Here is a 200,485-nt window from a genome sequence, read left to right on the forward strand (position 1 = left end):
AGACATGGTTCAGCTTACCGGATTTGAAAAAAGAATGCCGGCGCAGATGTCCGGTGGACAAAGACAGCGGGTCTCCATCGCACGCGCAATTGTAAACGAGCCACCAGTACTGCTTTTGGATGAGCCGCTTACCGCATTGGATATGAAGCTTCGAAAAGAGATGCGCTATGAGTTGCGCAACATCCAGCAAAAGCTTGGAATTACGTTTATCTATGTCACACATGATCAGGAGGAAGCAATGGTCATGAGCGACCGGATTGCTGTTTTAAATGGTGGAAACATCGAACAGATTGGAAAACCGGAAGAAATTTACAAACATCCAAAATCCGCTTTTGTCTCTGACTTCATCGGTGAGACGAACGCATTTGACGGAATGGTAAAAGATATAAAAAAAGATTCAATGACAGTTGTATGTGAATCAGGTCATTTTCTTGCAAAAACAGACTATTTTGCGGAGGGAGAATTTGTAAATGTTTCCATACGGCCACATAAAGTACAGTGGTCATTTGAGGAAGTGGAAGGATTCCAGCTAAAGGGAATGGTTAAGGATTATATTTTTACCGGATCTTTTGTCAGTGCGGTTGTAGAACTTGTCAATGGCCGGGAGATACGGATTGCAAGACTGGCAGGAGAGGGCTTGCCGGATATGGATAAGCCGGTGTATTTGTTCTGGAATCCAGAGGATGCTGTTGTGATGAAGAATCCGGCAGGAAATGTGCATGACATAATTGAAGAAATTGATCTAGGGGAATGGATTAAGAAATAGGAGGCTGCCTATGGAAATTTTAAAGAATTACATCAACGGGGAATGGAAAGAGTCTGTGACAGGAAGAACAAGAAGTATTATTTGTCCATCAGACGGAACGGAACTTGCGAAGACAACAGAGAGCAACGAAGTGGATGCAAAAGAGGCAATCGCCGCTGCAAAAGCAGCTTTTTACGGTGTGGGAACCTGGAGAAGAATGGCTGCGGTAGAGCGTGCGTCCTATCTTTTGAAAGTTGCCTCGCTTATGGAAGAGTGTGCAGATGAGCTGGCAAAAACGGATACACTCGATAACGGCAAACCATTGCGGGAGGCAGAGGGTGATGTCTCGGATGCAATTGAGTGTTTTCGTTATTATGCAGGGCTGATTGATAAGCCGTCCGGCGGCGTCTATGATGTCAACCAGGGATTTGGAGAGATGCATTCGTTTACGATGCATGAACCGGTCGGTGTCTGCGCACAGATTACACCGTGGAACTATCCGCTGCTGATGGCAGTGTGGAAGTTAGCACCGGCACTTGCAGCAGGAAACTGCGTGGTGTTCAAACCGAGCGAGAATGCGCCACTGTCAACGATTAAGTTATTTGAAATTTTTGAAAAAGCCGGGATTCCGGCGGGAACCGCAAACCTTGTGCTGGGAAATGGACCGGAGGTAGGTGCCATTTTAGCAGAGAGCGAAGATGTAGATATGATTACTTTCACAGGAAGTACCAAAACAGGACAATCGATTGCGCACGCAGCAGCCGGAAACCTGAAAAAAGTTGGATTAGAATTAGGTGGAAAATCACCGCTTGTCGTGTTTGCCGACTGCGATTTAGAGGCGGCTGTTGAGTGGGCGATGATTGGTATCTTCTTTAACGCAGGTCAGGTTTGTGCGGCGACATCGAGACTGATTATTGAGGAGAGCATCAAGGATGCATTTGTAAAACGGTTAGCAGAGCGTGCCAATGCACTTACAATTGGGCCAGGTATGGAAAACCCAGATATGGGAGCCATCATTACAGAGGGACAGATGGAAAAAATACTTGCCTATATTGAATCTGGAAAAAGAGAGGGTGCAACACTTGTCTGCGGTGGAGAGCGTTATACCGAAGGAAATTGCGCAAACGGTTATTTTGTCAGACCAACCATTTTTGACAACTGTACCAAAGATATGACGATCGTAAAAGAGGAAATCTTTGGACCGGTTTTAAGTGTTCTTACATTCCGTACAGAGGAGGAAGCGGTTGCGCTTGCAAACGATACGGAATATGGCCTGGCGGGCGGTGTTATCACCAATGACGGCGCAAGAGCACTCCGCGTGATGAAAGAACTTCGGGCAGGAATCACCTGGATTAACTGCAGCCAGCCAACATTTTGCCAGGCTCCATGGGGCGGTTACAAAAAGAGCGGCGTTGGAAGAGAACTTGGCGTCCATGGCTTAGAGGAATATCAGGAAACGAAACAGGTAAATATCAATTTAAATCCAGCAGCACAGGTTGGCTGGTATGAAGAACGTTAGATTTTTAACAATTAGTGGAACGTAGTAGGGCAAGCAATAGCCCGATATCAATAGAAAGAAAAGAAGGTGCATGTTATGTTAAGAGATGAATTACCAGAGATTAAAACAGAAACAGTACCTGGACCAAAGGCTCAGGCAATCATTGCAAGAAGAGAGAATGCAGTACCAGATGCAATCAAATGTGTATATCCCGTTGTCATAGAACGTGGGGAGGGCGCTATGATAGAGGATGTCGATGGAAACCGTTTTGTGGATTTCATCGGTGGTGTTGGTGTGCTAAACATTGGATTTTCACATCCGGAAGTTGTGGAGGCAGTAAAGACGCAGGCAGAAAAATATTTTCATGGAATGTTTAATGTGGTGACGCATGAAGGCTATGTTGCGCTTGCAGAGAAAATGTGTGAGATTGCGCCGGTAAAAGGAGATAAGAAAAAGGCATTTTTTGCAAACAGTGGCGCAGAGGCAGACGAAAATGCAGTCAAGGTTGCAAAAGGATATACCAAACGTCCGAATATCATTGTTTTCTCGGGAGCATTTCACGGAAGAACAATGCTCACCATGGCAATGACATCCAAGAAAGCTTATGCAAAGGATATGGGACCACTTCCAAACGGCGTGTTCCGCGCAGAATTCCCATACCTTTACCGGAAACCAGAGGGAATGCCGGAAGAAAAGGCAATGGATTATTATATTGAATCCATCCATAAAGTGTTTGAGGAGTGTGCGGCAGCGGACACGATTGCAGCAATTGTGGTAGAACCACTTCAGGGCGAGGGCGGATTTATTCCGGCTCCAATCGAATGGGTCAAAGCGGTACGGAAAATCTGTGATGATAATGGAATTCTTCTGATTGCAGACGAGGTTCAGGCAGGATTTTGTAGAACTGGCCGTATGTTTGCTTCCCAGTACTGGGCAGAGGCAGGCGTAAAACCAGATATCTTGGCAACTGCAAAATCAATTGCCGGAGGTATGCCACTCTCCGCAATCGTTGCAAGCAAGGAGATTATGGATGCTGTACCGGGAGGAACCATCGGAGGAACTTACTGTGGTAATGCGGTTTCCTGCGCAGCAGCATTAAAAGTCATTGAAATCATGGAGCGTGACCATCTTGCAGACCGTTCCCTTGAGATTGGAGAAAAGGTGGTAGCCCGTTATCAGGAAATGGCAGACAAATATGGCATTGTCGGTGATATCCGAGGTCTTGGCGGCATGGTCGGAATTGAGTTTGTCAAGGACACCAAGACGAAAGAGCCATATCCAGAGTTCACAAGTCAGCTTATCATAGAATGTGCTGCACACGGACTTTTAGTTGAGGGCGCAGGAACTTATAGTAATGTCATTCGTTTTCTTGCTCCGCTTGTCATCACAGATGCGCAGCTTGAGGCCGGTCTTGATATTTTCGATGAGTGTATCGGTATCGTTATGAAAAAACTTGGAAAATAGAATGACCTCTCATTGCAAAAGTGGAGGGAGACAGGATTGTCTGACATTGCAAAAAAGTAGTAAAAGATAGTCATTTTTTACATGGAAAAGAGGAATGATATGTGGAAACAGTTTTGTGTGAAGCCGGCAATACACCAGTTTGATACTGCAAAAGATTTTTGTGAAAAATTTCACATTGGAGAGGGAGATTTGCTTTTCGTCAGCGAACATACTTATCAAAAATTTTTTGCAGAAAGAACGACTGGTGCGACGGTGGTACATTACCGGAAATATGGAAAGGGCGAGCCAACGGACTTGATGGTAGAAGGTATCTGCCAGGATTTGAAAGATGTCTCGTATCAGCGTGTGATAGCTGTCGGCGGTGGCACGATTTTGGATGTGGCAAAACTTTTTGCGCTGAAACAGGTCAGCCCGGTCGGGGAACTTTTCGAGAAAAAGCTTCCTATTGAAAAAGAGAAAAAGCTGGTACTTGTTCCAACAACTTGTGGTACAGGAAGCGAAGTAACGAATATTTCCATCCTGGAGCTTACACAAAAGGGCACCAAGCTGGGACTTGCGGCGGAGGAACTGTATGCGGATGACGCAGTATTGATACCGGAACTTTTGTCAGAGCTTCCGGCATCCGTTTTTGCGACAAGTTCGATAGATGCGCTGATTCATTCGATTGAGTCTTTTACATCCCCGAAGGCAAGTGCCTTCAGCAGACTGTACTCTAAAAAGGCGATGAGCATCATTTTAGAAACCTATCAAAAACTTGAGACAGAGGGAATGGATCAGCGAAAAAAATATATGGAGCAGATGCTCTTGGCGAGTACTTATGCCGGAATTGCATTTGGCAATGCCGGTTGCGCAGCAGTTCATGCGATGAGTTATCCGCTTGGCGCAAAATATCATGTGCCACATGGGGAGGCAAATTATGCGATGTTCACCGGTGTTTATTATGCTTATCTGGAACTGGACCCGGATGGCGGAATCCAGGAGCTAAACCAGATTTTAGCATCCCTTCTTGGTTGTGAAACAAAGGATGTCTACCAGGAGCTGGATCATCTTCTTGGACTTTTGATTCCGAAAAAAGCGCTGCGTGAGTATGGTGTTACGAAAGAAGATATTGATGCATTTACAGATGTAGTTATGACAAAACAAGGACGCCTTATGGCAAATAATTACACGGAACTTACACGGGAAAAGGTAGCAGAAATTTACCGCAGCCTATATGTATAAGAAGAAAAGTGACAGAAATTTATTATAGCTTTTATGAAATAGGTGTGATAGAACAAAAATCTTATTTTTTAATTAAAAATTTTTTATGAATCATGGAAAAACCTCTTGTACGAAAATTCGTATGTTATACTGCTTCAAGAAAAGGTTACTTACAGTTTTCTTCAAAGTCACAAAAAGAGTCTTGCCTTTGTGTGATTTGCCAGCAACTAGTTTGTGAGCAACCTTTTGACACCTGAATCCTTAATTAAGAAATTAGAAATTTTAGAATTCGTACAGGGGGTATGATATGTTTTTAAGTTATCTTATTTTTATCTTTCCGGCGGTTGCAGTATTATCCGCCATCCTTTATCTTCCATTTTATTTTGTACAACGAAAAAAATACGGAAAGCGTCCGTTTTCTATTCATTTTGCAAATTACGGATTGATTGGCGTGACGCTAAGTATCTTATATCTCACAGTCTTTTTGGGTGGGATTACGTTTACACCTGGGTATCATTTATATAATCTGATTCCATTTGTCTGGGTAAAACAGACCTATGCGATGGGATATGGAAAAATGATGAAACAGCTTTTGCTCAACATCGGAATGTTTGTGCCGTTTGGATTTTTCCTGCCGTTTGCCGTGAAACGAATGCGGAAATGGAACCGTATTTTTTTGACGGCGATGATGTTTTCTTTTGCAATCGAATTCGTGCAGTATTTTATAGGAAGATCTGCGGATGTAGATGATTTGATTACCAATACCATCGGTGGACTCATCGGGTATGTGTTGTTTTATTTACTTTTCATGAGAAAGAAAAAGCAAGAAGAATATGGAAATGTATGATGTAAGTAACGTCCATTCATGATATACTTCAGTTATAGAAAAATCAGAGGGTAATGGTGTAAATATACACGATTACAGAAAGGCGTGGAGTTATGGCAAAAGAATTAGCAGCAAGAAAAGACGTCCCGGTAGAGGAAACATGGGACTTATCCTTGATTTATGAGACAGAAGAGCTTATGTATCAGGATGCAGATAAAATGAAAAAACTGGTAGAGGAGACGATTTCCAACTACAAAGGTAATTTGAATACAGCAGAAAAAATCAATGCTTGTCTGGATAATTACCGTGAAATCGTGCGCATTGCGACATTGGTGACGCACTACACAGATTTGGCGGTATCCGTAGATTATTATGATGCACACAATATGCAGAGAAATAATAAGATTGGAAATCTGGTTGCAGAACTTTTCAGTAAGTTAAGCTTTATTGAAAGTGAACTGTTAGAGCAGAGCGACGAGACATTGCAGAAGGCAATTGCGATTGCAACGGATAACAAACATTACATCGAAGATGTTCTTCGTGGAAAACCACACCATCTCCATCCGGAGGCAGAGCGTGTATTAGCAGCACTTTCCCAGACGATGAATGCGCCATACAACATTTACGAGCAGACCAAATTGGCAGATATGCAGTTTGAGAATTTCGAGGTAGATGGAAAAGAATACCCATTGGGTTATTCTTTGTTTGAAGATAACTATGAATACGATTGCAGCGCAAAGGTTCGTAGAGCGGCATTTAATGCATTTTCCAGGAAAATCCGTCAATATGAAAATACAACAGCAGCAGCTTATCAGACCCAGGTGCAGAAGGAAAAGACCATTGCGACACTGCGCGGATATGATTCTGTTTTCGATTACCTGCTGTTTGAGCAGAAAGTCAGCCGTGAACTTTACGACAGACAGATTGATTTAATCACAGAAAAGCTTGCACCACACATGAGAAAATATGCGAAACTTCTTCAGAAAATCCATGGATTGGAAAAGATGACGTTTGCAGACTTAAAGATTGCCGTTGACCCGGAATACGACCCACGTGTTACAATCGAGGAATCCAAAGAATACATTGAAAAAGGGTTATCCATTTTAGGGGACGACTATGTGAAGATGATTCAGACAGCTTACAAGGAAAGATGGGTCGATTTTGCACAGAACAAAGGAAAATCTACCGGTGGTTTCTGCGCAAGCCCTTATGGAAAAGGCTCTTTTATTCTGCTTTCCTGGCACAACCGCATGGCAGATGTTTTCACACTTGCGCATGAACTTGGACATGCAGGTCATTTCAAAGCCTGCAACAGCAGCCAGTCTATTTTTGACACAGAGGTTTCTACTTATTTTGTAGAATCACCTTCCACCATGAATGAGCTTTTGATGGCAAATTATCTGGTAAAGACCAATCCGGACAAACGTTTCCGCCGCTGGGTACTTTCCTGCATGATTAGCAATACTTATTATCACAACTTTGTGACACATTTAATGGAAGCAGCTTACCAGAGAGAAGTTTACAAAATCATCGATGCGGGCGGAAGTGTTCAGGCAGAGACTTTAAGCAGCATCATGAAAGAGACGTTGAGCAAATTCTGGGGCGATGCCGTAGAATTAAACGAAGGTGCAGAGCTTACCTGGATGCGCCAGCCACATTATTATATGGGCTTATATTCTTACACTTACAGCGCAGGTCTTACGATTGCAACCGAGGTCAGCAAACGAATCGAAAAAGAAGGTCAGCCAGCCGTAGATGACTGGAAAAAAGTATTGGCAGCCGGAAGCACCCTCACTCCGGTAGAACTTGCAAAATTAGCAAAGGTTGACATAACAACAGAAGCACCGCTTCTCGATACGATTGAAACCATCGGTGGCATTATCGATGAAATCTGTCAGCTGACGGAGGAAATTGAGGCAGAGCAGTAAATCTGTCTTGTTCCAGAACAAAGTAGAAGAAAGGGTATATTGTGAACGGAAGATACCAAAGAACGTCCGAGGAGATTCGCAGGCGAAAAATTGCACGCAAGAAAAAAAGAACACGTAGACGAATTCTCACAGTGTTGTCAATCATAGCAGCTTTTTTGCTTGGAATTGCGGTTGGGAAAAAGCTTCCCGAAGAAAAAGGTACATTGCAGCAGGCGCTTCAAGGGGAAATTCATAGTCTGACTTCTGATATAGAAGATAAGGAGGAGCAGCCTTGTGATAAAAGGGAGGCTGGAATGCAGACAGGGTTAACGCTGGACGAATTGTCAAGCCTTGCGGTAGATAAACCAAAGAAGCTGACAAGAGGGGAAGCGGTAACAATCCTGACGCAAAAAGCCACAGAGGACGAACGTTATAGCCAGGTGCTAGAAAAAGAAAGCCTGTATCCGGACGAGATTCTCATAAATCTTGCAAATAATCCAGAGCAGATTTCGTTTGCAGTAGATTACCCTGGTGAGAATTTTTCTATATCAGAAGGACTTACCGAGGATGAACTGGCACAAAAATGTCCACTTTTCCTACAATGGGACAAGCGCTGGGGCTACCATGAATATGGAGATGAAAGTACGATTGCGGTCAGCGGATGCGGACCGACATCTCTAGCTATGGTTGTAGTTGGATTGACCCACGATGCCTCGGTCACACCAGAAAAAGTTGCAGATTTTGCGATGAACAATGACTTTTACATGTATGGAACCGGCACCATGTGGAGTCTTATGACAGATGGTGCTGCCTATTTTGGACTTGATTCCACACAGATTGATATTGACAAAGACCAGATGGAAGCATGCCTAAACCAGAATGGCATGTTGATTTGCTCCCTAAAGTCAGGAGATTTCACGACAGCAGGGCATTTCATCGTAATTTATGGCATTGAGGATGGTAATTTTCTCGTCAATGATCCATTCTGTGTCTACCGGAGTTCGCAAAGCTGGTCCTATGACACATTGCAGCCACAGCTAAAATCCGTCTGGGCAGTATATGCCAATGGCTCTGCAGAGAAAGCGGAGGTGTAGGCAGGCTGATATAAGTATTTTAAGGAAGCTTTAAGTGTTTTCTGGCATTTTTGCAGAATCCCCTCCAAGGAAATCTGAGCATTAGGTGTTTCCTAGAGATTTTTACAAATTCTACTCCAATCATGGTCTATCGATGGAGTAGAAATTTCTCAAAACTCCCCAAAACACCTAAATCCGTTAAGTCAATGGAGTAGAAATTTCAAAAAGCCGCTCAAAACATCTAAAGTTGCTAGGACAATGGAGTAGAAAATCAACAAAATCGCCAAAAACACCTAAATCCATTAAGTCAATGGAGTAGATATAAAAAAAAACTCCAAAAACCACCTAAAGCCACCAGACCAATAATAATCATCCATCCAAACACCTAAGACGTCACACGATGAATATCTCCGGACGTGGCAGACGAGGATGCATTCTATTTCTCCAAACACCTAAGGCGTCACACGGTGAATATCTCTAGGGAAGAGCGTTGCTTCGCGGACATTCTCAAATCCAAGGAGCCGGCTTGTGAAACGTTCAAGTCCAAGACCAAGACCGCCATGCGGTGGCATGCCGTATTTGTGCATCATAAGATAGCTCTCGAAAAGTTCCACATTCATGCCGCGTTTTTCTAGTTTGGCAACCTGTTCCTTATAGTTATGAATACGCTGTCCGCCGGTGGTGACTTCAAGACCGCGGAATAAAAGGTCAAAACTGCAGGTTTCCTCCGGGTTTGTTGGGTCATCCATTGCATAAAAAGGTCTTTTCTTGCTTGGATAATGCGTCACAAAGACAAAGTCAGAACCCGTTTTTTCAAAAATGAGCTTGGAAAGCAACTTTTCTTCCTCTGGTTCAAAGTCGTCGAAGTCCTTGATTTCGCGGTGATAGGTGGCAGCAATCAATTCTTTTGCCTCCTTGAATTTTAAGGAAGGAATCGGCTCGCATGCCGGCATCTGTACGCGCAGCAAAGACAGTTCTTTTTCATAGTGCGTAGAAAGATATCGTAGTGCGGCATGAATCATGGATGTCTCCATCTGCATAATTTCTTCAAAATTCTGAATATATCCCATCTCAAAATCAACACTTGTATACTCGTTCAAATGCCTGGAAGTGTCATGTTTTTCAGCGCGGAACACAGGTGCAATCTCAAAGACACGTTCGTAAACGCCAACCATCATTTGCTTGTAAAATTGTGGACTTTGGGCAAGGTAGGCATCTTTTCCAAAATATTGGATTGGAAAAATATTTGCACCGCCTTCCGCACCGGTTGCAACGATTTTTGGTGTATGAATCTCTGTAAAATTCTGTTCATAAAGAAATTCCCGAAAACCGCGGCAGATTCCCTCCTGAATTTTGAAAATTGCACGCTCTTTTTCGTTCCGAAGTGTAATCGGGCGAAAATCTAACTTGTTTTCCAAGGAAGTGTCCACAAGTTTATTGTGGATGACAATTGGAAGTTCGGCGGCTGGTGTGGATAAAATCTCAACGGAGCGAAGCCGCAATTCGAATCCGGTTTTGGAGCGTTCTTCTTTTACAACATCAGCGGTAAAAATGACGCATGATTCTTCGGAGAGTTCCGACAAGGCAAAATCGGAAAATTCTCCATATACACACTGGATAATCTCGCGTTTGGTGCGAAGTAAAACAAAGGCAAAACCGCTCATTTTGCGGATTTTATAAATGCTGCCGTGAATGCGGATTTGTTTTTCTAAAAATTCCCCCTGCATAAGTTGTTCGGCAGAGACTTCAGGGATAAGAGTTTGTGTTGTTTTCATAATTGTAGATTCCTTTCTATTTTAAAATTTTAAAACTGGAATCTGCAATCCATAAGGGCATCGTCTTTATGCCACATGATATCACCTTCTTTCAAAAATTCGTGCGTCAAAAGTTACGCACAAATCCGATTTTGTAATAAAAAAAGCGGGCCACACCGGTTTCCTAAAATACCAATGTGGTCCGCAAAAAGAGCGGTAACAGCTTCGATGAAAAAACTGTATCCTGATATGGTTCCACATAGGCACGACACGAAGAGCGCTCGCACCTATGAATGTTTCATAAGCACAAGCGCTACTGATCGTCGTCCCTATTTTCTGTGAAAACAAAAAGGTTAAACATCATCGCTACCTGCTTTCTTAAAAATTAAATATTTTTGTCAATAATAGCACTCATGTATTTACAAGTCAAGAAAAAGATGTCATAATAGTAGAACCCAGAAAGCAAGGTATAAAGTACTATTTTTTAAAAAGCCAGATGTTGTTTTGCAGCGATGATGGAGAAAAAGATGCCATGATTTCACGGGAAAATACCGCAGAAAGGTTGGGATGCAGATGGATTTAGCAGGATTAGATGTTGCATTAGGTACAGTCAGCCAATATGACTCGACATCAGCTGTCAGTTCCACAAGCCTCGCCTACACGGTAGGGGTGGAAATGCTTGATAAAAGTATGGAATTGAACCAGACATTGTCGGATGGAATGGTGAAAATGATGGAGAATTCCGTTACACCATATCTTGGCGGCAATATTGACACCTATGTATAAACAGAAATTAAGAAAAGCAGGTGGACGTTCGTTCGCCTGCTTTTTTGTGGAATTACCGGGTTTTAACTTGTGAATCCACTGAGATTTTAACAACAAAGGAAAGAGGAATTTACGATGATAAAGACAATCTTATGGGATGTGGATGCAACCCTTTTGAATTTTGAACTTGCAGAAAAAGCCGCAATGGAGAGGTGCTTTTCCATGTTTGAAATGGGGGAGTGTACGCAGGAAATGCTTTCACGTTATTCAAAAATTAACCGTTCCTACTGGCAGCGGTTAGAGAGAGGCGAATTGACCAAGCCGGAAGTTTTGGTGGGAAGATTCGAAGAATTTTTTGGAAAAGAAGGTATTCCGGTGGAGAAGGCAGCGGCGTTTAATGAGGAGTATCAGGTGCGTTTGGGCGACACCGTATTTTTCCATGACAATGCCTATGAGCTGATAAAAGAGCTTCAGGGAAAAGTGAAACAGGCGATTGTGACAAATGGAACGGTTGTGGCGCAGGAGCGGAAGCTGGAAAAGTCAGGGCTGAATAAACTCATTACAGATATTTTTATTTCAGACCAGATTGGGGCAGAAAAACCAAGCCCAAAGTTTTTCGAAAAAGTCTGGGAAGAACTTGGACCATATAAAAAAGAGGAGGTTATGATTGTGGGAGATTCCCTGACCAGCGATATGCAGGGAGGAAACAATGCAGGAATCCGATGCTGCTGGTATAATCCGAAAGGCTTGAAAAATGAGTCATCTGTACATGTCGATTATGAGATTACAAACCTCTGGCAGGTGAAAGATATCCTGAGTAATGAGAATTTGTAAAAAATGAGTATGTAGAAAATGCACTATAATCTACGAAAATTTAAGAGAAAACACGCAAAATAGACCGAAAATTTACGAAAATAGAAAGCAGAAAGTGTGTTTGCTATGTTATAATGTGTATAAATATAATGCATAAGGGGCCTGTTTTTATGATTTTATACAAAAAACATAATTTTGTGCTATGGAATTGAAAGTTGGAAAAATGAGACAGAGGAAATGAAAAATTCACTGTATAAAAGTTCTATAAAAATAATGCGCAAACGAGGAAAGAGAGGAGAGCGATCACATATGACAATGAAAAAACTAGGGGCGATTTTGATGAGTGTGGCAATGGCAGTGACCTGCTTTTCAGGCTGTGGAACTGCAAAAAAGGAACAGGCAACCATATATTATTTGAATTTTAAACCGGAGGCGGCAGATACGTGGGAAAAAATAGCAGAGGAATACGAAGCGGAAACAGGTGTTAAAGTCAAAATTCTGACGTCTGCAAGTGGAAATTATGAGCAGACCTTAAAGTCAGAGATTGCGAAGCGCGATATGCCGACATTATTCCAGATTAATGGACCGGTAGGCTACTCTACGTGGAAAAATTATTGCATGGATTTAAGCGATACGGATTTGTATTCCTGGCTGTTAGATAAGGACATGGCAGTAACAGATGGGGACGGTGTATATGGGATTCCGTATGTAGTAGAAGGTTACGGAATTATTTATAATAATGCGATTATGAGTAAATATTTTTCCAGTGCATCCAAGACAACACCGTATCAGTCTATGGATGAAGTGAACAATTTTGAAAAATTCAAAGAAGTTGTTGACGATATGACCGCAATGAAAGACCAGCTTGGAATTGATGGTGTATTTGCATCTACATCTTTTTCAGCAGGTGAGGACTGGAGATGGCAGACTCATCTTGCAAACATACCGGTTTATTACGAATTCAAGGATAAAGGAATTTCAGATTCTGACACCTTAGATTTTACATATGCACAAAATTTCCAGAACATTTTTGATTTGTATATCAACAATTCTGTGACGGACCGCACACAGCTGGCGGACAAGACGGTGGATGATTCCATGCAGGAATTTGCACATGGAAAATGCGCCATGGTTCAGAATGGTAACTGGGCTTGGAGCCAGATTTCATCGGTAGAAGGAAACGTTGTGGGTGAGGATGATGTGAAATTTTTCCCAATCTACACAGGTGTGACAGGGGAAGAAAATCAGGGACTTTGTATCGGTACTGAGAATTATATCTGTGTGAACAAATTAGCGTCCAAGGAACAACAGCAGGCATCCATTGATTTTATGGAATGGGTATATAGTTCAGACAAAGGAAAAAGTTATGTAACAAATGAGCTTGGATTTATTTCTCCATTCAATACATTTTCGGATGACGAAAGTCCAAGTGACCCGCTGGCAAAAGAGGTATTGGAATACATGAATGACAGCAGTAAATACTCTGTAAGCTGGAATTTTACAGCGTTCCCAAACCAGAAGTTTAAAGATGATTTTGGTTCAGAACTGTTGGAATATTGTAAAGGTGAGGTTGATTTTGCAACTGTTACAAGTACGGTAAAACAATTATGGGCAGAACAGAAGGAAGCACAAAAGGAAGGACAGTAGGAGGGTAATTATGGCAAAAGAAAAACAGAAAGCAACAAAACGTGGTGCAAGCATTCGCCAGAAAATTACTGCTATGCTGGCGGCGACCGTAGTTGCAGTTATTGCAATTATTCTTGTAGTTTCATCCGTTGTAAACAAAAAGAATATTACAGAGTTATGCGAGAGTTATTTATATGACACCTGTATTTCTGCATCCGATACTTTATATGAAAGTTTTTATGGAGATTCCGAGCGAAACGATTTAGGCGTACGTCTCCAGTATATTTTGAACAATGTCGGAATCGACACGATGGATTCGAGCATCTGTTACCTGGTTGATACAGATGGAAATTACCTGTATCACCAGAATGAAGACCTGATTGGAACACAGATTCAGGACAACCCGGTTGTACAGTCCGTAATAGACCGCTACCAGAGCGAAGGAATGATTACAACAGCAGACGTAAGAAAAAGTGTTGTCGATGGAAAACCGGTGTACATCGCATTCATGTGTACCGTAAATGACTGGATTGTTGTGGTTCAGGCAGATGAATCCGACGTGATGGCACCAATTACAACCATTAACACGGTATCCATTATTTTAGGTGTTGTACTGTTGATTTTAAGTCTGGCAATTGGATATGCGCTTACTTACCATATTACAAAACCAATTTCTGTTTTGACAAAAGTTATCAATGACATTTCAGAACTCAAGATTAACAATACGCATAAGATTCCAAAGACGAAGGATGAAATTGGTGTAATGGCCAATGCAGTAGAACATATGCGGGAACAGCTTTCCAATATTGTAGCCGAATTAAATGGTATTTCCGATGTCCTTGTAGATGACTCGAATAATCTTTACAATATTTCCAATAAAGTAAATGATGCATCATCGGATAACTCAGCAACAAGTGAGGAGCTGGCTGCAAGTATGGAAGAGACTTCATCTTCCGCAGAAAGTGTAAATCAAAACATCCAGAACATGAATGACCGTGTTTCCATTGTGGCAGAAGAAGTGCAAAAAGGTGCATCTCTTACCACAGATGTTATGGAAAAGACGAATGAAATTCAGGAAAACACGAAACGTGCCAGCGATGCAACTACGGATGTGTTTGCGTCTATTCAGGCAGCGTCAGAGGAGGCAATTATCCGTGCGAGAGAAGTAGATAAGATTAATTCACTTGCAGGTGCAATTCAGGATATCGCCGAACAGACCAATCTTCTTTCCTTAAATGCATCCATCGAGGCGGCAAGAGCAGGAGAGGCGGGACGTGGATTTGCGGTTGTTGCAGATGAAATCTCAAAACTTGCCAACCAGTCCACCAACACAAGCGCCGACATTTTAGTCATTGCCGGACAGGTAAATGAATCCGTAGAAGTCTTAACACAGAATCTTGAGAAGGCGCTTGAATTCATGAAAGTTAATGTCATGGGAGATTACGAAGAATTCATGAAGTCCTCCGAAGAATATACCGAGGCAACAAGAAGCATTGAAGCGTTTATGGATCGTGCAAACGAACAGATTATGGAGATTCGTTCCGGAATCAATGCGATGGCAGAGTCCATTGGCAGCATCAGCAATAACATCAACGAATGTTCCGTTGGAGTCAATGATATTGCAGAGAAGACCACAGATGTCGTAACACTCACCGTAGACACCTTCGAGAGAACCACAAACTGTAAGAACTCTGCTGAAAAATTACAGGAAATCACATCTAGATTCCAGTAAGTGTAAGTCGTTCTGGGTTCCGGACGCAGAATTGGGATTCAGGAAAGTGCGGGATGTGCGGGTTTGGAATCTAGGAATTTGTATTTACAAGATGGGAATGAACTAAGAATTTAGGAACTTGTATTTACGAGATGGGAAGGAACTAAGATAAGAATCTAGGAACTTGTATTCAAAAAGCAGGAATGGAATAAGAATCCAGAAAATTACTACGACAAGATAGAAACGGAGTAGGATGCTTGGAATGCATTGTTAGAAAGCAGGGAATAGCTGATAGTGCAGAACCTTGTAATTACAAAGGTCGGAATGGAATAAGAATCCAGAAAATTACTGCTACAAGATAGGAACAAAGTAGGATGCTTGGAAAGCATTGCTAGAAAGCAGGGATTAGCTAATAGTGCAGAACCTTGTAATTACAAAGGTCGGAATGAAATAAAAATTCAGGAGCCTGTATTCACGAGGTAGGAATAGAGTAGAATCCAGAAAAATACTATCAGAAAGTAGGAATGGACTTAGAATCAAAGAAAAATGCTTTAAAAATTTTTTAGAATAAGTTATATACACAAGGGCTTGAGAAGTTTTTCTCAAGCCCTTGTTGTATGTTAGGGAAGTGGATGTTTTCCAATAGTGTATACATGTCAATAGAGTAAACAAATCAATAGGATATGCATGTCAACAGAGCATGTGCGTCAATAGAACCTGTATTCCAATAAAATATGTACGTCAATAGAATATGCATGTCAATAGAACATAGATTTCTTAGCACAGAACTCAAATTTATAAGTCCTATGGGAAAGTAATTTCGTACAAAATTATTACATTGCTTATAGTATCCAGGCAGAATGAATCTGTTTGGGCGTAGTCAATGGAAAAATCTTTCCTACGCCCAAAACAGTTAGAAAACACAAACGTTATGTAAACTAAATGGGCGCCAGAAGCAATAGAACGCTTCCTACGCCCCGTGTTGCTGGTGTAATGGGGGCGTAGGAGCATGAAGGATAGGGAAAACAGCCAATTGGCATCATTTTTAAGAGAAAATTAGTGAAAAATGGGCGTCAGAAAGAAATGGTAGTGGGATTTGCCCAACGAGCCTGAAAACCCAGCAAGCAAGGAAACTTAGAAGCACCAGTGAGCCAAAAATTCCAACAGGCCAGAGAACTTAGCCCCCAGTGAGCCAAAATCATCAGCGAGCCTGAGAACTTAGAAATATCAGCAAGCAAAAACAGTATGCCAGTCCCTAGCACACCAACAGACCAGCAATCCAAAATCTTTAAGTAAGCCAGAAAGATCAGCAAACTAAAACCACCAAAATCCCAATCCCCTCGGCAAATCCCAAGTCCCGGTCAAGCCAGGAATCCCAGTAAGCCCGAAAAATAAAACGATGCTGATAGACTAAACTTATAAATCCTAAAAAGTTTCATTTCAAAACAAAAACAGACTTAAGGATTTCCCTCAAGCCTGTTTCCAAAAACATATTTATTCCAAGTCTGTTCACATTAAGATTTCTCTAAAGTATTGCGAAGTGCTTTTTAACCAAAGTATCTGTCAAGTAATCCCTTCAAAGCTTTTCCATGTCTAGCTTCATCACGAGCCATCTCATGAACGGTATCATGGATTGCATCAAGGTTGTTTTTCTTAGCACATTTTGCAAGTTCTACCTTACCAGAAGTAGCACCGAACTCGCAGTCAACTCTCCATTTCAAGTTGTCTTTGGTTGTAGCTTTCATATTAGGCTCTAAGTCCTCGCCTAACATTTCTGCAAATTTAGCAGCGTGCTCTGCTTCTTCGTAAGCAGCTTTTTCCCAGTAAAGACCTACTTCTGGGTATCCTTCACGGTGAGCGATACGAGCCATGCAAAGGTACATACCAACCTCAGAACATTCACCTTCAAAGTTTGCTTTTAACTGATCGAAGATGTATTTCTTGTCCTCTTCGCTGATTTCAGGATTGTTTTTTACTGTTTTTGCATAAACGCCATATTCATGTTCTGCAGCAAGTGCAAGTTCACCTTCTACTTTTTTGAACTGGTCAGCTCCAACGTGACATACTGGACATTCTTCTGGAGGATTGTCTCCCTCATAAACATAACCACATACACTACATACATACTTTGCCATAATTTTAATCTCCTTTTCTTTTATGATGATTGTAGGCGCTTGCGAAACGCCAAAAGCCGCATAAATACGGCTTTTTTTGTTGTTAAAATAAAATATCTCCTCAAGGTTTATGGTAAAATAGAGTTGTGAGAAACTATCAACCAATCCACCTAAAGGAGATATACCTACATGATAACACATAAACAGCTCTCTTTGGCAGAAGTTTTTGAAGATTGCCAAAATAAATTCGACAACGACAAATACCAGTTCCTTTCTCTTCTTGATGAAGCCATTAACCTTGATGAAATTGTTCCTGTTTCTTTTGTTACTCATTTTCATGCTTCAACCGGAAGACCTCGTAAGCACCAGCTTTATCCAATGCTTAAAGCTTTTCTGATTCAGCGTATATTCTCAATCCCGACTGATATGCTCCTAATCGTTTTCTTGAAATACTCTCAGGAATTACGTGATTTCTGTGGCTTTGATGTTGTTCCTGATGCCTCAAAATTTACCCGTTTTAAACAGGATTTCCTGATGGACTTACAATCTATGTTCGTTCACATGGTTGATATGACCGAACCGATATGCCAAAAACTTGATCCTCATCTGGCGGCTATGACCATCTTCGATACCTCTGGCATTGAAGCCTGGGTGACTGAAAATAATCCAAAATACGCAAACCGTATTATCAAGCAGTTAAAGGCTTTCAAGAAATCCCATAACCTTGATGATTCCTATGATCCTTATAAGGCTGCTTATGGTTCCATGCCTACGCATGCTGCTTCCAATCAGGCAATCCAGCAGATGTACATTAATGGACATTTCTGTTACGCCTATAAGTTTGGCATTGTAACCAACGGACTTGGTATTGTCCGTGATATCACTTTCTATAACAAAGAGTTCCTAAAGGCTCATCCGGATATCGTTGTGGAAAAGAAATCTGACTCTCCTGATGAGGATAAATCTCTTGCCGATTCAAAAGCCCTGCTTCCTGTCCTGGTTGATTTCTTTCAGAAGCATCCGCTTATCGCCCCTAAGACTTTTCTTGGTGATGCTGCTTTTGACACGATTGAAATCTACAAATCTCTTTTCGGTGAAATTGGATTTGAAAAAGCATTTATTCCTCTCCGCGTTAAACTTTCTATGGAAGATAACGGTTATACCATCAACGAAAATGGTGTTCCCTGTTGTCCTCATGATCCTTCGCTTCCTATGAAAAGAGAAGGTAGTAAATCACACTTAAAAAGCAAAATTCCCACGATGAAATTTGTCTGCCCGAAAATGAAATGGGAATACAATAAAGCAGATAAAACAAAACGCCGTGTATGCCATTGTGATAATCCCTGCACAACATCTTCCTGTGGAAGAATGATTTACGTTTATCCCGAAAAGAATCTTCGTGCCTATCCCGGAGTGGAACGGGGGTCAGACGAATGGGAAGAAACATATAAAATCCGTGTAAACGTTGAAAAATCTATTAACCACTTTAAAGACAGCTTTTGCGTAGCTAATCGTAAAACCCAGAACGAAAAAACGCTTCATGCCGATTTACTTTTGGCTGGCATAGCTCAACTTGTTACAGTAATCGTTGCTGATAAAATTCATCAACATCAATACATCCGAAGTCTTAAGCCTTTGATTGCTTAAAATTGAGATTTTATAAATTTTTCTGCTTCATACTAACTATGAAGCCTTTTTGTCATGCCCTAAATGAATGACTGCCACCTTCCATTCCAAGAATCCTGCATTGCAGGATTCTATCCTTGTTTTCAATCAAGATTGCGAACTTGTTTCGCAATTACCTATATGATGATTGATTGAGTTTTAATATTAATAACTATTACTAATTTTAGACAAAAAAATAATTTTGTCAATTATTTTTCTTTTCCTTTTTTGGAATTATGATTCCCGTTTTCGCATACATTCTGGACACTTTCCATAGAAGTAGGTAATATGTCCATCGATTTCACCATCAAAATCCTGTCCTGCCAAAACATTGATATGTTCTAAGCCCTCTAATTTAAGGTCAAGCACCGCGCCACATTCCTTGCAAAAGAAGTGATAGTGCGGTTTCGGGTTCCCGTCGAAACGGTCCGGACCGACACCACTTGCAATCTTTTGAATCTCACCGATTTTGGAGAGAAGGTTCAAATTGCGGTAGACAGTACCAAGGCTGATGTTCGGAAAATCCTCCTTAATATTAAGGTAAACTGTCTCTACGGTAGGATGATCATAACGAGTTGTCAGGAAATTTAAGATAGCATCCCTTTGTTTACTTCGTTTTAACATCGTTCCTCTCTTTCAATCAATAATGATAATTGTTACTGAAATTATAATATCATCTTGAAAAAGATATGTCAATACTTTTTGAGAAGAAAATAGGAATAATTACTAAAATATTTTCAAACAAGAAAAAGTATTAGTCGAAAAGCCTGGTGAGCATATTAATAACTGGAGAAAAAAGCATGATATAATTCAGGTTATTTTATTAAAAAAATACTACTGATGACTTTCGGACTGCATTACGTGAAAAATGAGTCCGGCATATTTCGTATTGTGTCATCCTACCAAAAAAGCCCGGCATATTTCGTATTGCGTCATCCTCCAAAAAGCCTGATATATTCCGTATTGCGCCATCTCAAATCCCCCAGATGTCTTTCAAGTTGTATCTTAAAAAAAGAATGTTCCTAGTAAACAGGAATACGAAAAAATTTTCCTCATATAGATAGTAATAAGGAAAATTAGAATGAGAGTCTTAAATGTCAGGGTTCAAACGGTTTGTTTCGTACATTTATTTATATGAAAATGAGGAGAAGGCAGGAAACGTCGGGTTTGCTAAGATAGAACTTCGAGGGGAGGAGTGTCGGATTGAAGTCCATCTTCGGGGTACATACACCAATAACGTTTCCTGCAAGATATATTTATTTACCGAAAAAGGGGATTTTATACAGGGAGTTTTCATTGGAGCGTGCCGGATTCAGAATGGAAAAGGCGATTTTATAGGAAAAATCAAGGCACGCGGTGTAAATGGAACATCATTAGATTTTGGTCAGACGGATGGACTTTATCTTGCCTGCGAGGATGAACGGATTTTTGCGACGAGATGGACGGATGGCGTCAATCAGCCGATTTCTGCGAGAAGATTCCGAGAGTGGAAAGCGACGGATGAAAAAGAGAGAGCAGGGGAATCTGCGCGGCCACAGGACATGAAAAAAGTGGCAGAAACCACCGCAGCGAATGAAGAACAGGAAATTGTAGAAACCACTCCAGCAATGAAAGAACAGAAAATTGTGGAACCACCCCAGACAACTGCAGAAAGCAGAAATGCAAAAATGTTCCAATCAATAAAAGAAAAGAAAATTGCGGAACCACCCCAGACAACTGCAGAAAACAGAAATGCACAAATCATCCAAACAAATGAAGAAAAGACAGCAATGGAACCCGCACCATCATTGGCAAAAAAGGCAGCAATGAAATCAGCGCAGGTACAACCAGCTGAATTCCCACAACAACCTGCACAATCGCAGCCAGCCGAATCCCCACAACAACCTGCACAATCGCAGCCAGCCGAATCCCCACAACAACCTGCACAATCGCAGCCAGCTGAATTCCCACAACAACCTGCACAATCGCAGCCAACTGAATCTCAACAACAATCTGCACAATCACAACCAGCCGAACATTCACGCACATCTACTCAGCCACAGGACTTATCAGAGGAATCCATCCACGCGACCGAGGTCCCGATGCACAATATTTTTCCGCAATTTATCTGGGAGGAGCAGTGGGAGAAATTAACGAAAAATCATCCGATAGTGAAACTTTTTTCCGATGATACGATTTCCTGTGTGCGAATTGAATTAAAGGATTTAAGGGAGCTGCCAAAACGATACTGGTACCTTGGCAACAACAGCTTTTTGCTGCATGGATTTTTCAATTACCGCTATCTGTTGCTGGGATGTTTTGAGAGGGAAAAAAGATGGTTCCTCGGGGTCCCGGGGATTTACCAAAATCAGGAGCGCGTGATGGCGGCGATTTTTGGTTTCCCGGAATTCCTGACGGAAGGAGAGGCGATGGAGCCGGTCAATCATTTTGGGTATTGGTATCGTCTGCTGGACGAATAAGCCCATAACGCATGTGGTCGACCCACTCCCCATGTAAAAAAATGGAATCACACTCAATGCCCTCATATCGGAAGGACAACGATTCCAAAAGATGAATGGAAGGTGTGTTATCGAGTGCAACTCTCGCATTAATCCGGTGCAGACCAAGATCGGTAAACATAATGGAGATGCCTTTTTCTAACGCTTCGCGGGCATAACCATGATGCTGGTAGGCACTGGAAAATTTATATCCGACCTCAGTGCAGGCGTAGACGTTTCGCAGAATATTGTGGAAACAAACAGTACCTATAATTGTAGTTGGATCTTCTTTTAAAAAGACATAAAATCTTACGGTAGATTGGCTTAACGCAAGTTTATATTCACATTTTAACAAGGCTTCCTGATGGCGGATGGTATAAAAAGAATCCGGCCGGTCAGGCTCATATTTTTCAAAAAGTTCTCGGTCACGCAGTTGGAAATCGAGGACTTTTTTTGCTTCGTTCGTATTTAAAATTCTTAAAACCAGGCGTTCGGTTTCGTAGCAAAAATCCATTGCTTGTTCCCCTTTGACATTATATGTTATAACTATAGTATAGCATTTTTAAGGAGAGTGTAAATGACACAGGATGAAAAATATATGAAAGCCGCCATCAAAGAGGCAAAAAAGGCGTATGCCCTTGCGGAGGTGCCAATTGGATGTGTGATTGTGCAAAATGATAAGATTATCGCGCGTGGATATAATAAAAGAAATACGCAGGGGAACACCCTGGCGCATGCGGAGCTGAATGCAATCAAAAAGGCCAGCAAAAAGACCGGAGACTGGCGCCTGGAGGACTGCACTATGTACGTTACGTTAGAGCCGTGTCAGATGTGCGCCGGAGCCATTGTACAGTCGCGCATGAAAAAAGTGGTGATTGCCTGTATGAACCCGAAGGCGGGATGCGCGGGTTCTGTTTTAAACCTTCTCCAGATGGAGCAGTTCAATCACCAGGTAGAAATCGAACGGGGAGTTTTAGAAGAAGAATGCTCGACGATGCTTTCTTCTTTTTTTCGGGATTTAAGAGAGAAAAAGAAAAAAGAGAAGAAAAAACGGGAAGAATAGCTATCGTGTATGCTGTATACAAAACAGATTTTGGTACAGGATATTTTTGCATCAGAGATAAGATAGGAGAACAGATAGAAAAATGAAACAAGAACAACAAAATATATTAGGGACAGTGCCGGTAAAAGATTTGCTGGTAAAATTTGCGGTGCCAAGTATTATCGCAATGCTAGTCAGTGCATTGTACAACATTGTCGACCAGCTTTTTATTGGACAAAGTGTCGGTACGCTAGGAAATGCCGCAACCAACGTGGCGTTCCCGCTCAGCACGTCCTGCGTGGCAATTTCACTTTTGCTTGGAATTGGTGGAGCTTCCGCTTTTAACCTTGCAATGGGGGAAGGAGACAAGGAGAAAGCGCCGCACTATATTGGAAATGCGATTACCTGCCTGCTGGTTTTGAGTATGCTTTTGATGCTGGTCAGCGAGATATTCCTTACCCCGATGTTAAAACTCTTCGGAGCAACTACAAATGTACTTAAATATGCAAAAACCTATGTATCCATCACGGCGATTGGATTTCCGTTTCTGATTCTTGCGACAGGGGGCGGACATTTGGTTCGTGCAGACGGCAGTCCAAGATTTATGATGGTTTCAAACCTGGTGGGTGCCATCATCAATACCGTTTTAGACGCGGTGTTTATTTTTGGCTTTAACATGGGGATGAGAGGAGCCGCACTTGCAACCATCATCGGACAGATTTGTTCCGGGATTTTGGTGATTGCGTATCTGACGCACTATAAAACCGTGAAACTGACGATGATTCACCTGATTCCAAAATGGGAATACATTGGAAAAGTAATTGCACTCGGAGCATCACCTTTTTTCAATCAGATTGCAATGATGATTGTGCAGGTATTAATGAACCAGTCATTGACATACTACGGCGCACAGTCCGTTTACGGGGAAGATATTCCGCTCGCATGTGCTGGAATCATCAATAAAGTTTCCATGGTCTTTTTCTCGATTATCATCGGAATTTCCCAGGGAATGCAGCCGATTGCAAGCTTCAACTACGGGGCAAAAAACTGGGAGCGTGTCCGCAATGTATACAAGCTTGCGATGCGCAGTGGATTTGTGATTTCCATTTTTGCATTCGTGCTGTTTCAGACGATGCCAAGACAGATTATTTCGCTGTTTGGAAAAGGCGATTCCGAAATGTATTATCAGTTTGCCATTTTGTATTTCCGGATTTTTCTGTTTTTTACGTTTGTCAACTGCGTGCAGCCGATTGTGGCAAACTTTTTTACCGCAATTGGAAAACCTAAGAAAGGTATTTTCTTATCTCTGACGAGACAGATTATCTTTTTCCTGCCCTGCTTATTGATTTTACCACAGTTTCTGGGAATTGATGGCATCATGTACACAGGTCCGGTTGCAGACTGCGTCGCAGCTGTCATCGGCATTGTGATGGGGGTTCAGGAGATGCGCAGACTAAAAGGCTATATGGCAAAAGAAGAATCATAAAACAAAGTTTTTAGAAAAAAAGATTGACAATATATGGAAGTTGCGTATAATTGTAAAAAAAGTAAGAGGTAGAAACGATGAAAACATTACAGTCAGTGAAAAACTTTATGTTCGTGAAAAAACCGGTGAGACAGATCATGGTCCCACAGGTCTTTTTTGCTAGCATAAAACATCCGCTGACGTGATATAGTATAACTACAAATGTAATTATATGTGAGAGGCCGATGTTTTGAAGATTCAGAGCATCGGTCTTTTTGTATATTCACGGCTCTACCAAGAAGGAGGAAAGTGATGATAAGAAAATTACTACAAGGCATACCGAAAAAACTATTAATCTGCAACGCAATCTTCACCATTATCTGGGGTTTGATGAACTCCTATATGACGGTGGCGCTCGCGAAGGTGACTGCTGTCAGCGTCGAGCGAAAAACGTTTGTGGGCGCAGCACTTTTCTTTGTCGGATATATTTTAGTGTGGGAAGCGGCGGAGTTTGTCTGCGATATGTGCGATGGCACGCAGGACGCTTACGTGCGCAACGAGAGTTACCGCTATTATTACAAAAAGATTTACGAGACGAAGCCGTCTGTTTTGCAAAAAGAAAATACCGGTTATGTTGCCGGCATTTTGACACAGCTGATTGAGCGGAAGGCAAAAATGATGCAGAGTACTTTGTTAGCGTCCATCAGCATCATTTATATCGGCTATCTGATTGTCTATATTGGAAAATATTCTCCATGGTTTTCCTTGATTGTACTTGGACTTACCATCGTGGGCGTTCTGATTCGTCTTGCGTGTTCGAAAACGATTGCGCCAAGTCTAAAGGCGATGACAACGGCGAGAGGAGAGCTGAATAAGATTTTTATGGACGGGATTCACAATATTTCGACCGTGCAAAGGTACCGCGGCATTGATTTTCTAATGAAAAAGACAGACGGCTATTGCAAAGAAAACCTTCGGGCGACAAAGAAATTTTTCTTTGGAAATGAGGTTGGTTTTACCGCATATAAGAGCGTCAATTATCTGCTTTGCCCAATCTGCATGTTTGTGGCGCTTGCACTTTATACGAAAAATCCAAATTTCCCAATTGTGGAATTTATGGCATACCTTGCAATTGTAACGGTACAGCTGGTACACAATGTAAAAAATATCGCAAGCTTTATCAATGATTTTAACATTTATGCGACCTCACAGCGCGAGATGGATAAGATGGTTGCGGAGTGGTCAGACAGCTATACCAGCACTTCCATCGGAAGTGCGTTTGAGACTATCAGCTTAAAAGATGTTTCCTATCAGTACACCACCGCCGAGGGTGCGACGACCATCCAGATTCCTCATTTTTCCATGAAAAAAGGGGAGCGTGTCTGCATCACTGGGGAGAGCGGTCAGGGCAAGACCACGATGTTGAAACTGCTTTCCGGTATGATTGAGACAGAAAACAAACTGTTTGTAGATGGAAAAGAGACGAAGAAAAATATCGACGCAGTATTTATTGCGCAGGATACGGAGATGTTAGACATGACGCTTCGCGAGAATCTGACTTTTGGAAAAGAAGGCATTTCAGACGAGGAACTTATCTCCATGATAGAAGAAGTCGGCATGGGCGACTGGCTGGAAAAACAAAAGGACGGGCTGGACACCATGTTAGGAGAGCGCGGCGTATTTGTTTCCACCGGACAGCGGCAGCGTCTCAACTTACTGCGGGGGCTTCTGATGGAAAAAGAGATTTACTTACTCGATGAGCCTACCAGTAATGTAGACGATGAGACCGAAGAAAAGATGATTTCTCTCATCAACCGGAAGTTGAAAGGAAAAACAATTGTAGTTGTAACACACAAACAAAAAATCTGTGAGATTTGTGACACACAGTACTTTTTCACAGACAATCAGATTGTTTGTGCCGGTTAACAATAAGGAAGTTAAAATGTCTGTTTTTGCCAATACAATCCAAGAGTTTGTGCGGTCTAACTATTGACAATTGGCGGTGTTATAGGCTATACTTAAATCTCCGAGCAGCCGGGGTGGTAGCGGTACCTTGAACCAACAATCCGCTATAGTTGGGGTGATGTCGAACAGAGGGTCTTCAATTTTGGAGCTGCCCTTCATAAGTGGCGCTGACGTTTGGGTCTTGCGCAACAGGAATTTACGAACCAGGTCAGGTCAGGAATGAAGCAGCCTTAAGTAAAACCTCCTGTGTGCCGCGAGGGTGCCTGGGCCGAGTTAACTGTGGAGGTAACGTCTGGGATTTCGATTCGAAGTAAGACGCTCGGTTTTAAATTTTACAATGACAATTGCAAAAGGACTGCCGCATCTGGAAACGACGGGTGCCACAGCCCTTTTTTGCTGGATAAGATTTGTGTGGAAGAAGGAGGTAACGATATGACAGAAAATGAAATGAACAAAGTAGAACAAGTCATTCCGGAGAAACCGGATTACGAGAAAGAGCTGATTTCCATCGTCCGAAGTCAGGACTCTGACGATGTCATACGAGACCGCCTTGCGGACTACCACGAAAACGATATCGCAGATATTTTGGATGATTTGACTGTTACAGAAAGAAAAAAGCTGTATCGTATTTTAGGTGTTGACGCAGTTTCAGAGGTATTTACCTATCTGGATGATGTTGGAACCTATATCGAAGAGTTAGATGCGGAAAAGGCTGCAGATATCATTGAGTCGATGGATGCGGATGATGCGGTCGATATTTTGGACGAACTGGAAGAGGATAAAAGTGAGGAAATCTTCCATCTGATGAACGATGAAGCACAGCATGATATCGATTTGATTCATTCTTACAGTGAAGATGAAATCGGTAGCAAAATGACGACAAACTTCATTGTGATTGACCGTGGTGCCACAGTGCGCCAGGCAATGAAAGAGCTTGTCAGCCAGGCAGCCGAAAACGACAATATCATGACACTTTATGTGGTAAATGATGACCGTACTTTTTACGGTGCAATTGATTTAAAAGATTTGATTTCGGCAAGAGAATATGCGAATCTGGAGGATTTGATTGCAACATTTTACCCTTATGTTTATGCAGAAGAATCCATCAGCGAATGTATCGAAGAATTAAAAGATTACTCCGAGGACTCCATCCCGGTTCTGGATAATGGAAAAAGAATCATCGGTGTCATCACAGCCCAGGATATCGTTGAGGTTGTCGATGAGGAAATGGGAGAGGATTACGCAAAATTAGCAGGTTTGACGGCAGAGGAAGATTTAAAGGAACCTTTGCTAGAGAGTATGAAAAAAAGAATTCCCTGGCTTATCATTTTATTAGGTCTAGGACTCGTGGTATCAACAGTTGTTGGAATGTTTGAAAAAGTAGTGGCAGAACTGACCATTGTCATCTGTTTCCAGTCCCTGATTTTAGATATGGCAGGAAATGTCGGAACACAGTCACTTGCGGTTACCATCCGTGTTTTGATGGATGAAAACCTTTCCGGAAAACAGAAGTTGTATCTGGTTGGAAAAGAAATGCGTATCGGTCTTGCAAATGGTTTGCTATTAGGACTGCTATCTTTTGTCTTTATCGGGTTATATGTGATGATTGCAAAACACGGAACACCGGGATTTTCTTTTGCGGTGTCCGGCTGTATCGGAATTGCGCTTGTGACAGCGATGGTGATTTCCAGTTTTACCGGAACAATTATTCCAATGTTTTTCCATAAGATAAAAGTTGACCCGGCAGTGGCATCCGGTCCGTTGATTACGACCATCAATGACCTGGTTGCAGTTGTGACTTACTACGGACTGACTTGGATTCTGTTGATTCAAATGCTCGGTTTTTAGGAAAAATGCCGAACGCAGACGAAAACCGGCGAAGATGAAACTGCTATTTGGGGAAACAATATATTATAATAGAAGAGACAGGATAAGTGAATGACCATTTTGGCTCGAAAAGCTGGAAGATAGAACGACAGAATTGGCTAGAAACGGGAGGATAAAAAATGTGGGATAAAATTCGAAAATTTTTATATGAAGTGTGTGACATCATGGAACTTTTGATGGCAGTTGCAGTTGTGGCAGGTCTTGTCATTGCAGTGGTATCGCTGGTGCCGGATTTACAGCATTATTGGGCAAACCGCACGCATGAAGGGGAGTTCCTGATTTATCTGGACGCCGTATTCAATATCGTAATCGGAATTGAGTTTATGAAGATGTTATGTAAACCAAACTCCGCAAACATCATCGAAGCGCTGATTTTTTTGATTGCACGACACATGATTATTGGAACCACAACAGCGGGAGAAGATTTGCTGTCTATTATCAGTATCGCAATCCTGTTCTTATTCCGCAGATTCATGTTAATGACAAAGCCAAACAAAAATCAGAAGCTGCCAAATCTTTTTCATGTAATCAAGGCAATGCAGAGTCCGGAAGTGCGGGATATGATAATCGAGGCAGAGGAAAAAGATTTAAGACACACGGAACACAAGAAAGAAGACTAAGGCATGCAGAACACAGGGAAGAAGATGCTGAGAAAACATTAGAAAATCTTAGACTTTTCTTATGTTTGCTCATCGGAACAAAATTGCCTTGTCATTGTGCAATTTGCCAGTAAGAAAACTGTAAGCAACCTTTTGACACCAAAGTCTGAGAAATAAATCACACAGAATACAATGAAAAATACAAGAAAAGCAGGCTGATTGTAAGGGGAGAATGATACACAGAATGCGAAGGAAAGTAAAGAATGGGGAAAAACAAAAGAGAGATTTTTTCTGAAATAGAACACAGATTGAGAGAAAATCTCAAATAGAATTGAAAAATTCCTGTTAATTTTTTCACAAAGTTTTATTTTAGCAGAAATGTGCCTAAATGTCAAATAAAAGTGCATTTTATCAGATACAAGCATTGAAATATTTAGTTTCTGCTATATAATGAAGGTAAATCGTGCGTTTTGCACAGTAATCTTAAACACATTATAAAATAGAAAAGTGAGGAAAATAAAATGTTCGGATTTGGTCAGTTAATCGAGATCCTAAAAAAAGATCCTAAGAAAATCGTCTTTACAGAAGGAAACGATCCTCGTATCTTAGAGGCAGCTTCCAGACTTTTAGCAAGCAGCTTCCTTCACCCAATCCTTGTTGGTAATCCAGACGAAATCAACAAAGTTGCAGAGGAAAGTGGATTTAATATTCGTGGAGCAGAGATCATCGACCCAAACAATTATGATAGATTTGACGAGATGGTAGATTTATTCTGCGAACTTCGTAAAAGCAAAGGTGTTACACCAGAGCAGGCAAGAGGAATTCTTTCCCAGGCAAACTACTTTGGAACAATGTTAGTAAAAATGGGTGTAGCTGATTCCCTTCTTGGTGGAGCTACATATTCCACAGCAGATACAGTTCGTCCTGCATTACAGTTAATCAAGACAAAACCAGGCAACAGCATCGTATCTTCTTGCTTTATCTTAGTTCGTCCATCTGCTACAGGTGAGAACGAAGTATTGGCAATGGGTGACTGTGCAATCAACATTCATCCAACAGAAGATGAATTAGTTGAAATCGCTGGAGAATCTGCAGAGTGTGCAAGAATTTTCGGTGTAGATCCTAAGGTTGCATTCTTAAGCTACTCAACACTTGGTTCCGGAAAAGGTGAAGATGTTGACAAAATGCGTAATGCAGCTCACAAAGCAAAAGAAAAATATCCAAACCTTCCAATCGAAGGCGAGATTCAGTTCGATGCAGCAGTATCTCCACGTGTTGCTCGTACAAAATGCCCTGAATCAGAAGTTGCAGGACATGCAAATACATTTATCTTCCCAGATATCAACGCTGGTAACATTGGCTACAAGATTGCACAGCGTCTTGGTAACTTCGAAGCTTACGGACCAATCTTACTTGGTTTAAATGCTCCAATCAATGACTTATCCCGTGGATGTAACGCGTCAGAAGTATACTCCATGGCAATCATTACTGCAGCATTAGCATAATAATCGCTAGAAATCATATAAAAATATACCCAATGAAAAGCGGTATCCGAAGGAAACTTTGGATGCCGCTTTTCTTGTCGGAGAAGATGTTAGGGATGTAGAGGTTCTTGTTATATAGGACGGCAGGAAGATAGCTTTTGTTGTTATATAGGACAGAAAAAGTATAGCTTTCGTTGTTATACAGTGCAGCAGGAAGATAACTTTTCTTGGCATATAAGGTACTGGGAAAAAACTTTTCCTATACTACAAGATTCGTAGAGATTGCTTTTTGGCATAGAATTTTGTTGTTCTACTGTTCCACGGATATTTGCATTCGTGGTGCGTTTACAATGTCTGGAGAACTTGAATTGGAGTGAGAATCTAGAAAAGTGCATGAAAACACCCAAAGACGTTAAGGCAATGGAGTAGAGATTTTCAAAAATCGTAGAAAACACCTAAAGACGTCAAGTCAATGGAGTGGAAAACTTCAGAAATCAGGAAAAACACCTAAAGCTAGGAAAGCAATGGAGTGGAGATTTCCCAAAATCGCAGAAAACACCTAAAGACGTCAAGTCAATGGAGTGGAAAATTTCAGAAATCAGGAAAAACACCTAAAGCCATTTAAGCAATGGAGTAGAAATTTCCCAAAATCGCAGAAAACACCTAAAGTCATAAATATAAACTACTATCTATATAGTGGACACGTAGTTAAAAAAATCCCCTCTTTTTAAAGGTGATACCTAGATAAAGGACGTACATTCTACGCTATAATATTAAATTCACATGAATTTTAAGCCGACGAAAATCCTGAGAATACCAAGTCAACTGAATTCCCCAGAATTCTAAGCCAGCTCAACTCAAAAAATACCAGATCAACTGAATTCATAAGGATTCTAAGCCAACTCGTCTCCCAAGAATTCTAGCCAATTCAATTCATGAGAATTCCAAGCTAACTTACCTTCCAAGAATACAAAGCCAACTCACCTCCCAAGAATTCCAGTCCGCCCGAATCCCATCCGGGGATTCCAAACCCCTGCCCTTTTGCGTTGGAATATCACTATGCAGAAGCAGACCGCGAAAGAGAACCGCCAAGCCTCCTTTTCATCTGGGAATATTGCTAAATGAAATAAGTGACGTAAAAACAAGTCATCGAGCTTATAATCTATAAAGAAAACGGTCACTTGAAAGTGCAATAATAAAAATACACTTGTAGTTATACACAAAATAATGTGGATAATGTTGGTAAGTGCGGGATAATTAACTTAATAAATGGAAATATTCTGAAAATATAATGGAAAAATAAATTAAATCTAAATAAATTATAAAATTAGCACTCACCTATTGACAGTGCTAATAAAAAGGTCTATAACGTAGTTACAAGGTAAGAACAAGAAAGCTTATCGCAAAGAATAAGAATAGAAAGAGGGAAACGATTATGTTAAGACCAAGTATTTTTAGTAATAATTTTGTAGATAATATGTTTGATGACTTTTTCGATGATTCTTTCATGCCGACGATGTCGGCTATGCCAAGCCAGTATGCCCGCACAACAGGCGCTATGAGCACAGATGTACGGGAGACAGATAATGCTTACTATATAGATATGGAACTTCCTGGATTTGCAAAAGAGGATGTTCAGGCAGAACTGAAAGATGGTTATCTGACCATCAATGCTGCACACAATGAGAATAAAGAAGAAAAGAACAAAGAAGGAAAGTTCATACGAAGAGAACGTTACACCGGAAGTTATCAGAGAAGCTTCTACGTTGGCGAGCAGATGACGCAGGAAGATATCAAAGCTAAATTCAACAATGGTATTTTGACGGTTGAAGTTCCAAAGAAAGAAGCAAAGCCGGAAGTAGAACAGAAGAAATACATTACGATTGAAGGCTAAATAATTTTGGAAGGTTATCTGAAGCAGAAAAGGTTAACTGAAAATCAAGAATTGTGAAAAGATATGGAAACTGTCCAGTTGCAATCGTTTCAATACAAATAGATGAAAAAGGTGCTATACCAAGTGAGGAAACTCTAAGGTATAGCATCTTTTTGCTTTTGCAGAAAGTGCTGCTTTTACATAGAGGAAAGCTTTCTATAAGGATGCGACGGGAACACATTTTAAAAGGGCAGTATACATAATTAGGTATTTATTGCTCCGACCAGTTAAGTTATTCTGCTTGTATGTTGTCTGACAAGTTTTCGTAATCATCCATTTGTTTGCTGACCCAGTTCATGGTATCTTGATAAATCTGTCCAAACGAGGTGCCAAGAATTTTTTCAAAATCGCCATTGGTGGTTGAGAGCGCGGCAAGTTTGTCAAATCCATAGGTGTCCGTGATATATTTTGCCATTGAGGCGGATTCGGAGTAACCGATATCTGATATGGCAGGAACATTCAAATTGCCGGTCGCAGGATCAAAACGTTGGGAATAACGTTCAAGAGCCTGGCGATAGGTACCAAGAGTGCCAGAATAACAATCGTTTTTATCATCCCAGTAGCCTCTCTCTCGAATAAGATTTTTTCCGATATAGGAAACATAGGCAATACTGCTTTCGCGGTTCTCTAACTCAATATTGGCCATAACGGTTGGAAACCATTCTACCAGGTATGGGTGTTGTATCGTAGGCACAATTTTATCAGGACCATATGTCAGATGATGACAATATTCGTGTAAGAGACAATAGGGCACTTCATACCAGCCTAATACAACCTTTATGGTTTCCTCATCAGGAAAATAACAAGAACGGGAAGTATTGACGTCATGCTCTTTTTCAAATTGTGTTAAAATGTAAACCTTATTTAAGTTTTCCGGGAGGTATCCACCGAGATAATCTCTTGCATCTTGAAAGTCTAGAACACGTAGGGGTTCGATAATATTATAATTTTTTACCATATTAAGGTAACCGATTGCAGCAACATCTGCATCTTCCCATAGCCAGATGGCATCGTCGGATTCGATTCGGTAGGTACAGGAATCTTTTGCGTGGTCGGTATGATTATAGCCAAAATTAATTTTTCCAAGTTCGGAGTAAGCCGAATCGCAACCGATGCTTTTCAGCCACTTATTTTTTTCATTCACAAGGGATTCATGATCGTAAGATTGCTCTAACGAGTGACATAACTTTTCGTAGGCATCAAAGGAATAGGAATCCACATACCAAAGAGAAAAAGCTTTCACCGATTCTTTTTCAATGGCAGAATCCTCCTGTGAAAAATAAGTTGTTTCCAACATTGGAAGTGTAAAATCTAAAAGGTACAGGTGCTCCTTGTCGCTGTAAAAGGATTGAAGTTCGTTGGTGTGTGTATCGGAATTGTCATAGGAAAGGATGCCATTATCGATACAATATGCGAAAAACAGGCCATACTGCTCCGCGCAGGAAGTATTGCCTGGATGCGTTTTCTTTACGAGACACCATAAATCATCGAAAGTGAGCGTTTTCCCATCCGTGATGCATAAAGGAGTGTGAAAAGAGGCATTATTATCGGATTGAAACCCAAGGTAAACGGTCAGGTCTTGGGTAGGAGAATCGAAAAAAGAATCTGTGTAGGAAATAAAATCGGAGATTTTTCCGATAAGTTCCTTGGCACTTTCTTCGTCAAAGTTCTCTGAATTAAAATCATATTCGATTCCCTGGTAGGTTGTGTAGGTGCTAAAACCATGCCATTTCCCTGGAAAAATTTCCTTTTCCTTCCATTCCACTGTATCAATGTCAAAGTTTTTTATATGTGGGCAATGAGCCCGTCCTATAAAAAGGACAAGAAATAAGAGAAAAACGAATATGAATGAAGCTTGTAATTTTTTGTGTCGCATATATGTACTTTATTCATAATGATGATATTGGGCTATTTTTTCAAAAATAGGATTCAGGTGTCAAAAGGCAGCTTACAGGTTTCTTGTTGGTAAATTGCACAATGCCAAGTCTATTTTGTTCCGATGAGTGAACATAAGAAAAATCTAAGTATGCCTGATACAGATTATTTCAGAGTGACGTGCCCGGAATTCAACGAGCCATCCTTGGCTCGTGAAGCCTTGTTCTGCCGTCCGTGGCAGAACATCACTGGGTATTTTGGGGCATACTAAGATTTTCTAATGTTCCCTCAAAGTCACAAAAAAGTCTTGCCTTTGAGCAATTTCCCAGCGACTAACTTGTGAGCAGCCTTTTGCCCCCGAATCTAGCATAAGTAAAATTGTAATACAAAAGCGAGACTGTGGGAATAACATAAATGGAAACATGTAAATTTCTATTCGTAAAATCTTTCCCCAACAGTCTACAAAAACCGGGAAACCCATGTTATAATAATTTTGACATAAAATGAGAAAGGCATGGTTATTTCACATGACAAAACACGAAAAAGTACAGGTTGTTTATGAGTACTTTATTTTAACGATAGCAACCCTGATTCAGGTTGCCGGAATCTATGTATTTAAGTTCCCGAATAATTACTCCTTCGGTGGAGTTACCGGTATGTCCATCGTGCTCGCAAAAGGACTGCCGCTGACACCCGGTACAATTACATTTGTAATTAATATGGTACTTTTGATATTGGGCTTTCTGTTCCTTGGAAAATCGTTTGGAATCAAGACGGTATATGTCAGTGTCCTAATGTCTGTTGCGCTGTGGGCGGCAGAAATCATTTTCCCAATGAAAGCGCCACTGACAACACAGCCGGTGCTGGAACTGATTTATGCGATTGTTCTGCCTGCATTCGGCTCGGCAATTCTGTTTAACGTAGGAGCATCCAGCGGTGGTACGGATATTATTGCGATGATTTTGAAAAAGTATACGCATCTGAATATTGCGAGTGCACTTTTTTGCGTCGATTTATTTATCGTCATTGCATCCTGTTTTGTGTTTGATGCGCAGACAGGTCTTTTTTCCATGTGCGGTCTTCTTGCAAAATCACTCGTCGTGGATAACGTGATTGAGAGCATAAATTTATGTAAATATTTTACGATTGTGTGTGACAATCCGCAGCCAATCTGCGATTTTATCATGAAGGATTTGAACCGGAGCGCGACGATTTATCATGCGGAAGGGGCTTACCAGCATAATCAGAAAACCGTTATTTTAACTGTTTTAAAAAGAAGGCAGGCGGTGGAATTGCGTAACTTCATCAAGAGAAATCAGCCGACTGCATTTATCGCAATTACCAACAGCAGTGAGATTATTGGAAAAGGATTTCGCGGTTTCAACTAAAACTTTCATAAAAACTTTAGAATGTATTAATGGGGAATTTACTTCTGTTTGTTATAATAACAGTATCAAAAATGATTTGCTAAGGAGAAGATAAATATGGGAAATCAGAACGCAATGAAACAGAACGGGACGATGCCATTGAATCCCGTGATTATACAACAGCAGGTAATAGAAGTAAATGAAGTTATGCCGGTGACCATTACGGTAAATGATAATATGGAAGAAATTGCAGATATGACAGAGCAATTCTCCCAGACAATCGACCCGATTTTAAGGATGTACAATGCAGCAATGAGCGCAACGACTGCAAGACTTGAGATTATTAAAGATGAATTCAAGTACCGAAAAGCACGTTGTCCCATTCATCATATCGACACACGTTTGAAGTCTGCAAAAAGTATTCTTGGAAAACTGGAAAAAAAGGACTTAAACCTCACGTTAAGTGCAGCTTGTAATAACATTTATGATATTGCGGGAATCCGCGTTGTGTGTCCTTATATGAAGGATGTTTATTTGATTCGTGACCGAATTCTGGCACAGGATGACATCCATATCATGGAGATTAAAGACTACATAGAGAATCCAAAACCAAACGGTTACCGCAGTCTTCACATGGTAATCCGTGTTCCGGTTTATTTTATGAATAAGAAACAGATGGTGCCGGTGGAATTACAGATTCGGACACTTGCCATGGATTTGTGGGCAAGTTTAGAACATGATATCCAGTATAAAAGCATCAAGAGCAAAGTTTGTACGGAAGATTTTTCAGACGAACTCAGAGAATGCGCGAAGCTGATTTATCAGGCAGAAGAAAAAATGGAGATGATGAACTCGATGTTAGAGTAGACCAACATCTTTCATTATATATAGGTTTGGATGTCAAAAAACTGTGAGCTGCCTTTTCGCATCCGAAGCTATCACACAGAAAGCATATTTCATGAAAAACATGGAGTATGCTTTTTCTTTCGGTTCGGTTGTGAAAAGAGGACTTGCAAATTAGTAGATAACAAATTGCACAAAGCCCGGTCGATTTTGTGATTTTGGGAGAATATTAGAAAATCTTTGTATGGCTATTCCTTCTCAGTGATGTTCTGCCACGGACGGCAGAACAAGGCTTCACGAGCCATGGATGGCTCGTTGAACGCCGGGCACGTCACTCTGAAATATACTTTGTTAGGCATACATAGACTTTTCTTATATTCGTACATCAAAACAAAATCGACCGGGCTTTGTACAATTTGTCATATAGTAACTATGAGCCCTCTTTTCCCAACCGAACCGAAAGGTAACGACCACATTGTATTCTGTATACAAGAATCAGCTTTTTTGCACATTTTTACAAAGTCTGTTAAAATGACAAAAAACAGGTGTGCCGGAATGTAAAACCAACCGCAGGTTTGCAGGAAAGCGCAAGAAGAAGGAGAGAAGAATGTCAGAGGAATTTAAAGAATATGCAACATTTACCGTAAAGAGCAAAGAGGGAGAAGATGTCGAGCTCGCAGTGGTCGACGAATTTGAGTTTGAACACAAGAATTATGTGGTGGGAGCCCGCATCGAAGGCGATGAGATTTCGCAGGAAGGGCTGTATATCTACAAAGTAAAGGTGAGCGAAGATGACTTTTCCGTAGAAAAAATCAACAACCAGGTTGAGTATGAAAAAGTAGCAAAGGCTTACATGGAGATGGAGGATTAGAGAAGATGAGTTTAGTTGGGAATTTGTTATGGTTTATTTTTGGCGGGTTTTTTAGCGGGCTGTCGTGGGTTCTGGCAGGATGCCTATGGTGCATCACAATTGTAGGAATTCCGATTGGGTTACAGTGTTTTAAGTTTGCAGGGCTTGCATTTTGGCCATTTGGAAAAGAGATAGAGTATGGCGGAGGTGCCATGAGCCTTGTCGCAAATATTTTCTGGCTTATCCTGTCTGGAATTCCAATGGCAATCGCAGATGTTGTGACAGGATGTTTATGGTGCATCACAATCGTAGGAATTCCGTTTGGAAAACAGTTTTTCAAACTGGCAAAACTTTCATTGATGCCGTTCGGGGCACGTGTCGTTTAAATTACAAGGGAGGTTCACGTGGGAAAGAATCCGTTAACACCAGAAGAAAATAAAAAAGCTGATATTCTATGCATAATATCTGTGGTTTGTGCATTAGCACCAACGTCGTCGTTTATGAAGCTTTTTTCCTTTTTCAATGGAAAATTGGCAAAAATAGAGGTCGACAACTGGCTGTTTGAACTGTTCCAGGAAATGGTTACAAGTGTAGTTGGAATGATGGTGATTGGCTGCTTCATTGTAGCACTGGTACTGATGATTTATGTCAGAGTCAAATATCCGCAGAATGTGTTTGGAAAAGTTTTGATGTGGGTATACATTGTGCTGTTTATCATAGCAATCATAGGCATTGTGGTTTTGTTGGTGGCATGTAATATTGTATGTGGAACTATGTGCAACTCGTCCGCTTGTGCCGCAATATTGCCTTGGCAGGGTGTGCTATGGAGATTGTAGTCTGGCATTGGCGCATCTCACCGTACGCAATCTGCTTTTTCCTCAGTTTTGTGGCAGGATTTTCGTATGTGGCGCGGGAACTTTTGAAAAGAGGCATTGAAAAAAGATATATTGCGTATTCGATGATGTTAAATATCGCACTGATTTTATACGGTGGCTGGGCGTTTACACTTGTCGTTCAATATCTTCAGAATGGAAAAGTAGAAAAAGTTGGATTTTCAAGTCTTGGCGGCGCCGTTGGCATGCTGCTTGGTGTCTGGATTTTTACAAAAATCGATGCCAGACAAAAAGATGCATTTGTCCAGACCTACACGATAAGCCTCGGTCTCATGTACGGCGTGTCGAAACTAGGCTGCTTTTTTGCCGGGTGCTGCCGAGGAAAAAGTTATGACGGTCTCGGATGTGTGCGCTATCTGGATGGCGGAAACAAGTCGGAGTGGATGATACCGGTGCAATTGATAGAAACAATTATATTTGTAGTTTTGTTTCTTTTCCTCAATCGACTGGCAAAAAAAGGCATGCAAAATATCAGCGCCTGGTGTGTCGTAATCTACGCTTTTTTCAAGTTTCTTCTGGATTTTTTGCGCGATAATCCGCCAGGGCAGCTTTTTTCCATAAATCAATGGGTGTGTCTGTTACTTTTTATGATTGCAGGAGGAAAAATAAGTTATGATAAACGAAAAAATGATTCAAAAAATGGTAGAGTTTGATGGCGGGGACCCGAAGAGAATCCAGCATTTTTTGAAGGTGTATCAATTTGCACATGTGATTGGAGTGGAAGAGGGGATTTCAGAGGAACTGCAAAAAATACTTGACCTTGCGGCGATTCTTCACGATATTGGAATCAGACCGAGTGAAGAAAAGTACGGACGCTCCGACGGAAAACTGCAGGAGCAGGAAGGTCCGGCCTACGCAATGCAGCTGTTAAAAGAATTTTCGGAGGTTACGGAAGAAGAGCGTGACCGGATTTGTTATCTGATTGGTCATCATCATACCTACCAAAATGTAGAGGGGATGGATTACCAGATTTTGCTGGAGGCAGATTTCCTTGTGAATGCGTACGAGGATGAGCTGCCAAAGGAAGCAATTTTAACATTCAAACATAAGGTATTTCGTACCGAAACAGGAAAGAAGCTTCTGGATACGATGTTTGGGCTTTAGGAATGTTCTACACTTTTGAAAGATAGAAGTTAGAATTGACAGCAGCAGGTATGGATAGTAAAATATAGAAAACCTACCCGATTAGTAGGATAACAAGGCAGATGCGAAAGTACTCTGCTTCTTTATTTGTGCGAGTAACGAGGAAAAATAAGTTCCTCATAGTTAAAATTAGAATCGAGGTTTTTATGTTAAATCAATTTTCAAGAACGCAATTGCTGATTGGAGAACAGGCAATTGAAAAGTTAAAGGCATCCAGAGTAGCAGTTTTTGGAATCGGCGGAGTCGGCGGTTATGTCTGCGAAGCCCTGGTGCGAAGCGGAGTCGGGGAATTTGACCTGATTGATGATGATAAAGTCTGCCTGACAAACTTAAACAGACAGATTATTGCGACGCGAAAAACCGTTGGAAAATATAAAGCAGATGTGATGAAAGAGCGTATGCTGGAAATCAATCCAGATGTAAAAGTGCATGTTCATAAATGTTTTTTCCTGCCGGAAAATGCAGACGAATTCCCGTTTGAGGAGTACGATTATGTGGTGGATGCAGTAGATACTGTTACGGCAAAGCTTGAGATTATCATGCGTGCAAAAGGACTTGGTGTTCCGGTCATCAGTGCGATGGGAGCTGGAAATAAGTTGGATCCGGGCAGATTCCAGGTGACTGATATTTATAAGACAAAAGTTTGTCCGCTCGCACGCGTGATGCGAAGAGAATTAAAGAAAAGAAACGTCAAAAGTTTGAAGGTCGTTTATTCGGATGAACAGCCAATCCGTCCAATTGATGATATGTCAATCAGTTGTCGTACGAACTGTATCTGCCCACCAGGGGCAAAACACAAATGCACAGACCGACGCGATATTCCGGGAAGTACCGCATTTGTTCCGGCGGTGGCAGGTCTTATGATCGCAGGTGAGATTGTGAAAGATTTATCAAACAGCACGGGCAGTTCCTCAAATGCAGCTGGGAAAAAAGGAAAAAACGGTTATCATGACTTGAAATGTAATCTGGTTGACATGGTGGTCGAGGAGCAGGCAAAGCTTGGCTACAATAAAGAAGCAATCCGGCTCTATTATCCGTTAAGTTCACTCAACCATATTTTAAATACGTCGCTTGATACAGAAGAAATGCTTTCTTATTTAATAGCCTTCCCGGCTTATGTAGAAAAAATTTGCGGCGAAGTAAAAGTTTCCAAGGAAGAAGAGCGTTTCTGCTTTTACCTTGGAGAAGATTTTTCGGAGCATGTGCATACTCACAAAGCCGGTAACCGGTTCTTAGCCGAACTGGTAGAACTGGTTGGAAAACATGGCACCACCTTACAGCAGATAGAAGAATTTTTCCATGCACAGGAAAAATCATGTGTGGTTGAACCGGCAGAACACGGGGAGTTTGATATCTTGATTCGCTTCACGGAAGGAAACGACAACAACTATTATTGCTTCAAAGACGAGGGAGGCCATATCATTTACCACAGATTTTTGCCGAAAGATTACGAGGATTTTGATTTTTAAAATCTTTCTGACAAAACAAAAAATAGTGTGCAAGCAATTGATTTTTTTTTAATAATCGCATATACTATTTGTACAGATGTAGATTTGTTGTGCGTATGCACATCATATATATGGGCTGGTCGAAAGACCCGGGTCCACCAAACGGCGGGTAAGACACCCGCCATTTTTATTATACGAGGGATGAATGAAAGAGTTAAGTATTTTTGTAGATGAATCCGGCGATTTTGGGGAATATGATTATCATGCACCATTTTATATTATATCTATAGTATTACATGATCAATCTGTTGATATCAGTGATGATATGAAAAAATTTGAGAATGAACTCAGCAATATTGGATGGCCAAAACACAGTGTTCATGCCGGGCCGGTAATAAGATCGGAAGAAGAATACCGAGGATATGACTTAAAAGAACGACAAAAAATTATTATGAAAATGATGAGCTTTGTACGTCGTTTGGATATAAACTTTAAGTCAATATACATAGAAAAGAAACATATAGAGGATTCCATAGAAGCAACAGGAAAGCTTAGCAAGCAATTAGCAGTATTCATTCGAGATAATTATGCTTTCTTTTGCGATTATGATACGGTTAAGATATATTATGATAATGGACAAGTGGAGGTAACAAGGATTTTATCATCCGTTTTTAATGCGTTGCTAGAGAATGTTGAATTCTGTAAGGTGATTCCGGCCGATTATAGGTTGTTTCAGGTTGCAGATTTGATATGTACACTTAAGCTAACGGAACTAAAGATGGAGAATCATTTGTTATCAAAGTCAGAAATATATTTTTTCAATGACGAGAGAACGCTCAAAAAGAATTACCTGAAGCCATTATCAAAGAAAGAATTGTAGATGCTAAACTTCACATTTTACGTTGAGATAATAGTCTGGAAACCTGGATTTTTGCAATAAACATAGTTTCGTAAAAGGTGAATGCAGAATCACAAAAGCCGCTTGGACACTGGTTTTATACAACCTGTGAGTCCAAGTGGCTTTTTTTATGTAATAGGAAATTTCGTTCCTATTACATAAAAAAGCTCCACAAGGATCGCACTGCGGCGGAGTTGAACAATGTCGCAAATGCGACCCGCCGCAGGCGGAGAATCCTGCAAGCAGGATTATTTTTTAGAAATAAAAAACATACAAAACCTATTGACATAGTAGGAATAAAAGAGTATGATAACAAACATCAAAGGAAAGGAGCAGGACAAGATGAGAAGAGATAACGTAGGAAATGGATGTTGTATGTGTATGTGTCGAATGCTATTCTCCCAGGCAGCGGATGTGCCGGGCGTCTATGACAATCTTGTCATGCGCCCGTAAAGCAGACGTAAGTTTGAACCATTTGCCTGGGAGTCTCCCAGGCTTTTCTTTTGCGCAGGCACAGTGGCAACGATGAGAAAGCGTCAAAGCGTATGCCTCATCGTTTTATAAAAATCGAATAGAAAAAGGATGAATAAATGAAGACAATCGTATGTTTTGGCGATTCCAACACGTTTGGTTATCGCCCGGAGGATGGAGGCAGATATCCACCAGAAGTCCGGTGGACGGGAATCTTAAGAGAGAATTTAAAGGAAAAAGGATATGAAGTCATAGAAGAAGGACTTGTCGGTCGGACAACCGTTTTTGAGGACAGCGTAAGGCCGGGCAGAAAAGGAATTGATTTTCTGATTCCGCTGATTGAGACACACGCACCGGTCGACACCGTAATTTTAATGCTTGGCACGAACGACTGTAAGTCACTTTACAAAGCGTCACCGCAGGTCATTGGAAAAGGGATGGAGCGGCTCATTTGCCAGATTCAGAATTTCAGCAGCGAAATCAAAATCCTGTTGATGTCTCCCATTCATTTAGGGGAAGAGGTTTATAAAGAAGAATTTGATCCGGAATTTGACCAGGAATCTGTAAAAACTTCAAAGAAATTAAAAGAAGTCTATGAAAAATTAGCAAGACAATACGGATGCGATTTCTTGGCGGCATCCGACATCGCAAAGCCGTCCGAGGAAGATCAGGAACACATGGCGGCAGAAGGACATCAAGCACTTGCCCAGGCAGTTACAAAAAAATTTGAAAAAAAGAGTGCATAAGCGTTACCAAAACGCACAAAAAACATACATTAAGATATGAGGAGTAAATGTGAAAAAATTCACAAGCAATAATCCAAAGGAAGGAAAGGTACTTATATGAAAAAGAATTTATGGAAAAAACTGGTAAGCACAGTCACAATTGCAGCATTGACAGGAGCATTATTAGCAGGCTGCGGTTCTGCAAAGTCAGAAACATCTTCAAACGGCGGTTCTAAGGATGCAGGATATCGTACCCTTGATGAAATCAAAGAAAGTGGAGAAATCAACATCGGCGTCTTTTCCGATAAGAGCCCATTTGGTTATGTGGATGAAAACGGTGATTACGCCGGATATGATGTTTATTTTGCAGAGCGTCTTGGAAAAGACCTCGGCGTGAAAATCAACTATGTTTCCACAGAGGCAGCAAACAGAATCGAATATCTCCAGACTGGAAAAGTAGATATCATTCTTGCAAACTTTACAGTAACAGAGGAAAGAGCGCAGGAAGTTGATTTTGCACTTCCATACATGAATGTTGCACTAGGTGTTGTCTCTCCAGATAATGCAGTGGTAACAAGCTTAGATGATATCGGCGCAGATGACCAGGTGATTGTCATTTCCGGAACAACAGCAGAAACTTATCTGACCAAGAATTACCCGGACATCAAATTACAGAAATACGATGCCTACGCAGAAGCAAAGACAGCGTTTGAAAATGGAAACGGTGTTGCATGGGCAAACGATAATACCGAAGTAATCGCTTTTGCAAATGAAAATCCAGGATATACCGTTGGAATCCCATCCTTAGGGGATGCAGATACGATTGCACCAGCAGTCACAAAAGGGAATGACACCTTATTAAATTGGATTAATGATGAAATTGAAAGCCTTGGAAATGAAAACTTTTTCCATGCAGACTATGAGGCAACCTTGCTTGACACATACGGACAGGAGTATGAGAATACACTTGTAGTTGAGGGCGGAAAGACGGAGTAATAGAACTATGGATGTAAATGTAATTGCAGAATATCTTCCATTATTTAAAAATGCACTTATCTTAACACTGAAAATTGGATGGCAGGGCATAGCAGTCGCGTTTGTAATCGGACTGGTGGGCGCTGCTGTCCTCCATTTTAAAGTGCCGGTTTTAAAAACCATTATCACAGTATACATTGAATTATTGCGGAATACACCACTTCTGGTGCAGCTTTTCTTTTTGTATTTTGCACTTCCGAAGATTGGAATCCAGATTTCAGCCGAAATGTGCGGTTTACTTGGACTTGGCCTTTTGGGCGGCGCTTACATGATTGAAACATTCCGAAGTGGATTGGAATCAATTGACAAAATCCAGACAGAGAGTGCGTTAAGCCTTGGAATGACCAAAGGTCAGGTGTTTGTACACGTGATTTTGCCACAGGCTTTTTCCATCAGTATACCAGGACTTTTGGCAAATGTCATTTTCCTGTTGAAGGAGACGTCTGTCTTTTCCACCATCAGTCTGATGGATTTAATGTTTACCGCAAAAGATTTGATTGGTATGTATGCAAAAACGGTTGAAAGCCTGTTTTTACTGGTTGTTTTTTACCTGCTCATGCTGCTTCCGGTCTCCATCCTAGGAACCATCATCGAAAGGAGGGTACGCTATGCACAGTTTGGGGATTGATGTCCTGTTCAAAGGCACAAACTTTTTACGCATTTTGCAAGGATTATGGGTTTCCATTGAAATCAGTCTGATTTCCGTCATCATCAGTATTGTGCTAGGGCTTATCGTTGGGGTTCTTATGACGTCCGAGAAAAAGATTTTGCGGGCAGTGCTTCGGGTTTATCTTGAAATTGTAAGAATTATGCCACAGATGGTATTGTTGTTTTTGGTTTATTTTGGAACAACACGTGTGTTTGGCTGGGATTTGTCGGCAGAATTTTCGGCAATTTTCGTATTCTGTTTCTGGGGAACCGCAGAGATGGGCGACCTTGTCCGTGGCTCTTTAAAAAGTATTCCAAAGATTCAGTACGAGTCTGCAATGGCACTCGGAATGAACAAGACACAGGTTTATACGTTAGTCATTTTGCCGCAGACGATTCGCAGACTGATACCGCTTTCCATTAATCTGATTACCCGAATGATTAAGACGACATCTCTGGTATTGATGATTGGAATCGTGGAAGTGTTAAAAGTTGCACAGCAGATTATTGAAGCCAACCGGAACACATCGCCGAATGCAGCGTTTGGTGTGTTTGCAGTTGTATTTTTCCTTTATTTTATTGTCTGTTGGCCAATCAGCCGGCTTGCAGCTTATTTAGAAAAAAGGTGGGCATAAGAATGGAAGAATTAGTAAAAGTAAATCATTTACATAAAGAATATGAAAATCATGTCGTGCTAAAAGACATCAGCTTTTCCGTGAAAAAAGGGGAGGTAGTTGTCATTATCGGACCGTCCGGGTGCGGAAAAAGTACGCTTTTGCGCTGCCTGAACGGATTAGAAAAGATTCAGGGCGGTGTTGTCACAGTCGATAACCTTCCGGTGGAGCCGGACAGCAAGGAAATCACCAAAATTCGTCAGAAAATTGGAATGGTGTTCCAGTCCTACGACCTTTTCCCACATAAGACGGTGTTGGAAAATATAACGCTTGCGCCAAGAAAAGTACAAAAAAGGGACAAGGAAGAAGTGACAAAGGAAGCGATTGCCCTGCTCGATAAGGTTGGTCTTGCGGACAAAAAAGATTACTATCCAAGACAGCTTTCCGGTGGACAAAAGCAAAGGGTTGCGATTGTAAGAGCACTCTGCATGCACCCGGAAGTACTGCTTTTTGATGAAGTTACGGCGGCACTCGATCCGGAGATGGTACATGAAGTGCTTGAGACCATGCTAGAACTTGCCAAAAGTGGCTCTACCATGTTGATTGTCACGCATGAGATGGCATTTGCAAAAGCGGTCGCAGACCGGATTCTTTTCCTGGATGGAGGAGAGATTGTCAAACAGACCGACGACGTCGCAGGATTTTTTGCAAATCCGCAGACCGAAAGAGCAAAACGCTTCTTAAAAACGTTTGCCTATGAGGAGTAGAAATGTCCTTTCATAGTCTTGAACTTGCCTTAATTTAAGTGTATAATCACAGAAGTTGAATATTTAAATTAGGTATATTTCATATGAGGAGGAAAATCATGACAAACTGGAAGAATCTGGATACACTTGCTTCTTTCGACGCGCTTTCAAAAGTAGCACGTGTGAACCTTGTAGAGGCAATGACAGGAGATAACGGTGCAGACCGTGTAAAAAAATATAGCGTACCAATGGCAGAAGGCCTTGTATACAATTACGCAGCAAAACAGGTTGATGATAACGTATTAGCAGCTCTTTCTAAATTAGCAGAGGAAGCTCAGCTTACAGAGAAATTCGAAGCTTTATACAATGGTGAAGTTGTAAATACAGGCGAGAACCGTCTTGTACTTCATCACATGACACGTGGCCAGTTAGGCAATGCAGTAGAGGCAGACGGCGTTGACAAACGCAGCTTCTATGTAGAACAGCAGAACAGAATCGCAGATTTTGCAAATAAAGTACATGCCGGTGAAATCACAAACGCAGCCGGTGAGAAATTTACAACAGTCGTTCAGATTGGTATCGGTGGTAGTGACCTTGGTCCTCGTGCTATGTACTTGGCACTTGAGAACTGGGCAAAGAAGAACAACTTATTTAAAATGGAAGCAAAATTCATCAGCAACGTAGATCCTGATGATGCAGCAGCCGTTTTAAATTCTATCGATGTTGCACATTCTATCTTTGTACTTGTTTCCAAATCCGGTACAACATTAGAGACATTGACAAACGAATCTTTCGTAAAAGATGCATTAAAGAACGCAGGTTTGGATGCATCCAAACATATGATTGCAGTTACAAGTGAGACATCTCCACTTGCAAAGAGCGATGACTACTTAGCAGCATTCTTCATGGATGATTACATCGGAGGACGTTTCTCCTCTACATCCGCAGTTGGTGGTGCTGTATTATCTTTGGCATTCGGTCCGGAAGTGTTTGCACAGTTCTTAGAGGGTGCAGCAGCAGAGGACAAACTTGCGATGAACAAAGACATCACAAAGAACCCGGAAATGTTGGACGCTTTAATCGGTGTTTACGAACGTAACGTTTTAGGATATCCAAGTACAGCAGTACTTCCATATTCTCAGGCATTAAATCGTTTCCCGGCACATCTTCAGCAGTTAGATATGGAATCCAATGGTAAATCTGTAAACCGTTTCGGTGAGCCAGTGAACTACCCGACAGGTCCGGTTATCTTCGGTGAGCCAGGAACAAACGGACAGCATTCTTTCTATCAGCTGCTTCACCAGGGAACTGACATTGTACCGCTTCAGTTCGTTGGATTTAAGAACAGCCAGATGAACACAGATGTTGTGATTCAGGGAAGCACAAGCCAGCAGAAACTCTGCGCAAACGTTGCAGCCCAGATTGTAGCATTTGCTTGTGGTAAAGCAGATGACAACCGCAACAAGAACTTCGAAGGCGGACGTCCATCCAGCATCATCATCGGTGAAGAAGTAAATCCTAAGACACTGGGTGCATTGTTGGCTCACTTTGAGAACAAGATTATGTTTCAGGGATTCTTATGGAATGTCAACAGCTTTGACCAGGAAGGCGTACAGCTTGGTAAAGTCCTTGCAAAACGCGTTCTTGCACATGAGACAGACGGAGCATTGAAAGTATTTAGCGATTTATTAAATATCTAATATCATTTATGAAAAACGGAGCAATCAAGACACTGGAGTTTCCCAGGTGTCGTGATTGCTCCGTTTTTTTCGCAAATCCGCTAATGAAAATAAAAATCCATCCGATAAATACTGTGTAACGTTTAAAAAGCTTTTTTTAAGCAGAAATTTCAAGGAAGAAATTTAGAAAGGAGAGACCGTTATGCGTATTGAAACTTATAATCAGGTCGCCCAGATTTATAAGACATCACAGACAGCTGTTGCGAAGAATACGAGCAGTATCAGCAAGGGTCGCGATGAAGTGCAGATTTCACAGACCGGACGTGATTATCAGATTGCTAAGCAGGCGGTAGCAGAAGCTTCAGATATCAGGGAAGATAAGGTTGCACAGCTTAAAGCAAAAGTAGATTCTGGTAATTATGAAGTGAACTCTGGAGATTTCGCGAGCAAATTATTAGAAAAATACCAGACATTATTTATGTAAAGTGAGGAAAAATCGTGGCTAGTTTAATGGAAGATCTTTTGGATGTATTGGAGAAGGAAGAACAACAGTATAAAGAACTTAGCGAGCTTGGAGAGACCAAGAAAGAAGTGATTGTTGCTGCAAAGATTCCAGAACTTCAGGAGATTACAGCAAAGGAACAGGATGCGGCGAGTGTACTTGCCAATCTGGCAAAGAAGAGGAATCAGGTACTTACCGATATGGCAACTGTTCTGGGAAAAGATCCGAAAGAGATGACCGTCCAGAAGATGGTAGGCTATTTAGAGAATCAGCCAAAAGAGCAGGAACGCCTTGCAGATATGCGGGAACGCTTGCTTGAGGCAGGAACGAAAATGGCATTGATAAACAAGCAGAACGAAGAACTCTTAAAACAGGCGATGGAAATGGTGGAATTTGATCTTACTTTGTTAAAGAGCATGCGACAGGCACCTGAAACAGCAAATTACAATAAGAACGCTTATACAACAGGAGAACTGTTGGGAGGCGGAAGCTTCGATGCAAAACAATAACAAGTAAGGAGGAGACGATACCATGGCAAATAGTTTTGGCAGCCTGTACATTGGAAAATCAGGATTACAAAGCAGTTTAAACGCGTTAAATACAACATCAAACAACCTTGCAAATATCGATACCGAAGGTTATGTGCGCCAGCAGACACGTTTTGCGGATGCTGGATATACGACATTTAATTCCACAGCGGCCATCAGTAAGCAGCAGGCGGGATTAGGTGTAACCATCAGTGATGTTATTCATGCAAGAGATGTTTTCTTAGATAAATCTTATCGTGCCGAGTCAGGACGACAGGCATTCTATGCAGCCTCGTATGATGCGTGCAATGAAGTATATACCTATTATCAGGAATTACAGGGACAGGCATTCCAGGAAGGCTTGAATGACTTATGGGTAGCATTCCAGGAATTTGCAAAAGATCCGGCGGAAAGTACAAACCAGAATCTGGTGGTACAGAAGGCGGGACTATTCCTTTCACGTACACAGGCAGTATATACGGGACTTCAGAATTACCAGTTGAACATCAATACACAGATTTCAGATGATATTGATGAGATTAACGAACTGGGAAAAACCATTTATCAATTGAATTTAGAGATTCAAAAGACAGAGGCTGGCGGTATTGAGACTGCCATGACATTGCGCGATGAGCGTGATAAGGCATTGGATCAGCTCTCTGCACTTGCGAATATTTCCTATAAAGAAACCGGAGACGGATTCGTAAAAGTAAGCCTGGAGGGTCAGGAATTTATTGACGAGTCCAAATGTTATGAAATCGGGAAAAAAGTAGACAAGCTTACCGGATTTATCACACCATACTGGCCGCAGCTTTCCGATACAGAACATGATAAATATGTAGAAGTTTATGATTACTCCGTAGAAATCGCCTCCGAAAAGAACACAAATATCGGAGAGGTGAAGGCGCTTCTTCTGGCAAGAGGAGAGCGAATCGCAGATTACAGAGATATCGAGGGCGTTGATTACGATACTTACAATCAGTCCACCAGAACATCTGTGGCAACTGGAAATTCTGTTATGTTAACCGCACAGGCAGAACTTGACAAATTATTCCATGCAATCGCAACCGGCGTAAATGATTTGCTTTGCCCAAATAAGACATTGGATGCAGATGTCACATTTACAACCAAGGCAGGAGATACCGTAACACTTGCAGCGGGAACCAAGATTTTGGACGCAGAGAACTGCGATACCGGTGCAGATGGAACACTTCCACCACAGGAACTTTTCTGTAGAGTAGGAACCGAACGCTACACCAAGTACGAAGCGGACGATGGAACTGTGTATTATGTATACAATGAGGAAGATTTGACAGATAAATCCAAGATGTACACAATTGACGCAACGAATACCAACGAAGCGTTACAGGAACTTTCTTCAAGACTTCCGCATTTGAAGCAGGATGCCACAGATACAGAGAAGGCAAGTATTGATTATGATTTGGGAGAAAAATTAGCTTCTATCTGGGAGAACAGCAAGATTACGCTGAATCCAAACGACACCGGAAGCTATTCCTTTGCAAAATATTATGCTGCGATGATTGGAGAGATGGCAACATTAGGCTCGGTTTATGATACGACAGCAACCAGCCTTTCTGGAACCGTCACATCCGTTGACAATCAGAGACAGCAGGTTATGGGAACTTCTTCCGATGAAGAATTGACCAATATGATTAAATATCAGAATGCATACAATGCAAACAGCCGATTTATTAATGTTATCAATGAAATGATTGAGATTTTACTGACACAGTTAGGATAGGGAGAGTCATATGTCATCTACATTTTTTGGATTAACCATTGCATCCTCAGGCTTAAGTGCCTACCAGGCTGCATTAAATACAACTGCAAACAATATTTCGAATGTGCAGACAACTGGTTATACCAGACAGGTTGCAAATCGTACCGCATCGGATGCCATCCGTGTGTATGCAAAATACGGAGCAGCAGGAACCGGTGTGACGACAACCTCCATCACGCAGATTCGAAATTCTTATTACGATTCCAAATACTGGTTCAACCAGTCTTCGCTCGGGCTTTATGAGACGAAGTTGGGTTATATGAAGCAGATTGAAAACTATTTTATTGATGATGATACGGAAGAGGGATTTACATCCATTTTCAATAAAATGTTTAACGCACTGGATACTTTGAAAAACAATGCAAGTGATTCCAGTACAAGAGAACAGTTTATTTCAAAAGCGCAAAATTTATGCATCTACTTCAACAGTGTTGCAACCGGATTGACCAAGATTCAGGATGACTGTAATCAGGAGATTAAATCAACGGTTGATAATATTAACTCGATTGCAGAGAAGATTGCACTTTTGAATAAACAGATTAATGTTCTTGAGGTTCAGGGCGGATACGCAAATGAGCTTCGTGATCAGCGTGCACTTTTGGTAGACGAGCTTTCCGCAATTGTTCCGGTTACCGTGAATGAAACACCGGTTGTCAACTCCAATGACCCGGATATGCAGACCGGTGCAAGCTACTACACCGTGAAAATCAACGGCGAGACATTGGTTGACACTTACGATTATGAGACACTTACCTGTGTGGCACAGAAGAATAAAATTAATCAGTCCGACAGCGATGGACTATACAATATTTACTGGACTTCCACCGGAAATAAATTCAACATATCCGGAAAAGGAATGTCTGGCTCCTTAAGAGGTTTGCTGGATATCCGGGATGGAAATAACGGCGAGAACTTCACCGGAAAAGTTTCTGCAACAACAACCTCCGCAGCAAACGGAACCAAGATTACGATTGATAATCCATCCATTACGAATATCAATGCCATTTCCATGGCAGAGAGCGGTGTGATTACCATTAACAGCAAAGATTACAACTACTCTGGTTTTACGTTTGAGACAGATGCAGATGGAAATATTACATCTTATACATTTACATTAGAGGATACACTGTCAGAAACTGAGACATCCAAAATGTTTGGAAAAGAGGCATCTATTGGAACCTCTCTTGATACCATGGGAATTCCTTACTATATGTCACAGATGAATGAGTTTCTTCGCTCTTTCTGCTCGATGTTTAATGATATTCTGTCCGGAAAAGAAGATGGTGATACGACCGGCAGTGGTGCACAGGATTTGAACGGAATGAATACCAACTACTATTCTTTCTTTACCTGTGACGGTTTAGATGGAAAAGAGGTTGATTACAAGTTATCCGATAAATACAAAGATAGCACAATCACAAGTGGAATGGACAGTTATTATAAACTAACTGCAGGCAATATCAAGATTTCTGATGTATGTACCAAGGACCCGACGAAACTTGCTACAACAGAGAACATCGCCAATGGAGCAGATGCATATGACTTGACGGAAAAACTTGCCTTATTAAAGAGTGATACCATCGTATTCCGTAGTGGAAAAGCAGATGCATTCCTGTCCTGTATCTATTCCGATATTTCGGTAGATGCACAGGAAAGCCAGATTTTTTACAATAATTTCAGCAACATTGCGAGCGCAATCGAAACCCAGCGTACATCCGTTTCGGGTGTGGATCAGGATGAAGAGGCACTTGACCTTGTAAAATTCCAGAACGCTTATAATCTTTCTTCAAAGATGGTTTCGGTTCTGACAGAAGTTTACGATAAACTGATTCAGGAAACAGGAGTATAACAAAGAGAGATAGGAGGAAAGTCAGATGCGTGTAACGAACAATATGATGTTGAGTAAGACAACCGGCAACATCAATTCTAATAAAGAGAGCGTAAGCTATTTAAATAACCAGATGTCTTCCCAAAAGAAGATTGACCGTCCTTCCGAGGACCCGGTTATTGCAATTCGTGCGCTTCGTCTTCGCAGCAGCTTAAGCGAAATCAATCAGTATTATGACAACAATATTCCGGATGCAGAGTCTTGGTTGAATACAACAGAGACTGCAATCAAAAATATGAAAAATATTTTGACGGATATTCGTACACAGTGTGTTAATGGGGCAAACGATTCCCTGACCGCAGACGATCGAAATACCATTTTAAAACAGCTTCAGGCATTGCGGGAACAGGTCTACTCTGAGGGTAATGCAGATTATGCAGGAAGAACTGTTTTTACCGGATATCGTACCAACAGTAATCTTACATTTATGACGGATGAGGATGAAACGACCTATACCATCGATCAGACGATTGATTATCGTTCCATTCAGGAGAACCGCTATTATACTGGTCAGGTAACCGTTCCAACTTCAGCAGCAGGAATCGGAACCGGAGCAACCACCAACCCGACTGAGGCAGTGTTTGACCGTATCCGTCTTCCGTATTCCGATATTACAGGCGGAATCAAAGGAAAAGATAATGCCGGAAATGAGAAGCTTTACAGTACAAACGGTGATACATTCAAGATGAGCTATACCGCAAACGGAGCGACCACCCCGACAGACTTTGCAGTTACGCTATACGATACAATGGATGACTGGGCACAGGGAGCCGGCGGAACACATACAGTAGATGCTAATAAAGCTGTATTTATCAAAGAAACCGGAGAATTAATCCTTGGTAAGAATCTTTCTTCAAAAATGAAAGATGATTACGCAACCATTGATATGACCTATCAGAAAACCGGATTTGACAAAGGAGAACTTCGTCCGGAATATTACTTTAACTGTACATACCGGAAGAACCCGACAGCAACCGATACCGTTGAGTATAAGAAGTATGATGACAATGGAAAAGAGATTGCACAGGATATTAACTATATTGTAGCGGCAGGTCAGACCTTGACCGTTAACATGAACGGTTCGGATGTTTTTGACGCATCTATCGGAAGAGATGTGGATGAACTTGTCAATGCAGTTCAGGCAGCGATTGATGCAAACAATAAGGTTTCCACCATCGAAGATATGATGAAAGAAGAACAGTATGCAGGTTTCAAGGATGAATTACAGTCCTGGTTAGACGCAGCCAAGAAAGAAGCTGACTATGCAGACGATAATATGCAGAAACTTTACAACACCTATATCGGCAATTTTGATGGCTATTTAAAACAGGTAAATCTTGCATACACCACAATCGGTAGTAAAGGAACCAGATTAGACCTTACTAAAAACCGTGTGGAAAATCAGCAGACCACGATTGAAGAGTTGAAGTCTTCAAACGAGGATAAGGAACTTTCCGATGTAATCATCGATTACACAGCAGCTTATAATGCGTACGATGCTTCCTTGCAGGCAGCAAGTTACCTAAATAAAACAAGTTTATTGAATTATCTTTAAACTACAATTATAATTGATTCTAATGAGCACTTTTTCTTGAAAAAAGTGCTCTCTTATTCCTGAGTGGTTCAGGTAGAAGGATGGAGGAAGACAATGAAAGCGAATACTAGATTTTTTGGGGAGATTGAGATTGAGGATGACAAAATCATCACCATTGAAAAAGGGATGATTGGTTTTCCGGAGTTGAAAAAATTTGCTTTGATTTTTAATGAAGAAAAAGGAAAAGAAGCAAAAATCATGTGGCTTCAGTCCATGGAAGAGGAGGCATTGGCATTTCCGGTGATGCGTCCGGAGCTTGTGAAAGAAGATTACAATCCGACTGTCAATGACGAACTTTTTCAGACGCTTGGCGAGATGACACCGGAAGATACTTATGTACTGGTTACGGTAACGGTTCCAAAGGATGTCAAGGAAGCAAGTGCAAACTTAAAGGCACCGATTGTTATCAACACAGCAACCATGAAGGGATGTCAGATTATTGTAGAGGATGACTATCCGGTAAAATATAAATTGAATCAGAACAAGAAGGCAGGTGAATAGGCGTGTTGGCATTAACAAGAAAAAAAGGCGAATCACTCGTCATCAACAACAACATCGAGATTACGGTATTGGAGATTCGCGGAGACCAGATTAAGATTGGAATATCAGCACCAAAGGAAGTGCCTATTTATCGAAAAGAGGTCTATGTACAGATTCAAAAGGAGAATGAGGAAGCCATGAAGAACCTCGCAGACCCGGAAACCTTAAAGAATCTGTTTTAATAAGGTTAAGAAACGGTAAATAATTCCGATATAACTCATAGAAAGATGCAATTGTGATGTCACACGGAGGTGATAGAAGTGGAAATGGAAGCAGTGAAGAACGGTACTGCAAAGGTGTCCTATCAGGGAAGTACGGCACCGACAACAAAAACCAAAAAGGTAGAGGATACAGGAACTGGAAGCAATATAGGAGATGCAGTATATTCCGGGCAGGGAGCCTATAACACAAAAGGTCAGACAAAGGCTACCCAGACGGATGATGAAGTGGATGGAAAAGTGAAAGCACTTCGGGGAGCGCAGCTTGATAATGCACTCAGTGAAATGAATGAAAAAATGTCCAATTCAGAAGCCATTTTTGGAATTCATGAGAAAACAAATCGTGTCATGATTAAAATCATAGACAAGACAACAAAGGAAGTAATCAAGGAATATCCACCAGAAGAAACACTTGACATGATTGCAAAAGTCTGGGAGATAGCAGGAATTATGGTTGACGAGAAACGCTGATGCGTTTTTCGTAGAAAGGAAAGGTTTTATAATATGCCAATTCGAATTACAGGTCTAAATTCAGGGCTGGATACGGAATCTATTATTTCAGCATTAGTATCCGCATATAGTTATAAGACAAATAAATATAAAAAAGCACAGACAAAATTAGCATGGAAGCAGGATGCATGGAAGACGTTGAACTCCAAGATTTACAGCTTCTATAACAATGTTGGTAACATGAAGTTAAGTTCTGCTTACAACATGAAGACAGCTACTATTTCAGATACGACAAAAGCATCTGTAACAGCATCCAGCAAAGCGGTTAACGGATCTTACAGTATTCAGGTAACCCAGCTTGCAAAGACCGGATACTTAACAGGTGGTCAGCTAAGCAGCGGTGTAACATATTCTACAAAGATGAGCGAACTTGGATTTTCTGGCAAAGGTAAGATTACAGTAGGAACCGGAAGCTCTTCCAAAGATATTACAGTATCAGCAGATACGACAGTATCCGAGTTTGTTACCAACCTAAAAGAGGCCGGTGTGAATGCAAGTTACGATGAAAATAACAGAAGATTCTACATCAGTGCAAAAGAATCCGGGGCTGCTAATGACTTTACATTAACAGGAGCAGATGCAAAAGGAACGGAATTAATAAATGATTTGAAGTTATCCGTTGTGACATCTTCCGATACCAAAGCTTACAAAGATTTGAACAATGAATATTATGGACAAGATTTTGCATCAATCCGTGACGCTAAGAAAACAGCAACAAATACAGTTACAAATCTTACGGCAAAGAATCAGAACTACAACAGTGCACTTTCCTATGCAAAGGCATTAAATTCTGTGAACCAGGTTGCATCACTTGCAACAGATGCAGCTAAGAAGGATGATTATAACCAGATGGTTGCGCTGGCGCAGAAGGCGAGTCTTACCAATGTATGGGTTGATAATGACGGTGCTCTGTACAACTATGATGAGAGTACTAAGAAATACACCAATGTCAAGGAGTATACAGGTGGCTCTTATAATGAAGCAACCGGTGAATATACCGATGCAGACGGTAATGTGATTACAGGTGGTGTCTATAATGATAATGGAACTTATACCGTAACCAAAGAGGCGTTAGACACCGAAAATCTTATGACTGCTGATGCAAAGTTACAGGAACTTGCAATCGAGTTTGGCATGAGCAAGACAGAGACTGTCAAGGGAAAGGATGGCTCAGAGACCACCAAGACAGTCGCCGATAGCGACGCCCTAAATACATTCAAAAAAAATCTGTCTACGGTAAGTTCGCTTGGTTCACAGAGTGGAAATAATACGGAGTTAGGAAACCTCATTAAAGAGATTGATGATACAAATGCTGCTGGTGGAACTACGGATGTAGCTACAAAGATTTCAGAGTATGAGAGCACAGTATCCACAAATGAGGCAGAGATTGCAAGTGCAAATCAGACGTTGAGCGAATACAGCAAGATTACGGCAACGATGACGGATAATGATCTTGCAGCATTGCAGCAGAAGGTGGATTATGCACATCAGGTTGCAACCGGAAGTGTCACAATTGCCTCTAGTGCAGGTGCAACACGAATTGAAGGACAGGATGCAACCATCTATGTCAACGGAGCAGAATATACAGGATCTACGAACAACTTTTCCATCAATGGTCTGACCATCAACGCGACAGGTGTGACAGGTTCTTCCTATGATGCAACAGAACAGTCTGCTGTCAATGTGACGGTCAATACAGATACACAGGGAATTTACGATAAGATTAAGGACATGCTGACACAGTACAACAGCCTGATCAATGAGATTACATCCTTGTACAATGCGGATTCTGCAAAAGGTTATGAGCCATTGACAGATGATGAAAAAGATGCCATGAGTGATACTGAGGTAGAAAAATGGGAAGAAAAGATTAAAGCGTCCTTGCTTCGCCGTGATGACACCTTAGAGAGCGTTATGAATGGTATGACGGCAGCAATGTCAAAGAGTTATACCATCAATGGAAAATCTTACAATTTATCATCGTTTGGTATCAGCACATTAGGATTTTTGAATGCAGCTGAGAATGAACAGTATGCTTACCACATCGATGGAGATGAAGATGATACTGCAACATCTGGTAAGGCAGATAAGCTGATGGCAGCAATTACACAAGATCCGGATTCCGTTGTATCTTTTATGCAGCAGTTGGCAGACGGATTGTACAAAAATATTGATGCCAGAATGAAATCTTCTACTATCAGTAGTGTATATAAGGTGTATAATGATAAAGAGATGGCTTCAGAATACAGCGATTACACCACATTGATTTCCAAATGGGAAGATAAATTGCAGGAAAAAGAGGATTATTACTACAAAAAGTTCTCCTCAATGGAGACGGCTTTATCAAAATTAAACAGCCAGACATCATCCTTATCCAATATATTAGGAAGCTAAGAATATCGATAACACGGAGGTTAAGAACATGTTAGCAAATCGGGGATATGCTGCATACGCAAACAACAAGATTCAGACTGCTTCACCGGGAGAATTGACGTTAATGCTTTATGATGGCGCAATCAAATTCTGCAATATTGCAATTGCAGCGGTGGAAGAAAAAGATTTTAACAAGGCACATGATAACATTATGAAGGTGGAACGGATTATTGAAGAGTTTCAGGGGACTTTGAACTTTAAATATCCGGTTGCAAAAGACTTTGATAATGTGTACAAATATCTGCTTCAACGTTTGATTGAGGCAAACATGAAAAAGGACAAAGACATCTTAGAGGAAGTGTTAAAACATTTGCGTACCATGCGTGATACCTGGAAGGAAGTCATGAAGCGTCCGAACTAGAGGAGACCTGAATGAGCAAGAATCCCTATATAGCAATATTAATACAAAGTTTAAGAAAAAAAGAACAGGTGCTAGAATCCATCAGTATTATCAACCAGCGTCAGAAGACAGAGTTAGAAGACCCGTCGCTTGACCCGGATGATTTTGATAAGACAGTGGAAGAAAAGGCAAAACTGATTGCGGAACTGGAAAAATTAGACGATGGTTTCGATGAGGTATTCCAAAAGGTTCGTGATGATTTGACGAACCACAAAGAGGAATACCGTGATGAAATCAAGACCATGCAGGATCTGATACGTTCTCTGACTGCGAAAAGTGCAACGGTTCAGGGGCAGGAAGCAAGAAATAAAGTTTTGATGGAACAGAAGTTTACAGCGATAAAAGGTCAGGTTCGAAAAGTCCGCAGCAGTCAGAAAGTGGTCAACCAATATTACCAGAATATGATGAAAGCTAACCTGGTAGACCCACAATTTACCGATAGCAAAAAGTAAAATAAAAAATTTTACTTTTTCTATAAAGTATTGGACGAAGTGTCCGATATATATATCAAGTAAACGAAGTGTTACTTGGCGGCTGAAGTTAGAATGAAGCGTACGGTCAGGATAATGGAAGCCACAACACAACAATAATTGCAGCAAGGAAGCTGCACCGAATTCAAGGAGGAAATTAAATTATGGTAGTACAGCACAATCTTACAGCGATGAACGCTAATCGTCAGTTAGGAATCACAACAGGACAGCAGGCAAAATCTTCAGAGAAATTATCTTCTGGTTACAGAATCAACCGTGCAGGTGATGATGCAGCTGGTTTATCAATTTCTGAAAAAATGAGAAGCCAGATCCGTGGATTAAACAAAGCTTCTGACAACGCTCAGAACGGTGTATCTTTAATCCAGGTTGCTGAAGGTGCATTAAATGAAACACATTCTATCTTACAGCGTATGAACGAATTAGCTACACAGGCAGCTAACGATACAAACACATCTGTAGATAGAGATGCAGTTAAAGCAGAAATTGATCAGTTAACATCTGAAATCAACAGAATCCAGTCTACAACACAGTTCAACTCTATGAACTTATTAGACGGATCCTTCACAGGAAAGAACCTTCAGGTTGGTGCTCTTTCTGGACAGAAGATTGAAATCTCCTGTGGCAAGATGAGCGCTTCTAAATTAGGCGTTAGCGGATTGAGAGTATCTAGCTTCTCAACAGCTGGAGCAGCTATGAAAGCTATTCAGTCAGCTATCACAAAGGTTTCTACACAGAGATCTACACTTGGTGCTTTACAGAACAGATTAGAGCATACAATCGCTAACTTGGATAACATTTCCGAGAATACACAGTCTGCTGAATCACAGTTACGTGATACAGATATGGCTGAAGAAATGGTTACATACAGCAAGAACAACATCCTTGCTCAGGCAGGACAGTCTATGCTTGCTCAGGCTAACCAGTCTACTCAGGGTGTATTATCCTTACTTCAGTAATTACTACTGTAGCAATTCAAAAGGAACTGCGTTTTGGGGTTTATCCCCAAAATGCAGTTCCTTTTTTTAGTGACAAGTAATTCAAATATAAGAGTATCGTATCTTAAAAATTTTCAAATTTCAAAACCAATTCTAAATCTTCTTTCGAAAATTTTTCTAAGACATAAGGATTTTCAACAATCGGAAGTTTCACCAGTTTTTTTCGAAGCGTGCAAAGTGTCTCCAAAAAGCTGTCCTTCTGTGTATCGGTAAGACCGCTATCCGACTGTAATGCATTGACCAGTCCATATTGATACAGTTGTAGCATAGAATATTCTATGGCAAGCTGTACTTTTTCATAGTGCGGATAGTCGTGTGTTACATCAAAGACTGCCTGCATGGCAGCGGTGATGGCATGATGATATTTTGCTGGGTTGGCAAGCTTTGAGGCAGAGTCCACAGTCGCAGAATACTGATAAAGAGGTGTCTTTACGGTTCCAAGACGTTTGCAGCGAAGAAAAAGCTGCATCATCACTTCCATATCTTCTAATATCGTATGTTCACGAAAGTGAATTCCATCAAAAAGTTCCCGTCGGAAGATGCGGCTCCAAAGGTACCCGCCACCGGAGATAAGCAAACTACGTTTGTCATCGGATAAATCTCCGACACAACTGTCGGGTGTCATCAAAAGCAGGGAATCTGTAGCCTGATGGTAATAGGCACAGTCTACCATGTCATAGTTTCCTTCTTTTGCATGTGTATAAAGGGTTTCAAACATCGTAGGATCAGCTAGGTCGTCACTATCAACAAAACCAATGTATTCCCCGGAGGCATAAGATAGACCAACATTTCTGGCACCACCTGGCCCAAGATTTTCTTCTAAATTTATGAAAATGATTTTTTCTGGAAATTGCTGCTCACAGGCGGCAAGGATTGTGTCACTTCCGTCTGTTGAGGCGTCATTTACCAGAATCAGTTCCAGATCGGATAAGGTCTGGTGTACCAGATTTCCAAGACAAGGTGCCAATGTTTTGGCGGCGTTGTAAACTGGTACAATTACGGATACTTTTGCTCCCATATTACGCTCCATTCTTGTATCAAAACAATATAAAATATGACGAAACTCTTTTGGAAAAAGATGTTTTACGTTTCAGGAAAGACAACAGCAAAGATTTCGCGGAAGTGCTGCTCAAAGCTGTGGAATTTCCTTATTTTTTCCTGCCCGTTTTTGGCAATGCGGGCACGTTCTTCTTCATGACTCAGGTAATAACGGACTTTTTCTTTTAAATCAGCAAGGTCAGTGTAATAGACAAAATCTTCATCTGGCACAAAGAAATCGAGAAAATCAGCCTGATAATTGGTCATCAAAAAGCCGCCATTACTCATGATGTCGATGGCGCGAAGCGGCATACCGGACTTGATGCTCCGCAAGGTGATATTCAGATTAATCTTGCTATAATAAAAAACATAAGGCATCTGAAGATTATAGTCGACGGTTCCCATATTGGTGACGCCTGGCAGGGAAAAATCCGGATTCCTTGTGAAAAGTTTCACAGGAAATTCTTCTCCAAGCGCCTTTATGGTACGAATGCGGTCAAGTTCCGTGATTTTTCTTCCAAGAAAATAACTGCCATAGATATATTCATCCGTCTGAATACCGGTGTTTCCGGCTTCATAGAGAAGTGAGTTCTTCATGTCGTCTAAAATGCGTTTTGGAAGAACCTCCTCAATAAAATAATAGCCGTAAACACGAAGCTGTGCTTCCATAATAGCCTCTAAGTAGCCTCTCGTATAGTCGGTAATATCAGTCAGCCGGTCAAAGAAGTTGTGGTCCTCGTTGTAAAGAGAGCCGACAAACGAGATGTCAGAGGCATAAAAGTCCCTATCATGTGGTAACTGAAGCAGCTCTGTAATCTTGTCGGCATTTCCTGGAAGCGGCATGTAATAAACAGTTCGAATGCCAAGGTTATAAAGCTCAAGATACTGCGTTTTGTCAAAAAGAAATACATAGTTGCACGGATAGACAATTGTATAGGAATACAAGGCAACAAGCGGTGCATCATAGACAATGCTAATGTATTTTATCTGGTTCCGTTTACATCCCTCAGAGACAAGCGGATAAAAGTTAAAGGAAAAAAGAAAGTCTGCAGGATGATTTTGCAGATAGGTGTCAAAGGCTGCATCAAATTCTGCAGATTTTCTCATATTATAATCTTCATGAAAAAAGAAACTGACCTCGTGGCCTAATGCTTTTAGTGCATTGACGCAATCCTCACGTCCGAAGCATGGCCAGTCTAAAAATATAACGTTCATTCTATTAAGCCTTTCTATTTGCAAACACGATTTCTAACATTTCCAGGATACGGTGCAGGTAAGTGTGATGCGCTTTTACTTTTTCAAAACCGTTGTGCGCAATCTCTTTTGCACGGGAAGAGTGTTCCAAATAATAACTACATTTGTAAATCAAATCCTCCTCGCTCTCATAGAGTTCGATATCTTCACCCGGAATAAAATACTCTGGAATCTCGGCCTGGTAATTGGAAATCAAAAATCCTTCGCATCCAAGCACATCCCAGATACGAAGCGGAATTCCAGAACGAATCGAGTGCGTTGTCATATTCAGATTGATGGTGCTGCCATGAAAGACAAGTGGCATTTCGGTTCTCGTTTTAACGGTTCCTTTGTTTTTCAGGTGCGTTAGCTTTGAAGTGTCACTGTTTGTATAAATGGTAACAGGTAAGCGTTCGGACAGTGCATGAAGAAGCCGTGTCCGCTCCATCGAAGACACCTTGCTTGCCATATAGAATTTGGAAATAATGTCTCTGTCTGTCAGAGTCGAAGCATCTTTCAGAGAAAAATAATCCGGCATGCACGCTTTGAATCCTTCTATTAAGGAAGGCGTCAAAAGTTCTGGAATCAAATCATATCCATAGATTTTTACCTGCGCATTCAAAATGCCATCCAGATACCCGGCTAAAGACTCCGAAGGATGTTTTAACTTGTCGTAAGGACATTTTTCGGTGTAAAGTGACCCAACAAAGGAGATATCATTGACATACGTAGTTGGATTTGTTATGTTCCCTATAACGGATTGCCAATAGGAGACATCTGTTGCCAGTGGAAGATAGAAAATATGTCCGGGGTTTAACGGTGCGATATCCGCGTATTGCATACGGTCAAAGAGAAAAATATAGTTGTATGGATTTTGAATGGTATCGCTATATAATTCCATGACAGGTGCGTCAACGGTCCAGCCGACATATGGAATATGAAAAATATTACAAGTATCGGATATGCTTGGATAGTAATTGATGGTAAACACGAAATCATAGGATTTCTTTAATAATTCATTGCTAACCAGAGTCACACATTCGCTTGGAAGAAGCTGTTTGTTTGTGATTTCCTCGGTGATTTTTGTTACCTGAAAGCCTGCCTCTGAAAATGCAGCCTCAATAAAAGGTTCGCAGATGCTTCCGTAACAGTAAAAGAGAATATTCATATCGTAAGACCTTCCATTCGTTCTTTACATTCATTTCATCTGATTATATTATAGAGAAAAGAAGTGTTTTTTGGCAATCTTTTCGGCGAGAAAAGAAGAAATTTTGATAAAAAAGAATAGGCGGGAGTTTATGACGGGTGTAGTTTGTTATGGAGAAAATCAGGAGGAGAGAACACTTTCCTTTCTGGAAATATTGTTAGATGAATTTGTGCTGACAAGAGAAATTTACGTGCGTAGGGATGCAATTACAAATGTAGGCGGATGGAATGAGAAACTGGAGGGAAACCGGAATTTAGAACTGGTGCTTCGGGTTGCAAAACAGTATGAGGTTGTGGTGAGCAAGGAACGTCCGGAGGGTGATTGGATTCTTTTGAAGGAGCAGGAAGAAAGCCAGGAACAAAAGTGGCGGGGAGATTGCTACCTGACAGGCAGATATAAAGAAGACCTGATAGCAGCAGGATGTCTGGAAAATGCGATTCGGGGGCTTTTGTGGGTGGAAGAACATCAGGAAGATTTTTCTGGAACAAGGCAGGAGCATCACGCTTTTTTGGAAGACATGCTTTCAGGAGGTGCGCAATATTACGAAAAATATGATGCAACACAACCGATTTTGGTGTATTGCGGGGATGAGGAATGTAACGCCATTTTAGATGTTTTTGCAAGAAATTTTGGAAAAGCACTGGAGCAAAAAGGAAAAAAGGTCTTGTATTTTGATTTGTCCAGGCATGATTTTACAGAGATTAACCAGTATCTGGGAAAACGTTTCCAGGCAATTGTAGGATTTCAGACTTATCTTTTTTCTGCAAAATTGCAAAGCGGGGAAAATGCGCATGATAAAATGATTGGACCAAAGTTTAACTTTTTGTTTGATCATCCAATCTGGTTTCAAAATCAGCTTATCTGTGTGCCAAAGGACTATTGTATTCTGACCGTAGACCGAAACTATGCTTCTTTTTTGGAAAAATATAATCAGATACACGCAGCATTCCTTCCGCCAGCCGGGGTGGAACGCTATGAACATGGAGAACAGCCGCAATATGATATTGTGTTCCTGGGAAGCCATAAAAGTGGTGTGAGTCTGAAACTAAGGGAATTTTTAAAACTAGACAAGGAGACACGAATCTTGTGGAATCATTATCTCACCAATATGAAACGAAATCTAGAGAAGACCCCGGAAGAGGTGTTTTTTGTGACGCTGGATGAGCTAGGATATACACTGCCAATAGAGGAGACGATGAGCCAGTTCCATAAGGCAAGGGTGTTGATTACCACAATTGCAGGTCATTACCGGAGAAAAGTGATAGAAGAACTATTAAAGGGCGGATTGCAGGTGCATATTTTTGGTTCGGGCTGGGAGGATACCGGATTGCAAAAATATGACAATCTGATTTTACATGATTCCATCCCTGGGGAGGAGAGCCTTGCAGTATTTGCGAACGCTAAAATTGCCCTCAATATCATGACCTGGCATAAGGATGCCTATACCGAGCGCATTGCCAATGCCATGTTGCAAAAAGCGGTTGTACTCACCGATGAGACACGTTACCTGAGAGAAAATTTTGTGGATGGAAAAGACATTTTATTATTCCGTTTAGACGAAATCAGGCAGCTGCCACACCGTGTGAAAGAGCTGTTATCCCAGCCGGAAAAAATAAGTCAGATAGCAGAAATGGGATATGAAAAAACGAAAAAAGAGCATACCTGGGAGAAGCGTGCAGAGCAATTTTTACAGATTTTGAAAGAATCGTAAAAACTGTATCGAATTACAAGAATAAATGGATTATCTATAAAGTTTTATCTAGGAAATCCGATATAATATATAGAGATTTTGAATACGACAGTGAAAGGGCTGGCTATGATGGCCAGGGGACAATTATCATGGAAGATAACAGAGAAGAACAGAAAGAAGCACTTCAGGTATTGGTCGAATTCAACGTTCGTCTAGTGAAGAACATGAAGATTGTTGTGAAGGAATTATCAGGAAAACGATTGGATGACACCGATAATTTCTTAAAGAGCATCATCGATGCGATGAACTGGGAAATTCAGGTAGTAAATGGAACGTTAGACCTTTTGAATGAGGGCAAGGTACGTCTTGACAAGGACGCTTTCAATGCGCAGGTAGAAAAAGCAGGAGGTGCCATTGCGTCTGGCGACGATGCTAAGATGGCAGAGGCATTTACAGAATTATTACCATATTTTGAGAGACTTGGAGAGGCAGCTGGAGAAGTAATATAATAAAGAAAAGCTGACAATTATGGTGGATACATAAGGTCAGCTTTTTTGTTTCACTAAAAATTGACAGATAATGTAAAAATAGGGAGCTGATAAAAATATGCAGATTGAAAAATATGTGATATGGGGAGCTGGTATTCGGGGCAGCCGTTTGCAGAGAAGTCTTGGAGATGAGCGGGTTGTTGCCTATATAGACCGTAATCCCGAAAAGTGGGGAACAAGCTATTTGGGAAAGACAGTCATTGGCCTTGAAGAATATAAGAGGGACTATGCATCGTATAAGATTGTGGTTTCCTGTAAACAGGAAGATGAAGTGAAAGTTACATTGAAAGAAAACCACATTCAGGAATTCTTTCTTTTCTCAGAGTGCCCGAGTGAATTTCAGCAGCCAGCATACGGAGACCGATTAGAAAAATTTGTAAAAGCGTATTTAAAAAAAGAGCAGGAATATGTTGTGTATGGAGATACGTTGTATGCAAATGTCTTAAAAGAGTGGATTGGGGAATTGCAGAACCAGAATCCACAGCATGCCAAAAATCAGGAAGAATTAAAGCAGCTTTCGTTGGATGGCAAGGAACTTTTACTTGCCAAGCGGGTGGATAATAAAAAAGAATTGGACAGATTGGGCTGCAAGGTGACAGATTTGTTTGACTGTTCAGACCGCATCAAGGAGTACCACAATCCTGAGATTGAAGCATTACATAATACGCACAAAGGTGAAAGGTGTTTTATTGTGGCAACCGGTCCAAGTCTTAGATTTGAGGATTTGGAGACGTTAAGAAAGAACAAAGAGATTTGCTTTAGCATGAATTCCATTTATGAAGCATTTGGCGAAACGAGATGGCGACCGGACTATTTTCTTGTGGATGATTATTCTATGCTTCGAGATGAGAGCATAGACTGGGATGCAATTGATGTACCAAATAAATTGATGGGTGATACAAGTGAAGAGTTTTGGAATAAGAAAAAACACGACAAATATTTAAAATACCATCAGATTTATGAAATGTGCCAGGACAGACTGCCTCATTTTACAGATGATTTTTCTACAAGAACATATTTGGGTTGTACGGTTACCTATACATGCATACAGCTTGCGGCATATATGGGATTTTCTAAGATATATCTTTTGGGCGTAGATTTTTCTTATGCAAATGAAAGAAATGCAACTTACGGGCATTTTTACAAAGAGGAGAAAAAAGAGGCAGTTGGCTATACCAAAGAGGTTTTGAATGCATATAAGGCGACCAGAAAATACGCGGATGAGCATGGCATACAAGTGATAAATGCAACACGCGGCGGAAAATTAGAAGTCTTTGAACGTGTAGATTTTGATTCATTATTTTAAAAAGAGGATGAAAGTTTGAAACAAACAAGTAGAGGACAGCCTAAAAATAAAGAGCATAGCAAATAAACCGCCTAAGCAGTCGGTTTTAAAAATTGAATATATACACAACACCTAATCAGGTAACAGGAACAACATCATCTTTGATAATGTAGCCTCGCTGCTTCATTAAATTAAGTGCCTGTGAAGTAGTCAATACTTTGGATTTATTCACAGGTCGCGATTCAAGAAAACCTTCAGGCGTATATGGTTTTAGATCTGTGAGTATGTGCCAGATAGCGGTCAGGATCATACGACAGATGGCAATGATAGCTTTCTTGTGACCACGACGTGCTTTTATACGTCGATAACGGTTTGTAAATTCTGGGTGTTTCTTGGATTTGATTAAAGCATTTGCAACTTGCACCAAAACTGGTTTAAAATAAGAACCAGCACGGGAAATCCTAGTGGATTTGATTTTATGATTGCTTTGATCATTACGGGGACAACATCCAGCCCATGATATGAGGTTTTTAGCTGTGGGGAAGACAGACATATCACCTCCGATTTCAGAAAGCACCTGAATAGCAGTCATTGGGGTCTTATCGAATCCAGGTACGGTTCGTATAAGATTGAGAATGCTTTCATACTTATCACTGAGACGAAAGATTTCCCGTTCTATTTCTACTTTGTGCATTTCTAATTCATCAATGTGATTTAAACATTGTCTGAGCTTTACAGCTTGTTGTTTGGATATGGCACCATCAACAGCAGCTTGTATTTCTTCGGTAGGAGTCTTACATCTGCTATCCACAAAAGGTGACACATCAAATGTTTCCCCAGGGTGTTGTAAAATCTGTTCCGTAATGGAACGGGAGGATTTACCAAATATATCAGAAAAGACATCATCCAGTTTTAAGTTAGAAACAGTAAGACAGTTATGAGCACGATTCTTCTCACCGGTGATCATACAAGTGAGTTTGAAACGGTATCTTACTAAATCTCTTAATTCACGGATGTCAGCCGGTGGAATAAAGGAAGGTTTTACCATTCCACACATATATAGGTCACAAATCCATTTAGCATCCTTGCGGTCAGTCTTGTTGCCTTTTTGCGGTTTGGTATATTTGGGGTGGGAAAGAGTAACCCAGATGTTATTCTTCTCCAGAACATTAAAAACAGGGATCCAGTACTTACCGGTAGATTCCATGCAGACATCCGTACAGTTGTATTTGGAAAGCCAGTCACACAGCTCCTGCAGACCTTTGGTAAAGGAAGAAAAGCGGGCTTCTTTATACTCGGTACGTTTCAGGGAATCAGTTATGCCGATACAGGCATAGATCCAGGTTTTGTGGACGTCAAGACCACAACAGTTATTTTTGAGAATTTTAAACGACAATAAAAGTACCTCCTGATGATTTAGCGTTATAAAACTGACAGTGACTGGTCATCCGGCAAAATCGAGTCGACTTTGGAAGAGATAAGTTTACGGGCTACGTTATGCGCCAATCATTGATGCCTTAACGGATGACCGACAACAAATAATTATACGAGGTCGCCGCTATACAGCCCCGCCACTCACCTCCACGTGTTCTGTAGTGTGTCAGTCTTATAGGTAAATAATATCAGAAGGAATATAAATTAGAAAAGCGGAAGTTAGCCAAAGTGTTTCATGACGCATTGGTGCCTTTCGCAGAAAGGCGGATTATAATTATGGAAAAGATACAAAGAATTGGTTCATTAGAAGAAAAATACGTAAAAGAAGTACTTGAGGGAGGATTTTCATCAAAAAGTACTTACCAGATGGTAACACGATTGGAAAAGGAATTCGCAGAAAAGTTTCATGCAAAACATGCAGTTGCAATGGTAAATGGAACCGCGACGCTTCATATAGCATTGGAGGCAGCTGGTGTTGGTGTCGGAGATGAGGTAATCTGCCCGCCACTTACAATGAGCAGCACATCTATGGCGGTTTTGATGGCAAATGCAGTTCCGGTTTTTGCGGATGTAGACCCGGATACTTTCCTGATTACAGCGGAAAATATCCGAAAAGTGATTACACCAAAGACAAAAGCGATTATGACAGTTGCGTTATATGGCCTTGCACCTCAGATGAAAGAAATCATGGAGGTAGCAAAGGAATACAATCTGGTTGTAATTGAGGACAATGCAGAGTGTTACGGCGCATGGCAGGACGGACAGCTTGTTGGAACATTTGGCGACATGGCATCTTACAGTTTCCAGAGTTCAAAACATTTAACTGCCGGTGAGGGTGGCATGGTAATTACAAACAATGATGAGTATGCAGATAAGCTGAGAAGATATTCAGGGCTTGGATATGCCGGAATTAGTGGAAAGAAAGGCAGAATCACGAAGGATGACATTCAGAGTCCAGAGTATGAAAGACATGTCATTTTAGGCTGGAATTATAGAATGGCAGATTTGTGTGCAGCTGTCGCACTCGGACAGTTAGAAAGAATGGACGAGCTTGTCAATGTACGCTGTGAAGCAGCAAAATGTTTTGATGAGGCGGTAGCGGGTTGCGAATGGTTAAAGGCACAAAAGGTGCTCCCAGGCAACGTTCATTCATACTGGACATACGTTGTCCGCCTGGATACGAATAAGGTAGGCTGGCATGAGTTTCGGGATAAATTTAGAGAGCTTGGCGGTGATGGCGTCTATGCAGCATGGAAGTTAGCGTATCAGGAGCCGTTATTTAAAGAGAAAGCATTCCTTGGCAGAGAAAACTTAGGAATCTATGATGATTATGATTACAAGAAGGTTTCATGCCCGAATGCAGAATATTTGCAAGAGAGAGTATTGCAGTTCAAGACGAACTATTTTGATATTGAGGATGCAAAAAAACAGTCTGAAATTTTAAAGAAGACAATCGCGTTTTTTGCATAATGTATGGGAGGAAGAAACATGAAGTTTTTAGCAATTATTCAGGCAAGATGCGGGTCCTCAAGACTCCCGTCAAAGGTTCTGAAAGATTTATGTGGAGAAACCGCATTAGAGCGTGTGATCCATCGTGTTCAGAAAAGCAAATATGTGGATGAAGTTATGGTAGCCACAACAATAAACAAAGAAGATATTCCGATTGTAAATCTGGTATCTGGAATGGGCATCCGCGTGTTTGCAGGTAATGCATTGGATGTTTTGGACCGTTATTATCAGGCTGCAAAGTTAATTCAGCCCGAATATGTCATTCGTATTACAGCAGACTGTCCGGTTTTTGATGCAAAGTTGTTGGATGATGCGATTGAAAAATTAAAACCGGAAACAGAGTATATGGCAGCACTTTCCGAGACCCTTGCAGATGGTTTGGATTTGGAGATTGTACGGTTTGAAGTATTGAAAAAGGCATGGAAAGAAGCACAGCTTGCATCCGAAAGAGAACATGTTACCATGTATATTAAAAATCACAAAGATATGTTCAAAATTCAGGATTATGAAAGTCCAATTGGCAATTTACATGAGGAACGTTGGACGATTGATGAGCCGGAAGATTATGAATTTATCAAGAATATTTACAAACACTTTGAGCAGGAAGGCAAGAAAGAGTTTGATTCAAAAGATATTCTGGGATATTTGAACACAAATCCACAGGTACGGGAGATTAACCGCGGATTTATTCGAAATGAAGGATTACAGATTTCACTTCGAAACGATAAAATTGTAAAAAGACCAACGGAGGAATAGGTATGTATCAGGAATTATTAGAGGGAAAAACAATCTTAGTAACGGGAGGAACAGGATCTTTTGGTAAGTGTTTCACAAAATATGTGTTAGACAATTATAACCCAAAGAAAATCATCATTTATTCCAGAGATGAATTTAAACAGTTTAACATGGCAAATGACTTTAAACAGTATGCGGACAAGCTTCGTTTTTTCATTGGGGATGTAAGAGACCTTGAAAGATTGAAACGTGCCTTTAAAGGGGTAGATTATGTAGTTCATGCAGCAGCATTAAAGCAGGTGCCAAGCTGTGAGTACAATCCAAATGAAGCGATTAAGACAAATATCCACGGTGCGATGAACGTAATTGAAGCAGCATTGGATACTGAGGTAAAAAAAGTAGTTGCACTTTCGACGGACAAGGCAGTAAATCCGGTTAACCTTTATGGTGGAACCAAGCTGGTATCCGATAAGCTGTTTATTGCAGCCAATTCTTATGTTGGAGAAGGAGATTTATGCTTTTCTGTTGTAAGATACGGAAATGTTGCAGGAAGCAGAGGTTCTGTCATTCCATTTTTTGACCGCCTGTTAAAAGAAGGCAAAACAGAACTTCCAATTACCGATTATCGTATGACACGTTTCTGGATTAGTCTTCCAGAAGGTGTTCAGTTAGTGTTAAAAGCTTTAAAAGAAGCCAAAGGTGGAGAAACTTTTATCAGTAAGATTCCATCCTTTAAGATTACCGACCTTGCACAGGCAATGATGCCAGGATGTAAAATGCCAGAAGTGGGAATCCGTGAGGGCGAGAAGCTTCATGAGGTAATGGTTACCACAGAAGATGCGGCAACAACTTATGAATATGATAAGCATTACATTGTGTATCCACAGATGGTATTTAACGATAGAATGCGTCCACAGCCAACAGGAAAGAAAGTAACGGAAGGATTTGTTTACAGTTCCGGTACCAATGATGTCTGGCTTTCTGTTGATGAAATCAAAGAAAGATTAAAAGAAGTTGGATTCTAATAAGGAAAGTAAATGAAGAAGATATATATAACTGGTTTGGCAGGTATGCTGGGAAGTAATCTCGCATACCTGTTAAAAAATGAGTATGAGATTTACGGATGTGACCGAAATGCCCTGGATCATATGGAAGGGGTTTGTGGAACTGTTTTTGATATTGCAAAGGAAGGGCTGTTAGAGCAGGAACTTTTGCGTATCAGACCGGACGTTATCATTAATACCGCAGCACTTGTCAATGTTGATGGGTGCGAACAGGATTTATTGATGGCGGAAAACATGAATGCTAAACTTCCGGAAAGAATCAGAAAAGTCTGTGAACATATTGGGGCACATCTGATACAGATTTCTACCGATGCTGTGTATCAGGACACAGAAGGGGTACTTCATAAAGAAGAGGACGCAATTGGACCAAAAAATGAGTATGCAAAGACAAAATATGAGGGAGAACTTTGTGTGCAGGATTATCCAATGACAACTGTAATTAGAACTAATATTTATGGATTTAACATGAGAGATAAGTGCAGTTTTGGAGAGTGGATTTTAAAGGCACTTCAGAGTGGAACAGAGCTTAATATGGTTGAAGATGTTAAATTTTCCCCTATTTTGGTAAACGATCTCTCGGCGGTTATTCGCAAAATAATCGAACAACAGGTATATGGATTATATAACGTCTGTGCAACAGGTGGGATATCCAAATATGAATTTGGAATTTATATGAGAGAGGTATTTGATTACCCGGAGGCGGTAATTCATAAGATTACGAGTGAACAGCTACATCTTAAGGCACCAAGAAGCAAAAACATGGCGATGGATAATCAAAAAATTTGTGAAAAGCTACAGATGAAGATTCGTACACCGCGAGAAAGCATAGAGGAATTTAAACGATTGTATGAGGAAGGATATGCAAGAAAAATAAAAGCATTTGGAGGATATCAATCATGAAAATTGGAAATAGAATTATTTCAAAAGATGGGAAACCATACTTTATTGCAGACATAGCAGCAAACCATGACGGAGATTTAAACCGTGCATATAAGCTGATTGAATTAGCAAAGGAAAGTGGTGCGGATGCTGCAAAATTTCAGAATTTTCATGCTGGTCAGATTGTGAGCAGAAATGGTTTTGATACCATGAAAAAGATGACACATCAGGCGTCCTGGTCAAAATCTGTCTATGATGTTTACGATGATGCAACACTTCCGTTAGATTGGACTGAAAAATTAAAGGAAAAATGTGATGAAGTCGGAATTGAATATATGACAAGCCCATATGATGTGGAATCTGTCGACAGGGTAGATCCTTATGTTAATGCATACAAGATTGGTTCCGGTGATATTCAATGGACAGAAATGCTTGAGTATATCGCATCAAAGGGAAAACCGGTGATAATTGCATCAGGAGCATCATCTTTAGAGGATGTGAAACGCGCATACCAGAGTATTCGGAAATATACCAATGAAATTGTTCTTATGCAGTGCAACACAAACTACACAGCAAGTATTGAAAACTATAAATATATTAACTTAAGGGTTTTAAATACATATAAAGAGTTGTTCCCGGATTGTGTATTAGGTTTGTCGGATCATACGTATGGACATGCTACCGTACTGGGGGCATGCGCACTTGGAGCAAGAGTATTTGAAAAGCACTTTACCGACGACAATGACAGAATTGGACCGGATCATAAATTCTCTATGACACCAAAGACATGGAAAGAAATGGTAGAACAGACAATGTTACTGTACGAAGCATTGGGTGACGGAGAGAAAAAAATTGAAGAGAATGAGAAGGATTCCAGTGTCGTACAAAGAAGGGCAATCTATCTGACGAAGGATAAGAAAAAAGGAGAAGTTATCACAAAAGAGGATATTTTCCCACTTCGTCCGTACAAAGAAGGCGGCTATGCACCATATCTTGAAAATGAAGTGATTGGTAAAATTTTAACAATGGATATCAGCAAGGACACTATGCTAAAAAAGGAGATGCTTAAAACGTGCTAAAAGGAAAGAAAATCTACTTAACATCGATTGAAAAAGAAGATTTAGAGCCATTAAGAAACTGGAGAAACAGGGAAGATTACAGAAAATATTTTCGCGAATATAGAGAAATCAGTAAAGATATGCAGCAAAGATGGTATGAATCCAAGGTTCTTGCGGACAATTCGACGATTATGTTTGCAATCCGGGATTTAGAGACAGATGAATTATTAGGATGCTGCGGGCTATGTTATATCAACTGGGTCAACCGCAACTCGGATTTGTCGCTCTATATTGGAAAAGATTTTGCATACATTGATCATGAGGGAATTGCAAAAGAGGCATGTAATCTTATGTTTCGTTACGGATTTGGCGAATTGGGACTAGAGAAAATCTGGACAGAAATTTATGAATTTGATAAGCCAAAGTATGAATTATATCAGGAATTAGGATTCCATGAAGATGGAATTTTACGAAAACAGTATTTTCATGATGGGAAATGGTGGAATTCCTATATGTTATCCTTACTGAGTGAGGAATTTAAGGAGGCGTAGTGATGGCAGATTTATGTCTTGGTACAGTACAGTTTGGAATGAATTATGGCGTTAACAATCAAATCGGACGGCAGCCTACACAGGAAGAGTCTTTTGGGATGATAGAATATGCACTACAAAACGGAATCAAGTGCATTGATACTGCAAGAGCATACGGAACAGCAGAATTGGTATTAGGTGCATACATTGAACAAAATGGCATTCCAAAAGATGTATCGCTCATCTCAAAGTTACGTCCTAATGTCGTAGAAGAGGGCGAAAAAGATGTCTGTGGTGTGGTACGAAGAGAGTGTGAGGATACGTTACGAAGACTTCACATTGACAAACTGAACGGATATCTTTTACATACACCGGAATACATTTATCAAAAAGAAATCGTGGATGGCATGGTGAAACTCAAAGAAGAAGGCTTGGTTGAGAACATCGGCGTTTCTATCTATGATATAAAAGAGGGCGAATATGCGCTGCAAACAGGTGTTGTAGATTATATCCAGCTGCCATACAGCATTTTGGATCAAAGGGGAATGAGAACCGGATTTATTCCAAAGGCGAAGAAATCCGGTATCAAGATTTTTACAAGAAGTGCTTTTTTACAGGGACTTATTCTGATGGATAAGGCAAAGATTCCGGCGCATTTATCAGAGGCAATTCCAATGATTGAAAAATATGAGAGTCTGGTTCAAAAATATGAAGAGGATGAAGTTCGCTCTCTCATTCATTTTGTGGCGGATGAGTCAGAGATTGATTATCTGGTATTTGGCGTGGAAGAAAAGCAGCAGTTAGAGCAGAATATAAAGAAATTCCATGAAAAAAAGATGCCTGCAGAACTTATGAAGGAAATCAAAAAAGAAATTACAAATCTGGAGCAAAATATTATATTCCCAAGTCTTTGGTCAAATGGAAAAAAGGCAGAATAACGAAGAAAAAATCTTAAGATAGAATACAAGGGAGAAGAAAAGATGAAGAAGACACTGATAGGAACAACTCTATTATCATTTGTAGTTGGAAACATTTTAGGAAAAAAATCGGCCCTGAAAGATGCATCTGTTGCATATAAAAAAGCTTCCCACAGGGAGGAATTGTTTGAGGGATTATACCGTCAGATGAATGAGTGGTTTGCACAGGAGCAGAAGGGAAACACGCTTGTAAAATATCTTGAGAAAAATAATTACAACCGGATTGCAATTTACGGAATGGGAGATGCTGCAAACAGAGTATATGACAGCGTGAAAGAATCCAGGATAGAGGTTGTGTTTGAAGCAGACACAGCACGTTCCTTTTACAGTGATGCACCACTTCTTACGTTAGAGGACGAATTCCCACAGGTGGATTTAATTATCGCAACAGATTTTTTCTCGTTTGAGGATGTGAAAGAAAAATTAGAACAAAAGGGAAAATGTGATGTAAAACTGTTACAGGATATTATTTTTGGTGAATTAGACCAGCTTAGCGTATAGTGGAGGAGAAGAAATGAGACCATTTTTGAGTATATGCATTCCGACATACAACCGGGGTGAGATTGTAAATCGAACGGTAAGAAATATTTTAAAATCTGAGCGTGAAGACATTGAGGTTGTTGCGAGCAATAACTGTTCCACAGATAAAACAGAAGAATTATTGCTTTCTATTGAAGATGAAAGATTCCATTATTTCAAAAATAAATATAACAATGGGACAAACAACCTGGTATCGGTATTGACCTATGCAACCGGAGAATATTTACTTTTGATTAGTGATGAAGATGAGGTAGTGCTGAAAAATTTAGACTCCTATATTAAGACACTGAAAAAAGAAAGACCGGCAGTTATGCTGGGTTCTGCAGCTGTAAACCGGAATCGTTATGTAAACAATGGTGAAATATATGCCAAGAAGGGGTACGAGGCATTAAAAGCATTTGGTTTCGGTAATACCTACATGAGTGGTTATATTTTTAACAATGATATTTTAAAAATTATTTTAGATGGAACTTATGGAACAGAAATCAATCGAAAGTTTGGATATGCGTACAATTTCATAGATTTAACACGAAGAATGTTACAGTATGGCAATTTTATGACAAAGGCTGAGATTATTACAACACAACGGGAACATGGAAAACGTGATATGGGAATTCACTTTGATGGTGGAACCTGCGCTTACGCTCCAGAGTACAAAGTAGAGAATTTCTATGATGCTGTCAATGATTTATGTAATATTAAGATTACGCAGCATCAAAAATATAAGCTGCTAGAACAATACAAAATAGAGATTGTATTCAACCGAAGTTTAAGTGATTACCTGGACACTTATACAGGAAAGGCACTCCGCCAGGCAAACTGCGAAGGGGAGATGCGGATTGCAGCCTATTACAGAGAAAATACTGCTAGAATAAAAGGGATGAAGTTCTATACACGGTTGTACAAGAACATAAAAGACTGTAACAGCTATATTGAAAAATCTGGCGTGTTTCAGGAAAAATATGCAGCAGTGAAATGCAAGTATGCGCATGATACTTGGAATATTTTTATACAATATTATAAAAAATTGCGCGAGTTTACCTGTGCAAAAATAATGTTGGAAACAAAATAAGAGTGTAGGAGGTGTTAAAAATCCATCCGATTATTGAAGAAGATATTCGCAGAATATGTGAGGAAACATTGCCATGGGAAAAGTTAAAAGAAAAGACCATACTTGTGACAGGTGCAAGTGGATTTTTAGCGTCCTATCTGGTTTATACCTTGCTGAAACTGAACGAAGAATATGAACTAAATATAAAGATAAATGCATTATGCAGAAATAAAAACAAGGCGGAACAAAAATTCGGGGATGCCACAAAAAATGGAACATTAACGATGTTGTATCAAAATGTATGTGATGAAATTGCGGATGTCTATAAAAGCGATATTGTAATTCATGCAGCAAGCCCGTCAACACCGTACATTGTGCAGAAACATCCGTATCAGGTTTTTGAGGCGAATGTGTTAGCTTATGATAAGCTTTTGAAAAAGTGCAAAGAATGGCATACATCGGATGTGCTATTGTTCAGCTCCAGTGCAGTGTATGGCTATTCTACGCCGCTGTCAGGTGTTTCGGAAGATTATCGGGAAAAGATAGATTTTACAAACTACAAAGATGTCTACTGTTTGTCCAAACAGATGCTTGAAATGATGACAGAAAGTATTCGGAATGAACTGGAATGCAGGTTTCATATTGTCCGTCCATTTGTGGTATATGGACCGGGAGAGGTATTTTCCCATAAAAAATGTATGACAGACTTTATGAAAAACTGTATCTGTGAAGAAGATATTGTAATGAAATCATCGGGAGATGCCATACGTTCCTATATCTATATCAGGGATGCAATAGCGGCAATGTTTTACATTTTTCTAAAAGGAGACCAAAAGGCGTACAACATTGCAAGTGAAGAGAATGTATGCAGTATTAAGGAACTGGCAGAACTTTTTTGTAAGATAAATGGAAACATTCAGGTAAAATGTGAAAAATCGACGGAAGAATATTTGAAATCGAGAAGTCAGGCGATTGCGGGGAAAAATGACCGCCTGAAGGAGCTTGGCTGGAGAGAAGAAACCTCATTGGAGGAAGGCTTAACAAGGACAGTCCAATGGGCAAAAGAAAGCGATTTCTTAGAGATGTGAGAGGAAAAGAAGTATTGTGAAAAAAAGAGTGGAAGTGCTGGATTGTACAATAAGAGATGGTGGCGGAGCGTTATATGATTTTGGAGTCGAATCCGGCAAAAAATTATATTTCACGAACGAAAAAATACAAAAAATCATGTTAGACTTGGAGGAATCTTTCGTAGATTATGTGGAGTTAGGTTCTGTGGATTATGGAAGACAGGGTTTAGAACAATATGCAGTATATCCTTCTTTGGAAGAGGCTACGAAATCGATTTCAAAAAAGAAAGAGAGAAATCAGAAATATACCGTTTTTTTCCGGGGACCGGACACACCGCTTGAGGAGATTTCCCAAAAACAGGAAGGTTCCTGTGATTTGATTCGAATGAGTATTCGATATTCTCAGATTGGAGAATCACTGGAATATTGCAAAGGACTTGTGCAAAAAGGATATCAGGTTTCGATTCAGCCAACTGTGACAATGCGATACACCAAAGAAGATGTTTCGCAAATTATCGCAGTTGCAAATGAGATTGGAGCATATGCTGTTTACATCGTCGATTCTTATGGATGCATCACGAAGAAACAGTTACATGAAATCTTTAATCAGCTTGATGAGGGGTTAAAGGATTCAATCAGAATCGGATTTCATGCACATAATAATTTGAATTTCGCGACAGCAAATGCGGTGGATGTTTTAAATATTCCAACGAAGAGAAACATTATATTGGATGCATGCTGCCTTGGAATGGGACAGGGTGCCGGAAATCTACATACAGAAGTTCTTATAAATCATTTGAATAATGAGTATGGAACACAGTATGGACTACATGCAATTATAAAAGCATGCGATGAACTTTCGGAGTATTTAGAGGATGAAGTCTGGGGATATTCTTTGGCGACCATGATTCCTGCGCTTTATGGGGCAGCTTACAAATATGGAGTAATGTTAAAATACAAATACAAGATGTCGTTTCAAAAGATAGATGATATTCTTGCGAGGATTCCGGAAGAAATGAAATACCGATATACCGATGAAAATTTGGAGGCTCTTTTGAAAGCAGAAAGAGAATAAATACAAGAGGAAGGTTGTTTATTTGTGGAAAAAAGAAAGATAGCAATATTTGGTTCAGGTGCAATTGGAAAAAAGGCATATTATATGCTTCAGGAAGAATACGAAATTGTAAAGTTCTACGATAACAATGAGGCAAAAGTGGGAACACAAATAGATGGAATTCCAATCGTAAAGTGGAATGGAACTTACGATGGAATCCTTATTGTCATTGCACTTTTGCAATATGAGCAGGTGGTAGAACAGTTGGCAAAGTGCGGGCTACGTCCAATTACAGATTTTACATTATGGAAAAACTTTTATCCGTTTGAGGAACTGTCTTATTTTGATTTTTATAAGATGGAAATTGCATGTGGAAAAAAGATTGATTATCAGAATTTTTTGCCAAAGAGAAAGCTGGCGGTTGTTTTTGGCAATTGTCAGACAAGTGTGTTAGAGGAGCTGTTTTCTTATAGTCCGGACTTTAGAAAAGAATATGCAGTTGTCTATATCCCTAGAATTTTTGAATTTGTATATGATAAGGAATATGCGACGTACTTTGCGAATGACACCAATTTTTGGAAACAGGTTGATTTGTTTATTTATCAAAAGGTATCAAAAAGTAATCGTTTTTCCGAATTGGTTGCCTCGGACAGAATAATGGGAATGTTAAAGCCCTCCTGTCAAAAGGTATGCATTTTGAATACCTATTTCACGGGATATTATCCACAAATGTGTAAAAATGCGGGTGCACATTTGAAATCGGTGCAAAACTCTGGACTTTTTCCGTATGGAGATACCGTGGTAGAATCCTATTTGCAAAAAGGTTTTTCCGTCGAGGAGATAATTCAAAAGATACAGGAATCTGTCGTGTTTCCAGAGAAAACAATCGAAGAAGGGGTTCGCCAGTCTTTTGCGGAGATGAAACGCCGGGAGAAAGAGGCAGATGTAGCAATATCGGATTACATTCTTGCCAACTATAAGAAAAAACAACTTTTTTATTCCCCAAATCATCCATGTATGAGTGTATTGTTCGAGTATGCAAACCGGATTTTAAAATATCTGGGTTTCGGTCCGCTTGCGGTGGATGAAATCGATTTACTGACGAAAACAGATACGTTAAAGGGAGAGGATATTCCGCTATACCCAGATGTGATTTCATATCTTGGGTTGGAGGAGTATGAAAGATTCTACTATCCAAATCGTTATATTTATAACAATCTGCGCGTGGGCTTTGAGGATTGGATTCGAATGTATGTAAAAGATAAGCAAAAAAGAGATGTGTAATTGTCTGGGAGGAAGAAGATGAGAGTTGCTGATTACTTTGCATTAGAATTAAAAAAGAATAAGGTAACTGATATTTTCGGAATTCCAGGAGGCGTTTTGCTTCCATTCCTTTATGCCGTAGATGCTTGTGAGGGGATAGAGGCGCATCTGAATTTTCATGAGCAGGCAGCAGGATATGCAGCATGTGGGTACGCACAAGGTTCGGGACGGCTGGGTGTTGCCTATGCTACGAAAGGGCCTGGCATTATGAACATGATGACACCAATAGCGGAAGCATATTATGATTCTATACCAGTGTTATTTATAACAGCGCATGCAAATGAGAAAAAGCCGGATGGCATGAGGTTTTTGCATGAACAGGAGATGGACTTGCTATCTGTTGTAAAAGGCATTACAAAGTATGCAGCAAGAGTCGATGATGCGGCATCTGCCTGCAGGGAAATTAAAAAAGCCTGCCGGATTGCACAGGAGGGAAGAAAAGGACCGGTACTTCTGGATGTTTCGGCAAAAGTGTTAAAGCAAGAGATGGAAAAGGAAACCGATATTCCGGGGGTACGTTTAGAAAAAGAAGACGAGTCTGGTTGGAAAAAAGAATGCGAAAAGGTCGCAGACACGCTTTGCCATGCAAAGAGACCAATCCTCTTGATTGGTGATGGAATGCGGGAGAAAGAGACCACGATTCTGGTAAGAGAATTTGCAGAAAAGCGAAACATTCCGGTATTATCAAGCAGAGTTTCACAAGATTTGCTGGTAGATTCCCAGCAGTATTATGGCTATATTGGAAGTCATGGAATCCGATACAGCAATTTTATCTTGTCAAAGGCAGATTTTATCTTGGCTTTGGGAAATCGAATGTCATTTCCGGCGGCATCGGAAAGTTTCCGTCCGATTGTAGAAAAAGCGGATATTGTGCGGGTTGACATTGATGCAACGGAATTTCAAAGAGTAATTCCAAATTGTAAAAATATCAGGGCAGATGTAAAAGACTTTATCATGGCGTTGGAAGAAGTGATGGACGACTTACATGGGGATAAAAACTGGAGTCAGGTTTGCGATACACTGAGGGAAAAATTAAAGGAGTGTGACATGGAAGAACCTCAGCGAAGAATTGCTTCTATTCTGAATGAAATAAATGAGGATGCCACAATTGTATGCGATGTAGGAAACAGCGAACTTTGGTTTTCACGTGCATTTGCGTATACGAGAAAGAAAATGACAATTTTATCTTCCAAGTCATTCAAGACAGTGGGCTGTGCACTTGCAAAAGCAATCGGTGTTTATTATGAGACCCAAAAGCCGGTTATTTGCATGACAGGAGACCAGGGGCTGCAGTTCAATATACAGGAACTACAATTTATTTCACAAAACCATATTCCAATTACAATTGTAGTTTATAACAATCATTCATCCGGCATGATGCGTAGCAGCGAACAAAGAATGGGATACTCCTATTTTTTACAAACGACAGAAGATTCCGGCTTTGGCATGCCGAAGTTAAAGGATATCGCAAGAGCTTATCAACTGGAATTTTTTGATGAGAAAGACCTAAATCAGGAGGCACTAAGGCAGGTCTTGTCTGAGACGACGCCAAAGATTTTACAGTTGGAATTTCAAGAAGAGTATGATGTGAAACAGGTTCTGCCAAAAGGAAATCCATGTCAGAAGTTTCTTCCGGAACTAGAGGAACATTTGTATCGTGAACTGGATGATATGTAGGAAGTAAAAGGAGGTTAAGTGTGGCAAATTTTACTTTTATCGATGAAAAATTGAATGGTTTAACGCGAATCATTCCACAGTACTTTGAGGATGCGAGAGGCTGTTTTATAAAAGATTTTCACAAGGATATTTTTGAACAACATAATATTCCAACCAATTTTTGCGAGGAGACAGAGATTGTGTCCCCAAGGAATGTGATACGAGGGATTCATTTTCAGGAAACATATCCACAGGGAAAATTAATTCGGATTACCCAGGGGGAAGCATATCTGGCAGCAGTTGATTTGCAGCCTGATTCGGAAACATTTGGAAAATGGAAATCTGTTTTTTTAAGTGCCCAAAATAAGAATGAATTGTGGGTGCCGGAAGGTTTTGGTGTTGGTTCGATGACATTAGAGGAACCAACGACAATACAAATCAAGTATACCTATAAATATATAGAAGAATACAGCGCAGGAATCAAATGGAATGATGAGGCGTTAAACATTGATTGGCCGAATGTGTCAAAGTATGTTATTTCAGAAAAAGATGATAAGTTACCAGCTTTTCGGGAGTATTTTAGAAAATAGCAGGATGGACAGGAAAGGAGAAGTGTTGCGTTATGACAGTATCAGAATATATTTTTGAATTTTTACAGAAAAAAGGGTGCCAAAGAGTCTATATGGTATCAGGCAGTTCTGCAATGTGGCTGACAGATGCCTTACAGCGGAATCCCGAATTAGAAGCGGTATGTTGCCATCATGAACAGGCGGCAGCAATGGCGGCAGATGGATATGGAAGGGTGAATGACGTGCCGGGCGCATGCCTTGTAACGATTGGACCGGGTGCTACAAACGCAATTACAGGGGTGGCACAGGCATATTTGGATTCCTCACCAATGTTTGTCTTGTCAGGACAGGCAAATTCTAGGTTGTTACAGTATATGGTAGAGACAGGAATCCGGCAAAAGGCGTGTCAGAGTTTAAATTTAGAGCCGATGGTAAAACCGATTACCAAATATTTTGCGGCAGTTATGAACCCGGATGATATTCCTCAAATTATGGAAGACGCATATTTCGAGTCAATGGATGGAAGAAGAGGACCGGTATGGATTGATGTTCCGGTTGATATTCAAAACAGACAGGTATCAAAAGAGGCAATACAGGCGGTAAAACCACACATCAGCGCTAAGATTGTATACAAGAAAGAAGAAATAGCAACTGTATGCGAATGGATAAAAGAAGCCAAAAAACCACTTGTTGTAGCAGGATATGGAGTGCGCAGCGCAGGTGCAGTGGAATTATTAAGAGCATTTTGTGAAAAAAAACGGATACCGGTTGTGACTTCGAGAGGAGGCATTGATGTGATGCCGACGGAGTCAGACCTTTTTATAGGACGTCCGGGAAGCTATGGAGACCGTGCTTCACATTTTGCAATTCAGGAGGCGGATTTGCTGCTGATTCTGGGAAGCAGATTATCCATTTCCACAATTGGTTATTATCCGCAGAGATTTGGTAAAAATGCAAAGAAAATTATGGTAGACATTGACCAAAAAGAGATAAACAAAGAAGACGTACCGGTTGATTTAAAGATTTTGGGAGATACAGGAGAATTTTTAAAGCAGATTCAAGATAAAGTCGAGAAGCAGGATTGGGAAGAGTGGATTTGTCATTGTAATGAAAATAAAGAAAAATACCCGGTTTTGCAGGAAGAATATAAAGAGCAGGAACCACTCAATGAATACTATGTAACAAACGTTTTAGCAAAACAGGTTGAAGATGCCAATATTATTGTCGATACAGGTAGTGTATGTAATGTTGTATCCCAGAGCTGGATTGTAAAAGAAAATCAGCGATATCTGATATCAGGTGGATTGTCCTGCATGGGATTCTGGGCAACGGCAATGGGAGCTTATCAAGAAGGAAAAGAGTTGATAGCGATTGCAGGGGATGGAAGTACACAGATGAACATTCAGGAATTTGCAACATTAAGCTATAACAAAATTCCACTCAAGCTGTTTGTATACAATAACAATGGATATATGTTGATTCGTCATAATCAGCACAACTACATGGATGACAGATTTTTGGGAGTTGGACCGGATAGTGGTGTACAAACACCAGATTTTTGCAAAGTTGCATCGGCATATGGAATAAAATCTGTTAAAATAGAAAGTAAGGATGAGTTAGAAGAGAAAATCAAAGCGGTATTAAAGGAGAAAGAACCTGTTGTTTGTGAAATCATGTGTCAGGAATTTGCACCGATTGTTCCAAGAATTGCGTCAAGAGTAATGCCGGATGGTTCACTGAAAGCAGCAGAATTTGAGGATTTATATCCATTTTTGAACTGATGGGAGGACAAAGGATGAAGGTAGTTATTTTAGCAGGTGGTAGAGGATCAAGACTTAGTGAGGAGACGTACTTAAAACCAAAACCAATGGTAGAGGTTGGGGAAGCACCGATTTTATGGCATATTATGAAGATTTATTCCAGTTACGGATACGATGAGTTTGTAATATGTTGTGGATATAAGGGCGAAATGATAAAAGAATATTTCATGGATTACTATATGCGTGCATCAGATATTACCATTGATTTATCGGATAATTCTTATCAGGTACATGAAAAAGTAGCAGAGCCGTGGAAAGTAACACTCGTAAATACCGGTTTAAATACCAATACAGCAGGTAGATTAATGAGAGTTCGAAAATACTTAAACGAGGAACCATTTATGTTAACCTACGGAGATGGTGTTTCCAATGTAAATATTGATGAGTTAGTGAAGTATCATAATAGCCAGAAAAAGATTGCAACAATCACAGCGGCAAGACCTGCAGGAAGATGGGGCGCAATCCAAATAGAGGATGATACCAATCTTGTGCAGTCTTTCCGTGAAAAAGAGGCACAGGATCAGGCGTGGGTAAATTCTGGATTTGCGGTTTTTGAACCGGAAATATTCAACTACTTAACGGATGAGAGCCAGCAGCTAGAAAGGGAGCCGTATGATAAGTTAGTCAGAGATAACCAGATGAATGCATTTAAACATTATGGATTCTGGCATCCAATGGATACGGTAAACGATAAAGCGGTACTAGAGGATTATTGGCATAGTGGACACGCACCTTGGAAAATATGGTAATCTGAGTGCGAGAAATAGGAGGAAGATATGGTATTACGTGCAAAAACAAAAATGCTTTTCTCAGGAAAAGAATTGACAGAACAACAGCAGAAAAATACAGATTTGAATATAAAGGAGCTTGAAAGCGGAGAAACCATCTTAAAGTCTTATCCAAGACGTCTGGTATTCGAACTTACCAATGCCTGCAACTTAAATTGTGTGATGTGTGGCAGAAACGCAGCAGATTTTAAACCGACGGTATTTGATATGGATGTTTTTCGTAGTTTTGAGCCGTTGATGGACACAGTGGAAGAAGTTACCTTAATGGGATGGGGAGAACCGACGATTCATCCTCATTTTAATGAAATGTTGGAAATCATCAACAGACACAGCGCAAGAAAATATTTCTGCTCAAATGGAATGAACTTAAAGAAAATTAAGGATGCTATTTTTGATTATAAAGTAGATGTGTTTGCAGTAAGTCTCGATGGTGCTACGGACGAGACAAATAGCAGAATTCGTAGAGGTTCTAAAATTGATGTCATCACAGAAGATTTAAAAGATATCGTAAGAATCAAAAAGGAAAGAGGTCTGAAATATCCTTGGATTAATTTTGTATTTTGTGCAATGAAGTCAAATATTCATGAACTTCCGGATTTGGTACGTCTTGCAGCTGAAATTGGATTAGACGAGGTAAAAGTAGTATACCTTACTGTATTCGAAAATGATTTGATGCATGAGACATTATGGGGTTCTGAAGAGGAAGTCCGGGAAGTATTTGAGGAAGCAATGAAAATAGGAGACGAGTTAGGAATTGCGCTAAAGCTTCCACACTATGTTGGAGAAGATGTAGCGGGCGATAAATTACATAAAGATTGTTTTGTATCCTGGAGAGATTTCTTCCTTGGCTCAGACGGATATGTGCGTCCATGTATGTCGACACCGGTGAAATTCTTTGAATATGATAAAGATAAGGATTTCATGGAAATGTGGAATTCTAAGGAATATCAGAATTATCGAAAAATTGTAAATGATCAGACTGCGATGGATGGTCCGTGCAGACGCTGTTACCAGTCTTCACATTGCAACTGGAACCGTAAGGAATCCTTTATTCAGGTAGGAGAACATTTTTCGCCGGACTGGGAGAAATAAGATGGAGTATTTTAAAGGAAAAAAAGTGCTTGTGACAGGTGATACAGGATTTATGGGGGCCTGGTTATGCGAGATTCTATTGTTGTATGGAGCAAAAGTAGTTGGTTTTGCATCCAAGCCGCCGACCAATCCAAGCCTGTTTGATGTGTTAAAATTACAACAACGTATGACACATTATGATGGTGATATCAGAGATTACGGACAACTTGAAAAGGTGTTTTGCAAGGAAGAACCAGAGATTGTAATTCATATGGCAGCACAGACGCTTGTAGGCGAAGCTTACAAGGAACCTAAGATTACCTATGATATCAATGTAGGTGGTACGACCAATGTGCTGGAATGTGTACGAAAAAGTAATACCGTAAAGACGGTGTTAAACGTCACAACAGACAAGGTTTACAAAAATAAAGAATGGGCATGGGGATACAGGGAAGACGATGAGTTAGATGGATATGACCCATATTCTAACAGTAAATCGTGTACCGAATTGCTTGCACATAGTTATTACTTATCTTTTTTCAAAGAAGCTGGTATCTCGATTGCATCCGTTCGATCTGGTAATGTGATTGGTGGAGGAGATTTTGCCTTTGACCGGATTGTGCCATCCTGTGTAAAAGCTGTTATGGATAAGAAAGAGATTGTAATCCGCAATCCGAATGCGGTCAGACCTTACCAGCATGTTTTAGAGCAGGTGTTTGCCTATCTTTTGGTGGCAAAGAACTCCTGTGAAAGAAAAGGAAGCATGAGTATCTACAATATTGGACCTGATGAAAGGGATTGTGTTACAACAGGAAAGATAGCAACCTTATTTCATGACAAAAGCAAGGCACATCCAAAGTGGATTTTTGAACAGCAAGAGGGACCACATGAAGCCAATTTTTTACGTTTAGATTCTGCAAAGATGAAGGCGGAACTTCAGTGGGATACCACTTGGAATATTGAAAAGGCAATCGAAAAAACATGTGAATGGACGGAGGCCTATCTAGACGCTGAGGATATGATTGCAGTTACAGATAAGCAGATTTTAGAATTTGACCAAGAGAAAAACTGGAACATGTAAAAGACAAAAGGGGGAATACCAATGAACATTGCAATGCTCATAGCAGGTGGAAAAGGGGTTCGGATGAACCAGGACATTCCAAAACAGTTTTTAAATATTAACGACAAACCAGTGATTGTATACACTATGCAGGCGTTTCAGCAGCATCCAGAGATTGATGCCATACTTGTGGTGTGTATCGATGGATGGCAGGAAATTCTATGGGCGTATGCACATCAATTTAATATTACAAAGTTAAAATGGGTTGTCGTCGGAGGAGAAAATGGACAATCCTCCATTCGAAATGGAATTTTTGAGTTAGAGAAACATTGCAGTGAAGAAGATATGGTGTTGATTCATGACGCAATTCGTCCAAATGTTTCACAGGAGATTATCTCAGATTGTATTGCACAGTGCAGATTACACGGTTCCGCAATTACCGTAATTCCATGTGCAGAGGCAATGTTATTAAGAAAAGAAGATGGAAAAAGTGCAGAAGCATTGATTGACCGGGATTCCCTTGCAAGAACACAGACACCACAGGCTTTTTCCTTAGGAAAGTTGTCGTGGGCACACAGAGAAGCGTTGAATCGGGGAATTACCAATTCTGTGGCAAGCTGTACTTTAATGATTGAGCTTGGGGAAGAAGTATTTTTCTCGGCAGGCTCGGAGAAAAATGTAAAAATAACAACAACAGAGGATATTGAGATATTTAAAGCCCTTCTTATGGCAAAGAAAGATGATTGGTTAAAATAACGAAGGAAAAGGAAGTTGCATATATGAGCGAGAAAATCACATTATCAAAGGAAAAATTAAGACAGCTGCAGTTGGTAGAACTTGAGATGATAGTAGAAGTAGACCGAATCTGCAGAAAGTATAAGATAAAGTATTCCCTGGATGGAGGAACGTTACTGGGGGCAGTCCGCCATCATGGATTTATTCCATGGGATGATGATGCAGATGTGATTTTTACACGTCATGAATATGCGAAGTTTTACAAGGCATGTAAAAAAGAGTTAGATCAGGAGCGGTTTTTCTTACAGGATTATACGACAGACCCGTATTATAGATGGGGGTATGCAAAATTAAGAAGAAAAAACACAGAATTCATCCGATACGGACAGGAGAAAATGAGATACCGTACAGGGGTATGTATTGACATTTTTGTGGTGGACAATGTGCCGGATAATAAGGTATTGCGGGAGATGTATTATGGAGTGAATTTCTTCATCCGAAAAGTAATGTATTCAGAGCTTGGAAGAACTGCAGCCGACCATGCATTTTTAAGATGGGTCTATGAAATTCTTTATAAGATACCAAGAGACCCGATGTTCCATTTAAGAAATTGTCTTGCGGCAAAATGTAACAAAAAGAAAACAAAATTAGTCAGCCACCTGTTGTATCAGTATCCAAGAAAAGAATGTAAATATGGAATGCCGGCGGAATGTTTTGAATCCTACATAGAAGTGGAATTTGAGGGAATGCCACTAAAGATATTTGCGGACTATGACAGATATTTAACACTCTTATATCATCATTATATGGAACTGCCACCGGTTGAAAAACGTCACGGACCGGGTGAGGCATCCTGCGTGGAACTGATTGATATAACATTGGAAGAGATACAGCAGCGATACCAGAACGAGAATAAGAAGTTGGATGCAGAAAAATGAAAAATTATTTAGAGAACATCACATATCAAAAGGATGTGAAAAGAGCCTGGAGTACACTTGGAGGTCCCAAAAGCTTTGAGGGAAAAACGGTCTTGGTTACTGGTGCAACCGGATTGATAGGCTCTTTTCTGGTAGACATGTTTTTGTATGCGAATCTTAGCTGGAATGCAAAGATAAACGTACTTGCAGTCAGCAGAAAAAGGAGCAATTTAATACAGCGGTTTGGAGAGAATCCAGGTTCAGAGCTTTGTTACATAGAACAGGATATAAGCCAGCCCTTTGAAGTGAAAGAAACCATAGATTACATCATTCATGCAGCTGGGAATGCTTATCCGGCAGCTTTTCGTGAAAAACCGGTGGAGACGCTTCTTAGTAATGTAACAGGAACCAGGAATCTACTGGAACTTGCAAGAAAAAATCAAAATTGTCCATTCCTTTTTGTGTCATCAGGTGAAGTGTATGGTGGGAATACCTGTCTGGAGCACCCACTGCTGGAGAACGACTACGGATATGTAGATGTCTTGTCACCGCGTTCCTGTTATCCAATGGGAAAACGTGCAGGAGAGAATCTGTGTGTATCATGGATGCAAGAATACGGAACACCTGTAAAAATTGTAAGACCGTGTCACACATTTGGACCGAATGTGACAGAGAGCGATAACAGGGCAACGGTACAGTTTATGAAAAATGTAATCCGCCAGGAAGATATTGTTTTAAAAAGTGAAGGAAAACAGATAAGATCGTATTGCTATGTGGCGGACTGTGCATCTGCACTTCTTTTTGTTTTGTTAAATGGAGAAAATGCAAAAGCTTATAATCTTGCGACGGATGAGACGATTTCCATTCGCGAATTTGCGGAGGGATGTGCAAATATTGCAGGAAAACAGGTGATTTTGCAGCTCCCAAATCAGACAGAAAAAGAGGAGAGAACACCGATTGAGAATCAGATTCTCTCGGATAAAGCATTGCTGGAACTAGGGTGGAAAAAGAATTTTTCTATAAAAGAAGGAATGGAACACAGTATCGAAATTATGAGGGCTTTTTCAAAAACACTTTAACATATCGAACAAATCATCCGATATAACAATATATAGTGAAATGGAGTGACACAATGCTCAAAATAGAGGACAGCTTTTTTCAGGACGAGGTAAGAGAAGGCTTTTTGGTAGAAGAAAAAATGAAACGCGCCTGGGCAGTGGAGATGGATGTGCTAAGTGAGATTATCAGGGTTTGTGAGAAATACAATCTGACTTATTATGCAGACTGGGGAACGCTGCTTGGAACGGTTCGCCATCATGGATTTATCCCGTGGGATGATGATATGGACATTGCATTAAAGAGAGCGGATTATAATAAGCTGCTGGCGGTTTTGCCAAAAGAACTGCCGGAAGGATTTGTTGTGAGCAGTTTTTATACAGACCCTACGCATTGTCAGCCAATCAGTGCTGTGATGAATACTAAAACAATCATTACAGATTCCGAAATACGAAAACGTTTTTATGGTTGTCCTTATATTGTGGGAGTAGATATTGTGGCACTGGATTATCTCCCAAGAGAGGAAGAATTACTGCAGCTTCAGTTGAGTATGTATTCGATGGTATACAGTGCGGCAAGAGAATTTGGTGCGTATAAAGCATCCGGTGAGATAGAAGGTTACATGGCACAGATTGAGGAACTTTGCAATGTCAAAATACGAAGAGACGGGACAGAGCAGAATCAGCTGTGGAGACTGAGTGACAGCATTGCAGCAATGTTCACAGAAGAAGAAAGTGATGATTTGGCATGGATGCCAAGATTAATTTGTTCTGATCCGAATTTCCGCTTGAAAAAAGAATGGTATCAGGATGTAATTTCGATGCCATTTGAGCAGATGAAATTAAATGTTCCGGTTGGATATGATTCGATTTTAACAACAATGTATGGGGATTACAGGACGCCAATCAATCGGTCTGGGGGACATGACTATCCATTTTACAAAAAACAGGATTTGTTTTTAGAAAAAATCGGGGTAACGATATAGAGACAAAGGAGGAGACGGTATGAAGGCAATATTATTAGCAGCAGGGCGAGGTACAAGAATTGCAAGAAATGTTGAGATGGTACCAAAATCGACTTTGCCGGTAGATGGAAAACCATTAATCCGAAGATCTGTTGAGATTTTACAGGGTGAGGGCATGGAGGTTGTGGTTTGCACCGGATACCGTGAGGAAACAATCAGAGAGGCACTGGATGGACTTGAGAACATTACCTATGTTTACAATCCGTTTTATGATATTACGAATTCGATTGCAAGCCTCTGGTTTGCCAGAGATCTTTTGGATGATGATATTTTAGTGATGAATGCAGATGTTTTCTTTTCAAAGGATATTTTGCATTTGATTTTGAATGAAAAGCATGATCCGGTTATGGCGATTGACAATTCCAGAACGTTGGAGGGAGACTACTTTTTCTACACCTCTCTTGACGGTAAAATCCAGAAATATGGAAAAGGTCTGCCAATTGAACAAAGAAGCTGTGAATATGTGGGAATGGCAAAGATTAACAAAGAATTTTTGCCGGTTTTCAAGGAAAGAATGGAGAAACTGATTCACAACCAGGAGCATGAAGTGTGGTGGGAAAATGTTTTGTATTCTTTTACCGATAATCAGGAGTATGGAATCTATACCGTAGATGTCGACGGAAGATTCTGGGCAGAGATTGATTATTTTGACGATTATGAACGTATTTTAGACTATGTATCCAAGCATAAAGAATAGGAAAAGAACAAGATGAGACGACAGGAAGCAGATCAGATTCGGACAAGCCTTAACACGTTAGAGCAGGCAATTGATATTTTGCAGGAATATGAGAACAGACAAAATGAATTGTTGGAGTTGTTGACACAAATGCAACAAATGGCGATTTCAATTGGAACGGAAATCGAAGAGTGTGAAGGGGAAGGTCTGCGTGTCGTTTCCAAATTAGAAGAACTTTGCGAGCAATTTTATCAGATGGGGGTAAATGGGGATTGCAAGGAACAGGAAAAAAAAGCAAAAGAGATAATCGGTGAGATAAAGGGCAGTATGGAGAAAGAGATTTCCATCAAAAAAGAGGTTGTCTTTTTGCCGTATCAGGTGTCAATGTGGGATTCCTTAGAGAGCATTTGGGAGGAAGCATGCAAGGATGAATCTGTCAACTGCCGTGTGATCCCGATTCCTTATTATGATGTGAATAAGGATAATTCGCTTGGGGAAATGCATTATGATGGCTATAAATTTCCTTCTAATGTGCCAATCACTTCTTATGAAAAATATGATCTGGCGGTGCATCATCCAGACGTGATTTTCTTTCACAATCCCTACGATGGGCTCAATCATGTAACAAGAATTCCAGAGAACTATTATTCCATCCATTTAAAACCATGCACAGATTTGTTAGTTTACATCCCATACTTTGTCAGTGAAAAAGGTGGACCGTCTGACCATCAATGCTCGATGCCGGGCGTGCTTTGTGCCGACAAGGCTGCAGTCCAGGAAGGCGAAATTTTTGAGAAATATGTAAGACTGCATGACGAGGCATTGGAGGAAAATGGCTGGAAGGGAAAATTGGTTGCTTCCAAAGACAAATTTATGCCATTAGGTTCGCCAAAATTTGACAAGCTGACCAATGCGCATTTCGCTTTGGAGGACTTGCCGGTGGAGTGGCAGAAGAAGATTCGAAAGTCCGATGGAACCAGAAAAAAAATTATTTATTACAATTCGACGATTTCGACCGCGCTTCACGATACAGAGGGATTTTTTCGTAGGATGAAAGAGTTTTTCTCGGTATTTCAGGAATGTGAAGGGGAGGCGGTATTGCTGTGGAGACTGCACCCGTTGTTGTTAAAGACATTCCGAAGACTCCGGGAGAATGCGGAGGAAGAACTTCTGGAGCTGCTCTTGGTGTTCCGGGAAGCAGAATGGGGCATTTTGGATGAAACACCGGATCCGACGATGGGATTATCGATTTCCGATGCCTATTATGGAACACAGGATAGCAGTATTTTAACTGTCTATCGAAAATTAGACAGACCAATGCTGTTTGAAACAGACGACCTGGAAGAGATTCGTTCTTTTATCCAGTCAGTAGATTATGCAACAGATTGCCACGAGAAAACACGATGCGGGGCAAATATATACAAAGAAATTCAAAAAGTGATGGAAGGATAGGTGAACCGGATGTATTACATTAATCCAAATGTGAAAGATTTATACAGGGTAAAGTTTCATGATAAAAGAGGCGAAGTGTTAAGGCTCGATATGAATGAGAACCCAGTGGGACTGCCATTGGATTTCGTAGAGGAAGTAAAAAAGAAAATAACACCGTCTTTTCTATCTACATATCCAGAAAAAGATGAATTACTGGAACTGATTGCGAAACATAATGGAGTTGCCGCTGAAAATATTTCGTTAACCTGTGGTTCAGACGAAGCAATGAGACTGATTTTCCAGTGCTTTGGAGAAGAAGGAAAAGATTTGGTTACGGTTACACCTACCTTTGAAATGTATGACGTGTATAGCAAAATGTTTGGGATGAACCATGTGACAGCAGAGTATGGCACAGATTTTAGCGTAAAGGTTTCGGATATTTTAGATAGCATTACACCTCAGACCGGCATTGTGATTTTGTTAAATCCAAACAGTCCGGTTGGAACGGCTTACACAAAAGAGGAATTCCAGGCGATTGTAAAAAAAGCCGCAGCGTGCAATGCAATTGTGGTGGTAGATGAAGCATACCATTATTTTTATGCGCCAACTTTTTTACAGGATGCAGTAAAAGAGGAGCATGTGATTGTACTCCGGACTTTTTCAAAGTTATGCTCGATTGCGGGACTCCGTGTGGGCTATGCGACTGCAAATCCACAGTTGATTGATTATATTGAGAAAGCGGAATCGACATTTAATGTCAACAATGTCGGTATTCTGTTTGCGACGGAAGTGCTGAAACGTCCTGATATGATGGAACAGATGATTCAGGAAGAAAAAGCAGGACATGACTGGCTGGCAGCAGAAATCAAGAACGCTGGATACCAGATTTTTTCTGAGAATGGAAATTATCTGCTCTTTTATCCACACAAGGATTCAAAGATAATTGTAAATAAATTGAAAGAGCAGGGCATCTGGATTCGTGATTATGGAAGAGGAATTTTAAAGGGATGGCTTCGTGTTTCAACCGGCGATGTGACATCTATGAAAAAATTCTGGGAAGCATTTTTGAAGGTGGATGAAAAGTAAGACAGACATAGTGGATAGATTGGAAAAATTTTTCACACGGAATGGAGAGAAGCATGATTCAGTTTGACGAACATTTTTTTGAGGAAGAGGAACGCGAGGGATTTGTGGTGTCTTCCATGATGAAAAAGGCATGGGCAGCGCAGCTAGAAGTGCTTGCCGAGGTAGATAAGATTTGTCGAAAATACGATATCCAATATTTTGCAGATTGGGGAACACTTCTTGGCGCGATTCGTCACAAAGGGTTCATTCCCTGGGACGATGATATGGACATTGCCATGAAGCGGGAAGATTATTTGAAATTTTTAAAACATACCGATGAGCTGCCAAAGGGATACCAGATTTTAGATGTCGGACAGAATCAGGAATGGGAGAACATGGTATATCGTGTCATCAACGGGGATTCGATAGACATTTCGCCGGAGCATCTGAAGAAGTTTCATGGCTGCCCATACATTGTAGGACTTGACATTGATGTATTGGATTACAGGTCAACCAGTGAGGAAGAGGATAAAATGCAGCTGGAACTGGTGGATATTGTGTTAAAAGCCGCACAGGTCGAAGCACAATATCAGGCGGGATTGTGCACAGCAGAGGAGCTGGAAGAATTTTTGCAGCAGATTGAGCAGATGACAGGGGTAACATTAGACCGCTTAAAACCGATGGCACAGCAGCTTCGTGTTCTGGCAGATCAATTGTGTATGCTGTATACAAGAGAAGAGGCAAAAGAACTTCAGTTTGTGACATGCCGTATTTTTTCCAGACCATATTTTCATTTTCCAAAGGAACGTTATGATGAAATGATTTATGTTCCGTTTGAGAATATCGAGATTCCGGTTCCGAATGGATACCAGGAGATGCTTGAGATGATGTATGGAAAAGAGTATATGAAACCGGTGCAGTATTTAAGCCATGAATATCCGTTTTACCAGGAACAGGAAAAAATGTTAAAAGAGCAGCTGAAAGCTTCCGGTTATACCTGGGAGGATTTTTTGAATATCCAATATTAGAATCTTAGTTTTAAGAAAAAGAGGCAGTATCGTATGCAAAAATTAAGTGATAGAATCATTCCAAAACAAAAAAATAAAATGCAGCAGACATTAGAGGAAAATCTGACCCGGATTCAGGAAAATAAGGAAAATTTTGCAATCTGGGGCGCAGGTGCGACCGGACAGGGAATTCTCTCTTTTATCCGGGAATTTTCACAAGATAAATTAGAGCCAGAGTATGTGATTGACAATAACTCAAGCTTATGGGGAACCGGCAATATTATAAGTCCAAAACAGTTTTGTGAGCGTATGAAGGACATTGCAAATGTATTTGTCTGTGTCTATGTAGCAGATCAGGTTGTGGCGCAATTGAAGGAGTATGGCTACCAGGGAAAAATCATTCCAGCGAGTATGTCTGTTCTTGGCTGCGAGGACAGGGTGCTTCTTTATGAAGAGAATATGGAAAAAGTGGAGGAAGTCTATGAACTTTTTGCAGATGAGCAGTCCAGAGATACCATAGCGGCATTTATGAATGTAGGACGAAGCGGGGACACCTCTTACTGGGATAAGGTAAATGGACCAAGTGAAGAAAAACTTCTGGATACGGGAGTGCTTTCTTATGGAAAGACGGAGCATTTCATTGATGTAGGAGCCTTTACCGGAGATACGATAGAGAAATTCATTCAGCTGTGCGGTGGAAATTATGCTTCTATTTTAGGAATCGAAGCAGATCAGAGAAACTTTTCGGTATTACAGGAAAAATGCAATTCACTTACAAATGTAAATGCATTAAATGCAGCGGTGTGCGAGTGCAGTGGAGTGAAACACTTTTGTGATGGAAATTCAGAGAGCTCCTATCTTTGTGAGGGAGGAACAACTGAGGTAAAAGCGGTAAAAATTGATGATTTAAAAGAGGCAGAGGGTGTTTCCCTGATTAAGATTTCGACCAACGGTTTTGAGATGGATGTACTAAGGGGCGCAGCCAAAACCATCAAGAATAAGAAACCAAAACTATCCTATTATTGCAGCAGAGAGGAACTGTGGAGAATTCCGCTGTTTTTAAAGAGCCTTGTGCCGGAATACAAATTTTATGTCAGACATTATGGAATTGGAATGCAGGCATTAATTGGATATGCGGTTATTGAGGAGTAGGAGTCACATATGAAAAACAGAATGAATATCGCAATTTCATTAAATCAGAACTATTTTCGCTACACCTATGTCATGCTGTATTCCCTGTTAAGCAATAACCAGGATTCGAAGATTTATCTCTATGTGTTGCATCATGATTTGACGGAGGATGCGCTTAAGGCATTTACGACATTATTAGCAAAATATGATGGCGTTCTTGTTGAAGAAAAGATAGAGCGCAGCCTGTTCCCGGACGTACTTCCGGTAAACAGACAGTGGACGATTGAAACCTATTTTCGCCTTGCCTTATTGGATTTACTGCCGGAAGAGGTAGACCGGGTTTTATATATTGATGTGGATGCAATCGTAAATCAGAATGTCCGGGAACTTTACGAGACAGATTTTGAAGGCAATATGTTTGTGGCATGCATGGAAAAGGAAGTTGAGAAGCCGGCGGATAATTGCAGATGGGCGCTGTTTGCTCCAATTTTTGAGGCAGGATATCACTATTTCAACGCAGGTGTCATGCTGTGGAATGTCCAGGCATTGCGTGGAACATATGATTTAGATTATTATCTTGAGATAGCAAAAAGGATGAATTATCAGTTTGTTGCACCGGATCAGGATATTTTAAATTATGTGCATCATGCGCAGGTAAAATTTGCAGACACACAAAAGTATAATTTGTTTGCGCGGATTGCATCGAACCGGGGCTTGACATATGAGGATGTCAAGAAAAGTGCAAGCATTATTCATTATGCAGGAACAAAGCCGTGGAATGCGGATAATGTGCATTTTGACATTGAGATGATCTGGTGGGATTATGCAAAGCAGACTCCATACTACGGGGAACTGTGCGAGGATTTTGTAAAAAAAGAGATGTTCGATGTGAGCGTGAAGCAATACGTTGAGCAGCTATTAGATGAAAATGCGAGATTAAAGACAGACTTACATGACAGTCTGGAACTTAATAAAAAGTTGATGGCATTGATTCAGAGATAAGTAGGAGAGTAACTCGTGAAGATTTTATTTTACCAGTGGAAATCTTTTTTAAACGAAGGAATAGAGCGTGCATTGCGTGAACTTGAATATCCATACGACATCCTGTTTTACCAGCAGACAGACTGGGAACAGGATGACGTTTTTTTGGAGAAACTTCGGGAAAAAATCAGGACAAAAGAATATGACAAAGTTTTTTCCGTCAATTTTGCACCGCTTGTAGCAGAAGTCTGCGAGGAGTTTTCGGTAGAATATATTTGTTGGATTTATGATTCTCCCATTCACATCCGAAATCTTGACACATTGAAATACAAATGTAGTCGGATTTATTGCTTTGACAGAGAACAGACAAAACAGTTAAAAGCTCTTGGAGCGAACGCTTTCCATCTTCCACTTGCAACGGACGTTCGCATCTGGGAGGAAGCGCTTTCTAAAGAGACAGCAAAAAAAGTTCCACCGGCGGAGATTTCATTGGTTGGAAATTTGTATCAGACGGATTATGCCTATTTTACAGGTCCGCTGGATGAGTATGTAAAAGGCTATCTCGAGGGAATCATCAGCTCTCAGTTGAAAATCTATGGCGGCTATTTGATTCCGGAACTGGTGACCGATGCGTTATTAGAAAAGATGAATGCCTGCTATCGGAAGGTGGCGTCGGATGGCTTTCAGATGGAGCGTCGGGAGTTAGAGTTTTTGCTTGCAAGTGAGGTGACCGGAAGAGAACGTTACCTGGCACTTTCGTTGTTGTCCGCACATTTCCCGGTGGATTTGTATTCGACAAAACCGGACGAACGATTGAAAAATGTGAAATTCCGTGGTTATGCAGACTATCAGACGACACTTCCGGCAGTTTTTGAAAAAAGCAGGATAAACTTAAACATTTCCTTGAAAACCATATGCTCCGGTATTCCGCTCCGTGTGATTGAGTGTATGGGCTGTGGAGGTTTTGTACTGACAAATTATCAGGAAGAAATTTTAGAGCATTTTGTTCCGGGGGAAGAGTGCGTGGTTTACGAAAACCTGGAGGATTTGTACGAAAAAGCAGCATTTTATCTTGCAAATGAGAAAGAACGAAAAAGGATTGCGCAGGCTGGATATGAGCGGATTTGCAGTGATTTTTCGATGAAAGACAGAATCCAGAAAATGCTTGGCTAGCACGGAATCGAATTTGAATGAGAATTATTTTTGCACAGAAAGGTTGACATAATATATGCGAATACTATTTCACTCATGGAATGAGGTTACCAGAAATGATATGGTGGAGACACTGCGAAGAGTGGGGCATGAAGTCTATGTATTGGATTATCCGGTGCAGAATTATCTTGTAGATGGAGCACTCGTTGCCAAGGCGGAAGATGAGATAAAAAAACAGAAGATTGAGTGCATCGTTGGCGCGGATTATCTGCCGATTCTGTCCAAAATTTCTTTCCGAAATCAGATTCCGTATCTGGCATGGGTTTACGATGCGCCTTGTCTGGCAATGTATTCCGATATGATTTTTAGTCCATACAACTACATTTTTCATTTTGATCGTGCAGAGGTTGAAAAGTTTCGTGCAGCAGGCGTGAAGCAGATTTATCATATGCCGTTGGCGGTTAATGTGCAGAAGATGCAGGATATGATGGAGAAAAATCCGCATACTTTTGAGCGGGATGTTGCCTTCCTTGGAACGCTTTACACCGGGGAAACCAATTTCCTGGATCAGATTCAAGGGCTGAGCGAGTATCAGAAAGCTTTTTTACAGGCGGTTATGGATGTGCAGTTAAAATTTTTTGGAATGGATTTATTAGAGGAGATTTTGCCAAAAGATTTTATGGAGGGATTGCTTCAAAAAGTTTCCTTTCAGACGGAACAGGAACTTTTCCTGACAGAGGAACAACTGATGTATCAGATGATTCGAAAGAAAATGACGGTTGAGGAGCGTAGAGAAATTCTAAAACTTTTGTCAGAGCATTTTGATACACATCTGTATACACAATCGGATACCTCAGAGCTGCCCCGAATAAAGCCTCACAGTTATATCAATTACGATACACAGATGCCGGACATGTTTTACCAGAGTAAGGTTAACATCAATATCACGCTGCGGAGCATCCAATCCGGGATAAGTTTGCGCTGTATGGATATTCTTGGTGCCGGCGGATTTTTGCTTTCGAATTATCAGCCGGAACTTGCGGAATACTTTGAGGATGGCAAAGAAGTTGTCATGTATCATAGTCGCGCAGATCTTGTGGAAAAGGTTCAGTATTACCTGGAACACGATGCGGAACGCATGCAGATTGCGGCAAACGGGCAAAAGAAGGTCTTTGAACAGTTTTCCTATGAAAAAGCCTGGGAGCAGATGTTTCAGAGGATAAATGAAAATATGCATGGCGGTATGTAATTGAGAGCATGCAAGAAAGAGATTTTGTAAAAATCAGGAGAGAAAGAAATGTTATCCGTTTGTATCATAACAAAAAATGAAAAAGAGAATTTAATGCGTTGTGTGGAAACACTGTTGCGTTATCCGTTTGAGGTTGTGGTACTTGATACTGGTTCAACAGATGGAACGCTTGCTTATCTAAATGACTTGCAAGAAACAATGAAAAAAACAGACCAGAAGGACTTCTTAAAAGAGACCAGTCTTGAGTCAGATTCTGGATTTTCAGAAGAAGCAAGTCCTGCGCCAAAGGCAGACTTTTCAAAGGAGGCAAGTCTTGTGATTGGGAACTTTCCGTGGTGTGATGATTTTTCCGCAGCGCGTAATGCAGCGGTTGAGCTGGCATCTAACGATATGATTCTGTCGATTGACAGCGATGAGTTTTTATACGATTTTTCCTTGGAAAAACTGGAGAAAGAGCTTGCGCAGAATCAGGGGAAAGTCGGAAGAGTCTGTATTCACAATCAGGTGCAGAATCATACCGGTGAGAGTGTGGAATGGGTTTCAAGATTGTTTTCCAGGAAACAATTTTTCTATGAAGGAAGCATTCACGAGCAGATTACGGCAAGGGATGGAGAAAAATATCAGACATTCCAAAGTTGCCTTTCCGTTCTTCATGTGGGATATGACTTGTCCGAACAAGGGAAAAAAGAAAAGGCTGCAAGAAATATCAGATTGCTTAAAAAGGAATTAGAGCAGGCAGGTTATGATTTTGAAAAAACGCCGGAGGAGGCTGTGGTAGACCTGCATAACGAAAAAATACCATATCTGTTGTATCAGTTTGGAAAAAGCGCTTACCTTATGGCAGACTATGAAAATGCCTGTAATGTGTTTGCACGTGGGTTATCGTATGATTTGGATCCACAGTTAGAGTATGTAAGCGATATGGTTGAAACCTACGGTTATGCGCTGGTACATGCAAAAAGAGCGGGTGAGGCGCTTTTTTTAGAGAGCTTATTGCAAGAATTTGGAAACAGTGCTGACTTTTTCTTTTTGTTAGGTTATGTATACATGAACAATGAACGCTTTTTAGATGCAATTCAGGCATTTTTAAAGGCAGCGGAGTTTGCGACAGCACGCACAGCGGGGGCAAATTCTTACCTTGCTTATTATAACGTTGGTGTGATTTATGAATGCTTGGGGCAGTGCGAACAAGCAAAAATATATTACGAGAAATGTGGAGCGTATGCACAGGCAAAAGAGAGGATTGCGGTGCTGGAAAAATAAGAAGGACAAGTGCTGTAAATGTTTGTCAAGCAGGGGAAGATTCCCTTGTCATTCCTAGAATTATTGTATATAATCAGCATATAGATAGGTTCACATCCTGCACTGTTTTGCAGTCAGGGGGAACATATGGGAAAAAGTTTTCAGGAGTTAGATTTAAGCAATGCATTTCTTTTTGCAGCAGCACTAGAAGATTCAGAGACATGCCGATTGGTACTTGAAATTATACTTGGAGTGAAACTTCCGGCAGTAAAGGTTCATGCAGAGCATAGTATTCTGGTAAGCTCGGAGGTTCGAAGCGTAAGATTAGACATTTATGCGAATGATGAGCTTGAGGTGAACTATAATGTAGAAGCGCAGAATCAGAATGAAGGAAATCTGCCGAAAAGGAGCCGTTACCACCAGGCAGAGATGGATGTTTCGCTATTGAAACCGGGGCAGGATTTTAACGATTTAAAACCAAGTTATGTGATTTTTATCTGTACATTTGACCCGTTTGGAAGAAAATTATATCGTTACACATTTGAGGAGCGATGTTTAGAACAGGATTTTCCACTGGGGGATGAGACAAAGAAAATATTTTTAAGTACAAAAGGTGAGAATCGGGAAGACGTACCGGAGGAATTAATCCATTTTCTTGGATATATGGAAAATAGTACGGATGCCTATGTTGCAACGGTGACAGATGAGAATATCAGCATGTTGCATGGAAAAGTGAAAATGCTGAAAAAAGAAAGAAGTCTGGAGGCGAGGTATATGACAGTGGAAGAGTGGATGAAATCCAGAGAAAAACAAGCCATAGAGTCAGGCATGAGAAAAGGCATGGAAAAAGGTCTGGAGGAAGGCATGAAACAGGGCATGAAACAGGGCATGGAGCAAGGCATGAAACAGGGCATGGAGCAAGGCATGGCAAAAGGCATAGCCAAAAGTATCCTGCAGCTCTTAGAAGAACAAGGAACAATTCCAAAACAGGTGTCAGACGAAATTTTAATGCAAACAGATGCAGCGGTTTTGACAAGATGGTTGAAACTCGCAGCAAAAACCACATCGATAGAGGAATTTATGCAGGAGATGTAGATTCCTTATTTTGCGTCGGCGGTCATTGATGGCCGCTGATGCAATCTTAGGTACAAAGTGTACCGTCTAAATGCAATTCGCAATAACCAGCAATCAAAATCAGGCAAAACAGTGTAGAGCCTATCTAAATGAGAGGACAGAAAATGAAAACGATCATCTTTTTTGAAGATATTTATGATACGTTAGATTTGTTTACAGAACAATTACAGGAAGCATTTGAAAAGATGGGATACGGGGCGTTTGTGTACCATGCCTCCCAACAAAAACAGAGTGAAGAGACGCTTTTTTCACTTTTGCTGCAGGAAGCAGGGATTCAAAATCGCAGTTATACTGAACTAACCCAGGCAGAGTGGAACCGGTTAAAAGATACAGACTTCTCGGAAAAGTTTGCGGTGGTCACGTTCAATAACCTTGGCTATAATCTGGAAATTCCATTTTCCTCGAATGACGGAGAAGTAAAAAAGGGGGATAGTGTGAAAAATAATCTTTGGGAGTTTTTCGGAATTCCGTATTTCAATATACTCATGGATCATCCCTTTCATTATGAGAAGCCGCTTCGCAGTGCGCCGGATACTTCCGTGGTACTTTGTACAGACCGAAATCACGTGAAGTATATCCGCAGATTTTACACAAATATCAGACAGGTTGATTTTTTGCCTCATGCGGGTGTGGAACTTCATTGTAAACACAAACCGATTGCAGAGCGGGGCATTGATGTGCTTTATGCGGGGGCGCTGCCGATTTATACGGTTGGAAAAATGATTCCGGATTTGTCTTCCATTCGAGAGGTGGATGGTGAGGATATGATGCAAACTGTACTACAAGAACTAGTACATCATCCAGAAAAAACGACGGAGCAGGCCATTGAGGAATACATAACAGAGAAACGAAACGACATTTCGAAGGAACGATTGCAGGAGTTGATTGTGACCATGCGTTTCTTGGATTCGTATGCGACTTCTTTTTTCAGAGAGCAAGCCGTGCGAATTCTGGTGGAGAGCGGCATTCAGGTGACTGCTTACGGAACAGGATGGGACCAATGTGACTGGAGTGATAACCCATATTTAACTTATGGTGGAAAAGTATTGGCATCGCAGATTCTTCCCCTAATGAATAATGCAAAGATTGTACTAAACACCATGACATGGTTTAAGGCGGGTGCACACGACCGGGTGTTTAATGGAATGCTGGCAGGTGCAGCAGTGGTGACAGATGACTCTACCTACATGAGAAGAGAGTTTACGGACGGAAAAGAACTTGTCATGTTTTCGCTGTCAGAGCTTGCGACATTGCCAGAGCGTGTCTTTGAGCTGTTTGGCCATGTTTCCCACATGCAAGAGATTGCAGATTGTGGATATCATGCTGCTTTGGAACGTCATACGTGGAAAAGCAGGGCAGAATATCTGGCAGAGTGTTATTTTTAAGCGGGAGGTGAAAAATGCGGATTTTAGTTTATCGCTGGAAAGCATACAATTACATGGACATTGAACAGACATTTGCTGCGATGGGGCATACCGTTGATCACATCGAGCAAAAGCTGGGCAATTACGATATCGAACCGGAATTTGAGAAAATTTTAACAAAGAAAATCCATGAGCAGGATTATGATTTGGTATTTACGGTTAATTATTTTGCGGTAATTTCCAATGTGTGCCAAAGAGAGCAGATTCCATATGTGTCCTGGACCTGTGATAATCCATTGATTAGCATGTATCATGAATCGGTTTTTCATGATTGTAATTATATTTTTACCTTTGACCAGACCAATTACCTGGAATTTAAGCAAATGGGGGTGAAGCACATCTGGTATCTTCCGCTTTCGGTGGACGCAAAGCGTCTGGATTCCCTGATGAACCAGGCGGATGATTTGTATCAGTACCAGGCAGATGTTTCTTTTGTGGGAAGTCTTTATGAACGCAATTCTTATGACAAAATAAAAAGTTCTCTTCCAGAGTATTTGCGTGGCTATTTTGATGCAACCATGGAGGCGCAGATGAACTTAAGCGGAGCAAATATCATTGAGCCGATGCTCACCACAGAGATTCTGGAGGAATTGCAAAAGTATTTTCGCCTGGAAAAATCGGAGGGGTCTTTTTCGGATTTAGGCCTCATTTTCCAGACAACGGTATTGGGATTTAAAATAGCGGAGATTGAGAGACGGCGTGCCCTTTTGGAACTGTCGAAATATTTTAAGGTGCATGTTTACAGCAACAGTGATACCAGCGATTTTTTGAATATCCAGTATTGCGGGTCGGTGGATTACTGGTCACAGATGCCGAAAGTATTCCGTGCATCTAAAATAAACCTAAACATGACGATTCCCAATATTAAAAGTGGAATTCCACTAAGAGTGTGGGATATCCTTGGTTCAGGTGGTTTCCTGCTGACCAATTATCAGGCGGAGATTCCGTACTATTTTGAAGAAGGAAAAGACTTAGTCTGCTTTGATGGCATCGAGGATATGAGGGACAAAGTAAAATATTACCTTTCACATGAGGAAGAACGTGCTAAGATTGCAAGAAATGGATATGAAAAAGTAAAAGAGCATCACACCTATGTGGATCGCCTTTCGAAAATTCTGACAATTGTAAAAGAGGAGGAGGCAAAACGAAATTAAGTTCTGCTTCTTCCTCTTTCTATAAAAATTAACAATACTCGTCTAACATCATTCCAGAATAAACGGAAGTGATATATGGTGTTGCAAAGTTTTTTCCAGGATTTTTGTACGCAACCAAAGTCCGGTCGACATATTTCAGCGGGTCCAAGGAAGCGTTCATGGCTCTTTCATTCAAAGTGTCCTTAAATGTGTTCAAGGTAGAAAGATAATCGGTTACATCCCCGGAAGAAACTACATTTGTCAATGTATCGCGGTTCACGTGAATAAAACCGTCGTGTTCGACCTCAAGTCCAATGGAATCTAAAATACGTTTCTGGGAGAGCGCAACAGAACCCATCTCATAGAGCAGCAAATGATTTTCGTGGGTGGATGTCGATTCTTTTCCTAATGAAAGCATGTTGTTATAAGCATCCGCAAGTGTCTCTATGTTATCTGCAATTGCCTCTGTATTCGGCTTAAATCCAACAGTGGTAGATTCCCCATCCGAAGATACGCCATGTAGGGTAACTTCGATGGCATCATTTACCGTAAACGTATTGGAAAAGGAAGTACGTTCGTTTCCATTTAAGGAAAAAACGGAATTCTGTGCCACAGAGCTGACACGGTCAATGCCAAGCAAATGCATAGCCTGGATGGAAGAATTCTCAGCTTGAGGCATAATATGGAAAAGAAAATCCTCATTTTCATCCAAACCGGTCTGGTTCGAACGGATTTGCAAAGCAGATTTCCCATCGTCATTCGAAATTACTTCCGCATTTAATCCAATAGCAGAATTTGAAATGAGCTTTGCAAGCTTTTTCTGCACATCAAGGTTGGTATCGGTTCTTCCGACGTTAAACTGGAATTCATAAGCGCTTTTTGAGGTAACAAGATCAAAAGAATACGAACCCGGCGCAAAGTCTCTTGCCTTTTCAGATAAAAAGTTTCCGGTGTTAATCTGTGGCAGGGCAAGCTGACTCACCTGAATTTCAAAGTCATCCATATCGTCGGAGGAAGAGTTATCCCCAATGTATTGTGCGGTTGCAACGGATTCGTCTGAAGTGGTTGCAACTTTTTTCTCGAAGGCATTTGCCAGCCCATCCTCGGAATCGGAGGATAAAGAAGCAACTATATTTTGAATATTACGGGTATTTTCCTTAATATCGATTGCAAATTTCTGAACGTCTCCCGAATTGGAAATTTTATACAAAGGAGATTCTTTGTTCAGTTTGACCATACGATTATAGACATCGCGAAGCTGGCTCTTTTTATGAGCATCATAGCGCGACACATTCGAACTGCCGTATGTGGTTAGATAGTAATTATAGACAGAGTCTATCTTAGTCATTAGAGTCTCCTCCTTTCTTCCTTGAAATATGTGATGCAAAAACATCACAATAAGAGACATAAAAAAGAATCCTGCTATCCAAATTGCCACATCCTTGTGACAAAAGTTTTATCTAATATAAGTTTTTCCTATTATAATATGAAATAATAAATCCTACAATATCTATTTCGGCAATTTTTGGAATAAGTTTAGCCGAAAATGGGAATTTTTGAAAAATTGCTTGCCTGTAAAAATAAGAAATGCTAAAATAAGTTTTGTAATGCAAAAAATAATAGTTGACGTGAAAAAACGTTTGTGATATATTAGACTAGCGATGGAAGTAGGTCTTTTTTTTATGCCTTTTTTTAGGTGTAAAAGAAAACACAAAGAAATTAAGTGGAGGTGGAAGTTGTGCGCACTAAGATTACATTGGCATGTACAGAGTGTCAGAGACGTAATTACAACATGACAAAAGACAAGAAAGCTCATCCAGACAGAATGGAGACCAAAAAGTATTGTAGATTCTGCAAGACTCATACATTACACAAGGAAACCAAATAGGCTGAGCAAAGGAGTGAGAACATGGGAGAAACCGAAAAATTAGAAAAAGCTCCAAAAACGAGCTGGTTTGGCGGTCTCAAGGCTGAATTTCAGAAGATTATTTGGCCGGAAAAGAAATCACTTGCAAGACAGACGACAGCAGTTATCGCTGTTTCTGTTGTATTAGGTCTTTTAATCGCTTTAATGGATACCGTAATCCAGTATGGCGTTGATTTCCTGGTAAATTTATAAGTTTTAATGGAGGCATAGGTGATTTATGGCAGAGGCACATTGGTATGTAGTTCATACCTACTCAGGATATGAGAACAAAGTCAAAGCAAACATCGACAAGACAATTGAAAACAGACACTTGGAAGACCAGATGCTGGAAGTTCGGGTACCAATGCAGGATGTTGTCGAGATGAAGAATGGCGCAGCAAAACAGGTATCGAAGAAAATGTTTCCGGGATACGTGCTTATCAACATGGTCATGAACGATGATACATGGTATGTGGTAAGAAATACGCGTGGTGTGACTGGGTTTGTTGGTCCGGGATCCAAACCTGTACCGCTCACCGATGCTGAAATGTTACCTTTGGGAATCAAGACTGATGACGTTGAGGTAGATTTTGCAGAAGGTGATGCAGTTGTAGTTACCGGCGGTGTCTGGAAAGATACCATTGGTGTAATTCAGTCGATGAACCACAGCAAGCAGATTGTTACCATCAATGTTGAATTATTTGGTCGCGAGACACCAGTAGAAATAAGTTTCGCAGATGTTAAACTTTGCAATTAAGCAAAAAAAAGTAATCAGCCTGACAGAAGATTAGGCAGAGCCCCAAAAGGCTCGGAAATGAATTAAGGAGGCAATTCCAATGGCAAAAAAAGTAGAAGGATATATCAAATTGCAGATTCCTGCTGGTAAGGCAACACCTGCTCCTCCAGTTGGACCTGCTCTTGGACAGCACGGCGTTAACATCGTTGAATTTACAAAACAGTTTAACGCAAAGACAGCCGATCAGGGCGACTTAATTATCCCTGTAGTTATTACAGTATACGCAGACAGAAGCTTTAGCTTTGTTACAAAGACACCACCTGCTCCTGTATTAATCAAAAAGGCTTGCAATATCAAATCTGGTTCCGCAGTACCTCAGAAAGATAAAGTTGCAGTTCTTTCAAAAGCAAAATTACAGGAAATCGCAGAATTAAAAATGCCTGACTTAAATGCAGCATCCTTAGAAGCAGCTATGAGCATGATCGCAGGAACTGCAAGAAGTATGGGTGTTACAATCGAAGAATAGAGCGTAAAAGATATTCTTTAAAACGATTGATGTAAATGAAACAAGTGGGAGGGCCCTCTCCCGATAATACCACCAGGAGGTTTATTTAAATGAAAAGAGGAAAGAAATATCTTGAAGCTGCAAAATCTTTCGATAAAGCAGCTCAGTATGATGTTGCAGAAGCTATCGGATTAGTTAAGAAAAATGCAACAGCTAAATTTGATGAGACAATCGAACTTCACATCAGAACAGGTTGTGATGGTCGTCACGCAGAACAGCAGATTCGTGGTGCGGTTGTATTACCACACGGAACAGGTAAAACTGTAAAAGTTTTAGTATTTGCAAAAGGTGCAAAAGCTGATGAAGCTACAGCAGCTGGAGCAGACTTCGTTGGTGGAGAGGAATTAATTCCAAAGATCCAGAACGAAGGATGGTTAGATTTCGATGTAGTAGTTGCTACACCTGACATGATGGGTGTTGTTGGACGTTTAGGACGTGTACTCGGACCTAAAGGTTTAATGCCTAACCCAAAAGCTGGAACAGTAACCATGGATGTTACAAAAGCGGTTAACGACATCAAAGCTGGTAAGATTGAGTATAGATTGGACAAAACAAACATTATCCACGTGCCAGTTGGAAAAGCTTCTTTCACAGAAGAACAGTTAAGCGACAACTTCCAGACCCTTATGGGTGCTATCAACAAAGCAAAACCTGCTAGCTTAAAAGGTCAGTACATTAAGAGCGCAACAATCGCTTCTACAATGGGACCTGGAGTAAGATTAAACGTAACAAAAATTACTCAGTAGTAATTTGTTTGTTGACATCCAGAATAGAAAATGATATAATTGCAAAGGTTTGTGGCAGAAATGCTCAAATCTTTGCATATTGCCGAAGACAGTAGGTGCCGCAGGGCGTAACGATTAGACCTACCGAGGGAATCTTTCGATGATTTATCATCATAAGAGTGAATGATGACCTCTCTGTCTGCGGATAGAGAGGTTTTTTATATGAATCGGTTTACATCGGTTTGTGAACCTCTAAATGTCTTTTATGCAACAAAAATAATATAAGGAGGTGCACGATTCGTGGCAAAAGTAGAACTTAAACAGCCTATCGTACAGGAAATTTCTGAAAACATCAAAGATGCTCAGTCAGTTGTAGTAGTTGACTACCGTGGACTTACTGTAGCAGAAGATACTCAGTTACGTAAACAGTTAAGAGAAGCTGGTGTTACTTATAAAGTATATAAGAACACATTAGTTAACCGTGCAATCGAAGGTACAGAATTTGCAGGACTTGCTGACGTTCTTGAAGGACCAAGCGCATTTGCAATTTCTACTACAGATGCAACAGCTCCAGCCAGAGTATTAGCAAAATTTGCGAAAAACGCTCCAGCATTAGAGTTAAAAGCAGGTGTTGTAGAAGGTACATTATACGATGCACAGGGAATCAATGCAATCGCATCTATTCCATCAAGAGAAGAACTTCTCTCCAGATTACTTGGAAGTATGCAGTCACCTGTTACCAACCTTGCTCGTGTTCTTAACCAGATCGCAGAAAAAGGTGGCGCAGCAGACGCAGAAGTAGCTGCTCCAGCAGAAGAAGCAGCAGCCGTTGAAGAAGCTCCAGCTGAGGAAGCTCCTGCAACAGAAGAATAATCCTATATATTAATAGGAAGAAATGTAAAAATCAGACCGGCAAAGTCCGGTGAATATTTAAATTTTAATGGAGGATATTAAAATGGCAAAATTAACAACAGCAGAATTTATCGATGCTATCAAAGAGTTAAGCGTATTAGAATTAAACGATTTAGTAAAAGCTTGTGAAGAAGAGTTCGGCGTATCTGCAGCAGCAGGCGTTGTAGTAGCAGCAGGCGGAGACGCAGCAGCAGCTGAAGAAAAAACAGAGTTCGACGTAGAGTTAACAGAAGTTGGACCAAACAAAGTTAAAGTTATCAAAGTAGTTCGTGAAGCAACTGGTTTAGGATTAAAAGAAGCTAAAGACGTTGTAGACGGAGCTCCTAAGGTAATCAAAGAAGCTGCTGACAAAGCAACAGCTGATGATATCAAAGCTAAACTTGAAGCAGAAGGTGCTAAAGTTACTTTAAAATAATCACGTAAGCTACAAGCAGAGTGAAAATAAAAAGGGAACCCAGCAGGAAATTTATTTCCGTGTCGGGTTCCCTTTTTGTTTTCATTCGGCGCCAGCCGTGTGTTCATGAAGCTCTGCTTCATGAACTAAACTCTGCTTGTAGCTTGCGTGAAGTGGTGGGGTTCGTCGGCAGGAAATTTATTTCCATACAAGGTTCCCTTTTTATTTTGTGCCAGCCGTGTGTTCATGTAACTCCCTAGTGACAAAGTGCCTCGAATATGCAATAATAATCTTTGATTATAAAATTTAGAAGACTTTCGTGTGAGAAAACAGATTTTTCACACGCAGCTTTGTGCCTGCGTAGGTGTTAATGTACCGAAAATTTTTCGGGTTACGGAAAGGGATGGTTTTAGTATGAAAACAGGTTTAAAGGTTTGGCTATGGTTTTTGTTTATCGTAAACATCATTAGCGCATTTGTGGTAGCGACAGCAGCGTTGTTTGCTCCGTTATTATGGGTAAACGTTATCGCAGAAATAATATTGGTTGTAGGAGTTTGCCTACTGCTTTTTGGAAAGAAGAAAGTGGGATTCTACCTGATGTGTGCGTGTGCGGTGATTTCATTTGTGGTGAATTTGATTTCTGGCACCAATATTGCAAGTGCAATCGTAGGACTGATTCTTTGCCCGTCCATTACATATTTGCTGTTGAAAGATGGCTGGGAGGAATTTCAATAGCATGAAGCTTTTGGAAGCGGTGAAATCAGAACAACACACTATAATGGATTAAATTTATCAAATACCTGTCCGGATATCTGAGAGGATTTCCCGGACAGGTATTTTTATGTAATAGGAAATTTCGTTCTTATTACATAAAAAATGCTCCGCAAGCAGGGTTCTTTCTTGGCGATTTCGGAAACATTTTCTAGAGATAATAAAAATTCCTATATTTTATATAGAAGAAAAAGAAGAAACACCTCAAAGAAAAAAGTAACAAAATTAAAAATAGTACTTGACGTATAACAAAAGCTTGTCGTATAATATACGTTGCACTATTGTGGTGCAGTGGGTTTTTTAATATATGCACAGATGATATTTGCTATATTTGGTAATTTAAAATAAAAACGAGAGGTGAAACGTCAATGGAGAAAAACAGAATACGTCCAGTGAAAGCTGGAAAAAGCATGCGTATGAGTTACTCGAGACAAAAAGAGGTATTGGAAATGCCAAACCTGATAGAAGTTCAGAAGGATTCCTATCAGTGGTTTTTGGACGAAGGTCTGAAAGAAGTATTTGCTGATATCTCTCCAATCGCTGATTACAGCGGACATCTTAGCCTGGAATTAGTAGATTTTACATTATGCGAGGATGATGTAAAATACACAATCCCAGAGTGTAAGGAACGAGATGCAACTTATGCAGCACCTTTAAAGGTCAAAGTAAGACTTTACAATAAGGAAACTGATGAAATCAGTGAACACGAGATTTTCATGGGTGATCTTCCTTTGATGACAGAGACTGGTACTTTCGTAATCAACGGTGCAGAACGAGTAATCGTAAGCCAGTTGGTACGATCTCCAGGTATCTACTACGGAATCGCACATGATAAAGTAGGTAAGACATTGTATTCCTGTACTGTAATTCCAAACCGTGGTGCTTGGTTAGAGTACGAAACAGACTCCAATGACGTTTTCTATGTTCGTGTTGATAGAACCAGAAAAGTGCCAATCACAGTATTGATTCGTGCACTTGGTATTGGAACAAACCAGGAAATTATTGATTTGTTCGGTGAGGAACCTAAAATCGTAGCAAGTTTTGGCAAAGATGTTGCAACAAACTACGAGGAAGGTCTTTTAGAGTTATACAAAAAGATTCGTCCAGGTGAACCTCTTACTGTAGAAAGCGCAGAGAGTTTGATTTCTGCAATGTTCTTCGACCCAAGAAGATATGACCTCGCAAAAGTTGGACGTTATAAGTTCAACAAGAAATTAGCACTCCGCAACCGTATCAACGGACATGTTCTTGCAGAAGATGTTGTTGATGTGACAACAGGGGAAATCATTGCTGAAGCTGGAACGGAAGTGACCAGAGAATTAGCAGATGATATCCAGAATGCGGCAGTACCATATGTATGGATTCAGACAGAGACAAGAAATGTTAAAGTCCTTTCCTCCATGATGGTAGATTTAAGACATTATGTAGACTGTGATCCAAAAGAGCTTGGTGTCACAGAATTAGTATATTACCCAATTCTTGCTCAGTTGATGGAAGAGCATGCAGATGTAGAAGAATTGAAAGAAGCAATCAAGAAAAATATCAGTGATTTGATTCCAAAACACATCACAAAAGATGATATTTTTGCATCTATCAACTACAATATGCATCTGGAATATGGTATCGGTCATGATGACGATATCGATCATTTGGGTAACAGACGTATTCGTGCGGTTGGTGAATTATTACAGAACCAGTACAGGATCGGTCTTTCCAGATTAGAGAGAGTAGTTCGTGAGAGAATGACTACCTTAGATATGGACAGCATTTCTCCACAGAGCTTAATCAATATCAAACCGGTAACAGCTGCAGTAAAAGAATTCTTCGGTTCTTCCCAGCTGTCCCAGTTTATGGATCAGAACAACCCACTTGGTGAGTTGACACATAAGAGACGTTTATCCGCATTAGGACCTGGTGGTTTGTCCAGAGACCGTGCAGGATTCGAGGTTCGAGACGTACACTATTCCCACTACGGTAGAATGTGTCCTATCGAGACTCCTGAAGGACCTAACATCGGTCTTATCAACTCTCTTGCATGTTACGCAAGAATTAACGAGTATGGTTTCATTGAAGCACCATACCGTAAAATTGATAAATCAGATCCAAAGAATCCTCGTGTCACAGACGAAGTTGTATACATGACCGCGGATGAAGAGGATAATTATCACGTAGCACAGGCGAATGAGGCACTGGACGAAGAAGGACATTTCGTAAGAAATTCTGTATCTGGTCGTTACTTAGATGAGACACAGGAATACGAAAAGACCATGTTCGATTACATGGACGTATCTCCTAAGATGGTATTCTCAGTCGCTACTGCATTGATTCCGTTCTTGCAGAACGATGATGCGAACCGTGCGCTGATGGGATCTAACATGCAGCGTCAGGCAGTTCCACTTCTTACAACAGAAGCTCCTGTTGTTGGAACAGGTATGGAACCAAAGGCAGCTGTTGACTCTGGTGTTTGCGTTGTTGCAAAGAAACCAGGTATTGTAGAAAGTTCCGAATCCAATAAGATTACAATCAAAAACGATGATGGAACAAGAGAAGTATACAAATTAACAAAATTCTCCAGAAGTAACCAGTCAAACTGCTACAACCAGAGACCAATCGTGTTCAAAGGTGACCATGTAGAAGCTGGCGAGGTAATCGCAGATGGTCCATCTACATCACAGGGTGAATTAGCACTTGGTAAGAACCCATTGATCGGTTTCATGACATGGGAAGGTTACAACTACGAGGATGCTGTTCTTTTAAGTGAAAGATTAGTTCAGGATGATGTATACACATCTATCCATATTGAAGAATATGAAGCAGAAGCACGTGATACTAAATTAGGACCGGAAGAAATCACAAGAGACGTTCCTGGTGTCGGTGATGATGCGTTAAAAGATTTGGATGAAAGAGGTATTATCCGTATCGGTGCAGAAGTTCGTGCCGGCGATATCCTGGTTGGTAAAGTAACTCCAAAGGGAGAGACAGAGCTGACAGCAGAAGAGAGACTTCTTCGTGCAATCTTTGGTGAAAAAGCAAGAGAAGTACGTGATACTTCCTTAAAAGTACCTCATGGTGAATATGGTATCGTTGTAGATGCAAAAGTATTTACAAGAGAAAACGGTGATGAATTATCACCAGGTGTAAACCAGGCAGTTCGTATTTACATTGCACAGAAGAGAAAAATCTCTGTCGGTGACAAGATGGCTGGACGTCATGGTAACAAGGGTGTCGTTTCCCGTGTATTACCTGTTGAAGATATGCCATTCCTTCCAAACGGCCGTCCTCTTGATATCGTACTTAACCCATTGGGTGTACCATCCCGAATGAACATCGGTCAGGTCTTGGAGATTCACTTAAGTCTTGCTGCAAAAGCATTAGGATTTAACATCGAGACACCTGTATTCGATGGTGCAAAGGAAATTGATATCCAGGATACACTGGAATTAGCAAATGATTATGTAAACTTCGAATGGGAAGACTTTGAAGCAAAATACAAAGACACCTTAAACGAAGATGTTATGAAGTACTTATATGACAACAGAGCTCACAGAGCTTTATGGAAAGGTGTTCCAATTTCCCGTGATGGAAAAGTTCAGTTACGTGATGGACGTACTGGAGAACCATTCGATTCACCGGTAACAATCGGACACATGCATTACCTGAAGCTGCATCATCTGGTAGATGATAAGATTCATGCACGTTCTACAGGCCCTTACTCCTTAGTAACACAGCAGCCATTAGGTGGTAAAGCGCAGTTCGGTGGACAGCGTTTCGGTGAGATGGAGGTATGGGCACTGGAAGCTTATGGTGCATCCTACACATTACAGGAAATCTTAACTGTGAAATCTGATGATGTTGTCGGACGTGTTAAGACATACGAAGCAATTATTAAGGGTGATAATATTCCAGAACCAGGAATTCCAGAATCCTTTAAAGTATTATTAAAAGAACTTCAGTCCTTAGGTCTTGATGTCAAAGTCTTAGACGAGAACAGAAATGAAGTAGAATTAATGGAAACAAGCGAATACGGCAATACAGACTTGAATTCAATCATCTCCGGAGACAAAGATTTCGCATTCGAAGATAGTGAGTCCTTCTCCAAGATGGGATTCTCCAAGAAAGAATTCAACTCTGAAAGCGGAGAACTTGTAGATTCCGAAGAAGAAGAGACAGATGACATTGAAGAAGGTTTTGACTTCGCAGATGACATGTCAGAAGATGGATTTGATGAGTAAACTACTGTAGAAAGGGAGTGTCATTCATGCCAGAGACAATGAATAAAGAAACGACGAACCAGTCTGTATCATTCGATGCGATTCAGATTGGCCTTGCTTCACCGGAAAAGATCAGAGAATGGTCCAGAGGCGAAGTTAAGAAACCGGAAACCATTAATTACAGAACTTTGAAGCCTGAAAAAGATGGTTTGTTCTGCGAAAAGATTTTCGGACCAAGCAAGGACTGGGAGTGTCATTGTGGTAAATATAAGAAAATTCGTTACAAAGGTGTTGTTTGTGACCGTTGTGGCGTTGAGATTACAAAAGCCAGCGTTCGTAGAGAACGTATGGGACACATTGAGCTTGCAGCTCCTGTGTCTCATATCTGGTATTTCAAGGGTATCCCATCCCGTATGGGATTAATCCTTGACTTATCTCCAAGAACCTTGGAGAAAGTACTTTATTTTGCATCTTACATCGTATTAGATGCTGGTGATACAGCTTTACAGTACAAACAGGTATTGTCTGAAGCAGAATACCAGGAAGCAAGAGAACAGTACGGCAATGCATTCCGTGTAGGAATGGGAGCAGAAGCAATTCAGGAATTATTGCATGCAATTGATCTTGAAAAAGATTCCGCAGAATTAAAAGCTGAATTGACAGATGCAACAGGTCAGAAACGTGCAAGAATCATCAAGAGACTGGAAGTTGTAGAAGCATTCCGTGAATCCGGCAACAAACCAGAGTGGATGATTATGACTGTAATTCCGGTTATCCCGCCAGACTTACGTCCTATGGTTCAGTTGGATGGTGGACGTTTTGCAACATCCGATTTGAATGATTTATACAGAAGAATTATCAACAGAAATAACCGTCTGAGAAGACTGTTAGAGTTAGGTGCTCCTGACATCATCGTTCGTAACGAGAAACGTATGTTACAGGAAGCGGTTGATGCCTTGATCGATAATGGCCGTCGCGGACGTCCGGTAACCGGTCCTGGTAACAGAGCATTGAAATCTTTATCTGATATGTTAAAAGGTAAGGGAGGTCGTTTCAGACAGAACTTGCTTGGTAAACGAGTTGACTACTCAGGTCGTTCCGTTATCTGTGTAGAACCTAAGTTAAAGATTTATCAGTGTGGTCTTCCAAAAGAGATGGCAATCGAATTGTTCAAACCTTTTGTAATGAAAGAGTTAGTTGCCAACGGAACAGCGCACAACATCAAATCTGCTAAGAAAATGGTAGAAAGACTTCAGACAGAGGTTTGGGACGTTCTCGAAGAAGTAATCAAAGAACATCCGGTTATGTTAAACCGTGCTCCTACACTTCATAGATTAGGTATCCAGGCATTCGAGCCAATCTTAGTAGAAGGTAAAGCAATCAAACTTCACCCATTGGTATGTACCGCGTTCAACGCCGATTTCGACGGTGACCAGATGGCTGTACATCTTCCATTGTCAGTAGAAGCTCAGGCTGAGTGTAGATTTATGTTATTATCTCCAAACAACCTGTTAAAACCATCCGATGGTGGCCCTGTGGCCGTTCCTTCACAGGATATGGTACTTGGTATCTACTACCTGACACAGGAAAGACCAGGTGTTAAGGGAGAAGGCAAATTCTTCAAGAGTGTAAACGAAGCAATCCTTGCTTACGAAAATGGTGTTATCACCCTTCACTCTAAGATTAAAGTCCGTATGACTAAGAAATTAGCGGACGGAACAGAAAAATCCGAGATTATCGAATCCACATTAGGACGTTTCATTTTCAATGAAATCATTCCACAGGATTTAGGATTTGTAGATAGAAGCATTCCGGAAAACGAGATGAAACTTGAAATCGACTTCCTGGTTGCCAAAAAGCAGATTAAACAGATTCTTGAAAAAGTAATCAACATTCATGGTGCTACAAAGACTGCAGAAGTACTCGATGATGTAAAGGCAATGGGTTACAAATTCTCCACAAGAGCAGCAATGACCGTATCCATTTCCGATATGACAGTACCACCACAGAAACCAGAAATGATTGCTCAGGCTCAGGATACTGTAGACAGAATTACAAGACAGTACAAACGTGGTCTTATCACAGAGGAAGAACGTTACAAAGAAGTTGTTGAAACATGGAAAGAGACCGATGATGAGCTGACGCATGCTCTGTTATCCGGACTTGATAAATACAACAACATCTTCATGATGGCGGACTCTGGAGCCCGTGGTTCTGATAAACAGATCAAACAGTTAGCAGGTATGCGTGGTTTGATGGCTGATACAACAGGTCGTACCATCGAGCTGCCTATCAAGTCAAACTTCCGTGAAGGTCTTGACGTACTGGAATACTTCATGTCTGCGCACGGTGCTCGTAAAGGACTTTCCGATACAGCGCTTCGTACAGCCGATTCCGGTTACCTGACAAGACGTCTTGTTGACGTTTCCCAGCATATGATCGTTCGTGAGTCCGATTGTTGCGAAGGAAAAGACAGAGAGATTCCAGGAATGTGGGTAAAAGCATTCATGGATGGAAAAGAAGAAATCGAAAGCTTACAGGAACGTATTACAGGTCGTTTCTCCTGCAATACCATCTGCGACAAAGACGGAAATGTTCTTGTAAAAGCAAACCATATGATTACACCAAAACGTGCAGCACTTGTTATGAGCAAAGGTGTGGATGAGAATGGAGAACCATTAACAAAAGTTAAGATTCGTACCGTACTTTCCTGCCGTTCCCACATGGGTGTTTGTGCAAAATGTTACGGTGCTAACATGGCAACAGGCCAGGCAGTACAGGTTGGTGAAGCAATCGGTATCATCGCAGCACAGTCTATCGGTGAACCAGGTACACAGCTTACCATGCGTACGTTCCATACCGGTGGTGTTGCCGGAAACGATATCACACAGGGTCTTCCTCGTGTCGAGGAAATCTTTGAGGCAAGAAAACCTAAGGGTCTTGCCATTATCACAGAATTTGGCGGCGTAGCTACCATCAAAGACACAAAGAAGAAACGTGAAATCATCGTTACCAACCAGGAAACAGGAGAGACAAAGGCTTACCTTATCCCTTATGGTTCCAGAATTAAGATTATGGACGGAGCAGTACTTGAAGCCGGTGATGAGCTGACAGAAGGTTCTGTAAACCCACACGATATCCTGAAAATCAAAGGTGTTCGTGCCGTTCAGGATTATATGCTTCGTGAAGTTCAGCGAGTATATCGTCTCCAGGGTGTAGAAATCAATGATAAACATATCGAGGTTATTGTTCACCAGATGTTACAGAAGATTCGTGTAGAAGAAAACGGAGATTCTGATATGCTTCCAGGAACAATGGTAGATACATTAGATTTTGAAGATACAAACGAATTGCTTGTAAAAGAAGGCAAGACTCCTGCAGAAGGTTCCCAGGTATTACTTGGTATTACCAAGGCATCTCTTGCTACGAACTCCTTCTTATCAGCAGCATCCTTCCAGGAAACAACAAAAGTTCTGACAGAAGCTGCAATTAAAGGAAAGATTGACCCATTGATTGGTATGAAAGAAAACGTAATCATCGGTAAATTAATTCCGGCAGGTACTGGTATGAAGAGATATCGTAACATCAAGTTAGACTCTGACGTAAGTCAGAATGATGACATCATGTTCGATGATTTCGACAACTTTGATATGGACTCCGTGGAAAATGAAGAAAAAGCTACAGAAACCGTAGAAGAATAAAAGGTAAGAGGCTGCCGCATTTGGGTGCGCAGCCTCTTTTTCTTTGTGTTATAGAAAAATGATGCTTCAACAAAAAGATTTTGTATCAGGAAAAAAACATAAAAAATTCGAGAAAATTTAGGAAATTAGTTCAGCTTTTTGTCAAAACATCCGATAAAATTGATAAGAGTTATTGCAACATAAAATTAACTTTAAGGAAAACATTTGATTTCAAGGATAGAAAACAAAGCAAAGGAGAAATGTTTATGTACAAGGACGTAAAAGAAAAATTTTCTTGGAAAACGATGAAAAAGGTTTTGGCAGTCGTTGTTTCAATCTGTCTGGTGGTTACGATTGTGCAATTGCCAGGTATTACAGCGCATGCAGAAGACGGAGTCGTTTACCATGATTACTGGAATTCAGCGGAAGGAGAGAAGTCAGCAGTTGAGGAAAAGACTGTGGCGGCAATGTTTACCATCAATCAGAACACGGATGGTGCAGAGCAGCTTGAGAGTGTTGCCTTTGATTTGCAGAAGAATATTGCATTGGATGCAACATCCGCAAATAAAGCAACGGCAACTGTTTATGTAAATCCAACCAATGCAAATGATCCGACAAGCGGAACATATTTATGCCAGGTAGAAGGTCAGGGAAATCTTGACGAAGGAACCAACCGGATTCAGCTGAATGCAACACAGGCAGCGCTTGCCCAAGGAACCGTAGTAGCGGTTGTTGTAGGTTTGAACGGGGATGATTTTTCTTTCCAGGAGAATGCTTCTGATGAGACAGGAAAGACATTGGTTCAGACAGCAGATGGCTGGGTTGATGCTGGAACACGTAGCCAGTGCCTGAACATTTCTTTAAAAACAAGTGATGTGGCAGACAAGAATGCAGATGTTGTGGCTGCAGATGCAACAGATGACTCAGATACAGTTACAGATGAGCCTCAGAATGATATAGATGCAGCGGACGTGCAGGATGACCAGAGTGTTTCAGAGGCAGAAGAGAATGCTCAGGAAGAGAACGCAGATGCTATCGATTCCTATTCCAATGAGGAAAACGGAATTGCACTTACAGCAGCAAATCCAATTGAGATTACAGAGGATATGATTGAGTTGGTTTCCAATGCAACCGCATCTTCTGACGGAAGTGAAGTCCGCCCAATCATTAAAGTAACTTATCAGGGAACTGTTCTGGAAGAAGGAACAGATTACACCTGTTCGGTAAAAAAATTAAGTGGGAACTCCTGGAGTGATGTTGGAACAGAAGCCCAGATTGTAGTAAACGGTATGGGCAGCTATACAAGCTATGCAACCTGTAATTACCGTGTATGTGCTGACATTGCAACGCAGCTTGATGTTTCTGAGACATTACCGGCACAGACTTACACAGGTTCTGCAATCACTTTAAATTCCTTGTACACCATTCATTCAGATTCTAACTTAACAGCAGAGGATCTGAATGTAGAATACAAAAACAACCTGAATGCGGGGGAAGCAACCGTAACAATCAGCCCAAAGACAAGCACAGACTTTGGTGGAAAGATTGAGAAAACTTTCACAATCAATAAAGTAGATATCAGCACTTTGCCAGAATCCGCTTTTTCTTATGATAAGAAAGTTGTTTATAATCCGACTGCGTCCGTTACACCACCAACGGTAACCGTCAGCTATAATAACAACACACTTTCTGCCGGCGCGGATTACAAGGTGACAGCATCCGGGTTTGACAAAGCCGGAAATGCAACCATCACATTAGATGCAGATAACGGCACCAATGATGTGAAGAACTATACCGGAAAGAAGAGCCTGTCTGTAACCGTAGATCCATGCTCCTTGTCAGGGTCTAACATTACTGTTACATTAGACAACACAAAATTCACTTATACAGGTTCTTCCATTACGCCAGGTACCATTGTGATGAAATATGGCGATACCACCATCTATGAAAAAGGTGATAACAAGTCTTTATTCAAGGTTACCTACAAAGATGCAAACGGAGGAACAAACACCACAGATTATGGTGTGATTACCGGTACAATCGAACCAACGGATACCAATACAAATTATACCGGAGCCAAAACTTTTACATACGAAATTACCAAGACAACATTAAGCTCTGACAACATCGAGCTGACGCATGATGATTCGAAGAACTATAACAATGCAGCATTGGTTCAGTATGCAAAAGATAATGGACTTCTTGCAGTAAAACTGTTAAGCGGCTCCACAGCAGTAACATTAGACAGCGATGAAGTAACACTGAAAGATAAGAATACCGGACATGTGTTGACAAGTTCTGATTTTTCAACCAACTATCAGTACAACAGATCGGTGTCAACCTCAAGTGCTAGAGCCCAGGTGACATTTACCGGAAAAGGCAATTATACCGGAAGCATGACCGTAAGCTTCCTGATTGCACAGGATATCAGTACCTTGAAAAACATTCCAACTTCTTTTGACCCACTTCCATATAAAGGAAATGGCAAGGAAGTAACTTATGCGGAAGGCGCAGTTGTCATCAAGAACGATGACAGTGAAATCCTGACACAGGGAGAAGACAGCAGTGCCGATTACACCGTAGAATACAGCAACAATACCGCAATTGGAACCGCTACCTACAAGATTATCGGTAACGGAAATGTGACATCCAAGGGATGTTTCGTTGGAAGTGTTGAAAGACCCTTCACAATTACCAAGAAAAACCTTGCGGACGAGGATGTTGTTGTAACAATTAATCCGGTGGATTATAAAGAAGGAACAACAGAGACGGTTTTGAACTACGACCAGATTGAGGTAAAATACGGGGAGGAAACACTCCAGGGTGGAGCAAGCCGTGATTACATCATTCAGGGCTATGAAGGAAATCATAAATGTGGAACTGCGTATGTAACGTTACAGGGTGTTGGTGACAATTATACCGGAACCAAGACAGTTGAATTCCAGATTCGCGGAAAAGAAATCACAGCAGCAAATGGATATTCCGTTGAAGTGACAAACTACACTTACACAGGTGGAAATATCATCCCGGAGATTACAGTAATAAAGGATAAGGGATTGCCAACAGAGGCTAAGTTAGACCGAAAGAATTATACAATCTCCTATCAGCAGAACGGTGCTTCTGCAACACCGCAGGATGTTGGGGAATATGACATCATTGTAAGTGGAAATAATGACAACAATTATACCGGTACTTTGACAGGAAGCTTTAGCATTTTACAAAGACCGGTGAATGACACAAAGATTACACAGAATCAGATTTCAGCATCTGCGTATTCTTTTACTGGAAATCAGGTAAAACCAAAAATCGTCTTAAGCCATGAATTGAGTGGTTCCACGATAAAACTGGTGGAAGGCACTGATTATACAGTAGCATATGAGAATAACGTAAATGCAGGAGAGGATACCGCAAAGGCAATTGTTACCGGAATGGGCAACTATTCTGGAACACGTGAAATCACCTTTAGTATTGCGAAAAAGAGCTTAAAAGAAGCCGATGTTGTAATCGAGCCGGTTGGCGTGCAGGCTTATACAGGAAAAGCAATTAAGCCAAAACCAACGGTAACACTTGGCGATTATGAGTTAAAAGAAGGCGTTGATTTTGAATATTATTATTCTTCTAACAACGTTGAGATTGGAACAAACAAAGCGAAAGTAGGAATCAGAGCGATAGATGGAGGAAACTTCCAGTTAACCAAGGAAGTGACATTCTCGATTCAGGCATCCATCAGTGCAAACTTTAATATGGAATTTACAAATCCAGTCGATGAGTCCAACGAATATTTCTATACAGGTTCTGCAATCAGACCGGGAGTGAAACTTGAAAGTGATGATGGTGCAATACTTCGTCAGGGAACCGATTATGTTGTGACATACAGTGACAACACTAACGCAGGGGTTGCAAAAGTTTTGGTAAGAGGTATTGGAAGTTATACAGGTTCGATTGAAAGGACCTTTACCATCAAACCAGTAGAGATGGAAGATGTTATGGTAAATCTTACGAATGCAAGCAATACATTCACCTACACAGGTAGTCAGATTATGCCGACAATCCGTTCTATCACGTATGGTAACTATACACTTGCATCCAATGATACCTACAATGTTGCTTATGGAGCAAACACCAATGTGGCAGATGGAGGAACCATTTCCATTACTTCCACAGGAAATAACTTTACCGGAACAAAAGAAGTTGCATTTACTATTGCACCAAAAGATATCAGCAAGAGTGAAACCGCATTTGCAAATGATATCGTATTATCTGCAAATGATGAGACAGTAGCTTCCATTCCAACACAAAGTTATACGGGAACAACCATTACACCAGATATTAAACCTCAATATAAAGTGTCTGCTACGGATACAAAGGCATTGGTACTGAATACAGACTACACGGTATTGATTGAGAACAACATTGATCCGGGTGTTGCAACGATGACCTTTACCGGTACAGCAAACTATACCGGAACCGTAAAACAGAACTTTACCATTGCAAGAGATATCTCTGGTGCAACAGTAGAAGGCATTGAGGAGACCTATCCTTATACCGGAAACGAGATTAAAGTAGAAGATAACTTAAAAGTATCACTGGATGGCTCGGATGGAGATCCGTATCAGTTAAATGCAGCTGACTATAACGTAACTTACAAAGATAACGTAAAAGCAGGAACAGCAACCGTTACCATTTCTGGTAATGAGAAGAACTTCTATACAGGTTCTATTGAAAAAACATTCAAAATCAAAGCCAACTTTGGGGATGATTCCACAACAGTAGCTGAGATTGAGGATGTACCAAGAGATCCGTCCGACAATAGCGGAAAGACGTATCACCCAGAGACTCTTGAGATTACCTGCGGTGGAAATACATTTAACAACGCAGAATCGAACGAGAACTATGATGTAACATACGAAAATGATACAAAGATTGGAACAGCAACTCTTACACTTACCGGTAAAGGAGAATTCTATGAAGGAACCAAGACGGTAACGTATGATATCGTTCCGGCAAATTCAACCTTTAAGGTAGTATACAAGAATGACGAGAAGATTCCAGACCAGAAATTCTGTGGAAAAGAGATTACATTTGACCCAGAATCTGAGGATTTCCCATTTACGGTATATTATGTAGAGGAAGATGGAACAACCGAACGTGAGTTAGTCTACGGAAAAGACTACGAATTGAAATACAACAACAACGTGAATGCAAATGTCACACTTCAGGATGATGGTTCATTCCAGGATGCAGCGACAAAGGCAGAGGTTGTGATCAATGGTATTGGAAAATACAAACATGATAACAAGAAGACCTGTACCTTCACAATTCTGCCGTTACTGTTAAATGATCTTGTGATTAACGATTCCAAATTTCTCCCAGAAGGAAGTGAGGATGTCATTGGTCCAAGAGAGTATACAGGAAAAACGGTGACTCCTTCCGAAATCCAGATTCAGAATGTGGATGCCGAGACAGGAGATGTTATCTACACCTTAACAAAAGAGGATTACACCTTAACACCTGAGACAAAACTTACCGGTGAAGATGGCTCCGTTGTAAAGACATATACATACGAAGCAGGTTCTAAGACAGCATGTGTAACCATCAAGGGAAATGGTCAGAACTGCATTGGCACCAAGACCATCGAATATGATATTGCACAGATGGATATCGCAAAGACAAAGATTACCACAACTGCACAGGAGTACACAGGCTATGCATTACAGCCAGATGTACAGGTGGTAAATCCACTCAATGACAATGCGGTATTAGTACTGAATGAAGATTACTACTTAGTGTATGAGAACAATGTAGATGCCGGAGTGGCAACTGTCCGTGTAGAAGCAAATGACACAGACGGACATAACTTCAAAGGCACCGTTGAGACAACATTTAAGATTAATCCGATTGCAATTACAGCATCTTCTATTACGGTAGACGAGATTCCAAGCCAGGATTATTCAGGAGCAGGAGTGACACCGGACGTTGCAATCAGCTATACAGATCCACAGGGAGTGGTAAATGCACTTCATGAGGGAACAGACTACGAGTTGTCCTATGCAAACAATACAAAAGCAGGAACAGCACGTGTTATCATCGCCGGAAAAGGTAACTTTACCGGAACAACAGCAAAACCATTTACGATTAATCCATGTAACATCGAAGACAATGTGAACATTACAATTGATCCGATTGGCAATCAGGCATATACCGGAAGCAACATTACACCAAATGTAACCGTACGTGACCGTGATTACCAGATGAAATCTGGTGTGGATTACACCGTAACTTATACGAACAACAAAGAACTTGGAATTGCAACTGCAACCGTAGTTGGAAAAGGCAATTACAAAGGTTCACTTTCAACAACCTTCCAGATTGCAAGTGATATTTCAAAAGCAGTGATTGGAAATGGAGTTGCAAAGGAGTATACTTATACTGGAATCGAGATTTGCCCGGTACCATCGAATGTACACATTGGAACTACAAACTTAGTTGCAGGTACCGATTACACCGTATCCTATGAGGAGAATATAAATGCCGGAACCGGTAAAGTCATTCTTTCCGGTATGGGAACTTATGGTGGTACCTTAGAACAGGAATTCACAATCAAACAGAAAGATATTTCAGATTCAGATGTGAAGATGACCGGTTATACCGACAAAGCAACTTACACAGAAACAGAAGTGACCTTACCAATTGGATTTACATATGGTACAATGACATTAGAGCAGGATACCGATTTTGCAATTTCCTATACAGATAACTTCGCATTAGGAACTGCATACTTTGAGGTTGTCGGACTTGGAAACTATACAGGAACCATCACAAAGAGATTTGAGATTGTGAAGAAGAGTGTGGATGACAGTGATATTACCGTCACAGATATGTCTTCTACCTACACTTATGAGGGCGAAGAGATTGCACCGGTTCCTACTTTGAATAATGGTGATGAGAAGATGACACCGGATATTGATTACACAGTTGCTTATGAAAATAACAACGGTGTAGGTGTTGCAACCATGACCATCACAGGTATTGGAAGATATCAGGGAACACGCGAAGTAAAATATAACATTTTACGTAAGAGTGTGGTAAACTGTAAGACATCCAGTGTTGGAACCCAGATTTATACAGGATCTGACATTGAACCTACTGTTACAGTAAAAGATGGTGAGAAGGACCTTGTAAAAGGAACAGATTACACCATCATGTATGCAAATAACAGAAAGTCAGGAAGTGGATCTGTTATCATCGCCGGAAAAGGCAACTATACGGTAACCAAGACCGTTCGTTTTGATATCAGACCAGGCGGAACAAGCAGTTTCATGGTCAATGCAACAACAAATGATTCCATCGGACTTGCATGGGGCGCACAGGGTGTTGTGACCGGTTACGAGATTTATCGTGCCGACGCAAGTGGTAATTACACCAGAATCGCCCGTACCAGAGGAACCAGCTACACAGACAAAGGTCTTAATGCAGGAACAGCTTACACTTACAAAGTGAGAGCATATCTTGTGACAGATGATGAGACTTATTACAGCAATTTCTCTGACGGAGTTACAGGAACAACGAACAACTAGTGGAAAAGTGGAACTGATTTATGACAGAAAAGTATACGATAGGTGAATTTGAATTTGATACCTATAAAGAATACAAAAAAGGGCTTGCGGATGTTCAGATGATTTACTACATTACACATAATGTAGACATCTACAATCCGCAGACAGCCCTGCGTCTGTACAATATGATAAAGGAAGAAAAAATTGAACTGCATAGTGTAATAGGCGAATGTTTCTACAATGATTTAGTAGATATTGTCATGAATCATACAGGCTCCCTGTTAAAATGGAAGACAGAGATGCCGGTTCCGGAAAAAGAGAAAGAAACTACAAATATAAATGTAGATAAACCCAAAAAGATTTTGGGGATTATCTGTCTGGTGGCAGCGTGTATCTGTTTTATCTTTTATTTTTGGACAGAGTACACGAATCATGAGGGAGAGAGGATTGCGGATGACCTTCGTCAAATGAAGCAGGAGGGCTCGGCAGGACTGGTTTCCAATGATGGCTATGTGGCACCACAGCAGGATAGCACACAAAGCACCGAGACAGATGGCACCGCAGAGACGCAGCCGTTAACGATTTTGCCGGAGTATCAGGCAATTTACAATGAAAACCCGGATTTTGTGGGTTGGTTAACCATTGATGGAACCAACATTGACTATCCGGTTATGCAGACAGTTTCAGACCCCACCTTTTATCTAAGGCGGAATTTTAATAAAGAAGAAGATAACAATGGAACACTTTTCGTTGATTATCGGGACAGCATTACACAAAGAAGTACCAATCTTATCATTTACGGACACAACATGAAAAGTAAAATGATGTTTGGCCAGCTAAAAAGTTATCAGGATGCATCCTTTTTCCAGGAACATAAGAACATCAAGTTCGATACTATCTATGAGAAAGGAACTTATCAGGTATTTGCAGTCTGCCTGGCAGAAGTGGAATATCAGGATGAGAATGCATTTCGGTATTATAATTTCACACAGGCGGATTCGCAGGAAGAATTTGATAATTTTATCCAGAACATCCGTCAGTTGGCAGTTCAATATGAAGATGGTGTGGCTTCGTATGGTGACGAACTGTTAACACTCTCTACATGCAATAATTATACCGAGGACGGACGATTATTTGTTGTAGCGAAAAAATGCATGGATGCAGAATAGAGAAATCTATTTGTAAATAAAGGAATATAGGGAGAGATGAAAGATGAAGTATCGTTTAAAGAGAAGAATCGGAATGATTTTAATTCTTGCAATGCTCGTGGTAATGGTTATCCCAGGTGATATCAGTTTTGCCTCTGCGGACACAGACGGTTTCGTAATTGAGAATGGTACATTGGTTCAGTACATCGGAACTGAGAATGCCATCACGATTCCGGGTGAAGTAACAAGCATTGGAGAAGGAGCATTCCAGAACACAAGCATCACAAGCGTATCGATACCAGATAGTGTAACAAGTATCGGAGTATCCGCATTTGCCGGTTGTACAAACTTAACGAGTGTTACAATTCCGGCAAGCGTTGTCAGCATTGGAACAAGCGCATTTGCACTTTGCTCAGGTATGACAAGTGTCACAGTACTTGCCTCCACCGCAATACCGGCAAACTGTTTTACCGGATGTGGAAGCTTATCCAGTGTGACATTGTCGGGCGGAATTTCTGCGATTGAATCCGAAGCATTCAAAAACTGTTCCGGTTTGACAAGTTTTGCAATTCCGGCAGCAACATCCCGCATTGCGAGTGATGCATTTGATGGATGTACAGAGTTAGTTGCAATTAACGCAGATGCATCAAGCAGCTTTTTTGTAACTTATGACGGATGTCTGTATGGAAAAACGATGCTGAACTTATTAAGATGTCCACAGGGAAAGACAAGCATTAGTGTTTACAGTGGTGTGACCACAATTGCGGGCGGAGCTTTTTATGGCTGTAAAATTGGAACAGTCGTTCTTCCGGCAAGCTGTACACAGATTGCAACAAACGCATTTGAAGGAAGCGATATCAGTACCTTGAAGATTGGTTCAGGTTCTGCAACAATCGGAGACCAGACAGGATGGAACATTTCTGCGATTGAAGTTCCGGCAGGAACAACTGCGGAAGCACTCCAAAGCGGCGGATATGGTGATATTATGACTGTGACCGGTGGTGGCAGCAATGGTGGTAATAACGGCGGAACGAATGGCGACAATAATGGTGGAACCAACGGTGACAATAATGACGGAACCAATGGTGGTTCTGGTAATGGAAACGGCGCAAATGGTGGTACTAACGGAACCAATGGCGGAACGAATGGTGGAACCAACGGCGGTACAACCGGCGGAAGTGGAACCAATGGTGGTAATGTAACAGTATCCGGAACGAACGGTGGAAGTGGTTCTACAAGAGGAACAACCGTAACCGTCAGCGCAGATGGAACAACCGTAACACACGTAAAAGATGACACACCAACAACCGGACCGGCAACAAATGCAAAATGCATTTTCTGTCTTGGTGTTATCTTAATTGGTGTTTACCTTATCTTAAGCAGTAAAAAACAAGAGTATCAGGAAGCAATCTCCCAGTAAATCCTTTTGATACAGATGAGAATAGAACGGTGGGTTATCGTACTAAGATGTATGATAACCCACCGTTTTTGGTGCAGAGCAATTGCCTATCTAAAAATGAAAAAGGTCTTGACAACCTACGCCAGGGAATCTATAATAATTAAGCATGTGTGTTAATAGATACATATCTAGACGCACATTAGGAAAAACTACAGGAGGTGAAAATAATGCCAACATTTAACCAGTTAGTAAGAAAAGGACGTCAGACATCTGTTAAGAAGTCTACAGCACCAGCACTTCAGAAGGGTTACAACTCTTTACAGAAGAGACCTATCGATGCTTCTTCTCCACAGAAGAGAGGTGTATGTACAGCTGTTAAGACAGCTACTCCTAAAAAACCTAACTCAGCTCTTAGAAAGATCGCCAGAGTTCGTCTTTCAAACGGAATCGAAGTAACATCTTACATTCCAGGAGAAGGTCACAACTTACAGGAACATAGTGTTGTTCTTATCAGAGGTGGTCGTGTTAAGGACTTACCAGGTACAAGATATCACATTATCCGTGGTACACTTGATACAGCTGGAGTTGCTAACAGAAAACAGGCTCGTTCAAAATACGGCGCTAAGAGACCAAAAGATGCTAAATAAGATATTGTAAAATATTTTGATTAGCAAACCAATAGTATCACAAAACAGAACTAGAGGTTTAGTGTTGGAATTATTGTCGCTTATGAGATAAAATCCGCACGAACACATTTTAGAAAGACACATTGTGAGTACCGTTGAATTAATCGAAATGAAGTAACTTGCGCAACGAAAATTGCGCTACGCAAGCAAATGCGAAACTTGAGTTTCGTATAGTAAAAAATGATTAAGGAGGGAAGAACCGTGCCACGTAAAGGACATACTCAGAAAAGAGACGTATTAGCAGATCCAATGTACAATAACAAGGTAGTTACTAAGCTTGTCAATAACATTATGTTAGATGGTAAGAAAGGTGTAGCTCAGAAGATTGTATACGGAGCTTTCAAAAGAGTAGAGGAGAAAATGGAAAGACCTGCTCTTGAAGTATTCGAAGAATGCATGAACAACGTTATGCCTGTTCTTGAAGTAAAGGCAAGACGTATCGGTGGTGCAACATATCAGGTACCTATCGAAGTAAGACCAGATCGTCGTCAGGCATTAGCTCTTCGTTGGCTTACAACTTATTCTCGTAACAGAGGAGAGAAGACAATGGAAGAAAGACTTGCAAACGAGATCATGGATGCAGCAAACAATACAGGCGCATCTGTAAAGAAGAAAGAAGATATGCACAAAATGGCAGAAGCAAACAGAGCTTTCGCACATTACAGATTCTAATTTTTTCACAAAGATTGCAATTCAAAATCTGCGAGGCAGATTCTGTGTAAACAGTTTCGGCTTGCAGATTTTTGCATAGTAAGTTAAGGAGGAAAATCCGTTGGCTGGAAGAGAATATCCATTAGAGAGAACCAGAAATATCGGTATTATGGCTCATATTGATGCTGGTAAAACAACAACAACAGAGCGTATTCTTTACTATACCGGTGTTAACTATAAAATCGGTGATACTCATGAAGGTACTGCTACCATGGACTGGATGGAACAGGAGCAGGAAAGAGGTATCACAATCACTTCAGCAGCTACAACATGTCACTGGACTTTGGAAGAGTTTGCAAAACCAAAGCCAGGTGCTTTAGAGCATCGTATCAACATCATTGATACTCCAGGACACGTAGACTTTACAGTAGAGGTAGAACGTTCACTTCGTGTACTTGATGGCGCCGTTGGTGTCTTCTGTGCAAAAGGTGGTGTAGAACCTCAGTCAGAGAACGTATGGCGTCAGGCTGACACATACAATGTACCACGTATGGCATTCATCAATAAGATGGATATCTTAGGTGCAGACTTCTACGGAGCTGTTGATCAGATTCGTACAAGATTAGGTAAAAACGCTATCTGTCTTCAGTTACCAATCGGTAAAGAAGACGATTTCAAAGGAATCATCGACTTATTCGAGATGAAAGCTTATATCTACAATGATGATAAGGGTGATGATATCACTGTTACTGATGATCTTGGTGACATGAAAGAAGACGCTGAACTTTATCACAATGAATTAGTAGAAAAAGTTTGCGAATTAGATGACGACTTAATGATGCAGTATCTGGAAGGTGAAGAACCAACCGTTGAAGAAATGAAAAAAGTATTGAGAAAAGCTACATGCGAATGTACAGCTGTTCCAGTATGTTGTGGTTCTGCTTACAGAAACAAAGGTGTTCAGAAATTATTGGACGCTATCATCGAATACATGCCAGCTCCAACAGACATCCCACCAATCAAGGGTGTTGATATGGACGGTAATGAAATTGAGAGACATTCATCTGATGATGAACCATTCTCTGCTTTGGCATTTAAGATTATGACTGACCCATTCGTAGGTAAGTTAGCATTCTTCAGAGTTTACTCTGGTACAATGAACTCCGGTTCTTATGTATTAAATGCAACAAAAGACAAAAAAGAACGTGTTGGCCGTATCTTACAGATGCACGCTAACAAACGTCAGGAATTAGACAAAGTATATGCTGGTGATATCGCAGCTGCTGTAGGTTTCAAATTTACAACAACTGGTGATACAATCTGTGATGAACAGCATCCAGTAATCTTAGAGTCCATGGAATTCCCAGAACCAGTTATCGAGCTCGCTATCGAGCCTAAGACAAAAGCTGGACAGGGTAAAATGGGTGAAGCTCTTGCAAAACTTGCAGAAGAAGATCCTACATTCCGTGCTCATACAAATACGGAAACTGGTCAGACAATCATCGCTGGTATGGGTGAGCTTCACCTTGAAATTATCGTAGATCGTCTTCTTCGTGAGTTCAAAGTAGAAGCTAACGTTGGTGCTCCTCAGGTAGCATACAAAGAAGCCATCACAAAAGCGGTTGATATTGATAGTAAGTACGCAAAACAGTCCGGTGGACGTGGTCAGTACGGACACTGTAAAGTTAGATTTGAGCCAATGGATGCCAACGGAGAAGAATTATTCAAATTCGACTCTACTGTTGTCGGTGGTGCTATTCCTAAGGAATACATCCCAGCAGTTGGTGAAGGTATCGAAGAAGCAACACAGGCTGGTATCCTTGGTGGATTCCCAGTAGTTGGTGTACACGCTACTGTTTACGACGGTTCTTATCATGAAGTCGATTCTTCCGAAATGGCATTCCACATTGCTGGTTCCCTTGCATTCAAGGAAGCTATGCAGAAAGCAGCTCCAGTTCTTCTTGAGCCAATCATGAAGGTTGAAGTAACAATGCCAGAAGAGTACATGGGAGATATCATCGGTGATATCAACGCTCGTCGTGGACGTATCGAAGGTATGGATGACCTTGGCGGCGGTAAGATTGTTCGTGGATTCGTTCCTCTTGCAGAGATGTTCGGATACTCAACAGACTTACGTTCTAAGACACAGGGTCGTGGTAACTACTCAATGTTCTTCGAGAAATACGAGCCAGTACCTAAGTCCGTACAGGAAAAAGTTTTAGCTGAAAAAAATAAATAATTTTTGAAAAGTTAAGACAAGCATGGTTTTATGTAAACCATTCCAAAACAAATTTAAAAAAATAATAGAGTTTCCGCAAATTGTGGGGACTCTATTAGAAAAATAACTTGAAAAACCTTTGATTTTTTTATATAATCAGAGATAGCCGAGTTATATAAATTCAAAAACTATAGCCCAACAGAGGCATCAATTTAAGGAGGATATTCAAAATGGCAAAAGCTAAGTTTGAAAGAACAAAACCACATTGTAATATCGGTACCATCGGTCACGTAGATCATGGTAAAACAACTTTAACAGCAGCTATCTCTAAAGTTTTAGCAGCTAGAGTTGCTGGTAACGAAGCAACAGATTTCGAAAACATCGATAAAGCTCCAGAAGAAAGAGAAAGAGGTATCACTATCTCTACAGCTCATATCGAGTACGAAACAGAGAGAAGACATTACGCACACGTTGACTGCCCAGGACATGCTGACTACGTTAAGAACATGATCACTGGTGCTGCTCAGATGGATGGAGCTATCTTAGTAGTAGCTGCAACTGACGGTGTTATGGCTCAGACAAAAGAGCACATCTTATTATCCCGTCAGGTAGGTGTACCTTACATCGTTGTTTTCTTAAACAAATGCGATATGGTAGACGATCCAGAGTTAATCGAATTAGTAGAGATGGAAGTTACAGAACAGCTTGAAGAATACGGCTTCAATGATTGCCCAATCATCAAAGGTTCTGCTCTTAAAGCTCTTGAAGATCCAAACGGCGAATGGGGAGATAAAGTTATGGAACTCATGAACACAGTTGATGAGTACATCCCAGACCCAGTTCGTGATACAGATAAACCTTTCTTAATGCCAGTAGAGGACGTATTCACAATCACAGGTCGTGGTACTGTTGCTACAGGTAGAGTAGAAAGAGGTACATTACACCTTAACGACGAACTTGAAATCTTAGGTGTTAAAGATGACGTTCAGAAAACAGTTGTAACTGGTATCGAAATGTTCCGTAAACAGTTAGACGAAGCTCAGGCTGGTGATAACATCGGTGCATTATTACGTGGTATCAACCGTGACCAGATCGTTCGTGGTCAGGTTCTTGCTAAACCAGGTACTGTAACATGCCATCACAAATTTACAGCTCAGGTTTACGTATTAACAAAGGACGAAGGTGGACGTCATACTCCATTCTTCAACAACTACCGTCCACAGTTCTACTTCAGAACAACAGACGTAACAGGTGTTTGCGAATTACCAGCTGGTGTAGAAATGTGTATGCCTGGTGATAACGTAGAAATGACAATCGAATTGATCCACCCAGTAGCTATGGAGCAGGGTCTTACTTTCGCTATCCGTGAAGGTGGACGTACTGTAGGTTCTGGTAGAGTTGCTACTATCGTTGAATAATTTCAATTGATAGTGTCTACAATACAGTAAAATCAAGGCTCTCGAGGTTTTCCTCGGGAGCCTTTTTACATGCTTTTATGTAGTTAAGTAAAATCGAAAAGTTCTAAAAAAGTTCTATTTTTCTATTTTTTTATGCTTTTCAGAGCTTTTTTACGTTCTGAATCCGTATAGGTATTCTTTAACATATCCATCATAGTAAACATTTGCTTACGTCCCTCATCATTGAGAACGTAGTAATCAGACATAAGTTCATGCAGCTTCGTCAATTCATCTCTGCCACAAAGAGAGAGTAATGGGAGCATCATGTTATTTGCGTAGCGTTTAATTTGGCTAGCATCCAAGAGTCCGTTCAAGTTGTCCGGAAACGCAGGGAGTTCCTCGCCTTGCTCAAAAGGGTTATCCTTGCAAATCAGTTTAATATCAATATCTAATACATTGGCGATTCTCAATGCGAAATCGTATCGTACAGAAGAATCTCGCTGAATAATTGAATAAATCGTAGTTGGACTAATATCCGTTTGGCGACATAAATCACGTACGGTCATTCCTTTATCATCAAGTGCTTGTTTTAAATTTTTTCCATATCCCATAATGAGCACCTCCTATACGCAGTATTATACAACAAAAAGTTTTTGTACGCAATTAGTAATTTAATTGTTGACAAATTACGCAAATGGGATTAATATAAATAAAAAAGTACGAAATGCGTACAGAAAGAAAGGAGGAGTATCTATGTTGAGTACAAACTATTTAATGACTGCAGAAGAAGTAGCAGAAAAATTGGATTGTTCCACAGGTCATGCGTATAAGTTAATTCGTTCCATGAATCAGGAATTGAAGAAGCAGGGTTTTTACGTAATCGCTGGGAAAATTCCAAGAGCGTTTGTGGAACAGAAATTCTTTGGAATGACATTGCAAGCACAGTAGAAAGAGAGGTGAGGTAAATGCCTGCATACAAAGATAACGTACACAATACATGGTATTGTATGTTTTACTTCGAGGACTGGACTGGTCAGAAGAAGAAAAAGAAAAAATGTGGATTTAAGACCAAGAAAGAAGCGTTGGAGTGGGAAAGTGAATTTAAGCTTACTGCAAATGCAAATATGGATATGAAAATGGTTGATTTCATAGAGATTTATTTCAGAGATAAGAACGGAGAATTAAAAGACCGTACAAAGAAGAATAAACGATATATGATTGAAAATCGTATTGTACCATATTTTGGAGATTGCAAGATGAACGAGATTACTGCATCGGATATTATTCAATGGCAGAATGAAATGTTGCAGATGAATTTCTCCGATTCCTATTTACGTATGCTTCAAAATCAAATGACAGCTTTGTTTACACATGCATCAAAGATTTACAACTTAAAGAATAACCCATGTAAAAAGGTTAAAAAGATGGGGCGTTCCGATAGTAGGAGCTTAACGTTTTGGACATTGGAAGAGTACGAGAAGTTCCTTGCTTCGATTGATAAGGACTCAAGATATTACGTACTATTTGAAACACTGTTTTGGACTGGTATGCGTATAGGGGAACTGTTGGCACTTACCAAAGAAGATGTTGATTTGAAAAACAATCAAATCAATATTAACAAGACGTTTTATCGTACTGGTGGAAAAGATATTATCACATCGCCAAAAACAGAGCAGTCCATTCGTGTTGTAGAAATACCACAGTTTTTAGCAGATGAATTGAGAGAGTATTTGGAGCATGTATATGAATTACCAGATACAGAACGTATCTTTCCGGTTGGACAAGAAGCGGTTCAGCACAAGTTAAAATATCACGTAGAACAATCTGGTGTTGAGAGGATTAGAGTACATGACCTTAGACATTCTCATGCATCCTATCTTATCAATCAAGGTGTAGAGCCACTTTTGATTAAGGATAGACTTGGACACAAGGATATCAAAATCACATTGAATACCTACGGACATTTATATCCAAATCAGCAGAAAAAGGTGGCGAATTTATTAGATGCAAACAGAACAAAAAAAGAGTCTTAATGGCGGCAACCATAAAGACTCATTGATAACGGAATAACTTCTGTCATCTTCTAACTAAAGATATTATAGCAGAGGTTATTCCATCTATCAATCATTAAATAAAGATTTATGGAAGGAGTAACATGGAAAACTTAAAAATTATCAATATGGCAGATGTGGAAACCAAGAAAGTAGAGTTTCTTTGGTATCCATATATTCCTTACGGGAAGCTAACGATTATACAAGGCGACCCGGGGGAAGGTAAAACAACAGCGGTATTGCAGATAGCAGCACTTTTGACTAAAGGTGAGAAACTTCCGGAGGATGATCAGGAACGTGAACCTGTGAACGTTATCTATCAGACTGCGGAAGATGGATTGGCAGACACAGTAAAACCGAGACTAGAAGCTGCAGGGGCAGATTGTTCGAGGGTGCTTGTCATTGATGAATCAGAGCAAGGACTTAGCATGTCAGATTTACGCATCGAAGAGGCGATAAAGCAGACTGGAGCGAAGCTTGTGATACTTGACCCTATCCAAGCATATCTTGGCTCTGGAGTGGATATGCACCGTGCAAATGAGATACGTCCAGTAATGAAACACTTAGGTGATTTAGCTGAGAAATACAACTGTGCAATCATCCTTATCGGGCATATGAACAAAGCAAGTGGTAGTAAATCTACGTACAGAGGACTTGGCTCTATCGACTTTCAAGCAACTGCAAGAAGTGTGTTGATTGTCGGTAGAGTAAAGGATGACCCTACTTGCAGAGTGATTGCACACGATAAAAGCAGTCTTGCACCGGAAGGACAGTCGATTGCCTTTCGATTAGACAAAGACAATGGGTTTATGTGGGAAGGGCCTATCGAACTGACCGTAGAGGAATTGCTTAGTGGAGAACCAAAGGTTACAAAACTGAAAGCAGCCAAGGATTTTCTAACAGAGTTTCTGTCGGATGGACCAAAGCCTAGTACAGAAATCTTTGAAGCTGCAGAAGTGGATGGTATCAAAAGACGTACGCTATTTACCGCCAAAGAAGAGTTGGAAATAACAGCTACCAAAGTTGGCGACAAATGGCATTGGGGTTTTTGATATGAGTAGGGAAGATTGCAAGAGTGCAAGAATGCAAAGTATATATAACATTGCAATCTTGCAACCTTGCATTCTTGATTTTGGGAGGAACGTATGAAAGAGAAACAAATTCAGATATCACAGAGGCTTTTTATTACGCTCGTAAAATGTTTTGTACTTGATATGGAAGTGGATTGTGAAGAGATAAAGAAAGAACTAAATAGGAAGTTGGATGCTGTGGCATTGCGACAATTATACAGTACATATAAAACAGCTCCAACGGATGCGGAGAAAGAGGAAGCACGCCAAAAATATCTCGATGCAAAAGGAGTACCTACGAGCTTTCGATGGTAGAGAGATTTTCACTTTAGCGATATATAACAAGTACGTGTCACGTACTTGTAAGTATAGTCAAGGAAGAAAGCGGATGGTGTGCGACGACAAAATCATTGGCTTCGGGTATCAGCTTACTGATAGTCGATAGGCAATGATTGCACAAGGGAAGGCTTCGCCTGGGAGTGTAACTCCCATTGAGAATGGGTAAGGCATCGCCAGGGCAACGCCCTATGAGATGCAGTCAAGGCGGCAGCTTTGTGCACTCCGCATAGGAGCGAAATACGACTTGATGTCCGCAGGATGTCAAGTCTGGTATTGAGCCATAACTGTCAGAGCCAGTTATGGACTCACCAAAATTACAGAACAGAGAGGAGGAATTAGATGCCAGCAAGTGCACAAACAGTATCTGTAAGCAGAGGAAAAACTGCAATAGAACATGACCTAAGAGAATATACGCCGAACAATGTTGACCCATCTATGTCGGTATACAACGCAGTTTTGATAAATGAACTCGGTGGGAAATCTCTTGCGGAATATACAAACGAATATATGAAACCGTATATTGAAGAATACAATGCTAAGCAACGTAGAAGTGATAGAATGAAGTCTTATGATTATGCAGCGGACTACATTGAAGAGCAAAATAATATGCAGAAATCGAGACAGAATTACACAGCCGGTCAGCTTGCGTATGAGTATGTAATACAGTTTGGTGACCACCAAACTATGGATGTTAACGAAGTGGTAAAGAAGCCTAAACTTCGTAAGGAAGTGCATGCGATGTTTGAGGAGTTCATTCAATCTTATCAATCATCCTATCCTCATATGAGGATTATTCTTGCTACGGTGCATATGGATGAACCCAAGGGAACACCACATATGCATATCCTAGTTCAGCCGATTGGAGAGGGCTATAAGCAGGGATTATCGCATCAGGTATCACTTACAAAGGCATTAGCTTGTGATGGTTTTGAACGTTCAGAGAAAAAGGGAGACCGCCTATCTATGACAAGATGGCAAGATGATATTAAGGATAATATTATGGAACCGATTCTGGTACGTCATAAATATGCAAGAGCCTATAAGGATGGAGAAAAACAGCATATGCCGGTAGCGATGTATAAAAGAGCAATGGCAGAAAAGGATGCGATTGTAGAAGATGCTAAGGTAGAAGCGGAACAAATCGTAGAGAAAGCTCGTGAAGAGGTCGAAGAATTGGAAGAGGAGAAGGATTATCTAATCAATGGTAATGGAAAAGACTCTGCGTATGATATGCCTTTTGAAGATTGGTCGATTGCAGATTTGAAGTGTGAAAAAGAATTCCTAATAAACGGAGACCCAGACTTTTCGGGAGATATATTCAGGGGTGTTTCAGAATTGGAAGAAAAGCACTCGGAATTAAGAGCTGATATAAAAGACTTGGAGCAAGCAAAGGAAGAAAAGACTGCAGAGGTAGCAAGTGTCGAAGATAGGTATTCAAAGATGTGGGATGAGTATGAGGCGTTAAGAGATGGGTACAAAGATAAGGATGGAAAACATATCTTGGGATATAATGAGCTGGTGCAGCGACATAAGGAGCTACTTCAAGATCCTGCAAGATTATTAGAGACAGAGGAAGGTCAGCAGGTTCTTGAAGAAGCGAAAGAGGAGATTGTAGAGACAGTGCAAAAGAACCTCGTATCCAATATGCTTGGATTTATCAAAAGAGAGATTTTTGACACATTGAAAGAATGGCTTGTAGAACCAATTTACAAAGCTATCAATGAAATGATGCGTGGACATTGGTTTCAGTTAAATGACAATGATAAGAAAATCTTAACCGGAGCAATAGACAGAACAGTTGACCGATTAGTTGATAAGTTGGACATTGGCTCTAAGATAGAGGAGAATGTTTGCGAGAATATGCCAAGTGAAAATCAGATAGAGCAAGAAGTACAAAGAATATACAGAGGGCGAGGAAGATAGAAATCCGAAAGGGTTTCTATTTTTTATGGTATCGTGTATAATAGGGGTGTAAAAAGAACTGTTAAACAGTTCGACAAATTTGAATTTTTCTGTGAGCCACTGCTCGTAAATTCGCATAAGTACTGGATGTTACGGAGCGTAACATCGTTGTCACAGTTCGTATCTTGAGTGTTCCGATATAAGTGTTATACGATGACCTCGCAAACAAAAACAACCACAAAAACAAGAAATTTAGGAGGTCGTTATTATGACATTTGGAGAAAAATTAAGGGAAGCAAGAAAAGAAGTATGTTTATCGCAGGAGCAGTTGGCCGAAAAAATGTGTGTTTCAAGATCGGCAATCGCAAAATGGGAGACAGATAAGGGTATGCCTGATATAAATAATCTTAAGGTTATGTCAAAATTACTTAATGTAAGTGTTGATTATCTTTTAGATAATGAAGAAAAGATTAGCTTTAATGAAATAAAGGAAGCTATTAACATTAATGATTATGAAAAGAATGGCAAATGCAGAGACAAAAAAGACGCGGCTTGCTATGAAAATAATAAAGATGCTAATGCAATATATGCCCTTGTTAGAAATAAGAAGATGACTAAGACTGAGTGGATTATTGATTTTATTATTCAGCCCGGTGTTGTTGATTTACTAGATCAAACTAAAGAGTTTGCAGGATTCTATTTAGTAGAAAAGGGAACAAAGCAGTATCTAGTGAAAGTAACAAATGAATTTATCGTGACAAATGAACTTGCCGAAAAGGTGGAGCCCAAAAAGTTTGTTGTAGGAAATCATCAGTACAAAAAGTTATATCAGATTGTTTAGAAATTGAAGTTTTATCTATGTAAAGGGCCCGATAACTTTCAGTAATACTGAGAGATGAATTTGAATTTATTGAGGAGATATAGAAATGAAGAATCTAACAAAAAAATATCCAGTTGTTACTACACTAATACTAATTTGTTTAGTATTTGCTATTGTTTCTTCCTTTTATGGAAAAATGTATGATTTATTTGCATTTCACTCTAAACCTATTTATATTTGGCAATATATAAGTGGTACTTTTATGCATGGTAGTAAAGAAGCACCGATTTGGTTTTTATGGGTTCACTTAATTTTAAATTGTCTTATGATAATTCCTTTTGGCAGTATATTAGAAAATAAACTAGGTTCAAAAAATACATTTATTGCATTTATTGTCGCTATGATAATATCCTCACTTCTTTTTCAAGTAATAACATTGCCTTATAGTGAAGATATAGTAGCTAGTGGTATATCAGCAATAGGATATGCATTTGTTACTGGTGGAATTATGAATATGAAAGATTTATGGAAAAAATATTCTATTAAAACAAAAGGGTTATATATAATTTTGATTAGTCTATCACTAATAATGCTTTTGCCAATTATTACTGGCTGGATGTCAACTCTTATGCATCTATCAGGTATTATCAGTTATTTTATAGTTTATTTTACAATAAGACATTTTAAAATAACAGAGAGGTAATTACAAATTTCAATTTGTCGAACACTTGAAAATTTCAGTCTTCCGGTGAGATTGAAAGCGCTCATGAATTTGAATTTTCTTTACTTAGGAGGTGTTTGTATATGGCTGATATTGAATTTATTAGATGCTCTGGGACAAATGAAGACTTTATCGAAAACTGTCAATTATTAGATATAGATTTAGATAGGCGAGTAGGAAGAGTTATTAAGAGAGATAAATATAAACAGTATAATCAACTTGATGAGATAAAGGAGGTTGTAGTTGTGTATGTTGATGGAAAAGCCGCTGGTGCTGGAGCGATTAGAGAATATCAGTACGGTGATATCGACAATGCAACCGAGTTGAAAAGAGTATTTGTCAGAGAAGAATTCCAAGGAAAAGGAATAGGAACCAAACTGGTTCTTGAATTAATCGAGTGGGCGAAAGAACTAGGATATAGGAAATTGATTCTTGAAACTGGAGAATTGTTACAAGAATCGTGTCATGTATATCGAAAAGTGGGATTTAATAAAATGGATAATTATGGTCCTTATGTTTCAATGCCAGAATCATTGTGCATGATGAAAGAATTGTAACGGAAAAGAACTCGACAACTTTCAGTCTTGCGGAGAGATTGAAAGCAACAGAAGATTTGAAGTTGATGGAGATATTATGAAAAACATTAAGGTAAAAAAGACAGTATATATTGTACTCGTTATATTAGGTTTGTTCATTGCTCAAACTTTTGCAAGCAAGTTAGGTGGTTTCATTGCTGATTTAATTCAATATGCAGTGATTGATAAAGATGGTACATTTATGAGTATTTCTGTGCATCACATTATTCAGATGATAGTGGCTTTAGTGCTTATTTTTGTTATTAGTAAGAAAAGTGATTTAGAATTTTGGTTAAAGCCGAGGTTAAATAAGAGCGGTATACTATATACGACGATTTTTGATATTGTCATTTTAATGTATGTTCTTATTAGTTATATCGTTGGATATTCACTTAATACAATTGTGCCATACGCATATGAGCTAAATATATCAAATGTTTTAGGAACCTTAGGGTTTCAACTGTTTTTATCAGGAACATCAGAAGAAATTTTGTTTAGAGCACTTCCGATTACTGTTCTTGGTGGAGTGATAGGCAAAGATAAAAAAGGTTATGCATTTATTATTGTAATAGCCTCGGTACTATTTTCTGCTGCACATATCCAATGGACATTGTTTCCTGTTTCATTAACTTTTTCATGGTTTCAGTTGATTTATGCATTTATATTAGGTATAGCGTATGGACTTACATATGTGAAATCAGAAAGTATTATTTACCCCATGATTATGCACGGATTGAGCAATTTCTTTATGGTTGGAATGGGGTATATATTTATGACTGTGATGGACTAATACATAGTTAAGAGCACGCCCAACTTTCAGTTTTCATAAGAATTGTTGCAATAAAAAGATAGACAAATAGAGGTTGATGTGCTAGAGTTTAGATGGCTCCAAAATGGCTCCAATAATTTTGGGAAATAAAAATACATAATGTATGTAGTGCCTAAAAATAGCATAAAATCAACAAAAAGCATGGTAGAAGATAGCGACAAATCCAAAACCGGGAGCGTGAAGGTGGACGTACTGTAGGATCAGGACGTGTTGCTACAGTTATCGAATAATCAATTATTGATAATTCAATAAATTAGCATTTATACAGGGGAAGTGATTTTCACTTCCCCTGTTTTTCTATAAAATTCTATTCAAGTCAATTCAATAACAGAATCATTGTAAACGCACCATAGTCGGTACTAATACTTGATTAGCCGCTCCAAAGAGCGGCGTTGGTTTTAAAGTTGCTTTCTGCATTCCTTTGGTAGCTTGTCTGACCAAGGAAGCAGATCTTCACAAAAACTTGCATCATGGTCATCCATGTGCTTTGGAATCTCTGTCAGAAGATATTCAAAGTAATTATAAGGTTTTAGATCGTTAGCCTTTGCAGTTTCTGCAATGCTGTAAATGATTGCACTTGCTTCTGCCCCTGCGATGGTATCAATCATAACCCAGTTTTTCTTGCCTACACAGAATGGCCGAATTGCCTGTTCTGCCGAATTGTTATCGATTGGCACTTCTCCATCTTCAAGGAATGTTCTCAAATACTTTTCCTGATTCAAGGAGTAAGTAAATCCATTTGCTGTCTTACTCTTCGGCGGAACAGACATGAGATTCTGTTTTGCCCATGCAAAATAAGCATCCACCAGTGGCTTTACAGTCAACTGACGATGTTTCAGGCGTTCATCCGGATTCATGTCCCCAAGCTTGTTCTCCTCGCGATAGATTGCTTGGATTTGCTTCAATGCCAGATATGCAAGAGACATTTTCTGGTTTGCCTTTGGTAGAGCCTTAACAGCCTCATCGAAGCGACGTCTTGCATGTGCCCAGCACCCAGCGATTTTCAGGTCTTCGCGTTCTTTTTCAATCGTATGGTAGACCTGATAGCCATCCGTCAGACAAATTCCTTGAAAATCTTTAAGAAAAGCTCGTGGATGACTGGCATTACGAGATGGTTGGTACTCGTACAAGATGATCTGCTTATTCAGATACATCTTTCCTGTACGGTATACCCACATGTAATGCTTATTTCCGGTAGTTCTGTTTTCTTTTGAAACAAGAACCGGAGTCTCATCTGCTTGTAAGACATGATAGTCATACATTTTCTCGTGCAGATAATCATAAAAGATTGAGAGATATCTCTCTGCACATAGAATGGTCCAATGAGCCATATCCGCGCGATCGATGTTAAGACCCATTCTTTGGAATTCCTGTTCCTGACGATAAAGAGGTGCTGCATTAACATATTTGGCATTCCAAATGCCTGCTAGCAAAGATGGTGAAACAAGACTGTTTCTTAGTAAATAAGCAGGATGATCTGCCTTTTTGAAATGATTGTCCTTTTTAGATTTATACACGCCAACGTGATGTTCTTCGATTTCAATCTTCATTGGGGTAAAACGATAGCGATGGTATACTTCATCTTCAAGCTGATACCAGCCATCTTCTCCGAATTCGTCGATTAACTCGTCTTCCGTCATCTTGTGTTCAACCGGAACGATTGGAAGACCTTTGATGTCAGCAGCGCGTTTCCCCTTTTTCTTTTTACTATGAGGTTTCGATGTTTCTTCTTCCTCTGAGCATTCAAGGGCTGCAACAGCTTCTGCTTCATTAAAATAAACGATATTGCCATCAACCTCTAAGAAGCTGATCTGGTTATCTACATCAAGTTTCTCAGATGACTTCCCAAAACGGTTATTGTTCAATACAGCGACCTGTTCCAACAACAGTTGCAGTTTCCGATCAATATCTTTGAGTTGTGATTGTTGTGCCAAAAACAGTTGAATAAGGGTAGCCTTGTCAAAATTATTCAATTGTTCTTCTGTATATTCCATCGCCATAATGTACCTCTTTTCTAAGGTCTATTATAGCGGATATGGACTTAAATTGCGAATGTTGTTCGTTTCAAAATTCGGCAAATTGCCTATGCCTGTAAGCTCCCACAAGGGATTTGTAGACCTTGTAAATGCAGAGTTTTCAAAACAATGGATATAAATTACAATTACCTAAAAGCGCAATAACACGCTAATAATGCAGAATACTGGACTTACAGATGATTGTAATTACCATATTAGAACCCAGGAATGATGCCCCTGAAATTTCTACCTTTTGCACAATCATTATGCCATATGTTCTGGCGGTCGGATCTCTTGAACCGTTTTCTTTGGAAAAATTGTTAGACCTTCCATGAGCCAACGAAATTGCTGACTGGTAAGTGCTCGTACTTCGGATTCATTTCTTGGCCACACGAAGTTCCCTTTCTCTAGGCGCTTATACAAGAGCAAGAATCCGTCCTTTTCCCACACCAATCCTTTGATTCTGTCAGTCTTGCGACCACAGAAAAGGTAAAGCGTATCAGGAACGTACGGGCTACTTCCTGTTTTGGATTCGATGATAGAAGCTAATGAATCCAAGCCAAAACGGAGATCCGTGTAGCCGCAAACGATATAAATCTGTTTAAAACAAGTGGCATCATTCAACATGGGCAAGCACCCCAAGAACTTTTGATAAAAGTGAAGATGATGTGTTTTCTGTAACACGAAGAGTCACACCATGCGCTGAAAGTTCAATAAATGATTCATCGCACTCTTGATTTGTTTCTGCAAAAGAATAATTACCATTTGTCATTAGATTGGTAGGAACAGGAACAATCGCTTGTTCAACAACCTCGCTTGGAAGCGAATCCAAACAGGCTTTGCGAACCTGAGTCATTCGGTAATAATAGTTTGCGGTGGTAATAGAATGTTCCTGACACCATTCGCTGACAGACATTCCAACAGGCCGATTGTTACAATCTTGAATCATTTGAGCCCATTCTTGTATACGACAATTGCGTGATGCTATAGATGTTTGAGATTTCATAATAGAAGCCCTCCTTGTGTCAAAAAAGTTTAGACTAAACTTTTTAGACTAAACTTTTTTGATGAATATTAATTGTTGGGTCTATTTTCTCAAATTTTCATAGCACAATCTATATACGCACTATGGTGCGTTTACGAATCATTATACAAAACATTTCCCAAAAACATTATTCAATAACAGAATCATTTGATAAATCATTTCTAAAGATATGGTTCATACATAGAGCATAGGAACAAATCCGGGTCAGATTCATTGTCCAAAATTACTCACATCACATACAAATGAACAATTACTGTTTAAAAAGAAAAAAGTATTGTTAAAAAAGTAAAATAAATAGATGAGAGGAGGTTGATAAAATCATTTACTGTTTCATACGATAATTAGAAATTTTAGACAGTAAAATGAAAGAAAACCAATACACGAACTCAAATAATTACTGTTTAAAAGTGGAAGAGGAGAATTTAAACAGTAAAGAAGCGAGATGAGCACAATAAATACTGTTTATAAAGAGAAAAACAAAATTCAAACAGTAAAGATGGCAAGGAAACAGTGTAAAGAAAGATTGCAGTCAGATTTCCATGGAGAAAAAATAAAGGGGGAGGCATTATAGAAGCAATTAGAAAAGAAAGAGAATTATTAGAGAAGACATTACAAAAGGTAAAGAAAGAAGTAGAAATGTTGCCCAAGGGACATTTACAATGCTCTAAAAGTAATGGTATGGAACAATACCTGATAGATGGAAAATATGTAAGTAAAAAGAAAATAGATTGGATAAGAGGAGTTGCTCAAAGAGAGTATTATGAGGATATAATACCGATAATGGAAAATATATTGAAAAGTCTATACTCTGCTGATAAAATTTATAAAAATCAGGCCTTAAATAATAGCTATCAGTCGTTATGCAATGCGTGAAAAAAATTAATTACGCCGTTATTTTTCCCGATTGAGGAGAAGATTGGATCATTTATGACGGAACAATATCCTCCGGGAGAATTCGAGAAAGAGAATCATTCCGAATTTTTTACAGCAAAAGGGGAGAGGGTGCGTTCCAAATCAGAGCTTCTTATTTCAGAGCAATTATGTAAACATGGAATACCATATCGATACGAGAAAACGATAGAGTTGTTAGAATGGAACAGAGTAATCGTATGCAGGCCGGATTTCACAGTGATGAATAGAAGAACTGGGAAAATATATTTGTATGAACATTTTGGAAGGATGGATGATTTCATGTATGTAGAAAATAGTATGAGAAAACTTGACTTATATGAGAAAAATGGATATCTGCTTGGAAAGAATTTAATCATAACCCGTGAAACAATCGCTTCACCACTCAATATTCAAAAAGTGGATTCCTATATAAAAGAGTTTTTACTATAAGATTGTAGGATGACAATATTTTAATTTGTAGGAAATTTTTCAAATCGTAGGAAATAGAACATAGTTATGATGTTGTTCATGAAGTTTTTTGTAATGGAATTGGTAAAATTAGGATGAGCCAGCAAAATATCAGTACTTGAGAAACTCAAGTACGAATTGATATACATTTTATCAATATAGAGTATAAGGAAGGGTTCAGAGCATTTGCTTGGAACCTTTTTGAATATAGGGTACAATGGAAATGATTGAAAAATAGCCGTGAAACTGTTATCGTTAAACTATCAGAAGACAAGCCAGTTATAATTAAAAAAAGAAGGAACAACGATGAAGAAAACAAATGTAAAAGACAATGGATTTGAAGGTATACTTTTTCTGGGAAATGGGACAAAAGATAAAGTTGTAATTGTTATGTCAGGCTCCAATGGAGGAATGAAGCTTACAAAACAGGCGGCAGAATTTTACCATAAAAATGGTGTTCCTGCGTTGGCGCTGGCATTGTTTGCAACAAAGGGAACACAGCCTTTTTTGGATAGAGTGCCGGTGGAATATGTAGAATATGCAATTCGTTGGCTTAAGGAGCAGGGATACAACCGAATCGGGATTGATGGAATGTCAAAAGGAAGTGAAATAGCACTCGTTGCGGCATCCATGTTTTCGGACATATCCTGCGTCATAGTCAGGGTGCCATCCTATTTTGTGAGTGAGGGGCTTGCTGGAAAAGGGAAGAACAAAGCGCCGTCCGGTACCTCCTGTTGGAGTTATCATGGAAAGGAACTTGCCTATGCGCCATACAAGATGAGAAAATTTAATATCCTAAAAATGCTGATAAAAGAAAAGGAATTGCATATCATCATGTTTAACAAAGATAAAGACATTATCCCGGAGAGCATCATTGCGATTGATAAGATAAAAGCGCCAATACTAATTTTATCGTCCAAACAGGATTCAGTATGGCCATCCTATGAAAGCGGTATTTATATAGAAAAGAAACTTGAGGAAACAAGTTTCCCATATGAACATAAGCATGTTGCATATGAACATATGAGTCACGCGTTGGTAACCAAACTGCCAATCCTATATAAGTTAGGTTTTAGGTCAGAAAGGGAAAATGCAAAAGCGTGTGCCATTGACAGAGATAGCATGAAGAAAGAATTGTTGGACTGGATAAATCGGGTGTGGAAATAGTTCCAAATCAACATTTATGAAAAAAACACTTGACCTTCCACCTTGTGGAACCTGTATAAAGGTTATGTCAGACAACATATTTGAAAATTAAAGGAGGAGAAATGATGGGAGTACAGACAATATCAAATACCGCAATTTGCGGCGTTGTAATTTCTATTATTTTATCAATGACAGTACCAGTTGCATTCATTATTTTTGCAAAAAAGAAGTATCAGGCGAAGATTTCAACATTTTTTATTGGAGCAGGAACCTTCTTATTGTTCGCGATGGTTCTAGAACAAATCATGCATTTGCTGGTCATTAAGGTTGGTGGATTAAGTGCGGAGAACAACCGCTGGCTGTATTATATTTATGCAGCAATGGCGGCAGCAGTTTTTGAGGAAACAGGAAGAATTGTGGCAATGAAGTTCTGGATGAAGAAACGATTGGATTTCCCAAATGCGCTTATGTATGGTATTGGACACGGCGGAATTGAGGCAATTTTGATTGGTGGACTGACCAACATTAGCAATCTGATTTCAATGCTCATGATTAATAGTGGTGCAATGGAGCAGTCGTTGGCGATTTTGCCAGAAGAAACAAGAAACCAGACGATGCAGCAGTTATCTGCGTTGTGGACAACGCCAGCCTCACATTTCATGGCAGGTGGATTTGAGAGGGTAAGTGCGATTATTTTGCAGATTGGGTTATCGTTGCTTATTTATCACGCATTGAAGTCGAAGAAACGTGGTGCTGCAATTCTTGCGTATGCGCTTCACTTTATGGTGGACTTTGTTGCAGTATCCTGTGCGGCATATGTTTCGGTATGGATATTAGAGGTGTTTATTTTTGTAATGGCGGTAGGAACCTTACTGTTTGCATGGAGAAAGAGTAAATGAAAATTGCAATATTTGCAGATATTCACAGCAACGTAGAGGCATTGAAAGCTTGCTATGAACAAGCAAAAAGACGTTCTGTGACAGAGTTTATTTTCCTTGGGGATTACCTGGGTGACATGGCAAACCCCAGGGATACCCTAAAGTTACTTCATGAAATCGAGAAGACGTATCTGTGTACCTTTATTCGTGGAAATAAGGAAAATTACTGGATTCATCATCGGAAAAATTCAGAGGAAGAGTGGAAAACGGGGACGACAACAACGGGAATGTTAGCATATAATTTTTCACAGTTGTCCGATGAAGATATCGATTTTTTTGAGGCAATGCCAATTTCAAAAGAAATGAGATATGGGAATTTACCGGTTTTTACAATATGTCATGGTTCGCCGTTGGTTGTGAATCAGAGTTTGCGACCAGATTATGAATACATAGATGATGTGGTAGAAAAATTCACGACACAAATGGTAATCTGTGGACATTTTCATATTCAGACATCGTATGAAAGAAAAGGAAAACTGGTAATCAACCCAGGCGCAATCGGCGTTCCGCTTCATAGTGCTGGAAAAGCGCAGTTTCTGATATTATCCGATGAAAATATGCAATGGAAGACGGAGTTTGTGACAGTTCCCTATGACGTAGACAAGACGCTAGAGGATATGGATAAAGAGGAGCTTTTTCAAAAAGCGCCAGGCTGGTATGAGATTACAAAGCATCTGTTGCTTACGGGAGAAACGTCCCACGCTGTGGTTGTGAGACGGGTTATGAAACAATATCAGGAGAAAACAGGGAAAAAAGGGTTACATGAGATTCCGGAAACATTCTGGCAGGAAGAGACAAAAAAACTTTGGTTTACATAATGAGAAATGAAGCTGGCAGAATTCCTGGATATAGTAGGAAAAGAATAGAAATATAACTAATTGTTATGGCAAAAATGAAAAAACACTATACACAGGAATATTGACAGAAAGACCTTCGAGTGATATTGTATCTTTTAACAAAGAGTAAATGCATGGAACAGAATAAGGTCATCAAAAAGGGTGTGACTTCAGAGAGTCGTCGGTTGGTGTGAGACGATGGGCAGTTTTGGTGATTATCCTCTGCGAGCAGTGTACTGAATTCCCGGATGGGATAGTAGGTGGCACCGGTTTTCTACCGTTAATAAGAGCCTTATTTCTACGGAGTGGTCCGTAGTGATGAGAGTGAGAGGTCGTTTGAAACGGCAAGTAAAGTGGTAACGCGGAAGTTTAAGCCTTCGTCTTTAGAATAAGACGAAGGCTTTTTGTTTTTCTGACAAAAGCGTTCCGTAAGCATGTGTAATTCTTTGCGAATTTAAAGAAGGGAGCCGCCAATGGGCGGAGAGCAACATGAATGGTTTAGTTATTGTGTTAATTGGTATTTTAGCATTGGGAGCCGGTTATCTGTTATATGGTCGCTGGCTTGCAAAGAAATGGGGAATCGATGAAAAGGCAAAGACGCCTGCATTCACCCATGAAGATGGAGAAGATTTTGTTCCATCCTCAAAGTTTACAGTATTTTCACATCAGTTTTCTTCTATCGCAGGTGCTGGCCCTGTCACAGGACCAATCCTTGCATCCGTATTCGGATGGGTTCCGGTATTCCTGTGGTTGATTATCGGAGGTTTGTTCTTCGGAGCAGTACAGGACTTCGGTGCTTTGTATGCATCTGTTAAGAATGAAGGAAAATCAATGGGTATGATTATTGAAAAGTATATCGGTAAGACCGGTAGAAAACTTTTCATGTTATTCTGCTGGTTATTCACACTTCTTGTTATTGCAGCATTTACCGATATGGTTGCAGGAACTTTTGTTGGAAAAGGTGTAGCAGACATGGCAGCGGAAACCAGCTATGCAAACTCTGCAGCAGCATCCATTTCCATGCTTTTCATCGTTGTAGCAGTTATCTTCGGTGTGATTCAGAAACATGTTGGAAAAATGAACGAAGTCGTTCGTGCCGTAATTGCAATTGCACTTTTGGTTGTAATGTTTGCCGTTGGTATGAAACTTCCAATCTATGCAACAAAATCAGCTTGGATTTACATCATTATGGCATACTTATTCCTTGCATCGGTTATGCCAATGTGGCTTTTGATGCAGCCTAGAGATTACATGACAACATTCATGCTTCTTGGTATGATTATCGGAGCTGTTGTCGGTGTTCTCGTTGCACATCCAACTATGCAGTTAAATGCATTCAACGGATTCAACGTAAATGGTAGTTACATGTTCCCAACTTTATTTGTTACAATCGCATGTGGTGCGGTATCCGGTTTCCACAGCCTTGTTTCTTCTGGAACATCTTCTAAGACCATCAGCAATGAAAAAGATATGCCAATGGTTGGTTACGGCGCAATGGTTGTTGAAACATTACTTGGTATTGTTTCCTTAGTAGTTGTTGGTGCTGTTGCTGTAAACGGAACAAAACCAGACGGAACACCATTTGCAATTTTCTCAAGCGGTGTTGCAGGATTCTTAGAGAAACTTGGACTTCCAGTACAGTTAGCAACTGTATTTATGACAATGTGTGTATCTGCATTAGCATTGACATCTCTTGACTCTGTAGCAAGAATCGGACGTATGTCCTTCCAGGAACTGTTCTATGGTGATACTACAGATCCTGAAAAAATGCCAGGATGGCAGAGAGTTTTGACAAACAAATACTTCGCAACTGTTATCACATTGTTCTTCGGTTATCTGTTAACACTTGGCGGATACAACAATGTATGGCCACTGTTTGGTTCTGCAAACCAGTTACTTGCAGCTTTGGTACTGATTGCACTTGCTGTATTCTTAAAGACAACCGGAAGAACCGGATGGACGTTATACATCCCAATGTTTGTTATGTTAGCCGTTACTTTTACCGCATTGGTACAAAAGACAATCGCACTTGTTACCAACATGGTAAGCGGTCAGGCTACATTCTTGGTAGACGGTTTACAGTTTATCGTAGCAATCCTTCTGATGGTACTTGGTGTCATGGTTGCATTTAGCTGTTTAAAGAAACTATTTGGAAAAAAAGCAGAAGCTTAAATTGAAAAATGGAAACGCCTGGCGCATTCGTGTGCCAGGCGTTTTTGCTTTTTAAGAGGCATACTAAGATTTTCTAATGTTTTACCACAGTCATCATCCAGACCTGTCACAATCTCATTTTTCAGCCACTAATTCGCAGACTCTCTTTTTCCACTTACATCGTATAAAGAATAGATTGAGTTTCCTATGTAAAAAGTCCCAAGAGGACAATGCATATATAACTTGTAGTTGGATGAAAACGGGTACTGACAGGGAAAACGAAAAGGTATAAAATAGAGGTAGAACGTATGATAGAGAAGTTATAGCCAGAATACAGGATTTGTGCCAGACACAGGTCAAAAATGCGCAAATAGTTGCGCAGGAATGGAGAAAGATATGAGGAGAAAAAGTGGGTTTTTCAAAGGGAATAAGTGTTTCAGACATGTAATCTGTATCGTGCTTACCTGCATTTTGTTTGGAGGATTTTTAACACCGCTTGCGGTATTCGCAGATACGACGCAGGAGACAAGGACGGTTCGGATTGGCTACATTGATTATGAGGGATTCATCAGCCAGGACGAGGACGGAGAATATCAGGGATATGCAGTGGAGTATCTGAATAAGATTGCAGAATATACAGGGTGGAAATTCGAGTATGTATATGATACATGGGGAAATTGTTTAAAAGGATTAGAGGATGGAGACATTGATTTTATCTGCCATGCGCAAAAGACACCGGACCGGGAAGAAAACTATCTTTTTTCAAAATATTCTGATGGCTCAGAGTCCTGTGTTCTTTATGTAAGAAAAGATGATGACCGTTATTATTACAACGATTATGCGAATTTCAATGGAATGAAAATTGCACTTTTAAAGGATAGTTTTCAGAATCAGGAAGTTACGGAGTACGCTGCCAAAAAAGGATTTTCTTATCAGGCAACAGAGTATGATACACCGCAGGCGTGTTTTGATGCCTTGGAAAGTGGTGAGGTGGATGGCGTTGCAATGGGGTCACTTGCACTAAAGACGCAGTATAAGATCGTATGTAAATTTGGTTCAGATCCATTCTATTTTATTACGGGAAAACAGAATCAGGAACTGATGGACGAACTGGATGATGCACTAGGAGAGATCGCGGCAACAGATGCTTCCTTTGGCACAAATCTTTTTGATAAATATTATGGAACACAAAACGATGCAGTGAATCTTGTTTTTACCAGGGAGGAGATGGAGTTTATTCAGGCTGCGGGCACGATAAAGATTGGATTGATTCCAAATCGTACACCGTTTTCTAATATTGGAAAAGACGGGGAGCCGAAAGGAATCGTTGTGGATCTTATGAAGCTGATTGAAGAGCGCAGCGGATTAAAGTTTGATTACGAGGTCATGCAGGCGGGGCAGCGTGCGACCGATTATTTAAAAGAGAATCCAGATGCCTTTGTTGCGGGAATAATGCGTGAAAATCCGCAGTTTCATACGGGAGATTATGTAGTTTCGGATGTGATGTATTCCGATGATGTATCGTTAGTGTGCCGGAAAGGTTTTTCCTATAACCTGGATGCGCCGGATGAGACTTATAAATTAGTTATTCCAGCCAGTTATGTAGCATTGGAAGAATATATTGTGGATAATTATCCGCAGTTTGAGATTGTGCGTGGAAAAACAAGCGCAGACTGCATGGAGATGGTGTTAGATGGAAAAGCTGATTTTATGGCACAGAATGTCAATGTTATCACACCGCTGATGCAGAATCCACACTATGAGGGACTGACGCTGTTGCCTACTTTTTTCATGGATGAGGACATGGGAATTGTCGGAAATAATACCGAACAGAACAAGACGATAATCAACATCATGAACAAATGTATTGCAAGTATCAGTGCCAAGGAAAAGTCCCAGATTACGATTAATCATACAATCACAAATGGATACAAACCATCCGCATCGGATCTTTTGTACAAGTTCCGTTATCCGGTTTCGGTGATTGTCGTTTTGATGATTGCGCTCGTTGCATTGATGTTAATCTGGCAGCAGTCGAAACGAAAGAGTTATGTAATCCTGGAAAAGAAGAATGAACAGCTTCGGGATGCTGTGGTTCAGGCAGATCACGCAAACCAGGCAAAAAGCCAGTTCCTTGCACGGATGAGCCATGAAATCCGTACCCCGATGAATGCAATCGTAGGACTGACTGAAATTGCAAAACACCATGATAAGGAACCAGAAAAGATTGACGAATATTTAACAAAGATAGAGGCTTCTTCGCAGGTGCTTTTAAATATCATCAATGATGTATTGGATATGTCTGCGATTGAGAGTGATAAGATTCAGATTGCCCAAAATCCGTTTAATATCCGGGAGATTTTAACTTCCATCTCGACGATTTATTATACGCAGTGCAGACAAAAGGGAATCCATTTTGAGATGGATACGGCAGATATTTCAGATGAACAGCTTTTAGGGGATGGACTCAGGCTAAACCAGATTTTTTTAAACCTTGTCTCGAATGCTTATAAGTTTACACCGCCGGGAGGAGAAATCCGCATTGTGGCAAAAGAAGTGTCCGTACAGGGGGAAACCGCATATTTTAACTTTAGTGTAGCGGACACCGGAGAGGGCATGACGGAGGAGATGCAGCAGAGAATCTTTAAGCCGTTTGAGCAGGAAAGCGCCAGCACCGCGCAAAAGCACGGCGGAAGTGGTCTTGGACTTTCGATAGCAAAGAATCTGGTTGAGATGATGGAAGGTTCCATTTCCTTTGTATCTAAAAAAGATGTTGGAACCACGTTTAAGGTGTCGATACCATTCCAGATTGATACGAAGGCAGCAAAGAAGGAAACGGACACCTGCAAGACAATTCGGGCTTTGATTGTAGACAACGATACGGAGACGGGAGAATACACTGCATTGGTATTAAGCCGCATCGGGGTAGATTACGAGGTGGCAAAGGATGCCAATGAGGCACGTAAGAAGCTGAATAAAGCCAAGGGCGAGGAAAAGGCACTCCAGATTTGTTTTGTGGATTGGAAGATGCAGGAGCAGACCGGAAGTGAAGTGATTCGCCAGATTCGTGAAACTTTTCAAAAGGATATGCTCATTATTATCGTATCCGCATACGATACTTCTGAGATTAAAGATGAAGCGCTTGCAGCAGGTGCGGACATGTTCTTAACCAAGCCAATTTTCCAGTCTACGGTATTTAATCTTTTGATGAAACTTTTTGATGGAAAATGCGTAAAACGCACCGCCCAGAAGGATTCGTATGATTTTGAAGGAAAAAAGGTGCTGCTCGCAGAAGATACCGATTTCAATGCAGAAATTGCAATGGAGCTATTGGATATGGTAAATATGAAAGTAGATCATGCAGAAAATGGCGAGAAGGCGGTGGAAATGTTTGAACGTGCAAAAGAAGGCACCTACGCCGCAATCCTCATGGATGTGCAGATGCCGGTTATGGATGGTTATGAGGCGACAAGAAAAATTCGTGCGTCAAGCCACCCGCAGGCGAAGTCAATCCCGATTTTTGCAATGACCGCAAATGCATTTACGGAGGATGTAAGTGCAGCCTTAAATGCCGGAATGAATGGGCATATTGCAAAACCGATTGATACCAGAATTTTATATTCCTCGTTAGAGGAAGCAATCAATAAATGATTGAGAAAAAGTAAGAGTAGTAAGGAAGCGTAAAGTAAGAAGTATGAAACAGAGTAAGACATTAGATATGACACAATTTCAGAACAAGAAGGCGAATTTCCATACGCATACCACGCGTTGCAAGCATGCGTATGGGGAGGACAGAGCGTATGTGGAAAAGGCAATCGAAGCAGGATTTGAAGTGCTTGGATTTTCCGACCATGTGCCGTGGCCGTTTGAAGGCTATGTCTCTCCGATTCGGATGCAGATGAAGGATGTGGAGGGTTATGTGGATTCCGTTCTTGCACTGAAAGAAGAGTATAAAAGCGATATAGATATCTATTTGGGATTTGAGTCCGAATATTTTGCAGAAATGTTTTCGGAATTGATGGAACAATTACAACAATATCCGATTGACTATATGATTTTGGGGCAGCACTACCTGGATAATGAAGTTTACCGCAGATATGCAGGAAGAGATGCGGATGAAGCCACACTGATTAGTTATGTGAAACAGGTAATAGAGGGGATTCGCACCGGATATTTTTCCTATGTGGCACACCCGGATCTGGTTTCTTATCAAGGTTATCCGGCAGTCTATTTACAATATATGAAACAGTTATGTCTGGAAGCAAAAAAACTTGAAATTCCACTTGAAATAAATGTGAATGGATACCGGGAGAAGATACAATACCCGAATGAGACTTTTATCCAGCTTGCAGCAGAGACGGGCAATACATTTATCATAGGGGTAGATGCACATGATCCGTCACAGCTGCTTGATAAAAAGAATTATGAGGAATGTGTATCCTTAGGAAAAAGATACACAGACCGCTTGATTTGCTATCGATGACTCCTAGAGAAGAATCTTAGATTTGCTTTTGAGTAAACGTGCTCCGTTGATAATTAAAAGAATACCGGAAACGATACCGGTAACGAGAACACAGATACCAAGTGCGAGATTAGCAGCTCCAGTAGAGCCGATTGTCTTATATACTTTTTCATCCATATAAAAAACCTCCTTTGCTGACGGTCCGATATACGTGTATTGTATCATTTTTCGAAAAGCCGTGCAACAACAGAGCAGTCGGAAACGCAACATTTTGACGTGGATGGGAAAAGAAAAATTGTGTTGCAGGAGGAAAAAATCATGCAGAAATTTTTAAATCAAAGACCAGAAAGAGGGAGCAGGCTAGAACCGCTCGATCATGTAGATGGATTTGACATCCGCCCGGGTTTTTACCGGATGGACGGTGCGATGCAGACGAAAGACGGAGTCAGCTTCACCATACATTCTTATGGCGCAACAAGCTGTACGTTGTTACTTTTTCATCCGAAGGAGGCGGAGCCTTATGCAAAAATCCGCTTTCCGGAGGCGTACCATATCGGAAATACCTATTCCATGCTGGTATTCGGTTTGAAAATAGAAGAATTTGAGTATGCGTACCAGTTGGATGGACCGTATGATGAACAGAAGGGACTTCTTTTTAATAAGGATCATATTTTACTTGACCCTTATGCAAGGGCAGTTACCGGCCAGCGTCACTGGGGAGAAAAACCGGAAGGTGGAAAAGATTTTGTATACAAGGCACGTGTTGTAGAAAATAATTTTGACTGGGGAAACACGAAGCAGTTAGAGCTTCCGTTTGAAGATCTGGTTATCTATGAAATGCATGTGCGTGGTTTTACAAAGGCAGAGAATTCTGGTGTTTCTGCGAAAGGAACCTTCGAGGGAATCCGCGAAAAGATTCCATATTTAAAAGATCTTGGAATTAATGCTGTGGAGCTGATGCCAATTTTTGAATTCGATGAGATGGAAGGAAACCGTGAATATGAAGGCGAAAAACTCTATAATTACTGGGGTTACAACACGGTAGGATTCTTTGCGCCAAATACAAGTTATACCTCTGTCGAGGAACATAACCATGAAGGGGATGAACTAAAACGCCTCATTTATGAGTTGAAAGAGAATGGCATCGAGGTAATTTTGGATGTTGTATTTAATCATACGGCAGAAGGAAACGAATTAGGACCTTGTTTTTCTTTTAAAGGAATTGATAATAATATCTACTATATGCTGACGCCAGATGGAAAATATTACAATTTTAGTGGTTGTGGAAATGTTATGAACTGTAATCATCCGGCGGTGCATAAATTTATTGTGGAATGTCTTAGAAGCTGGGTCATTGATTACCGTGTGGATGGCTTCCGTTTTGACCTTGCTTCTATCTTAACAAGAGATCAGAATGGTGCACCGATGGAGCATCCACCGATTTTGGAAAGTCTTGCCTGTGATGCCATTCTTGGAAAAGTAAAATTGATTGCCGAGGCGTGGGATGCAGGCGGCCTTTATCAGGTTGGAACCTTCCCGGCGTGGAGCCGTTGGGCAGAATGGAACGGCAGGTATCGTGATGACATGAGACGCTTTTTAAAAGGGGACGGTGGATTAGCGCAGGCTGCGATTAACCGAATTACCGGTTCTACCGATTTGTATGACCCGAAACACCGCGGAGACAGTGCATCTATTAACTTTTTGACCTGCCATGATGGATTTACGTTGTATGACCTTTATTCCTACAATACAAAGCACAATGAAAAAAATGGCTGGAACAACACCGATGGGGATAACAATGGAAACAGCTGGAACTGTGGTGTAGAAGGTGAAACTACAGATGTAAATGTAAACAATCTAAGAAAACGACTGGTGAAAAATGCATTTGCAACGTTAATGTGCAGCAGAGGACCGGCGATGTTTTTTGCCGGAGACGAATTCTGTAATACGCAGTATGGAAATAACAATGCATATTGTCAGGACAACATGATTTCCTGGCTGGATTGGGAGCGTCTGAACGAGTACCAGGAGATTCATGATTTCTTCCGTTATATGATTGCATTTCGAAAGGCGCATCCGATTATCCGAAGAAGAACAAACGGTGCCGCCTGTGGATTCCCAGGAATCAGTATTCACAACGGTTATCCGTGGAATGCTGGCAGTGACAACAATACCCGGATGATTGGAGTCATGTATGCAGGAAGAAATGAGACAGATACGGATGATGACATCGTATTTTTGGCAATCAATGCCTATTGGCAGCCACTTACACAGCAGCTCCCAGACCTGCCGGAAGGCAAGTACTGGAAGGTCTGTGCAAATACCAATCTTCCATACAAGGATGGAGAAGAGATTCAAAGCATGACGACTTTCTTAGGAGATCATACGATTCAGGTTCCAGACCGGACAGTGATTGTACTGACGGCAGAAAACCGCTCCGAAGTCTGTTAAATCCAGCCACTATATAGTGTGGGGTTAAATCCAGCCACCATCTAAGGTTATAATCTGACCGGTCAGATAATGATTGCCGGTGACGATCTGGAGAGCAAGGGCACCGACTTCCTCCGGTTTTCCGAAACGTCCGGCAGGGATTTCCTCCTCAAGTTCGAAACGTTCTTCATCGGAAAAGCATGCGTTCATCTGTGTGTCGATACAGCCACATGCAATCGCATTGACCTGAATGTTGCTTGGTGCCAGTTCTTTTGCTAAAGCTTTGGTAAAAGAATTGACACCGCCCTTGCAGGCAGAGTAGGCAACTTCGCAGGAAGCGCCAACATTTCCCCAGACAGAAGAAATATTAAGAATCTTTCCTGATTTCTTGGAAACCATACCCGGAATGGCAAGTTTGCTTGTGGCAAAAACGGAGGTAAGGTTTGTGGCTACAATGTGGTTCCAATCCTCGATTGTCATGTCACTCAGCAATCCAATGTGAGAAATGCCGGCATTGTTGATTAACACATCAACTGTGCCAAAGCGTTCCGCAATTGATTGAAACAGCTGTTCTAAGTAATGATAGTCACTCACATCCCCCACACTTGTCAGGACATCGACGTGGTAGTTTTTTTCTAACACATAAGCCAGGTCCAAAAGAGCGGTTTCAGTTTTCGAACAGGTGATGACAAGATTATAACCAGCCTGCCCGAAAGACATCGCAATCGCACGGCCGATGCCGCGGGAAGCGCCGGTAATTAAAGCAGTTTTTTTCATAAAAGTTCCTTCCTTTCATTGAGTTGCAAATGCAAATTTCAACGTAAAATATATTAGTAATTTTACCACAAAGCCACGGTCAGGTCGACCAAGAAAAAAAGGAAAAAGAGAAACCACTTACTAGACAATAAAAAGAAAATATGCTATAATAATTTGGTACGATTCATTTCGGCGCGTGGCTCAGTTTGGTAGAGCGCGGCGTTCGGGACGCCGAGGTCGCAGGTTCGAATCCTGTCGCGCCGATTCCTTGAAACCCTTGAAAGAGAGAAATCTTTCAAGGGTTTTTGTTTTTGGGGCATGTCCGTTCGCTAGAACAACATCCACGACACAAACCGAATAACTTGACAGATGTCACATTTAGTGATAACATATCGAAGATTTAGCCTGATGGTAAAACAAAAAAGATTGGAGATTCACGATGGGAAGAGACGTTATTGTTGCATGTGATTTTAACAGCAAAGAAGAAGTGGTAAAGTTTTTAAGCAAGTTCGAACACGAAAATGAAAAGCCATTCGTTAAGATTGGAATGGAATTGTTCTATGCAGAAGGACCAGAAATTGTCCGTACCATTAAAGGAATGGGACATAAGATTTTCTTGGATTTAAAACTGCATGACATTCCAAACACCGTAAAGAAAGCAATGGCTGTTTTGTCAAACCTTGATGTTGATATGTGTAACGTGCATGCAGCAGGCACAAAGCCAATGATGGAAGCTGCTATCGAAGGACTTACAAGAGCAGACGGAACAAGACCAATACTGATTGCAGTAACACAGCTTACTTCAACAGCAGAAGAGACCATGCATGAAGATTTACTGATTCCAAATTCCATGGAAGAGACCGTTATGCATTATGCAAAAAATGCAAAAGATGCCGGATTAGACGGTGTCGTATGCTCCCCACTTGAAGCTGGTGCCGTACATGCAAAATGCGGAGCTTCCTTCTTAACCATAACACCAGGTGTCCGTTTTGCAGATGGCGAAGTTGGAGACCAGAAACGTGTCATGACTCCGGCACAGGCAAAAGAGATCGGCTCCGATTATATCGTTGTCGGCAGACCAATCACACAGGCAGCAGACCCGGTTGCTGCATACCGCAGATGTGTGGAAGAATTTGTTGGTTAGTTTGATATAACGAAAAATTTCGAAGGCAGCTAATTTGCAGGCTGCCTTTGAAGCTATAAAAAGCTGGCTTTTCGTTCTATTTTGGAATGTAATATCCGAAAGAGAACGAAGAACCAGCTTTTTTTAAAATCATCTAGAGTGTGACGCCTCCTAGCCCAATCGCACAGGCAAGCAGATATAACAGCAACAGATGCACCGGATAAAACAGGTAGAAAAAGTATTTGATGTTCCAGCCTCTTTTCCCATTGTAAAGTGCAATCGGAAGAAAAGCTGCCGGTGCAGGAATCTCCCATGCAAAGGAAATCGCACCAACTAAAATTTGCCATGGTTTTGAGGTGCGCGCAAAATAAAGCATCATGATACAAAATACACCGCGGTACGAATAGTCCGTGTGAAGAAGTTCTGCAACTCCCATCCCAACGGCAAGAGCAAGCACATAAAGGAGTCCACGAAAAAGAGGTGCCATTGCAACATGCTTTTCAATTTCACGGCAGACCATCATGGTCAAAAGCCCGATTAATAAGGTGAAAAACACATTCTGGGAGTGAAATTCCAGGAACGTATTCTGAAACGCCAGGTCAAATGGAATTTCGGATATCGCGCAAAATGCCAATAAGCGGAGTGCGTATTTTTTGACATCATGTGTATGTAAAAATCCCTCAATCAATAGAAAACAAAAAATTGGAAAGGCGATACGTCCGATATCGCGCATCACCTGGTAAACCACATATAAGTCACAATTCAGATAGATGGAACGGCAAAGCGGTGAGAGTGAAAAGACACCGTTTCGGTTAGCTGCAACTAAGATACGGGCAACAACCGCTGCTCCAAGATGGTCGATAAACATCGAGATAATCGCAATCAGTTTTAAGGTGCTTCCGCTAATTCCAAATTTTCTGGAAGCAGGCATGGTTTCGTTCATGGTAATTTCAGACCTTTCCGTAAGTGTAGTGTGTATTCAGGCACAAATGGATGCAATCGGAAATACTGTAAAATTATGCAACGACAAATGTAACTGAATTTAATTTGCTGTCTCTACTTTATCACACTTTGAAACATCCGAAAAGCCATAAAAACGACGGTCCAGCCAAAGATTAAAGCAAAGACCAAGTGTTGTCAGAATACTGCCGATGATGTACGTGGTGGAGAAACCATCCCCGGTGAGTGCATCGATTAGAATGCCGGTAAAAAGCTGTCCTACAAACATGATGAGTGTCAGGATAAAAGCAGACATTTTTTTGGTGACGAGATTCAGTAAGGAAACACTAACGACGCCGATAAGTCCGCCGGTGTAAACCCACCATGGTGCTGAAAATGTAATGGAAAAAGTAGATTTTCCGGTAAAGACAGCTCCAATCCAAAGAATGCTGCAGGTAATAAGACCAACCACATAGTTATACCAGGTGCTCACCAAAACAGAAGACTTTTCCGCTAATTCTGCGTTGACAGAGCGGGAGCACACGATGGTGATACCGGTCAGCAGGGAAAAAATAACAGGAAGCAGCACAAAGGAAGAACCATGGAACAGACAGGCAATTCCCAAAAGCGTAAACACGAAGCCGACCAGTTTGCCAGGATTGAACTTGCGCACCGGCATGTGGAAAAGACCAAAGTGGTCAATCACGAGCGAGGTGACGGCCTGCGAGAAAAGTCCTAAGGCAAGGATAGCAGACAGGCTGATGTGTCCATAGGCGGCGTTGTTAAAGATGGTAGTTCCAACTCCGATGGCACCTCCCAGATAAAGAGCCGGCCGGATACGTTCCTTAAGAAAAAGTTTTTCTTTTCGAACGAGGGCAAGGATGGTGATGCCAATAAGTCCGCTCACGTGAATGAGGACGGTCGAGGCAAAGGCATCACAGGAGAGGGAGAGCTGTCCGTTGATGGCAGACATCCCGGAAATCGTGGCTGCGCATAATAAAGCAAGTAAATAGTACATGTTAGTTCCTCCATAAACATACAGTTCCGGTTTTCGAATTACCAATTATGTCAGAAAACCGGGCATTTTGTTTTTTACATACAGTTGTTATGATTTTCTAGTGAGTGATTATAGAAGATTTGTGTTATAATGAATATGACATATGTCACATTTGATAATTTTTTAGGAAAGAACGTCAATGGAACGCAAACAATATCAGGGACAGAACCAGGAAAAATTGAAACGGCTTGGTTTTCAAAATCCAGAAAAACTGAAAATGGAGCTTATTGAATATGAGGCAGGGGAATTTCTCTGCCACCAGGGGCAGACATTGCAGCATCTGCTTATTGTGCTTTCCGGGGAGGCGAAAGTATTTTGCAATCTGGAAAATGGAAAAAGGCTGTTGGTCAGCTTTTATGAGCCGGGAGGTCTGATTGGGGATTTGGAGTTCTTTTTGAATACCACGGTGGCAGACAGCAGTGTGCAGGCGATGACGAAAGTCCTTGTGCTTGCAGTTCCATTTGCCGAAAATCGGGAGAAATTGCTGGATGACAAGAAATTTCTTTTTCAATTAGGTAATCATCTTGCGCACAAGATACAGCGCTCCACGAAAAACAATGCCCACAATCTTTTGTATCCGTTGGAGACAAGACTCTGCTCGTATATTGACACTGCGTGCGAGCAGGATGTGTTCGATGAGAAGCTGACCGAGGTTGCCGAGGCACTTGGGACAAGCTACCGTCACCTTTTGCGGGCACTCAATACGCTGATCGAGAAAAAAATATTGCGAAAAGAAAATCATAAATATGTTATTATAGACAGGAAAAGCTTAAGAGAAGAAAGCAAGGATTTTTACAAACCGATTGAAGGATATCTGGAGAGATAGAGGAAAGGCAGGAAACGTGATGAAAAAAGAAGATTTATTATTATACGCGATAACAGACCGCAGCTGGTTAGGAGAGGAGACGCTGATTGCGCAGGTGGAAAAAGCATTAAAGGGCGGTATCACCATGTTACAGATTCGCGAGAAAAACCTTCCGGAAGAAGAATTTTTAAAAGAAGCGTTAGAAATCCAAAAATTATGTAAACTATACAACGTGCCGCTTATTATCAATGATAATGTGGAACTCGCCAAAAAAATCGATGCCGATGGTGTGCATGTCGGACAGAGCGACATGGAAGCCGGAAAAGTGCGTGCGCTGCTTGGCCCGGACAAAATCATTGGCGTGACGGCAAAGACGATAGAACAGGCAAAATATGCACAGGAAAACGGGGCAGATTATCTTGGGGTCGGTGCTGTTTTTTCCACAGGAACCAAGAAGGATGCCCTTATGATTACACATGAAAAGTTACAAGAAATCTGTTCCGCTGTTGAGATTCCGGCGGTTGCCATCGGCGGAATTACAAGAGAAAATGTAGAACAGCTTGCCGGAAGAGGGATGGCAGGTGTCGCCGTGGTAAGCGCTATTTTTGCACAAAAAGAGATTGAGGATGCCACAAAAGAGTTAAAAGAAGTTGTAACCAAAATGATAAAAAAATAGGATTCCGAGGGTGGCAGAACCTAAGAAATTATGATAGAATATGCTAGGTGTGGGTCAGGGATAACCTGACGCAGATACCATGCAGACACGAGATAGAAAAAGAAAAGGAAAAATTTTTTTTGTAAAAGGGAATTTCCTTCCTATTACATAAGAAATGCTCCGCTAGGATATAGGATAAGGAAAGACAGAAATGATTCGTAAGGCGACAGAACAGGATATTTACGAAATGATGGACATCTATAATGATGCCATTTTACATACAACTGCAACATTTGATACAGAGATGAAAGATTACGAGAACCGAAAGCAATGGTTTGCGGCGCATACCGGTGCCTATGTCATTTATGTCTATGAAACAGACGGACACATTGCCGGTTATGCTTCCTTATCGCAGTATCGTGACCGAAAAGCATTTGATACCGTTGTGGAGATTTCAATATACATACATCCCGACTATCGAGGGAAACATATTGGTAGTGAATTAATGGAAGAGATATTGAAATTTGCCCAGAAGGAACAGAACATAGATACCGTAGTTTCCTTGATTACAAGCGAGAATGAGACCAGTATTCATTTGCATGAGAAGTATGGCTTTACCTATTGCGGACAGATTCGCAATGCCGGCATAAAATTCGGAAAAAGATTGCACCTCAATGCCTATGAAATCTGCTATGAACGTAATCTGGAATAAGGTTTACATAATATAGACAACCCGGGCAGCACAAAAAGAGAAAGCAGGGTAAGAACATGGTAAAATACTATAGAACAGACGATCAGGTGATTCATGAACAGGAAAAAGTAGACGATGGCGTATGGGTGCAGATGATTCAGCCAACTCTGGCGGAAAGCCAGGAAGTAGCAGACATGCTTAATGTCGACATTGAGGATATCCAGGCAGCTCTCGATGAAGAGGAAAGTTCCCGTATTGAGCTGCAGGACGGATACACGTTGATTCTGGTCGATATTCCAACCACAGAGATTCGTCATGAAAAGCAATCCTATACGACCATTCCGCTTGGTATCATTTTGACAAAAGATGTCATTGTGACGATTTGTACCGAGGATACACCGGTTTTACAGAACTTTACCAGAGGAAGAGTCAAAGAATTCAGCACCAAGAAAAAACTTCGTTTTGTCTATCAGATTCTATATCGGACGGCTTCTATGTATCAGTCCAATCTTCGAACGATTGACAAGAAGCGAACTGAGATTGAGGAACGTGTTGGAAAGAATACCGAGGATGTCGATTTGATTGACTTGCACGAATTAGAATCCACACTGGTCTACTTTGCAACTTCCCTTCGAGCAAACGGCGTCGTGCTTGACCGACTGACCCGATATAAGAGACTCGAACAGTACCCGGAAGATAAAGAATTACTAGGCGATGTCATTGTCGAGAACCGGCAGGCGATTGAGATGACATCCATTTATCGAGATATTATCAACGGAACAAGAGAACTGTTGTCCTCTGTTATTGACAACCGTTTGAACAACGTTATGAAATACCTGACATCCATCACGATTGTCATGGCGATTCCGACTGTCATTTCCGGAATCTACGGAATGAATGTCAATGAAAAATGGATGCCGTTTGCCAATGTGCCACATGGATTTTTAATTATCTGTGTGCTCACATTCCTGATTTGTTTAATTACATTATGGATTTTAAAACGAAAAAAAATGCTGTAATCACAGCATTTTTTTTTATGGTTATTTCTTCAATTCAAAACGTCCGCTTGCACCGCACGGCAACACCAGTCCGTTTGAGGAGACCGGAAGACCAATCTCATCGGCAGTGATGTGACCGTGGAATTTTTTTAAAGCGGTACTCATCATATAGGTTAAGACTGCTGGCTGAAGACCTGTTGTGTAGGAATTGATTAAGAAGAAAAGAGGTTCATCCGTCAAAAGCTGCGCACACAGCTTGATTAATGGATAAATCGCTTCCTCAATCTTCCAGATTTCGCCCTTTGGTCCACGACCGTAAGATGGCGGGTCCATGATAATTGCATCATAGTGGTTGCCACGACGGATTTCGCGTTCTACGAATTTGACGCAGTCATCTACAATCCAACGGATTGGGCGGTCGATAAGACCGGAGGAGGCTGCATTCTCTTTTGCCCAGGTAACCATTCCCTTAGAGGCATCGACGTGTGTTACACTTGCACCGGCAGCAGCAGCGGCTAACGTTGCACCACCCGTATAAGCGAAAAGGTTCAAAACTTTAACAGGTCTGCCGGCGTGCTTGATTTTCTCACTGCACCAGTCCCAGTTGACAGCCTGTTCCGGGAACAAACCGGTATGTTTAAAACTAAATGGTTTTAAGTTAAAGGTAAGGGAATTATAATGGATGGTCCACTGCTCCGGTAAATCAAAGAATTCCCATTCACCGCCGCCTTTTGCACTTCTATGATAATGGCCGTTCATTTTGCGCCATCCCTTTTCCTGTTTTGGGGTATCCCAGATAACCTGTGGGTCCGGGCGAACGAGTAAATAATTTCCCCATCGTTCTAGTTTCTCGCCGGAGGAACAATCGATAACCTGATAGTCCTTCCAATTATTTGCAATCCACATAAGCGTATCCTTTCTTAATTACAATCTGTTGTTAAAATATAGAATCTGTCGCAATTGACAGCTAAATAAGTTTTGGAAAAAACGAGTTTCTTCTATATTAATAGTGTGAAATATTAGGTCAGATTTTTTTGCTCCTGTTCATTCTACGGGAAAATAGCTAAAAATGCAATCCTATCTGTGCAGTTTCGTGCAAAAAAGAAAGAAAAAAAGAGGTTTACTGGTAAAAATCACATTTTTTCAAAAGTTCGAAAAAAACATAAAAAAAGTATTGCCAAACCGCGAAAACTCCTGTATAATAGCTACTGTTGTGACATTGATAGCGTAGAAGCGTGAGGTTGCTACTGAGAAATCGGTAGGTTTTCCGTGGAGCGAATGTCAAGTTATAAAACTGGCGACAAGTCACTGTATCACGAATATGTCTACAGAAGGTAGAAACAACGTGTGAAAAGATGAATAGAGTTCGGGATTGAGGGATGACGTTCCTTTTTCGTGAATGAAAGTTCATGATACACACGGGAGAGTGTACAGTCACCGCTTGTCGTACTGAAGTATAAAGTGCGAAAAGGAGGCGACTTTTTTTATGGCAAGTCAGGTAATGAGAATCACATTAAAGGCTTATGACCACGAGTTAGTTGATGCATCTGCTAAGAAGATCATCGAAACTGTAAAGAAAAACGGATCACAGGTGAGCGGACCAGTGCCACTTCCAACTAAGAGGGAAGTTGTTACAATCTTAAGAGCTACTCACAAGTACAAAGATTCCAGAGAACAGTTCGAGCAGAGAACTCACAAGAGACTCATTGATATCATGACACCAACACAGAAAACTGTTGATGCATTATCTCGTTTAGAGATGCCAGCTGGTGTATTCATCGATATCAAAATGAAAAACAAATAAGTTTTTCACAATCAAGTAAGATAATATCCTGAAGGGTTTGATATAGAAGTAAAGAATGTTTGGCAGAAGCCTTCGTTCTTGGGAGAGCGCAAGCGTTCTTCTTATGCGATTCGATTCGCGTCCACTTATATTGACTGTTCTAGGATGAACGGTTCCGCTACCCCATCAAGATGGGCATGAAGCGTTCCACTGTAGAGAAAACAGGAGGTAATAAGAATGAAGAAAGCGATTTTAGCAACAAAAGTCGGAATGACTCAGATCTTCAATGCAGATGGTGTTTTAGTACCAGTTACTGTATTGGAAGCTGGTCCATGTGTCGTTACTCAGGTTAAAACTGTAGAAAACGACGGATACAGCGCAGTTCAGGTTGGATTTGTTGACAAGAAAGAAAAAGTTGTAAACAAAGATGCCAACGGTAAAAAAGAAATCAGAAACAGACATGGTGTAAACAAAGCTCAGATGGGACACTTTGCAAAAGCTGGTGTATCTGGTAAGAGATTTGTAAAAGAATTCAAATTCGATAACGCTGAAGAATACAACTTAGCTGATGTAATCAAAGCTGACATCTTTACTGAAGGCGATAAAATTGATGTGTCTGCTATTTCTAAAGGAAAAGGATTCCAGGGTGCTATTAAGAGATTAGGTCAGCACAGAGGACCTATGGCTCACGGTTCTAAATTCCATCGTCATCAGGGTTCCAATGGTGCTTGTTCTTCACCAAGTAAAGTATTCAAAGGAAAAGGAATGCCTGGACATATGGGTAGCGTAAAAGTTACAACTCAGAACCTTGAAGTTGTAAGAGTAGACGCTGAGAACAACTTGCTTTTAGTTAAAGGTGCTGTTCCAGGAGCTAAAAAATGTTTAGTAACAGTTAAGGAAACAGTAAAAGCAGGTAAATAGTGCTTGATTAGGAAAGGAGGAACTAAACGATGGCTAACGTAGCTGTTTATAATATGGAAGGCAAAGAAGTCGGAACAATGGAACTTAATGACGCTATCTTCGGAGTAGAAGTTAACGAACATTTAGTACACATGGCAGTACTTCAGCAGCTTGCAAATAATCGTCAGGGAACACAGAAAGCAAAAACTCGCTCAGAAGTTCGCGGCGGTGGTAGAAAACCATGGAGACAGAAAGGAACAGGTCATGCAAGACAGGGTTCAACAAGAGCTCCACAGTGGACAGGTGGTGGAATGGTATTCGCTCCTACACCAAGAGATTATTCTTTCAAATTAAATAAGAAAGAAAAGAGAGCAGCTCTTAAATCTGCATTAACATCTAGAGTAGCTGACAACAAGTTCGTTGTTGTTGACGAATTAAAATTAGATGAAATCAAAACAAAGAAATTCGTTGAAGTTTTAAACAACTTAAAGGTTGAAAAAGCATTGGTTGTATTAAACGAGATGGATACAAACGTAATCAAATCCGCACAGAACTTAGCAACAGTTAAGACAACTCAGATCAATGAGTTAAACGTATTTGATGTATTGAAATATGACACAGTAGTAGTTTCTAAAGCTGCTGTTGCAACAATCGAGGAGGTGTATGCATAATGGCAAACGTACAGTATTATGATGTAATCCTCAAACCAGTAGTAACTGAAAAATCTATGGCAGCTATGGCTGAGAGGAAATATACTTTCTTAGTTCATCCAGAAGCAAACAAGACCATGATTAAAGAGGCAGTTGAAAAAATGTTCGAAGGAACAAAAGTAGCAAAAGTCAACACAATGAACTCTGAAGGAAAGAGCAAAAGACGTGGAATGACAACAGGAAAAACTGCTAAGACAAAGAAAGCTATCGTTCAGTTAACAGCTGACAGCAAAGATATCGAGATTTTTGCAGGACTCTAAAAGATAGCGAATGAAACTAGGCACAGGAAAGTGCGATAATAAACATTTGAAAGGAGAACGACAATGGGAATTAAGACATATAACCCATATACACCTTCCAGAAGAAACATGACTGGTTCTGACTTCTCTGAAATCACAAAGAAGACTCCAGAAAAATCTTTAACAGTTTCTTTAAAGAAGAACGCAGGTCGTAACAACCAGGGTAAAATCACTGTTAGACATCATGGTGGTGGAAACAGACAGAAATACAGAATTATCGATTTTAAAAGAAGAAAAGATGGTATTCCAGCAACTGTAATTGGTATCGAATATGATCCAAACAGAACAGCTAACATCGCATTAATCTGCTACGCAGATGGTGAAAAAGCTTACATCTTAGCTCCTCAGGGATTAACAGACGGAATGACTGTTATGAACGGTGCAGAAGCAGAAGTAAGAGTTGGTAACTGCTTACCACTTGAATTAATTCCAGTAGGTACTCAGGTACACAACATTGAGTTATATCCAGGTAAGGGTGGACAGTTAGTTCGTTCCGCTGGTATGAGCGCTCAGTTAATGGCAAAAGAAGGTAAATACGCTACATTAAGACTTCCTTCAGGAGAAATGCGTATGGTTCCATTAAATTGCCGTGCATCTATCGGTGTTGTCGGAAACGGTGACCACAACCTTGTTAATATCGGTAAAGCAGGACGTAAACGTCACATGGGTATCCGCCCAACAGTTCGTGGTTCTGTAATGAACCCTAATGACCATCCACACGGTGGTGGTGAAGGAAAAGCTCCAGTTGGACGTTCCGGACCTTGCACACCTTGGGGTAAACCTGCTCTTGGTCTTAAGACAAGAAAGAAAAACAAACAGTCTAATAAGATGATTGTACGTCGTCGTGATGGTAAAGCCATCAAATAAGATTTGATGGCTTGTAAGAATTCATAAATGAATTCTTACCGCAAAAGAAGAAACAAAAACGGTTTCTTCCCGCAAAAAACGACAGTACGAAAAATGAAAATAACTTGGAAGGGCCCGCGGGACATATGTCCCACAACGGGAATCGATGAATATAGGAGGTAAATATGGCTCGTTCATTAAAAAAAGGACCATTCGCTGATGAAAGCTTACTTAAAAAAGTAGACGCTATGAATGCTGCTGGTGACAAAACTGTTATTAAGACATGGTCTCGTCGCTCAACAATCTTCCCTCAGTTCGTTGGTCATACAATCGCAGTTCATGACGGAAGAAAACATGTACCTGTATATGTTACAGAAGATATGGTTGGACACAAACTTGGTGAGTTCGTTGCAACCAGAACATACAGAGGACATGGAAAAGACGAAAAGAAATCAGGCGTTAGATAAGAAACAATTTTTGAAAGGAGGTTTCATCCATGGCTAAAGGACATAGAAGTCAAATTAAAAGAGAAAGAAATGAAGTAAAAGATACCAGACCATCTGCTAAGTTATCTTATGCAAGAGTGTCTGTTCAGAAAGCTTGCTTCGTATTAGACGCTATCCGTGGAAAGGATGTTCAGACAGCTCTTGCTATCGTAACATACAATCCAAGATACGCTTCTAGTTTAGTGAAGAAGTTATTAGAGTCAGCAATCGCAAATGCTGAAAACAACAATGGTATGAAAGCTGAAGACCTTTATGTTGCAGAGTGTTATGCAAACAAAGGACCTACAATGAAGAGAATCAGACCAAGAGCACAGGGTAGAGCTTACAGAATCGAAAAGAGAATGAGCCACATCACAATCGTGCTTGATGAAAGAAAATAACAACTCGCAAAAGAGTAGCGAGCAATGCCTCATAAGAGGTGTTGAGTCATGGAAAAGGTAAACATTTTTCCACGCGAAGAAAGGAGCAAATATGGGACAGAAAGTAAATCCTCATGGCTTAAGAGTCGGTGTTATCAAAGACTGGGACTCTAAATGGTATGCGGAAGCTGATTTTGCAGACTGCTTAGTAGAAGACTACAATATCAGAACATATCTTAAAAAGAAATTATATGCAGCAGGTGTTTCTAAGATCGAAATCGAAAGAGCATCTGATCGTGTAAAAGTTATCATCTATACAGCAAAACCAGGTGTTGTAATCGGTAAAGGTGGAGCTGAAATCGAAAGAGTTAAAGGTGAACTTCAGAAATTCACAGATAAGAAATTAGTTGTTGATATCAAAGAAGTAAAGAGACCAGACAAAGACGCTCAGTTAGTAGCTGAGAACATTGCATTACAGTTAGAGAACCGTGTTTCTTTCCGTAGAGCAATGAAATCTTGCATGGGACGTGCAATGAAAGCCGGATGCAAGGGTATCAAAACTTCTTGTTCAGGTCGTTTAGGTGGAGCTGATATGGCTCGTACAGAGTTCTACTCAGAAGGAACTATTCCACTTCAGACATTAAGAGCAGATATCGATTATGGATTCGCAGAAGCAGATACAACTTACGGTAAAGTCGGTGTTAAAGTTTGGATCTACAAAGGCGAAGTACTTCCTGCAAAGAAGAATAAGGAAGGAGGAGCTCAGTAATTATGTTAATGCCAAAGAGAGTAAAACATAGAAAACAGTTCCGTGGTTCCATGGCAGGTAAAGCTATGAGAGGCAATACTATTAGCCAGGGTGAATACGGTATCGTAGCATTAGAACCATGCTGGATCAGATCTAACCAGATTGAAGCAGCCCGTATCGCTATGACACGTTACATCAAACGTGGTGGTAAAGTCTTCATCAAGATCTTCCCAGATAAACCAGTAACTGCTAAACCAGCTGAAACACGTATGGGTTCCGGAAAAGGATCCTTAGAATACTGGGTAGCTGTAGTTAAGCCAGGTCGCGTATTATTTGAAATCTCCGGAGTACCGGAAGACGTTGCTAGAGAAGCATTACGTCTTGCTACACACAAATTACCTTGCAGATGTAAAGTGGTTTCTCGTGCGGATTTAGAAGGCGGTGTATCGAATGAAAACTAGTAAATATTTAGAAGAATTAAAAACACAGTCTGTTGCAGACTTAAATGCACAGTTAGTTGACGCTAAAAAAGAACTTTTCAATTTGAGATTCCAGAACGCAACAAATCAGTTAGACAACACAAGCAGAATTAAAGAAGTTAGAAAGAATATCGCAAGAATTCAGACTATCATCACTGAGAAAGCAAAAGTTGCAGAATAGAACTCTAGAAAGGAGAACTTATCGTGGAAGAAAGAAATCTTAGAAAAACACGTGTGGGTATTGTTGTAAGTGATAAAATGGATAAGACAATCACAGTTGCAATCCAGGATAACGTAAGACATCCACTTTACAATAAAATCGTGAAAAAGACATATAAATTAAAAGCTCATGACGAGAACAACGATTGCAAGGTCGGTGACAAAGTCAGAGTAATGGAAACAAGACCTTTATCTAAAGACAAGAGATGGAGACTTGTAGAAATCATGGAAAGAGCAAAATAATTAAAGGAGGCTACAAGCATGGTACAACAGGAAAGTAGACTTAGAGTAGCCGATAACACAGGAGCAAAAGAATTACTTGTAATCCGTGTTATGGGTGGATCTACTAGAAGATATGCAAACATTGGTGACGTTATTGTTGCTACTGTCAAAGATGCAACACCAGGCGGTGTTGTAAAAAAAGGTGACGTCGTTAAAGCTGTAGTTGTTCGTTCAGTAAAAGGTGCACGTCGTAAAGACGGTTCTTATATTAAATTTGATGAGAACGCTGCTGTTATTATTAAAGATGACAAAACTCCAAAGGGAACACGTATTTTTGGACCAGTAGCTAGAGAGCTTCGTGAGAAACAGTTTATGAAAATTGTTTCCTTAGCTCCAGAAGTATTGTAGGAGGAACGAAGATATGGCAACTATGAAAATTAAAAAAGGCGATATGGTTAAAGTTATCGCTGGTAAAGACAAAGATAAAGAAGGCAAAGTTATTGCTGTAAATAAAAAAGATAACACTCTTCTTGTTGAAGGTATCAATATGGTAACAAAACATACAAAACCAAGTATGTCAAACCAGCAGGGCGGAATCATCCATCAGGAAGGCCCAATCGATATTTCTAACGTAATGTATCTTCACAAAGGTAAAGCTACAAGAGTTGGCTTTAAGCTTGACGGAGACAAGAAAGTACGTGTAGCAAAATCAACAGGCGAAGTAATCGATTAATTAAGGAGAGGAGGTCAACAAGTTGAGTAGACTTAAAGAACAGTATCAGAATGAGATCGTTGATGCAATGATCAAAAAATTTGGATATAAAAACATTATGGAAGTGCCAAAGCTTGACAAAATCGTTGTAAACATGGGCGTTGGCGAAGCCAAAGAAAATGCAAAATTATTAGAAGCTGCAATGAAAGATATGGAAGCTATCACAGGCCAGAAAGTTATTGCAACAAAAGCTAAGAATTCAGTAGCTAACTTCAAGATCAGAGAAGGTATGCCAATCGGATGTAAAACAACATTACGTGGCGACAAGATGTATGAATTCCTTGATCGTTTAGTTAACTTAGCATTACCTCGTGTACGTGACTTCAGAGGAGTAAATCCTAACGCATTTGACGGACGTGGTAACTACGCACTTGGTATCAAGGAACAGATCATTTTCCCTGAAATCGAGTACGATAAAGTAGACAAAGTTAGAGGTATGGACATTATTTTCGTAACTACCGCTAAAACAGACGAAGAAGCACGTGAATTATTGACTCTGTTCAATATGCCATTCGCTAAATAATAGGAGGGAATTTTAATGGCTAAGACAAGTATGAAAGTTAAACAGCAGCGTAAACCAAAATTCTCTACTAGAGAATATACACGTTGTAGAGTTTGTGGACGTCCACACTCAGTTTTAAGAAAATACGGAATCTGTAGAGTATGTTTCCGTGAATTAGCATACAAAGGTCAGATCCCAGGCGTTAAAAAAGCAAGCTGGTAGGCCCGAGGCAATTTAGAAAAAGGAGGAAATATACATCATGGTTACAAGTGATCCAATCGCAGATATGCTTACAAGAATTCGTAATGCAAACACTGCAAAACATGATACAGTTGATATCCCAGCATCAAAGATGAAAATTGCAATCGCAGGAATTCTTCTTGATGAAGGATATATTGCAAAATACGATATCATCGAAGATGGCAATTTTAAAACAATCCGTGTTACATTAAAATACGGTGCAGATAAAAACGAAAAGATTATTACAGGAATTAAGAGAATTTCCAAACCAGGTCTTCGTGTATACGCTGGTAAAAACGAAATTCCTAGAGTACTTGGTGGATTAGGAATCGCTATCCTTTCTACAAATCAGGGAATCATCACTGACAAAGAAGCTAGAAAGCTTCAGGTTGGTGGAGAAGTTTTAGCATTCGTATGGTAGGATAAATTCGAGTTGTGTCTTTGGTTTTTGCCTGCATTTATGTAGGTAAGACCAGACATCGGATTTATCATTCATGAAAATGAATACCTTGAATGATAGATGTAACTTATAACTACGATTGTCATTGAAAGATGCAATCGCAACGGCTTAAAGGTGAAAACATTAAGCTGAAAAAAATTTAGGAGGTACGGGCATGTCACGTATAGGAAGAATGCCAATCGCAGTTCCAGCTGGAGTTGAAGTTGTAATTGCAGAAAATAATCATGTGACTGTAAAAGGTCCAAAGGGAACTCTTGAGAGAACTCTTCCATCTGAGATGGACATCAAATTAGAAGGTTCTGAAGTAATCGTAACAAGACCTAACGATTTGAAAAAAATGAAATCCTTACACGGATTAACAAGAACATTAATCAACAACATGGTAGTTGGTGTTACACAGGGATATGAGAAAGTTCTTGAAGTAAACGGTGTAGGTTACAGAGCATCCAAAGCTGGTAAAACACTTACATTAAACTTAGGATATTCTCATCCGGTAGAGATGATCGATCCAGAAGGATTAGAGTCTGTAGTTGACGGTAACAAAATTACTGTAAAAGGTATCGATAAAGAAAAAGTTGGCCAGTACGCAGCTGAAATCAGAGATAAGAGAAGACCTGAACCTTACAAAGGAAAAGGTATCAAATATGCTGATGAAGTTATTAGACGTAAAGTTGGTAAGACTGGTAAGAAATAATTAAAGGAGTGACAAGAAATGGTTAGTAAGAAATCAAGAACATTAGTTCGTGAAAATAAACATAGAAGAATGCGTAATCATCTTGCAGGTACAGCCGAAAGACCACGTTTAGCTGTGTTTAGAAGCAATAATCATATGTACGCTCAAATTATTGACGATACAGTTGGAAATACACTTGTTTCTGCTTCTACACTTGACAAAGATGTAAAAGCTGAAGTAGAAAAGACTAATAACGTAGATGCAGCAACCAAACTTGGTACTGTAATTGCAAAAAAAGCTTTAGATAAGGGTATTACAACGGTTGTCTTTGATAGAGGCGGCTTCATATATGAAGGAAAAGTAAAAGCATTAGCTGAAGCAGCAAGAGAAGCTGGTTTAGAATTCTAGGAATCCATTTGGATTCCAGGCTTCTTGATTCTTTTCAAGAAGATTCATTATTTTAGGAGGAATACATTACATGAAACGTGAACTTATTGATGCTAGTCAATTAGAATTAAACGAAAAAGTGGTATCAATTAAACGTGTAACAAAAGTTGTAAAAGGTGGACGTAACATGCGTTTTACAGCTTTAGTTGTTGTCGGTGACGGCAATGGCCATGTTGGTGCTGGTTTAGGAAAAGCAACTGAAATTCCTGAAGCAATCCGTAAAGGAAAAGAAGATGCTATGAAAAAACTCATTACTGTTAAGTTAGATGAAGTTTCCAGTATCACACATGATGTTACAGGTAAATATACAGGTGCTTCTGTATTATTAAAGAAATCTCCAGAAGGTACTGGTATTATCGCTGGTGGTCCTGCTCGTAACGTATGTGAGTTAGCAGGTATCAAAAACATCCGTACAAAATCTTTAGGATCTAACAACAAGCAGAACGTTGTACTTGCTACAATCGACGCTTTAAGTCAGTTAAAATCCCCTGAAGAAGTAGCGAAACTTCGCGGTAAATCCGTAGAAGAAATCGTAGGTTAAGGAGGAGATTAAAATGGCAGATAAGAAACTTAAAGTAACATTAATCAAATCTACAATCGGTGCTGTTCCAAAGAACAAAAAAACAATCGAAGCTCTTGGTTTAACAAAATTAAACAAGACGGTTGAATTACCAGACAACGCAGCAACAGCTGGCGCTCTTCGTAAAGTTGCACCATATGTTAAAGTAGAAGAAGCATAAAAAGAATAAGAGAGAAGGAGGTGCCGGTATGGATTTATCAAATTTACATGCAGCAGAAGGATCCACACATAACGATAACTTCAGAAGAGGTCGTGGACATGGATCAGGAAACGGTAAGACTGCTGGTAAGGGACATAAAGGCCAGAAAGCTCGTTCAGGAGCACCTAGACCAGGTTTTGAAGGTGGTCAGATGCCATTATACAGAAGATTGCCAAAGAGAGGTTTCACATGCAGAAACTCTAAGACAATCGTAGGAATTAACATTTCAGCTTTAGAACGCTTTGAGAATGATTCAGTAGTATCTGTTGAAACATTAATCGAAGCTGGTATCGTAAAGAACCCAAGAGATGGTGTTAAGATTCTTGGAAATGGCGAACTTACTAAGAAGCTTACAGTTCAGGCAAATGCATTCAGCGCAAGCGCAAAAGAAAAGATTGAGGCTCTTGGTGGAAAAACAGAGGTGATCTAATGCTAGAGACACTCCGTAATGCATTTAAAATTAAAGATATTCGAAATAGAATTATTTTTACTTTTTTCATGTTGATCGTCATCAGAATAGGAAGTCAGCTTCCTATTCCTGGTGTCGACAGCAGTGTATTTGCAAATTGGTTTGATAGTCAGACTGCGGATGGAATGGGATTTTTTGATGCAGTAACAGGTGGTTCATTTTATAATATGTCAATCTTTGCATTGAATATTACACCTTACATTACGTCTTCCATTATTATGCAGCTTCTTACAATTGCTATACCAAAATTGGAAGAGATGCAGCGTGACGGAGAAGAGGGTCGTAAGAAGATTGTTGAGATCACCAGATATTTGACAATCGCATTAGCGTTGATTGAATCAGTTGCAATGGCAATCGGATTTGGCAGAGGCGGATATTTAACAGAATTTAACGCACTGAATGTTATCATGGTAGTGACAACCTTAACAGCAGGTTCAGCAGTCTTAATGTGGATTGGTGAACGTATCACTGAAAAAGGTGTTGGAAATGGTATTTCCATCGTACTTACTATTAACATCATTTCCCGTATGCCAGATGACATTGGTTCCTTATATGAACAGTTTATATCTGGAAAATCCGTTCCAAAGGGAGTGTTAGCAGCTGTAATTATTATTGCGATTATTGTGGCAATGGTAGTTTTCGTTGTATTCCTTCAGGGCGGCGAAAGAAGAATTCCAGTTCAGTATTCCAAGAAAATTCAGGGTAGAAAACAGGTAGGCGGTCAGTCTACTCACATTCCTCTGAAGGTAAATACTGGTGGTGTTATCCCGGTTATCTTTGCACAGTCATTGTTGCAGACACCTGTTATCATTGCCAGTGTACTGAATAAGGGAAATGGTAATGGAATCGGAAGTAAGATTTTAAAAGGAATGTCCCAGTCTAACTGGTGTAATCCAAGCCAACCGATTTACAACATTGGTTTGGTAGTTTACATTGTACTTATTATTGCTTTTGCTTATTTCTATACATCCATTACATTCAATCCATTAGAGATTGCAAACAATATGAAAAAAGCTGGTGGCTTTATTCCTGGTATCAGACCTGGAAAACCAACCAGTGATTATCTGAATAAGATATTAAATTACATCGTCTTTATAGGTGCAGTCGGATTAGCAATCGTTGCATTTGTTCCAATTTTCTTTAACGGTGTATTTGGTGCTGATGTTTCCTTCGGTGGAACATCCATTATTATCATCGTCGGAGTTGTAATTGAGACATTGAAACAGATTGAATCCCAGATGTTAGTACGTTATTATAAAGGATTCTTAAACGATTAAGATTAGATGTAAGGTGTACTTTGGAGATACTGGTAGAGGCACATAGGGTGTTTTTTCTGTATCTCCAAAAGTGCATTATAAAGGGCGAAAGCGTAGTCTACAAAAAAGTGCAGTTTTACAAGAAAGGCATGGTTAAAACGATGAAAATTATTATGTTAGGTGCACCAGGTGCTGGTAAAGGAACACAGGCAAAACAGATTGCAGATAAATATAAGATTCCACATATCTCAACAGGAGATATTTTCCGTGCAAACATCAAAAACGGAACTGATTTAGGAAAGAAAGCAAAAGAATACATGGATCAGGGACTTTTGGTTCCAGATGAATTAACATGTGACTTAGTAATGGATAGAATACAGCAGGATGACTGCAAAGATGGATTCATTTTAGATGGATTCCCAAGAACCATTCCTCAGGCTGAGGCTCTTGATGCAGCACTTGATAAAATAAATGAAAAAATGGATTATGCAATTGACGTCGATGTTCCAGACGAAAATATCGTCAACAGAATGAGCGGAAGACGTGCATGTTTAAATTGTGGAGCTACTTATCATATTGTAACAATTCCAACAAAAGTAGAAGGAATCTGTGACAGATGTGGCAGCCCGGTTGTATTACGTGAGGATGATAAGCCAGAAACAGTTCAGAAACGTTTAACAGTTTACCATAATCAGACACAGCCATTAATTGATTACTATAAGAAACAAAACATTTTGAAATCTGTAGACGGTACACAGCCAATGGAAAAAGTATTTGCTGATATTACCGCAATTTTAGGAGAATAAAAGATGCCTGTAACAATAAAGTCTTCCCGGGAGATCGAGTTGATGAGAGAAGCTGGCAAGATTCTTGCCAAAGTTCATGAGGACCTGGGAAAAGAATTGAAACCTGGGATGTCAACCTTAGATGTCGATAGACTTGGGGAAGATATGATTCGTAGCTTGGGTTGTATACCATCTTTTAAAAATTATTGCGGATATCCGGCATCTGTCTGTGTGTCTGTTAACGAAGAAGTTGTCCACGGAATTCCGGATTCTAAGAAAATTATCCACGAAGGAGATATCGTCAGCCTGGATATCGGGGTGATTCACAAAGGATATCATTCGGATGCTGCAAGGACAATTGCAGTCGGAGAAATATCAGAGGAAGCAAAGCTACTGGTAGAGCGGACCAGACAAAGCTTTTTCGAGGGTATGAAATTTGCGACAGCAGGAAATCACCTTCATGATATTTCCAAGGCAATCGGCAATTATGCAGAAAGCTTCGGATATGGAGTGGTCCGGGATTTATGCGGTCATGGAATTGGCACTCATCTTCATGAGGAGCCTGAGATTCCGAATTTCAAACAGTTTCGAAGAGGCATCAAGCTTCGTCCGGGAATGACACTTGCGGTTGAACCAATGGTGAACCTTGGAACGAGAGAAGTTGTCTGGATGGATAATGAATGGACAGTCGTATCAGAGGATATGTCATTGTCAGCTCATTATGAGAACACGATTCTGATTACGGAAGGAAAACCGGAGATTTTAACATTGACGGAATCCGAACGTGCAGCCGGAATCGGTTTAGCATAAAGAAAAGGAAACGTTGTTATGAATATAGAACTGGGGATGTCAAAGTCCGGTCATGATAAAAATCAGATTTATCTGGTTTTGAAAAAAGATGAAAAATTTGTTTATCTGGTCAATGGGACAACAAAGCCCCTGAGTCAGCCGAAGAAAAAGAACGTAAGACATGTTCAGCTTATCAAAAAGCTTCCGGGTGAAGTGACAGAGATTTTCGAAGGCGAAATGACCGATATCACAATAAAGAAAGCAATTCAAATTTATTCACGAATCAAAAAGCAGGAGGAAACAAAGAATGTCTAAAGCAGATGTAATCGAAGTAGAAGGAGTCGTTGTTGAGAAATTACCAAACGCATTTTTTAAGGTAGAGCTCGAAAACGGTCACCAGATTTTAGCAACTATCAGTGGAAAATTAAGAATGAACTTCATTCGTATTTTACCAGGTGATAAAGTAACCATCGAAATGTCCCCATATGATTTAACAAAAGGAAGAATCATCTGGAGAGATAAATAAATTAATAAAAAAATGATTGACTTCCAAAGAAAGTTCGAATATAATATTAGTCGGACACTTTTGGAAAGCTCTCGAAGTGCGCTTTTTTACGTGCTCGAGTGTTTCATGAGAAAGGAGGATTTGCTGTGAAGGTAAGATCATCAGTTAAACCTATTTGCGAAAAATGCAAAGTCATTAAAAGAAAAGGAAGCATCAGAATTATCTGTGAAAATCCTAAACACAAACAGAGACAGGGCTAATTTGTTCTTGTCTTATTGCTTTGCGTAGACAGTAGAGCCAAGGCTCTATTGCAAAACATGAATTATGTGCGGCTGCAGTGAGACACCTGGATAGGTTGTATCACTGTTATCATAATAACAGCAGGAGACAGCTGCTTTCATGCATTAATACCGAGATGCATGGGGAAACGTCTAAATATGGAAGAAACAGGACTGGCACACATTTCAGACCGGATGACAACGGGGCTGCCTTTATCTGTGATTCTACGAGCAAAGATAGTTGTATATACTGGATGCCTTAGTGTCAGATATACTGTGCATTGTTTACGTGCGCGGAAGAAGAGCTTTGCGAAAAGTCATGATGTCAAATGGCTTGGAAATGCAAACATAAAATAAGATGCCTTGCATCAGATGAATTAATGGAGGTTAAAAAACACATGGCTCGTATTGCAGGTGTAGATTTACCAAGAGAAAAACGTGTTGAGATCGGTTTGACTTATATCTACGGTATCGGTAGAGTAAGTGCTACCCGTATCCTTGAAGCAGCAGGAGTTAATCCTGACATTCGTTGTAAAGACTTAACAGATGATGATGTTAAGAAAATCAGTGCAGTTATCGATGAAACTCAGACTGTAGAAGGTGATTTAAGAAGAGAAATCGCTCTTAATATTAAGAGACTTCAGGAGATTGGATGCTATCGTGGTATCCGTCATAGAAAAGGTCTTCCAGTTCGTGGACAGAAGACAAAGACAAACGCTAGAACACGTAAGGGTCCAAAGCGTACAGTTGCTAATAAGAAGAAATAAGTCTTCTTAACAGACAAATTCAATTTCATGTTGCAAATTAGAAAATTAATTTTAGAGAAAGTAGGTTAGTTTAGATATGGCTAAAGTTACAAAAAAAGTGACAAAAAAGCGTGTAAAGAAAAACGTTGAACGCGGACAGGCACACATTCAGTCATCTTTTAACAATACAATCGTAACAATTACAGATGCTGAAGGAAATGCTTTATCATGGGCAAGTGCTGGTGGTCTTGGATTTAGAGGTTCAAGAAAATCTACTCCATATGCTGCTCAGATGGCAGCTGAAACTGCTACAAAAGCAGCTTTAATTCACGGATTAAAAACAGTTGACGTTATGGTTAAAGGACCAGGATCAGGAAGAGAAGCAGCTATCCGTGCACTCTCCGCTTGTGGTCTTGAAGTTACAAGTATCAAAGACGTAACTCCAGTACCTCACAATGGATGTCGTCCACCAAAACGTAGAAGAGTCTAATTAGGGAGGTAGAGTCAAGATGGCAGTAAATAAAGTTCCTGTTCTTAAGAGATGTAGATCTCTTGGTTTAGAACCAAGTTACTTAGGATATGATAAAAAATCCAATAGAGAATTAAAAAGAGCAAATAAGAAAATGTCTGAATATGCTCTTCAGCTTAGAGAAAAACAGAAAGCAAAATTTATCTACGGTGTATTAGAAAAACCTTTCCATAACTACTATGAGAGAGCAGACCGTATGAAGGGAATGACAGGTCAGAACTTAATGACTATGTTAGAGTCCAGATTAGATAACGTAGTATTCCGTATGGGATTCGCTAGAACAAGAAAAGAAGCTAGACAGATCGTAGATCACAAGTTCTTCTTAGTAAATGGTAAACCAGTAAACGTACCATCTTACTTAGTAAAAGCTGGCGACGTTATCGAAGTTAGAGAGAAGAGCAAAGGCCTTCAGAGAATGAAAGACATCGTTGAAGTAGCTGGCGGAAGATTAGTTCCAGACTGGTTAGACGTAGATGTTGAAAAATTACAGGGTACTGTAAAAGAATTACCTTCCAGAGAGCAGATCGACGTTCCAGTTGATGAGATGCTTATCGTCGAGTTATATTCTAAATAAGTAGTCATAAAGAGCGTATGGATAAAGCAGCAAGAGTATTTTATGTATTTATACTTAAAATACTTTTGCTGTCTTTGGAAATCGCCAAAAGCTATATATTGTTAAGCAATGAAACCCGAGAAGGAGGGACTTTGTAGTGTTCGATTTTGAAAAACCAAATATTACGATCGCTGAAATTTCAGAAGACAAAAAGTACGGTAAATTTGTTGTAGAACCATTGGAAAGAGGCTATGGTACAACTCTTGGTAACTCATTAAGAAGAATTATGCTTTCTTCTTTGCCAGGTGCTGCAGTAAGCCAGGTTAAAATCGATGGTGTGTTACATGAGTTCAGCTCCATTCCTGGAGTAAAAGAAGATGTGACTGAGATTATCATGAACATCAAGAACCTTGCAATCAGAAATAATAGTACTACAAATGAACCAAAAGTTGCTTATATTGAATTCGAAGGTGAAGGCGTTGTTACGGCTGCAGATATCCAGGCTGATTCCGATATCCAGATTTTAAATCCGGATTTAGTTATCGCAAACTTAAATGGTGGTGCAGACAGTAAATTATACATGGAACTTACTATCACAAAAGGTAGAGGTTATGTAAGCGCTGACAAGAACAAATCAGAAGATGTACCAATCGGTGTAATCGCTGTGGATTCTATCTACACACCAGTAGAGAGAGTAAACCTTTCTATTGAAAATACACGTGTTGGTCAGATTACAGACTTTGATAAACTTACATTAGATGTTTACACAAATGGAACTTTAGAGCCAGACGAAGCTGTAAGCTTAGCTGCAAAAGTTTTAAGTGAACATTTAAATCTTTTCATCGATTTATCCGAGACTGCACAGCAGGCTGACGTTATGATCGAGAAAGAAGATAATGCAAAAGAAAAAGTTCTTGAAATGAACATTGATGAACTTGAGTTATCTGTTCGTTCTTACAACTGCTTAAAGAGAGCAGGTATCAACACAGTAGAAGAGTTGACAAACAGAACACCAGAAGACATGATGAAAGTTCGTAACCTTGGACGTAAGTCTTTAGAAGAAGTATTAGCAAAATTAAAAGAATTAGGATTAGAGCTCAACCAGGGTGAAGAATAAATAGAACTTTGCAAGCAAAGTTCATTAGAAGTTTCTTCGAAACTTCCCACAATTGAGAGAGGTTTCGAAAAAACATCTCACCTTAGATTGATTTCTATATATTGAGGCAGAAACAGTAAGTCCGAATGGCATGAACTATGTCTCGCCACAAAAATTGCACTTGGCAAGTAAGTCCGAATGGCATAGCCTGGTGTACCACAAATGGAGGAAAATAAAATGGCAAAGTATCGTAAATTAAGCAGAACCTCTAGCCAGAGAAAGGCTTTATTAAGAGGTCAGGTAACAGCATTATTAAACAATGGTAAAATTGTTACAACAGAAGCAAAAGCAAAAGAAGTTCGTAAAATTGCAGAAGGCATTATCGCTTTAGCAATCAAAGAAAAAGATAACTTCGAAGAAGTAACTGTAAAAGCTAAAGTTGCTCGTAAAGATAAAGATGGTAAGAGAGTAAAAGAAGTTGTAGATGGTAAGAAAGTTACTGTTTATGATGAAGTTGAAAAAACGATCAAGAAAGATTTACCATCCCGTCTTCATGCTAGAAGACAGATGATGAAAGTTCTTTACTCTGTAACAGAAGTTCCAACAGCTGCAGCAGGAAAGAAGAGAAATACAAAAGAAGTTGATTTATGTGCAAAATTATTTGACGAAATCGCTCCTAAGTATGAAGGACGTAACGGTGGTTACACAAGAATCGTAAAGATTGGTCAGCGTAAAGGTGACGGAGCTTTAGAAGTACTTCTTGAGTTAGTTTAATCCTACGATAACATAAGACTCATTCCGTGATGAAAGTCATGTGGATGGGTCTTTTTTTAATTTATAGGAAATTGCTGTGCAATATGCTTTTTCATATAACAGGAAATATCGTTCCTGTTACATAACAGGCGGAAAAAATCCAATTTCGACATAAAATCTCCCGATACTGCCCGAATTATTTACTGTTAAATTTTGGAAGAATATAATTGAGTGGTAACAAAAAATTTACACGGAGGTAGTAGTTTATGAAGAAATTAACAAAACGCCTGAGTGCGCTTGTTTTTGCAATGGTATTGTTATTTACCAGTGCAGTTGGCGTACGGGCAGAAAACGTAACACCAGATGATGGTCGTTGGAAAACAATTGAGGGAGACGGCTATACAATTGGTGCTGCAACAAAGACAGATGCAGGATACTTAGCATGTGTCTGGATTTATGCAGAGAAGTCAAAGGATACTGCAACACTTACTGCAACTGCAAAGACAGCAATGGCAGACCCACACGTTATTGATTATTCCATGTTACAGGCATTTTCAATGGGAGATGGTGTTGTTGCAAACACAGACTTATTGTCCGCATTAAAAGACAAGAAAATGAGTGCTACATTTGGTAGTGATAGTAAGGATGTATTCTGGACAATCAGCATGATTAATGATGCATCCAAGGATTTCAACCCAGATAATATTTCAAAAGATATCAGCAATGATGCTGTAAATGCAAAATTAGCATCTGTTGGTTTTGCTGGAGAGAAAACACAGTTTTCTGTCAATAGTACATTACCAGGTTCTGTTGACAATTTGGAAATTGGTAATATCGCAAATGGAACATTTTCACTTGATGCTTCAAAGAACAGTTATCAATATTTACATGGCTATACCTATTATTACAATGCATCCAGAGATTTGTTTGAATATGTAGGAACAGCATTCTATGGACAGTATGGTGATAGTTATAACTTCCTTTCTTTGGACAATGTAAACAAAAAAGGTACATACCTTGTAACAAGAGATTTATTACCAGATTCTATCACAACCGGTAAAACAGTTGTTGTAGATACTTTTGGTATTACAAAGACAGCAGACTTAACCAAAGCAATCAAAGATACCATCGCTTCCACAGAGGCAGGTAACGTTGTAAAAGTAACGGTACCAAGGGGAACTGTTGTAACAACAGATGTTATGCAGGCAGCAAAAGATAAGGGCGTAGCTCTTACTTTAGAGTCTTCTGCAGGAACTTATGTATCATGGGCATTTGGTGTTATCCAGAACGTAGTAGAATTTGACCCAACTGTAAATGTTGGTCAGTCTTCTGATGCGATGGATAAAAAGTTAGCTAGCGTTACCTTACCATCTACCTTAAAATACACACCAGTACACTTTGCATTTGATGGAACACTTCCAGCACAGGCAGAGGTTACATTAGACCTTTCTACATTTACTGGCGCAGCAGATGGTTCTACCATTTACTTATATTATTACAATCCAACTACAAACTTATTTGAGAAGATTGATTCTTCTGCATTTAAGGATGGATATGCAACCTTTACCATGACACACTGCTCTGACTACATCGTAACAAACGAAGAGTTAACAGGAGCACTTGTAACAACACCAGCTCCAGATACAGGAGATCAGGCAAACCTTGTATTATACATCGTAGTAATGTTACTTGGTGTAGTAGCAATTGCAGCTGTAGTAGCTCGTAAAAAAAGAGCATAGTAAAATTGCATGTAAGCTTGAATCTGTAAGGGATTGAGGACTCATGTTTTAAGATGTTCTAAACAAATAAAGAGTTGAAAAAAAGAAGGAGTTGGCTCATTTAGTGAGCCAGCTCCTTCTTTTTTTATGTAATAGGAAATTTCGTTCCTATTACATAAAAAAGCTCCACAAGGATCGCACTGCGGCGGAGTTGAACAATGTCGCAAATGCGACCCGCCGCAGGCGGAGAATCCTGCAAGCAGGATTCTTTTTTACAGTCATGCATTAAAAAATCAGTTTGTTATTTCTTTGCAATTGGCAGCGTGAAAATAAATTCCGTTCCAACTCCTTCTGTACTGATGACATTAATGTTTTCGTCGTGTGCCTGTACAATTTCTTTTACAATGGCAAGGCCAAGGCCGGTTCCTTTTTTATCTTTTCCACGGGAAAGATCTGTCTTGTAAAAACGTTCCCAGATTTTTTTGATACTGTCTTTTGGAATACCGATTCCGGTATCTTTGACGGAAATGAAGATTTTCTCATTCTTTTCGGTGGTCTCGATGGTAATGGCAGAATCGTTGTGGCTGAATTTGATGGCATTGTCAATCAGATTGTAGAGTACACGTTGAATCTTGTCATAATCGGCAGTGACAAACAATTCTTTTCCGGTAAGAATCAGGTTGAACGAGATTCGCTTCTCCTTGCATTTTCCCTCAAAAGTCTGCACTGTCATCTTAATCATATTGTTGATGTCAAAATCACTGATGTCCAGGATGACGCCCTTTGTTCCAAATTTATTTAATTCCAGCAGGCTGTTGGTCAGCTTGTTTAGGCGCTCGGTCTCAAACAGGATGATGTTTAAGTATTTTTCCTGCATCTCCACTGGGATAGTTCCATCTAACATTGCCTCTATGTATCCTTTGATTGAAGTCAAAGGAGAACGGAAGTCGTGAGAGACATTGGAGACAAATTTGCGCTGGTCGTCCTCTAAGGTATTCAGCTCATTTGCCATATAGTTAAAGGATGCCGTCAGATAACCAATCTCATCGTTGGAGTGAACCGGAATCTGCTGTTCAAACGAGCCGGCAGCGTATTCTTTTGCGGCCTTTGTGATACGGTGAATCGGGATATAAACTACAAATGTAAATGCAGCGAGTATCACGATTGTTCCAAGGAAAAGCAAAAGCTGTGTGACATAGGAAATGTTCATGAGCCCGTAAAGGTTTTTCGTGACAAGGCTCATTGGTTTATGGATAATCACATAGCCCCGTACCTTGTAATTTACAGTGATGGGAGCAAAAACGCTTAACTGCGTTTCCTCAAAGCTGTCATAAAAAGTGCCAATGCCGTAATATTGATTCCCAAAATCGCTGATATCGAAGGAATCAATTGAGCGTGTATCGTTGATGCTGGATTCATCGGAGGAATCCAAAAGGATGGTTCCGTTTTTGTCGACAATCCAGATGTCAGCGGATAAGTAAGTGTCTAGCGTGTTAAGCTGTGTCTCAAGTTCAGCTAATTCCATCGAGTGATTGTAATAATTTTTGGCATAATTATTTGCAATCAGATTCGCCTCACGGTAGAGGTTTGAGGCCTCCTTTTTCTCTAAATATTGCGACGTGTAATGATTGGTGAAAGTCGCAATCAAAAGAAAACCCAAAATTCCATAGATGAGGAAGCCAATCAACATCTTTAAATAAAGCGTGCGTCTCATGATTCTTTGACCTCAAATTTGTAACCGATGCCCCAGACGGTGGAAAGACTCCAGTTGGCATGGTCTTTGATTTTCTCGCGGAGACGTTTGACATGGACGTCGACGGTTCTGGTGTCTCCGATGTATTCATATCCCCAGATATGGTCAAGAAGCTGTTCTCGGGTGAATACCTGGTTTGGTGAGGATGCCAGGAAATAAAGAAGTTCTAATTCTTTTGGCGGCATATCAATCGGCTGTCCGTTGTATACAACAGAATAATTAGACAAATTGACGACTAAATCGGGGTATTCCACGCATTTTAAGTCAGCTGCAGGTTCTTCCTGCTTGGCAGGCTGAAAACGTCTTAAAACAGCTTTTACACGAGCTACAAGCTCTTTTGCGTCAAACGGCTTCATCATGTAATCATCCGCACCAAGCTCTAAGCCTAAGACTTTGTCAAAAATTTCACCTTTTGCGGAGAGCATGATAATCGGCACATTTGATTTGGTACGAATCTCGCGGCAGACCTGGTATCCGTCGATGCCCGGCAGCATGAGATCTAACAGAATCATATTGGGATGGTACTGTTCGAAAGCAACGAGAGCCTCTTCCCCATCGTTTACAATTTTTGTATCATAACATTCTTTTGTTAAATAAAGAGAAATCAGTTCGGCGATATTGTTGTCATCGTCTACAATTAGTACTTTTTGTTTTGCAACCATAATGACCTCCTAGGATTCAAATTCTGCAATGGTAACTCCGGCATCGCCCTCGCCAAATTCTCCGAGGTGATAGGATTTTACATATTTACAACGTTTCAAATGACTCTGCACGGCACTGCGTAACGCGCCGGTACCTTTTCCGTGGACAATGCGGACGGAAGGCAGATGGGCAAGGTAGGCGTCGTCTAAATATTTATCCAAAAGTGCAATCGCTTCATCGGTTGTCTTTCCAATGAGATTGATTTCGGTAGAAACGGAAGAAGATTTTGATATCTTAATTTTTCCGGCACCGGATTTGTTGAATTTCTTGCTGGCAGGAGAAGTCTCTTCTTCCAGCAAAATTAAATCGTTCAGTTTTACCTGGGAACGAAGAATACCCATCTGAACGAACAGTTCGCCCTTGGCATTCGGCAGTGTGTGGACGGTTCCGTTTAAGTTCATGCTGATAACTTTTACTTTATCGCCAATACGAAGATTTTTCGGAACCTTGTGGTTGACATTCGCTGTCTTTTTGCTGCCTGCAAGTTTCTTTTCGGTTTCCGACATTTTATTACGGATTTTGGTACGCTCTTTTTCCATCTCACTCATTGGAGCCGTACCTTTTCCATATTTATTGAAGTTTCGGATAGTTTCGTCTGCCGCATCTTTGGCTTCTTTTAAGATGTTCATTGCCTGCTCATTTGCTTCACGCAAAATCTTATCGCGGCTGTTGTCGAGACGTTCCTGCTTTTCTTCGAGTTTTTTCTTAAGTGTCTCAATTTCTGTCTTATAGGACTGGATTTCGGCACGTTCTTTTTCGATGGTGACACGGCTTGCCTCCAAATCGCTTAACAGGTCTTCAAAGTTCTCATCGGATTCGCTGATACGCCCTTTGGCGTCCTCAATCAGGTCCTGGCTAAGTCCAAGCTTTTGTGAAATCGCGAACGCATTACTTTTTCCGGGAATACCGATAAGAAGGCGGTAAGTCGGGCTTAACGTCTCTACATTAAATTCACAGCAGGCGTTTTCAACACCCGGTGTGGAGAGCGCGTAGACCTTCAATTCACTGTAATGGGTGGTTGCCATGACATGACTTCCGTACAAATGTAGTTTGGACAAAATGGAGATGGCAAGTGCAGCACCTTCGGTCGGATCGGTTCCGGCACACAACTCATCGAAAAGAACCAGGGAGCGGTCATCGGCATGTTTTAAAATGCGGATGATGTTGGTCATGTGGGAGGAGAAGGTACTTAAACTTTGCTCGATACTCTGCTCGTCACCGATATCTGCAAACACTTCCTCGAAAATGGCAAGTTCGCTGCGCTCGGAAGCCGGAATATGAAGCCCTGCCTGACCCATTAAAGTCAACAGACCGACGGTCTTTAAGGAGACGGTTTTACCACCGGTATTCGGTCCGGTTACAATCAATAACTTGAAGTCCTCTCCGAGACGGACATCGATCGGAACCACCTTCTTTGGGTCAAGAAGCGGATGACGTCCTTTCATAATCTTGATACGTCCTTCCTCGTTAAAAGTTGGTGCAACGCCGTTGTAGGATTTTGCAAGGAATGCTTTTGCAAAAATAAAATCGAGTTCTGCAAGAATCGCATAGTCAGAGGCAAGCTGTTCGGAAAAGTTTCCGACGAGGTTGCTTAAATTTGCAAGGATTACTTCGATTTCTTCCTGTTCTTTTAACATCAGTTCCTTTAACTCATTGTTGAGGTTCACAACCGCAAGCGGCTCAATGAAAAGAGTAGAACCGGTGGAAGACTGGTCGTGAATCATACCGGACACCTGGGACTTAAATTCTGCCTTGACCGGGAGACAGAAACGTCCGTCGCGCATGGTGATGACGGTATCCTGCAAGTAGCCACGTGTGGTCGTGTTGTTTATCATGGAATTCATCTGGTTTCGAATCTTATCATTCATGCCACGCATGGATTTACGGATACCACGCAGTGTACTGCTTGCGTCATCCGCAATTTCGTCCTCCGATAAGATGCAGCGGCGAATCTCATCGTACAATGGCGTGAGCGGTTCAATATCGGAAAAGAAAGAGGTCAAAGAGTCATCCGGGATATCGGAACGCTCAGAGCGTGAAAACGTTTTCGCTCTTTTTGCAACCTCTAAAAGAGAGCAGATGCGCAGCAATTCACGTGTATTTAAAGATGCACCAATCTCAAGACGTTTTAAGGAATCATGGATGTTATGTAAACCTGAAAAAGAGAGATTCCCGGATTTGAAAAGTCTTGTCAAAGCGTCTTTTACCTGAAGCTGCTGTTGTTCAATCAGAGCTTTATCTGTGATGGGACGAAGCTCCTGACAGCGTTTTTTTGCCTCTTCACAGCTTGCATATTCGACAAGCTGATCGATTATTTTGTTATATTCTAAAGTTTTTAATACTTTTTCATTCATAACTGGTCATACCTTTCTGTAAGTCAACAATTCTTTTCTTATTATAGCTTATTCGAACGGGATAGGAAAGCAGAAAATTGTTGCAACGGCAAGGCTTTCATTCTATAATAAACTGTGAGCGCACAAAAAGAGTTGGTGGCACAAAAGATTTTGTAGCCCGGTTATGCTAAGAAAGAAAAAGACACAGCAGGTTTTCTACTGTGTGGATGAGAAAGGCATGATTATTTTATGCAGGAAAATGAAAAACAAGAGTATGCTTTTATTCGTGAAAAAATAAAGGACAAACCTTTTCAAAAAAGAAAACTGGCACTTCATGTTCTCTTTGCAATTGTGATTGCGGTCGTGTTTGGCGTGGTTGCATGTGCGACGTTCACTTTTTTACAGCCGAAGATGCAAAAATGGATGTATCCGGAGGAGGACCCGAAGATTACAATTCCAAGGGATGAAGAGGAGACGGAGACAGAAGAGAAGAAAGAAGAAGATACACAGGAAGAGGCGGGACAGGAAGGCGACACAGAGCAAACGGTTGCGCCGGAGACACCGCAGGAGCTGACGTTAGAGGACTATCAGAAGCTTCAGAACCAGATGTATGCGGTGGGACGTACCGCGAATAACTACATTGTGACGGTGACAGGTGTAAAAAGTGATACAGACTGGTTTAACAATTCCTATGAGAGCAAGGGACAAGGCTCTGGAATCATCATTGGAAATAATGGACGGGAGCTTTTGATTTTAACGGAAAAGAAAGTGATTTCAGACGCACAGGATATATTTGTTACCTTTGTGAATGACGTTTCTGCCTCGGCGACCATTAAAAAATACGATGGAAATACGGGGATTACCGTTTTGAGTGTTTTGCTTAGTGATTTGGATGAGGAGACACTTGGGAAAATTTCAATTGCGACACTTGGTAATTCCAAGGTCATCAATCAGGGAACGCTTGTGATGGCGGTTGGAAGTCCGACCGGTGCCAATTATTCGATTCTGACCGGAACGGTAACATCGAATTCAAACACGATTACAACAATAGACAGTACCTATACCGTTTTTACCACAGACATTGTTGGAAGCAGTTCCGGAAGTGGAGCATTGATTAACCTCGACGGAGAAGTGATTGGCCTTGTAATGCAAGGATATAGCAGTTCGGAGGATGAGAATACCTTGACGGCGGTTTCTATTTCGGAACTTAAGTCAGTGATTGAGATGCTGTCCAATAATCAGGACATTCCATATTTGGGACTTCAGGTTACGACGGTAACACAGCTGATTCAGGACGAGTATGATATCCCGAAGGGAGTTTACATTAAGGACGTGATGATGGATTCTCCTGCAATGGCAGCAGGGTTACAAAGCGGGGATGTCATTGTCGAGGTGAATGGTGAGACGATTACATCCGCTAAGATGTATGAGAATACCATTTTATCGTTAACACCTGGAGATACTGTAAAAATGGTGATTAACCGTGAGGGCAATAACAAGTACCATGAAGTGACATGCAATGTGGAAGTAGGAGTTTTACAATAGAACAGACACAAAAGAGAGCTAACTGGAGGAATTATGAAATATATTGAGAGCCTAAGAGAAGGCGAAAGAATTAATGAAGTTTATTTATGTAAACAAAAACAGTCTGCGTTAACCAAGGCAGGAAAACCATATGATAACGTGATTTTACAGGACAAGACAGGAACCTTAGATGCAAAAATCTGGGAGCCGGGTTCGGTTGGAATTGATGAGTTCGATTCCTTAGATTATATTGCGGTCATGGGAGATGTGACAAGCTTCCAGGGGGCATTGCAGTTGAATGTCAAACGTGTCCGTAAGGTTCAGGAAGGGGAGTACGATCCAAAGGATTACCTTCCGGTCAGCCAGTATGATGTGGAAGAAATGTACAAAGAACTGTTATCTTACATCAATTCCATGGAGAATCCATATCTGAAACAGCTTGCGGGCAGCTTCTTCGTGGAGGATGAAGATTTTGCAAAACGTTTTAAATTCCATTCCGCAGCGAAAACGGTTCATCACGGGTTTGTGGGAGGACTGTTGGATCATACCTTAGGGGTGACAAGACACTGTAATTACTTTGCGTCCGCTTATCCAATGTTAAACCGTGATTTGCTGCTTGCAGCAGCGATGTTCCATGACATCGGAAAATTAGAAGAACTTTCTGTTTTCCCGGAAAACGATTACACAGACGAAGGACAGCTGCTTGGACATATTATGATTGGTGCAGAGATGGTCGGTGAGAGAATCCGTACCATTCCAGATTTTCCGGTTCGCCTTGGGAATGAGTTGAAACACTGTATATTGGCACATCACGGAGAGCTTGAGTATGGTTCCCCGAAGAAGCCGGCACTCGCAGAGGCAGTGGCATTGAGTTTTGCAGATAATTTTGATGCAAAGATGGAGACCATCAAGGAGTTGTTTAACAGTGCTCCGGAGGGAAGTACCGAGTGGCTTGGATACAACCGTCTGTTAGAAAGCAATATTCGTAAATCAAGTAAATAAGTTTCATTACATAACAATAGGCGCTTTTACAGCGCCTATTCGTTTCATGTCGTATGAAGGAAAGCGTTTTGTGGGGATACGAAGAAATAAGTGTTATCCCTTTGTGTTTCAAGAGAAAGGTATGGATAGGATGCAGAAAAATGATTTGATTCAGTTGAAAATAGAGGATATGGGCGTCGGCGGGGAAGGAATCGGAAAATATGACGGTATGACTTTTTTTGTAAAAGATGCCATGATCGGGGATGAGATTGTGGCTCGAATCACAAAACTTAAGAAAAATTATGGCTATGCAAGAGTTGAGGAGATTCAGGTTCCATCCGAATACCGCATAGAGCCGGAATGTCCGCTTCATAAACGCTGTGGTGGATGCCAGATTCAGGCGATGGATTACAAGGCGCAGCTTGCGTTTAAACAGGAAAAAGTGCGTGGAAATCTGATTCGTCTTGGCGGATTTCCCTCGGAAAAGGTAGATGCCGTGATGGAGCCGATTGTCGGAATGGAGGAGCCATACCGTTACCGGAACAAGGCACAGTTTCCAATTGGAACCGATAAAGAGGGCAATCTTGTGGCTGGTTTTTATGCGGCAAGAACGCACAGTATTATTCCGGTTGAGGACTGTCTGTTAGGGGTGAAGGAGAACCAGCAGATTTTAGACGGTGTGCTTTCCTACATGAAAGAGAATCACGTTACATCCTACAACGAGGAGACGGGAAAAGGTCTGGTGCGCCATGTACTGATTCGCTACGGGTTTACGACAAAAGAAATCATGGTGTGTCTGATTGTCAACGGAAAAGAATTGCCGGCACAGGAAAAATTGATAGAAAAATTATGTAAACTAGATGGCATGACAAGTATTTCTATCAACCTTAATATGAAAAATACCAATGTCATTTTAGGGGATGTCACGAAAACAATCTGGGGGCAGCCTTACATTACAGACTACATTCACCTGTGGGATTGTCATTATGATGCATCAAAGCAGGTTGCCTTTGTGCCGACTAAGACCGCGGTTTCCTATCAGATTTCACCGCAGTCTTTCTACCAGGTAAATCCGGTACAGACAGAAAAACTTTACAGTCTGGCACTTGATTATGCAGGGCTGACAGGCAAGGAGACCGTGTGGGACCTGTATTGCGGAATCGGCACAATCTCTCTTTTCCTTGCAAGAAAGGCTGGAAAAGTATATGGTGTGGAAATTGTTCCACAGGCGATTGAGGATGCAAAAGATAATGCAAAACGAAACGGTTTTACGAATGCAGAATTTTTTGTTGGAAAAGCAGAGGAAGTGCTGCCAGAGTTCTACGAGAGAGAAAGCCAGAAAACAACTACAAATGTAGATAAAATAACGGGCGCAATGACAGCAGATGCGGACATGCTTACACCGGACGTGATTGTCGTAGACCCGCCAAGAAAGGGCTGCGATAGTCTTTGCCTTGAAACCATGTTAAAAATGCAGCCAAAGAAAATCGTGTATGTCAGCTGCGATTCCGCAACGCTTGCAAGGGATCTAAAGGTGCTCTGTGAAGGCGGTTATGAATTAGAAAGAGTCAGGCCGGTGGACCAGTTTGGGCATACGATGCATGTGGAGACGGTGTGTCTTTTGATCCGATAAAAGATGGATGATTCTTTCGAACTAGAAATTGATGTAGATGCTGCCAGTGCGGAAAAAAAATTTTAACTTAGAGGACTTGATAAATGATTAAGATAGAAAATGATATTACAGAACATTTAGGTTGGATTGATTCATTGTGCCTTGATCCATCTTTTTCCACACCTTTTTGTGATAAAGCAAGAGTCACAGCTGTTTCAAAGAAAGAAAACCATATATTGCTTTGTGCCTATGAGGGAAATCTGTTAACCGGAATCTTCTGCCTTTTGGTCTTAGAGGAAGAAAAATATATGGAAACGGTTTTTCTTTATACGAGGGAAAAGAAAGCATATACTGAGTTGATGGATGATTTGTCAAAACGATATAAAGGGTATGAAATGTGGTTTGTTTATAATCCAAAGAATTATGTGCTGCAAAATTATTTGTCAGAGAAACAAGCATTTTTCTATACGGAACAGAGGTATATGGAATATAAGGGCGTCGAGAAAGAGGATGTTAGTGAAGTAATACCATACTGCGATTCGTATAAAAATGACTACATAAGGATTCACAATAAAGAAGGCTATTGGGATGGAGAAAAAGTCCTCGAAAAGATAGATGACTTCTATGTTTATCTGTGCATCCGAAATCAACGCCTTGTTGGATACATTGATTTGAGTAAAGAAAATGATACCAATGAAATCATGGATTTGTGGATTCTTCCGGAGTATCGCAATCATGGAATCGGTGCATTACTCCTAAAGAAGGCAATATTTACTAACGGTGATAAACGTCTGGTGCTCACGGTTGATATTGACAACGCTCCAGCAATTCATTTGTATGAAAAGATGGGATTTGAAGAAATACCAGCGAATAACAATATTACTGCGAAACTGGTTTTGTAGTAAAAAAAGCGATATGATTGGAAGCAAACCTCCAGGTCTATAAAAGATTTGGAGGTTTGCTTTTGCACATTTAAAAGGAAAAAATATCTTTATGATGTTATAAATATAAAAAAGAAACGAGTAACCTTTTCCAGTCATAAGACTTTACTCAGTAGAAAACTCATTTCCTAATAAAATCATAGCAAGAATATTAGGATTTGTCAATGGATAAGGAACTTCTGATTTGCAATCTATTAACAAGTTAAGTATACTGGATAGCATTAAGTTGTACCCAAATACAAAAATTACAAACGAGGAAAAAACATGAAGAATAATTTAATGCTGGTAAGACCATCAGAAGCATATATTTCAGAACTATTAGCTTACAGGAAAGATTTTCTTGAAAACGCGGATTCCATGGACGGCTGTGGACCACTCAAAAGATATGAAAACATGAAGGATTATCTTAAGATGGTGGAGCAGTATTTAAATCCAGATACATTGCCCGACGGAATGGTGGTGGCATCACAATTTTTATGTGTAAGGAAAAGCGATCATCGGATTGTTGGCATGATACAGGTCAGACATTATTTTAATGAATATGTTGAAAAATATGCAGGGCATATTGGATACTCGGTAAGACCATCGGAGAGAAAAAAAGGGTATGCGACATGGATGCTCCACAATATTATGCCATTTTGCAGAAGCATAGGACTTGAGAAAATTTTAGTATGCTGTCTGGATGATAATGAAGCAAGCAGAAGAACAATTCTAAAAAATGGTGGAGTTTATGAGAAAACCGTTTTTTGTGAAGAAAGAAATGAAAAATTAGAGCGCTACTGGATTGATTTAAAGGAACAGGAGTCAATCGAAACGAATCACCTTCGGTTGAGAAAGGCTCGCCTGGAGGATATGGATGCTATTTGGAAAAATATATGGTCGGACGAAACGATTGCGAAAAATATGCTATGGCCACCGGTAAAATCAAGGGAAGAAGCGCAGGAAAGAATAGTAAGAACAATAGCTCATCAAAGAAAAATACCGGCTTACTTTGTTTGTCTGAAAGATACAAATGAGCCAATTGGATTTGCCGGATTTAAAGAAGAAAAGCCAAAAACATATGAAGAGTGCGGTATCTGCATTGCAGCGAACCACCAGAAGAAGGGATATGGAAAAGAAGTCGTGAATGCACTTCTTTTTGCAGCATTTGATTTGTTGGGTGGCGAGAAATTCATATATGGTTGTTTTCAAGAAAATACTGCATCCAGAAGGCTTGCAGAAAGTCTCGGTTTTCATTATACACATAGCAAGCCGGAAGTCCGCGCATGGGATGGTTACCAATATGTAGCTGATTATTTCCTGTTAACATCAAATGAAATGAAAAAGTAATTTTATACAGTACACAAAAAATATCGCCCGACAGAAAAGAGGAAGTAATTATGGCATCAAGTATGATACACCTTGCAATAACACAATGTTTAACAAAGAAGATGAAGTTTAAGGATAGCGGCAGATTAAGTCTTGGTTCCATCCTTCCAGATGGAATCATAAGTGGAAACAGCCACCTGAAAAAAGAAATCTGCGATGGAACGAGAGTAACCTATGACTTGGAATTTTTTCGGGAAAAATTTCAAGAAGAGATGAAACAGGATGATTTGTATCTGGGCTATTATCTCCATCTGATTCAGGATATTTTTTACCGGTATTTTATCTACTCCGAGCATGACTGGAATCCGACGATTCCAGGAAATATTGACCGTTTACATCGTGATTATGCAATCACGAACTGGCATGTCGTAAATTGTTATAAACTTAACAAAGAAATGGTTCAGGCAGTTGAGATAGAAAAAGAACCAATTACAGAGCTTGCTGAATTTGATGTGCCGGGGATGGTTGAGGAAGTAAGAGGGCAGTTTGTGCCAATTGAGGAGGACGATAGTTTCTTTTTCACCAAGGAGATGGCAGATGAATTTATTGAGCGCGCGACGACATTTTGCATGGAGGAAATGAAGCATCTTTCCGAAGGAAAAGAAGGGCTTGACAGCGTTACGTGGAGCTGGGAGAAACAGGTATAATAAAGAACTCATTCGAGAAAGTGCCGGATAGCATGAGGTAGACATATCCTACGCAAGGTTTAGGGCGGATTCTACGCATCGTAGGTTGCGAATCGTGTGGGATGAACCTAGAATAAGCTCATAAGATGCATGTATCTGAAAAACAAAAAACAGATAAGGAGGACAGCAATGAATGCTATTTTAACAGGGCAATTTATCAGCCGGGTCCGAATGGAAAAAGGAATGACACAAAAAGAACTGGCTCAAAAAGTTGGCGTGACCGACAAAGCGGTATCCAAATGGGAGACAGGAGTTTCCCAAAGTTAAAGATACCACATCAATCCCACGCGGACTTTTGCTCAACCGATACAGCCGCAGGTCTGGACTCATCAGCAGACAGGGCGTATATGAAAGCCCCAGTTCCTCGTCCTACGCTCCAACTTGTGGACAAAGTGTCCCGAAGTTGTGGCCACACTCCCGGAAAAGTAGCAGGACAACGGGCAACCGTCAAGGCTGAAATGAACGGGTTTACACCCGGCCTTGACCTCCGCCCGCTGTCCCGCTGGATGGGTGGACAAGGCGGCCAATCCCTCAAAGTGCTTGGCCGCTCTCTTTCTGATTTTGAGGTATTCAGTTTTTCAAAATTGAATAATCAAAATAAATTTTTTCGATTGAAAAAATTTTATTTGTTATCATCTTCAATGCCATATTTTTTCTTTTGCCGAATCACATAATTACTGATTTTTTCATCATATAGTGGATACTGGTAATCCAACTGGCATGCCACTTCTGACGAAACCTCCCGGAACAATGCCATACATTGTTCAAAGGATTCCCACATATGGGGATAGGAATCCATATTATAAGTGGACATAAGTCGTTCCCACAATTCCTCTGGGACATATTGCTTCATAAATTTATAGTTTTTTCCCAAACTGAAATGAAATCCCTGTTTGATACCAATCAGCCAGGAAATCATGCGAAGCAATTCTTTTCGTACTATATCATTCATATGGTCAATAGCAAAAAGAATTTCTTTGCGGCATAAGCCCTTTACTACATATGTTGTAGTATTCCAAAATTCATTACAGCAATCGTCAAACATTCTTTGAGTAGGCTTCTGCAAGTGGTAGTCTATATCCGTTGGTATTGGCGGCTTTACGATACGGTTGTCTTTATCCAACAGTAACTTTACCAGTTTATCCCATGTAAAATACTCGTCTATCAGTTCCAGCGGCAGCAAAGTTAAATCTATCTTAACATCATCAGTAAACAGCATTAAATATGAAAATCCCTTTTCTACAGCTGGAAATAATTCCATATCTTCCGGCTTTTGCAGAATCAACCTTTCACCAAATATATCTAGCCATTTATCATCACTTGTGAAGCTGTCCATATCCGTAACAAAAAAAGTAATATCAAAATCCTGAAAATCATCAGGCGGAATATTTGTATTTGTTCTAGATCCTTCCAAAGTAACCATGCGAATGCGTTTGTCTGTTTTTGCAAAATTCAAAACAATATCATAAACTTCCTTTTCTGATCTCATTTTTATCTCCTCCAATTATTGAAATAGGTGTGAAGCCATTTTAGGGCTTTGCTATCTTCCTGACAAATGGGAATGTCTAAGATAGTAAAGACGTCCCACATGCAACTCTTTCTTTTATTGCGGAAACCGTATCTTTAATTGTGAATGTAGTTGTGTCTATGACATTTGATTCATATACTCCCAAACCGGAAAATTGCTCCCACATTGTTTCCACTAATTCAATATTTGTTTTTCTATCTAATTTTGAGCGTTCCACAGCTCGCTTCATAGTTTCTTTTTTACTCGCTCTTAATACAATATAGTGTACCTCGTAATCTTCTTGGGCAAGAGCTTTCCATGGCTCCAAAAACCATGGCCCGACAATCCCATCTACAATTACATCATATCCGCCACGAGCATATCGCTTTGCAGCTTCTAAAAAGGCTTCAATGACAACCAGATTTTGCTCGTTGGATTCTGGCAAATGTGGTGGTATTGCGCCTTTGCTTAAGTAATGAAAAAAGTCATCGGTGTGCATATGCACTGATTTATCCATATCTGATTCCTTTGCGACAATTGACGCAGTTGTTGTTTTTCCTGTCCCCGGTGAGCCTGTAATCACAATAATTCTTCCTTGATTCATCTGTATTTTCCCTCACAATTCAAATTTATCACTTTGTTCCTGCCTGCTCAATCATCTTCTTCGCAAACTGCTGGAACATTTCAACAGTTTCTTTATCCATCGGTGTAAGCTGTCCGATCTGTCCAGCTATCATCGCCGTTACATCGTCAATGGAAAGTGGTTTTTGTTTCTGTTCCGCCAGTGCGTCCCGCATGGCTTGGAACATAGCGGCGGTCACAGCTTCTCCCGGCTGTTCCCCGTTGTCAATGTCTTTCTTAATGTCCCGCAGGATAGCCAGGAACACATTTTTGATTTTTTCAATCTCCGCTTCATGTTCCCCTATCTTTTGGGCGTTCAAAAGCTGTAAATCCTGCTTCGCTTCTGCCCGGTGTTCCGGGTGTTCTTTCATCAGGTCGGACAGGGAAGCCGTTGCCATCTCGATAAGCTGGTTTCTTGCTGTTATGCCCTTTGCCGCCGTATCCTGAAAATAAATCCGTATCAAATCTATCAGCTTAGGAAAATTCCTGTGTTCCAACAGGCGGTTGAGGATTTGCACATCAACAGCACCCGTCACAAGCCCCCTCACGGCTCCCTCGGACAAGCCTAATTCAGAAATATCGTAGCTTTTACGAACGCTCACGGTAGACAAGCCCAGTATGTAGTCTGTCGATACCTTAAATTCCTTTGCCACACCTATGAGAATATCACTGCTGACCGTTCTTGTTTCGCCGCTGACAATGCGGCTCAACTGGGAAGCGGAAACGCCTATCTTCTCCGCAAGTTCCTTTTGTGTGATGTGGTTCCCGTTGCATAAATCGGAAATCCGCTGTCCGGGCGTTCCGGGTAAAGCCATAGATACGCACCTCCTCCGCATACTTCCATTATACAGAATGATTGCAAAAATGCAATTTCCAAAGTGTAAACTTCATCAAAATGCAATTCTCGCAATATTCCGGGAATTGCATTTTTTTCGTGTAGACTTAGGGTAGTTCATCGATGGACGGCACCTTGAAAACAGAATGACCGTCCGAAAAGGAATACCCCGGCTGGGGAAGCACCGCAAGGAGTCGGACTTCGGGACAAAATGTCCCGAAGTTGCGAGGAGCGTGCCAACGCCGGAACACGCCGCAGGAATGGGGCAGGAAACCTTTTCGGGGAGAACGGCAACGGAAAGCAAAATGGAGGGAACGCATGAGAGATAACCCCTATAAAGACTTGCCGCCGCTGGAACGCAGGCCGGACGGTTCCCTTTACCGCATGACCCCGGCGCAGAGAAAACAGGCGGCCAGCCTGATACGCCGGGAGTGCTGTTGCTGTGAGGACGGCAACTGCATTGTCCTTGACGATGGGGACACCTGCACCTGTCCGCAGACGATTTCTTTCTCGGTCTGCTGTAAGTGGTTCCGCTGGGCGGTCTTGCCGCTGGACGGGACGCTGGAAGCGGAGATTTTCCGGGATAAGGACTTGAAACGCTGTGAGGTCTGCGGCGGTGTGTTCGTCCCCAAATCCAACCGGGCAAAATACTGCCCCGGCTGTGCCGCCAGAGTTCACAGGCGGCAGAAAACAGAAAGTGAACGGAAAAGGAGGTCTGCTGTGGACAGTTAGGAGCGAAAAAAGCCTTGATTTATCAGGCTTCGCAAGCCCCAAACCGGGGCTGGTGGTATAAAGTATCGCCCGCCCCGGAAAACGGGCTTCTAACCGTCCACAAAACGCACT

The 200,485-nt window shown here is 40.5% G+C and carries 188 protein-coding genes, 1 tRNA gene, 1 other RNA gene, 3 pseudogenes and 2 other annotated features (1 of these 195 only partly in view); of the genes and pseudogenes, 168 read left to right on the forward strand and 25 right to left on the reverse strand.

What is annotated here, in order from left to right:
* From BIV16_RS13575 to BIV16_RS13605, 7 genes are all read left to right on the forward strand, one after another.
* On the forward strand, positions 1-766 hold the 3' portion of the coding sequence (locus BIV16_RS13575; RefSeq protein ID WP_075680283.1) for an ABC transporter ATP-binding protein. 362 nt of this gene lie to the left of the window's left edge; the window shows 766 of its 1,128 coding nt (coding positions 363-1,128); its start codon lies beyond the left edge, outside the window; it ends in the stop codon at positions 764-766.
* A gap of 10 nt (positions 767-776) precedes the next feature.
* Positions 777-2,264 carry an aldehyde dehydrogenase family protein gene (locus BIV16_RS13580; RefSeq protein ID WP_075680152.1) on the forward strand — a complete coding sequence of 496 codons (1,488 nt, stop codon included), beginning with the start codon at positions 777-779 and terminating at the stop codon, positions 2,262-2,264.
* Between the two features lie 75 nt (positions 2,265-2,339).
* Positions 2,340-3,707 carry an aspartate aminotransferase family protein gene (locus BIV16_RS13585; RefSeq protein WP_075680151.1) on the forward strand — a complete coding sequence of 456 codons (1,368 nt, stop codon included), beginning with the start codon at positions 2,340-2,342 and terminating at the stop codon, positions 3,705-3,707.
* A 99-nt stretch (positions 3,708-3,806) separates the two neighbouring features.
* Positions 3,807-4,928, forward strand: a complete 1,122-nt coding sequence (locus BIV16_RS13590; protein WP_075680150.1) for a 4-hydroxybutyrate dehydrogenase — start codon at positions 3,807-3,809, stop codon at positions 4,926-4,928.
* 286 nt (positions 4,929-5,214) lie between these two features.
* Positions 5,215-5,754: a VanZ family protein gene (locus BIV16_RS13595; RefSeq protein ID WP_075680149.1), complete on the forward strand. Its 540-nt coding sequence runs from the start codon at positions 5,215-5,217 to the stop codon at positions 5,752-5,754.
* A gap of 92 nt (positions 5,755-5,846) precedes the next feature.
* Positions 5,847-7,661, forward strand: coding sequence for an oligoendopeptidase F (pepF, locus tag BIV16_RS13600; protein WP_075680148.1), 1,815 nt, complete (start codon positions 5,847-5,849; stop codon positions 7,659-7,661).
* 41 nt (positions 7,662-7,702) lie between these two features.
* Positions 7,703-8,734, forward strand: coding sequence for a C39 family peptidase (locus tag BIV16_RS13605; protein WP_083625145.1), 1,032 nt, complete (start codon positions 7,703-7,705; stop codon positions 8,732-8,734).
* A 431-nt stretch (positions 8,735-9,165) separates the two neighbouring features.
* Here BIV16_RS13605 and aspS read toward each other — a convergent pair whose 3' ends face one another.
* On the reverse strand, positions 9,166-10,488 hold the full coding sequence (aspS, locus tag BIV16_RS13610; RefSeq protein WP_075680147.1) for an aspartate--tRNA(Asn) ligase: 1,323 nt from the start codon (positions 10,486-10,488) through the stop codon (positions 9,166-9,168).
* A 552-nt stretch (positions 10,489-11,040) separates the two neighbouring features.
* Here aspS and BIV16_RS13615 point away from each other — a divergent pair.
* The 4 genes from BIV16_RS13615 (at position 11,041) to BIV16_RS13630 (ending at position 15,403) form a co-directional block, all read left to right on the forward strand.
* Positions 11,041-11,253, forward strand: a complete 213-nt coding sequence (locus BIV16_RS13615) for a YjfB family protein (RefSeq protein ID WP_075680281.1) — start codon at positions 11,041-11,043, stop codon at positions 11,251-11,253.
* A 114-nt stretch (positions 11,254-11,367) separates the two neighbouring features.
* On the forward strand, positions 11,368-12,066 hold the full coding sequence (locus tag BIV16_RS13620) for a YjjG family noncanonical pyrimidine nucleotidase (RefSeq protein ID WP_075680146.1): 699 nt from the start codon (positions 11,368-11,370) through the stop codon (positions 12,064-12,066).
* A gap of 288 nt (positions 12,067-12,354) precedes the next feature.
* Positions 12,355-13,692, forward strand: coding sequence for an ABC transporter substrate-binding protein (locus tag BIV16_RS13625; protein ID WP_075680145.1), 1,338 nt, complete (start codon positions 12,355-12,357; stop codon positions 13,690-13,692).
* Between the two features lie 10 nt (positions 13,693-13,702).
* Positions 13,703-15,403 carry a methyl-accepting chemotaxis protein gene (locus tag BIV16_RS13630; protein ID WP_075680144.1) on the forward strand — a complete coding sequence of 567 codons (1,701 nt, stop codon included), beginning with the start codon at positions 13,703-13,705 and terminating at the stop codon, positions 15,401-15,403.
* 1,526 nt (positions 15,404-16,929) lie between these two features.
* On the opposite strand, the gene BIV16_RS13635 is transcribed toward BIV16_RS13630, so the two are convergent.
* Positions 16,930-17,517, reverse strand: coding sequence for a rubredoxin-like domain-containing protein (locus BIV16_RS13635; RefSeq protein WP_075680143.1), 588 nt, complete (start codon positions 17,515-17,517; stop codon positions 16,930-16,932).
* Positions 17,518-17,685: 168 nt separating this feature from the next.
* Here BIV16_RS13635 and BIV16_RS13640 point away from each other — a divergent pair.
* Positions 17,686-19,063, forward strand: a pseudogene (locus tag BIV16_RS13640) (transposase).
* A gap of 332 nt (positions 19,064-19,395) precedes the next feature.
* On the opposite strand, the gene BIV16_RS13645 reads toward BIV16_RS13640, so the two are convergent.
* Positions 19,396-19,785: a Fur family transcriptional regulator gene (locus tag BIV16_RS13645; protein ID WP_075680142.1), complete on the reverse strand. Its 390-nt coding sequence runs from the start codon at positions 19,783-19,785 to the stop codon at positions 19,396-19,398.
* A 470-nt stretch (positions 19,786-20,255) separates the two neighbouring features.
* Between BIV16_RS13645 and BIV16_RS13650 the strand changes: the two genes are divergently transcribed.
* A complete protein-coding gene (locus BIV16_RS13650) occupies positions 20,256-21,620 on the forward strand; it encodes a DUF6128 domain-containing protein (protein ID WP_075680141.1) in 1,365 nt (454 codons plus the stop codon).
* On the opposite strand, the gene BIV16_RS13655 is transcribed toward BIV16_RS13650, so the two are convergent.
* Entirely contained in the window at positions 21,580-22,152 is a 573-nt protein-coding gene (locus BIV16_RS13655; RefSeq protein ID WP_075680140.1) for a GNAT family N-acetyltransferase, read from the reverse strand. The genes BIV16_RS13650 and BIV16_RS13655 overlap by 41 nt on opposite strands.
* Before the next feature lie 63 nt (positions 22,153-22,215).
* On the opposite strand from BIV16_RS13655, the gene tadA reads away from it, so the two are divergent.
* The 8 genes from tadA (at position 22,216) to BIV16_RS13695 (ending at position 31,974) form a co-directional block, all read left to right on the forward strand.
* On the forward strand, positions 22,216-22,701 hold the full coding sequence (gene tadA / locus BIV16_RS13660; protein ID WP_075680139.1) for a tRNA adenosine(34) deaminase TadA: 486 nt from the start codon (positions 22,216-22,218) through the stop codon (positions 22,699-22,701).
* 82 nt (positions 22,702-22,783) lie between these two features.
* Positions 22,784-24,166 (forward strand): MATE family efflux transporter, encoded by a 1,383-nt coding sequence (locus tag BIV16_RS13665; protein ID WP_075680138.1) that lies wholly within the window; start codon positions 22,784-22,786, stop codon positions 24,164-24,166.
* 291 nt (positions 24,167-24,457) lie between these two features.
* A complete protein-coding gene (locus BIV16_RS13670; protein WP_075680137.1) occupies positions 24,458-26,071 on the forward strand; it encodes an ATP-binding cassette domain-containing protein in 1,614 nt (537 codons plus the stop codon).
* A gap of 100 nt (positions 26,072-26,171) precedes the next feature.
* An RNA gene (gene ffs / locus BIV16_RS13675) (signal recognition particle sRNA large type) lies at positions 26,172-26,433 on the forward strand.
* Positions 26,434-26,542: 109 nt separating this feature from the next.
* Positions 26,543-27,958 (forward strand): magnesium transporter, encoded by a 1,416-nt coding sequence (gene mgtE / locus BIV16_RS13680; protein ID WP_083625143.1) that lies wholly within the window; start codon positions 26,543-26,545, stop codon positions 27,956-27,958.
* A 158-nt stretch (positions 27,959-28,116) separates the two neighbouring features.
* Positions 28,117-28,617: a hypothetical protein gene (locus BIV16_RS13685; protein WP_075680136.1), complete on the forward strand. Its 501-nt coding sequence runs from the start codon at positions 28,117-28,119 to the stop codon at positions 28,615-28,617.
* 500 nt (positions 28,618-29,117) lie between these two features.
* Positions 29,118-30,101, forward strand: coding sequence for a phosphate acetyltransferase (gene pta / locus BIV16_RS13690; protein ID WP_075680135.1), 984 nt, complete (start codon positions 29,118-29,120; stop codon positions 30,099-30,101).
* A gap of 1,414 nt (positions 30,102-31,515) precedes the next feature.
* On the forward strand, positions 31,516-31,974 hold the full coding sequence (locus tag BIV16_RS13695) for an Hsp20/alpha crystallin family protein (protein WP_075680134.1): 459 nt from the start codon (positions 31,516-31,518) through the stop codon (positions 31,972-31,974).
* A 271-nt stretch (positions 31,975-32,245) separates the two neighbouring features.
* On the opposite strand, the gene BIV16_RS13700 is transcribed toward BIV16_RS13695, so the two are convergent.
* A complete protein-coding gene (locus tag BIV16_RS13700; protein ID WP_075680133.1) occupies positions 32,246-33,778 on the reverse strand; it encodes a hypothetical protein in 1,533 nt (510 codons plus the stop codon).
* A gap of 637 nt (positions 33,779-34,415) precedes the next feature.
* On the opposite strand from BIV16_RS13700, the gene BIV16_RS13705 reads away from it, so the two are divergent.
* From BIV16_RS13705 to BIV16_RS13840, 29 genes and pseudogenes are all read left to right on the forward strand, one after another.
* Positions 34,416-35,276 (forward strand): YitT family protein, encoded by an 861-nt coding sequence (locus tag BIV16_RS13705; protein ID WP_075680279.1) that lies wholly within the window; start codon positions 34,416-34,418, stop codon positions 35,274-35,276.
* A gap of 96 nt (positions 35,277-35,372) precedes the next feature.
* On the forward strand, positions 35,373-36,122 hold the full coding sequence (locus BIV16_RS13710; protein ID WP_083625141.1) for a GTP pyrophosphokinase: 750 nt from the start codon (positions 35,373-35,375) through the stop codon (positions 36,120-36,122).
* 583 nt (positions 36,123-36,705) lie between these two features.
* Positions 36,706-36,969: a DUF1292 domain-containing protein gene (locus tag BIV16_RS13715; RefSeq protein WP_075680132.1), complete on the forward strand. Its 264-nt coding sequence runs from the start codon at positions 36,706-36,708 to the stop codon at positions 36,967-36,969.
* A gap of 5 nt (positions 36,970-36,974) precedes the next feature.
* Positions 36,975-37,334: a YccF domain-containing protein gene (locus tag BIV16_RS13720; protein ID WP_075680131.1), complete on the forward strand. Its 360-nt coding sequence runs from the start codon at positions 36,975-36,977 to the stop codon at positions 37,332-37,334.
* An 18-nt stretch (positions 37,335-37,352) separates the two neighbouring features.
* Positions 37,353-37,784 (forward strand): hypothetical protein, encoded by a 432-nt coding sequence (locus tag BIV16_RS13725; RefSeq protein WP_075680130.1) that lies wholly within the window; start codon positions 37,353-37,355, stop codon positions 37,782-37,784.
* Positions 37,772-38,494: a prolipoprotein diacylglyceryl transferase family protein gene (locus tag BIV16_RS13730; RefSeq protein WP_075680129.1), complete on the forward strand. Its 723-nt coding sequence runs from the start codon at positions 37,772-37,774 to the stop codon at positions 38,492-38,494. The genes BIV16_RS13725 and BIV16_RS13730 overlap by 13 nt, the downstream gene beginning before the upstream one ends.
* Complete coding sequence (locus BIV16_RS13735) at positions 38,454-38,945, forward strand: HD domain-containing protein (RefSeq protein WP_075680128.1); 492 nt, start codon at positions 38,454-38,456, stop codon at positions 38,943-38,945. The genes BIV16_RS13730 and BIV16_RS13735 overlap by 41 nt, the downstream gene beginning before the upstream one ends.
* Before the next feature lie 185 nt (positions 38,946-39,130).
* Positions 39,131-39,877, forward strand: a pseudogene (locus tag BIV16_RS15780) (tRNA threonylcarbamoyladenosine dehydratase); the annotation flags it as partial.
* Positions 39,878-39,958: 81 nt separating this feature from the next.
* On the forward strand, positions 39,959-40,453 hold the full coding sequence (locus tag BIV16_RS15785; RefSeq protein WP_242940361.1) for a DUF3877 family protein: 495 nt from the start codon (positions 39,959-39,961) through the stop codon (positions 40,451-40,453).
* A 184-nt stretch (positions 40,454-40,637) separates the two neighbouring features.
* On the forward strand, positions 40,638-41,312 hold the full coding sequence (locus BIV16_RS13745) for a DUF3800 domain-containing protein (RefSeq protein ID WP_075680127.1): 675 nt from the start codon (positions 40,638-40,640) through the stop codon (positions 41,310-41,312).
* A gap of 324 nt (positions 41,313-41,636) precedes the next feature.
* Positions 41,637-41,783, forward strand: a complete 147-nt coding sequence (locus tag BIV16_RS13750; protein WP_159435927.1) for a hypothetical protein — start codon at positions 41,637-41,639, stop codon at positions 41,781-41,783.
* A gap of 137 nt (positions 41,784-41,920) precedes the next feature.
* The gene (locus tag BIV16_RS13755) at positions 41,921-42,547 is read left to right on the forward strand and encodes a GDSL-type esterase/lipase family protein (RefSeq protein WP_075680126.1); all 627 of its coding nucleotides are present in this window, start codon (positions 41,921-41,923) and stop codon (positions 42,545-42,547) included.
* Between the two features lie 96 nt (positions 42,548-42,643).
* Positions 42,644-43,522, forward strand: a complete 879-nt coding sequence (locus tag BIV16_RS13760) for a transporter substrate-binding domain-containing protein (protein ID WP_075680125.1) — start codon at positions 42,644-42,646, stop codon at positions 43,520-43,522.
* A 7-nt stretch (positions 43,523-43,529) separates the two neighbouring features.
* The gene (locus BIV16_RS13765; protein ID WP_075680124.1) at positions 43,530-44,189 is read left to right on the forward strand and encodes an amino acid ABC transporter permease; all 660 of its coding nucleotides are present in this window, start codon (positions 43,530-43,532) and stop codon (positions 44,187-44,189) included.
* Entirely contained in the window at positions 44,170-44,844 is a 675-nt protein-coding gene (locus BIV16_RS13770; RefSeq protein WP_075680123.1) for an amino acid ABC transporter permease, read from the forward strand. The genes BIV16_RS13765 and BIV16_RS13770 overlap by 20 nt, the downstream gene beginning before the upstream one ends.
* 2 nt (positions 44,845-44,846) lie before the next feature.
* Entirely contained in the window at positions 44,847-45,590 is a 744-nt protein-coding gene (locus tag BIV16_RS13775) for an amino acid ABC transporter ATP-binding protein (RefSeq protein WP_075680122.1), read from the forward strand.
* 98 nt (positions 45,591-45,688) lie between these two features.
* A complete protein-coding gene (locus BIV16_RS13780) occupies positions 45,689-47,269 on the forward strand; it encodes a glucose-6-phosphate isomerase (RefSeq protein WP_075680121.1) in 1,581 nt (526 codons plus the stop codon).
* A 181-nt stretch (positions 47,270-47,450) separates the two neighbouring features.
* The gene (gene flgM, locus BIV16_RS13785; protein WP_075680120.1) at positions 47,451-47,732 is read left to right on the forward strand and encodes a flagellar biosynthesis anti-sigma factor FlgM; all 282 of its coding nucleotides are present in this window, start codon (positions 47,451-47,453) and stop codon (positions 47,730-47,732) included.
* Positions 47,733-47,746: 14 nt separating this feature from the next.
* Complete coding sequence (locus BIV16_RS13790; protein ID WP_242940349.1) at positions 47,747-48,259, forward strand: flagellar protein FlgN; 513 nt, start codon at positions 47,747-47,749, stop codon at positions 48,257-48,259.
* Between the two features lie 22 nt (positions 48,260-48,281).
* Entirely contained in the window at positions 48,282-50,039 is a 1,758-nt protein-coding gene (gene flgK / locus BIV16_RS13795; protein ID WP_075680118.1) for a flagellar hook-associated protein FlgK, read from the forward strand.
* 10 nt (positions 50,040-50,049) lie between these two features.
* On the forward strand, positions 50,050-51,927 hold the full coding sequence (gene flgK / locus BIV16_RS13800; RefSeq protein WP_075680117.1) for a flagellar hook-associated protein FlgK: 1,878 nt from the start codon (positions 50,050-50,052) through the stop codon (positions 51,925-51,927).
* A 25-nt stretch (positions 51,928-51,952) separates the two neighbouring features.
* The gene (locus tag BIV16_RS13805) at positions 51,953-53,521 is read left to right on the forward strand and encodes a flagellin N-terminal helical domain-containing protein (protein ID WP_075680116.1); all 1,569 of its coding nucleotides are present in this window, start codon (positions 51,953-51,955) and stop codon (positions 53,519-53,521) included.
* A 93-nt stretch (positions 53,522-53,614) separates the two neighbouring features.
* The gene (gene fliW / locus BIV16_RS13810; RefSeq protein ID WP_075680115.1) at positions 53,615-54,061 is read left to right on the forward strand and encodes a flagellar assembly protein FliW; all 447 of its coding nucleotides are present in this window, start codon (positions 53,615-53,617) and stop codon (positions 54,059-54,061) included.
* A 2-nt stretch (positions 54,062-54,063) separates the two neighbouring features.
* Complete coding sequence (gene csrA, locus BIV16_RS13815; RefSeq protein WP_075680114.1) at positions 54,064-54,282, forward strand: carbon storage regulator CsrA; 219 nt, start codon at positions 54,064-54,066, stop codon at positions 54,280-54,282.
* A gap of 78 nt (positions 54,283-54,360) precedes the next feature.
* Positions 54,361-54,789, forward strand: coding sequence for a flagellar protein FlaG (locus tag BIV16_RS13820; protein WP_075680113.1), 429 nt, complete (start codon positions 54,361-54,363; stop codon positions 54,787-54,789).
* A 33-nt stretch (positions 54,790-54,822) separates the two neighbouring features.
* Entirely contained in the window at positions 54,823-57,222 is a 2,400-nt protein-coding gene (gene fliD, locus BIV16_RS13825) for a flagellar filament capping protein FliD (protein ID WP_075680112.1), read from the forward strand.
* Positions 57,223-57,250: 28 nt separating this feature from the next.
* Positions 57,251-57,622, forward strand: a complete 372-nt coding sequence (gene fliS, locus BIV16_RS13830) for a flagellar export chaperone FliS (protein ID WP_075680111.1) — start codon at positions 57,251-57,253, stop codon at positions 57,620-57,622.
* An 11-nt stretch (positions 57,623-57,633) separates the two neighbouring features.
* Positions 57,634-58,113 (forward strand): flagellar export chaperone FlgN, encoded by a 480-nt coding sequence (flgN, locus tag BIV16_RS13835; protein WP_075680110.1) that lies wholly within the window; start codon positions 57,634-57,636, stop codon positions 58,111-58,113.
* 182 nt (positions 58,114-58,295) lie between these two features.
* Complete coding sequence (locus BIV16_RS13840; protein WP_075680109.1) at positions 58,296-59,108, forward strand: flagellin N-terminal helical domain-containing protein; 813 nt, start codon at positions 58,296-58,298, stop codon at positions 59,106-59,108.
* A gap of 103 nt (positions 59,109-59,211) precedes the next feature.
* On the opposite strand, the gene BIV16_RS13845 is transcribed toward BIV16_RS13840, so the two are convergent.
* The 3 genes from BIV16_RS13845 to BIV16_RS13855 all read right to left on the reverse strand — a co-directional run bounded on the left by BIV16_RS13845 (position 59,212) and on the right by BIV16_RS13855 (position 62,586).
* On the reverse strand, positions 59,212-60,165 hold the full coding sequence (locus tag BIV16_RS13845) for a glycosyltransferase family 2 protein (RefSeq protein WP_159435926.1): 954 nt from the start codon (positions 60,163-60,165) through the stop codon (positions 59,212-59,214).
* A 65-nt stretch (positions 60,166-60,230) separates the two neighbouring features.
* Entirely contained in the window at positions 60,231-61,400 is a 1,170-nt protein-coding gene (locus BIV16_RS13850; protein WP_075680107.1) for a CgeB family protein, read from the reverse strand.
* A gap of 4 nt (positions 61,401-61,404) precedes the next feature.
* Positions 61,405-62,586: a CgeB family protein gene (locus tag BIV16_RS13855; RefSeq protein WP_075680106.1), complete on the reverse strand. Its 1,182-nt coding sequence runs from the start codon at positions 62,584-62,586 to the stop codon at positions 61,405-61,407.
* A 130-nt stretch (positions 62,587-62,716) separates the two neighbouring features.
* On the opposite strand from BIV16_RS13855, the gene BIV16_RS13860 reads away from it, so the two are divergent.
* From BIV16_RS13860 to BIV16_RS13870, 3 genes are all read left to right on the forward strand, one after another.
* A complete protein-coding gene (locus BIV16_RS13860; protein ID WP_075680277.1) occupies positions 62,717-64,336 on the forward strand; it encodes a glycosyltransferase family protein in 1,620 nt (539 codons plus the stop codon).
* A 128-nt stretch (positions 64,337-64,464) separates the two neighbouring features.
* Entirely contained in the window at positions 64,465-64,824 is a 360-nt protein-coding gene (locus BIV16_RS13865; RefSeq protein WP_075680105.1) for a molecular chaperone, read from the forward strand.
* Positions 64,825-64,921: 97 nt separating this feature from the next.
* Positions 64,922-66,169 carry a 6-hydroxymethylpterin diphosphokinase MptE-like protein gene (locus BIV16_RS13870; protein WP_075680104.1) on the forward strand — a complete coding sequence of 416 codons (1,248 nt, stop codon included), beginning with the start codon at positions 64,922-64,924 and terminating at the stop codon, positions 66,167-66,169.
* A gap of 115 nt (positions 66,170-66,284) precedes the next feature.
* Here BIV16_RS13870 and BIV16_RS13875 read toward each other — a convergent pair whose 3' ends face one another.
* Positions 66,285-67,544 carry an IS110 family transposase gene (locus BIV16_RS13875; protein WP_075680103.1) on the reverse strand — a complete coding sequence of 420 codons (1,260 nt, stop codon included), beginning with the start codon at positions 67,542-67,544 and terminating at the stop codon, positions 66,285-66,287.
* A gap of 314 nt (positions 67,545-67,858) precedes the next feature.
* Between BIV16_RS13875 and BIV16_RS13880 the strand changes: the two genes are divergently transcribed.
* From BIV16_RS13880 to BIV16_RS14045, 34 genes are all read left to right on the forward strand, one after another.
* Complete coding sequence (locus BIV16_RS13880) at positions 67,859-69,052, forward strand: DegT/DnrJ/EryC1/StrS family aminotransferase (protein ID WP_202969655.1); 1,194 nt, start codon at positions 67,859-67,861, stop codon at positions 69,050-69,052.
* Positions 69,053-69,070: 18 nt separating this feature from the next.
* On the forward strand, positions 69,071-69,847 hold the full coding sequence (locus BIV16_RS13885) for a cytidylyltransferase domain-containing protein (protein WP_075680102.1): 777 nt from the start codon (positions 69,071-69,073) through the stop codon (positions 69,845-69,847).
* A gap of 2 nt (positions 69,848-69,849) precedes the next feature.
* A complete protein-coding gene (gene pseB / locus BIV16_RS13890; protein WP_075680101.1) occupies positions 69,850-70,851 on the forward strand; it encodes a UDP-N-acetylglucosamine 4,6-dehydratase (inverting) in 1,002 nt (333 codons plus the stop codon).
* Between the two features lie 12 nt (positions 70,852-70,863).
* Entirely contained in the window at positions 70,864-71,790 is a 927-nt protein-coding gene (locus BIV16_RS13895) for an SDR family oxidoreductase (protein WP_075680100.1), read from the forward strand.
* The gene (locus tag BIV16_RS13900) at positions 71,787-72,848 is read left to right on the forward strand and encodes an N-acetylneuraminate synthase family protein (protein ID WP_143524728.1); all 1,062 of its coding nucleotides are present in this window, start codon (positions 71,787-71,789) and stop codon (positions 72,846-72,848) included. Before BIV16_RS13895 ends, BIV16_RS13900 begins: the two co-directional genes overlap by 4 nt.
* Positions 72,842-73,378, forward strand: a complete 537-nt coding sequence (locus tag BIV16_RS13905; RefSeq protein WP_075680098.1) for a GNAT family N-acetyltransferase — start codon at positions 72,842-72,844, stop codon at positions 73,376-73,378. Before BIV16_RS13900 ends, BIV16_RS13905 begins: the two co-directional genes overlap by 7 nt.
* Positions 73,379-73,380: 2 nt before the next feature.
* Positions 73,381-74,295: an aldo/keto reductase gene (locus tag BIV16_RS13910; RefSeq protein ID WP_075680097.1), complete on the forward strand. Its 915-nt coding sequence runs from the start codon at positions 73,381-73,383 to the stop codon at positions 74,293-74,295.
* A 42-nt stretch (positions 74,296-74,337) separates the two neighbouring features.
* The gene (locus BIV16_RS13915; protein ID WP_075680096.1) at positions 74,338-74,835 is read left to right on the forward strand and encodes a hypothetical protein; all 498 of its coding nucleotides are present in this window, start codon (positions 74,338-74,340) and stop codon (positions 74,833-74,835) included.
* 13 nt (positions 74,836-74,848) lie between these two features.
* Positions 74,849-75,946 carry a glycosyltransferase family 2 protein gene (locus BIV16_RS13920; protein WP_075680095.1) on the forward strand — a complete coding sequence of 366 codons (1,098 nt, stop codon included), beginning with the start codon at positions 74,849-74,851 and terminating at the stop codon, positions 75,944-75,946.
* A gap of 11 nt (positions 75,947-75,957) precedes the next feature.
* A complete protein-coding gene (locus BIV16_RS13925; protein WP_075680094.1) occupies positions 75,958-77,013 on the forward strand; it encodes an NAD-dependent epimerase/dehydratase family protein in 1,056 nt (351 codons plus the stop codon).
* A 16-nt stretch (positions 77,014-77,029) separates the two neighbouring features.
* Positions 77,030-78,067, forward strand: coding sequence for a hypothetical protein (locus BIV16_RS13930; protein WP_075680093.1), 1,038 nt, complete (start codon positions 77,030-77,032; stop codon positions 78,065-78,067).
* A gap of 24 nt (positions 78,068-78,091) precedes the next feature.
* Positions 78,092-79,330, forward strand: coding sequence for a WcbI family polysaccharide biosynthesis putative acetyltransferase (locus BIV16_RS13935; RefSeq protein WP_075680092.1), 1,239 nt, complete (start codon positions 78,092-78,094; stop codon positions 79,328-79,330).
* Between the two features lie 18 nt (positions 79,331-79,348).
* Positions 79,349-81,046, forward strand: coding sequence for a thiamine pyrophosphate-binding protein (locus tag BIV16_RS13940; RefSeq protein ID WP_075680091.1), 1,698 nt, complete (start codon positions 79,349-79,351; stop codon positions 81,044-81,046).
* A 20-nt stretch (positions 81,047-81,066) separates the two neighbouring features.
* A complete protein-coding gene (gene rfbC / locus BIV16_RS13945) occupies positions 81,067-81,615 on the forward strand; it encodes a dTDP-4-dehydrorhamnose 3,5-epimerase (RefSeq protein ID WP_075680090.1) in 549 nt (182 codons plus the stop codon).
* Between the two features lie 32 nt (positions 81,616-81,647).
* The gene (locus tag BIV16_RS13950; protein ID WP_075680089.1) at positions 81,648-83,375 is read left to right on the forward strand and encodes a thiamine pyrophosphate-binding protein; all 1,728 of its coding nucleotides are present in this window, start codon (positions 81,648-81,650) and stop codon (positions 83,373-83,375) included.
* Between the two features lie 14 nt (positions 83,376-83,389).
* Positions 83,390-84,163: a glucose-1-phosphate cytidylyltransferase gene (gene rfbF, locus BIV16_RS13955; RefSeq protein WP_075680088.1), complete on the forward strand. Its 774-nt coding sequence runs from the start codon at positions 83,390-83,392 to the stop codon at positions 84,161-84,163.
* Positions 84,164-84,190: 27 nt separating this feature from the next.
* Positions 84,191-85,294: a radical SAM protein gene (locus BIV16_RS13960; RefSeq protein ID WP_075680087.1), complete on the forward strand. Its 1,104-nt coding sequence runs from the start codon at positions 84,191-84,193 to the stop codon at positions 85,292-85,294.
* Between the two features lies 1 nt (position 85,295).
* Positions 85,296-86,354, forward strand: coding sequence for a CDP-glucose 4,6-dehydratase (rfbG, locus tag BIV16_RS13965; protein WP_075680086.1), 1,059 nt, complete (start codon positions 85,296-85,298; stop codon positions 86,352-86,354).
* Positions 86,355-86,375: 21 nt separating this feature from the next.
* Complete coding sequence (locus BIV16_RS13970) at positions 86,376-87,089, forward strand: IspD/TarI family cytidylyltransferase (protein WP_075680085.1); 714 nt, start codon at positions 86,376-86,378, stop codon at positions 87,087-87,089.
* Positions 87,090-87,112: 23 nt separating this feature from the next.
* On the forward strand, positions 87,113-88,006 hold the full coding sequence (locus BIV16_RS13975; protein ID WP_075680084.1) for a LicD family protein: 894 nt from the start codon (positions 87,113-87,115) through the stop codon (positions 88,004-88,006).
* On the forward strand, positions 88,003-89,064 hold the full coding sequence (locus BIV16_RS13980; protein WP_075680083.1) for an NAD-dependent epimerase/dehydratase family protein: 1,062 nt from the start codon (positions 88,003-88,005) through the stop codon (positions 89,062-89,064). The genes BIV16_RS13975 and BIV16_RS13980 overlap by 4 nt, the downstream gene beginning before the upstream one ends.
* 53 nt (positions 89,065-89,117) lie before the next feature.
* Entirely contained in the window at positions 89,118-90,026 is a 909-nt protein-coding gene (locus BIV16_RS13985; RefSeq protein WP_075680082.1) for a LicD family protein, read from the forward strand.
* Positions 90,027-90,045: 19 nt separating this feature from the next.
* Positions 90,046-90,762 carry a phosphocholine cytidylyltransferase family protein gene (locus BIV16_RS13990; RefSeq protein WP_075680081.1) on the forward strand — a complete coding sequence of 239 codons (717 nt, stop codon included), beginning with the start codon at positions 90,046-90,048 and terminating at the stop codon, positions 90,760-90,762.
* Between the two features lie 12 nt (positions 90,763-90,774).
* Positions 90,775-92,193 (forward strand): hypothetical protein, encoded by a 1,419-nt coding sequence (locus tag BIV16_RS13995; RefSeq protein WP_075680080.1) that lies wholly within the window; start codon positions 90,775-90,777, stop codon positions 92,191-92,193.
* Positions 92,194-92,202: 9 nt separating this feature from the next.
* Entirely contained in the window at positions 92,203-93,258 is a 1,056-nt protein-coding gene (locus BIV16_RS14000) for a pyridoxal phosphate-dependent aminotransferase (RefSeq protein ID WP_075680275.1), read from the forward strand.
* 53 nt (positions 93,259-93,311) lie between these two features.
* Complete coding sequence (locus tag BIV16_RS14005; protein ID WP_075680079.1) at positions 93,312-94,265, forward strand: LicD family protein; 954 nt, start codon at positions 93,312-93,314, stop codon at positions 94,263-94,265.
* A gap of 33 nt (positions 94,266-94,298) precedes the next feature.
* The gene (locus BIV16_RS14010) at positions 94,299-95,396 is read left to right on the forward strand and encodes an FkbM family methyltransferase (protein ID WP_075680078.1); all 1,098 of its coding nucleotides are present in this window, start codon (positions 94,299-94,301) and stop codon (positions 95,394-95,396) included.
* Between the two features lie 9 nt (positions 95,397-95,405).
* Entirely contained in the window at positions 95,406-96,377 is a 972-nt protein-coding gene (locus tag BIV16_RS14015) for a glycosyltransferase family 8 protein (protein WP_075680077.1), read from the forward strand.
* 15 nt (positions 96,378-96,392) lie between these two features.
* Positions 96,393-97,529, forward strand: a complete 1,137-nt coding sequence (locus BIV16_RS14020; protein WP_075680076.1) for a CgeB family protein — start codon at positions 96,393-96,395, stop codon at positions 97,527-97,529.
* Positions 97,530-97,584: 55 nt separating this feature from the next.
* Positions 97,585-98,757, forward strand: a complete 1,173-nt coding sequence (locus BIV16_RS14025) for a CgeB family protein (RefSeq protein ID WP_083625129.1) — start codon at positions 97,585-97,587, stop codon at positions 98,755-98,757.
* A 48-nt stretch (positions 98,758-98,805) separates the two neighbouring features.
* A complete protein-coding gene (locus tag BIV16_RS14030; protein ID WP_083625128.1) occupies positions 98,806-100,020 on the forward strand; it encodes a glycosyltransferase in 1,215 nt (404 codons plus the stop codon).
* A 126-nt stretch (positions 100,021-100,146) separates the two neighbouring features.
* Complete coding sequence (locus BIV16_RS14035) at positions 100,147-101,094, forward strand: Rpn family recombination-promoting nuclease/putative transposase (RefSeq protein ID WP_075680074.1); 948 nt, start codon at positions 100,147-100,149, stop codon at positions 101,092-101,094.
* Between the two features lie 143 nt (positions 101,095-101,237).
* Positions 101,238-102,518, forward strand: a complete 1,281-nt coding sequence (locus tag BIV16_RS14040) for a glycosyltransferase family protein (RefSeq protein WP_075680273.1) — start codon at positions 101,238-101,240, stop codon at positions 102,516-102,518.
* Positions 102,519-102,532: 14 nt separating this feature from the next.
* On the forward strand, positions 102,533-103,711 hold the full coding sequence (locus BIV16_RS14045; RefSeq protein ID WP_075680073.1) for a CgeB family protein: 1,179 nt from the start codon (positions 102,533-102,535) through the stop codon (positions 103,709-103,711).
* A gap of 28 nt (positions 103,712-103,739) precedes the next feature.
* Here BIV16_RS14045 and fliD (BIV16_RS14050) read toward each other — a convergent pair whose 3' ends face one another.
* On the reverse strand, positions 103,740-105,038 hold the full coding sequence (gene fliD, locus BIV16_RS14050) for a flagellar filament capping protein FliD (RefSeq protein WP_075680072.1): 1,299 nt from the start codon (positions 105,036-105,038) through the stop codon (positions 103,740-103,742).
* Positions 105,039-105,428: 390 nt separating this feature from the next.
* Here fliD (BIV16_RS14050) and rpmG point away from each other — a divergent pair, with 390 nt between their 5' ends.
* The 17 genes from rpmG to tuf all read left to right on the forward strand — a co-directional run bounded on the left by rpmG (position 105,429) and on the right by tuf (position 132,666).
* Complete coding sequence (gene rpmG, locus BIV16_RS14055) at positions 105,429-105,578, forward strand: 50S ribosomal protein L33 (RefSeq protein WP_075680071.1); 150 nt, start codon at positions 105,429-105,431, stop codon at positions 105,576-105,578.
* A 21-nt stretch (positions 105,579-105,599) separates the two neighbouring features.
* Positions 105,600-105,809: a preprotein translocase subunit SecE gene (gene secE, locus BIV16_RS14060; RefSeq protein WP_075680070.1), complete on the forward strand. Its 210-nt coding sequence runs from the start codon at positions 105,600-105,602 to the stop codon at positions 105,807-105,809.
* A 25-nt stretch (positions 105,810-105,834) separates the two neighbouring features.
* Positions 105,835-106,353, forward strand: coding sequence for a transcription termination/antitermination protein NusG (nusG, locus tag BIV16_RS14065; protein WP_075680069.1), 519 nt, complete (start codon positions 105,835-105,837; stop codon positions 106,351-106,353).
* A gap of 79 nt (positions 106,354-106,432) precedes the next feature.
* Entirely contained in the window at positions 106,433-106,858 is a 426-nt protein-coding gene (gene rplK / locus BIV16_RS14070) for a 50S ribosomal protein L11 (RefSeq protein ID WP_075680068.1), read from the forward strand.
* A gap of 89 nt (positions 106,859-106,947) precedes the next feature.
* Positions 106,948-107,643 (forward strand): 50S ribosomal protein L1, encoded by a 696-nt coding sequence (gene rplA, locus BIV16_RS14075; RefSeq protein ID WP_075680067.1) that lies wholly within the window; start codon positions 106,948-106,950, stop codon positions 107,641-107,643.
* A 64-nt stretch (positions 107,644-107,707) separates the two neighbouring features.
* Positions 107,708-107,851: a sequence feature (ribosomal protein L10 leader region), on the forward strand.
* Positions 107,852-107,922: 71 nt separating this feature from the next.
* Positions 107,923-108,495 (forward strand): 50S ribosomal protein L10, encoded by a 573-nt coding sequence (rplJ, locus tag BIV16_RS14080; RefSeq protein WP_075680066.1) that lies wholly within the window; start codon positions 107,923-107,925, stop codon positions 108,493-108,495.
* 82 nt (positions 108,496-108,577) lie between these two features.
* Positions 108,578-108,949 (forward strand): 50S ribosomal protein L7/L12, encoded by a 372-nt coding sequence (gene rplL, locus BIV16_RS14085; protein WP_075680065.1) that lies wholly within the window; start codon positions 108,578-108,580, stop codon positions 108,947-108,949.
* 393 nt (positions 108,950-109,342) lie between these two features.
* Entirely contained in the window at positions 109,343-109,663 is a 321-nt protein-coding gene (locus BIV16_RS14090) for a hypothetical protein (protein ID WP_143524727.1), read from the forward strand.
* 404 nt (positions 109,664-110,067) lie between these two features.
* Positions 110,068-113,931, forward strand: a complete 3,864-nt coding sequence (gene rpoB / locus BIV16_RS14095; protein WP_075680063.1) for a DNA-directed RNA polymerase subunit beta — start codon at positions 110,068-110,070, stop codon at positions 113,929-113,931.
* A gap of 26 nt (positions 113,932-113,957) precedes the next feature.
* The gene (gene rpoC / locus BIV16_RS14100) at positions 113,958-117,611 is read left to right on the forward strand and encodes a DNA-directed RNA polymerase subunit beta' (RefSeq protein WP_075680062.1); all 3,654 of its coding nucleotides are present in this window, start codon (positions 113,958-113,960) and stop codon (positions 117,609-117,611) included.
* A 245-nt stretch (positions 117,612-117,856) separates the two neighbouring features.
* Entirely contained in the window at positions 117,857-125,167 is a 7,311-nt protein-coding gene (locus BIV16_RS14105) for a fibronectin type III domain-containing protein (protein ID WP_075680061.1), read from the forward strand.
* 20 nt (positions 125,168-125,187) lie between these two features.
* On the forward strand, positions 125,188-126,315 hold the full coding sequence (gene srtB, locus BIV16_RS14110; protein WP_075680060.1) for a class B sortase: 1,128 nt from the start codon (positions 125,188-125,190) through the stop codon (positions 126,313-126,315).
* A 43-nt stretch (positions 126,316-126,358) separates the two neighbouring features.
* Complete coding sequence (locus BIV16_RS14115) at positions 126,359-127,714, forward strand: leucine-rich repeat domain-containing protein (RefSeq protein ID WP_075680059.1); 1,356 nt, start codon at positions 126,359-126,361, stop codon at positions 127,712-127,714.
* A gap of 206 nt (positions 127,715-127,920) precedes the next feature.
* Positions 127,921-128,340, forward strand: a complete 420-nt coding sequence (gene rpsL / locus BIV16_RS14120; RefSeq protein ID WP_075680058.1) for a 30S ribosomal protein S12 — start codon at positions 127,921-127,923, stop codon at positions 128,338-128,340.
* 240 nt (positions 128,341-128,580) lie between these two features.
* Positions 128,581-129,051, forward strand: coding sequence for a 30S ribosomal protein S7 (gene rpsG, locus BIV16_RS14125; protein ID WP_207647541.1), 471 nt, complete (start codon positions 128,581-128,583; stop codon positions 129,049-129,051).
* Between the two features lie 100 nt (positions 129,052-129,151).
* Positions 129,152-131,269, forward strand: a complete 2,118-nt coding sequence (fusA, locus tag BIV16_RS14130; RefSeq protein WP_075680056.1) for an elongation factor G — start codon at positions 129,152-129,154, stop codon at positions 131,267-131,269.
* A 209-nt stretch (positions 131,270-131,478) separates the two neighbouring features.
* Positions 131,479-132,666, forward strand: coding sequence for an elongation factor Tu (tuf, locus tag BIV16_RS14135; RefSeq protein WP_075680055.1), 1,188 nt, complete (start codon positions 131,479-131,481; stop codon positions 132,664-132,666).
* Between the two features lie 122 nt (positions 132,667-132,788).
* Here tuf and BIV16_RS14140 read toward each other — a convergent pair whose 3' ends face one another.
* Positions 132,789-133,256, reverse strand: a complete 468-nt coding sequence (locus BIV16_RS14140) for a helix-turn-helix domain-containing protein (RefSeq protein WP_075680054.1) — start codon at positions 133,254-133,256, stop codon at positions 132,789-132,791.
* 142 nt (positions 133,257-133,398) lie between these two features.
* On the opposite strand from BIV16_RS14140, the gene BIV16_RS14145 reads away from it, so the two are divergent.
* The 9 genes from BIV16_RS14145 to BIV16_RS14185 all read left to right on the forward strand — a co-directional run bounded on the left by BIV16_RS14145 (position 133,399) and on the right by BIV16_RS14185 (position 140,913).
* Positions 133,399-133,593, forward strand: coding sequence for a DNA-binding protein (locus tag BIV16_RS14145; protein WP_075680053.1), 195 nt, complete (start codon positions 133,399-133,401; stop codon positions 133,591-133,593).
* 17 nt (positions 133,594-133,610) lie between these two features.
* Complete coding sequence (locus tag BIV16_RS14150; protein WP_075680052.1) at positions 133,611-134,678, forward strand: tyrosine-type recombinase/integrase; 1,068 nt, start codon at positions 133,611-133,613, stop codon at positions 134,676-134,678.
* Between the two features lie 122 nt (positions 134,679-134,800).
* Entirely contained in the window at positions 134,801-135,748 is a 948-nt protein-coding gene (locus tag BIV16_RS14155; protein ID WP_075680051.1) for an AAA family ATPase, read from the forward strand.
* A 93-nt stretch (positions 135,749-135,841) separates the two neighbouring features.
* A complete protein-coding gene (locus tag BIV16_RS14160; RefSeq protein ID WP_075680050.1) occupies positions 135,842-136,081 on the forward strand; it encodes a complexin-2 in 240 nt (79 codons plus the stop codon).
* A 363-nt stretch (positions 136,082-136,444) separates the two neighbouring features.
* Positions 136,445-138,028 (forward strand): plasmid recombination protein, encoded by a 1,584-nt coding sequence (locus tag BIV16_RS14165; RefSeq protein ID WP_075680049.1) that lies wholly within the window; start codon positions 136,445-136,447, stop codon positions 138,026-138,028.
* Positions 138,029-138,275: 247 nt separating this feature from the next.
* Positions 138,276-138,848, forward strand: a complete 573-nt coding sequence (locus BIV16_RS14170) for a helix-turn-helix domain-containing protein (RefSeq protein WP_075680048.1) — start codon at positions 138,276-138,278, stop codon at positions 138,846-138,848.
* Positions 138,849-138,933: 85 nt separating this feature from the next.
* Positions 138,934-139,530 (forward strand): rhomboid family intramembrane serine protease, encoded by a 597-nt coding sequence (locus BIV16_RS14175; protein ID WP_075680047.1) that lies wholly within the window; start codon positions 138,934-138,936, stop codon positions 139,528-139,530.
* Positions 139,531-139,631: 101 nt separating this feature from the next.
* Positions 139,632-140,105, forward strand: a complete 474-nt coding sequence (locus BIV16_RS14180; RefSeq protein WP_075680046.1) for a GNAT family N-acetyltransferase — start codon at positions 139,632-139,634, stop codon at positions 140,103-140,105.
* 76 nt (positions 140,106-140,181) lie between these two features.
* Positions 140,182-140,913 (forward strand): CPBP family intramembrane glutamic endopeptidase, encoded by a 732-nt coding sequence (locus BIV16_RS14185; protein WP_075680045.1) that lies wholly within the window; start codon positions 140,182-140,184, stop codon positions 140,911-140,913.
* Positions 140,914-141,350: 437 nt separating this feature from the next.
* Here BIV16_RS14185 and tnpC read toward each other — a convergent pair whose 3' ends face one another.
* From tnpC to BIV16_RS14200, 3 genes are all read right to left on the reverse strand, one after another.
* Entirely contained in the window at positions 141,351-142,952 is a 1,602-nt protein-coding gene (gene tnpC, locus BIV16_RS14190) for an IS66 family transposase (RefSeq protein WP_075680494.1), read from the reverse strand.
* A gap of 279 nt (positions 142,953-143,231) precedes the next feature.
* Positions 143,232-143,594, reverse strand: a complete 363-nt coding sequence (tnpB, locus tag BIV16_RS14195; RefSeq protein ID WP_075680044.1) for an IS66 family insertion sequence element accessory protein TnpB — start codon at positions 143,592-143,594, stop codon at positions 143,232-143,234.
* Positions 143,584-143,973, reverse strand: a complete 390-nt coding sequence (locus BIV16_RS14200) for a hypothetical protein (RefSeq protein WP_075680043.1) — start codon at positions 143,971-143,973, stop codon at positions 143,584-143,586. The genes tnpB and BIV16_RS14200 overlap by 11 nt, the downstream gene beginning before the upstream one ends.
* Positions 143,974-144,939: 966 nt before the next feature.
* Here BIV16_RS14200 and BIV16_RS14205 point away from each other — a divergent pair.
* The 7 genes from BIV16_RS14205 (at position 144,940) to BIV16_RS14235 (ending at position 154,925) form a co-directional block, all read left to right on the forward strand.
* On the forward strand, positions 144,940-145,353 hold the full coding sequence (locus BIV16_RS14205; RefSeq protein ID WP_075680041.1) for a hypothetical protein: 414 nt from the start codon (positions 144,940-144,942) through the stop codon (positions 145,351-145,353).
* Between the two features lie 324 nt (positions 145,354-145,677).
* Complete coding sequence (locus BIV16_RS14210) at positions 145,678-146,538, forward strand: acyl-CoA thioester hydrolase/BAAT C-terminal domain-containing protein (RefSeq protein ID WP_075680040.1); 861 nt, start codon at positions 145,678-145,680, stop codon at positions 146,536-146,538.
* 101 nt (positions 146,539-146,639) lie between these two features.
* Positions 146,640-147,416: a YhfC family intramembrane metalloprotease gene (locus tag BIV16_RS14215; protein WP_242940348.1), complete on the forward strand. Its 777-nt coding sequence runs from the start codon at positions 146,640-146,642 to the stop codon at positions 147,414-147,416.
* Entirely contained in the window at positions 147,413-148,273 is an 861-nt protein-coding gene (locus BIV16_RS14220; protein ID WP_075680038.1) for a metallophosphoesterase family protein, read from the forward strand. The genes BIV16_RS14215 and BIV16_RS14220 overlap by 4 nt, the downstream gene beginning before the upstream one ends.
* A 144-nt stretch (positions 148,274-148,417) precedes the next feature.
* Positions 148,418-148,679, forward strand: a binding site (T-box leader).
* A gap of 101 nt (positions 148,680-148,780) precedes the next feature.
* A complete protein-coding gene (locus tag BIV16_RS14225; RefSeq protein WP_075680037.1) occupies positions 148,781-150,463 on the forward strand; it encodes a carbon starvation CstA family protein in 1,683 nt (560 codons plus the stop codon).
* Positions 150,464-150,838: 375 nt separating this feature from the next.
* Positions 150,839-154,093 (forward strand): response regulator, encoded by a 3,255-nt coding sequence (locus BIV16_RS14230; protein WP_075680036.1) that lies wholly within the window; start codon positions 150,839-150,841, stop codon positions 154,091-154,093.
* A 43-nt stretch (positions 154,094-154,136) separates the two neighbouring features.
* Positions 154,137-154,925, forward strand: a complete 789-nt coding sequence (locus BIV16_RS14235; RefSeq protein WP_083625123.1) for a histidinol-phosphatase — start codon at positions 154,137-154,139, stop codon at positions 154,923-154,925.
* Between the two features lie 3 nt (positions 154,926-154,928).
* On the opposite strand, the gene BIV16_RS14240 is transcribed toward BIV16_RS14235, so the two are convergent.
* Positions 154,929-155,081 carry a hypothetical protein gene (locus BIV16_RS14240; protein ID WP_173664544.1) on the reverse strand — a complete coding sequence of 51 codons (153 nt, stop codon included), beginning with the start codon at positions 155,079-155,081 and terminating at the stop codon, positions 154,929-154,931.
* A gap of 141 nt (positions 155,082-155,222) precedes the next feature.
* On the opposite strand from BIV16_RS14240, the gene BIV16_RS14245 reads away from it, so the two are divergent.
* Entirely contained in the window at positions 155,223-157,355 is a 2,133-nt protein-coding gene (locus BIV16_RS14245; protein WP_075680035.1) for a glycogen debranching protein, read from the forward strand.
* A 24-nt stretch (positions 157,356-157,379) separates the two neighbouring features.
* Here the strand turns inward: BIV16_RS14245 and ymfI are convergent, their stop codons facing one another.
* Positions 157,380-158,111 carry an elongation factor P 5-aminopentanone reductase gene (gene ymfI / locus BIV16_RS14250; protein WP_075680034.1) on the reverse strand — a complete coding sequence of 244 codons (732 nt, stop codon included), beginning with the start codon at positions 158,109-158,111 and terminating at the stop codon, positions 157,380-157,382.
* A 169-nt stretch (positions 158,112-158,280) separates the two neighbouring features.
* Here ymfI and BIV16_RS14255 point away from each other — a divergent pair.
* Positions 158,281-158,354 (forward strand) — tRNA-Pro (locus BIV16_RS14255).
* A gap of 175 nt (positions 158,355-158,529) precedes the next feature.
* Positions 158,530-159,234, forward strand: coding sequence for an orotidine-5'-phosphate decarboxylase (gene pyrF, locus BIV16_RS14260; RefSeq protein ID WP_075680033.1), 705 nt, complete (start codon positions 158,530-158,532; stop codon positions 159,232-159,234).
* 133 nt (positions 159,235-159,367) lie between these two features.
* On the opposite strand, the gene BIV16_RS14265 is transcribed toward pyrF, so the two are convergent.
* Together BIV16_RS14265 and BIV16_RS14270 are read right to left on the reverse strand one after the other, a co-directional pair.
* A complete protein-coding gene (locus tag BIV16_RS14265; protein ID WP_242940347.1) occupies positions 159,368-160,156 on the reverse strand; it encodes a TraX family protein in 789 nt (262 codons plus the stop codon).
* A gap of 99 nt (positions 160,157-160,255) precedes the next feature.
* Positions 160,256-161,170: a DMT family transporter gene (locus tag BIV16_RS14270; protein WP_083625121.1), complete on the reverse strand. Its 915-nt coding sequence runs from the start codon at positions 161,168-161,170 to the stop codon at positions 160,256-160,258.
* A 178-nt stretch (positions 161,171-161,348) separates the two neighbouring features.
* Here BIV16_RS14270 and BIV16_RS14275 point away from each other — a divergent pair, with 178 nt between their 5' ends.
* The 4 genes from BIV16_RS14275 to BIV16_RS14290 all read left to right on the forward strand — a co-directional run bounded on the left by BIV16_RS14275 (position 161,349) and on the right by BIV16_RS14290 (position 164,379).
* Positions 161,349-162,035: a cyclic nucleotide-binding domain-containing protein gene (locus BIV16_RS14275; protein WP_075680031.1), complete on the forward strand. Its 687-nt coding sequence runs from the start codon at positions 161,349-161,351 to the stop codon at positions 162,033-162,035.
* A gap of 19 nt (positions 162,036-162,054) precedes the next feature.
* Entirely contained in the window at positions 162,055-162,690 is a 636-nt protein-coding gene (gene thiE / locus BIV16_RS14280; RefSeq protein WP_075680270.1) for a thiamine phosphate synthase, read from the forward strand.
* Between the two features lie 190 nt (positions 162,691-162,880).
* Positions 162,881-163,381 (forward strand): GNAT family N-acetyltransferase, encoded by a 501-nt coding sequence (locus BIV16_RS14285; protein ID WP_075680030.1) that lies wholly within the window; start codon positions 162,881-162,883, stop codon positions 163,379-163,381.
* A gap of 56 nt (positions 163,382-163,437) precedes the next feature.
* Positions 163,438-164,379: a magnesium transporter CorA family protein gene (locus BIV16_RS14290; protein ID WP_075680029.1), complete on the forward strand. Its 942-nt coding sequence runs from the start codon at positions 163,438-163,440 to the stop codon at positions 164,377-164,379.
* 21 nt (positions 164,380-164,400) lie between these two features.
* Here BIV16_RS14290 and BIV16_RS14295 read toward each other — a convergent pair whose 3' ends face one another.
* Positions 164,401-165,264: a class I SAM-dependent methyltransferase gene (locus tag BIV16_RS14295; RefSeq protein WP_075680028.1), complete on the reverse strand. Its 864-nt coding sequence runs from the start codon at positions 165,262-165,264 to the stop codon at positions 164,401-164,403.
* A gap of 580 nt (positions 165,265-165,844) precedes the next feature.
* Here BIV16_RS14295 and rpsJ point away from each other — a divergent pair.
* The 33 genes from rpsJ (at position 165,845) to BIV16_RS14460 (ending at position 184,800) form a co-directional block, all read left to right on the forward strand.
* Positions 165,845-166,162, forward strand: coding sequence for a 30S ribosomal protein S10 (gene rpsJ, locus BIV16_RS14300; protein WP_075680027.1), 318 nt, complete (start codon positions 165,845-165,847; stop codon positions 166,160-166,162).
* 216 nt (positions 166,163-166,378) lie between these two features.
* On the forward strand, positions 166,379-167,062 hold the full coding sequence (gene rplC / locus BIV16_RS14305; protein WP_075680026.1) for a 50S ribosomal protein L3: 684 nt from the start codon (positions 166,379-166,381) through the stop codon (positions 167,060-167,062).
* 29 nt (positions 167,063-167,091) lie between these two features.
* Entirely contained in the window at positions 167,092-167,712 is a 621-nt protein-coding gene (gene rplD / locus BIV16_RS14310) for a 50S ribosomal protein L4 (RefSeq protein ID WP_075680025.1), read from the forward strand.
* Positions 167,712-168,011: a 50S ribosomal protein L23 gene (rplW, locus tag BIV16_RS14315; RefSeq protein ID WP_075680024.1), complete on the forward strand. Its 300-nt coding sequence runs from the start codon at positions 167,712-167,714 to the stop codon at positions 168,009-168,011. Before rplD ends, rplW begins: the two co-directional genes overlap by 1 nt.
* 63 nt (positions 168,012-168,074) lie before the next feature.
* Complete coding sequence (rplB, locus tag BIV16_RS14320; RefSeq protein ID WP_075680023.1) at positions 168,075-168,917, forward strand: 50S ribosomal protein L2; 843 nt, start codon at positions 168,075-168,077, stop codon at positions 168,915-168,917.
* 164 nt (positions 168,918-169,081) lie between these two features.
* Entirely contained in the window at positions 169,082-169,363 is a 282-nt protein-coding gene (gene rpsS, locus BIV16_RS14325; protein WP_075680022.1) for a 30S ribosomal protein S19, read from the forward strand.
* A gap of 29 nt (positions 169,364-169,392) precedes the next feature.
* On the forward strand, positions 169,393-169,782 hold the full coding sequence (rplV, locus tag BIV16_RS14330; RefSeq protein ID WP_075680021.1) for a 50S ribosomal protein L22: 390 nt from the start codon (positions 169,393-169,395) through the stop codon (positions 169,780-169,782).
* A 91-nt stretch (positions 169,783-169,873) separates the two neighbouring features.
* A complete protein-coding gene (rpsC, locus tag BIV16_RS14335) occupies positions 169,874-170,530 on the forward strand; it encodes a 30S ribosomal protein S3 (RefSeq protein ID WP_075680020.1) in 657 nt (218 codons plus the stop codon).
* Positions 170,531-170,532: 2 nt separating this feature from the next.
* Positions 170,533-170,970 (forward strand): 50S ribosomal protein L16, encoded by a 438-nt coding sequence (gene rplP / locus BIV16_RS14340; protein WP_075680019.1) that lies wholly within the window; start codon positions 170,533-170,535, stop codon positions 170,968-170,970.
* Entirely contained in the window at positions 170,960-171,169 is a 210-nt protein-coding gene (gene rpmC, locus BIV16_RS14345; protein WP_075680018.1) for a 50S ribosomal protein L29, read from the forward strand. The genes rplP and rpmC overlap by 11 nt, the downstream gene beginning before the upstream one ends.
* Positions 171,170-171,192: 23 nt before the next feature.
* Positions 171,193-171,450 carry a 30S ribosomal protein S17 gene (rpsQ, locus tag BIV16_RS14350; protein WP_075680017.1) on the forward strand — a complete coding sequence of 86 codons (258 nt, stop codon included), beginning with the start codon at positions 171,193-171,195 and terminating at the stop codon, positions 171,448-171,450.
* 18 nt (positions 171,451-171,468) lie between these two features.
* Positions 171,469-171,837: a 50S ribosomal protein L14 gene (rplN, locus tag BIV16_RS14355; protein WP_075680016.1), complete on the forward strand. Its 369-nt coding sequence runs from the start codon at positions 171,469-171,471 to the stop codon at positions 171,835-171,837.
* Between the two features lie 13 nt (positions 171,838-171,850).
* Positions 171,851-172,162 (forward strand): 50S ribosomal protein L24, encoded by a 312-nt coding sequence (gene rplX, locus BIV16_RS14360; RefSeq protein WP_075680015.1) that lies wholly within the window; start codon positions 171,851-171,853, stop codon positions 172,160-172,162.
* Between the two features lie 22 nt (positions 172,163-172,184).
* The gene (rplE, locus tag BIV16_RS14365; RefSeq protein ID WP_075680014.1) at positions 172,185-172,724 is read left to right on the forward strand and encodes a 50S ribosomal protein L5; all 540 of its coding nucleotides are present in this window, start codon (positions 172,185-172,187) and stop codon (positions 172,722-172,724) included.
* Between the two features lie 15 nt (positions 172,725-172,739).
* Positions 172,740-172,925, forward strand: a complete 186-nt coding sequence (locus BIV16_RS14370; protein ID WP_075680013.1) for a type Z 30S ribosomal protein S14 — start codon at positions 172,740-172,742, stop codon at positions 172,923-172,925.
* 37 nt (positions 172,926-172,962) lie between these two features.
* Entirely contained in the window at positions 172,963-173,364 is a 402-nt protein-coding gene (rpsH, locus tag BIV16_RS14375) for a 30S ribosomal protein S8 (protein WP_075680012.1), read from the forward strand.
* Between the two features lie 193 nt (positions 173,365-173,557).
* Positions 173,558-174,097 (forward strand): 50S ribosomal protein L6, encoded by a 540-nt coding sequence (gene rplF, locus BIV16_RS14380; protein WP_075680011.1) that lies wholly within the window; start codon positions 173,558-173,560, stop codon positions 174,095-174,097.
* 18 nt (positions 174,098-174,115) lie between these two features.
* Positions 174,116-174,484: a 50S ribosomal protein L18 gene (gene rplR / locus BIV16_RS14385; RefSeq protein WP_075680010.1), complete on the forward strand. Its 369-nt coding sequence runs from the start codon at positions 174,116-174,118 to the stop codon at positions 174,482-174,484.
* A gap of 70 nt (positions 174,485-174,554) precedes the next feature.
* Positions 174,555-175,064, forward strand: a complete 510-nt coding sequence (rpsE, locus tag BIV16_RS14390) for a 30S ribosomal protein S5 (RefSeq protein ID WP_075680009.1) — start codon at positions 174,555-174,557, stop codon at positions 175,062-175,064.
* Between the two features lie 13 nt (positions 175,065-175,077).
* Entirely contained in the window at positions 175,078-175,263 is a 186-nt protein-coding gene (rpmD, locus tag BIV16_RS14395; protein WP_075680008.1) for a 50S ribosomal protein L30, read from the forward strand.
* Between the two features lie 28 nt (positions 175,264-175,291).
* Positions 175,292-175,732 carry a 50S ribosomal protein L15 gene (gene rplO / locus BIV16_RS14400; RefSeq protein WP_075680007.1) on the forward strand — a complete coding sequence of 147 codons (441 nt, stop codon included), beginning with the start codon at positions 175,292-175,294 and terminating at the stop codon, positions 175,730-175,732.
* Positions 175,732-177,048, forward strand: a complete 1,317-nt coding sequence (gene secY, locus BIV16_RS14405) for a preprotein translocase subunit SecY (RefSeq protein WP_075680006.1) — start codon at positions 175,732-175,734, stop codon at positions 177,046-177,048. The genes rplO and secY overlap by 1 nt, the downstream gene beginning before the upstream one ends.
* Positions 177,049-177,188: 140 nt before the next feature.
* Positions 177,189-177,833: an adenylate kinase gene (locus tag BIV16_RS14410; protein ID WP_075680269.1), complete on the forward strand. Its 645-nt coding sequence runs from the start codon at positions 177,189-177,191 to the stop codon at positions 177,831-177,833.
* Between the two features lie 3 nt (positions 177,834-177,836).
* Positions 177,837-178,622, forward strand: a complete 786-nt coding sequence (map, locus tag BIV16_RS14415) for a type I methionyl aminopeptidase (RefSeq protein WP_075680005.1) — start codon at positions 177,837-177,839, stop codon at positions 178,620-178,622.
* Positions 178,623-178,640: 18 nt separating this feature from the next.
* Positions 178,641-178,916: a KOW domain-containing RNA-binding protein gene (locus tag BIV16_RS14420; RefSeq protein WP_075680004.1), complete on the forward strand. Its 276-nt coding sequence runs from the start codon at positions 178,641-178,643 to the stop codon at positions 178,914-178,916.
* Positions 178,909-179,127 (forward strand): translation initiation factor IF-1, encoded by a 219-nt coding sequence (gene infA, locus BIV16_RS14425; protein WP_012741348.1) that lies wholly within the window; start codon positions 178,909-178,911, stop codon positions 179,125-179,127. Before BIV16_RS14420 ends, infA begins: the two co-directional genes overlap by 8 nt.
* 125 nt (positions 179,128-179,252) lie before the next feature.
* Positions 179,253-179,366 carry a 50S ribosomal protein L36 gene (gene rpmJ, locus BIV16_RS14430; RefSeq protein ID WP_003022746.1) on the forward strand — a complete coding sequence of 38 codons (114 nt, stop codon included), beginning with the start codon at positions 179,253-179,255 and terminating at the stop codon, positions 179,364-179,366.
* Positions 179,367-179,782: 416 nt separating this feature from the next.
* Positions 179,783-180,151 carry a 30S ribosomal protein S13 gene (gene rpsM, locus BIV16_RS14435; protein ID WP_075680002.1) on the forward strand — a complete coding sequence of 123 codons (369 nt, stop codon included), beginning with the start codon at positions 179,783-179,785 and terminating at the stop codon, positions 180,149-180,151.
* Between the two features lie 76 nt (positions 180,152-180,227).
* Positions 180,228-180,620, forward strand: a complete 393-nt coding sequence (gene rpsK, locus BIV16_RS14440; protein ID WP_075680001.1) for a 30S ribosomal protein S11 — start codon at positions 180,228-180,230, stop codon at positions 180,618-180,620.
* Between the two features lie 19 nt (positions 180,621-180,639).
* The gene (gene rpsD / locus BIV16_RS14445; protein ID WP_075680000.1) at positions 180,640-181,233 is read left to right on the forward strand and encodes a 30S ribosomal protein S4; all 594 of its coding nucleotides are present in this window, start codon (positions 180,640-180,642) and stop codon (positions 181,231-181,233) included.
* Positions 181,234-181,369: 136 nt separating this feature from the next.
* Entirely contained in the window at positions 181,370-182,329 is a 960-nt protein-coding gene (locus BIV16_RS14450; protein ID WP_075679999.1) for a DNA-directed RNA polymerase subunit alpha, read from the forward strand.
* Between the two features lie 216 nt (positions 182,330-182,545).
* Positions 182,546-183,082, forward strand: a complete 537-nt coding sequence (locus BIV16_RS14455) for a bL17 family ribosomal protein (protein WP_075679998.1) — start codon at positions 182,546-182,548, stop codon at positions 183,080-183,082.
* A gap of 245 nt (positions 183,083-183,327) precedes the next feature.
* Positions 183,328-184,800, forward strand: a complete 1,473-nt coding sequence (locus tag BIV16_RS14460; RefSeq protein WP_075679997.1) for a hypothetical protein — start codon at positions 183,328-183,330, stop codon at positions 184,798-184,800.
* 280 nt (positions 184,801-185,080) lie between these two features.
* On the opposite strand, the gene BIV16_RS14465 is transcribed toward BIV16_RS14460, so the two are convergent.
* The 3 genes from BIV16_RS14465 to BIV16_RS14475 are packed head-to-tail and all read right to left on the reverse strand — an operon-like array spanning position 185,081 to position 189,588.
* A complete protein-coding gene (locus BIV16_RS14465; RefSeq protein ID WP_075679996.1) occupies positions 185,081-186,493 on the reverse strand; it encodes a sensor histidine kinase in 1,413 nt (470 codons plus the stop codon).
* Positions 186,490-187,194 carry a response regulator transcription factor gene (locus tag BIV16_RS14470; protein WP_075679995.1) on the reverse strand — a complete coding sequence of 235 codons (705 nt, stop codon included), beginning with the start codon at positions 187,192-187,194 and terminating at the stop codon, positions 186,490-186,492. Before BIV16_RS14470 ends, BIV16_RS14465 begins: the two co-directional genes overlap by 4 nt.
* Positions 187,195-187,203: 9 nt before the next feature.
* Positions 187,204-189,588, reverse strand: coding sequence for an endonuclease MutS2 (locus BIV16_RS14475; protein ID WP_075679994.1), 2,385 nt, complete (start codon positions 189,586-189,588; stop codon positions 187,204-187,206).
* Positions 189,589-189,816: 228 nt separating this feature from the next.
* Between BIV16_RS14475 and BIV16_RS14480 the strand changes: the two genes are divergently transcribed.
* The 7 genes and pseudogenes from BIV16_RS14480 (at position 189,817) to BIV16_RS14510 (ending at position 196,946) form a co-directional block, all read left to right on the forward strand.
* Positions 189,817-191,112, forward strand: a complete 1,296-nt coding sequence (locus tag BIV16_RS14480) for a S1C family serine protease (RefSeq protein WP_075679993.1) — start codon at positions 189,817-189,819, stop codon at positions 191,110-191,112.
* A 33-nt stretch (positions 191,113-191,145) separates the two neighbouring features.
* Positions 191,146-192,093 carry a 3'-5' exoribonuclease YhaM family protein gene (locus BIV16_RS14485; protein WP_075679992.1) on the forward strand — a complete coding sequence of 316 codons (948 nt, stop codon included), beginning with the start codon at positions 191,146-191,148 and terminating at the stop codon, positions 192,091-192,093.
* A 130-nt stretch (positions 192,094-192,223) separates the two neighbouring features.
* A pseudogene (rlmD, locus tag BIV16_RS14490) lies at positions 192,224-193,702 on the forward strand (23S rRNA (uracil(1939)-C(5))-methyltransferase RlmD); the annotation flags it as partial.
* Between the two features lie 86 nt (positions 193,703-193,788).
* Complete coding sequence (locus tag BIV16_RS14495) at positions 193,789-194,586, forward strand: GNAT family N-acetyltransferase (protein ID WP_075679991.1); 798 nt, start codon at positions 193,789-193,791, stop codon at positions 194,584-194,586.
* Positions 194,587-194,889: 303 nt separating this feature from the next.
* Positions 194,890-195,954 carry a GNAT family N-acetyltransferase gene (locus BIV16_RS14500; RefSeq protein ID WP_075679990.1) on the forward strand — a complete coding sequence of 355 codons (1,065 nt, stop codon included), beginning with the start codon at positions 194,890-194,892 and terminating at the stop codon, positions 195,952-195,954.
* 50 nt (positions 195,955-196,004) lie between these two features.
* The gene (locus tag BIV16_RS14505; protein ID WP_075679989.1) at positions 196,005-196,640 is read left to right on the forward strand and encodes a hypothetical protein; all 636 of its coding nucleotides are present in this window, start codon (positions 196,005-196,007) and stop codon (positions 196,638-196,640) included.
* Positions 196,641-196,808: 168 nt separating this feature from the next.
* Entirely contained in the window at positions 196,809-196,946 is a 138-nt protein-coding gene (locus BIV16_RS14510; RefSeq protein ID WP_075679988.1) for a helix-turn-helix transcriptional regulator, read from the forward strand.
* A 355-nt stretch (positions 196,947-197,301) separates the two neighbouring features.
* On the opposite strand, the gene BIV16_RS14515 is transcribed toward BIV16_RS14510, so the two are convergent.
* The 3 genes from BIV16_RS14515 to BIV16_RS14525 form a co-directional block, all read right to left on the reverse strand.
* Entirely contained in the window at positions 197,302-198,168 is an 867-nt protein-coding gene (locus BIV16_RS14515) for an aminoglycoside 6-adenylyltransferase AadE (protein WP_001255868.1), read from the reverse strand.
* Positions 198,169-198,244: 76 nt separating this feature from the next.
* Positions 198,245-198,790: an AAA family ATPase gene (locus BIV16_RS14520; protein ID WP_001071501.1), complete on the reverse strand. Its 546-nt coding sequence runs from the start codon at positions 198,788-198,790 to the stop codon at positions 198,245-198,247.
* 28 nt (positions 198,791-198,818) lie between these two features.
* Positions 198,819-199,622 carry a helix-turn-helix domain-containing protein gene (locus BIV16_RS14525; protein ID WP_002334816.1) on the reverse strand — a complete coding sequence of 268 codons (804 nt, stop codon included), beginning with the start codon at positions 199,620-199,622 and terminating at the stop codon, positions 198,819-198,821.
* Positions 199,623-199,960: 338 nt separating this feature from the next.
* On the opposite strand from BIV16_RS14525, the gene BIV16_RS14530 reads away from it, so the two are divergent.
* Positions 199,961-200,374, forward strand: a complete 414-nt coding sequence (locus tag BIV16_RS14530) for a cysteine-rich VLP domain-containing protein (RefSeq protein WP_002588751.1) — start codon at positions 199,961-199,963, stop codon at positions 200,372-200,374.
* The last annotated feature ends 111 nt before the right edge of the window (positions 200,375-200,485 follow it).

It is taken from the genome of Roseburia sp. 831b, from assembly GCF_001940165.2.
Taxonomy (GTDB): Bacteria; Bacillota; Clostridia; order Lachnospirales; family Lachnospiraceae; genus Roseburia.

Bases quoted from the DNA above. Each gene is read 5' to 3' on its own strand.
- BIV16_RS13580 (WP_075680152.1), top strand. From the start codon at position 777: ATGGAAATTTTAAAGAATTACATCAACGGGGAATGGAAAGAGTCTGTG.
- BIV16_RS13585 (WP_075680151.1), top strand. From the start codon at position 2,340: ATGTTAAGAGATGAATTACCAGAGATTAAAACAGAAACAGTACCTGGA.
- BIV16_RS13590 (WP_075680150.1), top strand. From the start codon at position 3,807: ATGTGGAAACAGTTTTGTGTGAAGCCGGCAATACACCAGTTTGATACT.
- BIV16_RS13595 (WP_075680149.1), top strand. From the start codon at position 5,215: ATGTTTTTAAGTTATCTTATTTTTATCTTTCCGGCGGTTGCAGTATTA.
- pepF (WP_075680148.1), top strand. From the start codon at position 5,847: ATGGCAAAAGAATTAGCAGCAAGAAAAGACGTCCCGGTAGAGGAAACA.
- aspS (WP_075680147.1), bottom strand. From the start codon at position 10,488: ATGAAAACAACACAAACTCTTATCCCTGAAGTCTCTGCCGAACAACTT.
- BIV16_RS13615 (WP_075680281.1), top strand. From the start codon at position 11,041: ATGGATTTAGCAGGATTAGATGTTGCATTAGGTACAGTCAGCCAATAT.
- BIV16_RS13620 (WP_075680146.1), top strand. From the start codon at position 11,368: ATGATAAAGACAATCTTATGGGATGTGGATGCAACCCTTTTGAATTTT.
- BIV16_RS13625 (WP_075680145.1), top strand. From the start codon at position 12,355: ATGACAATGAAAAAACTAGGGGCGATTTTGATGAGTGTGGCAATGGCA.
- BIV16_RS13630 (WP_075680144.1), top strand. From the start codon at position 13,703: ATGGCAAAAGAAAAACAGAAAGCAACAAAACGTGGTGCAAGCATTCGC.
- BIV16_RS13635 (WP_075680143.1), bottom strand. From the start codon at position 17,517: ATGGCAAAGTATGTATGTAGTGTATGTGGTTATGTTTATGAGGGAGAC.
- BIV16_RS13645 (WP_075680142.1), bottom strand. From the start codon at position 19,785: ATGTTAAAACGAAGTAAACAAAGGGATGCTATCTTAAATTTCCTGACA.
- BIV16_RS13650 (WP_075680141.1), top strand. From the start codon at position 20,256: ATGTCAGGGTTCAAACGGTTTGTTTCGTACATTTATTTATATGAAAAT.
- BIV16_RS13655 (WP_075680140.1), bottom strand. From the start codon at position 22,152: ATGGATTTTTGCTACGAAACCGAACGCCTGGTTTTAAGAATTTTAAAT.
- tadA (WP_075680139.1), top strand. From the start codon at position 22,216: ATGACACAGGATGAAAAATATATGAAAGCCGCCATCAAAGAGGCAAAA.
- BIV16_RS13665 (WP_075680138.1), top strand. From the start codon at position 22,784: ATGAAACAAGAACAACAAAATATATTAGGGACAGTGCCGGTAAAAGAT.
- BIV16_RS13670 (WP_075680137.1), top strand. From the start codon at position 24,458: ATGATAAGAAAATTACTACAAGGCATACCGAAAAAACTATTAATCTGC.
- mgtE (WP_083625143.1), top strand. From the start codon at position 26,543: ATGACAGAAAATGAAATGAACAAAGTAGAACAAGTCATTCCGGAGAAA.
- BIV16_RS13685 (WP_075680136.1), top strand. From the start codon at position 28,117: ATGTGGGATAAAATTCGAAAATTTTTATATGAAGTGTGTGACATCATG.
- pta (WP_075680135.1), top strand. From the start codon at position 29,118: ATGTTCGGATTTGGTCAGTTAATCGAGATCCTAAAAAAAGATCCTAAG.
- BIV16_RS13695 (WP_075680134.1), top strand. From the start codon at position 31,516: ATGTTAAGACCAAGTATTTTTAGTAATAATTTTGTAGATAATATGTTT.
- BIV16_RS13705 (WP_075680279.1), top strand. From the start codon at position 34,416: ATGACAAAACACGAAAAAGTACAGGTTGTTTATGAGTACTTTATTTTA.
- BIV16_RS13710 (WP_083625141.1), top strand. From the start codon at position 35,373: ATGGGAAATCAGAACGCAATGAAACAGAACGGGACGATGCCATTGAAT.
- BIV16_RS13715 (WP_075680132.1), top strand. From the start codon at position 36,706: ATGTCAGAGGAATTTAAAGAATATGCAACATTTACCGTAAAGAGCAAA.
- BIV16_RS13720 (WP_075680131.1), top strand. From the start codon at position 36,975: ATGAGTTTAGTTGGGAATTTGTTATGGTTTATTTTTGGCGGGTTTTTT.
- BIV16_RS13730 (WP_075680129.1), top strand. From the start codon at position 37,772: ATGGAGATTGTAGTCTGGCATTGGCGCATCTCACCGTACGCAATCTGC.
- BIV16_RS13735 (WP_075680128.1), top strand. From the start codon at position 38,454: ATGATAAACGAAAAAATGATTCAAAAAATGGTAGAGTTTGATGGCGGG.
- BIV16_RS15785 (WP_242940361.1), top strand. From the start codon at position 39,959: ATGGTGGTCGAGGAGCAGGCAAAGCTTGGCTACAATAAAGAAGCAATC.
- BIV16_RS13745 (WP_075680127.1), top strand. From the start codon at position 40,638: ATGAAAGAGTTAAGTATTTTTGTAGATGAATCCGGCGATTTTGGGGAA.
- BIV16_RS13750 (WP_159435927.1), top strand. From the start codon at position 41,637: ATGATAACAAACATCAAAGGAAAGGAGCAGGACAAGATGAGAAGAGAT.
- BIV16_RS13755 (WP_075680126.1), top strand. From the start codon at position 41,921: ATGAAGACAATCGTATGTTTTGGCGATTCCAACACGTTTGGTTATCGC.
- BIV16_RS13760 (WP_075680125.1), top strand. From the start codon at position 42,644: ATGAAAAAGAATTTATGGAAAAAACTGGTAAGCACAGTCACAATTGCA.
- BIV16_RS13765 (WP_075680124.1), top strand. From the start codon at position 43,530: ATGGATGTAAATGTAATTGCAGAATATCTTCCATTATTTAAAAATGCA.
- BIV16_RS13770 (WP_075680123.1), top strand. From the start codon at position 44,170: ATGCACAGTTTGGGGATTGATGTCCTGTTCAAAGGCACAAACTTTTTA.
- BIV16_RS13775 (WP_075680122.1), top strand. From the start codon at position 44,847: ATGGAAGAATTAGTAAAAGTAAATCATTTACATAAAGAATATGAAAAT.
- BIV16_RS13780 (WP_075680121.1), top strand. From the start codon at position 45,689: ATGACAAACTGGAAGAATCTGGATACACTTGCTTCTTTCGACGCGCTT.
- flgM (WP_075680120.1), top strand. From the start codon at position 47,451: ATGCGTATTGAAACTTATAATCAGGTCGCCCAGATTTATAAGACATCA.
- flgK (WP_075680118.1), top strand. From the start codon at position 48,282: ATGGCAAATAGTTTTGGCAGCCTGTACATTGGAAAATCAGGATTACAA.
- flgK (WP_075680117.1), top strand. From the start codon at position 50,050: ATGTCATCTACATTTTTTGGATTAACCATTGCATCCTCAGGCTTAAGT.
- BIV16_RS13805 (WP_075680116.1), top strand. From the start codon at position 51,953: ATGCGTGTAACGAACAATATGATGTTGAGTAAGACAACCGGCAACATC.
- fliW (WP_075680115.1), top strand. From the start codon at position 53,615: ATGAAAGCGAATACTAGATTTTTTGGGGAGATTGAGATTGAGGATGAC.
- fliD (WP_075680112.1), top strand. From the start codon at position 54,823: ATGCCAATTCGAATTACAGGTCTAAATTCAGGGCTGGATACGGAATCT.
- fliS (WP_075680111.1), top strand. From the start codon at position 57,251: ATGTTAGCAAATCGGGGATATGCTGCATACGCAAACAACAAGATTCAG.
- flgN (WP_075680110.1), top strand. From the start codon at position 57,634: ATGAGCAAGAATCCCTATATAGCAATATTAATACAAAGTTTAAGAAAA.
- BIV16_RS13840 (WP_075680109.1), top strand. From the start codon at position 58,296: ATGGTAGTACAGCACAATCTTACAGCGATGAACGCTAATCGTCAGTTA.
- BIV16_RS13845 (WP_159435926.1), bottom strand. From the start codon at position 60,165: ATGGGAGCAAAAGTATCCGTAATTGTACCAGTTTACAACGCCGCCAAA.
- BIV16_RS13850 (WP_075680107.1), bottom strand. From the start codon at position 61,400: ATGAACGTTATATTTTTAGACTGGCCATGCTTCGGACGTGAGGATTGC.
- BIV16_RS13855 (WP_075680106.1), bottom strand. From the start codon at position 62,586: ATGAATATTCTCTTTTACTGTTACGGAAGCATCTGCGAACCTTTTATT.
- BIV16_RS13860 (WP_075680277.1), top strand. From the start codon at position 62,717: ATGACGGGTGTAGTTTGTTATGGAGAAAATCAGGAGGAGAGAACACTT.
- BIV16_RS13865 (WP_075680105.1), top strand. From the start codon at position 64,465: ATGGAAGATAACAGAGAAGAACAGAAAGAAGCACTTCAGGTATTGGTC.
- BIV16_RS13870 (WP_075680104.1), top strand. From the start codon at position 64,922: ATGCAGATTGAAAAATATGTGATATGGGGAGCTGGTATTCGGGGCAGC.
- BIV16_RS13880 (WP_202969655.1), top strand. From the start codon at position 67,859: ATGGAAAAGATACAAAGAATTGGTTCATTAGAAGAAAAATACGTAAAA.
- BIV16_RS13885 (WP_075680102.1), top strand. From the start codon at position 69,071: ATGAAGTTTTTAGCAATTATTCAGGCAAGATGCGGGTCCTCAAGACTC.
- pseB (WP_075680101.1), top strand. From the start codon at position 69,850: ATGTATCAGGAATTATTAGAGGGAAAAACAATCTTAGTAACGGGAGGA.
- BIV16_RS13895 (WP_075680100.1), top strand. From the start codon at position 70,864: ATGAAGAAGATATATATAACTGGTTTGGCAGGTATGCTGGGAAGTAAT.
- BIV16_RS13900 (WP_143524728.1), top strand. From the start codon at position 71,787: ATGAAAATTGGAAATAGAATTATTTCAAAAGATGGGAAACCATACTTT.
- BIV16_RS13910 (WP_075680097.1), top strand. From the start codon at position 73,381: ATGGCAGATTTATGTCTTGGTACAGTACAGTTTGGAATGAATTATGGC.
- BIV16_RS13915 (WP_075680096.1), top strand. From the start codon at position 74,338: ATGAAGAAGACACTGATAGGAACAACTCTATTATCATTTGTAGTTGGA.
- BIV16_RS13920 (WP_075680095.1), top strand. From the start codon at position 74,849: ATGAGACCATTTTTGAGTATATGCATTCCGACATACAACCGGGGTGAG.
- BIV16_RS13940 (WP_075680091.1), top strand. From the start codon at position 79,349: ATGAGAGTTGCTGATTACTTTGCATTAGAATTAAAAAAGAATAAGGTA.
- BIV16_RS13950 (WP_075680089.1), top strand. From the start codon at position 81,648: ATGACAGTATCAGAATATATTTTTGAATTTTTACAGAAAAAAGGGTGC.
- rfbF (WP_075680088.1), top strand. From the start codon at position 83,390: ATGAAGGTAGTTATTTTAGCAGGTGGTAGAGGATCAAGACTTAGTGAG.
- BIV16_RS13960 (WP_075680087.1), top strand. From the start codon at position 84,191: ATGGTATTACGTGCAAAAACAAAAATGCTTTTCTCAGGAAAAGAATTG.
- rfbG (WP_075680086.1), top strand. From the start codon at position 85,296: ATGGAGTATTTTAAAGGAAAAAAAGTGCTTGTGACAGGTGATACAGGA.
- BIV16_RS13970 (WP_075680085.1), top strand. From the start codon at position 86,376: ATGAACATTGCAATGCTCATAGCAGGTGGAAAAGGGGTTCGGATGAAC.
- BIV16_RS13975 (WP_075680084.1), top strand. From the start codon at position 87,113: ATGAGCGAGAAAATCACATTATCAAAGGAAAAATTAAGACAGCTGCAG.
- BIV16_RS13980 (WP_075680083.1), top strand. From the start codon at position 88,003: ATGAAAAATTATTTAGAGAACATCACATATCAAAAGGATGTGAAAAGA.
- BIV16_RS13985 (WP_075680082.1), top strand. From the start codon at position 89,118: ATGCTCAAAATAGAGGACAGCTTTTTTCAGGACGAGGTAAGAGAAGGC.
- BIV16_RS13990 (WP_075680081.1), top strand. From the start codon at position 90,046: ATGAAGGCAATATTATTAGCAGCAGGGCGAGGTACAAGAATTGCAAGA.
- BIV16_RS13995 (WP_075680080.1), top strand. From the start codon at position 90,775: ATGAGACGACAGGAAGCAGATCAGATTCGGACAAGCCTTAACACGTTA.
- BIV16_RS14000 (WP_075680275.1), top strand. From the start codon at position 92,203: ATGTATTACATTAATCCAAATGTGAAAGATTTATACAGGGTAAAGTTT.
- BIV16_RS14005 (WP_075680079.1), top strand. From the start codon at position 93,312: ATGATTCAGTTTGACGAACATTTTTTTGAGGAAGAGGAACGCGAGGGA.
- BIV16_RS14010 (WP_075680078.1), top strand. From the start codon at position 94,299: ATGCAAAAATTAAGTGATAGAATCATTCCAAAACAAAAAAATAAAATG.
- BIV16_RS14015 (WP_075680077.1), top strand. From the start codon at position 95,406: ATGAAAAACAGAATGAATATCGCAATTTCATTAAATCAGAACTATTTT.
- BIV16_RS14025 (WP_083625129.1), top strand. From the start codon at position 97,585: ATGCGAATACTATTTCACTCATGGAATGAGGTTACCAGAAATGATATG.
- BIV16_RS14030 (WP_083625128.1), top strand. From the start codon at position 98,806: ATGTTATCCGTTTGTATCATAACAAAAAATGAAAAAGAGAATTTAATG.
- BIV16_RS14035 (WP_075680074.1), top strand. From the start codon at position 100,147: ATGGGAAAAAGTTTTCAGGAGTTAGATTTAAGCAATGCATTTCTTTTT.
- BIV16_RS14040 (WP_075680273.1), top strand. From the start codon at position 101,238: ATGAAAACGATCATCTTTTTTGAAGATATTTATGATACGTTAGATTTG.
- BIV16_RS14045 (WP_075680073.1), top strand. From the start codon at position 102,533: ATGCGGATTTTAGTTTATCGCTGGAAAGCATACAATTACATGGACATT.
- fliD (WP_075680072.1), bottom strand. From the start codon at position 105,038: ATGACTAAGATAGACTCTGTCTATAATTACTATCTAACCACATACGGC.
- secE (WP_075680070.1), top strand. From the start codon at position 105,600: ATGGGAGAAACCGAAAAATTAGAAAAAGCTCCAAAAACGAGCTGGTTT.
- nusG (WP_075680069.1), top strand. From the start codon at position 105,835: ATGGCAGAGGCACATTGGTATGTAGTTCATACCTACTCAGGATATGAG.
- rplK (WP_075680068.1), top strand. From the start codon at position 106,433: ATGGCAAAAAAAGTAGAAGGATATATCAAATTGCAGATTCCTGCTGGT.
- rplA (WP_075680067.1), top strand. From the start codon at position 106,948: ATGAAAAGAGGAAAGAAATATCTTGAAGCTGCAAAATCTTTCGATAAA.
- rplL (WP_075680065.1), top strand. From the start codon at position 108,578: ATGGCAAAATTAACAACAGCAGAATTTATCGATGCTATCAAAGAGTTA.
- BIV16_RS14090 (WP_143524727.1), top strand. From the start codon at position 109,343: ATGAAAACAGGTTTAAAGGTTTGGCTATGGTTTTTGTTTATCGTAAAC.
- rpoB (WP_075680063.1), top strand. From the start codon at position 110,068: ATGGAGAAAAACAGAATACGTCCAGTGAAAGCTGGAAAAAGCATGCGT.
- rpoC (WP_075680062.1), top strand. From the start codon at position 113,958: ATGCCAGAGACAATGAATAAAGAAACGACGAACCAGTCTGTATCATTC.
- BIV16_RS14105 (WP_075680061.1), top strand. From the start codon at position 117,857: ATGTACAAGGACGTAAAAGAAAAATTTTCTTGGAAAACGATGAAAAAG.
- srtB (WP_075680060.1), top strand. From the start codon at position 125,188: ATGACAGAAAAGTATACGATAGGTGAATTTGAATTTGATACCTATAAA.
- BIV16_RS14115 (WP_075680059.1), top strand. From the start codon at position 126,359: ATGAAGTATCGTTTAAAGAGAAGAATCGGAATGATTTTAATTCTTGCA.
- rpsL (WP_075680058.1), top strand. From the start codon at position 127,921: ATGCCAACATTTAACCAGTTAGTAAGAAAAGGACGTCAGACATCTGTT.
- tuf (WP_075680055.1), top strand. From the start codon at position 131,479: ATGGCAAAAGCTAAGTTTGAAAGAACAAAACCACATTGTAATATCGGT.
- BIV16_RS14140 (WP_075680054.1), bottom strand. From the start codon at position 133,256: ATGGGATATGGAAAAAATTTAAAACAAGCACTTGATGATAAAGGAATG.
- BIV16_RS14145 (WP_075680053.1), top strand. From the start codon at position 133,399: ATGTTGAGTACAAACTATTTAATGACTGCAGAAGAAGTAGCAGAAAAA.
- BIV16_RS14150 (WP_075680052.1), top strand. From the start codon at position 133,611: ATGCCTGCATACAAAGATAACGTACACAATACATGGTATTGTATGTTT.
- BIV16_RS14155 (WP_075680051.1), top strand. From the start codon at position 134,801: ATGGAAAACTTAAAAATTATCAATATGGCAGATGTGGAAACCAAGAAA.
- BIV16_RS14160 (WP_075680050.1), top strand. From the start codon at position 135,842: ATGAAAGAGAAACAAATTCAGATATCACAGAGGCTTTTTATTACGCTC.
- BIV16_RS14165 (WP_075680049.1), top strand. From the start codon at position 136,445: ATGCCAGCAAGTGCACAAACAGTATCTGTAAGCAGAGGAAAAACTGCA.
- BIV16_RS14170 (WP_075680048.1), top strand. From the start codon at position 138,276: ATGACATTTGGAGAAAAATTAAGGGAAGCAAGAAAAGAAGTATGTTTA.
- BIV16_RS14175 (WP_075680047.1), top strand. From the start codon at position 138,934: ATGAAGAATCTAACAAAAAAATATCCAGTTGTTACTACACTAATACTA.
- BIV16_RS14180 (WP_075680046.1), top strand. From the start codon at position 139,632: ATGGCTGATATTGAATTTATTAGATGCTCTGGGACAAATGAAGACTTT.
- BIV16_RS14185 (WP_075680045.1), top strand. From the start codon at position 140,182: ATGAAAAACATTAAGGTAAAAAAGACAGTATATATTGTACTCGTTATA.
- tnpC (WP_075680494.1), bottom strand. From the start codon at position 142,952: ATGGCGATGGAATATACAGAAGAACAATTGAATAATTTTGACAAGGCT.
- tnpB (WP_075680044.1), bottom strand. From the start codon at position 143,594: ATGTTGAATGATGCCACTTGTTTTAAACAGATTTATATCGTTTGCGGC.
- BIV16_RS14200 (WP_075680043.1), bottom strand. From the start codon at position 143,973: ATGAAATCTCAAACATCTATAGCATCACGCAATTGTCGTATACAAGAA.
- BIV16_RS14205 (WP_075680041.1), top strand. From the start codon at position 144,940: ATGACGGAACAATATCCTCCGGGAGAATTCGAGAAAGAGAATCATTCC.
- BIV16_RS14210 (WP_075680040.1), top strand. From the start codon at position 145,678: ATGAAGAAAACAAATGTAAAAGACAATGGATTTGAAGGTATACTTTTT.
- BIV16_RS14215 (WP_242940348.1), top strand. From the start codon at position 146,640: ATGATGGGAGTACAGACAATATCAAATACCGCAATTTGCGGCGTTGTA.
- BIV16_RS14220 (WP_075680038.1), top strand. From the start codon at position 147,413: ATGAAAATTGCAATATTTGCAGATATTCACAGCAACGTAGAGGCATTG.
- BIV16_RS14225 (WP_075680037.1), top strand. From the start codon at position 148,781: ATGAATGGTTTAGTTATTGTGTTAATTGGTATTTTAGCATTGGGAGCC.
- BIV16_RS14230 (WP_075680036.1), top strand. From the start codon at position 150,839: ATGAGGAGAAAAAGTGGGTTTTTCAAAGGGAATAAGTGTTTCAGACAT.
- BIV16_RS14235 (WP_083625123.1), top strand. From the start codon at position 154,137: ATGAAACAGAGTAAGACATTAGATATGACACAATTTCAGAACAAGAAG.
- BIV16_RS14240 (WP_173664544.1), bottom strand. From the start codon at position 155,081: ATGGATGAAAAAGTATATAAGACAATCGGCTCTACTGGAGCTGCTAAT.
- BIV16_RS14245 (WP_075680035.1), top strand. From the start codon at position 155,223: ATGCAGAAATTTTTAAATCAAAGACCAGAAAGAGGGAGCAGGCTAGAA.
- ymfI (WP_075680034.1), bottom strand. From the start codon at position 158,111: ATGAAAAAAACTGCTTTAATTACCGGCGCTTCCCGCGGCATCGGCCGT.
- pyrF (WP_075680033.1), top strand. From the start codon at position 158,530: ATGGGAAGAGACGTTATTGTTGCATGTGATTTTAACAGCAAAGAAGAA.
- BIV16_RS14265 (WP_242940347.1), bottom strand. From the start codon at position 160,156: ATGAACGAAACCATGCCTGCTTCCAGAAAATTTGGAATTAGCGGAAGC.
- BIV16_RS14270 (WP_083625121.1), bottom strand. From the start codon at position 161,170: ATGTACTATTTACTTGCTTTATTATGCGCAGCCACGATTTCCGGGATG.
- BIV16_RS14275 (WP_075680031.1), top strand. From the start codon at position 161,349: ATGGAACGCAAACAATATCAGGGACAGAACCAGGAAAAATTGAAACGG.
- thiE (WP_075680270.1), top strand. From the start codon at position 162,055: ATGAAAAAAGAAGATTTATTATTATACGCGATAACAGACCGCAGCTGG.
- BIV16_RS14285 (WP_075680030.1), top strand. From the start codon at position 162,881: ATGATTCGTAAGGCGACAGAACAGGATATTTACGAAATGATGGACATC.
- BIV16_RS14290 (WP_075680029.1), top strand. From the start codon at position 163,438: ATGGTAAAATACTATAGAACAGACGATCAGGTGATTCATGAACAGGAA.
- BIV16_RS14295 (WP_075680028.1), bottom strand. From the start codon at position 165,264: ATGTGGATTGCAAATAATTGGAAGGACTATCAGGTTATCGATTGTTCC.
- rpsJ (WP_075680027.1), top strand. From the start codon at position 165,845: ATGGCAAGTCAGGTAATGAGAATCACATTAAAGGCTTATGACCACGAG.
- rplC (WP_075680026.1), top strand. From the start codon at position 166,379: ATGAAGAAAGCGATTTTAGCAACAAAAGTCGGAATGACTCAGATCTTC.
- rplD (WP_075680025.1), top strand. From the start codon at position 167,092: ATGGCTAACGTAGCTGTTTATAATATGGAAGGCAAAGAAGTCGGAACA.
- rplW (WP_075680024.1), top strand. From the start codon at position 167,712: ATGGCAAACGTACAGTATTATGATGTAATCCTCAAACCAGTAGTAACT.
- rplB (WP_075680023.1), top strand. From the start codon at position 168,075: ATGGGAATTAAGACATATAACCCATATACACCTTCCAGAAGAAACATG.
- rpsS (WP_075680022.1), top strand. From the start codon at position 169,082: ATGGCTCGTTCATTAAAAAAAGGACCATTCGCTGATGAAAGCTTACTT.
- rplV (WP_075680021.1), top strand. From the start codon at position 169,393: ATGGCTAAAGGACATAGAAGTCAAATTAAAAGAGAAAGAAATGAAGTA.
- rpsC (WP_075680020.1), top strand. From the start codon at position 169,874: ATGGGACAGAAAGTAAATCCTCATGGCTTAAGAGTCGGTGTTATCAAA.
- rplP (WP_075680019.1), top strand. From the start codon at position 170,533: ATGTTAATGCCAAAGAGAGTAAAACATAGAAAACAGTTCCGTGGTTCC.
- rpmC (WP_075680018.1), top strand. From the start codon at position 170,960: ATGAAAACTAGTAAATATTTAGAAGAATTAAAAACACAGTCTGTTGCA.
- rplN (WP_075680016.1), top strand. From the start codon at position 171,469: ATGGTACAACAGGAAAGTAGACTTAGAGTAGCCGATAACACAGGAGCA.
- rplX (WP_075680015.1), top strand. From the start codon at position 171,851: ATGGCAACTATGAAAATTAAAAAAGGCGATATGGTTAAAGTTATCGCT.
- BIV16_RS14370 (WP_075680013.1), top strand. From the start codon at position 172,740: ATGGCTAAGACAAGTATGAAAGTTAAACAGCAGCGTAAACCAAAATTC.
- rpsH (WP_075680012.1), top strand. From the start codon at position 172,963: ATGGTTACAAGTGATCCAATCGCAGATATGCTTACAAGAATTCGTAAT.
- rplF (WP_075680011.1), top strand. From the start codon at position 173,558: ATGTCACGTATAGGAAGAATGCCAATCGCAGTTCCAGCTGGAGTTGAA.
- rplR (WP_075680010.1), top strand. From the start codon at position 174,116: ATGGTTAGTAAGAAATCAAGAACATTAGTTCGTGAAAATAAACATAGA.
- rpsE (WP_075680009.1), top strand. From the start codon at position 174,555: ATGAAACGTGAACTTATTGATGCTAGTCAATTAGAATTAAACGAAAAA.
- rpmD (WP_075680008.1), top strand. From the start codon at position 175,078: ATGGCAGATAAGAAACTTAAAGTAACATTAATCAAATCTACAATCGGT.
- rplO (WP_075680007.1), top strand. From the start codon at position 175,292: ATGGATTTATCAAATTTACATGCAGCAGAAGGATCCACACATAACGAT.
- secY (WP_075680006.1), top strand. From the start codon at position 175,732: ATGCTAGAGACACTCCGTAATGCATTTAAAATTAAAGATATTCGAAAT.
- BIV16_RS14410 (WP_075680269.1), top strand. From the start codon at position 177,189: ATGAAAATTATTATGTTAGGTGCACCAGGTGCTGGTAAAGGAACACAG.
- map (WP_075680005.1), top strand. From the start codon at position 177,837: ATGCCTGTAACAATAAAGTCTTCCCGGGAGATCGAGTTGATGAGAGAA.
- BIV16_RS14420 (WP_075680004.1), top strand. From the start codon at position 178,641: ATGAATATAGAACTGGGGATGTCAAAGTCCGGTCATGATAAAAATCAG.
- infA (WP_012741348.1), top strand. From the start codon at position 178,909: ATGTCTAAAGCAGATGTAATCGAAGTAGAAGGAGTCGTTGTTGAGAAA.
- rpsM (WP_075680002.1), top strand. From the start codon at position 179,783: ATGGCTCGTATTGCAGGTGTAGATTTACCAAGAGAAAAACGTGTTGAG.
- rpsK (WP_075680001.1), top strand. From the start codon at position 180,228: ATGGCTAAAGTTACAAAAAAAGTGACAAAAAAGCGTGTAAAGAAAAAC.
- rpsD (WP_075680000.1), top strand. From the start codon at position 180,640: ATGGCAGTAAATAAAGTTCCTGTTCTTAAGAGATGTAGATCTCTTGGT.
- BIV16_RS14455 (WP_075679998.1), top strand. From the start codon at position 182,546: ATGGCAAAGTATCGTAAATTAAGCAGAACCTCTAGCCAGAGAAAGGCT.
- BIV16_RS14460 (WP_075679997.1), top strand. From the start codon at position 183,328: ATGAAGAAATTAACAAAACGCCTGAGTGCGCTTGTTTTTGCAATGGTA.
- BIV16_RS14465 (WP_075679996.1), bottom strand. From the start codon at position 186,493: ATGAGACGCACGCTTTATTTAAAGATGTTGATTGGCTTCCTCATCTAT.
- BIV16_RS14470 (WP_075679995.1), bottom strand. From the start codon at position 187,194: ATGGTTGCAAAACAAAAAGTACTAATTGTAGACGATGACAACAATATC.
- BIV16_RS14475 (WP_075679994.1), bottom strand. From the start codon at position 189,588: ATGAATGAAAAAGTATTAAAAACTTTAGAATATAACAAAATAATCGAT.
- BIV16_RS14480 (WP_075679993.1), top strand. From the start codon at position 189,817: ATGCAGGAAAATGAAAAACAAGAGTATGCTTTTATTCGTGAAAAAATA.
- BIV16_RS14485 (WP_075679992.1), top strand. From the start codon at position 191,146: ATGAAATATATTGAGAGCCTAAGAGAAGGCGAAAGAATTAATGAAGTT.
- BIV16_RS14495 (WP_075679991.1), top strand. From the start codon at position 193,789: ATGATTAAGATAGAAAATGATATTACAGAACATTTAGGTTGGATTGAT.
- BIV16_RS14500 (WP_075679990.1), top strand. From the start codon at position 194,890: ATGAAGAATAATTTAATGCTGGTAAGACCATCAGAAGCATATATTTCA.
- BIV16_RS14505 (WP_075679989.1), top strand. From the start codon at position 196,005: ATGGCATCAAGTATGATACACCTTGCAATAACACAATGTTTAACAAAG.
- BIV16_RS14510 (WP_075679988.1), top strand. From the start codon at position 196,809: ATGAATGCTATTTTAACAGGGCAATTTATCAGCCGGGTCCGAATGGAA.
- BIV16_RS14515 (WP_001255868.1), bottom strand. From the start codon at position 198,168: ATGAGATCAGAAAAGGAAGTTTATGATATTGTTTTGAATTTTGCAAAA.
- BIV16_RS14520 (WP_001071501.1), bottom strand. From the start codon at position 198,790: ATGAATCAAGGAAGAATTATTGTGATTACAGGCTCACCGGGGACAGGA.
- BIV16_RS14525 (WP_002334816.1), bottom strand. From the start codon at position 199,622: ATGGCTTTACCCGGAACGCCCGGACAGCGGATTTCCGATTTATGCAAC.
- BIV16_RS14530 (WP_002588751.1), top strand. From the start codon at position 199,961: ATGAGAGATAACCCCTATAAAGACTTGCCGCCGCTGGAACGCAGGCCG.